Origin of the sequence: Sphingobacterium sp. UBA7855, assembly GCA_002500745.1 — a bacterium.
Lineage (GTDB): Bacteria > Bacteroidota > Bacteroidia > Sphingobacteriales > Sphingobacteriaceae > Sphingobacterium.
Map to the genome: position 1 here is coordinate 1 of DLST01000006.1, position 230,686 is coordinate 230,686.

The window sequence follows — 230,686 nt, forward strand, 5'->3', positions numbered from 1 at the left end:
CTATTTTTAGGGGAGATTACAGGCTTTAAAAGAGTGGAAAATGTAGAACGGTACAGGCAGCAGGACAGCGAAGACCTGAAACAATACGTGCTGCAGTTCCATCCGTTGCAATAGACAAAATCCCACCGCACCAATCCACGCCCATTGCCCACGCTTCGGCACTCCGCTCAAGCTCCGTGCCCCCAAACGCAGGAAAAGCGGTGTTCGTCTTCCTTGCTCCGCAAGCCCTGCGGCCAGCCCGTCAAGGCACTTTTTTATAACGTGTTTTTCTCTTCAATTGAATAAAAAAGAGCCTTGACGCCCTTTGGGTGCTTCACTGCGTTACGCAGGCTGTCACAGTTCTTGCAGTTCGCTTCGTCATCCTCACGGCAGGCTACTCTGTCCGCTCTTGTATCCTTCGGCTTCACTTCGTTACGCTCAGGGCGCAACACGTCCACCGCCTGCCATCATTTTGCTCGCCTGCGGGTCGCATCGGGCTTCGGCTTGACTTGTTTGTATTGCCGTCGCTCCGCTCTGGCGAAGCATAAGGAAAGCCTTGTGTAGTGCGTTACGGGCTGTCATAGTTTTTGCGGAAAGAAAGCAAAAACTATGACAGCCCTTCACTTCTACAGAGCTGCAAGCCGCCTTGTCAGGCTCTCCCTTGCAGCCCCCTTGCTCCACAGTCAGCAGCCAGCCGTTTAGCTCAAGGCTGTTTTTCCTTGCGTTTGGGGGCAGACTAACGCCCTTCGGTTGTTTGCTCGATTTTTTATATTGCCTTGTCCGCTCCGCTACCAAGCCAACATAAAAAATCGAGCGTTCTTTTTTTCTTCACTTGAAAAAGTTCAGTTGAAAGAAAAAGATAATCGGACTATAAATAGTAAATTAGCAACCGAATGAAAAAATTAATCAGCATATTTATTTTACTGTTTTTGGTAAGCAATAGCTTCGCCAAAACTGCTGATTTTTTAGGTGTAAGGCAAGTAGTTGCCGCTAAGGGGGTACTTAATACAAGTGAAATTCATTTTATGCAGAGTAGTATTAAAAATACAACAGGAAATTTCACTGTTCTGGGAAATGCAGAAGCGTTGGCAAATGGTAGTTTGAACCCAAATGTACTTAGAATGAATGTTTGGAAAGATGCAAGTGGTAAAGTTTGGACACTTGACCATAGGCGACTTGGAGTTTTTAAATTATCAGGGTTAGAGCAAGCACCAATTCAATGGGCAAATCCAACTGGTCAAATGTGGAAAATGACAACAACAAATGGTGGCACATCAATTAAACTCAAACTTGGCGGTGGTAATAGTATGATTATAAAATAAGAAAATATGGCAGACTTTAATAAAAAAATAAACGAGATTAAAAGCAAGGAAGACTTTGTCAATTTTGTTGAATTATTAGTTTCTAACTTAAAAAGTAATCCAGAAGAATGGACTAATAAATCTTTACCCGAATATTTAGAAAGTATATCAAGTTGGACGGAAGATATGGAGGGGTATTATCAAAATAATGATATGCCTATCCCTGAAAATATAAATTGGAAAGTGTTTGCAAATATTTTGATAGCCGCTAAAATGTACGAATAGATTAGAATGCCGCTAAGTGGGTAGGGAATAGTAGTAACGTTCTTTTAAATACTTCAAGGCAACTGCAAGCCAAGTTTAAGCATGCAAGCGAGTTTGGTGTAGTGGGTAATTATAACAAGGTAAATGCAGCAAAATTTAGCTCGGCATTAAATCAACATATTAATGCATCAGGAACGCAAATAATTCAAGTGGCATATAGGAATTCAAACAATCCTGTAACCTTTTATTTAAATCCAAAAACGGGATTAAATGTTATTGCTTCTCCTTCAGGACAATTTATTAGCGGAGCTGCTTTAAGTCCTGTGCAAGTTTAAGGTATTTTAACAAAGGGGTTTCTATGGTAACAGGTATAAAACTTTTAGATAAAATAAATTTACAGAGGTACATTTATCTTATTAGCATTTTTCTGTCTCATAAAATTGCGGCTTCTGTTTTTGTTGAGCATTTTCTTCAAATTAGAAGAGAGGATACTTATTGGTTGACTTCATCATTTGATGCGGAAGTCAACCATATCATGGATGAAATTTTTTTGGACATTGATGAGTATAACCCTGAAGAATTGTATGATCCCAATGATAATTTTAATATTAGCGAGAATGAGTTAAGGAAGAGGTTAGACAGCAAACTGTCTGTATTAAATATGCTTATTTCGTAATGCGGCTAAGACGGGAGTGCAGGCCGCTGAATATACTTTTACAAAATCAGCTGGAAACATCAAGGCCTTATATGAATTTACCTTTAACTGTTCGAGAGATTATGTCAACTGAAAAAGGAAGTATTGATGCTACTTTTTAAGGAGGTATGAATTGAAAGTTGCAGGTAATTTAGAGGAGGGGTTTTCTTACAGGGTAAGCAAAGATGATTTGCCAATGTTTATTAATGTTCAAAGTGGGTGCCTATGTATTGGTAATCCAGAAAAGAAAGGTAATGCTGTTGAGTTTATAAATAATTGCGTTGTCGTTATTGACGATGATAAGGAATTTATATCTCTATGGCTAAAGGCTGAAACATTACCTAATATTTAATAACTCTTAAACGCCAGGCTTACAGCTTGGCGTTTTTGTTTTACATCAAAGAAATCTTGCTTGCTTTAATAAAGTGGTCAACGGTAACGAGCAGCTAATCCCTTTTCCTTTTCGGGGAGTGTTGCAATATCCTGAAACCGTTTTGAGCATAGCGAGGTCTTTAAAAAGGTCGGACCGTTCGTTTTCTCCCAGTAACTAACCCTCCGTAATATCCAAAATCTTAGCGAGCCTTTTGGCAGCCTCGATAGAAGGTGTCATCTTAACTACGCTGTTTCTTCTTCTTCTTAAACTTTCTACCATACCAGATATAAAAGCCTGTTACCGGCAGAGAGGCACAGATTAAGCTGGTCACAAATGCGATCCACATGCCTGTACGCCCGGCAATTTTTCCGACATGGATATCATAGTTGGAATCGCGCCACTTCATGCCCAATGTTTTATCATTTTGCAGCCGCTTGAAAGAGCACTTTTCACTACGAATATCATAGGTATAGGTATCAGAAGCCGACCACCAGGTATTTCCTTTCTTATAGACAGTAACATTGGCCACTGAAGCATTTTGCGGGATATTGATCAAAGCACCTTCATGCGCGCCATAACTTTTCACAACATCAGACCATATCATATCTAACGAGGCCTCACTGGCGGCATCTATTGTATTTTCTGGAGCTTTTGGCTCTTCGTGTTTCTTATTGGGCCGCTTACCATCCAGCAACCAGTAAATACCAGTTTCCCACCATTTGAAGGACCAGACTAAACCTGTGGCCGCAATGACGATAGCAACGAAGAAAGCGTAAAAGCCTAATACTTGGTGAAGGTCGTAGTTTAGGCGTTTCCATTTAGCGCTAAAATTAATCTTGAGGCGTTTAACAGCAACTTTACGGTTTTTGGGCCACCAAAGGAAAATACCCGAAAGTAACGTAATGATAAACAGCAAGACGCTGGTACCTACGATGGTGCTGCCCACATCGCGCCTCAGATATAAGAATTGATGGATCTGCCTAATAATCCAGAAGAAGTTTGTCTCAACGTCTATTTTTCCTAAAACTCGACCGCTGTAGGGGTCTACAAAAATACGGTCCCAATAGCGGATTTCTTTATTGATGAATACACCGACGATATCGTTCTTTGGACGGCGCTTAAGGGCTTCAAATAGATAAACCTGCCGCTGATCATCTGTAGCAGGCACACGGATAAGGGTAATGGGATGATCGATGAAACGCTGTGCATTTGCCTTCAAGATGGAAAGGGAAAGTGTTTTCTCGCCTTTCTGTTCCGTTACTGTCACATATCTTGGATGAAAAAGTGCAAATAGTTCCTTCTCAAACACATAGATAGCGCCTGTAATGCTCACAATAAAAACCACCAGACCGGACAATAGTCCGATCCAGCGGTGTAAAAACAAGATCGTCTTTTTCAAAGTCATCCTTAAAAGGTATAGCCGAGTGTCAATAGGAAATTACGTGGTGCACCTGGAAATAGACGGATGTAATCGTAACCACCTACCCAATGGGTTTTATTGGTGATATTATTGAAGTTGGCCTGCAGCCGCACCTTACCAATGGAATAGTACAAGGCAGCATTCAATAAACTGTAGGAGGGTATTGTTTGGTTCAGGTTAAGCGACAGGTTCCGCTTGTCTACGTAGTTGGCGCCGACGCCGATTCCCAGGCCTTTGGCTATGCCGGAGGGAATAGAAAATCTGGTCCAGATATTCGCGGTATTCCGAGGCGCATTAGGCTTTTGTTTGTTCAGTTCTTCGTTATTCCCGCCTTCGGTAATTCTGGCATCGTTGTAAGCGTAAGAAGCGATAATGCTCCAATACGGAAGGATCTGACCCTGAATGTCAAACTCGATCCCTTTGGATCTTTCCTTACCGATCTGTTCCATCAAATCCGCATTTGCGGCCGTAGGTGCAGGATAAAGGGTGTTCTTCTGGTTGATCTGATAGATGGCTGTACTCGCCTGCAATTTTCCATCCAACCAGGCGGTTTTTAATCCAAACTCGGTCATGTCATTTTCGAGCGGATCGAATGGCCCGCCTGCATTTGGATTTGCCAGTGCCGAAGCCGTTTGCGGGTTATAGCCTTTGATGTAGGTTCCGTATAGATTAATCTGCGGATTGATGGTATATACTGCGCCAAAGCGTGGCAGAAGGACATCTTGGTGTACATTCTCGGCCTGATCTGTTTTATAATTGGCAATATCCTTGTAATTTTCATACCGTAACCCCAGCAATAATTGAAGCCGCCCCAGAGTGAGCTGATCCTGCACATACAATGCATTCAGATGATAATAGGTAGGAGCAACTGCTGTAGTGGATGCCGGTGCAAAAAAATATTTGCTTTCGTCCTGCAACTGTTGACTTTTCAGTGGGTTGCTGAGCTCAAAACTAGATACATTGGGCACTGGGTTGCCATTTTTGTCAAGTAAATAATCATTGATCTTTTTAGGATCAAATTTAGCAATGCTGCCTGTGTTATCTTTATTTCTGTAACCGCTTGCTGTCAGCTGCGAACCACCCACAGGTAATACCTCCTGCGCGTAGTCATAGCCGGCAATGAGTTTGTGGGCTAGCACGCCGGTGTTAACGTTATAATTAAAGAAAGCGGTGATGTTATCGACAAATCGTTTTCTGTTTCGGATAAAAACCTGTCTTGCCACCATATTCTCGATATTGGCTCCTTTGCCATCTACAGCATATGCATTGGCCGAACGATGTTCTGACAGATCCTCGGCGTAGCCTGTTTTCATATAAGATGCATTGAAACTCAATTTATCAGTGAAACGGTGGTTCAATGAGGCAGTGACCATATAGGTTTGTTCGTTCAGAAAATCATTGGCCGTACTCATGGATTGGCTGATAGGGGTCGAATACAGATCACCGTTGGCAAAGACAGATTGTCCGCGGTCGAGTCTCGACTTGGAATCGTTATAGACCATATCAAAATTGATACGGGTGTTTTCTGATGGAATGAAGGAAAAGGATGGTGCCAGCACCAAGTTTTTGTCAAACTGCAGATCCCGAAAACTCTGCGCGTTTTCATAACCGATGTTGAGGCGGTAAAGCAACGTTTTATCGGATGTCATAGGCCCTGTGAAGTCCGCCAGGGCGCGGAGGTTGTTGAAGCTTCCCACCGAGAACTGCAGCGATTTGCGTGCCTCGTCAAGCGGCTTTTTTGTGACACGATTGACTATACCGCCGGGGCTCGCATTCCCAAATAGGGCTGACGATGGGCCTTTCAATACTTCTACCCGTTCCAGGTAATTGGCCAGCGGCTGTTTCCAGAATCCTGTTGTGGTACGCATCCCGTTGACAAGCTGGGTGTTGGACCCACCATTGATCCGAAAACCCCGGATCGTAATATCGTCGTAAAAGGTAAACTGATTGACACCACTGAAATTTTTAACAATTTCGCCTACACGCATCAACCCTTGGTCGGCAATAAGCTCTTTGGTCGCATAAGAAACCGATTGCGGGAGGTCGCGCAATTTGGTTTCTGTCTTACTGCCGATAAAGGACTGTGTGTTTCGATAGGATTTTTCTTTGCGCCCGTAAATTTCCACCGTTTGCAGCGCTTCCTCTGCACGATACATAGGAAATGTCATGGTAAAGGGATGCGTCGGATCGATCAATACTTTCTGTTTAATGGTTTTGTAACCGATGGCATTAATTCGGATATCATAGGTTCCTTTGCTTAAGGTAGGCAATATAAATTGCCCATGATGGTCGGTTGCGGTATGCTGGTTGGTTTTAAGGACTGTAATTGTAGCTCCGGCAAGGGGAGTATTGTATTCATCCAAAACTGTTCCGTTGAATAACTGTTTTTCTTGCGCATGGCTAAGGGGGAGTTGTAAACTCCATATGGCTGCGACAAGCATAGGTATTTTTCGCATCTTATTTAAATTTAATCTTAATAAGCAGACAAAATTCGATGATTAAACTTATATTTGGCGGAGAAAAAATATGCAATTCGGGAATTTTAAAGTTTACCCTAGCTATGGATGGTTTAGAAAAAGTACTTCTCAATAATGCACATCTGCAGGAATCATGGTCTTTGGATGAGCAAGTTGCGCACGAAATGGCCGACACGCCGCCACATTACTCGTTTGATATCCGCACATTTAGCAATCGGTCTTTCCAATTTCGCCAAAAGACGATGAAGCAATATTCTTCACGGATGAATGTCTCCGAGATTGTGCTGCCACAGGGTATGCATGTGATGCATTCGGAACTCACATCTACAAGTGATGGCTATCTCTGTATTGACAATGCTGTACCGTATATTCATGTTTTTTTCGCGTTAAATAGTGACCGGCAGTACTACGTGGACGGTGAACTATTAGGGAGTTCTTCACCGGGATATGTTCAGAGTTACCTGTTTGCAGCACCTCAGATTATTGGCTTATGGCATCGCCGCCCAGCGGAAAGCTTTTTTGAAATCAATATACCGATTTCTTTATTCGAATCCTATCTGCCCGTAGATAGCTCTTTACGGATTAAGTTGCGCCGCCTTGCGGAAAAGTCACAAACGGACATTCTGTTTGACGAGTCTAGATTGATCAGTGCGCAACAGAAGCAAATTATTGCTGAACTACTGGATACGGAGATGGACAAAGAATGGAAATCACTGTATTGCTTTGGTAAGATTCTGGAGCTATTGGCGCGGACATTTGATCAGCAGAAGGTTAAAGGCATTGCGCTTCCAATTGATAATAACCTCAGCCCTGAAATGAAAAAGCTGATGACTAAAGCAAAAGAAATAGTCGAGAGCAGGTTGACAGATCCACCATCATTAGCACAGTTGTCTGTCGAATTGGGAACGAATGAAAACTATTTGAAAAAATATTTCAAGCTATGCTACGGCACAACCATTTATGGCTATGTCACAGCGAGTAGAATGCAAAAAGCGAAGCGCCTGCTTGCAAAGGGCGATCGGCCAATAAATGAAATTTCACGCTTTTTAGGCTATAGCAATCCTGCGCATTTTTCAGCAAGCTTCAAAAAGCATTTTGGCGTGAAACCCAAATTTGTACAGCAAGCTTCTATGAATCCCACGTAAATATCAACGTTCTTTGCTTTTGTTATTGAAGTAGTTGATAGTGAAGTTGTCTAACTATCTGTATAGAGCTTGCTTCTTTTGCTAGGATTGAACTTAGTCATTCATCTCATCATAATAAACATCGGTTTTGCTTAAGATCTGCTGTACCTGCTCATACTGTTTTTTTGTCAATCCTGTATCGTTCAAGAAGAAAAGCCCGCTCCACTTGATTTTTTTTACAGAAGCCAAGAATGGTTCCCATTGAAGGGGATTATTCGTAAACGGTACATACACCAGTTTGGGATTGTTTTGCAGGGCTGCAGGGAAGCTGGTAAACTGGTTGAATGAAAAATTGGCCTTCTCTAAATTTTTAAGGGTAGCAATAGATTTTGGTAGCGTAGTTAAACCCGCGTTTTCGATACCGATTTGTTTTAGTTCGGGCAACTGCTCAAATAAATCAGGCAGTTCGTTTAGCTTAGTTTCACTTTTATAATGGCCAGAAAGGGATAGGAAGTTTAGTTTGCCAAGACTAAAAATTTCTTTGGGAAAAGCGGTAAATAGATTTCCATTTAACCCCAATTGTTTTAAATTCTTGAGTTGTGCAAAGGATGAAGGCAAAGTCGTCAAGGGGTTGTTGCAGTCGAACTCTTCCAGTGCTGTCAGGTTTGAAATGTTTTCAGGCAGTGTGCTGAGCTCATTTTTGCTTAATGTGATTCTTTTCAGCGTGGGGTGGACAGTTTTGATTTCAGGAAAGCGAATGATAGTCAGGTTGCTGATTTCCAATTCTTCCAGCTGACTACCTTCGTCAATCACCTTCTGTAAGATGCCGCTGTCGAGCTTCTTTCCTGAGATGGATGAACTCAGCGCTAAGGTTTGGATCTGGGAAAGATCGGTATTCAACAGTTCTTCGAAGTTCTCCAACGTCAGTTCTTGCCCATCTGTCTTTTTGATGCGCACCTGATCGGCCGCCCGCATGGGCATGGTTATCATGCCGGCTTCCATACTTTCCGAATCACCCGCCTGTTCGATTACTCTTTGTGCTTCGGGAATGGGGTTTACCACTGGCGGCGGTACTTCTTTTTTCTTTTTCTTTTGTGCTGAAACGCTTAGCGTAAGTAAGGATAAGCTGAATACGATAATATATTTTTTCATGTTGAATCGACTTTGTGTTTTATGCAAATATGCATAGCTCAATAAAGCAATTATTCGACCAATTTATATCCGCATGGCGATGGTTTATGATTCGCTCTTTTTTTTCTAACATTCGATCCGTTCTTTTGGGTGAAAATTTTGTTTTATGCTATTATTTGCAATCTCTTTGTATACCCAATCGGGTATAGTTATTTGTATTTAGTACTATTTATACGCATTCGGGTATAAAATTTGAGTTGGCTTATTCTTGATAAATCGTGTGCAAGTCCACAGTTAGATCCGCAACATGTAGCCGGTTAATGGACTTTCCGAAGTAAAGCCATCACGTTGTCCAAAAAAAGTTTAATTTATACGATGTAAGGGAATAAACGTATCTTTGACAATCCTAATGTGGAAAATAATTAATTAGCGTTTCCCCCTATTAAAAGTATTGGCTGAATTGAAACAAAGATCCTTTTTTTTAATGGTTTACTGTCGCCTTTTGTTTTCGCTGGCGATAATTATGCTGTGCACAAAAGCGGATGCGCAGGAAAAAAGCTATTTCTTTAACAATAGGGGCATCAAAAACGGTCTTTCCAATGGTCGGGTGATTGCTATGGCCGAAGACCAAAATGGTTTCATATGGTTTGGTACGGCTTCAGGATTGAATCGCTTCGACGGCTATGACTTTAAAGTTTTTCTACACAACGAGCAGGATAGCACCAGTATCAACGATAATTATATCGATAAAATAGTCAAAGGACCGCTCCATTCGCTATGGATCTATACACCAAAGGGCTGGAACAGATACAATGCAGCCAACGAACAATTTGAATCCAGGCCAAAACGTTGGCTCGCCCAGCTCGGTTTGCCGCACGAGTGGTTCAAGACAATCGTTACCGATAGCCGTGGGAATTTCTGGTTTATCTATCCGGGTGAAGGGATTTATAAATACCTCATCCGGGAGAAAAAGTCGCAGCTCTTAAATACGCAAAACAGCAGCCGACCGCTTTACAGCAATGCGGTGTCATCACTTGCATTTGATTCCAAACAGCAGAGCTGGATAGTGTATGCAGATGGAACAGTCGACGTACGACGGGATTCGGATAATCAATTGGTCAGAAGGCTTCATGTGCCTGCAAGTAATGCCGAGCAAGGCTACCAACTTTTCATCGATGCACAGGATGATGCCTGGATCTATGTGCCCGGCAAGGCGAATGCAGTTTATTGGCTTTCTGCTGCAGATAACAGATGGCTGACACTGGATCGAAAAGTCGGTCAGCTTCAACTCAATAACGATATCGTTAACGGCATCGTGCAAGACGATAGGGGCAACATATGGATTGCTACAGATCATGGTGGAATTAACCTCGTTGATAAACAAAAGAGAGCCATTAGCTATATCTCGAATGATTTTGGTGCAAAAGAAATTTTGCCGGGAAATGCAATACAGTCGTTGCTAAAGGATGCGTCAGGAACAATCTGGATGGGGACCTTTAAAGCAGGAATTAATTCTTATAGCGAGACAAAGTCTTCGTTTCCGCAATACCGTCACGATCCGAATAACCTAAAGAGTTTACCTTTTGACGATGTGAATTGTTTTGCCGAGGATAAACGCGGAAATCTATGGATCGGTACGAATGGGCGGGGTTTACTCTATTACGATCGGGCAGCGAAAACGTTTACAAAATATCTGCAAGCGGATAACGGAAGCGGACCTTCAAGCAATATTATTGCGAGCTTATATGTAGACCGCGATAATAAGCTGTGGATCGGTACTTATTTCGGCGGCCTGAATAGTTACGACGGCCAGCGTTTTACCTACTATCGGCACGATAGCAAGCGTGCGGGAAGTTTATCGGAAGATAACGTTTGGGAAATATTTGAAGATCGCGAACGACGGTTATGGGTGGGGACATTAAACAAGGGACTGCAGCTTCTAGACCGGAGAACGAATAGTTTTGTGGATTACCGCTACAATCATCCCTTTAACTTTTCGGTCAATGCCATCATGGAGGACCGGAAGGGAAACCTGTGGGTAGGTGGTTCGGCCGGTATTGAACTGTATGATCGGAATCGAAAATTATTGCAGCATTTTAGCTATCAGCAAGGTGCAGCAAATAGCTTGTGTAATACCACGGTACTCGATGTCATCGAGGATGCAAAGGGATTCATTTGGATAGCCACGCGGGATGGCCTATCAATTTACGATCCGCAGCAGAAGAAGTTTTTCAAATACCACAAAGCCGATGGCTTGCCCCACCAGACCATCTTGCGCCTGATCATGGACCATCAGCACACCATCTGGGCAAGTACGCCCAACGGCCTGTCCAGGATTTCACCGCAATATGTAAACGGTGGACTAAAATTATCCTTTCGGAATTACGACGAAACGGATGGATTGCAGGGCAATGTGTTCAATGACGACGCTGCATTTGTGACAAAAGCGGGTGAATTGATTTTTGGCGGCAGCAATGGGTTTAACCTGTTCTTTCCGCCCAATGACCCTATTCGGGGGCATCGTTATCCGTTGCTGTTTACTGATCTGCAGTTGTTCAATAACAGTGTGCGCGTGGGGGAGGAATATGAAGGTAACCTGATTCTGTCGGAGAGTATATCCACCACCCATAAACTGGCTTTAAAATACGATCAGAATGCGTTTGCCATCCAATTTGCAGCGCTCAATTTTGTCAACGCCGGAAAAATAAACTACAGCTACCGGATGCAGGGGTTACATGACCAGTGGGTAAGCGTGGATGGGAACAGCCGAAAAATAAGTTTTACGGGATTAGCACCCGGAAAATATACGCTCGTGGTGCGTGCCGAAGAAAGTGGTGCTGCCGATCCAGTATACACCAAGCTGGATATTGAGATTAGGCCTCCTTTTTGGGCGAGTGCCTGGGCATATGGTTTTTATGGCTTGGTCATCGTTGTGGGATTGGTATGGGGGCGTTATCGGATCATCAGCCGTACCCGCCTGAAATTTAAGCAAGAACAGCAGGAACAGGAGCAGCTGCGTAGGCAGGAGCTGGATGCGATGAAGATCCACTTTTTTACCAATGTTAGCCATGAGCTTAAAACTCCGCTGTCCTTGATCCTGACACCAGTAGAAAAATTGTTGGATCAGCCTTATCCCGAAAATGAACAACGGCAATTCCGATTGATCCACCGAAATGCTCGGCGACTGCTCAATTTCGTTGATCAGCTGCTGGATTTCCGGAAACTGGAGCTCGGTGAGTTGCATCTGCATAAAAAGAACCTCCGGATTTTTGGGCTTTGTAAAGAGGTCTACGATTCATTTCTCGATCTGGCTGAAAAACGTCAGGTGCAGTTTGCCTTCGAAACCTTGGGTGAGGATGTTTGGGCAGCCCTGGATCCGGATAAAATGGAGCGCATACTCTTCAATCTGTTGAACAATGCCTTCAAATTTACAACCCAGGGCGGCAGTGTAACACTCTCCGTCGATACGCGGTCGGGTAATCGGCTCGAAATCCGCGTCAGCGATACGGGGATAGGTATTGCTGCCGATAGGTTGGAAAAGATCTTTGAACGTTTTTTTCAGAACGAACTGCCCAAACATATGATCAACCAAGGGAGTGGTATTGGACTGGCCATCAGCCGGGAGTTTGCCAAGCTGCATAAGGGTACCCTGCATGCTGAAAGCGAAGTCGGACGGGGAAGTACATTTGTGCTGCAATTGCCGTTGCAAGATATTCAAGAACAGAATGAAGCCGTGTACGATGATGTGCTAGCGGAAGACATAGGCTCCGCTCTTTCGATGCAAAAAACCGTACTGTTGGTAGAAGACAACGACGACTACCGCAGTTACATGAAGGAATTTCTCCAGCCGTATTTTCAGGTTATCGTGGCCTCCAACGGAAAGGAAGGTTGGCAGAAGGCCCTTGCTGAGCATCCCGATCTGATCGTCAGCGATCTCAATATGCCCGAAATGAATGGTGCGGAGCTCTGCCAGAAGATTAAGACAGACAAACGGACGGCTTTTATTCCTTTTATCCTGCTGACTGTGGTCAATTCCGAACAGCGGCAGCTCCATGCCCTCGAAATGGGAGCCAACGATTATATCACCAAGCCGTTCCGTATGGAAATGCTGATTTCAAAAATGAGAAATCTACTCGCTCAGCAGGATCGCTTTAAGGAAACCTATCAAAAGCAGGTTTCAGTAGCTGCCAGTGAGCTGGACACGACTTCACTCGATAATGAATGGATCACAAAAGTACTGGCCTACGTAGAGGCTAACATGGGCAATTCTAACCTCTCCGTGCAGGGACTTGGTGAGGCATTTGCTTTGGGCAGAGCGACCTTGTACCGGCGGATTTTTGACTTGACCGGCAAAACACCAGTGGAATTTATCCGCAGCATCCGTTTGCAACGGGCGCAGCACATGCTCGAAACCGGACAGTGGTCGATCGCTGAAATTGCCTACCAAGTGGGCTTTACAGATCCCAAATATTTCACCAAGGTATTTCGTGAAGAATTCGGGATTACACCGTCTGCCTATCAGGAAAAACACCGCCAGAAGCTTTAAAAGGGGTGAAATGAAACATTTTTCCCCCTATATTCTGCGAAAATTCATCCCTCAAGCATAGCCAATATCCTAATTTTGATGCTATGCTGTAACCAATTTATTGATTGACCACTCAGGTTACCGTAAGGGAAATAATTTCAAAATTATAAACGAACTGATAAATATGATTTGTTTGTCCACTGACAGTCATTCGACTTGTCTTGAACGCTCGACAGTACATTTTTCTAAAAAGGTAGCCTTTTTAGGGATATTTATGGCGTCCATCACCTGCATGGCTCATGCGCAAATCCGCATTTCTGGAAATGTGGTGGATGAGCAGCGGCGTCCGCTGACTGGCGTTAATGTCAGCGTCAAAAATTCGAATAATGTGACACTGACTAATGTCACGGGGGATTATTCGATAAAAGCACTTCCCACCGATACGCTTATCTATACGTTCGTCGGTTACTTGCCGCAACGTAGGGTCGTAGGCGAGCTGAAAGCCATCAACATCCAATTGTATAAAGATAATATTCAGATGGAGCAGGTGGTGGTTGTCGGCTATGGTAAACAAAAACAACCTACCGTGACAGGTTCTGTCAGTGTGGTAGCAGGAAAAGATCTGGTACAAACGCCGGTAGCCAATGTCAGTAATATGCTGGTCGGTATGGCGCCGGGTATCACTGGGATACAGAACAGCGGTGAACCAGGGCAGAATGCAACGACTTTGCGCATCCGCGGAATATCGACCTTGAATGGGTCCAATCCGCTTGTCGTTATCGACGGTGTGCAGCAGCCTGCGGAAAATCCATTTACCATGTTGAACGCCATTGATGCCAACGATATTGAGAACGTCAGTATCTTAAAGGATGCCTCTGCGACAGCGGTATACGGTATCCGTGGGGCCAATGGCGTGATTATCGTTACCACTAAGCGGGGCCGCTCGGGAAGACCTGCTTTTAGCTTCTCGGCCAACACGGGGTTTACGCGCGCAACATCGCTCATGGGCATGACCAATTCGCATGACTTTGCTTCCAGCAGAAATGAATCGATCCGCAAACTGGATGCTTCAGGAAACGGTTCATATAATAATATGTTGTTTTCGGAAGATGAGCTTTGGAAGTTTAAAAACAACCGCGATTATACAGCAGCAGAAATTGCAGCCATGCCACTCAACGAGCAACAGAAGCAGCAGCTGCAAAACAGTCCGGCACTGTATTACACCAGTCACGATTGGTACAAAGAACTCTTCAATGGCACAGGACGTCAAAATCAATACAACTTAAATGTTTCGGGAGGCAGCGAACGATTTAAATATGCCAGTTCGATCGGATATTTTGATCAGACGAGTATTCTGAACTATACAAAAATAGCCGGAGCAGATGTGGATCCAAAATTCTCCCGGTATACATTCCGTAATAATTTCGATATTGAGGTCGTCAAAAATCTGGATATCAGTGTCAACATCAGCGGACAATTTTTAAAGAATAAAATTGCCAACCCGAAGTCGGACAACTTTAGTAACGTGCAGGGATCCGACCTGGCGTCTCGTTATCAGGCGATATTGCTCGACCTCAAACATGGGCCTTTTATTTCGCCCGGAATCGTTGATGGCCGCATCGTACTAAACTTTCTCGGAGCCGATGGCAGCCCAACGAACCCCATCGGGACGGTCAGAGGAGGAAATGGGGGCTTCCCAAGCCAGGTCATTAATCCGCTCAATCTTGTAACGCGCGGCTACGGCGTCACACAGGGAACCAACCTCAGTGCGCAAACGGTGCTGAAGCATAAAATGGATTATCTGACGCGTGGTCTTAAATCCCATTTTACGGTGGCCTATGACGATAATTATGCAAAAGGATATACCGTCACACCAGGCGTGCCGACTTATTCGGCTTACCGAAATCCGCAAAATCCGACAGAAATCGTCTACATCGGGGGTATGGTGAGTACCGACAACAGTCTCACCGACTACCTATTCAATTCCAGTTTTAGAAAAATGTATTATGAAGCTGGCGTAGACTACAACCGCGACTTTGGAAAGCATAATGTATCGGGTCTCGTCTTGGCGAATGCCCAAAAATACATTGATAACAACCTAGCCTTTAATACACCCTCGGGTTTGATGAGCTTAGTTGGGCGGGCGACCTATAACTATGCCGAACGCTATTTGGCCGAGGTGAATATGGCCTACAATGGGACCGAACAGTTTGCTCCGGGTAAGCGTTTTGGCTTCTTTCCGGCTTTCTCTGCGGGCTGGATTATCTCCAAAGAGTCTTTCTTGCAAGACAACAGCGTCTTGAGCTTTGCCAAGATTAGAGCCTCCTATGGTGAGGTCGGTAATGATCAGATCGGTGGGATGCGTTACCTCTATTTGCCCAATTCATGGAATTTAGGGGATCAAAACAATGGCTATTATTTTGGAAGCACAGATGGATCGGCAACCAATCCGCATATTCCGGGAGCGATTGAAGCGTCGGTCGGAAATCCGCTGGTCACCTGGGAACGGGCAAAAAAGAGCAACGTACAGCTTGATCTGAAATTTTTCCGTGATAAATTGTCCTTTTCAGGGACTTATTTTAATGAAAAACGGTCCTCTATCCTCGTTCAGCCGAGCATTATTCCAGCAAATCTGGGCGTTGCCGGTACCCCGGTCTCCAATGTTGGTCGGGTAAGCAATAGCGGCTGGGAGTTTGAATTGGGCTGGGACGATAAGTTAAGCGAAGACTTTACCTACTTCTTAAAAGGAAATTTCTCCTACGCACGCAATAAAATAGATTACATGGCCGAAGCGGCTTTCCCATATCCTTGGATGAACCAAACGGGATACATGATTGGCCAGCCAAAGGGATTGGTCGCGGATGGGTTTTACAACAATGCTGCCGAACTGGCCAACCGTCCTTACAATAGCTTTAGCAATTTGGTGGATGTTGGCGACTTACGCTATAAGGACATTAATGGCGATGGTATTATCGATAACAACGATATGATCCCGATTGGCTATCCTTCTTTTCCGCTGATATCGTACAACTTCCGTTTGGGTGTCACGTACAAAGGCTGGGACTTAAATACGTTATTTATCGGTACCGCAAAAGGCTCTTATGATATCAGTAACACCTACTACGGCGGCAATCGTATTGTCGAGGAAGTCAATAATGGCAGATGGACGCAGGAAAAATATGAAAGTGGCCAGGAGATCTTGTACCCTGCGCTGAATGCTATTGACGGGGTTTCGCAGGCTTCGAAAATAAGGAGTACATTCTGGTTGCGCTCGACAGACTTTTTGCGTTTGAAAAATGCTTCTGTAGGCTACACCGTCCGCGAAAGCAAACTCTTGCAGCGTGTCGGCCTAAGCGCCGTGCGGGTGTATGCCAGTGGTAATAACCTCGTCACCTGGACGAAGCTTGTGAAAGGGATAGACCCCGAGTCGACTAGTCAGAATAGCAACGGCTATATATTCCCGCTTGTGAGAACATACAACCTGGGGGTGAACATTTCATTTTAAAACTTACAGATATGATCGATATAATACAACGCTATTGGCAAAAGGCTTTGTTTGCTTCCATGTCCATGGTGATCTTGGGAAGCAGTATATCTTGCCAAAAAGATTTTTTGCAGGTCCCTCCCGGGGGGAACCCGACGGTGGATACAATTTTTAACCAGTCCGCCAACGCTTACAATGCCATTGCAGGCGCTTATTTTGCCTCTCTGCGTCAGGGGCTGAACTGGAACGGCTATTATTCACCGAGCACCGATGATCAGCTGGCGGGCAGTCAGGCTTTTTGGGTGCAGATCCCCGGCAGTGTGGCTGCGGTATCTATTCTTGGCGGTGGCTTTACCCCCAATTCAAATAGCCAGGACATGGGATCTAACGGTGGTTATGGCAACGACGGTTACACCGACAATTTTCAGGCCATCCGCAAAGCGTACCTCGTCAAGGAAAATATCGGCCGGGTGCCTGATATGAGCGACTCCGATAAGAAAATTGTTCAGGCCGAAATGCAGGCGCTGGTCGCTTACCGCTATACGCAAATGTTTATCATGTATGGTGGGGTACCGATAATCTCCAAAAGTTTTCCACTGACTTCCTTAAACAATCTGGAAGAACTGGCTATCCAGCGCGCGCCGATAAAAAATGTATTGGATAGTATTGTAAGCTGGTGTGATCAGTCTGCGGCCATCTTACCTTCGCGCTGGGCAGATAATTCACTGGGCAGGATGACCAAGTCGGCAGCACTGGCAATTAAAGCAAAAGCTTTGCTCTATGCGGCGCGTCCATTATTCAATAATGCAACACCTTATCTACAGTTGGGGGCAAACAATGCGCTGATCTGTTTTGGGAACAATGATCCACAACGTTGGAATGTTGCGCTCGAAGCCAGTGAAGCCCTGATCAAAGAAGCCGAAGGGGCGGGGGGATTGCGTATTATCAATACGGGAAATCCGCTGGCTGACTATGGTACAGCTACCTCCACACCAAGCAACCGGGAAGTGATCTTAGCGTTCAAACAACAAGTTCCATCTTCTGGTGGTGCTGGTCCATACAATATTTTTAATGTGGTCAACTACCATTATCAGGCCAATGGAGCGGTGCTATCGAGCAGTATGCTGGAAAACTATTACAAAGCAGACGGCACCGAGCAGAGCTGGCCAGGGGTAGGTCAAACCGCTTCGTTTTCGGAATACATCACCAAGTTTAAGGAGATGGAGCCACGCATGCGCGCTGATTTCAACGGTTGGGAAATGCAGGCCGACAACAACCCCGGCGATCCCATCTGGCACATGAACGAGCATTATAAGGACGTCAACCATTTCGGTGCCGGACAGCCGACCAAGTTTTATTATAAAGCAGGGCGTCGTGAATGGTTCGACTTTCCGATTTTCCGTCTGGCGGCATATTATTTAAGTTCGGCAGAAGCATATAACGAAATGGGGCAACCTGTTGCAGCCCTCAGCCGCCTCAATGTAATCCATCAGCGTGCAGGACTACCGGCTGTTACTGAAACCAATAAAGATAAACTGCGCAAAATCATCCAGCGGGAATGGGCGATTGAGTTTATCCAGGAAAAATACCGGTTTAACGACCTGAAACATTGGAAGGATAGCCAGATCGACAAGGGTATCATCGGTGGACCGATCCGTTTTCTGGTTTTTAATAACGGTGGTGACGCTTTGCCTTCGGGAAATACCAATTTTGGAAATGCGGTACGTTATAATGGGTTTTGGCATCCGAGGCAATTGTTAAATCCTTTCCCACAAGGTGAGGTAAACAAAGGTTATCTGATCCAGAATCCGGGCTATTAATTGATAAGACTGACCCTATTAGAAGACTTTAAACTATGAATACCTATTCAATGATAAAAAAGGCTACCGCCTTACTTTTGGCCGTTTGGTCGGGAAGTACGTCCTTGAGGGCGCAGCAACCGGGCGAATGGATTGCTCCGGATTCTACCGACAGCCAAAAAGTAAAAAATTATGCTACAGTACGTGGACAGGAACTGGAAAAGATACCTGTGGCAAACTTAACCAATACCTTATATGGACATCTGAATGGACTGATGGTAGGCCAAACCAATGGACAGCCGGGATACGATCAGGCAACACTCCTAATGCGGGGAAGAGCAACGTACGATCAGGCTGCCCTGGTCTGTTACGTGGATGGTTTTCAGGTGGATATATCGTTCTATTTTCAATACCTTGCCGCAGGTGAGATCGCAAGTGTTACCATCTTGAAAGATCCTGTGAGTCTAGCCACATTTGGCATGAAAGGCGCCAATGGCGTGTTGTGGGTGACGACAAAACGGGCCAATACCGATACGTTTCGCATTGATGCGCAGGTAATATCTGGCATTCAGCAGGCCGTCAAGATCAGGAAGCCTTACGACGCTTATCAATACGCCAATCTATACAATCAGGCCATCAGTAACGATGCCTATGCGCTCAATGGCAACCGCTTTCAATGGTCTCCGGCCTACAACGATCAAGCCCTGCAGCAGTACAAAGATGGATCCGGTACCAATGTGGACTGGCTCAACGAGTCGCTGCGCGATAACGGCCGCTACACCAATACCTATGTCAATATGCAGGGCGGCATGAAGGAGGTGGCTAAATATAACCTATACCTGGATTATATGGATCAAACGGGACTCTTCAATATCCCGGGTGGTGCTGAAGCAAGCCGCAATACAGGCCTCAAAAGGTATAATCTACGCTCGAATGTGGACCTGAAGTTCTTTAAAATCTTTACTGGAAAGATTGATCTGGGCGGGCGTATCGAAAGTTATAGCCAGCCCTTTAGCAACAACACCTACGACAATGCGCAGAATTTTTGGAAGCGGCTGACGACTTACCCCAATAATATCTATCCCGTGCGCGATGCGCTGACGGGACAATGGTCGGGTAATGCACTTTATCCAAATAATCCGGTTGCTGAACTGAATGCCTTGGGTATGTATGCCTCGCATGACCGTACATTACAGGGGAACTTTAGCCTGCGCGAAGATCTGAGCTTCCTGACTGAAGGCTTGTACCTTGAACAGGCGGTTTCTTTTAATACCTGGTCGCGTGTGATCCAGAATAAAACCGCTACCTATGCCCGTTATTACGAAGGTAAACAGGCGACCGCCGATCAGAATACACCGATAGTTTTTGGAACCAATACTCCTTATGGGCAGTTGACCTGGCGGCAGTCCAACCTATCAGCTGGATATAAAAAGCAGTTCGGCAAACATCATATTAACGCCGTGGTCAATTACTATGCAAGCGATATGATCCCAGATGCCAATGAGGATGCGTCAAAAATTGCTTACCACTACCAGCAGATTTCTGGAAGGGCATCTTATGCTTATCAAGAGAAATACTTCGCCGAACTCGGCTGGGGATACAGCGGATCGGATGCTTATGCACCGGGAAACCGCTGGAAACTGTATCCTGCAGCTTCTTTGAGCTGGGTACTATCCGAAGAGGATTTCCTCAAGGATAATTCCGTGATCAACTATGCCAAGCTGCGCATCGCTGCAGGAAAGACCGGCAACGACCAGACACTGCAGGGTAGATACCTGTATCAGCAGTACTATCGTTTCCTTCCTGGCAGTGTAACGGGCAACAACAGTCTGTCTTTTAATGGTGGACTGGGATTAGGTCGCCTGGCTACGCCAGATATTACCGCTGAGCAAAGCATGAAATACGAATTGGGACTGGATATGCGGCTACTTAAAAATGTTGATTTTCAGGCGACTTGGTTTAGCGATCGCAGATCGGGCATCATTACACGAAACAACCTCATAGCCGGCTACATGGGGTACACTGGAGCAGATATGTTGCCGCTTCAGAACATTGGTAAGGTGAACAATGAAGGGATTGAACTGGGGCTGAGCTATCAGGAGCAGATCGGAGCGCTACAGCTAAACCTGGGCATGATGGCGACCTATGCGAAAAACAAGATCGTTTATCAGGCCGAGATACCCAATAAAAACGCCTTCTCCAATACAACTGGGCGTGCTATAGGTACACCTATGGGGCTGGTGGCAGACGGCTTCTACCAATTTGAGGATTTTAACGCCGATGGCAGCCTAAAAGATGGACTCGCCAAACCAAGCTTTGGTCCGGTGCAACCGGGGGATCTGAAATACAAAGATCTGGATCAAAATGGCTTCGTCGATCAAAGCGATGTGACCGCTATTGGCAAACCGGCCTATCCTAAATGGTATTATGCATTCAACCTCGGGCTAGCGTACAAAGGCATTGATTTATCGGCTTTATTTCAAGGAGCAGCAGGTATGGATATTAATTTATTGGGCGCCGCTTACAATCAGGTGGTTCCTTTTGTGGGAAACACGACAATTTATCCCATTGCCGGAAATGCTTGGGCATATTATCCAACGGAAGGCATTGATACCCGCAATAACGCAACTTTTCCGCGGTTAACGACGCAGAGCAATGCGAACAACTATACCAATTCAACCTTTTGGATGAAAAATGGAGACTTCCTCAAGTTGAGGTCGCTGCAGGTCGGGTATACCTTACCATCCGCTGTATCGGAGAAATTGCACCTGCAGAAGTTCAGGGTGTTCCTGACCGCTGTTAATCCATTTGTCTGGTCTTCATTCTACCGGAAATACCAAATGGACCCGGAGACACCTGCGGGCTATCCGGCGCTGAAATCTTATAATCTAGGAATTTCATTTACCTTTTAATTGTTTATCCCATGTATTTACGTGATCATATAACCACCAAAATAGCAATTGCGATAGCAGTGCTTAGTCTCTCGGGCTGTGGGAAGTCGTTTTTGGATACGCGTCTCGACACGCAGCCCACCGAGCATAATATCGATGGCAACTACGCAAGTCTGATGCAGCTGGCCAATACACCCTATGCTTATCTGTCCCAGCGAAACGAATTTGCGGCGCTGGACGGAAATCTCTTTGCTGCGGCTACCGATGAAGCCCAGCAGACCAATACTATAGGAGACGTTTACCTGTTTAATAATGGCAACTGGGGCGCGTTTAATAATCCCGACGATCGTTACAATATGTATTATTCGGGCATCTATGCCGCAAATTATTTTTTGGAATACATCGACAAAAAAGGGGGTGACTATAAAGCTTTACTTGCTGTCAACCGCGATACCATCACGCAAGAATCGCGTACTAAGTACCTGAACGATGTAGCCTCCATGGGCTGGTCAATAGCTGAAGCACACGTGCTTCGGGCATACTATTATTTTGAGCTGATCAAGCGCTATGGCGGCGTGCCTTTATTGACCAAAACGTTTAGCGTGAATGAGAAGCCAGCTATTGCTGCTTCTTCGTTTCAGGAGGTCGTCGAATATATCGTGACATCTGTCGATAGCCACGTAAAAGACCTGCAACCAAACTGGAAAACCTCGCAATTTACAAATCTGGACGGCCGCTTTAATCAGGGGGCTGCGCTTATGCTGAAAGCGCGTGTGCTGCTCTATGCCGCCAGTCCGCTGCATAATCCCGGTAACGATATCACCAAATGGCAGCGTGCGGCAAAGGCTGCTGCGGAGGCATTGCAGTTTGCCGATCGCATGGACGATGCGGGTGGGAAAAATGCGCTGGACAACAATTATAGAAATTATTTTCTTGGCAACAATACGCTCAATAGTGCCGAAACCATTATGGCGATCCGCTACACGGCTAGCAACGATCTGGAACGTGCAAACTATCCGATTGCCACACCCGGCGGATTGAGTGGAGTCACACCGAGCGAGAATTTGGTGTCGGCCTACGAAAAGCTGGACAACTATTCAGCGAGTAAGCCTTATGATAACCGGGATCCACGTCTCGGCTATACGGTCGTGGTGAACGGAAGTGAGTGGAACAACCGTACGATCGATCAGACAGCCGGCGGAACGGATGATAGGAGACGTGCCAATGCGAGTAGGACGGGGTATTACCTGAAGAAATTTGTTAACGACAATGTCAATCTGGTCAATAACGCTACCAATCCGCACAACTGGCCGCTGTTCCGCTACGGCGATCTGCTGCTGATCTATGCGGAGGCAATGAATGAAGCTTATGGCCCCGATCAAGCCAATGGTTGGGGGATTACTGCCCGCGAGGCAATTAATAAGTTAAGAGCCCGTCCGGGTGTCGATATGCCAGCGGTGCAGGTCAGCGGCAAAGCGGAGTTGCGTACAGCGATCAAACACGAACGTCAAGTGGAGTTGGCCTTTGAAAATCACCGCTATTGGGATTTGATCCGTTGGGGTGATGCCGCCACCGTATTGAATAAACCGATCTATGGTGTTACCGTAACAAAAACAACTTCTGGTACGCTGCAATACGAAACGAGACAAGTTCAAAATAGGGTTTTCATAGCGCCAAAGATGAACTTCTATCCTTTTCCGCAAGGGGAAATCCATATCAGCGGCGGGACACTAATCCAAAATCCAGGCTGGTAAGAGCAATTGCGCAGGTGGATTTTGCAATAGCGATACATAAAAGCAACTGCTAATTGGGAAAACGGACAGCGCAAGCGGGCGAACAAATGTTGCCAGAACTTTCAAAGAAGATGAAGAAATAAAAAGAGGAGTGAAGCAAATCTTGGAAACCAGGGTTGGAGTCACTTGTCACTAATGATGAACAGATGAAAATACTCAATCAAAAAAATAGCATTTACGGGATGCTCATCGCCTGGGCTATGGCCCTGACATTTATGGCCTGTCAAAAGGATGATTCGGCACAGGAATATGGCGATTCGCTCATTTACATGCCGCAGAGCGTTAATTTTTCCATGGGATCAAATGCGATCTATCCCGTCCCGGGATCATCCAATGGGATCAGTCCAACGGGAATGAACTATACCGTCGATGAACAATCCAACAAAACAAAGATCCTATTAGGTGCATCCCTATCCGGGACAGCCAAAGGCGCTTTCAGCGTTGACGTTAAAGCGAATACAGATACCGTAGAGCAGCTGTTAAAGCAAGGGATCCTTGGTGCGGATTACAAGGCACTTCCGACCAAGAACTACCGCTTGCCCAATCGACTGGATGTGCCGGAGAACGGGTCTGCAACCTTTTATCTGGAAGTGGACAACAGTGTTATTACAGACCCGGATAATTTTGGTAAACATTTGGTTGTAGCGGTACAGATTGCCAATCCAAGCCGTTATACCTTGGACCAAAAACGGGCAACTACAGTGGTGGATATCAATATCGCAGGCCTGTTTCCGTCTGCAAATACAACATCGGAGATCAATGTAACGCCGGGCGCAACCATCACCATTGCTGGGCAGAATCTCGACAAAGTGACCGCTTTGAAGTTTTCCAACAGCGAAACGGCAATTCCTATCCTTGCACAGTCTGCAAATAGTCTACAGGTGAAAGTGCCTGAGATGGATGGCATCTCGCGCTCAACGATCGATTTGGTAACACCATTTGGAACAACAAAGAGTGCATTTGAATTGGTCAATTTAAATCTTGCCCTGCAGGTGTTTACGGATACTTATGGCGCCAATATCGGAGCCAATAAAGATGGCGACGATTACGGATCTAGTCAAACAATATCGACTAGCGTCTTTAAGCGGGGAACCTCTTCGCTAGCCATTAAATATGCAGCAAATAATTATTCGCCCGGCGGACTGGTCAATACGGTTGGCTTTGAAGATAAGGGCTATAACTACATTACGTTTTGGGCGAAAGGAACGACTTCCGGTGCTGGGAGTGAAGGGATACAAATGGCTCTAATGGGCGATGGAATGCCGGATGGCTATGGAAATGATTTTGCCGGAGTGGGGATCATCGTGACAAAAGAATGGACCTATTATAAAATTCCAATCGGCAAAGGTGCCGCTAAACCGATGTGGAGTAAAGGCACGACCTTCCGGAAATTTGGATGGCGATTGAATAACTGGAATGTTCCACAGGATGAAACAATCTATTTTGATGACATTCTATTTGTAAAATAAAAATTAACGCATAAAAATTATAACATAATGATGGCTAAAAAATCTTATTTATTGCTTATAACACTTTGTTTTTACCTGTGCTGCTGCTCGAAAAACAATGCCGAAATTATTAACGGATCTGCTGAGGTGCAGTCTTTGGATGCGGCATTTATGCAAGTGTCAAAAGCTGCGGTTGCAGGAACTACGTACGAGGCAGAGGTGTATCTTCCGTATGCTGGTGGTAATGGGGCAGCCTTTGAAAATGGAGCGTCCATTGCTTCAACGGGTGTGTTGGGCTTGACGGCGACTTTGCAGCAAGGGCGTTTGGAAAAAGGCTATGGTTCATTGCTGTATAAAATAAGTGGTATCCCGGCACAGGCGGGGACAGCATCTTTTAATTTAACTTTTGGTGGTAAATCGAATGTTGTTGCGCTCGAAGTCAATCAAAAAACTGATGCTAGCATGCTTTACTGGGGATTCTTTGATGACTCGGGGACGCCGATGTCTTTCTACAACGGCTTTGGTAAGAATCCGAGTATGGCCATGATGTTTAATGGCTGGACTGCGGATGGTAGTCGCGAATTTCCTTCGGCATTTTGCCGGCAAGCTTCCGCAGCGGGCTATGTACCACACGTAACCTGGGAACCCATGATGGGCCTCGATGAATTGATGTCCGGAAAATACGATAACGACATCAAACGCTATGGGGAAGCATTGGCCAAATTTGGTAAGCCGGTCGTATTGCGATTTGCGCACGAATTTAATGGGGACTGGTATCCCTGGAGCATGCAGAATGATCAGGTGGTACCCGTAGCTACGTATATCAAAGCCTTTCGCTATGTGCACGATAAAGTGCGCGCGGCAGGCGGTACAAATGCACGTTGGGCCTGGGCACCTAATAATGCCAATGGTAATAAAAATCCGCAATCGGTAGAATCCTACTACCCGGGTGATGATTATGTGGATTTGATCGGTATGGACGGATACAATTTTGGGACCTCTCAGAGCTGGTCTACCTGGCAGTCCTTCGCGCAGGTTTTTGGTCCACTTTATAACAAATTAACTACTGCTTTCCCGAACAAACCTATTTTTATTGCTGAAATGGGATGTTCTTCGACAGGCGGTGATAAAGCCGCATGGATCAACGATATGTTTGTGCAGCTGGAAACGCAGTTTCCAAAAATAAAAAGTTTTGTATGGTTTAATATCAACAAGGAAACAGACTGGCGCTTTACCAACGGACAGGATGCGATAGATGCATTTAAAAACGGCTTAAGTAATGCTAGGGTAGGGGTAGACCCAACACTGGGTGGTGTGATCCAGTAAAGAATTTACATCAATAGGAATTACGATGAATTTATTTAAAATCTTCAATCAGCGAGAACAGTTCAGATCTGGATAGGTTGATCGATTTGTATTCCTATTCGAAAGGCAGCCTATCTCCTACAGATAGGCTGTTTTTGGTTTTAAAGAAGTGCCGACTGCATTTAATTAATTTCTTTGAAAACGATTGAGTAACGGGAACTGTTTACTGCTTGACATCGATTCGGTCTATAGGAGACGCTGCCCAATGTGGCGGATTTCCCTATGTCTATCTATTAAAGCGGATTTCCTTATAACGGATAGTCCGCTTTTTTCTTCGACTGAATACTTCTTTTTTCAGCATGGAAAAACAATTCCATTAAGATAGCTGTACTCTATAAAAATTTAAAAGATGAAGGATAAATCGCAAATGCAGAAAATTGCACGGTATGGTTTAGGTGCATTTTTAGTTGTGGCGGGAATTGGACACCTGACATTTTCTCGTAAAGAATTTCGGGCACAAGTGCCAGATTGGGTGCCGATCTCCAAAGACGACACCGTTGTATATTCTGGTTACGCTGAAATTGCCCTGGGAGCAGCACTCATACTGGCGCCTGCTAAACAGCGGTCGAAGGTTGGAAAAATTGCTGCTGCTTTTTTTACGGCTGTATTTCCTGGAAATATTGCGCAATATACTGATCGCCGTGATGGATTTGGTTTGGATACGGACGGTAAACGCCTGGCACGCTTATTTTTTCAGCCGGTGCTGGTAGCATGGGCATTCAAAAGCACAAGCGATACATAAATTCGAACAGTCTATAGCAGATCATTGTTTACGGAGCGTCCTCTGCGCAGGGGGGTAGCTTAAATGCATAAAGGTTGCTGGAGCTACTCCAGGCAACCTTTAATTTTTGTAATCTATTGCACGACGATTTGACCTGCCTAGATCCTGCTTTTAAACATATTTAATCGATTATTAACTTTCCTAGTTCCGAATTTCTCTTCGCATAAAGATGAAATAGGACCAAGCAAAGCAGATCATCATGGCTGCTGTAAGCCCACTGATCTGCGGCCATACCATCAGGAAACTCTCGCGAAAGGAAAGTGGAGCCGGAATGGCGCCAACCATCTGTTCCATGGCAATGGGGCCGAGGCTGCGTACCGATGGCATCAATAAGGTCGTAGTGGCATCGGTGTAAAGCTGGCTGGGCGATAGGCGGAGCAGGTTAAGGATGAGTTCGTTGTAACTCAGGTATTCCTGCTCTGAAATGTAATTGGGATTGGGTAAAAATGGGCGTATGGCCAAGTTGACCAAAATCGGAAAAAATACCGTAAAAAACAGCCAGATGCCGATGGCTGTCAACGCTGAAGTTGCTGGCTGCCTAAAACGAATGGAAAGCAATATCGACAGACTGAGCCAAAAGGCAACATATAGTATGCTGATCAGGGTGAATCCTAGGATGCGCAGGAGTTCCTGTGGTTCTATCCGCACACCTGTCCCAAGTAGTCCTCCCCCGATCATGAGCAAGACGAGTGCGGTAAACAGGGTGCTCACAACAATTAGTGGAGCAAGAAACTTGGAAATTAAAAGGCTGTCGCGGTAGATGGGCTGTGCCACAAGTCGTGTTAAAGTACCACTGTTATACTCGGAGTTAATGGCATCAAAGCCAAGGGCTATACCCAATAGGGGAGCCAAAAAATTCAGAAATACATGGAATGGAGGGATCGAGTTATCCGTCGTTGTAAGCAGCTTGAGGTAAAGGAATGACTGGTCGGGATCTTTCATATTACCGACAGCTTCTTTAAGTCCTGAAGATGAAACATACAGGGATGCGCCAAATGTCAGTACAATCAGCAGGATCAGCACGATAAAGCGCCAGCTGCGGATATGTGTGGCAACCTCCTTATTGATCAATACATTCATCATTTTTATAATTTACTATTTTCGAAATACGTATGATAGATTTGGTCAAGCGCATAATCATTGCGCTGTACGGAGACAATTGCAGCGCCATGCTGTACCAGGATGCGGACGGCATCGGCGGTGTTGTCTTTTTCTGATTTCAGCTTAATACTGTCACCTTCTAAAGAAAGAGTCCGAAGCCCGGGGAGTTCTTGGAGCGCCGCTTCAAAACGTTTACTGTCGCCACTTTTTTCGAGCATGATAACTGTACTGACGCCTTCTTGCTGCTGGAGGTTGTTGGCCAGGCTGTCGATGGAACCTTCGACCAGCAGTTTACCGCCGACAAAGATACCTACTCGATCGCAGACACGTTGCACTTGATGAAGATGGTGCGAGGAGAGCAGTACGGTCAGGTTCTGCTCTCTGCTGAGCTGTTTGATCAGTTCCAAAAATTCGTCCACACCTTTGGGGTCAATACCCAGAGTTGGTTCGTCGAGGATAGCGACGGCGGGTGCTTTGATGAGCACTTCCGCTAGGCCGAGTCGCTGTTTCATTCCACGCGAAAAGGCTGCGGTTTTTTTGTGCATTTCGTTTGCCAATCCCACTGTTTGGAGCATTTCCTGCGACTTAATGCGCGCTTGAGCTCTTGTTAGCCCATTGAGTTCCGCGATAAAACTTAAGTTTTCCAAAGCGGTCATTTCGGGATAAAAACCCACATTGTCGGGTAGGTAGCCTACCTTTCTTTTGACAGCGATAGGATTTCTTGTGGCATCATGTCCGCAGACGTAGGCTTTACCAGAGCTCGGCTCGGTAAGTCCGAGCATCATTAAGATACTCGTCGTTTTACCTGCTCCGTTGGGACCTAGAAGTCCAAAGATTTCACCCGGATAAATCTTTAGGTCCAAAGCGTCCACTGCTTTCGTTTTGCCATAGCTCTTTGTCAAACTTGACAATTGAATAATAGGATCCTTCATGTTGAGAGTCTTTGGGATTATCAAATCAGGATTTATCTTCTTCCATATTTTCGGATGAGGTAATAGATCAGTCCTATTGCCACGAAGATGACCAATAGTCCGATCCAGCCAGAGAGTAGCGAAGTTTTAACAATAATGCGAAACGAAAGATCTGTATTGCTGTTGGCGGACTTGACGTCGAATTTAGCCGCATAGTCACCAGCTATTGTTTTATCCGGAACTTTAAGATCTACTTTGACATCAACGGATTTCCCCGCTTCAAGTTGCTTGATGGTAGCCGGGGTGAATGTGGCTTCCCAGCGGGTGGGCAGTTGCGATCCCAATTCCAAGGTGTTGAGGGAAAGTGTTCCTGTGTTTTTAAGTTGCAGAACAATTTCTTTGTTACTGCCTGATACGACTTCGTCACTGAGCCTGCCGGTAGGTGTAGTCATCTCCAGTGCATAAGACCCCTTTACGACAGCTTCCAATTCCAGTTGGAAATTGTCTATCGGTGAAGTTGCTTTGAGCGGAATTTTATATTTATCGGGTTTAGCGGTAATTGGGCAACTAATTTCGATGCCGATTTCTTGCGTTTTACCCGGTTGCATCTGAATGGAAGTTACCAGCGATCCGTCTACGCGATAGCTGATCTGCCAACCTTGCGGTAGCTGTGCATCTAAGTTGTAAATAAGGGTCTGGCTACTTGCGTTGGTTAGCGTGGTGCTGTAGCGAAATGGTTCATTGCTGGGAGCTTCGATATTGAGCAACCTTGCTTCGAAGCTTGATTTGCTGGGAGCAGCAACCTGAGCTGAGAGATAAAAACTGTTTGCAAACACCACAAGTGCAGCAAAAAAAGGCCTGAAAGATAGACGTGGGCGTTGGTTTGTAATTAGTAATTTTGTAAACATGATCCAATAACTAAAATTTATGTTTTAAGATAGAATAATAGCTTTCAAAAAATGCCGGTTCGGATTCCTGTGATTTCTTCAGGAAAAAACCGTGGCCAAATTATAAATCGCTTGGAAGAAAATCAAGTTTTCCTTCAAATTTATTGTAAAAAATATGTTTGAATTCACCTGTGCTATTCCAGATTCAATGCCCGAAAAGCTTTTTTGATAATCGCTTTGGTGTTGTCTGCAAGTTCGTCCAAGGTACAATTGATGGATCGGACCGGAATTTGTATATCCGCTTCTTCATGGAGTAACAGGTCGATACGCAACAATCTGTTCGGTGTATGTTCCGTCGAACCGAGCAATTCATTGAAGAGTTCGTCGGCAATTTTGGGGCAGTTGCCAAGGTCAAAAGTAGCAAGCTTAAGATAACTATCCTTACAGGGAATATGCACTTCGATGCTATAATTGTTCAATCTTTTCATGATTTCGGTACGTTTGGAAAACAAAGAAGTTGGTCCCCGTTCTGGAGACCAACAGCATACTAGTTGGTATTATAGGACTTAGGATATGTAAATTGTTCGAGGTTCCTTTTGTTTGGCTTCCTCTTTTTTAGGAATTGTCAGTTTGAGCATACCATTTTCATAATGCGCCTCGATGTTATCCTGATCCACCACATCTTTTTGCAGCTCGAAACTCCGTTGGAAAGATTGATAGCTGAATTCCCGACGCGTATAATTGTCTTTTTGTTCTTCATGCTGTTCTTCCTTGGCGGAGGAAATGGTTAGAAGATTGCCATCAAGCGTAATCTTAAAATCTTCTTTGGCCATTCCTGGTGCTGCCACTTCAACTTCAAAGTTGTCGCCATTTTCCTTGATGTTTACTGCGGGGACCGTGGTGCTGGTAGGCGAGTAGTTTTTGTTGCCCCAGTTTAAAAGTTCACGGTTAAAATCATCAAACATGGGCGAGAACATCGATAAATTGTTCCAGTTTCTTTTTGCTAATTTCATGATAAACCTCCTTTTAATTAAGTGAAAACAACTTATTAAAATTATCAGCCGGCCGACTGTATCTGAATAATTGCAAAAAAAATACCAGTGTGAAAAAGCTGAAATTTTTTCATGAAAACTGAAATTTTTGCATTTTTACTGACAAAATTTAGGTAAAAGTTGTCCGTTAAAATAATTATATTCGCATCAAAGAGATCGCGTGACTAACCTAAGAAGATCGAATAAACCACATGGAAGAAAAGAAATTAAATGAATTGACCAATGAAGAGTTGTTGGTTCTCAAAAAGAAATCCAAATCCACTAAAGTAATCAATGCTTCGATCATTGGATTTTGTGTGGGTATCGCTGGATATAGCCTCTTCGTTGCCGGAATTACCTGGCCGACGATTTTTCCACTGCTATTGGCTGTAATTGCCTATAAATATCTTGGTAAAAATGAAAAAGCTGTGGACGCAGAATTGAAATCCAGAAATCTCAGTTAGAAAAAAGGAAAACGATTACAGTTTCGCTGTTGTTTAATTTTAAAACAACAGCTATGAGAAGAGAACAAATAGAAGCATGGATCGCGCAAGGCTACAATGTACTGGATCATCGTAAACCTAAAGTTGTGGAAGGTGATATCTGGGCGTATCTCAATGAGTGCGATGGCCATGGTACCGATGTATATGCACTTTCTGAACTGGCGAAATGGTCGGACGGCGAGCTTGCGCAGATGGAGCTGAAAAAATATGTCGATCAGTACGGGCAGATGGGCGAGAAGTTGTTTCTTCGTAATGAAGCGATCCGAAATAAAGAATTTGATAAATATAACGCCTTTTTGAAACTATTTTTTGTCGATAGTGTCGAAAAAGACATGGAGGAAGTCAAGTTTTTGGCTGATCGCGTAAAACGGGTGACTAAGGAAGAAATGGAACAATGGGTAGTGTCAAATTATGTCAATGTGCTGCTATCCGATCTCCATTGTCTGGACTATGGCGCTATTATCAACGGCATGGTACTTCCTTCAGAAGAAGTGTTTATGTATACAGAAAATGGTCTCAATGAAACCATAGATTGCCACGTAGCCCCGATGGAATATTTCTCCCATACTGATCATGAAGATTACTGGATCAACCCTATTGTAAAGAAAGCGTTATAGCTGTATATTATAAAGATTAAAATATATTATATATCTGCTGGTATGTGACATCGTTATTTTTGTAAAGTTATGACGTGCTGAAATTGACAGAGCAATAGCGCTAGATGATGTGCCGTTGCTCGGCAGCTACCGCCAATGTATGCTGCAAGTCTACAACCGCTCCGATGACGATTATCGCCGGATGCCCCATGTTATGTACTTTGCTTATCATGACAAGATCTTTGACTTTGCAGCATACTTGTTTTTGCTGTGGCAAACTCGCATGCTGTATAATGGCAGCTGGTGTTTCCCCTTTTCCGTATAGTACGTAGGTGCGTGCGATTTCGTCGAGTTTACGCATTCCCATATAAATGACTACGGTCGATCTGCTTTGAACGGCGAGCGGCAGATCGGCAGAAAGTGTTCCATCTTTTTTCATACCCGTCAATGCCCATACCCCTTCACTTACACCACGGTGTGTTAGCGGAATGTCGTTGAGTCCAGCGCCTTGCATGCTGCTGATGCCCGGAATGTAGCTGATGTTAATAGATCGGTGTTGTACGGTAAGCCATTCTTCAAAACCACGTCCAAAAAGATAGGGATCTCCGCCCTTAAGTCGTACCACTCGTTCGAATTTGCTACAATAATATAAGATAAGTTCATTTATATCCTGCTGTGGGACGTATTTTCCATAAGGATGTTTTCCAACATAGTGTATTTTACAGTTTTTGTCTGCTATTTGTAGGATTTCCCTATTAATTAAGTTGTCATATAAGAGTACTTGAGCATTTTTTATCGCTTTATAAGCTTTTATTGTCAATAATTCTGGATCTCCAGGTCCGGAACCTACTATAAATAGGGTTTTTTGCTTTAAATTCTCCATTTTATTTATTTTTCAATCGTTTATATCTATAAAAATAATAAAAAATATGATAAAAATCATGTTTTAATGTATTTTTAATATGTTTTTCATGAAAAAGTGCTATAAAAATCATATTTATTTTGATTTTTTAATTTTTTATTCCATAAATTAGTCTTGTTGAAACTAGAAATTGATTATTATACAATAAAAACAGGGTCATGGATAAAAAAAAGGTTGTTATTGTCGGAAATGGGATGGTCGGTAATAAGATTTGTGAAAAATTAAAGCAGAAATCGAATGATTTAGATATCGTTGTCTTCTCGGAAGAGCAAATTCGAGCCTATGATCGTGTGCATTTGACTGATTATTTTAAATATTCTTCAGTTACAGAACTTTTTTTGTTGAAAAATGAGTGGTACACTGAAAATAATATAGAAATCCATCTAGGTGATCCCGTTGTCGGTATAAATGTTATAGAAAAAGAAGTTGCATCTCTAAAGGGGATTACCGTGAAATATGATTATTTAGTTTTTGCAACAGGTTCTGCACCTTTTGTTCCTCCAATACCTGGTATCGACAAAGAAGGTGTATTTCTCTACCGTACAATTGAAGACCTGGAATTGATTAAAGCATATGCGGCTAAAGTCAAGACAGGTGCAGTTATGGGCGGGGGACTTTTAGGACTGGAAGCGGCTAAAGCATTGGTAGACCTTGGTCTTAAAGAAACGGCTGTGATTGAATTTGCCCCGCGTCTGATGCCCCGTCAGATTGACGATAATGCCAGTAAACTTTTGCAGCATAAGTTAACAGCATTGGGTTTGACTTGCTTCTTGCAAAAATCCACAAGCCAGCTGTTGGGTGATCATCATCTCACTGGAATCGCTTTTAACGACGGGACCTCGCTGGAGACAGATCTATTGGTAATATCTGCTGGTATACGTCCCCGTGATGAGCTTGCCAAGAAAATAGGCCTTGCGGTCGGCGAGCGTGGCGGAATACGAGTTAACGCACAGATGCAGACCTCGGATCCTGCGATTTATGCAATCGGCGAATGTGCCTTGGTGGAAGATATGGTCTATGGACTGGTTGCACCGGGTTATGAGATGGCGGAAATTGCGGCGGCTCATATCGTAGGTGATATCAAATCCTTTAAGGGGTTTGATATGAGTACCAAGCTAAAATTGATGGGAGTTGATGTAGCGAGTTTCGGAGATCCTTTTATCAGCGAACCTTATGCGCATACGATCGTACTGGAGGATCGCAATAAGGGGATTTATAAGCGGTTGAATATCAGTACAGACGGTACACGCCTACTGGGCGGGATACTCGTCGGAGAAGCTGCAAGTTATAACATGTTGCTTCAGACGGTTAATAATAGTTTGCCGTTGGCAGAACACCCAGAACTTCTCCTTTTTGGGCAACAGCGTGACAGTAAAGCGCCTTCTTCTGGTCTGGAAGCTCTTCCGGATGATGCATTGATCTGCAGTTGCGAAGGTGTCACCAAAGCCGCAATCTGCAACGCGGTGGCCACAGGAGATTGTGAAAATGCGGATGCAGTAAAGAAATGTACCAGAGCGGGGTCGGGATGTGGAGGTTGTATGCCTATGGTCAAAGACCTGGTCAACTACACCATGAAACAGCAAGGAAAATATATTCGGAGTACCATCTGCGAGCATTTCGACCTGAGTCGCCAGGAACTTTATGACCTGATCAAGATCCACGAACTGAAAAGTTACGATCGGGTGTTGGATGCACTGGGACATGGGCATGGATGCGAAGTCTGTAAGCCTTTAATCTCTTCCTTGCTTGCCAGTCTCTGGAATGAAATGATTTTGGGAAAGGGCAATGATGTGGCTCAGGACAGCAATGACCGTTACCTGGCCAACATACAGAAGGGCGGGACGTATTCAGTTGTTCCGCGTATTCCAGGAGGTGAAATTACCCCCGATAAACTGATTGTAATCGGGGAGGTGGCTAAGAAATACAATCTGTATACAAAAATTACTGGTGGACAGCGCATCGACCTATTTGGTGCACATCTCAATGATTTGCCCTTTATCTGGGAAGAGCTCATTACTGCAGGTTTTGAGAGTGGACATGCTTATGGTAAGGCGCTTCGGACCGTTAAAAGCTGCGTTGGAAGTACCTGGTGTAGGTTTGGGCTGCACGACAGCGTTTCTTTTGCGATAAGGATAGAGGAACGTTACCGTGGGCTCCGCGCGCCACATAAGATTAAATCAGCCGTTAGCGGCTGTATACGTGAGTGTGCCGAGGCTCAGAGTAAGGATTTTGGAATCATTGCGACCGAAAAAGGATGGAACCTCTATGTTTGCGGCAATGGCGGTAGTAAGCCGCAGCACGCGTTATTATTGGCATCGGATATTGATAGCGAAACGTGTATTCGTTATATAGACCGTTTTCTGATGTTCTATATCCGCACTGCAGACCCGCTGACACGAACGGCTACCTGGCTCAACAAAATGGAAGGCGGAATAGATTATCTCAGAAATGTTGTGGTAGGGGATAGTCTGGGGATGGGTGATACGTGGGAGCAGGATATGCAGCTACTCGTCGACAGTTATCGCTGCGAATGGAAAGCAGCTGTCGAAAATCCTGAAATTCGAAAACGCTTTGTTCATTTTGTAAATGCACCTGATGAGAAGGACGATACTGTTCGCTTTGAAAGTTTTCGCGGACAGAAGAAAGCCGCCGATTGGAACATTAGGACTTATTAAATAGCGAATCGCTAAACTTTTTAATGAAATCATATGAGTACGAAAATTGACATGCAATGGCTGAAGGCTTGCCGGATAGAAGATGCCATTGAAAACGGGGGAGTCTGTCTTAAATTAAACAACGAGCAGGTCGCACTATTCTATTTCGCCCGTCGCAACGAGTGGTATGCTACACAGAATGAATGCCCGCACAAGCGGCAGATGATTTTAAGTCGCGGAATGCTGGGGTCTTTGGGAGAAACGCCTAAAGTCGCTTGTCCGTTTCATAAAAAAACCTTTGCCTTAGATACAGGTGAATGTCTTTCGGGAGAAGAATGCGCAATAAAGACCTATCCGGTAAAGGTGGAGAACGGGAGTGTGTTTATCGGAATGACCGCTTAGGTAAAAAAAAGTTAATCGAAAATCTTATTAAACAAAATACGATGGATTATATCAGCCCCAAAGAGGTAGCAAGTGCGATGATGAACACCGCTATCTACAAATCTTCGCTTCCGATCAAAGACCTCTTGATACGGGGAGCGCTGTCAGGTGCCTTACTGGCAATTTCAGTTACTCTTGCCCTATTGGCTACTTCCCAGACCGGGTTGGGTTTAGTTGGTGCATTTGTTTTTCCAGTAGGATTTGTGATTATTGTCATCCTCGGTCTCGAACTGGTGACGGGAAGTTTTTCCTTGGTACCATTGGCGTGGTTTGAAGGAAAGATCAATTTTAAAGCGATGGTCTCAAATCTTTTCTGGGTTTTTCTAGGTAATTTACTGGGTAGTGTACTCTTTGCGATTTTGTTTTGGGCTGCGAGCACGGAGACTGGTCAATTGAGCCAGCTTGGAAACATCGAACATAGTCTGATGCTAATCAGTGAAAAGAAAACACTTGGATACAGCGCCCATGGTGCTGCGGGTTTGTTTTCGGCTTTTGTCAAAGCCATTCTATGTAATTGGATGGTGTGTATGGGTGTGGTGATGTCCATGACATCGAAGTCTACGCTTGGAAAGATATTGGCGGCAGGTATTCCGATCTTTATATTCTTTGCTTTAGGTTATGAGCATGCTGTGGTCAATATGTTTGTGATTCCCGCAGGAATGATGTTTGGAGCAAAAGTAACGATTTCCGACTGGTGGCTGTGCAATCAGCTGATTGTTACGGCTGGGAACATTGTCGGTGGACTGCTCTTTACTGGGATGGCCATTTATTACACGTATCATCAAAAAGAAAAAGTGTCGACTTCGCAAACTTAAATTTTATGGATCAGATGAAAAAACTGTTGACGGTATGCTTGCTGTTAATGATTAGCAGTCAGATGTATGGTCAGGAAAAAATAGTAAAAGGCAGTCTATTTGAAGGAATTGTTGTGGCAGGATATGCTGACCATGGTGCCTACATCAATTGTACGGGGCCAGCGTTGAAATATACATTCGCACCCAAGAGCTGCCTATTGGTCGGTTTATTGCCTAGCTTAAAGCTGAAAGAAGATAAGGTTGATCCGGGGAAGCCAAAGAACTCCTGGATTACGCCCTCTCTGGGATTTGGTTTAACAGCTGTATTCCGACATATTGCCATTCAGTTGCCAGCATTCTATACCGCAAAAACGAGTGCTGCTGATGGTAAATGGAGGTTGGGAGTCGGTATGGGGTATAAATTTTAAGGTGATGTATTTTTAAGGGAATATATGATTTGGGGAGTCGTTAGCCGTCATGGACGGTTTCGCTCCCCTATTTTTCTTCAGATAGATCCTGTAGAAGCTGGAGGTTTTTAATAAAAATATCTTTTTTGTCCATCATGATGGCTCCTAATTCGATAAGTTCGCTCAGTGTACGATATACGGTCTCGTACGTAGCGCCTACGTAGGAAGCTAAGTCTTTTTTGCTTAGGGATAACCCAATATATCCATCCTTATGTTCCTCGCTGAAAATACGGTGAAGTAACAATAGGCTCCAGGCAAGGCGATTTTTAACAGGAAGTTGGGTCAGTTGGGTCATCTTTTGTTCAGAAAGATGTAGTTCGTCGGCAAAAAACAACATCAACCGGTAACTCAGCTCAGGATTTATGCGTAGTGTGGACAGGAAGAACGGCATCTCCACGAAGCAGAGCTGTGACACTTCCAGGGTTGTTGCAGAAATAGGGTACACAGTTTGTTCGGTACTGACCCCACGATGACCGACGATATCTCCTTTTTTTGCAAATCGTACAATGGTTTCTTTATCCCCGAGATTGCGATGGACTTTGACGAGTCCAGACTGGACAAAATAAATACCCTGAACCGATTGCCCTTCGGTGATAAACTGTTCACCTTTTTTTAATTTGATATTCTTCCGATGAAGGTCGATCTGTCCGAGCCAGTCTTGTAAGACATAACGGCACATAAGGCAGGAGTGGTCGCAGGTATTTACTTTTTTCGATTTCATCAAAATCTAATTTGTATAGTGAGACGGTATTTTGTCGGTCCAAAGGTATTACCTATTCGCTTAAATTCCTATATTACCTTTTATAAAAAAAGGTATATAGGATGTTTTAAGGTCCGAATATATGGAATTCGATGAACAATTGCATCTGAATTTTAATGGGTGCGTTGTTAACACATTCATTTGAAATCAGCATTTATTGTTTTCTTCGGTTTAGTGTAAAGACCAATAGTATTATGAAGCTAAGGACTTATTTAATTTTTGTTGCTTTTTGTTGTATGTTGACGCTGTTTTTATCCTGTGGCTCCAAAGAGAAACAGCGGGAAAAGGAGTTACGGATTTTGTTCAGTCGCGAATTCGTTGATGAGCAGTATGGTCAAGAAAGTTACTTGAGTGATTCTTATAGAAATCATGCGGTTGATTTTTTTGCGGCCAAGAATGATACAGTTCCATTAGCGAAATGGGATATTCTTCTTGATGAAATGGATAAGTTAAAGCGGTACAAACCTGAAATGAATGATATGGGGCATAAACATAATTATTGCTCGAATCTAGAGATTGAGTTTTTTGATCATGAAAAATCCTTATGTCAATTATGTTTGAATCCAGATAATAGAACTTTAAGGCTGAATTATTTGGTGTATGAGCCTTCTCCTGAACTGATTTCTTTTTTTGGTCATTATATTTCGGCAGATTCGACAGCTCTGGCTTCGAGTGGAAAAAGCAACTATGTGAAAAAAGTAATGTTTAATGATCGGAGTCTAAAGTGAACGCGGCGAACCAACACCAATGGATGCGCGGGAAGCGAATTGCTTAAAACATAAAAGGTTATATAGTTATGGTGAAAAGAAGAGAGGTAAAGATTTTACAACTGTTTACTGTTATTTTTTGTGTGTTTTTTTTGAGTTGTAGCCATCATGTCGAAAAGAAGCTGGAGGCAGTAATTGATGATCCCAAAGACTTGGAACTGCCTCGGAACGTAGCTGATTCGCTTTGGCGTCAAGCAATTAATGCAGGAGATTTCAAGGCTTATAATGAAGTGTCTAATAATTATTGGCTTCTCTTAAAAATGCCTGAGTTATATTATTATGCCCAATTGATGGCAAATAGACACGAATGCCCAGAAGCTTATATGGATCTTTATGATATGTTTTCATGGGAAGAAACGATAAATGGAATCGAGCTTGCAGGCAAGGATAGTATTTCTAGGAATCAGTCCCTATTTTATCTGCTCAAGGCTTATGAGCTCGGCGAAGAAAGTGCGCTTTCTTATGTTCATAAAGAGTTTGGACATCGTGTTCGACCTCCAAAATCGATTACCTATTTAAAGAAAATTCAAAAATTCTACGAAGAAAAAAAATGAGTGCGATGAGTTTCTGTTAGCCCACCTTAAACCGTTTGGGGTATTCGCCTGTGGTATCTAGGCTGAAAAAATCATCGAATTTTTCTTGAGGTGTATGGGCATAATAGTCGTTAATTAGCCCTAAAAATCCTTCGAGGTTAGGTGTAATAACATTCCGGTCATTGTCTTTATTCCAGTATTCAATCAATTGACCTGCCTGTCCCGTAAAGATTCCACCTAGATCATAGCAGATGTAACTTCCACCGCCGTTGTGGAATATAGGGATCCACCTTTCATTCTACCAGTTGTCGATTTCAAAGTCCATACCAATCATATTTGTCAGTTCCTGCGCTGTCTGGAGCGCCTCTTCTAGTGGGATGAAAGTCGAATTGTTAACAAAGGCTTCATAACTTGTATTGCGTTGCCCATTTTTCCAGCGATAGAGCGCTTTAAGATCATGAGGTATCTCAATATCATATTTCTGTTCAAGGGCCCTAAACTCTTCTGCCGATAACGGGGATTGTAGATCGGTATACAGTTCAGGTCTTAGCTTTTGGATATAACTTTCTAATGTCGCTAGCGTCTGTTGCATAATCGTCGATTTTTTATGCATTCATAAAGTTAGTCATAATTGCCTGAGTATGCGAATTATCATGTGCGCTAGGGATCGTCAGAAAAGTTAAAAATGTTAATAATTATTTAATGGGAATTAGTGTAAATTTATGTCAGCAAAGAGCTGTAGCTATGTTCATCATTGGATAAAACGATAGCGGATGTTCAAATGTTATTTATGCAGTTATCCTTTTTATAATTTACTGAATACGGATGAAAAAGATCGAACTAGTCCCACTCGTTGGGATTCAAATTGAAGGTATTGGTCAGGTTAATCTCGGTGCGGGCCGTGCTGAAGTTCAAAGTGTACTTGGTACTCCTTCAGATGCGCTGGACGACCAATATTATTATGATGAACTCGAATTGAGACTTGATTTTAATGATCAGGGAACATTGGAATTTATAGAAAGCATCAATGGACCCAATCCGGAAAAAACGGAGATCAGTATCTATGGTGTTAATCCATTTCAGCTGGAAGCGACTGAACTTGTAACGATCTTAACGGATAAAAACCAGGGTGAGGTTGATGATGCCGAAGCGGGATACTGCTATACATTTTTAAATAGCTCTGTTGGTGTCTGGCGACAGATTACTGAAGAGGATGTTCAGGAGGAGATTGAGGAAATCAAAGCCGATGGCGAATACGAAGATAATGCGGATATGCTATTGGAGGATCTTGAAAAATCAAAATTCTTTTGGACAATCGGCATTGGAGTAGCGGGATATTACGCAGATTAAATTGAAGTAATTTATTGAAAAAATTGCCTAAACTCCACAGGGCTTTGTTGGGTGTTTTTTTTGAATATCTTACTAAATGATTGCGGATGCTCGAAACCTAATTCATAGGCAATTTCACTGATGGACAGGGAGCTGGTGCTCAAGCGCAATTTGGCATACTCGATCATTTTGTGCTGAATATGCTGTTGGGTGTTTTGCTGTGTATAGATACGCAACAGGCTGCTGAGGTAGTTGGGCGATAAATTAAGTTGCTGCGCCAGAAAGCCAACCGTTGGAACTCCATTTTTCTGTAGCATATCCTGTTTGAAATGTGCTGCGAGCAACTGCTCAAATTTGGTGACCAGCTCCTGCGTGGATCGCTTTCGGGTAATAAATTGCCGCTCATAGAATCGCTCGGCATAAATAAGCAGGCGCTCAACCTGTTTTAGAATCAGTTCGCGGCTGAATTTATCGATATTAGACTGATATTCCTTTTCAATATTCTGTAGAATGTCGACGATTACGGATTCTTCTTTGTCGGAAAGAAAAAGCGCTTCATTGACTTGATATTGGAAAAAATCATACTGGTGAATATGTTTTGCCAATTCGCTGTTCCAGAGGAAATCGGGATGGATCAACAGGATCCATCCACTGGGTTGCGCCACTACTTCCTGATTAATTTCCACCTTTAAAAATTGTAAGGGTGATACAAAGGAAAGAATACCCGAATCAAAGTCATAGTGCTGCTGACCATAGTTAAATCGGGCATTCACATTTCGCTTTAAACCGATCGAATAAAAATGTTGTATCCAATTCAATTTGTTGTCATTAACAGGATAATGTACCTGACTATAGTCCACTAAGCTGATTAACGGATGCTCTGGTTTGGGCAGACCGCAAAAGCGGTGAAATTCCGACAAGGAATGAAAGCGAAATGTATTCTCCATACTTGTAAATTTACTTATTTTCTTTTTTATTGGCAGATAGCTTCCTTTTTATACACAAAATGCGATGTTTTATTCGGCTGATTCGTCAAAACCGGTTGATACTGTATAACTTTTCCACTTTTCAATCTCCGCTGTCAACATGTTGATTTTATTTTTTGCCAGTTCATAAGCATCCTGGCCCATCAGTAAATGGACAGGAGGTTCTTGCAGTTTGCTCACTTCGATCAATAGTGTTGCGGCTTTCTGTGGATCGTTAACCTGATTTCCATTAATCTCGTGTTGGTGTGTGGCTTCGCTTTCGCGGGCGGTAATGTACGCAGCAATTGGATTGGCTGCGGTTTGTAGGGAGCCTTCGGATAGAAAGTCGGTTCTGAAGTATCCTGGGTAAACTACAGTTGTATGTACACCAAAAGGTTCCATTTCGGTCGCTAGGGCTTCGCTAAAACCAGCTACTGCGAATTTCGTGGAACAGTATACACCAAAGGCTGGGTAATTACCAACCAGACCGCCGATCGAAGCTATATTGAACATGTGTCCCGATTGCTGACGGCGCATATGGGGCGCAATGTGGCGGATGACATTTAGTGATCCAAAAACATTGACCTCAAAGTTGCGGCGGGTTTCTGATTCGCTCAGTTCTTCAAGTGCGCCGGTCTGACCATAGCCAGCATTATTGACGAGCACATCAATTCTTCCGAAATAATCAACAGCCGAAAGTACTGCGCGGGCAACATCTTTGTCATCCGTAATGTCTACTTCTAGCGGTAGAAAGTTTTCCACGTCACCAATTTCATTTTCCAGCGCCTTTTTTGTCCGCGATGTGGCAACGACAAGGTAATCTTGCGCAAGCAGCTCTTTAACTAAATTGAGACCTAACCCCTTAGAGGCACCGGTGACAAACCATACTTTTTGTGATTTCATGTGTTTCTGTTTTTAAATAAAAGAATAGTACAAAGGTGGTGAATCGCTGCACGACAGATGTAGGCAGATCAACGAATGTTGTAGCCATATCGGGGATAAGGTGTTTTTTTTTCTTTAAAACAATTTTTGCTTTAGCGTGCTTTATTTAGGAGTGATATCAATACTATCAAGACTGGTATCTCAAAAAATGGTTGAATTCTAAAAAAGTTGATATGTTACAAAAAAATGATGTTGCACCCGATTTTACCTTGTATGCAACACCGGATCAAAAAATTAAATTATCGGAATTTAAAGGACGTAATGTGATACTGGCATTTTATCCGGCAGACTGGAGTCCGGTCTGTAGCGATCAAATGGCGCTGTATAATGAAATGCTCAAGTATTTTAAGAAGTATGATGCAGAGATTATGGGTATCTCGGTCGACAGTAAATGGTGCCACATGGCATTTGCAGAGTCGCGTAAGCTGCATTTTCCGCTCTTAGCTGATTTTGAAGGCAAAGGTGAGGTCGCTAAGCAGTATGGTGTTTACGACGAAGAGGAGGGTGAGTGCAAACGCGCGCTCTTTGTAATCGATAAAGAAGGTGTCATTGCCTGGAGTTACTTGTCGCCAACCGCTGTCAACCCAGGTGCTGACGGTATAATCGAAGCGTTGGAAAATCTTAAAACAAACTAATTATGTCATTAAAACCAAACGTCAGCGAAGCTGATCATATACTGGGCAACGGTCAGGCAGATCTCACCATTGTCGAATACGGAGACTATCAATGTGCACATTGTGGAAAAGCTCACCCCGTTATAAAAGCGATGATGAACGAACTTGGAAGTCAGATCCGGTTTGTCTTTCGCAATTTTCCCTTATCAGAAATGCATCCTTATGCCAAATCTGCGGCACTGGCGGCCGAGGCAGCGGCGCTTCAGGGTAAATTCTGGGAAATGCATGATGCTATCTTTGTAAATCAGAATTTACTGAATGACCAATGGCTACTGGATATGGCTGAGCAGCTGGATTTAGACATGGACAAATTCAGATCGGATCTAAAAGATGAGTCGTTAGTAGACCGTGTGGAAGGAGACTTTGAAAGTGGTATGATGAGCGGGGTAAATGGAACCCCAACCTTTTTTGTCAATGGCCAAAAATTTGACGGCGGAGCGGAAGATTTGGTACGCGTGCTACGCGAACAGTAAGGGATTATATAAACAAGAACATAAATAAATTACGCATTATGGCAGTATTAAAAATTAAAGACGGAACAGAAATTTATTATAAAGACTGGGGTACAGGACAACCCATTGTATTTCATCATGGTTGGCCTTTATCCAGTGACGATTGGGATGCGCAGCTGATGTTTTTCCTCCATAACGGATACCGTGTAATTGCGCATGATCGCCGTGGGCACGGGCGTTCGACACAGACGGCAGATGGGCACGAGATGGATACTTACGCATCGGACGTTGCACAATTGGTGGAAGCGTTAGATCTAAAGGATGCGATCCATATCGGCCATTCGACGGGCGGAGGAGAAGTTGTTCGCTACCTCACCAATTATGGTACAAAGCGTGTTTCAAAAGCTGTTTTGATCAGTTCGGTTACACCTACGATGGCCAAGAGTGCGTCAAACCCCGACGGTGTACCTATGGAAGTCTTCGATGAAATAAGAGCGAATACTGCCAAACATAGGCAACAATATTTTCAGGACTTTACCCTTGCTTTTTATGGCTATAACCGGGACGGGGCGGATGTAAAACAAGGCGTAATGGACAACTGGTGGCGACAAGGAATGATGGGAGGTATAAATGCTCAATATGATTGTGTCAAAGCGTTTTCTGAAACCGACTTTACTGAGGAAATGAAAAACTTAGAAATTCCTGTACTTGTCCTGCATGGTGAGGATGACCAGATCGTACCGATCGATATAACAGGTAAAAGGGCTGCACAGCTTGTAAAAAATGGTACTTTAATAACCTATCCGGGTTTTCCACATGGAATGCCTACGACAGAAGCAGAAACCATCAATAAAGATATCCTGGCTTTTATTCAAGAAAATTAAATCAATATACTTTCCTGGCCGAAAGGTATGGATATAAACAGTAAGAACTGCTCGCAAATGGGCAGTTCTTTTTCGTTTGTATTACCTAAAAACTAAATTTATGTGAAATATTTCTCTGCATAATCTGTTTAGCAGTTGATATTGGTGATATTAATTAAATATTTATTAACATTAACGTAAATTATAAACCAAGTCAAAGTACCAACTTTGGTGCAAAATTCTAAACCAGACTAAAAATGCAGAAGACATTACTAATCAGTATGGCATTGGGTCTATCTTATCCCACATGGGCTAACGTAGAGCGTAATCATGTCAAATTGGCTAAAGAAGCGCAAGATGTTGCAGTTCAGATGACCGTAAGAGGGGTGGTCAAAGGCAAAGATGGCATCGTGTTGTCCGGAGTTACTATCACCAATTTAACTACCCAAAAAACCACCTCAACAAATGGTGCAGGTCAGTTTGTGATCGAAGCCAGTGTAGGGCAAAAACTCAAATTGACAGGCATAGGCTACAGTGAAAAAATCGTCGGTGTGACAGGTGGACAGATCGACGTCACCATGGAATCCAAAGACACTGCGCTTGAAGAAGTCGTGGTGGTCGGTTATGGTACGCAGAAAAAAGTGAATCTGACCGGTGCTGTAGACCAGGTGGGGGCAGAAGCTTTTGAGGGACGCGTGCTGGGCAACGCAAGCCAGATGCTCCAAGGGGTCATTCCCAACTTAAATGTAACCCCGGCAGATGGTAAACCCAATCGGGCGCCAAGTTTCAATATCCGTGGTACAACTTCCATTGGTCAGGGGGGGAGTGCACTAGTCCTTATCGATGGTGTTGAGGGTGATCTTTCAGCGATCAATCCCAATGATATTGAAAGTGTAACCACACTGAAGGATGCTGCTTCATCGGCAATCTATGGTTCTCGGGGAACGTTTGGTGTTGTACTTGTCACAACCAAACGTGCCAAGTCCGGAAAAACTTCTATTAGCTATTCAGGAAGTGGTTCTTTTCAGAAACCGATCGCTTTACCCAAATTTGTGACGGATGGCTACGAATATGCTTCGCATTTCTTTACAGCCTATAATGCCTGGAACAATTATTCCTCGATTCCAAGCAAGCTCAACAAAACACAGATCTTTACAACAGATTGGCTGGAAGAATTTAAGAGAAGAAAAGAACAGGGAATTACAGAGCAAGTGACGGTAGATGATAAGGGTAATTATGTTTACTACGGTAATGAGGATTATTACGGTACGTTGATCAAGGACAATACCTTTGTCCAGGATCATAATCTCTCTATCAGCGGTAATTCCGAAAAAATGGATTACTACATTTCTGGTCGTGCTTACGATTATAATGGTATGTACCGCTACAATAGCGATAAATATAAAACCTATAATACGCGTGCAAAAGCTGGCCTTCAGGTTACCGACTGGTTGCGGATCAGCAACAACATCGATTTTAATTATGCCAAATATAGAGACCCATCCACTGCTGGTGAAGGTGGAAATATCTGGCGCAATATTGCCGATGAAGGCCACCCTTCTTCGCCGATCTTTAACCCTGATGGATCTTTGAGCTTTTCTGCAGCCTATACAGTAGGGGATTTTATCTACGGTAAGAATGGTACAAATACGGCCAATCAGGATCTCCGGAACACCACTTCTTTCGAGACTAAGTTTTTAAACAATACGTTCCGCGTAAAGGGGGATCTGACTTTCAGAAATCGTGATTTTAGTTCAGTAAGGGTTCGTGTGCCCGTCCCGTATAGTACGCAGGAGGGAAAAATGCTGCGGTTGGAAACAAGCATGAATGATAATATTTATCAGGTAGACCAACGCTACCGTTACTTGTTCGGAAATCTTTACAGTGAATATGAACGTACAATAGGTGACCATTACTTTAAAGGTTTGCTCGGCTATAATTATGAGCAGCGGACTTATAATTCAACGTATATCACCAAGACCGGTCTGCTTAATGACGACGTAGAAAATATCAATCTGGCCGTAGGGCAGAATACCACAGCAACCGCGGGATATAATAAATACCGCAATGTCGGGGTATTTATGCGTGCCAATTATATCTTCAAAGACCGTTATCTTTTTGAATTTAATGGCCGCTATGATGGTTCGTCCAAATTCCCGACCAACCAACGATGGGGATTGTTCCCGTCTGCATCCGTAGGCTGGCGTATATCGGAAGAACCTTTCTTCCAGGTGGATAAAAAGGCGCTGTCTGATCTGAAGCTAAGAGCGTCCTATGGTTCTTTGGGTAATGGTAATGTGGATCCCTATTCCTATCTGGATATCTATGAAATCAAGATTATGGACCGGGTGATAAATGGTCAGAAACCTTCCTATACCTCGGTGCCTAAAGTTATTCCGGATAACTTAACTTGGGAAACTGCACGTACGGCCAATCTAGGTCTCGATCTATCTTCGTTAAATGGGAAATTAACCTTTACCGGAGATATCTATCAGCGCAAGACCCTCAATATGTATACCCTTGGTGTGGCGATGCCGGATATTTTTGGAGCGGAGTCACCAAAAGGGAACTATGCGGATATGACTACCAAAGGTTTTGAGCTGAGCTTGACTTATAAGGATAGATTCGATCTGAACGGTAGTCCTTTCAATTGGTCCGTTAGGGGTACTTTGGCTGATTATAGATCCAATATAGACCGTTATGAGAATAAGGAAGGCTTAATTAAGGACGGTTCCTATTACGAAGGACAGCGGATTGGTGAGATCTGGGGTTATGTAACCCAGGGATTATTCCAGAACCAGGCGGAGATTGACGGAGCAGCAAAACAAAAACTGATCAAATCGTCCAACAATGGGACGATCTATCCGGGGGATGTCCGTTTTACGGATCTCAATGGCGACGGTGTGATTGATTATGGAAACAATACGATCTACAGCCATGGCGATAGAACGGTAATCGGTAATGCCGATCCACGGTATATCTATAGCTTTAACCTTAATTTGGATTGGAAGGGGATCTACCTTTCTTCATTTTTCCAAGGAGTAGGGAAGCAGAACTGGTACCCGAGCAATGAGTCGATTTTCTGGGGACAGTACAATAGACCTTATAACAATTTACCGGAATGGCATCTCAATAATTATTGGACAGCAGATAATCCGAATGGCTATTTCCCACGTTATGCCGGTTATAACGAGTCTATTAAAACCACCCCCCAAACGAGATACATACAAAATGTGGCCTATATTCGGATGAAAAACTTACAGATTGGGTATAGCTTTCCTAAGTCTGTGACAAACCGATTAAAGATCAGTAGCCTTCGTGCAGGCCTATCGGGTGAGAACCTATGGACCTGGTCACCGCTTTACAAAAAGACGAAGGATCTCGATGTCGGCAACTTGGGCAAATCGGACCCGGAAATCGGAACAGGCTCCGGTGACGGATTTAATTATCCGATCATGAAGAGCATCAGTTTTAATTTATCTATTGGATTATAGTTTTATATTAACATGAAAAAATTGTTTTATATACCCGTTGTTGCACTTTTGTTCAGTTCTTGTGAACTGAATGAGCTTCCAAAGGCAGGGGCTACCGAAGAAGATATCTTTGGCAGTGAAAGTGGGTTGAAAAATTACAGTAACTCCTTCTATCGGAATATCACTTCAGGAAGTGACGCATATAAGGGCGATGCAATGGCCGATTATTCGGCCGTAAATAGCCTCAATGATTTTATGGTCGGTGGTGCGTATAGCGCAGAAATCAGTTCGGGCTGGTCGTGGACGACTTTACGCAATATCAACCAATTGATAGCTAAATGTAATAGTCCGAAATTGAGCGATGCCATCAAAAATAACTATATCGGCTTAGCCCGCTTTTTCAGAGCTTGGTTCTATTATGAGAAGGTAGTTCGTTTTGGCGATGTGCCTTGGATAGATCACCCTTTGGCTGTTGATGAGACGGATATTCTTAAAGCACCACGGGATTCGCGCGAAGTGGTCATGAAGCACATCATGGAAGATTTAGACTTTGCCTACGCCAATATCACCAATACGGGGGGCGACGGTAGTACGGTTAATAAATGGACAGCACTTGGTTTGAAGACCCGAATCGCGCTGTTCGAAGGAACATTTCGTAAATACCAAAAGCTCAATTTGGCTACACAGCCGGAAGTATTCTTCCAGATGGCGGTAGACGCAGGCAAGATTTTAATGGAAAATGGGCCTTATGGCCTTAATGTCTCGGCAGATCCTAAAACATCACAGCGACAGTTGTTTACCAGTAATACGCCAGTGACAAAAGAGGTCATGTTGGCCGTAACTTTCAGTAAAGATCTTGCGCTTTTGAACGACGCCAACTGGTGGTGGACATCAGCGACCTACGGTCCACGTTTAAGTTTAGTAAGGCCTTTTATCAATAGTTTTTTGAATGTTGACGGTACTCCTTATACGGATAGACCGAACTTTCAGACTGAGGAATTCTATGAGGAATGTCAAAATCGCGACCTGCGGCTGGCACAGTTAATTCGCACACCGGGTTATTCGCGTAATGGACAGCCGGCACCCCCAAATTTTGCGAGTTTCACTTATACAGGTTATCAGCCGATTAAGTATACGTTGGATGATTCCTATTATGACAACGGCGGGTACAATACCAATGCGGTGCCGCTAATGCGTTATGCGGAGGTGTTGCTAAATTATGCCGAAGCGAAACAGGAACTGGGTACGTTCAATGATGCGGATTGGTCGAAAACTATTGGAGCATTACGCTCAAGGGCTGGAATAACAAGTGGAACGAATACACTGCCAACCAAAGTGGATACCTACTTGAAAAATACATTTTTCCCCGAAGTCAATAGTCCCGTGCTTTTAGAAATACGTCGTGAAAGACAGGTGGAATTAGCCCTGGAGGGCTTCCGTTTCAATGATTTGAAGCGATGGAAACTTGGACCATTGATGGCCAATTTGCCTTGGACAGGTATTTATATTCCAGCGCTGGATAAATTGATCGATATCGATCATAACGGTACGCCTGATGTTGTGTTTTATGACGGCAGTAAATCTGCGCCTTCGATCACTGTCCCGGCAGGAGTAGCCAAAGTGGCTATCGGGGGCAAAAGTACCAATTTCCAGACCATGACTGCAGACAATCATCTAGAATGGTTTAAGGCTGTGAAGCGTACTTGGGATGACAACAACAAGCAATACCTTTACCCAATTCCGTCTGCAGCGATTGTGCTGAACGGAAATCTGACACAGAATCCGGGTTGGAGTAAATAGGCATTATTTGATCCGTTCGCTAATCATAAAGCCCCTTGCAGTATGGCATGGGGCTTTATGATTAGCGTTTCCTGAATGAGTTCGGTGAAAATATTAAACTGATATAAATCAGCATTATCGGGTTTTACTATTGCTGTCGACGCTCCTGATATACGCCAATTTCATGAATGACAGCGCGATCTTTTTCAGGTTTAATGCTGAAGCGTAATTTTTGTCCCAGTACTTCATCAAAGCGGAAGATCTTGGTGCGGCCCTGTTGTACCGCTGTAACCGCGATAGGTTGCCATTTTCCATCTTTCAGATAGGATAAGTTATACTGTGAAGGATTGTCTTTTCCTTCAGTAATAACCACACTATTGAAAGGTTTACTACGTTCAAAATCCAATTCATACCAGACTTCACCTTTAATTGCCGGATTGGAGACCCAGGCACTACCAAAGTTATCATCGTTGGCAAAATCCATGATATTCATATCGTCACTCCAGCTGCTGTATGAAGGTACTTGTTTGGCTATATTGTGGTCGACAATAGGAGCTTGGTAGCTGGGTAAAGTACTGTAGTTGGGCCTATTTTTGTACAATGTGCCGATTTTTTTCAAGGCTTCGAGTGCATTCTGATCCATGAGACCATCACTGTTCGGGGCTACATTGAGCATAAAGTTGCAATAGGCGTTGTTGTAGGGGATAATGAATTTCTCAACCAGCTCATTGACATCCTTGACGGCAGTATTTGGGAATGAGGTTTTCCAGAACCAATTTTGCTGTAAGGGAAGACAGGCCATAGCAGGAAGTTTGTTGTGTTCTTTGGAAATAAATTGCCCCGCTCCCTGTTCGTACGATTTGATATCTGTGTAAAAGAGGGCATCACCAGGGTATTTTGCTGAATTGAGGTCCATCAATAGGCATTTGGGCTGTAATGATTTGACAAGATAATAGATGTCATCGAAAGGAACATCGTCGTACGAAATGCGTGACCAAGGTGCATCCCAGCCATCAATCACCAAAGCGTCGATTTCTCCATATTGGGTGAGCAATTCCGTCAGCTGATCTTTGATCAGCTGGATATGGGCTTTGGTAATGGTGTGCGGCCGTATACCTTGGTGCATATCCAGGATCGAATAATACAGCATTACCCGAAGACCATTTTTGCGAAAGGCTTCAGTAAACTCTTTAACAACATCACGATGTAAAGGTGTATTCATGACATTATAATCTGTAGTTTTGGTGTTCCAGATCGGGAAACCACTGTGATGCTTGGTTGTCAGGCAGCCATAACTCATATTTGCCGATTTGGCCGCTTTGGCCCATTGGTCTGCGTTGAGTTTGGGTGATTTAAACAATTCAAGAGCAGCATTGGGGTCGGACCAGTCCTGTTCCATAAAAGTTGGCATCCCGTAATGGATAAACATACCAAATCCTAGATTGACAAAATCGAGCTGGCTCTGCTCAAGTATTTTTTTCGAAAAACTGGTTTGCGCAAACAGGCTGTGGCCCAGCAGGAGGCAATATAGACCGAGTAGCGTCTGGGAAATTTTGGACATAATTTGCTAATTTGTTAGGCTGTAAAGATAAGGCAACAAGAAGTATCTTGTGTTTAACAGAAACCTAATGAAAGCCTAATAAAAGCCTAATGGTATCACGAATCAATAAATAGATGTTATTTTTAACCCATGAACAGCGCCAATAGAAATATATATCCCTGGGCATTTGGTATGAGCTTCCTGATCTTGACCCTGCTGATCGGTTTTCTGATCTTCAATACCTATAAGCTTGAAGATCGAAATTACCAGATCGGACAGCTCGGACAAATCCAGAATGCCTATGGTGCTGCAGTAATGGATGATAAGATATTCCCCGGTGGGAATACGATATTTCAGACTTCATTGGTGCCCTGTCTTTCGCTTTGGTCTAGCAAGGTGCCTGCTGGTACATTTGATTCCGCTAAATTTGCTCAGCAATGTATGGAACCTTTTCTCAAACACTTGCGGCAAGAACAATCACTGGATAGTATCTTTCAGCAGATCATACAGCAACAGCAACTTGATAAAGATCTTGTTTATCTGTTTCATTTTGATAAATTGGAAGTTTACGATTCCACAGCTAAGGTTTGGAAAGTGTTGTATGAAACGGTACGTGATAATCCTGCTGGCGCCATAGCTGGTCGGCTAGAAAATACGGGGGTTAATAATCGGGTATTTGAACTGTCTGTGAGTGATAAAAGTCCAAGTCCCTATCGGTTTACCTATAGCCTATATGTAGATTATGAGAATCGGGGCTGGCGGATTGCACAACAGATGGCACCCGTATTTTTGCTGTCTTTGACCTGTATTGCGGTCATTGTGCTGCTTAGTTACCGGACTTATAGCAATTGGATCAGACAGCGCAAGCTTGCCGATCTCAAAACAAGTTTTCTGAACCATATGCGCCATGAATTCAATACCCCGCTGACGACAATCCTCATCAGTGCACACAGTTTGATCGATCGTGAAACAGGGAAAGACGATAAGGAGGTGGCACAAATTGGGCGCATCGTAGAAAGGCAAGCCAAACGACTCAAAGCTTATTTTGAACAGGTTATGGGATCTGTGGCCTTACAGGAACGACAGCCAAAGATCGTTCAGCTTCCGCTGAACGGGCTCACAGAGCAGCTGCTGGATGAGCTTCGCTTGCGGTATCATGATGAGATCGAACTCCGATACGAAGCATTAATGTCTGACATTGAAATGAAGCTAGACGAAGATTATTATTTTTCGATCTTAGATAACCTCGTATCCAATGCCATCAAATTTAATGACAGTAATGAAAAGTACATTCGGTTTACCTGGCAGTTCACGGAAGACCAATACTGTCTTAAAATAGCAGATAATGGTTCTGGTATAAGCCCTGATGAACGGGCTAAAGTATTTACAGCATTTTATCGGGGAAGATTATCAGGAAATAAACCGGGGCTTGGATTAGGACTATATTACATCAAATCCTGTTTGGACCGTTTGGGATGGGCAATTCATATGGAAGAGCGGGCAAGTGCGGGTACGATTTTTTATATTTACATGGGCAATGCAGCATCCAATGGCAAAAGACAAGATTGATATTCTTTTGATCGAAGACGAACCCGATTTGGGGGAGGTTTTTTCGCGCTATCTGCGCTACAAAGGACTTACGGTGTTTTGGGAAAGTACCGCTGAAGGTGGCTGGGCAAATTTTCAGCGTGTTTCTGTCAAACTCCTGATCATCGATGTCCAGCTGCCCGATGGTAACGGTTTTGATCTTGCGCAACGGATAATTGCTAGCAATCCGGGACAGCCTATTTTCTTTTTGACAGCACTTCACGAGCGCAACTCCCGATTAAAGGGGCTTTCTTTAGGCGCCGTTGATTATATCGCCAAACCTTTCGATATGGATGAAATATTGCTTAAGATCCGCAATCTATTGAAAGTAGCATCTGTTTCCGAAAAAGATCCGGTTTTACAGCTAGAATTGGAGATTGGCAGTTTGAGACTCAATATGGAGCGGTTTACGCTGGGAAATGAAGTGAAAAAGGTGCAAAAGCTCACCGTAAGGGAAGCAGAACTGCTGCATTACTTGATTTTGAATAAAGATATGTTGGTCAGCAAAAAAGATTTACTCTTAAAGTTTTGGGGCAATACAGACTTCTTTAACGGTAAAAGTTTGGAAGTTTTTATCTCCCGACTTCGCAAGTTGTTGCAAATGGATCGTAAACTCCACATCGAAAGTATCTATGGTGCAGGTTATATATTACATGAAGATGTTTGATTACGTGAATATGTCTGACTGCCTTTTACACGAAAAACAATACAATGATATACGAAAATATTCTAAAAAATGTGTCTAAGTGCATTACGTTGACCGCGGAAGAGATCGCGCAGTTCACGGGTATACTCACAACAAAAAAGGTCCCCAAGAAGACCATGTTATTGAATGAGGGAGAAATCTGTCAGTTTGAAGGTTATGTGCAAAAAGGCTGTGTGCGGATCTACTACTTGGATGAAAATGGCTTTGAAGTAACCTTAGCCTTTGCGGTCGAAGACTGGTGGATCAGTGATATTGCATCCTTTCATTATCATACACCTTCCAGTCTCTATATGGAAACACTGGAAGATAGCGAATTTTTAATGCTGACACCGGATACGAAAGAGCGGCTGCTGGAGACGATTCCAAAATTTGAACGTGTATTTCGTATGCTGGTTCAGCGCCGGCTAGCCGTTTTGCAGAACAGGTTGATCCATACGATGGCCAAACCTGCAGCGGATCGATACCTCGAATTTATTGAACTATACCCGACTATTTCCCAAAGGGTGCCGCAATACTATATTGCATCCTATCTGGGGGTCTCGCCCGAATTCGTCAGTATTATACGCAAACGGCTTGCTGCAAAGAAATAGAAGCAGCTATGTTTCTAGTGGCTCAATCTCTTTGGATGTAGTTTGAATTGGTTAAATATCGAGGTTATTTTTAGGCTTGAGCTTTATAGGATATGAAAATTGAGCTGCTCGGCAATTGTATTCTTTAAAACGTGTTGGATATTTGCTACCTTTAGGCTTGGGCTCCTATTGGATTGGTATGAACCCGTTTATACAACCAATTTAAAGCAGTAAAAATGAGTATAGCAGACAATGATTTTGGGAATGCTTTTTTGTATTCCTGTTATTTTGAAAAAGTATTTGGTCATGAACAGTTCATTCCCGAACACGTCGTTTTTTTTCAGATTTCCGGAGAAACGCATCTTGACCATCAGAAAGGAAAAATGATCGCTACTGAAGGACAGATCGTTGTCGCCCGCAAAAACCAATTGGCCAAAGCTTTTAAGTATCCCGCTAAAGATGATATCTATAAATCTGTTTCGGTAGTTTTGCAAGCCAATCGGCTGAAGCAGTATGCGATGGATCATCATCTAAGTTCGGATAGAAAGTATGCGGGCGAGTCTAATAGTGTACTCGAAAGCAACCTGTTTATCAAAAGTTATTTTGAATCACTGACACCCTATGCCGAGGCAGCCGACCGGGTGAGCCCTCAGATGGAGCAGATCAAGATCTATGAATTAATTACTTTACTATTGGAGAGTTATCCGCAGCTTAAGGAGCTCCTGTTTGACTTTTCGGAGCCTCATAAGATAGATCTTGAACAGTTTATGGTCAAAAATTACAGGTACAATGTACCTCTTGAAAACTTTGCCAAGCTGACCGGGCGTAGCTTAGCGAGTTTTAAACGTGATTTTGAAAAGATATTTCAGACATCACCCCGAAAATGGCTACAGGAAAAGCGTCTTTCCGAGGCCTATTATCTAATTGAAAGCAAGCGTCAAAAGCCCGCTGATTTTTATCTTGATCTCGGTTTTGAAAACCTTTCTCATTTTTATGCTTCTTTTAAGGAAAAGTTTGGGATAACGCCAGCCACCATCAATTCAGTCGCTTAGCGCTATTTTTTCCACCAATAGCTGGGCGCCGCCTGAGCCTGATCAATGCTGATTACCTGACCTATCATTGGAGTAAGCAAGGATTGCTGTTGTTTTGTTGCTGCTAGAGAAATACGCTCCAAGGGTTCATACCAGGCGTGATTCGCCAGTACAAACTTGGAGGAATGAACAGGGAATAGTACGGAAGCTTTGAGGTCATGTGCTGCTTGAACAACCTCTTCTGGCATCATGTGGATATGTTTCCAGCTGAGGTCATATTGGCCATTTTCCAAGATAGCCAAGTCAAAAGGTCCCAATTGGTTTCCGATTTCTTTGAAGTGGCTATCGTACCCGCTGTCCCCTCCCAAATAGAGTTTCTTTGTGGGCGTTTGGAGCGCATAGGAGGCCCATAATGTATTGGCGGTAAAGATGCCACGGCCTGAGAAATGTCGGGCTGGAGCGACTGTTACCTGAAAACCGTCCCCCAGGTCAACCTCATCCCACCAATCTTTTTCGATAATCTGTTCAGGACGATATCCCCAATATTCAAGGTGAGCGCCGACACCAAGACCAACAATGACTTTTCCAACCCGGGGTTGTAGTGCCTTTAACGTCTTATAATCCATGTGATCATAATGGTCATGTGATATAAATAGGAAGTCGATTGCCGGTAGGTCCGATACAATCGACACATCCGTGCCTTTAAAAGCCTTTACACTGCCGGGAATTGGAGAGGCGCTGCCGCTAAAGACAGGGTCTACAAGGATATTTTTGCCATCTACATGTAGCAAGTAGGAGGAGTGGCCAAACCAAACAAGCCCATGAGACTGCTCGAGTAGTTTCTTCCAGTCGACATGTACTGTGGGTATATTATATTGGGGACTTGTTTCGTTCGAACGCTTAAAAAAATAATCATATAGCGCTACAGTCCAAGGCTGTGAGAGCATGGGCGTTGGACTCGTATTACGGAATTTTCCGTTTTTAAATTGCTTAGATAGCTGTATGCGCTGCAGTCTTTCGCCCGAAGGCCTTTTGCCAAATTGTGGATGCATCATAATGTATAATCCGATGAAAGCGATGAAAACGGCGAGTCCTAGGATTATTCTTTTCAAAAATCGAAGCCACTTATTGCTGTTTTTTCTTATTGTCATCTGCTTAGTGTATAGCGACAAAGATAAGGCAGCAGAGCGAGATCTATTTTTGCTGATGGCTCAATTTTATGTGCTGTATGGCTCACATACCGGCGTCTAGCACCAGAGTATTGATCGTAAAAGATGTCTGCCCCCGCAGTGGAGGCAGACGTATTTTTAGCCCTTATAAGGTTTCTTAGCCGCCTCAATAAGTTCTTTCATTTCTAATTTGATATAGTCTACGTTAGGTGTAGATCCTGTCAAAAAGTAACGAATATTGCCTTCTTTGTCGATGATAAATTTTGCCGGAATACCTTTAACACCAAATTTCGCCGCCATGACTTCTCCAGTTTGCGGATCTTTTTGATCATCGTAAAGTACTTCAAACGGATAATTGTTTTTAGTGATAAAGGAGACCACATTTTCTTTGTAATTCTTATCGCGTTCCCAGGTATTCATGAATAGAAATTGAACATCTTTATCATTTGCATACGATTCTTGTGCAGCTTTCATTCCTGGAAATGAGCGGACACAGGGTTGACACCAGGTTGCCCAAAAATCTAATACCACTACTTTTCCTTTTAAGCTGCTCAAGGAGACTTTCTCACCTTTCATATTAAGCAACTCAAAATCAGGTGCGGGTTTAAAGACTGCCATTTCCTTGATATGATTGCGGATGTTCTGCGTTAATTCCGTTTTTAGGGAAGCGTTAAAACGTTCGTAGCCTTGATCAGAACCGTTCAACTCGGTATACAATTTCTTAAGATCATTTTCGACAGCGAACTGCCCTTTAGCATATAATTTGGTCAGAATATTATAGGCCTCGAGCTTTCTTCCAGTACCCATTAATGATTTGTAATAGACCATTGCAAGTCCATCCGCTTGTTCTGGAGCAACTTTTAAAGCATTCTCTATATAATTGAGCGCTTCGGCATATTTTTTCTGTGCAACGAGGATATTGACATAAGCCGACATGGAGCTCGCATAGCCCATGCCTGCAAAACGGGCTTTATTATCTTTTTCATTCTCTGGAAGCGTCAAATAATAATAGCTATCATCCATAGCAGTTTTTAACAGCGGTGCAGCAGTTGCCGTGTCGCCCGCACTCAACAAAATTTGCCCCACAGGGATATAGCCGTTTCCGCGCCAGAATCGTTCTTTCAGTTCGCCTAAATAATGCACAGCTTTTTGTGCATTTCCGTCGTTGGCAAAACTCTGTGCCAAAGAAGCTACTACATAATCGTAGGTGAGGGGCTCTTCGCTGAAGTTCTTAACCGGCCACTTTTTTATAAGTTCATTATACGCTTTCTCTTTTGCCAATGGTGTATTGGCCGTGTAAAAAACATTGGTTATAAAGGCATCGCGGGTTAGTGATCCTTTTGGGTATTTTTTCTTTGCCAATTGCTCGACCGATGTTTGCAGATCTTCTTTGCCTAAAGCGCGCAGAATATTGATCGTCGTGCGGTAGTCTTCTTCAGACTTATAAGTCTTTAGCTCGCTCATTAATACATTCGCGAGCGAATCCTTTTGCTCCACCGTTCCTTTTTCTATAATAGGCAGATAGTGTTGGTATTTGTTTTTTGCAGGTTGTTGAGCAAATGCTGCTGTTAGCGCAAACGCGAAAGCAGCCGTCAAGATTTTTCTTTTCATTATATATATGATTTACAAGTTCCTTAATTTTCGTATCCTGGATTCTGTGTCAAGTTTCTATTGATTAAAATCTGCGCTTGTGGAATCGGAAATAAGACATCCGTCGTTTGCCAGTTTGATTTGATTGGGGCCAATACGGCGTTAGCGCGGTCGGTGCGCTTAAGATCGAGCCAGCGATGGCCAAACTCACCAAAAAATTCATGGAGACGTTCGGTCTCTATAGCAGACAATAACTGGGATTGGTTTAAGCTTGTGTTAAGTCCCGCAAGGCCCGCACGACTGCGTACGGCATCTACATCCGTCCGTGCTTCTGTTAATTTTCCGAGCTTGGCCCTAGCTTCTGCACGGATAAGATATTGTTCAGCTAAACGTAGCATAACGTGGTATTCGGATCCTGCGCCTGAGGACGCTTTATATTTGGTTATGGCATAATAGGTTTTATTGGATACCGTCTTTGAACTTGTCCAATTGATCTTTCTTAAATCAGGTGTTGGCAAGGTTTCAAAACTGTTGTATACGGCATCTGGCAGGGTGTATCCCGGAGTCACTGTAGCTGTCGTTATATAATTAGCACCGAATGTGGTTACTCCAGTCTGATTGCCAAGTTGAAGAATAACCTCATTGCTCGAGTTTACAAAGTTTTTATCAGGTGTGGGCATACCGTAATCGGTTGACTGCAAAACTTTAGTTGCATAAGATTCGGCATTTTGATAATCTTTTTGGTAAAGATATACTCTGGCCAGTAAAGCGCTGGCGGCAGCCTTATTGGCGCGCCCTCTTGGACTGGCAGTAGCATCATAAGTTGGTGCCATTTTGCTCTCCGCATCTTTAAGATCTGCAATAATCTGATCGTACACTTGCTGTGCGGGCGTCCGCGGTAGTACAGCGTCTTCAAATGCATGCAGGTCATCGCGCAATTGTAACGGCACATCACCATACAGATTGACGAGATAGAAATAGGCATAAGCTCTAAAAAATTTTGCTTCTCCCAGGAGTTGATCCTTTACACTTGGGGTAAGGGAGGTGGATGCTTCGAGACCGGATATCGCGTTATTCGCATTTTTGATAAGCTGATAGGTATTGTACCAAAAGTTGGCAACATTATAATTTGTATTCAGCAGATTATTACTCGCGAATTCGGAGGTATTGGGGTCGGCCGAATTGTACTGAAGGTCGTCGGCTGCTACCCCAGTATAGAACGTTGACGTTCCAGGAAGATTAATGCTTAATGTTGTGGTATACAACCCTCTGATCACGCTATTTGCAGAAGCGTCTGTAGCGAACGCTTCACCCGCTAGCACCTGATTTGGAGGAGCACCCAACTCCACAAATTTTGAACAGGAGCTAACAAGCAGCGTTGCACTGGTGATGGCGAATAATAATATATTGTTATTGATGTTTAATTTCATGATTTCTAGTTTTAAAATTGACAGTTAAATCCAAATACAATCGTACGCAATGGTGGCAGTACTTGAGCAATCGTTCCAGTTCCTAAACCCGGAGGCCCGCCTTGAACGGTTGTTTCGGTATCCAGAACATATTTGTTCTTGGCCCAGGTAAAGAGGTTTTGACCTTGCATAAAGACATTGCAATTGGACATCTTCAGTTTGGAAGTCCAGCTTTTCGGTAAGTTGTAAGATAAATTGACCGACCTTAATTTAATATAAGAAGCGTCACCATAGACTGCGTCGGAGTTGGTATACAGATTATAAGAATTGCTTAAAGCAGCTCCATCCGCTGAAGCTCCTTGAGTTGCTGGGAGAATAGCGCCCGGGATAGTTGTATTGGTATTCGTTGGTGTCCATCGGTCCAGCCAGTAATCGTTTTGGTTGACCAAAGCCCCAGGTCTTGAATTGAGGATTTTGGTTAAGCCAAACCGGTGATTAAATTGAAAGAATACGCCAAGTTCAAAGCCTTTGTAAGAAAAGGTATTGTTAAATCCACCATAGAATGGCGTACCTAAGTCAGCAACATAGCGGTCATCACCCGTAATTGCTCCATCACCATTGCGATCTTCGTATAAAGCTCTTCCTGTTGCCGGATCGACACCTTGATAGTGGTACAAACGGATCATATTGAGGGGCTCACCCACCAAGAAACTACTTGCATAGAAGGTGTTTTCAATTCCAGGAAATTCGACCAGTTTATTTTTATAAAATGTAAAGTTTGCCGATGTTTTCCATGTAAAATTTTCATTGGTTACGTTGGTGGTATTCAGTTCCAATTCCAAACCCGTATTTTGGATCAAAGCTGGCAGGTTTTCTTTGTAACTATTGTAACCTGTTTGGGTACTCAAAACTAAATCGGTGATTTGGTCGGAAGAGCGATTCCTGAAAAAGTTTCCTGTGAATAAAATTCGATCTTTTAAGAAACCCAGATCGATTGCAAACTCCAATTTTTTCGTCGTTTCCCATTTAATGTATTCATTCGGAAGCGTTCCCATGTTCATGGAAGGATTGTTAAGGTAGGCCGTTGCTGATGAGTATAGTGGGAGGTACAGGTAATTTGAAATCTGGTCGTTACCGGTTGATCCATAGCTTGCTCTCAACTTACCAAAACTTAAAAATTGCAGGTTATCCTGCACGAAGTCCTCTTTTCCAAAAACCCAACCTAATCCAATTGCGCCGAAATTTCCGAATCTATTTTTAGGGCCGAAGCGAGATGAACCGTCCCTTCTAAAAGTTCCGTTAAACAAATATTTCTCTTTCCAGTCGTAATTTACTTTTCCGAATACGGCATTATATTTATAATAAACGAGGTTGTTACTTGCGGTAAATTGTCCTGCGGCTCCAAGCGAGCCTAACAGTGCATCGTTTGAATAATTGGAACCATTGGTGGTCTGTGAGCGGGACGAGTTCTGTTGAAAGCTTGTTCCGATCAATGCCGTCAATTTACCTTCACCCATATTTTTCACATAATCCAGTGTCGGCTCAATAATCCAATTCTCGGCCTTTGTATTGGAGAAGCTGGAAGCACCAAGCGGGTTAGTGACGGTATTATTTAAGGACGTGATTGGGCGTTGATTATTTTGGTTCAATTGGGTAATGGTATAACCAAAATTTGCTTTTGCCGTTAATCCAGGTATGATTTTATAACTCAAGTTGGCATTGGAGATCAGGTTATTGGTATTGCCAAAGTACTTCCGTTCGAGCAGGGCGATCGGATTATCAATAAATGTCGTTGGTGGTAACCAGTAGTATTTTCCATTGTCGCCATAAATGGGATAATTGGGGGCCAGATTGTAGAGTGATGTCACATCCGACGAAGGCATATCGGAATTATCATTGGCATAGCTAACCGATAAAGCGGCATTAAACTTTTTGTCAGAAGAGGTGTGATCCAGATTTAGGCGGGAGGTGAAGCGGCTATTTTTACTGTCCCCATAAAATACGGTACTTTCGCGTCTATATCCGGAGTTGAAGAAAAAGCGTGTGGACTCGTTTCCGCCGGACATATTCGCTTGAACGTCGGTGATATGGCCTTTATTTCCAATCAGCATTTTCTGCCAATCCGTCGATTTGTTTTGATCCCATAACATAAGATCCGGGGCATTGTCGGCAGTAGGTGTCACGCCAGCATTGGCGAAAGCCTCTTTTCTTAAGGTCAGATATTGTTCTAGATTTAACATGGGGATAAAGCGGTTGACCTCAGTAAATCCAGTATTGAAGTTGACACCAATACGGGTGCGGCCTGCAGATCCCTTTTTTGTTGTAATCAAGACCACACCATTGGCGCCCCGACTACCGTAGATCGCGGTGGCATCGGCATCTTTCAGCACATCAATTCGCTCGATATCCGCCGGGTTAATCATACTGAACGGACTTAATCCCTCCGAAGAGGCCGATATTCCAAAGGAATTGAGGTTGTCCGTAGCAGGTTGTCCGCCGTTAAAGTTGGTAAATGGAACCCCATCAATAACGTACAGCGGAATGGATCCAGAGGTCGTACCACTTAGTGAGGCCTGATTTCTGATCTGGATCTGAACGGCACTTCCAGGTACACCGTTGTTTTGAGCGATTAATACCCCGGACAATCTTCCGGATAGGGCTGCGAGTGGATTACTTACCGGTTGCGAGGTAATATCTTTCGCTGTGATTGAGGCAACCGAGCCGGTATTCAGTCTGCGTGTTGTTGTGCCATAGCCAATCACAACGACTTCTTCCAAACTACCTTCTTCAGGCTTAAGTTTGATCGGTGTAGGACTCGCAATAAGCTGTTTTGCCGGAATTTCGACCTTTTGATACCCTATGAAAGAAAATGTAATAATAACATCGTCATTCGGAATACGCAGTCCCCATTGTCCATTAACATCGGTCGCTGTACTCGTCTGCATACTGCGATACTCTACTTTTTGCCAGTCTTTAATGATTACCGAGACACCTGCTAGTGGCGTTCCATTTTCGTTGACTACTTGTCCTGCTATTTGTCGTTGATTTTGTTGTTTTTCCTTTACAGCGATAATATTGTTGTCCAATAGTTCCCATGTTAAGTTGCTTCCGGCAAGCGATTGCGAAAGAATATCTTTCACACTGATTTTCTTCCCAACAATATTGACCTTGGCGTTAGGTAAGGTCGATTTACTAAAGAACATTTTGTATCTGCTCTTCGCGTTGATGGTTTGAAAAACATCTTCCAGTTTTCCGTCCTGGATGGAGACATCGATTTTTTCAGTTTGAGAATAGGCAAAGCTTTGTACATGCAAGGTGCTTAGGCAAACAAGCAGTAGCGCTAATCGCGACTCTTTTCTAAATTTGGGTTTTGTTTTGATCATGTGAGTTATATAGGTTGATATTTTTAAAATAATTCGAATTGATTTTTCCCCGTTTTTTTAATTTGAAAGTAGTTGACAGTTTGTAATGCTTTAAGAATATTTTCGAGTTGTTCGTTTTCGAATACCGCTGAGTAGCGTTTGCTGGCTATCGCTTGATTTGTAATTTTGATCTCCACCCCGTACATGCGTTCCAGTTTCAATGCGATATCAAATAATCTCTCTTCTTGGATTGTCATACGATTTAATAACCATTCAGTTTCTAAAGCAGAACCATCGTTTTCAGCGATAACGAATGGCTGGATAGCTACGGACATAGAACTCGCTGCAGATTGATGGACGCTGGAGGGCGATACCTCTTTAGATTCAGCTGTTTTTGTGATAACAAATTTTTGTTTGGGTTTTAAGATGAATTTCCGAGTGTTGGCTCCTGTTTTCCAAATCGATACCTTACCACGCACTAGAGCTGTTTCGGCCTCATTTTCTTCCGCATAATCACGTACATTGAAGGCGGTCCCTAAGACACTAATTTCCATTCTCGGTGTATGAATAAGGAAAGGTTTAGCAGGATCTTTTTTGACATCAAAAAATGCTTCCCCGATTAAAGTCACTTCGCGTCTGCTTGAGTCTTTGAATGAAGCAGGATATATTATTTTGCTGGAGGCATTGAGTGTAACTTTTGTTCCGTCTTGTAATACAATTTGACGCTGTTGTCCATCCGATAGGGTGATCTCTTGATTGTTGGGCGCTTTTGTTTTGTATAAATATACGCCAGCAAATGCTATACACAAGACGGCAGCGGCGGCGGCAATTTGGGATAAACTGAAAGAGCGTTTCTTTCCAATCGATAATCTAGCCATGATACCGCTATGGATACGATTTTTTAAGGCGTGCTGCACTTCTTCAGGAAGTGTTTTGAGTAAACTCGGCCGTGATGAGAATGAATCGAAAAATCGCTCTACGGTGTCGATCTCTTGCGAATTGGCTTCGCCCTTTAAGTATTTGTCAATGAGCTTTTCAAGCTCTTGGTTAGGATATTGCATAGGATGAGTACAATGTTCACTACAATAGTGTCCCTGAGGGGGGAATATGTACTAGTGCAAAACTTGTTTTATTTGTAAATTGCTTATTTACAGTTGAATAAAATTAAAAGAAGAGTCAGGAAATGCTGGATAACGAGTTTCTTCAGTTTGTGTATTGACACACCAAGATGATTTTGGACTGTATTTTGGGATGTTTCCGTTAGATCGCTGATTTCTTTTGTGGTGAGTCCGTCCAGATACCGCATTTTAAAGATTTCTTTTCTTTTTTGTGGAAGATTGGCTACCCATTGTTCAATCAAAGATTTTAGATCCTTTTCGTCGTACAGGTCTCCCGCTGTATTATTTTGTTTTTGGTAGTATGAGGAATTTTCTTCAATAAGTGCTGTTCTTCGTCTATTTTTTTTATATGTTTCGAAAACTTTGTATTTCATGCAGGTAAAAAGGTAGGCTTCCACATTGTGGATGTCTCTCTTAGAGCCGTGTTTCCAAAGGTCGATAAATATGTCTTGTACAATTTCCTCACAGGAAGCCAGGTCCTCAAGCCGTTTATACGATTCATCTAACAGTACTGACCAATACTTATCATATAAAATGTTGAAAGCCGCTAAATCGCCTTCTCTAAGCCCAATCAGTAAGCTTTCGTCGTTGTGAGATGCATATTTATCGTTTTTCATGATATTTGAAGTGTGAAGCCGACTTCCTCCAAGCTACAGCTTTTAAAGGAATTTACTTTTTTCAATTATACTCATTTAATTATATAAGGACAAGGTGCATCGGTATTTTCTACTTAGTTATAATTAATGTATTGACCATTAGTTTGGAGTGCTTTAGCGCCTTTAATATCCCTTCGCGATTACATTTTTTTTAACACAAAAAGCTGCCTTTTTAAGTTTTTATCCGTAACATCAACAATGATGGTTACAGCAACAGACATGTTTAGGAGGGTTTACATTCATAACAAATCGGTCTTTAGTTTGTATTGCTATCAAAATTAGGTGGAATAAAACTAAAATAAAATTCACGTTCTATTTTTCGAATAAATTATTAAATAAGCTTTTATCTGTATCGGTTGGCTGAATATTACATAGTTTTTTCAATAGATTACAATAAAAATTCTGTTTTGATACCCACCTTTCGAATTTAAAATGTCATGACAATTTAAAAGTGAACATAGTCGTTTGTTGATAGGTCGCAAATAATCGATGGGAACGGCGACGATATATGGCCAGAATCAATTAACTTTAAGGATGGAACACTGTTTTGCTTTTAAACCATCAAATATTCAATTGATTAAAATGTTAACAAAAAATATCAAAGGTAAAACTAATACCTTGTTACGCACAATATGTTGCTGTTCTTTTCTTTTGTTCAGTATGCTAAAAGGTTTTTCCCAAGGTAAAATGACGAAAGACTATGTGGACTATGTCAATCCGTACATGGGAAATATCAGCCATTTATTGGTACCGACCTATCCGACGGTTCATCTGCCTAACAGTCTGCTGCGCGTGTATCCCGAGCGAGGAGACTATACGTCAGATCGCCTATATGGTTTGCCACTGATCGTCACCAGCCATCGTGGCAAATCGGCTTTCAACCTTAGTGCACTGGTTAAATTGCCCGATCGTTTGAAACCGGTACAATTGTATAGTTACGATCAAGAGGAAATCCATCCGTATGCCTATTCTGTGTTCTTGGATCAAGAGCAAATTCAGGTAGACTATGCGCTGTCGCACCAGTCGGGACTTTATACCTTTACTTTTCCCAACACCTCAAAAAAATATCTTCAGTTCAACTCGCAGCAGGGAAAACTTCAATGGGATGGCAAGGGACTTTCGGGGGTACAGGATATTGGAAATGGTACCCGTGTATATATTTATGCCATTCCCGAGTCCAATCCGATTGCGGTGAAGCGACTGCAGGGCCAACAACTGGAAAATGCAACCGAAGCTGCCGGTAAGAATTCGTGTATGATATTGGAGTTTCGTCAGGCCGGTACTAGCTTGCGCATGAAATATGGTGTTTCATTTATTGATGTCGCGCAAGCGAAAGCCAATTTAAAGCGTGAGATCAGCGATTTTGATCGGCAAAAGCTTGCTGATATAGGACGTAAAATATGGAACGATGCCTTAGGTAAAATTGCTGTGGAAGACGGAAATGAATCTAATAAGCACGTTTTTTATACGTCTTTATACCGTTGCTACGAACGCCCTGTCAATATTTCTGAAGATGGTCGTTATTATAGTGCATTTGACGGGAAGGTACATCAGGATGAGGGCAAACCTTTTTTTACCGATGACTGGATTTGGGATTCCTATCGGGCACATCATCCTTTGCGCGTATTATTGGATCCGGGCACAGAATCCATGATCCTGCATTCTTTTGTCCGGATGTCGGAGCAAATGGAACAGCCTTGGTTGCCCACTTTTCCTGAGATTACGGGCGATAGTAGGCGGATGAATTCCAATCATGGCGTAGCCACCTTGTTGGACGCCTACCGCAAAGGAGTGCGTAATTTTGATATTAAGAAAGCCTATCTCGCTGCTAAAGGTGCGATTACCGAAAAAACATTGGCTCCCTGGTCGGGTAAGCCTGCTGGTAAATTAGATCGTTTTTTTAAAGAGAAAGGGTATATCCCTGCGTTGTCCCCGGGTGAAAAAGAGACCATACCGGAGGTAAGCGGTTTTGAACGGAGACAGCCAGTTGCTGTCACCTTAGGTACCTCTTACGACTTATGGTGCTTAGCACAGCTTGCTCACGAATTGGGTATACAGGACGACTATGAGCTTTTTATGAAGCAGTCTTTCAACTATAGAAATCTCTTCAACGAGCAGACCAAGTTTTTTCATCCTAAAGATGACAAAGGGAATTTTATCATGCCTTTTGATTACGTGTTTTCCGGCGGACAGGGAGCACGGGAATATTACGGTGAAAACAACGCCTGGATCTACCGTTGGGATGTACAGCATAATATTCCCGATCTGATCAACCTGATGGGAGGGAACGAATCTTTTGTCAAGTACCTTGATGAGATGTTCCAGCAGCCTTTGGGGCGTTCAAAGTTTGACTTTTATGCACAGCTTCCAGATCACACGGGAAATGTCGGGCAATTTTCCATGGCAAACGAGCCGGCTTTGCATATTCCTTATCTATATAATTATGCGGGACAACCTTGGATGACACAGAAAAGGATACGCAAGCTGATCGGGGAATGGTTTAGAAACGATTTAATGGGGGTACCGGGAGATGAAGACGGTGGTGGAATGTCAGCTTTTGTCGTCTTTTCGCAAATGGGCTTCTATCCGGTTACACCGGGTTTGACGTCGTACAGCATTGGATCTCCATTTTTTAAGAAAGTGAGCATACAGCTTCCTAATGGTAAGTCTTTTGTTATTATCGGCAAAAATGCATCGGCAAGAAACAAATACATTCAGTCGGCCAAATTGAATGGGCAGCCGCTGAACGTTCCACAGCTGACCCATGCCGATTTGCTGAAAGGTGGCACATTGGAGTTTGTGATGGGGGATAAAGCAAATCGAAATTGGGGAATAGCAGAGTAACATTGTTTTATTCTAAAGCTATATTTTAGAAGCAAGCAAGCAAGCAAGCAAACCAAAAAATAAACAAGTAAGGCGGTTAAGTGAACGAATCACTTAGCCGCTTTTTTATTGCGGTATAATATTCTAATTTTTTTGGGTAATTTTTTGTGGAAAAAGAAAAAATGATCATCTTATATTAAAATATATCCTACTTTAGTGTGATACGCAGTAGATAGATCAATTATGAATTATATAAACTAAGATAAATGAGAAGTGTTCTATGCGCACTTGCGGTAACGATTATCCTAATCTTATCGTTTAATAAACTCGTTCATGATGATATGCCCGTAGCCAACGCTACGATAGTATTAACCGAAGTAAATCGTCATAAACAAGACGTCAAAAGTATCTTAATGACCGATAGTAATTTTTCGGATCTACGCTTTTTTGATACTACGCTAAAAAATAATAGAATTTTGATGTTGGGTGAAATGCTGCACAATGATGGCGAAACTTTCAAAGCGAAAGCCAGACTCATCCGTTATCTGCATGAGCATCTCGATTATGACGTAGTTTTATATGAGGCAGGGCAGTATGATATGTGGATGATGAATGCACAGATGGACAACCTGATGGATAAGTCGCAGGAAAAAACGATTGGCGGTACCGGACTATTTGACTTCTGGTGGCAAAATCAGGAAAATCAGCCCCTCTTAACGTATTATAAAAAAACAAAATCAACAGAGCGTCCAATGATCCTCGGCGGATTTGATATCCAATTTTCAGGCAGGGGCTTATCAAATATACGCGTAAAATTATTGGAAGATTTCTTAATTAAAAATGGGATCGATTCGACCAAGTATCCATTATTAAAAAGAAATAGCAATAAGTTGGAGTATCTAATTTATGAACGTTTTGCCAATAAGCATCTCGATGCGAACCAAAAGAAACAATTTCTAGCAGAATTTGACGGGTTGGGCCGTATGATCCGGGGGCGTAAACCAGACGCGGAGCAGCTGATCTATAGCCGATATCTGTCTGATATGAAGCACAACTTTGACAAATCTTGGCGCTATAAAGCTGGGTCGATGCAGAGCATGCATTTTAGAGATTCACTGATGGCGGAAAATTTAACCTATCAGATCGATTCGCTTTACGCCGGCAAAAAGATTATCGTCTGGTGTGCCAATATCCATAGCTTTTCTGCGCCATACAATAAAGATTATCGGCCCCTCGGGACTTATCTAAAGCGTAAATACGGCGCTCAAGCGTATAGTCTGGATTTTACTTCCTATGGAAGATATGATAAAACTGGCCGTGTTGTCGATAGAGTGGGTAAGTTGGCAGTGGAAAATGTATTTCATGCCACTAAATCACCCTATTTCTTTTTGGATCTTCGTCAGTTGCCCAACAATAGCATGTTAAAACAACGTTTTAGTTCAGTCATTAATCAGGGGATTGATGAAGAAAGAAAATGGCACGAGTTTATCGATGGCATTTTCTATATCGATATCAATAAAGCTCCAATTTACCGCTAACAGCATGGAAAGTATCTTAACACAACAACTTAGCTTTAAAATAGGCGCAAAAACAATCTTGGATAATATTAGCCTACAAGTCCCAGACAGGAGTATTTATGGATATCTCGGCCGAAATGGGGCGGGAAAATCCACAACAATCAAATTGCTTTTAGGTCTTTTGGAGGATCAGGCAGATACGATTTTTATTCAGGGAAATAGTTTAAAGGCGCATCCCATAGGTGTTTATGCCAATGTTGGAAACTTGATTGAGGCCCCATGCTATTATACGAAATTGACCGTTTTTGAAAATTTAAAGTACTTGGATATCATCCACAAAAAAGGCAACAAACGCATTGATGAAGTATTGGAAATGGTAGATCTTCATCGGGAAAAGAAGAAAAAAGCCAGTGCCCTGTCCATGGGGATGAAACAGCGGCTGGGAATAGCGATGGCGATTTTTCATGATCCGCAATTGCTTATCCTGGACGAACCATTAAATGGTCTCGATCCACAGGGAATTGTCGAAACGCGCAATTTGTTTTGTCATCTCAACGAACAGGGAAAAACGATCTTTCTTTCGAGTCATATTTTGAGTGAGCTTGAAAAAATAACGACACACATTGGTATCATTGAAGGTGGGAAAATGATTTTCCAGGGAACCAAACAGGAGCTGCTGGGACAGGTTGACCGAGAAGTGTACCTACGTACAGCCAGTCCCGAAGCAACAGCTTCGGTTTTGCGAAATAACGGGTTTTCTGGTGTTAAAACCGATGGAGAAAGCATTGCCGTCACTATCGGCGATGATCTGCAATTTGGTCTTATGATCAAATCTTTGGTCGAAAAGCAGATTGATATTTATGGATTGGAATCCCGTAGTGCTGATCTTGAACAAATTTTTATAAACCTTATCACTCGTGTAAATGGCTAATACATTCTATACCGCTTTCTTGTCGGAAAAGTACAAACTCCTACGCAATAGGGAGATTTTTGGGGTACTGATCGTTCCTATGGTGCTCGTTTTTGCGATTGCCGGTTATATTATTTATGATGTTATAGATTCAGGAGGGGCAGTGGCGGTTCCTAACCCTTGGAAACTTCTGCTTGGCAGATATGTTTTTCAGTTTTTTTACCTGCTCTATCCCATCCTTGTTGCTTTATTCGTCTATGCCTGTTGTGATGTCGAGTATAAGAATAACAATTATAAAATACTCTTTACCCTACCCATCAGTAAATCGAATATTTTCTTTTCCAAAGCCGTCTTTATCCTGCTGACCTTACTGTTTTCAATACTCTTTGCTTACGCTGCATTTCTGATCAGTGGTTATCTGCTCAGCCTGATTTACCCCGTACTGGGGTTTCAGAATTATGATTTTAGGGTCGTAATCTTTTATACGTTTTTGAAACTTTTTATTACGCTCTCGGCTATCGCTATGATTCAGCTTTCACTGAGCCTATTGTTCAGAAGTTTTATCTACCCAATTGGAGTAGGCATGTTTATATTGGTCTTTTCCGTGCTTGTCGCACAGAAGAGTTTTTCAGATTTTATCCCTTATACAGGTGCCTATAATGCGGTAATGAATATCTTATCCGAGAATGATTCCTTTGCACGACTAGACTATAGCAACATGCTGATGCTCGTCATATTTCTATTGATCAGTTTTTACTTATTCAAGCGGAAAGGACAGTTTTAATTTGTATGCACACCTGATCGGCTATTTTTTGTCAAGTTCTTTTTTATAAGTACTCGGAGACTGGCCATATTTCTTTTTAAAGGCCGAAGCGAAATAGGATGCAGAGGAAAAACCGACACTGCTAAATATTTCGTTGATGTTTAGTCCTTCAGCCATGAGGCTTTTGGCTTTCTTTAATCTTCGCTCGATCATGTAATCATTGACGCTGCAGTCAAGTAACTGTTTGACTTTACGGTAGAGCTGCACGCGGGAGAGATGAAGCTCGTTGGCAATGCCATCGACACTCAATCGCGGGTCTGATAATTTGGATTCGACAATCGCTGAGAAATTGTTTAAAAAACGTCTATCGTTATCATTGACCTGCTCCGCTTGAGCGCTATCAAACTGTTCCACATTGCTGCTGTATTTTTCTTTAAGCTGATGGCGTGACTGTAGGATGTTTGAAATCCGTGTCCGCAGTAATTCGGCATTGAATGGCTTAGTAATGTAGTCATCGGCCATCAATTTACTTCCTTCGAGCATCGTATCTTCGTTGGCGAGCGCACTCAGTAAGATGACGGGAATATGTGCGGTCTGATAAAATGCTTTGATGTCCTTTAGAATATCCAGACCGCTACCATCGGGAAGCATAATATCCGTAATGACTAGATCTGGAAAATGTGTCTTCAACATTCCATTGGCTTGTTGCACATCTTTTGCCAGGAAAAGATTGTAATCCCTTTCTAAGAGGGAGCGGAGATAATCTCTGATTTCATCATTATCTTCGACGACCATAATACTTTTTGATCTGTTGGATCGAAAAGAAAGATTGTTGTCTAGCGTCTTTCCTGTTGTCTCCAATAGGTCGTCTTGTTGAAACAGCGGCTTTTCTCCCTTGTCGAAATCGGCCAGTTCAGCAGGCTCGTAGTGACTATTTCCAATTGGCATACGTAGGGTGAATATCGACCCATGGCCTGGTTTGCTACTCACAGTGATTTGGCCATGATGCAGTTCGATGATCTGTTTGGTGTAGGCGAGGCCGATTCCGGAGCCATTACGGCTACTGGCGCCCTGATAAAAAGGATCAAAAATGTGCTCAATATCACTTGGGGCAATCCCCAGGCCATTATCCAAAACCCGTAGATAGAAATAGTCTTTGAAATTGTTTTCTTCCAATATAATTTCAATTCTGCCACTTGCCGCCGTATGTTTGATCGCGTTGGACAATAAATTGGATAAGACCTGTTCCATCAGGTATTCGTCCATCCAGACCTCTTTCAAGCTTGTTTTGTTGACATAACTGACGGAGATTCTGTTTTTCTTAAATAAGGGCTTGAAACTACCTATTACCTGCTGAATAAATGGGTCAATGTAAACGATGGCCGCATGTAGCTTAATCTTCGATTTACTGATGCGATGGATATCAATGAGGTCGCTGACCAAACGTTGTAGTTTTTTTGCATTCCGTTTGATGCGTGACAGCTGTTCTCTGACCTCTTCGGTAAGATCTTTTCGTAATTCAAGGTCCTCGATAGGCGCGATGATAAGGGTTAGCGGGGTTTTAAATTCATGCGAGATATTGGTGAAGAAATTATTTTTGATTTCTGCCGCTTGCTGAATTTGACTGTTCATTTCGACGATCTGTTTTTGTTGCGCAAGAATCTCGCTATTCTGGATTTCCAGATGTTTGTTCTTTTCCCAGTTGCTTCTGATCACGATAATAGAAATTCCCCCAAAGACAACAGCTAGCACCAAGCTAACGACCAATACATTAAGAACGGACTTTTGGCTTTGGTAAATCTTATTCTGTTCCGTAATGAACTCCTGTCTTTTGTCAATATCGAGCTGCTGTTGTTTTATTTTATCCGACTGCAGGGCAAGCAACTCCGCGTTGGTTTTATCGATGACAGAGGTTGCGAGTATATTCTCGCGGCGGTAGTTTTGGTGGTTGATGATAGCCAAGGCCGTTCGAATGGCTTCGGCCCCGCCAGTAGGATAGAGTATGGAAGCAAACATTTTGCCCTGTATGATCTGTTCAAGGCCATTTCCGGGACCAGGAAGAGCATCAACACCAATGATCTTAATGTCCTTTTTGATCTGGGCTTCGTCCAATGCTTTTTTTACCCCCATGGCCATCTGATCATTGAATGTAAAGATGATATCACTCTGGCTCATGACGTTTATATGCTTACGCATTTCCAGATAGGCTTTATTTTTCTCCCAGCCGCCGTGAATGACGCCGCTCACCCGAACCGCTGTGGCATCTCCAATTTGCTGCATAAAGCCTTTTTCACGCTCTATTGAAGCCGAAGTGCCCGATAGCCCTGTGACTAATCCGACCGAACCCTTTCCTTGCAAAATCGTGTGGCTATATTGGCCGGCTAGTTTCCCGATGGCGAGATTGTCGGCGCCCACATAAGCATTATATTGGCCGGATGACGTCTTACGGTCTGTTACGATGACAGGTATATTGCGTTGGAATACAGAATCCACAATTGGCGTGAGTGGCTCGGCCTCATTTGGGGATACAATAAGAAGATCGATATCCTGTTTGACTAATTCGCGAATTTGATTGATCTGTACATTATTGTCGCCATGTGCGTCGCGATAAAGAAAGTCAATATCGGGATTGAAGGAAAGTTCCCTTTTCATTTCCTCGAGCATCGTTTGTCGCCAGGCATCGTTTCCGATACACTGCGAAAAAGCGATCACCTGCTTTTTCTTTCGGACCATTGGTTGACATCCACAAAAAAGAAGCAAGGTCAATATGCCACTAAAAATGAAATATTTTCCCATGATTTTTCCCCTTAAATATCCGAATATACATTATTTAGATTTTTTGGGGTAACAGGGATCGTGTTAGTGTATATTTTACACTAAAATAGGAACCTTCAAAAATGTATCATTTTCTAAATTTTCTGTTTAAAAAGTGAAAGTTTTAAAAAACAGAATTAGTTTAACTATCAGAATTTTAGTGTTTTAGCGTTTTTAGAAAAATGTTACATAAATAAATGTTTTTGCGAAGTCCAAATTTAAGTTAAGATGAAGCACGTGTTAAATTTGGATTAATCAATTATAGATCATCACATGAACAAAAACACGGTATTAGCTTGGTCCTTTGTAGTGGCTTTAGGCGGATTTTTATTTGGATTTGATACAGCGGTTATTTCGGGAGCAGAAAAGGCCGTTCAGGAGCACTGGCATTTGAGTGAGTTTCAGCATGGACTGACAATGGCCATCGCCTTGATAGGGACAGTTGTCGGCGCAGCATTAGGTGCACTGCCTTCCGATAAATTGGGCCGTAAAAATACCTTATTTGCTGTTGCAGCCCTTTACTTTATTTCAGCGATTGGTAGTGCACTGGCGAATGACTGGACGATATTTATTTTATTCCGCTTTTTGGGTGGCATAGGAGTTGGCGTCTCTTCGGTAACGGCACCAATCTATATATCAGAAATCTCCCCGGCAGCATCGCGGGGTAAGTTGGTAGGGCTTTTTCAATTCAACGTTGTATTAGGTATTTTGATAGCCTATTTGTCCAATTATTTTATCGGTCAGGTTGGCGAAGAGTCCTGGCGCTGGATGCTGGGGGTACAGTGCTTTCCGTCGTTGTTATTCTTCTGTTTGATCTTCCTCATTCCGGAAAGTCCGAGATGGTTGCTGCTGCACAGGGGGAATTTGGCCGAGGCAACACGGATTATGAAAAAAATTAATTCGGATGGTTACGAGCTGGAGATTTCAAAAATTCAGGAGTCCAAAAACAATTCCACAGGAGAAGGCAAGCTCTTCGTTCGCGAAAATGCCAAACCTATTTTATTAGCCTTTTGTTTTGCGCTGTTCAATCAAGTTTCAGGTATCAACGCGATTATATATTATGCACCCCGTGTATTTGAAATGGCTGGCCTGGGCTCACAGAGTTCATTGCTTTCGACAGTAGGTATAGGGGTTGTCAATTTTATTTTTACGTTGCTGGCGATCAATTTCATCGATAAGGTAGGCAGAAGAAAATTAATGTTGGTGGGCTCGATCGGGCTGATTGTTTCATTGGCACTCGTTTCCCATGCTTTTTATACCAACCAAACGACGGGTTTTGCGATCACAATCTATCTGATGAGTTTCATTGCCTTTTTCGCATTCTCGCAAGGTGCGGTGATTTGGGTGTTTATTTCGGAAATTTTTCCGAACGACGTACGTGCCAAAGGGCAGACATTTGGTAGCTTGACACATTGGGTGATGGCGGCGATTATCACTTTTTGCTTTCCAGCCTTGACGGAAATGCTCGGCGGCGGCGGTACCTTCTTGATCTTTGCCCTATTTATGGTGCTGCAGCTTGTTTATGTGCTTAAGTTTATGCCAGAGACAAAAGGGAAATCATTGGAAGATCTTGGGCATACCATCAATCTACATTAGTCTTTAGCTGGACTACAGCAATAGGTGTCGGAGTAGCCATGAAGCGACTGACGCCTATCGAAAGTTATTTAATCAAAGACAATGTGATAGCATGTTGTGTGTATCTATTGTCAACATTGAATTTAAAGGGAAATATAATAATCAATTTGTTACTTGGTTTTTGGCGCTCGGCCGAAGCTTTGTATAAAAAGGAGAAAATATGAAAAACGGAGATAAATCAATACAGGGTATTTGTTTTGGCGAGGTTCTTTGGGACAATCTTCCTACAGGTAAAAAATTAGGCGGTGCGCCTTTGAATGTGGCTTATCACCTCAATAAATTGGGGGTTACAACGCGTATGCTAACGCGTATAGGGCGTGACGATAATGGTTACGAACTGCGTAATGTATGTGAAGATCTGGGTATCCCGACCGATTTCTTCCAGTACGATGACGTGTTACCAACTTCAACAGTAGAGGTTTCGATCGATGCAAAACGCGACGTGCATTACGATATCGTTTATCCTGTAGCTTGGGATAGAATAGCGGTGGACAATGTTGTTCTTGAGGCAGTTGCAGCGGTGGATTTTTTGGTGTATGGCAGTCTGGCCTGTCGGGATGATGTAAGTTTTCAAAGTTTGCTATTATTGCTGAAAAAAGCCCGCTTCCGGGTGATGGATGTCAACCTGCGTACACCTTATTTTGGTCCGGAAAAAATACATACACTGTTGGGATACGCTGATTTTGTGAAAATGAATGCCGAGGAACTGCATGTTATTTCAGACTGGAATGGCGCGACGGATGCCTATACCGATCAGCAGCGTGTAGACCTGATCATGGAGCGTTTTGCAATTCAGGAGGCAATTGTAACCTATGGTGCAGATGGAGCGGTATATCATTATAAAAAAGACAATATCAGTTATCATTTTCCAGCCTTGAAAGTTCAGGTAGAAGATACCATCGGAAGTGGTGATTCTTTTTTGGCGGCTTTCCTGACCAAAAGGTTTCAGATGCAGGAAGGTGTTCAGCTGGAGGAAGTACTGGAATTTGCGGCCACATTAAGTGGATTTGTGACACAGAGCCGGGGGGCTTGTCCTGAATATAACGATGCGGTCATCAATCGATTCCAATGGTTGCATCCGATCTTCAATGGAGCTCAGAAGCAACAGTAGGTGAACTGCTTCTTTACGAAGCAGTTTACCCGCTATCATAATCAAATAATCAATCTAAATCATTAACCATTTACTTATAACCAATTATGTTTACAAGACAGAAAGCAATGCTGCTCCCGTCTTTGGCACTTTTTTCTGTTGTCGCATTTGCGCAACAGACTGAAATCCGGGGAAGAATTACGGATAGCGGGACAGCAGCACCTATAGTAGGGGCATCTTTAGTGGTGAAGGGAACCACAATAGCCACCAAGACAAATGAAAAGGGAGAATTTGTCCTTCAGACTTCGGGCAATCAGGGCACATTGGAAATAAGCTATGTCGGCTATGCCTCCCAGGCGATTGCTGTAGCAGGAAGAAAGTTCCTCGATATTCAGCTTGCACCTACCGAAAAAGGGCTCGATGAAGTGGTCGTTACGGGATATCAAACAGAACGGAAGAAGGATTTGACGGGTGCAGTGAGTGTTGTTAATGTTGCTGAGATGATGAAGGCTCCGGAAAATAACCCGATGAAAGCGCTGCAAGGACGGGTAGCTGGTATGACCGTAACTTCGGATGGTAGTCCGAGTGGAGCGGCAACAGTGCGTATGCGCGGAATCAGTTCCATCAATAGTAGTCAGGATCCCTTGTATGTCATTGATGGAACCCCCACACAGGGAGGAATGCACGAGCTCAATTCGAATGATATCGAAAGTATTCAGGTTTTAAAGGACGCTTCTTCGGCGAGTATCTATGGCTCGCGCGCAGCGAATGGTGTTATTGTCATCACAACAAAAAAAGGAAAGATAGGTGCCCCTAAACTTACAGTAGACGCCTATGCTACCAGTACGCATTTTAATAATCGCATGAAAGTGCTGGATGCCCAACAATATGGTCGTGCCTTGTGGCAGGCCACCATCAATAATGGTGGAAACCCTAACGGAAATAATATTGGTTATCAGTTTGAATGGAATAACGACGCAAATGGCGTACCTCAGCTCAATACTGTTTTTGTTTCCAAGTATATCGACCGTGAACATACCATGTACGCTTCTGATACCGATTGGTTTAAGGAAGTTTCAAAACCGGGATTGCAACAATCTTACAATGCGACATTAAGCTCCGGTACAGAAAAGTCCAGTTCCTTTTTCTCCTTAGGTTATTTGCACAACAATGGGACACTCCGTTACACGGATTTCCAGCGGATATCAGCGCGGATGAATGCCGATTATAAATTATTCGATGGACGCTTGGTGGTGGGCGAGAATTTTACGGTAAACAATACCGGTGAAGTGCAGGTACCGGGCGATGTACTTGACCTTTCGTTAAAAGCATTGCCCATTATTCCTGTCCATACAGTAGATGGAATAGGATGGGGTGGGCCATCATTGGGGATGAACGACCGCCATAATCCCATGCGTGTACTTTACGACAACCGGAACAATAAATATAATTATTGGCGGTTGTTTGGAAATGCCTATGCCGATCTACAGCTTATAAAAGGTCTGCATGTCCGCACCAGTTACGGTTTGGACTATAGTAATTTTTACAAACGTAATTTGGAAGTATCCTATCGTTCGGGATTTATGAACAGCAGCCGGAGTGGGGTTAATATGGAACAGTCCCATGGGATGAAGTGGACTTGGTCCAATACGGCGACTTATCGGAAAGAGATTGATAAACATACCTTAGATGTGCTTGCCGGTATGGAAATGAACCGTCAGAATGATATCAATTTTAATGCCTATACTGCCGGAGATGGCGCCTTTGCCATAGAGACACCTGAGTATATGTGGCCAGGTGTGAGTACGGGCACAGCGGCAGTAGGTGGTGGATCTACGGGATTCTCGCTGTTATCCTATTTTGGAAAGGCCAATTATTCCTATGATGACCGCTATCTGGCATCCTTCACCGTGCGGCACGATGGCTCTTCCCGCTTCGGTAAAAATAACCGCTTTGCAACTTTCCCGGCGGTAACAGCGGGGTGGCGGATTTCGTCCGAGCGTTTTATGGCAAGTACAAAAAACTATATTTCGGACCTCAAGCTGCGTGTTGGATGGGGGCAGACAGGTAACCAAGGGATAGGTAATCTGGCTACCTATGCGCTGTTCGTCCCCGAATACGGTGTTGCTGATCCCACATGGAATATCGTGGATGGCACAGCATATGATCTCTCGGGCGCAGGAACGGGAAAATTACCGTCGGGATATCGCAAAATCCAAACAGAAAACAATGACCTGAAATGGGAAACCACAACGCAGACGAATATCGGTTTGGACTTTTCATTGTTTAATCAAAGTCTCTATGGTTCGATTGACTGGTATGTCAAAGCAACCAAAGATATGTTGATCAATCCAGCCTATATCGGTGTGGTCGGAGAGGGCGGTTACCGTTGGGCGAATGGTGCCTCCATGGAAAATAAAGGTTTGGACGTATCGGCTGGATATCGCAATAAAACATCGTTTGGACTGGATTATGATGTGATGGCTGTGTTCTCTACCTATAAAAACAAGGTGACACATTTGCCCGAAGCGGTAGAAAACTCCTATGGAGGTCGTCAGGGGGATAATATTATCGGCCGGCCGCTGGGATCATTCTATGGCTATGTCACCGACGGTATTTTTCAGAATCAGGACGAAGTGGATGCGCACGTCAATCAGACCGGTAAGGGGATAGGGCGTTTACGTTACGTCAACGTCTATGATGCGGACAAGCAGATTACGGATATGGACCGTACCTGGATCGGTAGTCCACATCCTGATTTTTCCTATAGTCTCAATATTGTGCTGAAATATAAAGGGTTTGACCTATCGGCATACTTTCAGGGGGTACAGGGGATAGATGTCGAAAACTGGCTGAAAAAGCAAACAGACTTCTGGAGTGTGGATGACGTCAATTCCAATAAAGGCCTGCGACTGCTGAATGCATGGACACCACAAAATCCAACGTCAACGATTCCGGCCTTACAAACGACAAACAACAATGACGAGGGGCGCCTGTCAAATTACTTTATCGAGAATGGATCTTATGTGAAACTCCGGAATCTATCTCTGGGCTATACCCTGCCAACAGCAACAGCCTCACGCCTGCGTATGAGCCGGCTAAGGATCTATGTGACCGGTCAGAACCTATTTACCGTTAAGTCAAAGAATTTTACAGGTGTAGATCCTGAAAATGTAGGTTGGGGGTATCCAATTCCAACGACCTGGACAGCTGGGGTAAATATTGGATTTTAAAAAGGGGAGAAATAAGGCTATACACTTATAAATAATTTATACGGATGAAAAAAATAACCACTAAAATAGCGATACTTATGGTTCTTGCTGGACTACTTTCAGGATGTACCAAATTTTTGGATCAAACACCCAATGGTGTGCTGAGCTCCGATCAGGTTAAGGAGCCAGAACGATTATTGACAGCGACCTATGCCGCTTTGGGCAATGATCATTATGATGTCCCTTTTAGCTTATGGCCCTATGGTACGGTTCGGTCGGACGATGCTTATAAAGGTGGATCGGGGCCACAGGATATCCAGACCTTTCATTTTCTTGAGGTCTCAAATAACATTACAACCAATTTCGCGGAGTTGGATAAATTATGGTTTCAGTTGTACGTTGCGATTTCGCGTGCCAATACGACAATCAAGACCATACAGGAAATGGACAATTTCGACGGGAAGGAAGAAAAACTTGGTGAAGCACGTTTTCTGCGGGGGCATTTTTACTTTATGCTCAAGATCCTTTTCAAATATGTGCCTTATATCGATGAAAATGTACCAGTAGACAGCTATGAAACCGTATCGAATAGAGCCCTAAGCAACGATGCACTATGGCAAAAGATTGTAGCGGATTTTCAGTATGCGGTAGATCATCTTCCTGCTGTGCAAACGGAGGTCGGTCGGGCCAATCGTATCGCCGCTGCGGCTTATCTCGCCAAAGCTTACCTGTATAAGGGATACCGTCAGGACAATGCCGAACGTAATATGGTGACGGGTATCGATGCGGGAGATTTGGAAAAGGTTGTACAAAATACGGATATTGTGCTTTCATCGAACCATACGTTGGAAACCGACTTTGCATTTAACTTCTTGCCGGGCAAATATGAAAATGGAACAGAGGCGCTGTTTTCAGTTCAGTTTTCAAAAGATGACGGGACAAAATTTGGGCGTGTTAACTTTTCTGATGTGCTATCTGTACCTATGGGGGTGGGCTGTTGTGATTTCAATAAACCGAGTCAAAGCCTTGTCAATGCGTTTCGCACAACGGGTAAAGGTCTACCACTGGATAATTATAATGCGTTGAATAGCTTTAATACCTCCGAGAAGTATGACCCGAGGTTATTCCATACAGTTGCAATCCCGGGCTTACCGTACAAGTATAGTAGCAAAAGAACATACGAAGAAAGCTGGAATCGTAATCCGGCGGAGTATGCTGTTTATGCCTCGTTAAAAGAAAATGTAGATCCCGACTGTGATTGTTTCGTCCCCATGGTTCCCTTCTATGCGAATACAAAGAATCGAATTGTATTGCGCTTTGCCGATGTGCTGTTGATGCGGGCAGAGGCGCTTATCGAGCTGCATCGTTCGGCTGAAGCACTGCCATTGATCAATCAAGTGCGTACGCGCGCAAAAAATAGCACCTCACTTACGGGATATGCAAATGATAAAACGCTGATCGAAACGTACAAAAATGGAGATAATATTGTGTGGACCGAAGAAAATGCCCGGAAGGCGTTACGTTGGGAAAGACGTTTGGAGCTTGCAATGGAAAATGGAAGATTCTTTGATCTGGTACGTTGGGGAATTGCAGACCAGGCCATGAATGCCTATTATGATGTAGAAAAGTCACGTCGATCTTATTATTCCTCGGCACATTTTACAGCAGATAGGAATGAATATCTGCCGATTCCCGAAGCACAGATCAGATTAAGTAAGTATCTGTACAAACAAAATCCAGGCTATTAAACAGGCATTTATTGTTGAACGATTAGCATAACCAATTATTCCAATGAACACATTAAACAATTATATAAAAGTAGGGATTGCCATCCTGCTTATCGGGCTTCTCGCTGCCTGCAAGCGTGATGCGGATAGTACACTCAATTTGAGTGCAGATGTAGATGTACTTTCTTTCAAGGTCGGCAATACCATTGGGAAAGTAGATCAGGCAAAAGGTACCATTCTTGTTATGGTTCCTGAAGGTACAGATCTTTCGTCGGTAGCTCCGACAATTGAATTGCCCAGCAATGCAAAGGTTTCTCCAGCTTCAGGCATCGCCCAGAATTTTTCATTTTCTGGCACAACACCGATTACTTACCGCGTGTTTAATGGTAATCTTTTCAATACCTACCAGGTAACCGTCAAAGAGATCAAAGCAGAAATAACGGCATTCCGCATCGGAGAAAAAGCAGGGATCATTGATCAGAAAAATAAAAGCATTAAAATTTACCTACCCCTGGGGACAGACCTAAAGAATCTATCACCGGCGATAGAATTTACAGCCGGAGCAAGCATAACGCCCAATCAGAGTGGGCCCGTGGATTTAAGTTCCCCCATAAAATACAGCCTTGCCTATATGGGGCAAGTTTTCCAATACACGGTAACTGCCCTATTGGGTACAGAACCCAAACAAATCCTTATGATTTATAATGGCGAAACCAGCGTTCCACATTTCGACGGGTTAGGGGTGAGTACGGTAGATTCACCATATCCCAATCCGAAAAACACTGGAATTAATGCAACACCTTTCTGTGCGTCTTTTGTGCGGGACAATAAAACTGGTGAAGGCTGGCACGGTGGAGCACTCTGGAATGCAAATAAAGTGACGATCAATCCGGCAGAATACGGGCGTTTCTCGATGATGGTATTGAAGGATGTTGCTGGTGATGTGCAATTGGAAATTCAATCGGATGGCGAACAGAATAAAGATTGGTTGCGTGCCAATTATTCGAAAGATCATGTCGGTGAGTGGCAAGAATTGGTTTTTCAGATTCCTGCTGGAAGAAAGGCTATCATTAACAATATACTGGTAATGCCACATGAGCATCCTAATGGGCAGCCCGTGGCATTTCCTACCCAACGGATGTATTGGGACGAATTGAAGGCATTACCCAAAGAGTAATCGAGTACAAACAAAACAAGTTATTATAAAAACAAAAATGATAGCTAATCAGGGATTAATAGAAAGATTTAAATCATGAGACCAAAGATATATTTGCTTCCGACAGTATTCTTGCTCAGCTTGTTGACAAGTTGCAAGAATGGGGACGAGAGTTCGACAGGGCTGGATAGGCCCATGGAAATACTGCCTGTGGACAGCTCTACGGCTTGTATTACGGGACAGGAGGTGGGACCCTATCAAAGGTTCTACAGACCCCAGCAGGGGTTTGTGGGCGATCCAATGCCGTACTACAATGCCAACGATAACAAGTTCTACTTGTTTTATCTCTATGAAAATGCCAACAGGCATCCTATCTATAGCACACGGACAAGTGATTACGGAACATTTGAGGGGTATACCGAAGTATTGTCGTCGGGTGCGGTGGGGAGTCAGGATGAATGGATCGGAACAGGAAGTTTTATTAAAAAAGGAACATTGTATTACTGTTTCTATACGGGGCATAACAATATTTTTACGCCTGCGGAAAAGATTATGTTGGCTACGTCAACTGATTTGATGAATTGGACCAAGCAACCAGCGATGGCGCTGCAGGCTGCCCCGGGCTATGATCGAAATAATTTTCGTGATCCACAGGTTTATTGGGATGAAGGCCGCAATGCCTACGTCATGTTAGTCACGACACGAAAAGACGGAAAAGGAACGCTAGCACGTTATCAGTCGACAGATTTAAGCAGTTGGTCTATGATTGAACCGCTCGTTGCGACCACAGGTACAGTAGAGAAATATGGAATCGAAACAGATGCAGAACTATTGGAATGCCCGGATTTATTTAAAATGGGCAATAAATGGTATCTCTTGTTTTCACGGATCAACCGGGATGAACACCGCAAGACATTTTATCGTGTTGCGGATTCTCCGGATGGCCCCTGGACGATCTGTCGGGATGCCGAAGGTCATCATGAAACCTTTGATGGACTTTATCTCTATGCGGGCAAGACGGCTAGCGACGGTACAACACGTTATCTTTCGGGCTGGTGTTCGACCGGGCAAACAGTAAATAATAACAACGAACTGCCCTGGGCTGGAAATTTAATTTCACATCAGTTGGTTCAGGGAGCTTCAGGACGTTTATATCCTAAAATTCCGGAAGCCCTAAACAGTAAATTCAATAAGGAAGTCGCCTTTGAAAAGCTGAGCAATGTTGGTCAAGTTTCCGAATCGAATAAAACCTATAGTTTGACAGCGCAATCTGGCGGAAGAAGTTATGCACAATTTAACCGGAACATTTCATCCGTGAAAGTGACAATGACGATTGATGCTTCCCAATCCAGCAAATTTGGTTTTTCATTTGGCGCATGTGATGATCCGACCGAAGTATATAGCATTGCTTTTGATCTGACTTCATCCAATCGCTGGAATATGCCCGCACTGTTTATGAACAAAGAGGCACGCAATGGCAGCGGAAGCAAAACAGAACTCAATTTTACGCCACTTACAGTACCGACCAACCGGCTTTTTAACGTGAAAATTATTATCGAAAAATCGATTGGTATCGTATATGTGAATGATCGTGTTGCTTTTACCAACCGGATCTATAAAATGGATCAAAACCCTTGGACTATTTTCGCGGATCAAGGAACAGTAAAAGTGAATGGGTTGAAAATCGAAAAATCTTCCTAACAATTGAGACGATATTTGCCTATTGAAGCGAACAATAACCTAATTAGAAATGTAAACAAAGGAAAAATGATAAAATTAAAGAAATACAGTGTTTTGATGCTCCTGCTAAGTATTTTTGGTACGAGTCTGGCACAGAAAGGACAGCATAAACAAGGGGATCCCGAAGAGAAGTATCGCCCACTTTACCATTTTACCCCACAGCAGGGCTGGATGAACGACCCCAATGGACTGGTTTATCTGAACGGTAATTACCATCTTTTTTTTCAGCATAATCCCGAAAAACCCGTTTGGGGGCCTATGCATTGGGGCCATGCGATCAGTAAAGATTTAATCCATTGGGACGAGCAGAAGATCGCATTGTATCCCGATAGTTTGGGGACTATTTTCTCCGGTAGTGCTGTAATCGATAAAGATAACACGGCAGGTTTTGGAAAAGGTGCTATGGTCGCCATTTTTACCCATCACAATCATCAGGAAGAGGACCGAAAAACAGGATTGCATCAAAATCAAAGTTTGGCTTATAGTTTGGACAAGGGGCTTACCTGGACAAAGTATACAGGCAATCCGGTATTGCCAAACCCTGGTATATGGGATTTCAGAGATCCAAAGGTGATGTGGCATGCGCATAGCCAGCGTTGGATTATGACCTTGGCTACAAAAGATTGTATTACTTTCTATTCTTCCAAAGATTTGAAAACATGGCAGAAGGAAAGTGAGTTTGGCAAAGAGGTGGGTGCCCATGGCGGTGTCTGGGAATGCCCTGATCTTATCCCCATGGATTACAAAGGAGCTACAAAATGGGTTTTGCTGGTGAGCATCAATCCAGGTGGACCCAACGGTGGCTCGGTGACACAATATTTTGTGGGTGACTTTGATGGGCATCAGTTCCGAACAGCGGATACTAAAATAAAGTGGTTGGATTGGGGACCCGATAACTATGCTGGCGTAACCTGGAGTAACCTAGGGGATAGGCACCTGATGATTGGCTGGATGAGCAACTGGCAATATGCCAATGTGGTTCCTACCACAAAATGGCGTTCTTCCTCAACCATACCCCGTGTTTTAACTTTAGGAAAAGTTGGACAGTCGTTCTACGTTGCGAGTACTGTGCCCAAAGAAATTGAAACCGCATTTCGTCCGCTAAAAAAATATCATGGCGGCGGAACGAAGGAAGTTTCGTTCGAGCAACATCTCCCACAAGCGTACCGTTTGGACCTTAAAGATTTGAAGCAGCAGGCTTTTAAAGTCATCTTATCGAATGAATCTGGTGACGAATTGGTTATTGGTTATCGTGAAGACCAAAATGCCTATTATATTGATCGTTCTAAGTCCGGTGAAGTGTCTTTTAATGGAGATTTCTCAAAGACAGCTTTGGCACAAAGGCTGCTAAATAAGGGAGCACTTTCTTTCAGTTTGTATGTTGATGTGAGCTCTGTGGAACTTTTTGCAGACGGGGGGCTAACGGTAATGACTGGTTTATTTTTTCCAAAAACGCCGATAACCAAGCTGCGTATCGTGGGCGATAAAAAGCTGGAGTTTCAGGAAATCGGTATTTCTGCATTTAAGAGATAAGAGCTGGATTTTTGCCATTAAAGCGATCCTTGATAAGACAAGGATCGCTTTATGCTTCGCTACCTGGTCTTATTTTCGAGGTGCAAGTGTGCTGGCATTAGTGTGGGGAAAGTCCACGCAAAATGATTTTTTTTGTAAACTATTGGACGGTACATTGAAAGATACGGATCAAATTTCGATGTATTATAAATATCCTTCATGGCCTCAAAGAGATTGGAGGGCCAAACTCCTGCTGTCCTGTCTAGCATGTCAACGTCCGGATTTTTAAACCAAGGCCATTCAGTTGGATGTTGATTGTAATAATATAAATAGTCAAGGGCCTGCCTGACCGATTTTCCATCCTTCGTGGCGGTAAATAGGTCTTCTCCCGTGGCATTGTGTATGCACCACATGGAGGCTGTCAATGGTGCTAATGAAAAGTAGGTGTACCATAAACCTTTCTCACCCCGTTTTACTTCCTCAATAAGATGACCATCAGCTGCGATCTTTTCGAAAAGATCAGCCTTGATCAAGTCTATTGTAAAAGAAAGCTCTTTTTGGTCATCAAGAAAGTTTGCCGAAAGTAGATTCGCAAACCTCGCCCAATCCGCAATATTATTGGATCTTTCGCGTAAGAAATGTGTCGCTTTTTGATAGACATTGATGGTCCAGACCTTAAAATGATCACGATCTTTCTTCGCCCAAAGGGGATCGTGTTTAAGTAATTCGGCAGCAATCATTAATCCGGCTCCCGCATAAGAAAGCACAACCGGTCCGTCAAACTGACTGTATTTTTTATTGATTGTGGCCCAGGAGTTAATAAAATATAAGGCTTTGGATGCATACTTTTGCTCACCGTTTAAGGTATACGCCAAGGCCGTACAATAGGCAGCGAAAGCATCCGCATGGAGCTTTTTTGCCATAGCACGTTGGCCTTCTTTATCGCTATAAAAGCCAGGTACACTAAAATCTTCAACTGCATGATGGTCAGTTAATAAAAGAGAATCGGCCAGCGTAACCAACTGCTTGTATGCCGCATATACCGGTTCGGATTTTTTGTTGATTTGTGATTTAACATAATTGATCTGGGTAATGGGGTGCATTAAGGATTGCCCATGACCATGTGAAGTCCAAATAAATAGGCAGATTATAAACAAGGTCAATCTTATTTTTAAAAATTGGATGGTTTGAGCCTGTAGGCCAAAAAATAAATATATGAAATTTTGCATGGTTCTAAATGGATACGTTTATCGACTGGTTTCGTAGCTATGGGGGGATTAGCTACTGCAAATTAAGAAAAAAATAACATAAGTTTACTGGTGTTCAGAAATTTCATTTGAATTATTGCAGCGAAGTAATTAACTTCATGCCTAGAATAATCAATTATGGACATCAATCAAAATCTGCCTGAGAAGGAACTCTTGTGCCAACTCCATCATGGAGATATGCAGGCTTTTGATATCTTGTACCATCGTTATAGCCAGATTATCTATGCCAATATTCTTAAGTTTCTGAAAAATGAAACTAGTGCCGAAGATTTACTTCAGGATGTTTTTCTACGTATCTGGGAAAATAGGTCAAAAATAGATCCTGAACAATCTTTTGCAGCATTTCTATTTACCTGTTCGCGTAACATCACATTTAATTTCAAGCGACGCCTGAAATTGGAGATGGAATCTGAAGTTCAGCTCGCCTATGGCGCATTGGAATCTGAAAATACCATTGATAAGGTGCTCGATTCCAAGGAGGCCATGGTCTTGGTAGAAGACTTGTTGAGCAGATTGCCCACACAACGCCAAAAAATATTTAGGTTATCTAAGCTTGAAGGTAAGAGCTATAAGGAGATTGCTGAAGAAATGGATATTTCTATTGCTACTGTTCGTGACCATATTGTTAAAGCAAATAAATTTATCCGACATGGTGCATTGCAGGACAATGGCTTCTCGGTCCTACTAATGATTCTGCTTCTGCATGCTGCAAATTAATTTTTTTTTCTAGAGCAGACCTTTATGCTACGAAGTGTGTATTTACTAGTAAAAATACAGCTCAGTGGAGACCAATAAATCTAAAATAGACCAATTACTTCAAAAATATAAAGAAGGGAACTGTTCGCTTGAGGAGATCGAATGGCTACAGCATGCGCTTTCTGCTACCGACATCGGGGATCAGGATGCCATCGATCAGGCTATAGTCACTAGTTTGCTCCAGCCTTCTTCTGCAGGAAAAATGAGTGAATCCAGGCAAAAAATAGTGCTCGGAAATATCAAAAAGCAAATTCAGCAAGGCACAGAGGAGCGCGATAAACCTAAGTTTTCAATCGTTTGGCCCTATTGGGCTGCGGCGGCTTGCCTATTGCTCTTTATTTTTACAATGCTATTTTGGCAGCAACAGACGAGTCCTGTTCAGGCAGACATTAACCTCGTGAGGATGCAAGATACAACGGGTGATGTTGTAAATCCTGGCGGAAACAGTGCTACCCTGCGTTTAGCGAACGGCACACTTTTAGAACTCGATAAACAGGCATCGGGAATTGTGATGGGAGAAAGTATTACCTACGAAAATGGAAAGTCTATCGCTGCTGCCGCATTAGATAAACAGGCGATGGCGGCAGATCCAAGTAAGCTTGTATTGGAGTTAGCCACTCCGTTAGGAGGCATATACCAGATTACTTTACCCGATGGCACAAAAGTATGGCTCAATGCGGGCTCTTCGCTAAAATATCCGATGAGCTTTGCCAAAAATGAACGAAGAGTTAGTTTGGAAGGCGAGGCCTTTTTTGAAGTGACGAAAGATAGCGCACGACCTTTCAAAGTGCTGAGTAAAGGACAGGAAATTGAGGTGCTCGGGACTGCCTTTAACGTCAATGCTTATCCCGATAATACAGCGATTAAAACGACTTTAGTCAATGGGAAGGTTAAATTATCGAACGATAAACGATATTCAGAAGCAATATACCTGCTGCCAGGCCAGCAATCGACCAATACCAATAACGGAAAAATACAGCTCGCAAATGTGGATACAGCACCTTTTACCGCCTGGAAAGAAGGTTTGTTTTATTTTGACGAAACACCGCTTGCGGATGCACTACAGCAGATTGGTCGCTGGTATAATGTTGAAGTGAAGTACAAAGGCGAGGTACCGCAAACACATTTCTATGGTCGTATAAAACGAAGCAAGCCACTTCGCGACGTACTTGACGTATTGGAAGAAGGTGGGTTGCGTTTTGAGCTGAGCAAAAGCGATGAAAAGAATATCCTATATGTTAGACCGTTGTAATTAAAACCCTAAATAAAGATGAAAAAAGAAATGATCATGGATTCCACTTAATCCGGAAAAGGGTATAAGCAAAACAAAAAGGGCAGTGCTGGGGGGCACTGCCTTGAATTGGATGCATATACTTACAAGTGTTGCCCAAAGGCAAATTTTTGATAACCATTTATAAATAACATACAAACCGTACAAACATATGATTTTTTATCCATTTGTTAGGCTACACCCGTGGAGTTTAACTTTACGAAGTATACTGATTATGAAATTGATCGTACTCATTTCTTTACTGACCGCGATGCAGCTGTTTGCGGAGGGAAATGCGCAGACCATAAACCTAACCGCTAAGCATGTTACCTTAAATCAGGTGATGCGCGATATCCAAAAACAGAGTGGTGTTAATTTTTTCTTAACTGGCAAGTCATTGGCTCAGGCACGTTTGTCAGTCAATATACAGCATGCCAAATTGGAAGATGCATTAAATGCTATCGTAGCACCTTTGGATCTGGAGTGGATCAAAAAAGATGAGGTGATCGTGATAAAACCCAAAAGAAATCCGCCAAATACCGAACGCAAAGAAGTCCTGCAGCGGAGCATTGCTGGTAAAGTTGTTAATGGCAAAGGACAAGCCCTGGTAGGAACAACCATTACAGTGAAGGGAGCTAATATTTCCACGGTCACGGACCAGGATGGAAGGTTTACAATTCAGTTACCGGCGGCAAATGGCACTTTGGTATTTTCAAACGTCGGCTATCAACGTTTGGAAAAAAGTGTCACTGGAAATGATGAATTAGCCATTGTACTTCAGGAGGAGGTAAGTGGTCTGGATGAGGTGGTTGTCGTAGGATATGGAAGCCAGAAACGCGCAAATGTAATTGGTGCCGTATCAACCGTGAACGGAAGTTCGGTAGAGAATAGGTCAACCTCCACACTTAGTTCTTCACTGGCTGGACTCGCGGCGGGCGTTAACGTACAGGCCACAACGGGAAAACCAGGTGCAGACGGTGCTAGTATACTGATTCGTGGAAAGGGAACTTTAAACAATACGTCCCCCTTGGTTGTGATCGATGGTATTGTCGGATCTATGGATGCCGTTAATCCCAACGATGTGGAATCAATTTCGATTTTAAAAGATGCGGCAACAGCAGCGATCTATGGATCTTTGGGGTCGAATGGCGTTATTTTAATTACGACAAAAAAGGGAGCCAAGGGAAAAAATAATGTGTCTTATACAGGCATGGTTTCGATGTTGCGCCCCAATAATGTACCCGAATTTATTACCGATTACGCACAACATATGCGCCTTGTTAATGAAGGCTTCAAAAATTTAGGGCAAGCGGCTGTTTATACTGATGCAACAATCAACCTCTGGGAAGAAGCGAAGAAAAATCCAACAGGATTAACTGAATTTGGTATTCCAAATGAAGTCGCATATCCAAATACCAATTGGGGTGATGTGCTTTTTGGACAACGCAAACTTTTACAAAATCATAATCTTTCTCTAAATGGCGGCAGCGAACAGACGCAATACCTCTTTTCAGTGGGCTATTTCAACAATCCGGGGACGATGCCCGAAACAGGAGCAGACAAGATACGTCTGCGTATTAACTTACAGTCTAAAGTTGCCAAGTTTTTAACTGTGGGTACCCAGACCTTTGGCGATATGCAGAATTTGAGCGTCGCCGATGTGGTCACAGCATATTCTTATCTGACCCAAACTGTACCTGGAGTTTATCCTTTTTACAACGGGGTCTATGGTTTCCCGGCTGCTGCCGAAGAATCGGCTACCGCAAACAATGCCTTGGCTTTTCTAAATGGAATGGGTGGAAAGAACCAGGTCAATCGATTCAATACCACAATATTTGCGAAGTTAAATCTCATGAAAGGCTTGGAGTTTGAATCAAGGGTAAATTATAATCATGCCTATACCGAAACGAATTCGCATCAGGTGCCTTATGAAAAATGGAATTTTGCAACCAACAAATTAAGTACGGCAGCGCTATCTGCGGGACAAATAACTACCCAGTATGGGTTAACCAAGAGCTACAATGTGATCGTTGATAATGTATTACGTTATTCAGGATCTTTTGGTAAACACGATGTGGGCGGCATCTTGGGGTATAATGAACAGTATTTTAACCAATATAATATCGGGGCGGCCAAACTTGGGCTTGTGCATCCAGACCTGACAACATTTAATTCGGCGACGACAATGAGTTCCATTACGGGTGATGAGCTTGACTACGGGTTGCGGTCCTTTTTTGGTCGCGCAAATTATGCTTACGCTAATAAATACCTTGCGGAAGCGGTGGTACGGTACGATGGATCATCTCGATTTGGAACCGCCAAACGCTGGGGGCTCTTTCCTGCATTCTCTGCGGGATGGCGTATTTCGGAAGAATCTTTTATGAGCCCACTTAAATCTTTTGTGAATGACTTGCGAATAAGGGCATCGTGGGGGAAAACCGGAAATAATGCCTCTCCGGGTAATTACGATCATCTTCCCTCGTATGGTACGGTAAACTATTCATTCAATAATCAGGCTGTTCGTGGTTTGGCACAGACTAAACTAGGAAACGATCTTTTACACTGGGAAACGACCACAACAACAAATGTAGGTTTTACAGCCACGGCATTGAAAAATAAATTAACAGTCGAATTTGATGCCTACCGTGCTTATACCGATGGAATCCTATATGTTCCGACCATTCCAGCCACAACTGGAACCGCTACAGCGGCAACGATGAATATTGCCGAAGTTAGCAAGCGGGGGATTGAATTGACGCTGGGATACCAAGATAAAATCAACGGTTTTAACTATGGAATATCGGCCAACTTCGCCTATAATACCAATCGGGTAGAAAAATATAAAGGAGCATTGTCGGAGGGCTATGTAACGGATGCGGCAGGTAATCGTGTTTACCAGTCCAATATCGGTATGGTTTCCAATGGTGTCAACCAGCGTATTTTAGAAGGGCATGAAATCAATGAATTTTACTTGTACAATGTATACCGAGGTTCGGGAAGCCATTTTTTAGCGGATGGTTCTGTCGATAAAAATGGAGGGCCGCGCGACGGTATGATCCGGACGGAACAGGATATGGAATGGTTGAAGGCTATGGTCGCTGCTGGCTATTCATTTCAGCCTGCCGATGGCATAGACCCTACCAAGATATGGTATGGTGACTTGATTTATTCGGATATGAACGATGATGGTATCTACGGGAACGTTTATGACCAAAAGTTTATGGGCAAAAGAGAAACTCCTGCATTCAATTATGGCCTCAGTATCAACATGGCCTATAAAGGATTCGATGCATCCATGATTTGGTCTGCTTCTTCGGGTATGTCGTATTACTGGAATGAACTCTATCTCAATTCATCCATCGTTGCGCAGGGAAAATCGGTACCGGCATTGGTCGCAAATGACCATTACTATTATAATGCCGCAAATCCTTCCGATCCCAACAACCGGATAGCTGGTTATTATCCACGCTTAAAAGGAGTCACAGATGCACAGAATGGACGTAACAGTGATTATTATTTGTATAACGCTTCTTTTGTGAAACTACGTAACCTACAATTGGGGTATTCGCTTCCAGAAAGCTTAGCCAACCGGCTATCAATTGCAAAACTACGGATCTATTTAGCGGGTGAAAACTTGCTGACATTTACGAAATATCCTGGTTTAGATCCTGAGATAGGTTCGACAACAAATTACCCTTCAATGCGGCAATATTCACTGGGTTTGAATCTTACTTTTTAATTCGGATGACAATGAAAATGATGAAAAAAATAATAGCAATTGTATTGCTAACAAGTATATTGGGTTGCAAAAAAGATCTTTTGGATACTTCCCCCTATTCATCGGTCTCCACCGCAACGATGTGGACAACCGACAATTTAACTGATTTAGGGATTGCGGGGATCTATAGTTCCTTTCGACTCTTAATGGGGCATAGCGGACTGATCTCACCTTATGAACTTTATCAGTTTGACCGTTTCTCCTATACTGGGCAGGCACGTTTTGATGAACCCTTATTGACCGGTACCATCACCGCCGGTGATCCCTTATTTGTGAATGTTTGGAAGATTCAATATGAAGGTATCCAACGTGCAAACGATGCCTTAAAGAATATTCCCCTAAAATCGCCTTCTACAGCGGAAAAAAAAGCGAAATATATTGCGGAAGCTAAATTTCTACGTGCTTACTTTTATTTTCGGCTCAATCAGCTCTACAAAGGGGTTCCCATCTACCTTGAGCCGTTTACTGCAGCCGAGGCCATCAAAGGACGTAGTTCGGAAGATGATGTCTGGAATCAAATCCTGGCAGACTTGAACGATTGTATCGCAGAAACTAATTTTCCGGATCGTTATCCTGCAGGGAATGCGAATTATGGACATGCAACAAAGGCGGCAGCTTATGCCTTACGGGGTAAAGTTTATCTCTATCGAAAAGATTGGACAAAGGCTTCGGCAGATTTTCAAAAAGTAAAAGATGCTGGCCACACACTTTTTGGAGATTATAAAGCTTTGTTTAAAGAAGCTAATGAACAGTGTCCTGAGATGATTTTTTCTATTCAGCATCGGAGTGAGTCAGGCTATGGAAATAATATGCAATTGTTTTGTGGTTGGCCCTCGGTTTATTCGCGTGGCTGGAATTATTACATGCCTTCGCCACATTTGGTCGATCTCTATGAAAATAACGATGGTTCTAAGTTTGAATGGGATAAAATTATTCCCGGATACAGCGGTCTAACCGAAAATGAAAGGGAGGTGTTTTTTCTGCGCAACAATCTCACGGAGGCCGAGAAAACTGCAGCAGCGTTGAGAGGTGCAAAGATGAGTCTTTATCTACCGCAAGGCAATGAGGAGCGTATAAAAAAAGCCTATGAAAATCGTGATCCCCGTTTGCAGGCCAATGTCGTGACGCCTTATTCGACTTTTAGGGGTGCCTATAATTTTACGAATGTTGAAAGTCTTCAATTTATGCGCTGGCCATTTCGCGGGCAGGCGCAGGTAGACGGCGATATTCAGAGTGATACACAGATCAATTTTTTCTATTTCTATCGAAAATTTGTCGCTGAAGGAGTCAATGAGATTGTGGATCGCAATTATGGTCCTATCGATTTTCCGATTTTCCGCTATGCTGATATTTTATTGATGTGGGCCGAGGCCTTGAATGAAGAAGGTAAATTAAATGAAGCAATAGCAAAAGTTAACGAAGTTCGTCAGCGTGCGGGAGTAGCACTTTTAAATTCCAATGCTGCAACTGCCGTTGGCGGGAAGGAGGACTTACGCCTACGTATTCGTAATGAACGTCGGGTTGAGTTCCCGAATGAAGGGATCAATTACTTTGACGAATTGCGCTGGGGAACCTGGAAAGAGAAGGTGTTTCAAGCAGGCAATGGACGTAAGCAGGTTTGGGGGACAAATGTTGGGAATTATAGCTATAAGGGTGACTTTTTGAACGTATGGCCTATCCCGACCTCAGAAATACAGATGAACGTAAACCTGGTGCAGAACCCAGGTTGGATCGATTAGTTTTATGGATATAAAATGAACTTAAACATGATTTTTTTTAGATATAGCCTATACTTTATTTATTTTTTGAGTTTTTTTTATCCTTTTTTTCTACGTGCGGATACAAGCGATATGGTAAAAAAGGGATTTGATTTGGCCCAGCGGCAGTACGCTTTGTTGTATGACGATCATAGCGATCTGCGTAAGTATCCACGATCGGCAGATCCGACGGGAAAAACAACTTTTACAGATATCCGGGACTGGACGGGTGGTTTTTGGCCAGGCTGCCTTTGGTATGTCTTTGAGTATACCGGCAAGGATCAATGGCGGGACGCTGCACTAAAATGGACGAATTCATTACGCCAAAATCAATATAATACGCAGCACCATGATATTGGTTTCGTGATGAACTGTAGTTATGGAAATGCCTATCGGTTAACTGGTGATACTACATTCAAATCAATTTTAATCCAGAGCGCCAAATCGCTATTGACACGTTTCAATCCGAAGGTTGGTGCAATTAAGTCTTGGGATACCTTTTCCTCTTGGGATGGTAAACATACGTATGAATTCCCTGTCATTATCGACAACATGATGAATTTGGAACTTCTTTTTTTAGCTTCCAAATTATCCGGGGATTCTGTTTATCGTAATGCCGCTATTCGACACGCCGAAATGACGCTGAAAAATCAATATCGCGCAGATTACAGTTCTTATCATGTGGTTACCTATGACCCCAATACCGGTGCTGTATTGAGCCGGGAAACGGCACAGGGTTTTTCGGACAATTCCGCTTGGGCTAGAGGGCAAGCCTGGGGATTGTATGGGTTTGTTGTGATGTACCGTGAAACAAAGGACCCTAAGTTTTTACAGGCTGCGCTAAAAATGGCTGAGTTTTATATAAAGCATCCGCGCCTGCCTCAAGATAAGGTGCCACAATGGGACTTCGATGTAAATCAAGCGGGATTTGTCCCAAACTGGAATTATCGTAAAGCAGATTTTGAGACTATTCCACGGGATGCGTCGGCAGCGGCCGTCACTGCTTCGGCATTGCTGGAACTGGTTGACTACATGGGAACTGGACAGCAACAGGAATATTTGGATGTCGCCGAAGCGATCTTGCGCTCATTGGGTTCACCGCAGTACTCCAGTGCGGTTGGAGCAAACGGTTTGTTTGTGCTGAAACATAGTGTAGGCAGTATTCCGCATCAAGGGGAGATTGACGTCCCGCTAGTGTATGCAGATTATTATTATCTAGAAGCATTGATGCGCTGGAACAAGCGAAACCATCAGCTTACACAATTGATGAACGAATGGGGGGAGATGAATAGACAGAAGGCAAAGGCATTAAAAGATTTTCAGCAGCAGAAATTTGGTCTATTTATCCATTGGGGGCTGTATGCTATTCCGGCAGGGATATGGAATGGGCAAAAAATGGAAGATTTGGGTAGCCCGAGTGTTGCTGAATGGATTCAACTGGTTGCAAAAATTCCTCGGTCTACTTATGCAAAATTGGCGGATCAATTCTCCCCGCAATCTTTTGATGCCGATAAAATTGTTAAAATGGCCAAGGACGCAGGGATGAAGTATCTTGTTGTGACGAGCAAACATCACGACGGATTTGCCCTCTATGGTTCAGCGGTTAGTTCATTCAATAGCAAGCAGGCTACGCCCTTTAAACGCGATATCATTCAGGAACTTTATGATGCTTGTCTTCGGCACAAACTCGATTTTGGTATCTATTATTCACAGAATATCGACTGGCGGGATGGTAGCGACGGGCAATATGCGGTAACAAAGGCACAGCATGATCTTGTTCATGCCAAAACCGATGCTTTTGGTGCCAATCTTTGGGATCCCAGCGAAAATTCTTTCGCTTCGTATCTCAACGAAAAAGCAATTCCTCAGGTAAAGGAAATTTTGACGCGGTTTAAACAGTTGAAATATATCTGGTTTGATATGCCGGGATTGATGACTGCAGAACAGAGCTTTCGATTCTATAAAACTGTGTATGATTGTAATCCACGTGTTATTGTCTCCGAGCGAATTGGCAATGGTATGGGCGATTATGCCATTCCTGGAGATAATCGGATTCCTGACTCTTCTGAGCGTTTTACCAGGCCTTGGGAAGCCATTGGAACATTCAACCATTCCTGGGGCTATAAATCTTATGACCACGATTGGAAAAATGTGGATGAATTAAGGTATTGGCTCCTTGAAATTGTCAGTAAAGGAGGAAATTATATGCTTAATATTGGTCCAGATGCACAAGGAAATGTAGCCACACCGGTAAAGAAAAATCTTGCTATCTTAGGGAAATGGTTGCGGTTCAATGCCGAAGCGGTTTATGGGACATCGCCCTGGACCATCGCGCATGAGGGACCAACAACAGTTCGGATAACAGATACCGAACAACGGGAAAGGGAAGGATTTAAAGTATCATTTACAGCCTTGGATTTTTGGTTTACTCAGAAGAATGATTTTGTATATGCGATGGCTCTTGTAGTACCCAAAGATGGAATCGTTAAGGTACAGTCCCTGAACCAGAATAAGGCTAAAGTGAAATCAGTGGAAATTCTAGGGTTTGGTCAAATCGATTTCCAGCAGGATAACCATGGATTGCAATTGAAATTACCCAAGAAGATACAAAACAGTAGCTTGGGCTATGCGCTAAAAATAAAACTAGGCTAATCCAGCTATTAGCTTTATCAATTATAACGATGTTGAATCTATTATTAAAAACAAAAAAAATACGCTTTTTGCCAATTTTCCTCTGCTTTAGTATATGGTATGGACAAGCTATTGGGCAGAAAAAAACGGATAGTTTTGGCTGGGGGGATGCACAGAAAGTACTTTTTTTAGGCAATAGTATTACTTACGCGGGGCAATATGTCGCTATGACAGAAAGTCTATTCCTAAGCAGTCACCCGAAAAGGAAACCTCAGTTTATTAATTCGGGCTTACCAAGTGAGACCGTTTCTGGACTCAGTGAACCGAATCATGCCGATGGAAAATTTCCACGCCCCTGTCTATTTGATCGACTGGACAATGTGCTCGATAAAATAAAACCTGAGGTTGTTTTTGTTTGTTACGGTATGAATGACGGTATTTATCTCCCTTTTGATGCTATCCGTTTTGAAGCCTATAAAAATGGAATTATCCGTTTGCACAAACGTTTGGTCGATCGGGGCGTCAAGCGCATCCTATGGATGACACCCCCGGTACATGATGATCCGCAGCTTCGGCTCAATGGCTACAATAAAGTATTGGATCGCTATGCCGAATGGCTTATCGGCTATGCCAAAATGCATTCCTGGGAAATCATAGACCTCCATTTTCCCATGCGTCGTTACTTGGAAGCTAAGATCGGGAAAGACGCTCAGTTTAAACTGGCCGCAGATGGGGTGCACCCCGGAGAGTTGGGGCATTGGCTAATGGCTAAGGAAATAGTACAGCACCTGATGCCTGATTTCCCGATTGAAAGCACATGGGATGACAATTTGCACAATCAACCAAAACTTCGCCAGTTATATACGCTTGTTTTGAAAAGGCAGACGATGATGAAAGACGCATGGCTAACCTATACAGGTCATAAACGACCTGGACTATCCAAGGGAATTCCAGTAGAAGATGCAAGCAAAGCATATGCTGCTATTCAAGATGAAATAAAAATGTTGGGTTTCTGATTTGCGATAGCTTGCGATCCGAATAAATGAACTTTTATGTATAAATCTATATCATGATCAAAATCAATTTTTTTAAGTGGAAGTGTGTAGCAGCAGTGGGAATGTTGCTGTGCATGACCGATGTTGCTATTTCACAGACAAAATCACCACCTTATGAAGGTGTTGCCGGTTGGCAGGAGACGCAAGATAAACGCATGGAATGGTTTAAAGAGGCCCGTTTTGGACTATTTATCCATTGGGGATTGTACAGTGCAGCAGGTGGTTCTTTTGAAGGGAAACAATATCCACAGCATTATGCCGAATGGATACAAACCTGGGGGAAAATTCCCAGTAAGCACTATGTTGAAGTACTGAAACCAAAATTTACTTTAGGTTCTTTTGATCCACAATCCTGGGCACGCCTTGCAAAAAAAACTGGAATGAAGTATATGGTACTGACCTCCCGACACCACGAAGGCTTTAGCCTGTTCAATAGTCAACAGCCTTATGCCTTGAAAAATGATGTTACGGGTACGGCAAATTTATCGCCGAAAGGAAGAGATCTTTATCGCGAAATTATGGATGCTTTCCGTCAGGAGGGAATGAAAGTAGGAGCTTATTATTCGCTCCTGGATTGGCAACATCCCGATTCTTATGAAGCTTTTCAGCTGAACCCGAATGTGAATAAGCATCAGCCAGATCATGAACGTTACAAAGCCTATCTCTATGGGCAAATCAAGGAACTTGCACAAAACTATGGGCGGCTGGACATGCTGTGGCCCGATTTCAGCAGCAAACAGCATGAGGGCGAAGCCTGGGGGACAAAGCATATCTTGACAGATCTGATCAAATGGCAGCCCAATATTATTATCAATAATCGATTTTGGAACGGACTCGAAAATAAGAACGGAGATATCGGAACTCCCGAAAAATATATTCCACCAACAGATTTGCCAGGCATGTACTGGGAGGTAAGCCATACTATGAATGAAAGTTATGGCTATAGCGCCCATGATCAAAATTGGAAAAGTTTTCCCAAGATCATGCAATTATTTGTGGAAACGGTGAGTAAAGGGGGCAATTTCCTGTTAAATGTTGGACCCGATGGTGACGGAGCCATTCCTGAACCTGCGGTGCGGATTATGGAGCAAATCGGGGATTGGATGAAGGTCAATGGCGAATCTATTTACGGTACCACCGCGAGCCCTTTTCAGGCCTTGGATTGGGGGTATTGTACCCAAAAAAATGGGAAGCTGTATCTGCATGTTTTTGATCGTCCGGCCGATGGAAAAATAAATCTGCCTATCAAAAATAAAGTGACGGCTGTCTACGCCCTAGCTTCACCTACAATGAAGTTAAAATCCACTTTAGAAAACGGAAGACCAGCAATTCCTGTTGATATCTTCGACAGTAAGAAGGGACCGAAGGTTATTGTGGTCGAAATCCAGGGAAAACCAATTGTTGAGGAAAGCCTGACCCAAACACAGGCAGATGGACGCATCGTGATGAACGCAAATAATGCAAAATTACAGGAAGGAAAGGGATTAAAAATTATTGGTGCACATACCCATGATCCGAACCGTCCGAACGCCATCGGTCAATGGAAAGACCTTGCGGATAAAGTTTTTTGGGATATCAAAATTCAAAAACCAGGGAAGTATCGTGTGTTCGTCAATTATCTGGCGAATAGCAAGCAGCACGGAAAGATTGTGCTCTCGATGCTCGGACAGCAGCTCCCGTGGACATTCGTAGCTGAAAAAGAAGCTAAATTTAAGGAAGTGGCCATGGGAACCATTGAGGTATCCCAGCAAGTAATTGGTGAGCCCAGTACGAAGGTGATTTTGCAGGCTACAGCCATCGAAGGCGATACTTTGCCAGAGATTGCTTCGATTACTTTGGTTCCTATACAAGAATAAACTATCTTTAAGAAAACCTGAACAAATTATCCATACATAAACCATTTTGCCGTCAAGGAGTGAAGAAGTACTATAGGGACGTGCAGAAGAATAAACTATCCATAAAGAATGAAAAGAAGAGAATTTATAGCCAAGGGAATTGTATCCTCTTTGGCTTTTACAATTGTCCCGCGCGTTGTGTTGGGAGGCAATGGATTTCTTGCACCAAGTGATCGTATCAATCTTGGGTTTATTGGTGTCGGAAAACAATCCTATACCTTGATGAATGGCCTCAATCGCTGCAAGGAAATTGCAAGTCTGGCTGCCTGTGATGTAGACCGTAATAAGTTGGCCGCATTTATTGCTGCGACAGCGAAAAAGCAAACGGAATTGTCAAAAGCACAGACTGAGATCAAGGCCTATCATCATTATCGGGAACTATTGGATCGGAAAGATATTGATGCTGTTGTCATTGCTACACCCGATCATTGGCATGCGCAGATTGCAGTTGATGCGGCTAAAGCTGGCAAAGATATTTATTGTGAGAAACCCCTTGCATTGACTATTGCCGAGGGTCGTGCCATGGTCGATGCAACCCGAAAATATAAACGTGTATTTCAGACGGGCAGCATGCAGCGTTCTTCCTATAATTTTAGACAGGCGGCAGAACTGGTTCTCAATGGCTATATTGGCAAAATCAAGGAAATCAATGTTTCTGTGGGCGAACCGGTCAAACAATGTGACCTTCCCTCCATGCCAGCCCCCGATTATCTCGATTGGGATATGTGGGTAGGACCTTCACCATATCGGGGTTATAATCCGATATTAAGCCCACCTTTAGAGGACGATAAATGGGCCTGGTGGCGCGGTTACCGTGATTTTGGTGGCGGTTACATCACCGATTGGGGAGCACATATGTTTGACATCGTACAATGGGCCTTGGGCATGGATGAATCGGGCCCTGTTCAGTTTAATCCACCCAAGGAAGCCAATAGCAATAGCGGGCTCTCGTTTAGCTATGCCAATGGCGTTCGGGTAAACCATGTGCAGTGGGGAGTACATAATGCGATCCAATTTATCGGTGAAAAAGGTAAGATTGAAGTAAGTCGGGAATTTATCCGCTCGAACCCGGAAAATTTGGCGAATCTTAAACTGACTTCTTCTGATCGTCGTTTGTATTATAGTGATAATCACTATCAGGACTGGGTTGATGCGATTAAAAAAAGAAGTAAACCTATCTGTGATGTTGAAATAGGTCACCGGACGAGCTCAGTGTGCAATGCCATCAATATTGCGTATGAACTTCAAAAGGATTTAAAATGGAATCCACAAAAAGAACAGTTCGACAATGACTATGCTAATCTCATGCGCAGTCGCCCTTATCGCGGGGAATGGGATTTTAGAAAATTCTAGTAAAGAAAATGAGCGATTAATTGTAAATAGGCTTAGCATTTTTTGCTAAGCCTGTTTTGTTGATGGATTAATATTTCGAAGACAATGTAGACCTGTATTACTCCGTCTCGGGCGCAACATTTGCTAAGTACTTCATCCCAATTTTTTGATAAAATAGTGCGGAAAGTTTGGCATCTGCTTCGTACATTATTCGGATGCGAAACAGATATGGTACTGCTATTGACCCGCTATTGACTAGACCCGGAACAGGAATTGGTCAACTTTCAATCGATAGCCGTAACCAGATTCTCCACAGGCGAAGGTGGTACGAACACAATAGGAAGACAACCCGAAGACAACATTAGTGCTATAGACAAAAAAGGCCATATAAAACACGTTTTTCTGTTAACGGAAAGCGGATGAAAGCGAGCTTATTGAAATGATTATTTACACGATTTGATCACTAGATCGCTTTTCTTATCGGGAGATAGAAAAAATATGGCCGCTGATTTAAAAGAGAGAGGACAAAAAGAAAATTTGCTATTCTGGATAGATAATTGCTTTATTTGTATCCAACAATTATTACATTCGAACAGCAAAAGTAATCTCGATATGTCGCAATTAACAATTATAGATTTGGCCAAAAAACTCGGCTTATCAAAATCGACCGTTTCCCGTGCATTTCGGGATAACGTGGACATTAATCCAGCGACAAAAGCTCGGATTTTGGCTATGGCCGAAGAAATCGGTTTTTCGCCGAATGTTTATGCGAGTAGTCTAAAGGCAAATAAAAGTCTGACCATTGCGATTATTATTCCCGAATTTGGCAATAAGTTTTTCTCGCAGGCCATCAAAGGAATTGAGGCTGTGGCGCGCTCCAAGGGCTATCATACCTTGATTTATGTGACGGATCATCAGGTGCAAAATGAAGCCTCAATCGTACGTTCACTGGCCAATGGACGGGTGGATGGCGTTATCATTTCGGCGTCGGGTGAGGGTAAGGACCATTCGCATTTACAACTTTTGGCGGAACGGGGAATACCGGTCATGTTTTTTGACCGTGCTTATGACGATTGGAAGGGGGGCTACATTACGGGTAATGACTTTGATTCGGCTTACCTGGCAACCAAACACCTGATCGATAATGCCTGTAAACGGATCGCTTATCTTGCAATCAATCCGAATGTCTCCATCGGTAAGGTGCGTAAAGATGGCTACGAAAAGGCGCTGCAGGAAGTGGGAATTCCGATCAGACCAGCGCTTATTTTGGATACGGTGAATGATGCTGATCAGAATATGAAAGATATTGCCGACTTGATCGAGCAGGAGAAACCCGATGCCATATTTGCTTCGGTAGAGCGTCTTGCTATTTCGAGTATACGGGTTGCCAAGCAGCTTGCAATTCGGATTCCTGAAGATCTTAAAATCATTTGTTTTTCTTGTTTGGATATCGCCGATCTGATTGACCCGGCACTGAGCGTAGTGAAACAACCAGCCTATGAAATGGGCCAATTAGTAACAAAATACCTATTGGATAAGATGGAAGACCCTGAAAATAGTAAGTTTGCTAATTCGGTTTACCTTGATTCCCAGCTTATTTTTCAAAAATCTAGCCTGAAATAAGAAAAAAAATATTTGTTTTTTGTAATCCCATTATTTAGCTTTGAATACTTTCGGGAACATTCCCGAAAGTATTTAAATAATCAATTTGTATAAAATAATGGATAGGGAAATCCAGCAAATCGCCACAAACGATTTCTTTTTGCCTTGACTTCGGGAACGTTCCCAGTGTCAGATTCCAAGTAAAGCTAATTATCGATGGGGAAGCATATCTCTCGTTTAATAGGGTATCTCTGGGTGATTGTCCTATTATCATCATCATGTGCAAATAAGAAAGATATCGTGGATGTCGAACAACCTCCTGTTGTTGAACAGCAGGGATCCGGTTTGGTGAATCTTTCTGCTCCATTTATCTTTTGGGATAAGGAAATCACGTTGCAATTTGATCTTTCGAAAGGAAATGCGGCTTTAAAGGGAAGCACTACAGACCTGTACCTACACGCCGGATTGATTCCTGTCAATGGGAGCAGCTGGCAACATGTCGCGACAGATTGGTCTAAGAATGACAATGCCTATAAACTTAAATTTGTTTCTGCTGGTTTATATTCATTCACATTTACCCCCTCCAAATTTTTTAACCTGACTAATGGCGGAGAATTTGGTCAGATGGCACTTTTAGTCCGCAATGGAGATGGGTCGCTGGTCCAACGCAACAAAAATAATTCAGATCTATTTCTTCCTCTTGTAACGAGCAATACGCAAGCCATTCGTTTTGTTTCGCCTACGCTGCAACCCACAGATCCAATGACCACTGAGCAGATGTACACCGTTGGCGATAACCTGAAGCTACAATTACAGGCAACGCAGTCCGGAAAAATCAGTGTCTGGGACAATGGTATATTGCTGGCTGAATCTTCTGCTGCACTGTCTTTAGAAAAATCTGTTAGTCTACAAAGCAACGGCCTGCATGAGCTCGAAGCCCGCTTGGAAGCTGATGGCAAGGTATATTCCAGTAAAGTGGAGCTATTTGTAGAATCAAAAGCTACCATTGCTGCCCTCCCGATAGGTATCAATCCAAACGGAACAACCATAAACAGGGAAAAAGGGGAGGTCAGTTTTGCGCTCACAGCACCACTGAAAAAAAGTGTATATCTGTTAGGTGGTTTTAACAACTATAAAGCATTACCAGCCTATGCGATGAGCCAGACTCCAGACGGCAAAACCTGGTGGGTAACGGTGTCGAATCTGGATTTCTCCAAAAAACAGACTTATCAGTTTTTGGTGGATGGCCAATTGGCTATCGCTGACCCCTATGCTGAACTGATTCTTGATCCGCAGAATGATGCTGTACTTGGGCTTACAGCAGCGGCTGTACCCGCTTATCCCGCAGCTGCGCATGGTATTGTCGGCGTATTGGATCTTTCCACAAAGGCTTATACCTGGAAAACAACTGCTTTTAACAGACCTGCTCAAGGTGATTTGGTGATCTATGAACTGTTGGTCCGCGATTTTGTCAGACAGCATCAATATACTACACTCAAGGATTCTTTGTCTTATTTAAAAAGGCTGGGTGTAAATGCCGTTGAGCTAATGCCTGTACAGGAATCGGAAGGGAATTCGACTTGGGGATATAATCCTTCATTCCACCGGGCATTGGATAAATATTACGGCTTGAAAAATGACCTGAAAGCTTATGTCGATGCCTGTCACGAAAATGGTATTGCCGTGATTTTGGACGTTGTTTTTAATCACGCATTTGGTCAGTCGCCGCTTGTACAGCTTTATATGGAGCAGGGCAACGTCGCTGTCAATAGTCCTTGGTTCAATACAGTTGCCAAGCATCCGTTTAATGTTGGCTTCGACTTTAACCATGAAAGTAGTTATACACAGACTTTTGTTAAAGATGTCTTGACCTATTGGATGCAGGAATACAAGATCGATGGCTTCCGCTTTGACTTGTCTAAAGGCTTTACGCAGAAAAATTCAGGCACTTCAGAAAGTGATTTAAGCGCTTGGAATGCCTATGATGCTTCCCGTGTGGCGATCTTAAAGCAATACCAGCAGCATATTCGGAGCATCGATCCCTCGTGTTATATTATTCTCGAACATCTTGGCGGAGATCAGGAAGAGGCCGAACTTGCGCAATCGGGGATGTTGCTATGGAACAACATGAATGGGGTCTTCAATGAGGCGGCGATGGGCTGGAATGCCAACAACGGCTCGGATTTAGGCAGATTATTCCCTTCGGGCCACGGCATGACACAACCCTCGTTTGTGTCTTATATGGAAAGCCATGACGAACAGCGGTTGCTGTTCAAATGCCTGAATTATGGCAATTCATCAGGTAGTTATAACATCAAGAACCTCAGCACGGCATTAAAACGTATGGAACAGGTTGCAGTCTTTTTATTGGCTTCGCCCGGACCTAAGATGATCTGGCAGTTTGGTGAATACGGCTATGATGTATCTATCGATGAAAATGGGCGCACAGGCGAAAAACCATTGTTGTGGAGTTATCTACAACAAGATGATCGCAAAAAGCTCTTTGAGACCTACGCCAAACTTACACGTTTCAAAACCAAAAATAGCATTTTCCAAAACGGGACAATTATCACATCGGCTATGAAAGATGCCGTTAAATATTTTGTTCTCGAAAAGGAAGGACAACAAGTAGGGGTACTTGGCAATTTTGGGGTAGAAAGTGTGGACTTTGCCTTGCCGGCAGCGTTGCAGGGGCAGTGGGTCGATAATTTTACGGGAAAAGAGCTCAATTGGTCAGGCCAGTCAAAATTGAGTCTCCTACCTGGGCAGTACCAATTGATAAGCAAAACAAAACTAAATAAATAAACAGTTATTTTATGAACAAACAGCTATCACGTCCATTTTGGGCTCTGAGCATGCTACTCGGTGTAAGTGCTTCGGCATTTGCGCAACAGGCAACGCTAAAAGGGCGAGTAATGGACCAGAAGGGGAGTTCCTTGGTTGGTGCTACACTGCGCTTCGAGGATATTCAAAAATCACTGTCTACCAATGCGAATGGGGATTTTAGCTTGGATAGACTACAAACGGGGAAATTACGTCTGAAGGTAAGTATGGTCGGATATGCGACCCTGGATACCTTGATCCAGGTCGGCGATGGACAGCATCCGTTAAACCTTTACCTGAAATCCAATACCAGTGCACTGGAAGAGGTTGTGGTGATTGGTTATGGTACGCAAAAGAAAAGTGACCTGACGGGTTCAATCAGCACAGTATCTGCAAAAGATTTTCAAAAAGGACAGATCTCCTCGCCGGAGCAACTCATTATGGGGAAAGTTCCAGGCGTACAGATTACGACAAGTGGGGGGCAGCCAGGAGCAGCAAGCACCATACGTATCCGTACCGGAGCTTCATTGAACGCAAGTAACGATCCGTTAATTGTCGTAGATGGAATTCCATTGGCAGGTGGTTCTGTATCCGGGGTAGCAAACCCATTAAGTATGATTAATCCAAATGATATTGAGACATTTACAATCTTGAAAGATGCCAATGCAACAGCCATCTATGGTTCGCGAGCGTCGAATGGGGTGATTTTGATCACGACAAAAAAAGGTAGCCGCTCCGGTACGCAGGTGAATTTTAGTACACAGAATTCATTGGCGACAGTCGCCAATAAAGTAAAGCTACTCAACGCCGATCAAATCCGTGATTATGTCAATACAAATGGCAGTGATGCCATGAAAAAACTGTTAGGAACAGCCAATACCGATTGGCAGGATGTGATCTATGGCAATGCATTTACAACGGATAATAACGTTAATATTGCTTCGAAGGCAGGAAATATGCCATACCGTATTTCTGCGGGATATATGAACCAGGATGGGGTACTGAAAAATGATAACTTGAAGCGAACTACTGCTGCATTGGCTTTAACGCCAAAATTTTTGGACAATCACCTTTCTTTAGATGTGAATGTGCGTGGTACCTGGTCAAAATCTAAATTCGCTACTCAGGATGCAATTGGTACAGCTATTCAGTTCGATCCCACCCAACCTGTGTATGTAGAGGATAAAAGTAGTTTTGGCGGGTACTACGAGTGGATTCAAGGGGGGAAGCCTAATCCCAATGCACCTCGCAACCCGTTAGCCTTGTTGGATTTACGCAAAGATAATGGCGATGTGTTTAGAAGTATCGGAAATGCAAAGGTGGATTATAGTTTTCATTTCCTGCCGGAGCTGCATGCCAACCTAAACGTCGGCTACGATTTGGCACGTTCCAAAGGCAATACATTCACCCCAGCGATCGCTGCACGTAATTTTAATGAGGGTGGTGAAAGAACGCAATATAAAACCGATATCAACAATAAAACGCTGGAGTTTTATTTAAAGTATGATAAGGAATTACCTACAATCAAAAGTACGATAGACGCGACATTAGGCTATGGCTACTATAAAAATAGTAGCAAGGTTTACAATTTTAACCGTACAAATGCGGATGGTGATAAGATCCTAAATGAACCTACTCGGCCTTTTGATAAGCCCGAAAATCTGTTGATCTCTTATTATGGCCGTCTGATTTATACCTATGACAACCGCTATGTTCTGTCGGGAACCTTGCGGTCGGATGGTTCTTCCCGTTTTAGTCCGGATAACCGTTGGGGATATTTTCCTTCTGTTGGATTTACCTGGCGGGCAAAGAACGAAGGCTTTTTAAAAGATATAGCTGCAGTATCCGAACTGAAGCTCCGTCTAAGTTATGGAAAAACCGGGCAGCAAGATGGCATCGCCAACTATTCTTATTTGCCTAATTATACCATCAGCGGCAACGAGTCGATGTATCGCTTTGGTGATGAATACTACTATTTAAATTCACCTGTGGCCTACGATAAAGACATTCGTTGGGAAAATACAACAACCTATAATGCCGGAGTTGATTTTGGCTTTAGCAACAATCGGGTCTATGGTAGCGTGGATTATTATTCGAAAAAGACCAAAGACCTGCTCAGCACGATTCCCGTCCCTGTAGGCTCTAACTTTAGCAATTTCCTGTTGACCAACGTGGGTAACATGGAAAACCAGGGGCTGGAGTTTAATGTACACTTCGTCCCGCTAAAAACGGATAATTCGACCTTGGACATCGGTTTTAACCTAACTTATAATAAGAGTAAAGTAACCAATCTGACACAGAGTGATGATCCGAACTTTATTGTAGAGACCGGTGGTATCCGTGGTGGTACAGGCGGAAATATCCAGGCGCATAAGGTTAATTTCATGCCAAACAGTTTCAATGTTTTCCAACAGGTATATGATGAACAAGGGCATCCTGTCGAAGGTGTCTATGTTGACCGTAATGGAGATGGCGTTATCAGCGATAACGATCGCTATCTGTATAAATCACCGTTACCGAAATATCTTTTGGGTTTTACGGCGGCATACAGCTACAAAAAATGGTCGGCAACAACGGTATTGCGCGCAAATCTTGACAATTATGTCTACGACAATGTTTCTTCTAATCTAGGTAGTGGTGCGAATGTCAGTGATCAGGCCGTATTGGTCATCAACAATGCACCGGTGGACTTTTTGAACACCAATTTTTTGCTTAAACAGCTGCAGAGTGATTACTATATCAAGAATGCTTCGTTTTTGAAAATGGATAATGTGAATCTGAGTTACAATCTTGGAAAATTTATCCGGAACAGTAATGCTTCGATGTCTATTTCTGCAACGGTACAGAATGTATTTACGATTACCAAGTATAAAGGGGTTGATCCGGAAATATCCAATGGTATAGATGACCGTTTCTATCCCAGACCGAGAACGTACGTGGTGGGTGTTAATGTGAGTTTTTAAACAATATAACGATGAAAAAATTAAATAAATATATAGGCGCTTGCTTGCTTGCCGTCGCATTGAGCAGCTGCCACAAGGATTTGGACTTAAAACCGACCAACGATGTTACCGCAGATGTTGCTTATAAGGATTTTCAGGGGTACACCTCCTCTTTTGCCAGGTTATATGGATCTTTGACCCTCACCAGTACTTCAGGACCTAATAATTCCGATCTAGGTGGATTGGATGCCGGTACATCGGATTTTTTGCGTCTTTTTTGGAACGCACAAGAACTGACAACGGATGAAGCTGCTTGTGCATGGCTCAATGACCCGGGTATCAGTGGGTTAGATTATCTGAATTTTGATGACAGTAATCCCATGCTGCGCGGCCTTTACACGCGTTGTGTTTATAGTGCAACGCTAGTCAATGAATTTTTAAGAGAAAGTACTGAAGCCAAATTGGCCGAGCGTGGTATTTCTGATGCCGATAAAAAAGAAATCGCTTATTATCGTGCCGAAGCAAGATTCTTACGTGCTTATAATTATTGGGTGCTGCTTGATTTATTTGGCAATCCACCATTTGTAACCGAAGAAACTCCTGTCGGAAAAGTATCGCCGCCTCAGATCAAACGACCTGAACTTTTTGCGTATGTAGAGAAAGAGCTGTTGGAAGTTGCAGGCCAGCTAAAAGGTGCCAAACAGAATGTATATGGTCGTGTCGATCAAGTTGCGGCATGGGGGCTGTTGGCTCGTTTATACCTCAACGCTGAAGTTTACCTGGGTGCCGGTAATAAGAAATATACCGAAGCAATTACATACGCAGAAAAAGTACTGAACTCGAGCTATAGTTTGGGGACAAATTATCGGGAGCTCTTTTACGCGGATAATGATGTGAACAACACCGAATTTATTTTCTATCTACCTTATGATGGAACCAAAACACAGAGCAAGGGTGGTACAACTTATCTGATCAATGCAGCTATTGATGCAACGATGGATCCCACTTCATTTGGTGTACCGGGCGGCGGTTGGGCCGGAAATCGGACACGCGACAATATCGCAACGATTTTCGGAGACTACAGCGGAGCAACGGACAAGAGGGCAATGTTTCACTTAAATACGAGCGTTAAAATTGAAGATATCGCCGTCTATAAGCAAGGACTGGCGGTTACCAAATTCCGCAATGTGAACAAGGACGGAAAAACTGCTCCTCCGGCAGCTGAAGGTTTCGTTGCTTCGGTGGATTTCCCGTTGATCCGTCTGGCAGAGATGAACTTGATCTATGCTGAGGCGACATTGCGTGGCGGCTCTGGCGGAAGCTTGGCCAAGGCGCTGGACTATGTCAATAAACTGCGTGTACGTGCTTATGGAAACAACAGTGGGAACTTAATGAATCTTTCTTTGGATGATATTCTCAATGAGCGTGTGAAAGAATTATACTGGGAAGGATTTAGACGTTCGGATTTAATCCGCTATGGCAAATTTACGGGTGATAATTACCTCTGGCCTTTTAAAGGTGGTGTGCTTGCAGGTCAGGCAGTTGCCGGGTATAGGACGCTGTTCCCACTTCCTGCTTCGGATATTATTGCGAACTCCAATCTTGTACAGAATCCAGGCTATAATTAATCAGCATCAGACAGGAAGAACGACGAGTCTCTTCCGGTCAATGTAGCCTTACCTGTAATAAGACAATTGTTGACAGATGAAACCGGGCAATATCTATTGTTCGACGCATTGGCGAATGGTCAGTTACCCGGGCTTTCATCAGCTATTGAAAACAAAAATTAAACAGATGAAAATTAGACACTATATCGGAATCATGCTGCTATTTATCGTGGCGTTCCAAAGTTGTAAAAAAGATGAGACGCGCGCTATATTGGCTAGCGGGGAGGACATAAAGCCGGCGACTTTAAGCCTCGATAAAACGAATGTAACCTTGTCAAAAGATAACGCAGAGGATACGGTACTGCACCTCAATATGATTCAGCCTGACTTTGGTTTTCAGGCTGCAGTGACCAATGTCCTTCAGTTTGGGCTTAAAGGTGACAATTTTAAAACTGTAAAGGAAGTGGTTATTCCTAGTGGTCGGAGCACCGTAGGTTTTACGGGTTATGAGCTGAATAGCTATTTACTTGCTTTGGGTGTGTCAACAGGGACCACTTCTGAATTTGACGTGCGCATAAAGTCAAGTATCAACGCTAAAATTACGGTGGTGTATTCTGCTTTAGCTGGTCTGAAGGCGATCCCCTTCGCTTCAACAAGTTATTTATATGCCATAGGGGCTTATGAGGACTGGGTTGAAGCCAATGCTGAATCGTTGATTTCGCCGACGAGTAATGGGATCTATACCGGTATCATCAATTTTCCAGAAGAAAAATTGACCTTTAAACTGACTCCTGAGCGAAATTGGAGCAATTCATATGGAGAAACAGAGCCAGGTAAGATCGTTTACAATGGTGGTCAAGACATCAAGGCTCCACGTGCCGGTAATCTCGAATTGGAAGTAAACACAACAGCTAACACGATTTCTTATAAAGACCATAGCTGGGGCATTATTGGTAGCGCCACGCCTAAGGGCTGGGATGCCGATACGGATATGAAATTCGACAATGCCAATCAGGTATGGAAGCTCACAGTGAGCTTGACTGCAGGCGAGATCAAATTCCGTAAAAACCACGATTGGGGAACCAATTTTGGCGGGACTAATGGCACCTTGGCTGCTGGCGGTGCAAATATCGCCGTTGCCAATGCCGGTACCTATGATATTGTCGTGGATTTCAATGCAAATACATATACGTTGACGAAGAAATAAAAAACGATGTTTAAACGAAATAAAAAGATTACCACAGTATTCGTGGCACTAACGGTGTTTGGATGGAGCCCCCTAATGGGGCAATCCATCCAACGCGTAGAACCTTTAAACTGGTGGGTAGGAATGGAAAATCCCACTTTGCAGCTTGTCGTCTATGGACCTCAGATAGGGAAAAGCGAGGTACAGGTGGAGGATAAAGGGATAGAACTTGTCAAAGTCAATCGCGTAGAAAATCCCAACTACCTCTTTTTGGATGTCAAGGTGGCTGCTTCGGCCAAACCAGGATGGTCAACTTTTACCTTTAGCCAAGGAAAGAAAAAATTAACCTATCGTTATGAGTTGAAGCAGAGAAATCAAAAAATAAAAGCACAGGGTGTGAACAGTGCTGATTTGATCTACCTGATTATGCCCGATCGTTTTGCCAATGGAAACAAAGGAAATGATCAGGTGAAAGGCATGTTGGATATGAGTTTAAACCGAGACTCGATGTATCTGCGTCATGGTGGTGATCTGGAAGGTATTATCGGAAAGCTGGATTACCTACAAGATCTTGGGGTGACATCATTGTGGTTGACCCCTGTGTTGACCAATGACATGCCCCAGGCTTCATATCATGGTTATGCCAACACCGAAACCTATCATATTGATCCCCGTTTTGGTAGCAACGATACCTATGTCCAATTGGGTGAACAGCTGCATAAACGTCAGATGAAACTGATTTTTGATGTGGTGCCCAATCATATTGGAAGTTATCATTGGACGGTAAAAGACAAGCCGATGGCTGACTGGCTCAATGAATGGCCTACCTATACGCAGACATCATACAAAGATCAGACAGTTTTTGATCCTTATGCCTCGGCAGATGACAAAAAGAAAATGGTCAAAGGCTGGTTTGTTCCCACAATGCCCGATATGAACGAACAAAACCCATACGTTCAAAATTATCTGACCCAAAGCCATATCTGGTGGATAGAGACTGCGGCAATAGATGGATTCCGAATTGATACCTATCCGTACAATGATCTTGATTTTATGGCCAAATGGACAGATCGCATTCTGCAGGAGTATCCAAAATTTACCTTTTTTGGTGAAACATGGGTACATGGTGTGGGGAACCAGGCCTATTTTCTGGGTGGAAAACGAGTTGGCCAGGAGGTCGATTCCAAGCTGATGGGTGTCACGGATTTTCAGCTTAATTATGCCATAGGTGATGCACTTAACCAAAAGACAGAATGGACCGCCGGAGCCAATAAATTATATTCAACCCTCGCTTCAGACTTTCTGTACCCACATCCCGAGCAAAATGTCCTTTTTTTGGATAACCACGATAAAGATCGTTTTTTCTCCGTTGTCGGTGAAAATGTGCAGAAATATAAATCGGCAATGGCTTGGCTTATGACAACAAGGGGCATCCCACAATTGTACTATGGGGCGGAAATTCTGATGAAGAATTTCTCCAATCCAGATGGCTTGTTACGGGAAGACTTTCAGGGTGGTTTCGCGGGTGATAAACTGAACAAGTTTACGGTAGAGGGAAGGACTAAAGCAGAGCAGGATATGTGGGCTTTTATTCAAACGCTAGCCAATTATCGTAAACAACATGCTGTATTACAAACCGGTAAAACGATGCAATATGTGCCCGAAGATGGCGTATATGTTTATTTCCGTTACAACGAAAAGCAAACTGTTATGGTCGTGATGAATTGCAATGATGTCGCGAAGGAACTTAAACTCGATCGCTTTAGGGAACGAAATAACCAGGTGAAGTCCTATTTCGATATTATTCAAAAGCAAGAGACCAATCCAGTTGACCATAGCTTGAAGTTGGACGCTTACGAGACTAAAGTGTTTGAGCTTAAGTTTTAACACAATTTAAAATTCTATAGAATTCATTTTTCGATGATTAATTATAATACTGTAAAAGCCGTAATATTTGATTTGGACGGTGTGTTGGTGGATACGGCGGTCTACCATTTTCAAGCCTGGCATAGATTGGCAGAAGGCTTGGGTTATTCGTTTTCTCTTGTTGACAACGAACAGCTGAAAGGGGTCAGTCGCATTGAATCCCTCGAGCTTATTTTAAAATGGGCGGGGGCGAAAATATCCGATGCTGAAAAAGCGGATTTGCTGTCACTTAAAAACAAATGGTACTTGGAGCTGATTGAACAACTCAGCCCTGACCACTTGCTTTCAGGTAGTTTAGATCTATTAGAAAAACTCCAGAAAAAGGGGATTAAGATTGCATTGGGGTCAGCCAGCAAGAACGCGATGGGCATCCTTGAAAAAACGGGGATTATCAGCTATTTCGACGCATTGATTGATGGAAATGTGGTTCAACTGTCTAAACCTAATCCAGCAGTTTTCCTGAAGGGAGCTGAGGCTTTGGGAATTGAACCGGCATGCTGTCTCGTGCTGGAAGATGCTCAAGCCGGAATAGATGCGGCAAGGGCAGCCGGCATGCAGGTGATAGGGATTGGGCAGGCTGAACATCTTAACGGAGCAGATTTAGTGGTAGCCGATTTAGGAGCCTTAGTCGATAAATTTTAGGAGCAATTCAAGTGATGGAAGCAAGGCGTAGATCATATTGGCAAAGAAGACCAGAATGATTGAGGCAGAGTATCCGTCGCGCATTGAAAAAAATATAAAGATGAAAACATATATCAAACATAACCCTTGGCAAATTATCGAAGACACCTTTCGTCCCGAACATAATGAATTTTCGGAAAGTATCTTCGCTATTGGTAATGGTCGGATGGGGCAGAGGGCTAATTTTGAAGAAGAATTCAGCGGGAAATCGTTACAGGGATCGTACCTAGCGGGTATTTATTATCCTGACAAAACACGCGTGGGCTGGTGGAAAAATGGGTATCCCGAATATTTTGCCAAGGTCATCAATTCCATCGATTGGATAGGCCTAAATATTCTAGTAAATGGGCAGGTTCTCGACCTAAACAAAGTTGCGGTCAAATCTTTTGAACGTCGCCTGGATATGCAAAATGGGGTTTTATACCGCAGTTTTATCGTGGAAATGCCTGATGGCGCACAGTTGAAGGTAGAAGCAAGCCGGATGTATCATCTGTTTGCTTCGGAAACAGCTTCATTACAGTACAATATACAGGCACTTTCCGGTCCGATTGCTTTGGAGGTCCGCTCGCATTTAAATGCTGAAGTTGTCAATCGAGACAGTAACTACGACGAGCAATTTTGGGAAAGCACAGCGCAGGGAAGAGATGGTGAAAATACCTTTGTGGCGGCGCGTACCAAGAAAACTGGCTTTGAGGTGTACGCCCTGCTTACAACTACCGTGACAGGATCTACAGCCGTTGTCGAAGTGCAAGATACGGTGACAAGTCGAGGCTGTATAGCAGAAATTTATAAGACCGAGCTAACCGAATCTCAAATTTGTAGCGTTGAAAAGCGAGTTTCCATTGTTACATCACAGAACCATGTGGCGGCAGAGCTAAAAGAGGCTGCTTCGGTCAATTTACAGCAGCTAAATGCACTGAGCTATGAGCAACTAAAGGAGAAACAGGCAACAACTTGGCAAGCGATCTGGGCAGAAAGTGATATTGAAATTAGTGGTGATGTCGCAGCACAGCAGGCAATACGCTACAATATTTTCCAGCTTAACCAGACTTATACCGGCGAAGATGAGCGCCTCAATATTGGTCCTAAAGGTTTTACAGGTGAAAAATATGGGGGTGTCACCTATTGGGATACTGAAGCTTATTGTATTCCTTTTTACCTCGCAACACAATCTCCAAATATTGCGCGTAACTTGTTGATTTATCGTCATCAGCAATTGGATAAAGCCATCGAAAATGCCGCTAAACTTGGCTTTACCAATGGAGCTGCACTTTATCCCATGGTGACGATTAATGGTGAGGAATGCCATAATGAATGGGAAATTACGTTTGAGGAAATTCATCGCAATGGAGCCATTGCATTTGCGATCTATAACTATGTCCGTTACACCGGTGATCAGGATTACATCTGGTCGCACGGCTTGGAAGTCTTGGTTGCAATAAGCCGATTCTGGGCACAGCGCGTTAATTGGAGCGCTGAGCGCCAGCAATATGTCATGTTGGGGGTGACGGGACCAAACGAGTATGAAAACAACGTAAACAACAACTGGTATACCAATCGGATTGCTTCCTGGTGCCTAGAATATACACTGGACTGTTTAAACAAGCTGGCGCAGCTAAACTCCGACATTGCTGACGCATTAAAAACGAAGTTAGCCATAGGAGCGGAAGAACAGGGAAAATGGCAGCATATTATCGATAACATGTATTATCCTTTTGATGCGCAGCGCGGGGTGTTTCTCCAACAGGATGGTTTCCTCGACAAAGAGTTAATTCCTGTGGCCGAACTTGATCCGGCTCAACGACCGATCAACCAGCGTTGGAGCTGGGATAGGATTCTACGTTCCTGTTACATCAAGCAGGCCGACGTGCTGCAGGGCTTTTACTTTCTCGAAGACCAGTTTGATCTTGAGGCCTTAAGGCGACATTATGAATTCTATGAACCGTTTACGGTGCATGAAAGCTCGCTTTCTCCTTGCGTCCATGCGATATTGGCTGCTAAGTTGAATAAACCAGAAAAAGCCTATGAATTCTATCTGCGGACCTCGCGTTTGGATCTGGATGATTATAATAACGATACCGAAGACGGTTTACATATCACTTCCATGGCCGGTACCTGGATGACAATCGTAGAGGGCTTTGCAGGAATGCGGATTAAGGGAGGAAAACTGTATTTAAATCCGATGTTACCCAAAGAGTGGGAAGGGTATAAATTCCGTATCTTATTTCGCGGTGCGACCTTGTTGATCGCGGTACGGTCCGATGGATTTACGATCGAAAATGACAGTGACACTGCGGCCCATATCCAGACGGAGACAGAAGCTTTCATTCTGGCTGCACAAAGCAAAAAGCAGGTGTTTCAGGTTCGGTAAGCCCCTGTTTTCAGCAGCGTAAGAACTGATCTTATGCTGCTGAAAATAGGGATTAAGTGATAATTAAATTGTATTTTGTCTTAAATTTTGATAGCCTATTATGGGAAATAAACCTGAATTAAGCATTAGCCAGGTCATCAATATGAGTTTTGGGTTTTTAGGCATACAAATGGGGTTTGCCTTACAAAACGGCAATGCTTCCCGTATTCTACAGACATTTGGTGCTGATGTTGAACACCTGTCGCTGTTTTGGCTTGCGGCTCCGATTACGGGGATGATTGTGCAGCCAATTATCGGGCATTATAGCGATCGAACCTGGAATAAATTGGGGCGTCGTCGGCCTTATATTTTGGTGGGTGCACTGCTGACCACCATAACCCTGTTTTTGATGCCGAATGCAGCAGTATTTACCACATTGCTAGCACCACTTTGGATAGGAGCAGGACTATTAATGTTTATGGATGCTTCCATCAATGTGACAATGGAGCCCTTTAGAGCCTTAATTGGCGATAATCTACCGAGCAACCAACGTAGTCTTGGATTCTCCGTACAAACCTTTCTGATCGGTATTGGAGCCGTATTGGGATCCTTACTTCCCTTTATACTGACAAAATATTTTCATGTACAGGGAACTTCCGAAGCTGGTCAGGTGCCAAACAATGTGATATATTCTTTTTACTTTGGTGGTTTTGTACTGCTTCTAACGGTGTTGTGGTCGGTGTTTAAAACGAAGGAATATACGCCACAGGAATTACAATCATTTTCCGATACCCTGGTGGTTGAACAGGAGACAGCGCCAAAATTTGGTTTGCGCGCTATTGCCAGCGATATTGGTAAGATGCCATTGATCATGCGCCAACTCGGTTGGGTTCAATTCTTTTCCTGGTTTGCCCTTTTTATGATGTGGGTATATACAACTCCTGCGATTGCAGATTCGGTTTTTTACCTGCGGGAAGGGAATCGGCAGGATCTTTATATGGAGGCGGCCAATTGGGTGGGCGTGCTTTTTGGTATTTACAATGGGGTATCGGCTCTATATGCTTTGTTTATTCCGCGGATAGCCAAACAGCTCGGACGTGGAAAAACGCATGCGCTCGGCTTGTCTATTGGCGGACTTTCGTTGATTTCATTGTTTTTGATTAAAGATGCTAATCTGCTGATTCTTCCCATGATCGGTATTGGTATCGCTTGGGGAAGTATTTTAGCAATGCCGTATGCCATTTTAAGCGATCATTTGCCCGCTGGTAAAATGGGAGTTTATATGGGACTTTTCAATTTCTTCATTACGTTGCCTCAGATTGTGTGTGGTTTTTTTGGCGGAATGATTATCAAATATTTTTTTCATAGCCAATCCATTTACGGCTTGTTGTTGGCAGGCATATTTATGTTGCTGGCGGCATTCTTTGTTCCAAAGACTAAACGGTAAGGGCTTTATCGTAGACGTAGTAAATAGAGCTTACGTCTACGATTTTCTGCACATTTGGCCCAGCTCTTACAGTTGGATTTTCATCATCCCCTTAAGTATACTAATTTGCTTTAGTTAGCACGACTCGCTTTTACACAGCGGGATAATTTCGTTCGATTTACTAAAACTTGTGCGTATCAATTGCTGAAAAATGCACCATCATTTGCTGAACAAGTGTGCATTACTAACTGTTTTCAATAATATAGCTGCTCGGCGACATGCCATAATGCTTATTGAAGTCCCTGGAAAAATTGGATTGCACGGTGTAACCTACCATCGTTGATACTTGGGTAATGTTGTATTCTTTCTGGGTAAGCAGTTCTGCCGCTTTTTTTAATCGTGAAATATTGATCAATTCATTGGGCGTTAGGTCGGATAGCCCTTTAATTTTACGGTAAAGGGTTGGGCGGCTCATATGCATGAGTTTGGCAAGTCCATCCACATTGAGGTCTATCACTGAAATATTTTCATAAATTACAGTATTGAGCTGGCTGATAAAGTCTTTGTCGGGTGCCGATACATTGATATCCATCAAGGTAGATCCGGAATAATTGGTCAAATAATTCTGGATAATCTTGCGGTTCTTGAGGATATTACGTATTTGTACCATGAGGAATTCGAGCGAGAAGGGTTTTTCTATGTAGGCATCAGCGCCATTTTTTAACCCTTGAATCTTTGCATCAAGCGCATTTTTTGCAGTCAAAAAAATCACGGGAATGTGACTGTACAGGATGTCGGTTTTAATGCGTCTGCATAGTGCAAGTCCATCCATGATCGGCATCATAATATCAGTCAGGACGAGTTGCACGTTCTCTTGGTCTAAAATTTCGAGCGCTTCAGCGCCATTACCAGCGCGTAAAATTGTGTAACTTGATTTTAATTCTTTATTGAGGTAGGCCAATATTTCTTTATTATCCTCGACGAGCAGAATCACCGGCTTTTCTTCCTCCTGTTCATCTGATTTATCATTCAATACATGATCGTCGTTATCTTCCTGAAAAGATTTGATGTCGAGCGATTGTTCTTGAAAAATTGGGATCGATAGCAGGAATATATTGCGGTTTTCCTCCAGATGTACAAGGGATAAGTTTCCTTGGTGCAATTCGACCAAGGAGCGAGATAAAGGAAGGCCAATTCCTGTTCCGGTATCTTTGTCGGATTCGTTTAGTCGATAAAAAGGCTCAAAAATTTTTTCTTTTTTCTCAAAGGGTATAAGCAGACCATCATTTTGAAATTCAATATTGAACATAATGTCATCGCTATTGAATGGAAGCAGTTTGACGTAGACTTCGTGCTCTGCATATTTTATTGCATTGTGGATGAGGTTTGTAAAAACTTTTCGAAGGGCCTCTTCATCTACGTAGGCTGTAAGACTGATACGTGGAAGACTTAGGTCGTAACGCAAATGTTTGTCTTTGGCGAGGTAATTGAAATCGTGAAATACCTCGGCCAAAAGGGTATTGATATCGGTTTTTGTAAAGATAAGGCTCATATTGTTTGTTTCTGCTTTTCTAAAATCCAGTAACTGATTGGTGAGGCGAATTAATCGCGTTGTATTTTTTTCGATCAGAGCAAGGTCCTGAGCCGTTTCCTGATCGGTGAATTTTTGATTATTTATTATTTTCTCCAGGGGCATTTTGATTAAGGTGAGCGGGGTACGAATCTCATGAGCGAGGTTGGTAAAAAACTCCAACTTGAGCGTGTATATTTCCTGCTCTTTTTTCCGTTCGAAACTATCCATCTTTTGCGCATTATTAGCCTTTAAAAGCAGTAGATAATAGCGTAAACCGAGCAGGGTAATTGTTCCGAAAGTTAGAAAATAGAGCACATATGCCCCGCGAGACAACCACCAGGGTGGCGAAACAACGATGCGTAGTTTTTTTTCCGCGGGATTCCAAACCCTATTATTGTTTGCACCTTTGAACTTAAACGTATAAGTGCCCGGAGGAAGTTTATTGTAATAGATTTTTTGATTGCCTGTAATATCGGTCCAGTCTTTATCGTAACCTTCCATAGTATACCGATAGGCATTACTTTTTGGTGAAACAAAACTTAACGCTGCAATATTAAAGCTAATATTGGATCTATCGTAGGTCAGCTGGATTTCTTTTGCTGTGGATATGGATTCTTTTAGTATCCCATTTTCACGTACAGCTATGTTTGCGTTGTTGATTTGGATGCCACTAATGAATATCGGGGGGACAAAGTTATTCTTAATGGATTTTGTAGGGTTGAAACTTACCATTCCTTTAATAGTTCCGAAATATAAAGTCCCGTCATTATCCTTAAAAGCTGAATTATAATTAAATTGATCCGCTGGAAGTCCATCTCTGGACGTATAAATGATCCTACGGGGGAGCCCTTCATCCAATCTGACCAGACCACCGCCAGTAGAAATCCAAATGCTTTTGTTGTCATCTTCCAGCACCTTGAATACTTGATTGGAAGGTAATCCCGATTCGGTCAGATAATTTTTAAATTGACCATCACGACGGTATTTTGAAAGGCCGCTTTCGGTACAAAACCATAAGTTTTTTTTGCTGTCTTCAAATAGGCCATTGACATAATTATTGACGAGTGTATTTTTTTTGCCTTGTTCAGACCGTAACTGCTGAATTTTTCCCGAACTGCGGTTATAGCTATAGACACCACTTCCATAGGTGTTGATCCAGAGTATACCCCCTTCGTCTTCATAAACACCTTGTATCCAAGCAGTAATGGGAAGAAGGTCAAAACGGTCACGCGCTTTATTGTAGACATATAAAGCGCGATCGGTCCCTACAAATAGGTGGTTGTCTCGGGACTTATAGAGGCAAACGGCAAAGCTGCTTTGTAATGGTCCCTCACCAATACGGTCGTAATGCTTTTTTAATTTTCCTGTTCTTACGTCCAGAATGTCAATACCATGAGTGGTAGAACCTACCCAAAGATCGTTGTCGACGGTGGCCAACCCATGAACGTTATTATGTGTAATACTTCCCTGTTTGCCATTGGCAGCGAAGTGCTGAATCTGGTTTGTTTGCCCATCTATTTTATTTAGACCGCCATCTTCTGTTCCTATCCAGAAATTTCCATGACGATCTTTGGTGATATCGTGCACGATATTGCCTGATAGGTCGGATGTTCCAAATCCGGACAAATACTTTTTGAAATTATTGAATTGGTTGCTGTACTGGTTAAAACCACCAAAATATGTCCCAAACCAAATATTGCCTTCCCGATCGCGATAGAAATTTAAGACTGCATTGTCCGATATCGCAAATGGGTTGAGCAGATCTTTTTTAATGTGGTGGATCTGTCCTGTGTAAATATCATAGGTATATATTCCAGTTTCTGTTCCGATCCAATATACGGATGCTGTCTGTTGAATAATGCAGTTTGCCTGGATAACTTTGTCAGGGTAATGGTTTGAAAATAAGTTTTTCAATGTCCCATTTTTGAAATCAAACAGATAGGCCGAATTGATTGTCCCAATCATCAGCAGCGAATCGTTGATTGCATAGACGGTTTTGGTATTTGCTAGCGCTCGTCGATCAATCTTTTTGAGATTGACATGGACAAATTTATTGGTGCTAAGCTGATATCTTTGTATCATACTGTTATCGTCTGCGATCCACAATCCACCCCTCGTACTGCTGGTGATTGCTACCAGCGAAGTTTTGTTATGGTCAAATGTCGAAATTTCTTTTGTCGCGGAATTATAACGATAAAGTTTGCCATTGGAAAGTAACCAGATAAATCCCGCATATTCGTGTAGGGCATTTACTTCGCCGATTGGAATACGCTTAAAAGGTTTGAAATTCTCTTTTATGGGATCGTAGCAGTAAGTGCCGCGAGTCGTTCCCACCCACAGGACACCTTTACTGTCGGTGAGCATGCTCAAGATAGAGGAGCTTCCAAGACTTGTCGAATCTGAAGCATTGTGTCTAAATATCTTAAATTGATTACCATCGAAACGATTGAGGCCATTTCTAGTGCCGAGCCAGAGAAAGCCATGAATATCCTGTGTAATACATTTGACGGAACTATTTGAGAGGCCTTCGTTGGTTTGATAATTTTTAAAATAGATGGATTGTGCCCGCCCATAGATACATGTTAGGAAGGTGTATAAAATTAATATGGTGGTTATTCTTTTCAAAATTGATTACGTTCAACTAAAAATAGTCAATTAAAAACACAATAAAGCATTTTACTGATACGCTTTGATATAAATTTGAGACGCTGTGATTGGACGAGCTACTGAGATTTGTGCATTTTTATATCAAGATAATAACCAGATATAAACGTATGTTGTGCCGAAGAATTATGACAGGTAGAGCCTGTGCCCCTACGCGAACCACTATTTCTACGATTTTGCCTTATAGACTCGCCGATGCAACAGTTAGCCAATTAAATGTTCATTTCCGATGAGCTTTAAAATCTATCAATAACATTAAATCACTTAATATGAGCTGTGTATCATATATGCACAATATGAATCAATTAAACCACTAATTAAAAAGCGTATGAAAAATAAACTACTTGCACAGTGCGCAATGACACTTACATTTCTGCTTGTATCTTTTATTGCATTTGCCCAGACGAAAGTCTTGAAGGGGAAGGTTGTGGATGAAACACAAGGTCCGTTGGCAGGAGCTACAATCAAGGTAAAAGGAGGTACGGCGGCTACCACAACAGACACGGAAGGTTCATTTACATTGACTATCCCCAGTGAAGCTAAAACGCTGGAAGTATCTTTTATTGGATATACTTTAAAAGAAGTACCCATTGTGGGAAGCGATATCACGGTAGCGCTTGAACCTAGTGCGGGTCAGGGCTTAGATGAAGTCGTTGTAATCGGTTATGGTACTGCCCGTAAAAAAGACCTAACGGGGTCTATGGTCACTATTGGCGCCAAAAATTTTAATAAAGGTGTCATGACAAGTCCTGATCAACTGATACAGGGCAAGACGCCTGGTGTGATGGTGATTAACAATACGGGGCAACCTGGTGGGGCAACGACAGTACGTATTCGAGGGAATTCATCGATCCGGGCAAGCAACAATCCGTTATTTGTACTCGACGGTGTTCCCATGTCCGGCAATTCTCCGTTGCCTGAGGGTAGAGGAGGTTTTTCTTCCGATAGGGGAAATCCACTTAGTTACTTGAATCCTGGTGACATCGCCAGCATGGATATCCTTAAGGATGCTTCCGCGACGGCAATTTATGGTTCACGAGGTGCAAACGGGGTGATACTAATTACCACTAAGAAAGGAAAGGTTGGCTCTCCTGAAGTTTCTGTCGGAGCTTCTGCGGGTGTCTCGAGTATGCGGGAATATCCTGATGTATTGGATGCGGCCCGATTTAGAGAGGCCTTAAAATACTATACACCGAATGATGTAGCGAATGCTGACTTTGGAGGAAATGAAGATGCTTTCAGAGCAATTACCCGAAAAGCGATTACACAAAATTATTATGCTGATATTGCAGGGGGTACTGAGCATGGAAAATATCGTCTCTCGGGTGGATATTTAAACCAAAACGGTATTATTCGCGGCTCACAACTGAAGAAATATACGGCCAACTTTACGGGCAATTTTCGCTTCTTAGAGAATAAGCGGTTGGGTGTAGATTTTAGTGCTTTCTTGACCCAGTTGGATAATCGGTATGCACCGATCAATGCGATGGTAGGTTCAGAAGGAAATGTGATCTCTCAGGCCTTACAATGGAATCCAACACTGCCGTTATATGATGATAAAGGTAACCTGACTTACGTTAGTCCGTCAACCCGAAACCCTTTAACAAGTATTGAAGCTTTTAAAGATGTGGCAACGACAAATACGACCGTGATTAATATTGCTCCGTATTACAAAATCACAGATGATTTGGAGTACCGTTTTATCTATAGTGTGATGCGACAGCTAGGCAATCGCCAGGGGATGTATCGTGCAGTTTTGATCGATCCTTCAAAGGTTAATGATGAAGAGGCCTTTATTTCCAATAATGGTGAAACCAATTTGCAGATGACACATATGTTGTCTTATAACAAACAAATTAACGAAAACTGGAATGTCAATGCCGTGGCCGGCTATGAATACCTTGATTTTAACTTCAATAATAATCTTTCTTATGGTAGTGGGTTCAAATATATCGGACTTGATTACTTCGATTATATTCAAAATTCGATGGTCGCTACACGCGGCATTGCATCATATAGAAGTCCCTCAAATCAGCTCCAATCGTTTTTCTTGCGTGGTGGGGTCAATTATTTGGATCGCTATTTATTGACTGCAACGGTACGTAAAGATGGTTCGACCAAATTTGGCGAGAACAATAAATACGCTACTTTTCCATCCATTGCGATTGCATGGAACCTAGCGCAGGAAGATTTTTTGAAATCGACGAACATTTTCGATCAGCTAAAATTACGTTTGGGATGGGGGAAAACCGGTAACCAGGAGTTTCCTACCGGAGCTTCATTAAACCGGATTACCTTTGGTAATGGCGGAAGTGCAGGTCAAGTAAATTTCCAAAATAAAGACTTGAAATGGGAAACATCGACAACGCTTAACGCAGGAGTTGATTTTTCCGTGTTGAAAGGTCGTTTATATGGTTCGATCGATTATTTTCACAAGAAAACAACCGATGCGTTGTTTGAACAAACACTGGCAATGGATGGTCCAGCCGGACGTATATGGGTGAATTTAGACGGTGAGATTCTTAATAAAGGGGTTGAAATTGCATTGACAGGAACACTGTTGAAAAGTGAAAACTGGAATTGGGATGTAACAGGTAATGCAACATTTCTAAAAAATAGTGCAAGTGGACTTAAAGGTGATTATGAGACAGGAGCATTGCGTGGACAGGGATTCTCCGGTGTATTGGGGCAACGCATGACGAATGGACAGCCTTTAAACGTGTGGTATTTAGCAGATTTTCAAGGTATTGATCCCGTGACAGGAACGAGCATGTACTTGGGGAAAGATGGAAGTGTCAGTACGGGCAATGACCCCGCTTCCAATAAATTCTATCGAAACAGTCCAAATCCAACAACGCTTTTAGGTATCTCTACAAATGTGAGCTATAAACAATTCTCATTGTCAGCCAATATGAATGGTGCACTAGGACATTATCTTTTTAACAATACCGCAGCAACAGCACTGGGCTTAAGCAATTTGTCTGCTCGAAATATTGGGTCTACATTTTTTAATACTGCTATTAAGGAATCAATCTCAAATTCAGCAGCGCCTTCTACGCGTTTTCTGGAAAAAGGAGATTATTTGAAAATGGCTAATCTTACTTTGAGTTATCGTGTTGGTAATATAGGCAGCGCGCTTAAGAATTTAAATGTATCGCTGACTGGACAGAATCTTTTCATTATCACGAAATATACAGGATTTGATCCCGAGGTGAATACGGATGGCTCAGTAAATGGAATTCCTTCATTAGGCATTGAATACTTGCCATATCCGCCAGCCAGAAATATACTTTTGGGAGTCAATTTTTCCTTATAAATGGATGGCGGATGAATCGTGACAAATCAAAAGATGAAATTATCGAGATTTATTCAAGTGCATGTATAAATGAATATATTGATAGCTCATCAGGAATGTAAACAAATTTAGACAGATGACAAAGATGAAATTAAAAACATTATTATATTTAGCAATAGTCGGTACAGTAGTGACGAGCACTTTTTCGTGTACCAAGCTGAAAGAAGAATTTAAAGGGGAGGCAGAGGAAGGTGCCTTGATTGAAGCGGGGGCTTTGTTAATCACCGCTTACAGTTCATTGAACACCCCTTATCAACAAGAGCAACGTTGGGTAATGCAGGAAATCTCAACTGATGCCGCGATGGCTCCAACACGCGGCGGTGACTGGGACGACAATGGAATGCACCGTGCCATTCACCTTCATTCTTGGAATGCAGATAATGGCTATGTCAATAATACCTTTGTGGGGTTGAGTACAGCAGTTTTTAATGCTGGAAAGGTATTACGGAGCAATCCAAATGCGCAACAAGCCGCCGAGGCAAGGTTCATTCGTGCACTTGCTATGTTTGACATCGTAGATTTATATGGTGTGGTACCTTTCCGCCAAGGAGCTTCTTTAGAAGATTTTAAGATAGCACCCGATGTATTACAACCGCAAGATGTGATGGATTTTATGATAAAAGAGCTCAATGAAATCATAACAACCTTGCCTGCAGGGGAACTAAAAAGAGCGTATGTTGCAAATAAAAATGCAGCGAGAGTATTGTTGATGAAAATTTACTTGAATAAGGGGGCTTTTTTGAATAGGCAGAAGCCGACTTTTGATGCGGACGATATGAACAAAGTAATAGCCTTGGCGAAGGAAATTACTGCGACAGGGCCATACAGCGTATCAGCAAAAGGCAAATATTTTGACAATTTTGCACCTGATAACGACGAAAAGTCCACAGAAAATATTTTTACTTTGTACAATAAAAATGGAGACCGGGGTGGAAGTGTGGAACGCACTTGGAATACCATCGCGCATTATAACATGAATCCTAGTGGTTGGAACGGTTGGTGTACACTGTCCGATTATTATGATAAATTCGCTACAAAGGATGAGCGTAGGGGTCTTTATTATGAATATGCTGCGGATACAACGTCTAATAGAAAAAAAGAATTTAAACGCCAAAATGTTGGTTTTTTTGCTGGGCAGCAATACAATTGGAGCACGAACAAACCTTTAATGGCAAGAAATCCTTCGAATACTCCACTCTCTTTTACGCCTGAAGTAACCATTCGCACTTCAGGTAATACGCTGGAAACTGCGGGCATCCGTCCCATGAAATATGCTTACGATTATGCATCCTCTGGACAAAAGAACAATGATTGGGTCGTGTATCGTTATGCGGATGTCTTGTTGATGCAAGCAGAGGCAATACTCCGAGGAGGTACAGGAACCGCTGCCGAAGCTCTTGCTTTAGTTAATGGAATTCGACTCAATCGTGGTGTAGATAATCTTACAGCAATGACGCTTGACAATCTGTTGGATGAACGCGCTCGCGAATTATATTGGGAAGGGTGGAGAAGACAAGATTTGATCCGTTTTGGTAAGTATTTACTGGCCTGGCAGGAAAAGGCGGCTGACGCTGATCCAAAAACCCTACTTTATCCGATTCCGAACTTGCAGCTTGCCGTGAATCCAAACTTGAAACAGAATCCAGGCTATTAAGCTGAAGGAACCGTTCGTGACAAATAGGGTGGATCCATCCTATTTGTTTAACGGAATAAGGTATTTAGCTAATGCGAAAAACTCCAATCAGCTAAATACTTTTTTATGATATGATTGAAAAGTATTACTGCTGTTGAATCTTCCAATCCGATTTGAGCGCAAAGGCGATGTTCATTAAAAGTAAAGGATAAAAAGTCGGGATGGCCGGATTTGAACCGACGACCTCCAGCACCCCATGCTGGCGCGATACCGGGCTACGCTACATCCCGAATTAATTCAAGAGGAAAGCCTTTTTTCAGGTGCCCTTATCTCGAATAATTTTGGTAGCGCTAAAGTAATAATTATTGAACAAAAATAAAATGTAAAATAAGAAAAAAGCGATTGAATTTGCAGTAGCACAATTTGTAATCTTTTTTTGAGATTGAGATATTGTATCAAAGATCTAAATGCAGGCTTTGTCTTTGCTATAAGATGTAAACAGGTCCTTTTGGCAATTATAGGGCATGAAAAGGTGCTAGTGGGCGCAAATGCCTGGTGCATTTTACGGTAGGCAGTCTTCGAACTTTATATTAAATGATAAAACTATTTGTCGACAGTGTTGTTCTATAGATAGCTTTTAAACATTTAACATTTTATATAAACGCCCAATATCCATCGGATAGTGGGCGTTTATCTTTGTATAGCTAGATGAAAACAGTTTTTAAGATACTGTTGCAGTCTTTAATACATTACGGTAAGGGTAAGAATGGAAGATGTGTCTACGGGCAAATCGACCTAAAGAATCTGCATTGACAAATTTAATATAATCGTTTCGCTGAACACCGAAATATTCATATTGGCTGCCGTCTTGAAAAGTGATAGTCAATATTTGTCCTTTCCAGTCAATATCCTGAATACCAGAATTGGTAATTGTTTCTGTGTAGATCGGCAATTGTTGCTCTAATGTTTCAGAACAGATGCTTACCAGAAAGTGGTAGGCTTCGATCATTGCAACACTTTTCTCCTCTGCAGCCAAACGACCTTCTTCATCATTGACAAATTTATCTGGATGACATTCTTTCATGATTGTCCGGTAAGTAGATTTCAGGGTTTTGAGATCCACAGATTTATCTACGTTAAGTAACTTCCGGTAGTCGGCAATTTTTTTCATGGCGGCAAAGTTATGCTTAATAATCAGATTATTTGCTATAAGATAGGAAAAAAAACTTATTTCTTCAATATAGTTTTTACATAAAGCTGCTCGACCTTATCCCTAGCCCAAGGTGTTTTTCTTAAAAAAGTTAACGAAGATTTGACACTCGGATTGTCATTGAAACATCGGATAGCTATGCGTTGACCGAGTTCTTCCCAGCCATAGTACGCTACTAAATATTCTATAATGGTGTCCAGTCTTTTACCGTGTAGTGGATTATTAATTTGTTCTTGCATGTCGTAAAGATAATAATCTTCAATTGATGGATCGTGCTAATTTTTACGATCAACGAGTTGTGCTGCCAGTTCCTTTAACGCAGTACGGAGTTGTTCATCCCAGATTTCTCCCGAATGGTCCAGTTTGCCCCTTACTCCTTTAATGAGCAGGTTTCTTTTTTCATCAATTTGAGCGCCTAATCCGCGCATGATATGTTGTAATTCGTCGTGTGCATGTTCACCTTGTGCAGCGGCAGTGATGATACTTATGGGCTTATTGTTGAAAACTGTGGTTGCTGCGCACCACTCAAGTAGATTTTTTAATCCACTGGGGACACTGAAAATATATTCGGGACTGCTGATCAAAACAATATCTGCTTCTTGAATAATTTGACGTAATGCAATAATTTCAATAGGCGGATGGGAGCGGCTTTCTTCTGGATCAAAGGGCGGTAGTTCTTTCAAACGATCAAATAGCGTAAAATGGCTATCACCATTAATTTCTTGTTGAAGGTGCCTTATAATATGATGGTTGGATGAGTGGGTATTAGCACTACCTACTATCGCAAAAATAGTTTTCATGTGAGTCTAAATCTAATCAACAGTTGTCTAAATCCGTTGTTTCTGTATTTTATATATATGCTGTATGAAGAAACTAAATTACAACATTCGATTCAAACGATTTACTTAATTCTCCGATTTGCTGTAATTTTTAGAAGGGTTTGTTTTTGACCCAAATTTGCGCAGTATGAAAAGCCGATCTGAGGTAAGATTTAGCAGGGATTTAAAGTATATAGAAGAAGGTGATTGAATTAGAAAAAAAGGATGGTGGACCAACACCATCCTTCATTGAAAAAATGATTAATCAAAAGCAACAACATACCCTATGTATTGCTTTATATTAATTTTAACCATCGCTAAAATAGGATTTAAAATTGCTTATTGCAAATGAGGAATGGGATAGCACATGTATTGTTGATGGAGTATCGCGTGATATTGCCACCCTTATCAATTTTCAGCATCCGCTATAATGTCGTTTTGGAGATTTTTCGCAATATTTTAGAAAAAAATAAATTTATATTGCAACATTTTTAAATAGGCGTCGACTACCTAGAAGAAACATAAGAATTCACAGTATTAATTTTAAAACGTGCGAAATCAGCTTAGTGATAAAGATCTATTAGCGATGTGCCAAACGGGCAATGAGTCTGGGTTTTCGCAGCTTTATCATCGGTATGCAAAAAAGATTTTTAACTCGATTTATCGGATTTTGGGCAATCAGGAGGAAAGTGAGGATGTTTTACAGGAGACTTTTGTTGACTTTTTTTCAAGATCAGACAAATGGCATAATGTTCTTAGTTTGGAAGCTTGGCTAAGAAGGATGGGGGTAAATAAGGCGATTTCGTTGTTGAGGAAAAATAAGCAGTATTTTACGCCGGTGGATGATTTGGAAATTCAGGATAATGGCGATGACGAATTGCTGGAAAAGGAATGGCGCGAATGTCGTTTAACGGATTTGGAGCAGGCGATCGACCAGCTGACGGGGGTGCCCAAGATGGTCATTAATCTTTATCTGTTTGAAAATATGAGCCATGACGAAGTCGCGGAAGCATTGGGAATGACAGCAGTTGCCGTCCGTAGCCAATACCATCGCGCTAAAAAGAAAATTTACGAACAATTGAAGGAAAGATATAATTATGCGGGATAATTTAAAAGATTTTGTGAACGCTAATCGAGAATCATTTGATCGGAGAGAACCTTCGGCTGATTTGTGGAATAAAATAAGGCCACAAGTAGTGCCGCCCGTTCAGGAAAGAAAGATTAAGCCTCTTTGGAAGTGGGCTAGTGTTGCTGCAGTGGTCTTTTTGGTAGGGACAGCGACTTTCATTGCTTTTGATCAGCATAATGGGATAGAAGTAGAAAAACGAATCGTTGCTGTACATCCTGATGCTGTTCGCGAAAATGAAAGCGATAAAAAGGCCGACAATGCAATAGTAGTAAGCGCTGATACCGATAACTCCCCCAAATTGAATCCATCTATGGCGATAGCGGGTAGGCAAACTAGAAGAAAGCAGTCGGCACCAGCAAACGTGATGAACACTGGTTTCGGTAAAATGCAAGAAAAGATTGATTACGTTGAGATGCTTCAGGATTCGAGTTCCGCAAGCGCACGGCTAAGTGCTGTCTTGGCATTGAAAGATGAAGGTAGGTTAGATCGGAATAGTTTAGGAGCATTAGAAAGGACTGCTGTATCGGATCAAAGCAGTAATGTGCGTATAGCTGCAATCGAAACGATATTAAGTAGACTAAGCCAAGAAGAGCGTCAGCAGAAAGTTCAGGACTTCTTTGTGGTGCAAAATGATCCCACATTGCAAATGGAGCTCATGCAAATGATGGTTCAGCAAGATGATTCTAAGATGAAAGCGACAACAAAAGATAAACTAAATGAAATTGTGGAAGATCCATTTACGCTAAAATTTGTGAAGGAACAAGCATACGCGGTATTGTTGAATCAATAGAGGAATGGATTCAAGAACGTCTACTTGTGTAGGCTCGCTTACGAAAACGTAGACCAGGTGACTTGGTTAATAATAATGAAGAAAAAATATATTGAGATGAAAAAGTTAAGGATAATGATGATTGGTTTGACGCTTATTTTTGCAGGTGCATTACAGGCCCAGGTAAATGAAAGTGTGGAGGGAGCTGCTGTGCCGCCTCATCCTCCTAAAAAGGCTAGAGTGATTTCAGGCGTTGCTGTAAGTAATAGTAACAATTTTACATTCAATTCCGCCAGCTTAGGCCGTAGTAGCAGGCAAAGGAACTGGAAGGAAATTAAAGTGCCAAATTTAGGAAGTAAACTCCTGTTAAAGTTAGATAATGTTTATATCGAAGGGTATAAGGGGAAGGATGTGCTGATTACCGCTAAGGTTGAGGATAATGAAGAAAATGATCGTGCCAAAGGCCTACGTGTCGTTAATGGTTCTGGATTATCGGATAATTCGGGACTCGGAATGAATATCAAAACAGAAGGTGGAGTGACCGAAATAAGCATGGTTGGGATGCCCCTAGAAGATTCTATCCGAATCAAGATACCCATGGATCTACCGTTGACGATAAAAGGGGGGCGTGGTGCGATGTTCAATGCTGGAGTGATCGAATTGAAAGATATGCGGGCTGAAGTGGAAGTTTCCAATACGATGGGAAATGTGAATTTATTGAACGTAACGGGGCCAATCAATGTGAAGGTTGCCCAGGGAGATGTAACAGCCAAATTTGTTCAACCCGTCAAAGGGCCTATTTCTCTTGTCGCTGCAATGGGCGCTGTAGATGTTGCTTTTCCCAAGAATTTTGGTGCAAATGTGGATGTAAAATCAGCAATGGGAAATATCTATGCCGCAGATGAATTCCAATTTGAAAAAAGCACTGAAGAGCCCCAGTCCACCCCTATGGGCAATGCCGTGAAAGGCAAAATGAATGGCGGTGGACAGGACGTGATTTTGAAAACATCCCTAGGGGATATTTATATCAGGACGCAGAAGTAAATAAAAGTAGCCTGTTATCTTTAGCAGGCTATTTTTTTAGTTCCATACGTACAAGGTACTGATCATTTTCATCTTCATATAGAATTTGAACCACCCAGCCCATTTCGTGCGAAATTTTAATCAATAAATCCTGATCTAAATACAGCCATTTGAAGAGATCGCCTCGGGTGCCTTTGTATTCATACTGGTATTGAATTTCCCCAAAATAGTGGGTCGGCTTTTTGATGTTGTAATCTTTATACAAATAACTGATATCGGATGAATCAAAAATTAGCTGCCCATTTTCCGTCAACAGTTCTTGACTATGGGTGAGTAGTTTTCGAAAGCCCTCCACATCTCCAGCAATACCGATTCCGTTCATCAACAGCAAAAGCGTATCGTACTTCTGCCCTTTAAATTTATAAAAGTCTTCACAGATAATATGTTGTACCCCGCGTTGCTGCATGATATGGCAAGCGGTTTGGGATTGTTCCAATGCATCCACTTGAAATCCCTTTTCTTGTAAATATAGACTATGGCTGCCTACTCCGGCGCCCACATCCAATACATGTCCATCACATAACGATAGACCAATGAATTCTAGCTCTGGAAAATCATCAGGTTCCCGAAAGAAAATCTCTACCGGCATTTCGTCTTTATCGCCATAGCTCGTATGGAGTATGAGGGGGAATTTTTCTTCTTGATGTACAAAGTAATCATCAAGCGCTTCACCGTATACGTCTCTATGCATGGTCATCATCAATCATTAATACTTTCTTTGCAATATAAAATATAAATGGAGTCTTCATCTCCTGTATGTTTCATCGGTTCGTCAGATAATTTGATGACGGGGCTCCATTGTTCATCCTCTGGCAAAGCGTCTGTCATCTTGATGACAATATTCATTGGTTTAAGTCCTACATCATTCGTGAAATTGGTGCCAACACCAAAGGAATGTAAGATTTTACCCTCACAGTAGCTCGCAATTCTTTCGACTTTTTCATAATCTAAGCCATCGGAAAATATAATGGTCTTTGAAAGCGGGTTGATACCATTTTTATTATAGTGTGCAATAACTTTATCTGTAAATTCAAGAGGATCTCCACTATCATGTCGGACTCCATCAAATAATTTGGTTAACTTTTTATCGAATTGCTGAAAGAAGACTTCGGTTGTATAGGTGTCCGACAGCGCTATTCCGAGGTCGCCCCGATAGACATCAGACCAATGTTCAAGCCCCAGGAGGTTGGCCATTTTGTACCCATATTTAGCGGCATGAAACATAAACCATTCGTGGGCATGGGTACCGATGGGCTTCGTTTCATATTTCATTGCGAAATAGACATTGCTGGTGCCAATAAATGTTTTTTCGCCATATTGCTTAAGTGTACGCACCACCAAATCATGTACTTCATGCGAATGGCGTCTTCGTGTGCCAAAATCAGCAATGGTGATATGGAGCTTTTTATATTTTTCGATTTTATCTTTCGCTGTTGCGATTACGTCTGCGTCCGAGAAACGTTGTAAGCCCTGGGATTCATAAAAAAGTTCACAGATAAGAGACATCAAGGGAACTTCCCAGAGAATGGTGCGATACCAGTACCCTTCAATAATGACCTCTAGATCGGGGCCATCCTGAAATATTTTGACTTCTTCGGGATCGTAGCGGTAACCTTGAAGAAAGTCAAAATAGGTTGGGTCAATATAAGGACAAGTTCTGGCAAAAAAAGTCTTTTCGGCTTTTGTTAGCTTCAAATTAGCCATTTCATTAACAGCTTGCTTTAAGAGGACGTCAAAACCATCGGGAAACTTGTGATGTCCCCGATTGATAAAATGATAACGAGCCTTGGCCTTTGGAAACAATTTCACTACAGCATGCTGCATTGTGAATTTATAGAAGTCATTATCTAATATAGAGGTAAATGAAGCCATCCTTATCGATCTGTTTTTTGTTTGAAGCGGTAAATTTACTAATTAACGTGAAATTGTGCGGATTGTTCATAATAATTATAAAAGACAGGTAAGTAAAAGGCGGGTGAAATTTGTAATTTCATCCGCCTTTTATGAATTAGCATGTTATTCGGTCATCACTATCTTGTTCTTGATCTTTCAGAACCCTGTGAAGAACGTCCTGAGCTACGCTCAACTGAGCTTCCAGAATTTCTTGATCGCGATACGGACGATGAATTATCTATATTGGATCTGCTTCTGGTGTTTTCATAACTTCGATTTTGAGACGGTTGAGCTGCTGGTTGAGACACTGGTTGGCTCGAACGCGTCCGGCTATCGGAATTTCGACTTTGCACCGGCTGAGAAACTGGCTGGCTCGAACGTGTGCGGCTGCCATCATAATTTCCGTTCCGTTGTGGCGCTGTTGCAGGTTGAACTACGCGTTGCGGTACGGTCTCATTGGAATTGTTTTGCCTCCCTCTACTGGTAGATGTAGGGTTATTGTTGTTTGGAGCATCCGATTGCCGACCTGATCGCGTTCTAAAATCATAGTTAGGCGAATTAGGTTGTGTACCATTCGTATTTCTAATTGGAGTACCGTTGTCTCCGCCTCTACTGTTATTAATTGAACTGCTGCGGCTCGAGCCTGTACTGTTGGCATCGTTACGGGATCTTACAGAAGCATTACCACTTTTATCGATATATAACTCACGACTTCCCGATCTTGAATCGATGTTATCTCGATTGCTAATTACGCGGTTGGTACGATCTGATATTTCGCTATTGTTATTCCGTGTTCGGGTAGAGGCATCCACTACATTCGTTGGACGAGCAGATGAACGTGTATTACGATCTACAGCCGGGCGGTACATACTGATTTCATTACTGCGATTGCTGCTACTACGAACAGATCCGGGTCTATCCGCATTTGCTATCCGATTGACTGTGACGCTTCGTCCTGTTGAGCGCTCGATGTCTGCTCTTCGCGGACCGCCAACATAATAGTTGTTATTAATGATCGTTGTATTGTTGATAACTGTGGTTCTGTTGTAAATATTATTATAATTTCTGCGATTCACATAATACCTATCCATGTCCCTGCTCATGAAGTGGTTAACTCCCACAAATGTCCAGAAGTTTATTGGGATATTAACCGATACATTCATGCTCATGCCTGGCCCCATGGGTGCCCAACCGTAATAGTCGTTACTTTGACGCCAATTTACCCATGCCGGCCCCCATTCATAGTCAGGAACCCAGCCCCAACCATAACGATCGTTGTAGTTCCAACGGCCATAGTGAAATGGAGCCCAACCCCAATCGTAGTTGGATACCCAGGTATTTCCATAGTCTGTCATTGTCCAATAACCATTGGTAGCATAAGGCTGGAAGTTTGGGCCGACATCCGGAATCCAGACATAACCGTAATTCGGATCATTGACCCATTGTCCGTAAGGGGATAGTTGATCATAGAACATTTGGAAAGATACTCCTGCATTGTTGTAATGATCATAATTAGTATATCCGCCACGCTGGGCCATTGAGGTCGCACAGCTTGAGAAAGAAGCAATACCAATGAACCCCAGTACCCAATATTTTATGTTGCCTAAATTTTTCATTTCTGTAATAATTTAAAGTGTGACAAAACTCTATGCCGTAGTCTTTGTTATTATGACAGCATAACGAATAAAATGGTTTAATCGGTACATTGGAAATCTGATTATTTTTACGTGAAAGTCAAATTGATGATCTTTTTACATAAACGACAATTTTAGATTCATATTTTTATTTACCTTTACCGCTCGAATTGCTACGTGTTTGTTCAGCATAAAACGTGTTTCAAAACACATTAATTTGAAATAGACATCATTTAAATGGCTAAAAAACTTCAGACTTTTTTTCTAGAATTCGCAAACATTCATCGTTTTTTGCTACGGTTTTGGCGTGAATTAGTAACTCCCCCGTATGAATTCAAAGAAATCGTCCGTCAGTGCTATGAAATAGGCTACAAATCTTTGCCTTTGATCAGTTTAACGGGATTTATTGTGGGATTTGTTTTTACAAAACAATCACGTCCTTCTTTAGAGGAATTTGGCGCAACTTCGATGTTGCCTTCTCTGATATCAATCGCTATTGTTCGTGCATTGGCACCATTAGTCACTGCTTTAATCGCTTCTGGAAAAGTAGGATCCCAAATTGGCGCGGAATTAAGTTCGATGAATGTTACAGAGCAAATCGATGCAATGGAAGTTTCAGGAACCAATCCCTATAAATATCTTATTGTAAGTAGAATTTTGGCTACAACGATTGGAATTCCTGTACTCTGTTTTTATGTAGCAGGTATAGGTCTTTTGGGGGGCTATCTCAGTATGATGAGTAAAGATGACCTGAGTTTTTTGAGCTTTTTTACACAAGTATTTGAGACGATAGCATTTAAAGATTTGGGTGCTATGGTTTTGCGTGCAGTTATATTTGGTTTTACCATCGGAGCTGTAAGTTGTTATTGTGGTTATTTTTCTTCTAAGGGTACGGAAGGCGTTGGTAAAGCTGCGAATGCGGCCGTTGTGGCTTCTATGTTCCTTGTGTTTATAGAGGAGATCATTATTGTTCAAATTTTATCGTTCTTCGGGTAGTGCGCTATGGAAAAGATTCAAACAACTATTGACCATTCAAAGCCGGTCATTGAAATCAGGAATATCAGCAAGTCATTTGGTGATAATCATGTTTTACGGGGAGTCAATCTGGACTTATATAAAGAAGAAAATCTTGTTGTGCTGGGGCGTTCTGGGACTGGTAAATCTGTATTGATCAAATTAATAGCAGGTCTATTAAAACCAGACGAAGGTACGATCAATGTCCTTGGTAATTCGGTGACAGAACTAAATGATCGCGAATTGCGTGAACTGCGTTTAAGAATAGGGTTTTCTTTTCAGAATAGTGCACTTTATGATAGTATGACCGTACGTGAAAATCTGGAGTTTCCTTTGGTTCGTAACAAGCGCAATTTGACGCGCTCAGAAATCGATCATGCTGTAGAGGAGGTACTGGATGGAGTAGGGTTATCCCAAGCTATTAATCAGATGCCTTCAGAGCTTTCTGGTGGACAGCGTAAGCGTATAGGTATTGCACGCACATTGATTCTTAGACCAGATATCATGATGTACGATGAGCCTACAGCAGGACTAGATCCAATCACCTGTTTGGACATTAATGGATTGATTAATGAAGTTCAGGAAAGATATAAAACGGCATCGATTATTATCACGCACGATTTAGCTTGTGCAAAAGAAGTGGGCAATCGTATTGTGATGTTGTTAGATGGTAAATTTGAAAGACAGGGATCTTTTGAAGAAATTTTTGATACAGATGACGTACGTGTAAAAGCGTTTTATAATTATAATTTTATTCTATAATATACATGAGTAAGGCAGAAAATAAGAGAGCAATCATTGTCGGCGTTTTTGTTTTTTTAGGCGTATTAATTCTATTGGCAGGAATTTTTATTTTGGGCAGCCAACAAAAGAAATTTACCAAAAATATTGAGATTACGACATCATTTCCTGACGTCGCTGGATTGAAAGTGGGAAGTAATGTGTGGTTTTCCGGAGTTAAGGTAGGGATCATTAAGAATATTCACTTTAAAAGTGTACAGGATGTTGAGGTCGTATTGACGATAGAGGAGAAATCTGCAGAATATATCCGCAAGGACGCCGTGACAAAATTAGGCTCGGATGGATTAATCGGTAATAAGATTGTGGTGATCTCTGGTGGCTCCCAGAATGCTCCAACAGTAGAGAGCGGTGACTTTTTGCGTTCTGCAAAGACTGCCGATATGGAAGCAATGATGGAAACTTTACAGGTTAATAATGAAAACTTAGCAAAAATTACCACTGATTTCGTCGAAATATCAAGGGGATTGGCTGATGGTAAGGGAATGGTGGGTGCGATGTTGACCGATACCTCCATGGTAAATACTTTACGCGCGACATTATTGTCCATCAGTGCTGCAATGAATAATGCAAATAAGGCTTCTGCAAATCTGGTTACCCTGACAAATTCGCTAAATAGCAATAAGGGACTGATTCATGATTTGACGACTGATACCGCTATTTTCTCTAGTTTACGCCAATCTGCTGCACAATTACAAGGGGTTTCTCAGACAGCAAATGCATTGATCAATAATTTGAACAACGCTTCGGGCCGATTAAATGATAAAGATAATGCAGTGGGCGTTCTGTTGAATGATCCTGAATCGGCAAATCAAATCAAATCAGCGATTAATAACTTAAATTCGAGTACATCCAAGCTGGATGAAAATATGGAGGCGCTGCAGCATAATTTTTTACTGCGCGGTTTCTTCAAAAAGAAAGCGAAAGAAGATGCGAAAAAGGCTGAACTGCTTAAAGCAGATACAGCAAAGTAAGTTGAATGATAGAACTATGAAAAGGCTGTACGATTGCGTAGAGCCTTTTTTTTAATCATATTGGGGGAGCCCGTTTAGAATTGAAAAAATGAATCACACTGAAATTATAGACAAAGATGTTATTTACGAAGACAATCATCTCATAGCGATAAATAAGAAGGCGGGTGATATTGTACAGATTGATGAAACGGGAGATATGTCGATGGAAGATATGGTGAAAGCTTATTTAAAGAAGAAATATGATAAACCAAATGAAGCTTTTGTTGGTGTTATTCATCGTTTAGATAGGCCGGTAAGTGGTATGATACTTTTCGCCAAAACGAGCAAGGCTCTTGAGCGGATGAACAAGTCTTTTCAGGATAGAGATGTGAAGAAAACTTATTTGGCAATAGTCAGACAGCGACCACGTAAAACCGAAGGGAAGCTTATTAATTGGCTGATCAGAAATAGACAAACCCGGGTGACCAAGGCTTTTCCACGCGAGGTCAAGGGAGGAAGTTATGCCGAGTTAGACTATGCAGTGGTAGGCGAGTTGAATGGATTTTATTTGTTGCGCGTAGAGCCACTGACCGGTCGCACCCATCAGATTCGTGCCCAACTTGCTGCTATGGGCTGTCCTATTGTTGGTGATAACAAGTATGGATATCCAAGAGGTAGTTCTTTGGGGAGCATTTGTTTACATTCACGTTCATTAGCGTTCAAGCATCCGATCAAGAAAGATAAGATGGAATTGGTTGCTTTATTGCCGAAAGATGGCTTTTGGGATAAATTTGAATCTTTGGCAGGGTAGTGGTTAAAATTTCAGTATCTTTGTGCTATGAAATGGTTTAGATATTTACTCCTGATAGTTACCTTAAGCTGCTCAGCTGCATCTGTTTCTTACGGGCAATGCGCGATGTGTACATTGAACGCTGAGAATTCCACGAAGGAAGGAAATATGCAAGGAAGGGGGCTAAATGATGGTATTTTATTTCTTTTGGTCATCCCTTATCTGGCGGCTGCAGGGCTAGGATATCTATGGTATAAAAAATACCGCAAGAAGAATCCAGGTACAAAGAAGTTTTTAAACGAATTAAAATAGATTTTAATGCCGACATCCAAATTCCATGCAATGATGCACTCCAAATGTCCGAAGTGTCATATTGGTGATGTATTTGTAGGAAAGGTATACAGCTTGCGCAAGCAGCATATGAATGATGTATGCCCCTATTGTGGCGTAAAGTACGAGGTTGAACCCGGTTATTTTTATGCTGCAATGTATGTGAGCTATGCGATGTCAGTAGCCGAGATCGTCACTGTTTCTGTAGCTATAGCGATCTTAACAAGCAGCGAATCTCCATGGTTCTATCTGATGGGCCTCGCGGTAACTATTTTGATCTTTGCCCCCTTTAATTTTAGGTATGCGCGTTTAATTTTACTTCATTTTTTAACGCCAAAAATTAGTTATGATCCACGCTATGAATTGGAGCAAGAGATACGTGAAAGGAATGCGAATAAACATGGTTAAAGTGATAAATGATATTAACAAAAAAAAATAAAGGAGCTCTCAAGAGCTCCTTTATTTTTTTAAATATTTCATCGTACTATCGAAAAGGAAAACTTTGTCTTTATATCCTTCCGCGATAAGCTGTTGCAATGGGATGAGATGTACTTGCTGAAAATCTCCGATATGTTCTTCCGTGGGGAGTACGACCTGAATACAGTAGGTCATCCCATCGTGTGGCGACTGAAGCATTTCCAGAAAATGCACTTCGAATTTTTGGGATTGCACGATATTATCCTGAATCCATGAAACAACCTCCTCGTGGATTGTTTCTTCTGCTATGACAGAGACATTGTATAAAAACATAGACAAAAATACGCTATTTTTCTACGATAAAAAAGATTCTTAGCGCAGGAAGCGCGAGAAGTTTGAATATTAGATTTAATTGGTATATCTTGTAAAAATAAGGTTGCATTGAATGAAAATTCGTATTTAATTGCAATATTTGGAATATATGATAAGGATGCATTTGGGATTATGAGGATGAAATTTTGGATAGGTTTACTTTTTTCTACCATGATCATGTTGGGGTGTCAACACCATAATGTTGAGCCTATTCCAATAAATCAATTTTTTTCTAAGCCTGAAAAATCAAACTTTAAAATTTCTCCAAATGGTCGGTTTATAGCCTATATTGGTCTCGACAATCATTGCAAAAATATTTACTTGATAGATTTGATTCATCAGGATAGCTCGAAACAGCTTACTTATCAAAATGATATTAATGTAAAATCTTTTGCATGGAACGATAACTCGAAAATTTCGTTTTTGACAGAGCAGTCCGCACAGGATAGTTTACGTTTATATGCAGTGGATATCAATACAGAGAAAATTTGGCCATTGATCAAGCCGATCCGTGGTCGGTTTCGATGGATCCATACCATGACTACCGGAGGTGATAGTTTTATAGGGGGGATGAATGATCGAGATTCTTCACTTTTTGATCTTTATCGGATTTATTTAGATGGTAGACCCCGGGAGTTGATTTTGCAAAACCCAGGAAATATGAGTTCTTGGGTGGTATCTAATGATGGGCAGGTAAGAGTAGCTGTAGCCAACGATTCTGTACAACAATCGGTACTATATCGAAGCTCCGATAACGAACCATTTAAGGAGATTATTCGCTGCGATGTTGAAAGTAGTTTTACACCATTGGGTTATAAGGATAATTCGAATGCTATCATTTATGCGTTATCTAATGTCAATCGCGATAAACTGGCTTTGATAAGCTATGATTTGGCAAATCAAAAAGAATTAGATGAACTTTTTAGCCACAAGGATGTTGACGTGAGCTCTGGGGGATATTTTACTGAACAGAATAAGCTGTTGTTTGTCAATTATAGTACCTCAAGGCAGCATAGACATTTTTTTGATGAGACTACCAAACAAAAGTACAACCAATTGGCAAAGCAGATTGATGGCTTTGAATATCAGGTATTGAGTACTGACAGTTCAGGTAATAAGATCATCATTAAAACCTACACCGATGTTAACCCCGGTGGTATTTACTTTTATGATTTTTCGACGCAAAAGTTGACAAAGTTAGCGGATAATAATTCTGATTTAAAAGATAAGGAGCTCTCTCCAAACGAATATATCACGTATACCGCGAGAGACGGTATTCAGATCTCAGGTTATTTAACTTATCCTATACATTCTAATCGCAAAAACCTGCCGATGGTTGTCCTTCCTCATGATGGGCCTAACGGACGTGAAGTTTGGGGGTTCGATAATGAGGCTCAGTTTCTAGCGAACAGGGGCTATTTGGTTTTTCAAATGAACTATAGGGGATCCACAGGTTTCGGTAAGAAGTTTTGGACTGCTGGATTTAAAGAATGGGGGGGGAAGATTCAGGACGATATTACTGACGGGGTGAAATGGTTAATTAAGGAGGGGATTGCTGATCGTGAACGTGTTGCTATCGTAGGGAAAGGTTTTGGAGGTTATTCGGCGCTGCACGCCGCTTGCTTCAATTCTGATTTATATAAATGTGCCGTGTCTTATTCGGGTTATACCAATTTATTTACGTATTTCAGAGATATACCGCCCTATTTTAAATCGTATGTACAGAAAATGTATCAAATTGTTGGGAATCCAATACGGGAGGCTGAATTATTTAAAAACATATCACCGGTCTTTCATTCCGACAAAGTTAAAATACCGGTACTATTGGTACAAGGTGGAAAGGATAGGTTTAGTTCGGTCACAGATGCAAATCAATTTGTACAGAAATTAAAGAATAATAACATTCCTGTGCAATACATCCTGAAAGAGGATGAAGATAGAACTTTTAAGCGTGATGAGAATGTCTTTGGTTATTATAATGAGTTGGAGCGATTTTTGGCGAAATATCTTGTGGACTAAAGGCGGGCAATTATGAAAGCAGAGAAATATAGCTATCGAAAGAACTACGGATTATTGTTGATGTTTTTCATCGTAATCAGTGGCTTGTATATATTTGCCTTATTTCTTTCGCGTAGCTATACAGAATCGCATATCAAAAATGAATTTACGAATAGAAAATCAGAGATATTTGATCAAACCTTAGTTCCTTTCAATGATTTTTTTCAAAATAGAATTCCTGAAGTCTCTTTTTATCAAGGTTTTTTGGACTCTGTTCAGGCGGGCAAATACGCTTATAGCATATTAAGTTCTTATCCGTTTGTCAGAGAGATTGGTTTTTTTGATTTACAATTCAATAACGATCATAATTTAAATTATGGCTTTATCGTTAACAACCTCAGGATCCAACCAAAAACGATTACTTTTTTTACTGTTTCCAGATCTGGGCTGCATAAAAATACCATACGAGATCGCGGTCAAATGGGTTTACATTCTGAAGAGATCAATAATATTGGGGTAAAGTTGGCGACATATATTGACAAGTTGCAACCGAATGCCAAACTTTCTGATAAAGATATCTTAAAGGTTTTTTATACCATAAGACCTGGTCAGATTACCTATCTCAATATTCCGAGGGTCAACGATCTAATTGTTTATAAGTCAATTATGGAAGGTAATTTGGATCATACCGTTGGTTACGAGCAGGATATGTTTAATTTTCAGATTGATCCAATGTATCTGGAGGTTAAAAATAGCTATTCTAATCTTTATGAGAAAGTGGAGATCGTTCCTTTGGTAGGCGCGCCTATCACACCTGAAAATGACGAGATTTCAACCGAGATGCCCTTACCTGGAGCACTGGCCGACTATAAATTACTTTTTAGATCGAGCAAGAACTTTCTTTCCAAAGAAATAAATCGTAGTTTTTGGCCCGTATTAGGAGGCGTATCGTTGATTTACATCATTTTAATTGCTATACTATATTTAATTTATAGAAATTTAGAAATTAACGGAAGACTTTTTAAATTGCAGTACGATTTCATCAATAATCTTACCCACGAGTTTAAGACGCCAGTGAGTGTGATTAAGATTGCTGGAAATAACATCAAGAGTGCGCAGGTACTCTCTGATGAAGAACGTAAAATGTATGGAAATATACTGGATCAGGAGGCAGATCGTTTAAATAACTTGATGAATAAGCTATTATCGTTTAGCCAGATCGAAAATAAAACGATAAAATTAAATAAAGAAGAAGTTGACTTGAAGATGTTTACGGAAAATCTAGTAGCTTCGTCAAGAATAAAATATTCAGATTTCAAGATTAGCACAAAAATTGATGTAAGGACATCAATGCTTGCCGACCCGGTGTTGTTAAGCAGTGTGTTTCAAAATATGATTGATAATGCCTATAAATATTCTAAGGCGGGGCACAAAATACTAGATATTGCGATACAACAAAATAAGAAGAATTTTGTTATCACTTTTAAGGATGAAGGAATAGGAATAGAGAAGGCGGAGTTTAACAACATCTTCAAAAAGTTTTATAGAATAAAAAGTCAATATAATCAGCAAGGAAGTATTGGTTTGGGGTTGGCATTCTGTAAAGAGATTACTGAATTTATAGGCGGTGATATCACAGTAAAAAGCCAATTGGGACAGGGAACCACCTTTACCTTGGTATTTCCAGTTTAAAAAATAAATTTAAATATGAAATATCCATGTTTAGAAAATATGAAAACTTATCGTTATAAACTGGATATTCCGTAAGACATTTAAAAGACAAATTATTTACTTATGAATAAAGACATCACTGTTGCTGTTATTGAAGATGATGAGAACTTACGGTTCTTGGTAAAACATCGATTGGAATCCGAAGGCTATCAGGTCATTCAAAGCGGAAATGGGAATGAAGCGGAAAGTTTGATTTTAGAAAAAAGGCCCGATGTTGTTTTACTGGACTGGATGCTTCCAGGAAAAGAAGGCAACGAGATCTGTGAAGATGTGCGCAAAGCGGGGTTTGAGAATATCATTATCATGATGACAGCTAAATCTCAAGATGTGGACAAAATTGAAGCGTACAGTTTTGGAGTGACTGATTACATCAGTAAGCCTTTCAATATGGATGTGCTTATCGCGATGATCGATAACAAGGTGAAATTTTTCTTGCCGAAAAACAGTCCTGAAGTGTACAAGTTTGGTCAGACAGAACATCATCCGAATATTCATTCCTTGATACGTGACGGAAGGAAAGTTGAGTTGACTATTTTGGAAAACCGCATTCTACTTCATTTCCTACAGAATTTAGGGCGGGAGATTACACGTGAAGAATTAATGGAGGTTGTGTGGGGGTATAGCTCAAATGTCAACACGCGTACGTTAGACATGCATGTGGTTCGTTTACGAAAAAAAATTGAAACAAATCCGGACAAGCCACATTATCTACAGACTGTGCGTGGACTTGGCTATAAATTTGTTGATGAAGAAGAGATTTGATTATAATTAGCGGGTAAGAGTTTGTTTTGTTAAAAACAATTATTATCTTCGTATAGATTCGAAACAAGACCATGTTTCCCGAAGAGGGAAATATGGTCTTGTTTCTTTTTCAAAAAGTATAAAATAAGAAAAAAATAAAATTATGGCAGAAGTAACTTATTTTACGGAAGAAGGATTGCGTAAGCTTAAAGAGGAATTGGCTTATCTGAAGACGGAAGGAAGATCAAAAATTGCCAATGCTATTGCAGAGGCAAGAGACAAGGGAGATTTGTCTGAAAATGCAGAGTATGATGCGGCTAAAGAGGCCCAGGGGCTTCATGAGGCTAAAATTGCCAATTTGGAGAACACATTGGCTACGGCACGTTTAATTGATGAGTCCAAATTGGATACATCTAAAGTTTTGGCCTTATCGATCGTTAAGATAAAGAACAAAAAGAATGGTGCTGAGATGACGTATCAATTGGTTGCAGAGTCAGAGGCAGATCTGAAGTCGGGTAAGATTTCTGTTAAATCTCCTATTGCCCAAGGTTTGTTGGGTAAATCTAAAGGCGATACGGCTGTTATAGAAGTACCAGCGGGTAAAATTGAATTCGAAATCGTAGATATTTCAAGGTAATTTATGTCGGTTATGTGCGGTATGCCATAACCGCACATCTACAAATTAACTTTATATTAAGAAGGTCGTGATGTAGCAATCGCGACCTTTTTTGTTTATATTTGTTGAACAGTGAAATTACAGGGTGTGAAAAAGTGGTAATAATATTTTTTAATCACCGACATACCAAGGTCTTAATAGATTTAAATCTGTTGTTTGCTGATTATTTTTTTAAAAAGATTTATTCCAAGATTAGAATAATATGTCGACAATTTTTTCAAAAATCGTTTCTGGGGAGATCCCAGCTTACAAAGTAGCTGAGAGTAATGATTTTCTGGCTTTTTTAGATATCAGCCCGTTAGCTAAGGGACATGTACTAGTGATACCTAAAAAAGAGACAGATTACATTTTCGATATCGAAGATGACGAGTACATGGCGCTTTGGGTTTTTGCAAAAATTGTTGCTCAAGGTATTAAAAAAGTAATACCATGTGTGAAAGTCGGTGTTGCTGTCGTCGGTTTAGAGGTCGCTCATGCACATATACATTTGGTTCCAATTAATAAAATTAGTGATTTAAACTTTGCTGGACCTAAATTGAGCTTAACTGAGGACGAACTCCATCAGATTGCGACCACTATTCGCGAGTCTATCGTGAGTATAACTGCTCAAAATCAATAATTGGAAAGATTATATTACACTTGATTTACGTTGGTTTTTTAGAAGAATGCTATATTTGTACTTTATTTTTTCAAAACTGTACAAAAACAAGCGTAGGATTTGTTCTAAATAATGAACGCAACATTGATTTTTACTAAAGGTTATGCATGAACTTTTGTTGTCATTTCAACAATTATTGAACCCAGAGGAACTGTTGAGTTCAGGAGGGTTTTATTTAGTTATCCTCATTGTATTTGCTGAGACTGGTCTGTTTTTTGGATTTTTTCTACCTGGCGACTATTTACTATTTCTTGCTGGATTATTCTGTGCGCTGAATAAAATTGACGTGAATATATTCACGCTTTGTTTGGGCTTGTTTACCGCTGGGGTATTAGGTAATTTTACAGGATATTGGTTTGGCTATCGAGCGGGGCCAATGTTATTTAAGCGAAAAGATAGTTTCATTTTTAAGCGAAAATATGTGGTCATGGCTGAGGAGTTTTACCACAAATATGGTGGAACCGCTTTAATTATAGGAAGGTTTGTTCCAATAGTTCGTACTTTTGCGCCTATCTTTGCCGGGGTCGTAAAATTAGATTTTAAGAAATTTGTGCTATATAATGTTTCAGGGGCTGCCATTTGGGTGGTAGTTTTGACGCTTTCGGGTTATTTCCTAGGTATCGAATTCCCGGGTATTATACATTATGTAGAATATGTTATAGTTGGTATGATTGTAATTGCATTTTTGCCAATTGCCATAACGTTATTGAAAAAACGTATTAAGGATAAAAGAAACAAACAAAATATACAGTAAATAAAAAATGAGTAAACAAAATCCTTGGCACATGGTTTCTCCAGGTGAGAATGTGCCAAATGCCGTAAATGCTATCATTGAGATTACAAACGGATCCAAAGGAAAGTATGAATTAGACAAAGAAACTGGTTTGTTGCTTTTGGACAGAGTGATGAGTTCTTCTGTCGTTTATCCTGCCAATTATGGTTTTATCCCACAAACTTATTGCGATGACAAAGATCCATTGGATATTTTGGTCATCTGTTCAGTGGATATTTTGCCATTGACGTTAGTTGAGGCACAGGTTATTGGCGTAATGAATATGGTCGATGGTGGCGAGCAAGATGATAAAATTATTGCGGTAGCTAAAAATGATCCTATTTTTAATTACATTAAAGATATTGATCAGTTACCTCCGCATACAATGAAAGAAATTGTACAATTTTTTGAGAGTTATAAAGCACTTGAAAAGAAGCATGTTGTTGTTGAGGGAGTGAAGGGACGTGATGAAGCGCAAAGAATCTTGATTGAGGCTATCGAATTGTACAAAACAGAATTTGTTAATAAATAACCCCCAGCATGGCGCTCGATTTATTTTGGACATTGTTTTTAGTACTTGCAAACGGCTTTTTTGTTGCCGCAGAATTTGCTATAGTCAAGGTCCGAGTCTCCCAAATTGAAGTTCAGGCAAAAACAGGTAGCAAAGTTGCCACCATAGCCAAGAGTATAACAGAACATTTGGATGGTTATTTGGCCGCTACACAATTGGGTATTACACTCTCGTCATTAGCTTTGGGCTGGGTTGGCGAGGCTGTAATGACCCAAATTGTGCAGGGTGCATTGGGTTTTTTCGGTGTTGAATTGACTGGCTCGGTTGCTACCAATGCAGGACATGTATTGGCTTTTTCGATTATTACTGTATTACACATTGTATTTGGAGAACTTGCTCCTAAATCGATAGCGATTCAAAAACCTGTTGCAACAACGATGAAAATTGCGGTTCCACTGCAATTTTTCTACTTTATCTTTCGACCAATTATTTGGGTTTTAAATGGGTTTGCTAATTTCCTGTTAAAGATTTTGGGATTTGAGGTTACCAAAGGAGAATCCGCCCACTCGTCGGAAGAATTACAGTATCTTTTAGATAAAGGTAAAGAGTCTGGTGCTTTGGATATTTCTGAGCACGAATTGATTAAAAACGTATTCGATTTTAACGAACGTATCGTTAAGAATATTATGGTACCGCGTACGCGGATTGTGGCGGTGGAAGTAACTGCTGATGCTTCTGAACTGATCGAAACGATGACTGAAGAGGGGTATTCCCGTCTTCCAATCTATGATGATAATATTGACCAAATCGTGGGTATTGTTCATACAAAAGATATTCTACCGCTTTTAGCGAAAGGAAAAGAAGTTGTCATGAAAAATATTATGCGCAAACCCTATTTTATTCCTGAAACGAAGAAGATCAATGACTTGATGGCAGAATTTCAGCTGAAGCGGATTCAGTTGGCGATCGTATTGGATGAATTTGGTGGAACCGCTGGTATGGTTACATTGGAAGATATCGTAGAGGAATTGGTGGGTGAAATCCAGGATGAGTACGATGAAGAAACACCAGTTGTGGAGCGTATTTCCGAAACAGAGTATATGGTGGATGCCGGAGCCAGTATTCACGATGTGAATGAGTTTCTTCCGATAGAGTTACCTGAGAGTCAGGATTACGATACGATGTCTGGTCTTGTGAGCGAAATCTTCGATAAGATACCGGAAGTCGGTGAGCGGAAAGAAGAGTATGGGTACATATTCACCATCATTCGAAAAGCGCAGCAGAATATCGAATTTGTCAAATTGGAATTGGTCGAGTCTGCTGAGGATGATACCGAAGAATAAATAGTAGCGAGTAGCACATGCAATTATTTTTTACACCGGATTTAAATCCTTCATCAGAAAATTTTATCTTGAGTGAGGAAGAAAGTAAACATGCGATTCGTGTGCTTCGTATGGATGCTGGAGATCGTTTACATCTTATAGATGGTCGCGGAGGTTTGTACGAAGCTCAAATTATTGACCCACATCCTAAACGCACAGTTCTTACTATTTTAAGTGTGGAGGAGCACTTTCAACAGCCTCGCTACCATCTGCATATTGCGGTAGGGCCAACCAAGAATATTGATCGTATCGAATGGTTTTTAGAGAAGGCAACGGAGGTGGGTATTCAGGAAATCACACCCCTTATTTGCGAGCATTCTGAGCGAAAAGAGGTTAAATTAGATCGCTTAAACAAGGTTGTTGTTGCAGCGATGAAGCAATCTTTGAAGGCTTATCTTCCTAAACTTAATGCTGCTGTATCGTTTAAAGAGTTTTTGAAAAATAGTCCAAATGATGGTGTACAAAAAGCAATTGCACATTGTGTGGATGGTGAAAAAAAGTATTTAAACCAGATTTTTGAGCCTGCCAAACACTATATTATCCTTATTGGTCCGGAAGGAGATTTTTCTGAAGGAGAAATTGAGTTGGCAATACAAATGGGTTTTCATCCCATATCCCTGGGAGAGGCGCGTTTAAGGACTGAAACCGCTGCTTTATCGGCTTGTATGGAAATTTCCCTGTTGAATAGGTCGTAGGGGAATAAAAGACGAGCCTAGCCCTATAAATGGGCTGTGACAGATCAGCAAAGCCGATTTAATGTTTATTAATAAACGTCAGTTTATTTTATCGGTTCAGCATCTACAATCTGAATTTCCGCATTTCCCTTCAGCGGATCCTTCGTAAAGATCATTTTCCCTTTTAATTTAATCGGATCTTCAGAGAATTTTATAGCATTGCCCTTTAATGTTACTTCGACCATAGGAGGGATTCCATTAGAGCCACAGAATTGACACTGCATAACCGGCAATACAGACATCATAAAATTTTTATGATTACGGCCACTATGAAGCGGAACCATATAGCCGGGCAGTTCTACTATTTTATTTTCAAGGGCTTTAAGTTCTTTCGGATAGAAAGGAGTATACACTTTCTTTGCGCCATTGTACGTGACTTTGTAAGCCATTTTATCAATCGCTTCCCACGTTTTGTTCATCATGGGCGTGTGGTCGGGAACATCCGGATTACTGCCAATCTGTGCCTGTAACTTTATGATGCCGAAGAATATGAAGAAGAGTGCAGTGATAAATTTTTTCATCTGTTTAATTTTTTCTTGTTGCGATGAAGCTATTCGATGTGTGTCGTTTGATGAATAAATCGAATAGCTTCATCGCGGTTAATATTACCTATATCGTATTCCGTTTTTTTAGTGCAATGCTGGGATTTACCAGCCATATACCCCTATTTTTACCATTAGTTCAATTGTCATTTATGTTATTTGTTGGACAAAGTACCGGCTATACTTGTCCGATACGCTTTCACAGCAGGAATTAACGCAGCTAGCACACCAATTAGACAAGCGACACACAAAAATACCAATTCTTTTGGATGTAGCCTAAAAGCTTCGATAAAGTCGGCACTCTGGCTTGTTTGGTTGCTGATATAGTATAAGGCCAAATGTGCCAATAAAAGTCCCACCAATCCACCAATGATTGTTATTGTCAGACCTTCCAATAAAACAATGTTGAATAATTTTCCTTTAGAGGCTCCGAGTGTACGCATAATGGCTAGATCATATTTACGTTGTTTCAACGCATTGTAGAGATTAATAAATACACTCAGGCCCGCAATGAGCATGATCACATACGCAAGAATAGCTAAAGAATCCATTCCTACTCCTAAGAGTGAAAACAAGCGCGTACTTTCCATCGCTGGAGAAGCAGCTTGCATATCCGTTTGTTGGTCGATCATTTTAGGTAATATGCCGATAGCTGCGGGAGATTGATATTTAATCAAAATTGCTGTTATTTCTAATCCATTTTGCTTCACCATATCCGCGCCAATAGATTTTACAAACATACCTTCCTCATCGTGCTGACTTTGCTGACCGTGATCGTGGTCGTGATGATCTTTTCCGCTGGTATCTAATGGCTGGTTCGTTTGTTCTTCTAAATCTTCACCATGATGATGGAGGTGTGCTTTGACAGTTTCCTCCCTGTCTTCTTCGCGTTCACGCAGTTCTTTTTGTAGTAGGGTTTCTTCGTGATCATGTGCATGTGCGATTCCATGGACATCCCAGACACTTTCTAAGTTGGTTAATATCAGGTTATCAGTAACATTGTTATTGTGCTTTAAAATGCCGACAATAGTAAAAGGATGTTCATCATGATGATGGCCATCTTTGCTCAAGCCGTGTGAACTATGGATTTGATCCCCGATTTTCAGTTGCTGTTTTTTTGCGACCTGGTCACCAATGACTACTTCAAAATTATTTTTCCAAATGCGGCCTTCACGAATAGACGTTTCATAGATAGTTAGGAAAGAGGAATCGGTTCCAACGATGCGATGCCCTTTAAAGTTATCGCCCAGCGATAAGGGAACTGCTAGCTGCACAAGCGGATTTTGACGTAAAGGGTCCAGTTCGTCCAATGGGATGTTACCTGTTGGATTGTCGATGTGATAAACACTCGATAGGATCAATTGCAGCGGACTCCCTTTAGCGCCAACGACTAAATCAATATTTTTGCTGTTATTGTCAAGCTGCTTTTCAAAAGACTCTCCGGTAATTGATAGCACGGCAAGGATCGAAATTCCAAATGCCGTTAGCAAGATGCTTAGAAAGACCGAGCCAAACTGTCTACTTAAATTTTTCCAAACCAATTGTATCGTGTTCATAGCAAATTTTAATATCTAAAGGGTGACGCTTAAATAAAGTAAAAAATTATTTTAAAAGGTACATTTTAGAGAATTGATCTTTTATTCTCTTGTCATGCGTAGTTATCAGTAGGGTCGATCCGGCAGTTTCAGCTATTGATAATAGAAGTTCTAATACCCTATGGGTATTGTTATCATCCAATGCAGCTGTCGGCTCATCCGCGATCAATAGGGCTGGTTTATTGATAATGCTGCGCGCTATAGCGGCACGTTGCAATTGTCCACGACTTAATTCGTTTGGATAGGCATTACTTTTTTGATCTAATTGCAGCTGTTTTAGGATGAGTTCAATAGCGCTTATATCTACTTTTTTTCCGGCTAAAGATTGCGCCAATTTGATATTTTCAATTAATGTTAAATTTTTTAGGAGGTGAGCCTCTTGAAATATGAAACCAATATATTGGGACCTAAATTGATCCAGTTTGCTGTTGGATAACAACGATAAATTTTGACTATATATGTTGACCTGCCCTGTTTCTGGTCGTGACAAACCGCCTAATATATTTAATAGTGTTGTTTTTCCAGAGCCTGAATCGCCTAACAATAATGTATGTTGCCCTTTTTCGATGTAAATATCTGGAAATTCAATTGGCGCTGAATTTGGATACTGAAATGATAACTGTGTAGTCGATACGATTGGAGTGTTCATGGGAATCCGATATTGAAATATATTCAAACTTAGATAAATTGCTTTTTATATGCAATNNTATTGCATATAAAAAGCAATTCGTATTCGTGTGCTTAGTATTTTAGGTGGAAAGGCTACTGATACATTGGCTATACTATTGTATCATCGATCTTTAGGTGAACTCGCTAGGGGCTGCACTACGATGCCTAGGATAAAAAGAACCAATTGTGTTAATAAATGAAGTACTTAATAATTTACTTACACTTCATTAATATCATTTCGCTGTAACTGGTCCAACTATGATGCTAATTCGCAATAAAAGCTCTTTTTTACTGAAAGTCGAAAAATCAGAATGATGGGTAACATTAAATTAACAACGGATTGATGTAATGGTAATTTGTTGTTAATGTTAACCTAATATTCTGCTAATAGATTTGCAGAAACAAAAAACAAATAAATTGGAACCACAATTACAACTTAAAAGAATCGCTGCTGTCGTAACGCTAGCAGTAGCTGCGTCAACAACAGTTTATGCACAAGGCAGTGGAAAGGTGGCGGGTAAAGTAACAAATGTCAAAACAGGTGAAACAATTACAGGTGTGACAGTTAAGGTGCTCGGGACGGCGAGAGTGGGAAGTTCGGATGTGACTGGTAATTATAATATTCCTGCAGTACCTGCGGGTAAGTATACATTAGAATTTAGCTATGTAGGATTTTCTACTAAGCAAATTACAGATGTAGAGATAAAAGATAAAAATGTTACGACACTAGATGTAGTACTTGATAATACTGGGGGAACAGTATTGGATCAGGTTGTCGTAACAGGAACTTTTAAAAGAGAGTCGATCAATGCTTTGTACTCGCAACAAAAGAATAGTGCTAGAATTTTCAGTGGTATTTCGACTGAACAAATTAAGAGAAGCCCAGATAGAAATACTTCTGAGGCGATTAAGCGCGTAAGTGGTGCTAGTATTCAAGATAATAAATATGTTATTGTAAGAGGGTTGAGCGATCGTTATAATTCAGCTATGTTGAATAATGCAATTTTACCTAATACCGAAGTGGATAAACGTGCATTTTCATTTGATATTATTCCTTCGAATTTAATTGAATCGATCGTTATCAATAAAACTGCAACACCGGATATTCCTGCTGATTTCTCTGGAGGTGTGGTTCAAGTGAATACGAAAGATTTTCCGGAGAAAAATTTTCTTGATGCATCAATAGGAACCTCTTATAATACGCAATCTACATTTAAAAATTTCACTTCAGCAAAAAGAACTGGAGGCGAAGTTTTTGGTTTTGCAAGCAGTGATCGGGAAATTCCAAAGAGTTTCCCTTCAACAAAAGATTTTCAAGCTTTACAAAATAATTCAAATGAAATTTTTGAGTATTCTAAATTATTTAAAAACAATTGGGGCTATGATACGAAGAAATCAACACTAACTCCAAATTTTCAGTTAAACTACGGTTCCACAAAAAATTTCAAAGATGATTCTAAATTAGGAGCTATTTTTTCATTGACTTATCGCTATGACCAAAGAAAACGTGAAGCTGATCAAAAAGCTTATGTCGGGCAGTCATTGCCGGAAGTATTCCATGATGATCAATATAGTTACAATACAAATTTAGGAGCCCTTGCAAACTTCGCGTATTCTTGGAAGTCAAATAAAATCTCTTTCAAAAACTTATATAATCGAATTTTAGAGAATCAATTTACGTTTCGTGAAGGAAAAGATGATTCGGGGAGTGAATTTTATCGCACGGGAGATTATCTATTACAACGATCTATTTTAACCAATCAATTATCTGGTGAACATATCCTTTCGGATAACAGTAAGTTAAAATTGGATTGGTCCTTGAATTATGGACGTACAGATAGAGATGAGCCCGGTTATAAACGGATGGAATATTCGAAAGATGGTATTGCATCGATTTCAGCTACAAGTTCCTCCACAGCAGACAGAGCAGGCAATTTCAATTCGACAATGACTGAGAATTCTTACGGAGGAGCATTGAATTTGACGTTGCCAATGCATTTGTTCTCGGAAAATGACAAATTGAAAGCAGGTTATTTCAATCAGTTGCGTGACAGAAATTTTAATGCAAGGGTGATTGGATTTATTCGAAATGGAAACTTTGATGCGAGTTTGCTGAAACTACCGCAAGACAAAATTTTTGATCAAGCCAATATTCGTCCAAACGGCTTTATACTAAATGAAATAACCAACGGTGGGGATCATTATGATGCGAAAGCTTTTTTGAATGCAGGCTATTTGATGTATGATGGATTTGTGATGGAGAAATTGAGGGTGATTGCTGGAGCACGTCTTGAGTCATATAATTTGAAATTGAATAGTGAAGATAATGGCAATCCAGTAGGTGTTGACACAACGACAATTTCGCTGCTACCATCGTTGAATTTAATCTATAATTTGGATAGTAAGCAAAGTTTTCGCTTTGCAGCCTCACAAACAGTGGGAAGACAGGAATTTAGAGAAATGGCACCTTTCCCATTTTATGACTTTAATAAGAATATGAATGTTCGTGGAAATCCTAATCTGAAACAGTCGAAGACGTCAAATTTTGATTTGGGGTATGCATATTATCCGACTGCTGGAGAAGTACTATCGATAGGGGCATTTTACAAGTATTTTGAAAACCCGATTGAGCAAGCATTACAGTTAGGTAATTCGGGACGTTCATTCAATTATACCAATTCAAAATCTGCAGATGTATTTGGTGTGGAAGCTGAGATACGTAAGAATCTGAAATTTATTGATGAGCGATTGGATAATTTTGTCGTCAACGCGAATGGATCATACATTTATTCAAAGGTTATTGTTCCAACTACTGTGAACTCAACAGGTAAAAGAAAACTACAAGGACAATCACCTTATCTAATCAATGCTGGATTATCGTATACGACTAAAAATCCAAATACGACCGCGATTACACTTTTGTATAATAGAGTGGGACCAAGAATATGGGCAATTGGTAATGCTGAAGATCCGGATATCTACGAATACTCTAGAAATATTCTTGATTTGCAACTGGCGCAAAAATTTGCGAACTCCAGAGCCGAAGTAAAATTGAATTATAGTGATATTTTAAATAATAAAGCTTATTTCTATCAAAAACCAAAAGGTTCTGATCCAAACGCAGCATTCAACAAAAACACAGATAATATCAATAGAGCGGAGCAATACGGATCAACTGTTTCTCTTACTCTTTCTTATAAATTTTGGTAGTCTATTCATAATTCATAAATCCTTAACATAGTGTTAATTGTATCGTTAAATTAAATTATTCTTTTTGTATAAATAAAACATGAAAATGAAAACGAATTTAAACTTAAATCTTTTAGCTGTTTTAGCAGCAGGATTGACTGCATTTGCAAGTTGCAGCAAGAGTGATCCTGCAGTAATAGATCCTCCTGTTAAACCGGGTGATTCAAATGAATCACTTGCAGATTCATTCTTTGAGAAGGTAGCCTACAAAGGAGCATTCGGCACTACTGACTGGACATCTGGATGGGTTAATTACGAACCGAATAAAACTGCATATTCTGCTGCTACAGAGGAACTTTCAGGTGAAATAGCTGCAGATAAAACTTTAGATGCTTCAAAAACATACTTGTTAAAAGGTTTTGTTTACATTAAAAGTGGTGTTACATTAACGATTCCAGCTGGAACAGTTATTAGAGGAGATAAAAATACCAAAGCAACATTGGTTGTTACAATGGGCGGTAAAATTAACGCAGAAGGGACTGCTGCTAAGCCAATTGTATTTACTTCAAACCAACCGGCTGGTACAAGAGCTCCAGGTGATTGGGGTGGGATTATTATCTTAGGTAAGGCACCTAATAATATCCCAGGTGGAACAGGTCTTATTGAAGGCGGTTTAACAGCTCCATACGGAAATCATGGTGGAACTATTGCTGATGATAACTCAGGAGTTCTTAAATATGTACGTGTTGAGTTCCCAGGTATTGCTTATACAACAAACAACGAGATTAACGGTGTTACATTTGGATCAGTTGGTTCTAAAACAACTGTTGAGTACGTTCAAGTTGCTTATTCTGGTGATGATTCTTTTGAGTGGTTTGGTGGTACAGTAAATGCTAAGCACCTTGTCTCTACTGCAAACATCGATGATGTTTTCGATTTCGATAATGGTTACTCAGGAAAACTTCAATTCTTAGTAGGTCTTAGGGATCCGAAATTAGCGGATCAAGCTGGTCAATCAAATGGTATTGAATCTGATAATTCGGAAAAAGTATTTGATTCTTCTCCAAGAACACGTCCTGTTATATCAAATATGACATTGGTTGGACCTGGTAATACGGAGGTTGATCCAAAACATGAGTATGCAAATTTGTGGAGAAGAGGAAGTAAGATGATCCTTGCTAACTCTATCTTCATCAACATGCGTTATGGTATCGATATACGTGATAAAGAAACTGGTGATGCATTGACAGATAAAACATCTTTGATTAAAAATAATATCTACCAATCATTTACGGCAGAAAGGGCTGTGATAGCCGATGGTTCAATACCTTCATTTTCTACCGTTGATTTATTGAAAACGTATTTGACTACAAATAATAATACATTCTTGGACGATGCGGCAGCTAAAAATCTTTTGGTTAATCCATATAGTTTAACAGCACCAAACTTTATCTTGAAATCACAATCAGTAGCTGCTACTGGTGCTTCTTTCTAAAAAGCAATTTTAAATTTAAGAGCCCATTTCTCAATGGGCTTTTTTTATCAATTATAAATGATGAGAAGAAAAATTTTTAAAAATTGGAGTGGTTTTGTTAACTTGGAATGACTACCGCTATTAGTGGCTTTGTTTTTATGCTTATCGTGTTCAAAAAAGATAAGCTTGAAAATTTACAAGAAATAAAAGAAGAAACCACGGTTCGAAAAACAAAAGCTATTGCGGTTACAGATCAACATGAGCAAAATGCTAATAAAAATTGGAAATGGGATGATCCAGCTTTAACAACAGTGAAATTATATTTTAAGCCAAAGATTAATAATCAACCTAGTCCATCTATTGAAAGACCATTGCCTTGGTTTATCGCTGGTAATCCTATAAATAATAGTGATAAAGATTATCGTTCCGAACTTGGTTGGGTCTTATATTTGAAAGACTTTGGAACTCCAAATAGGCCAGCTCAAACACCATTTTTTGCCTTATATAATAGATATTCAGGTGTTTTAAGATTCTTTGTTTACAATTATAGAACACAAGATCTTAATGAAGGATCAAAAACTTATTATATTGGAAAACTTAGCTATACTGATCCAGATAAACATAATGGGACATTGTCGTTTTTGGCTCCCCCTGAACAATTTGTTGTTGATAAGGAAAATAAAAATACATCGTTAATAAGTATTACAAAAAAAACCGCAAGCGATATTTGGATGAATTTTGATTTTCTACTTGCTAAACCTGCAGAACTGGCTGAACTTCCTGCTGAAAGTGTGAATTTGAATTTAAATATATTCGGGGCTAATGAGACGGAGGTAAATCTCGGGTCAGATTTTTCTAATATTACAGCAAAATCTGTCATTGGTGGCGCAGGTACAACATCGGATTTTTCCAAGTTTATCAATGGCGGAGTGGAATATACTACTTCTGGTGGCGCTTTGTTGGAATCGATAAATAAACTACAAACATTGACTGCTACAAAAGTCCAATCTAAAGCTGATTTATCAGTGAAAGCAAGGAATGGTTTAGAAACTCCTAAGGTTCGAGCTGCAATCCCCGTTGCAACTATTGCCGCAGCAGTTAGTGTAGTAAAAGGAGTATTTGGATTTGTTAAGTCTTTTGTAGGGGATCAAAATCTGGAACCAATACGCAAAGTTCTTTACAATATAATGGCATTGTCAACACAACGGGAACTGCGATTCTATCCAATAATTTGTATAATATCCAATTTAGCTTAGATAACCATAGCCCAATTTCTCCAAGTTATTATATTCCTCTATATGAATATCCAATTGGAATTTTGAGGGCTCTTCCTCCAATTTCGGATACATATGGAACTGGAATTTATTTTGAAGAAAACCAATACTATTGTGGTAAGCCAATGCCGCTGGATGTTTTAAAACAAGCGACATATGCCATTAAGCGCACCGCCATGCAGAATATCTATAGAGATTTTACAAATGAGTATCGGGGATTGGAACCTTACATCCGACTAGATAGTATAAACTTAACTTTAATAAATCGTAAGTATTCAGGGGATGGTGTATTACCGAATTCATTTGAATATTTTCCAAAGGGGTCTACTCCTATAGAGCCAAGAAATTTTGATGTGATGAATGAATTTACATTTCCAGATAGTAGGAATTCTGGTTGGAGACAATATTATCCATTCACTCAGTTAGGACAAGAATACTTTTACGTAAAAAAATGGTATTATCCTAATTCCCAGTTTGCATTTAATATATTTAATGATCCATATCAATTCCATAAACCTTCATTAGGTATATATATAAAAAATTTACAATTACCGATCCTAATTATCCAAATAATGAGTCAAGAGAAAGGGTCATTTTTAAAGTTGTGGATTTATACAGATCTACCAAACAAAATTTGAATATTGGAGGATGTCCTGTTACCGATTATAATTGACAATCTTAATAACTGAAAATCCTGCCTTGAGCGGGATTTTTTTTGTCGCATATGTATGAGCTAATTCGTTATAAAGAGGAACAAAATAAATCTTAAAATATGAAAAGAACGATCTATCTAGTGGTATTAGGTATTACCCTGCTATTTGTTGCTTGTAAAAAATCTGATAATAAAGTGGATTCGGAAACTGAAGGGCTGAAAGTCGAAATAAAAGGAATTTCCGGCTGGGGTGAATTTGTAAGTATTAGTGTGGATCAAAATAAGACAGTAGTAAAGTATCCTGTAGAGACTAATGGAAGTCCGCAAACTGCAAGGGATAAAAGCTATAGAACCAGTGAAGAAACGTTTAGAAAGCTGTCGTCATATGTTGAAACTTACAACTTATTGGATGCTAAAATCCAAGAGTGTGCACGCTGCGCTGATGGAGCAGATTATGTGATTACAATCAAATCTATGGGGAAAGAAAACACAGTAACAATTGCAGCTCACCGAAACGATGGTAAATATGCTGATGTGCTCGATTTTATAAGTAAGCTTTAGAAAGCATAAAAGCGCTGTTAATAATTATTTATTGTTCATCAAATATTGACTTTAGCTAAATCATATCCTATAAAGCCAATATCGAACTGCGATTTAAGAAGTAATATCATCTGGGCTCATAATGATAGACAACCTGATAAGACTGATTTTTAAGCTCCTCAGACAGTTGACCTATATCTAGTGTTTGGGCTTGTGGGGTAGGCTCACAGACAGAATAATATTTACCATTGTACAAAATAGCGTCACCAATAGGGTGTTCAAATTGAACGGCCATAGTCACATGTGTGGGATAGAGCAAGGTAATCATGGGTAGATTGTAGATTTCCTTAACCAAATAAAAAAATAAGGCTACCCGATCATCACAGTCACTGTATTTATTTAATAGGGTTTGTTCAGCCGAAAGACGTTTTTCAGCTCCAAAATTCTCTTCATCATTTTCATACAAAAAGGCATACCGGGTAAACCGCATTAAATAATCCACTCCTTCCTGTTGGCTCTTTCCACTTAAATTATCCTTAAGCGCCGGAATAAGCGATTGATAGGTTTCTTTGCTTAGCGGAATATTGAAATAAGTTTCAAAATCCACACCAGGATAGTTTTTAAAAAGATCACTGATATCGTCATTCAACTTGATGTTAAAATGGTAGGCTTTATGGCCATAATTGAACGCGATCTGCTTTTCCTTATAGTTTGCAGGTACAAAATCAGGTAATTTTGTGATTTTATAACTGAAATCTTCGATAGCTTCCGGAATCTTTATGTTGACTGGAATGTAGGTGTCAGCTCGTTGAAACAATTTTCCGTAGTCATGGAAATTTAAACAGGTATATTTCTTGCCGTCAATTTCAAAAAATGGAATATCAGAAATATCTTCTTTGTTCTGAATGAAAAATATGATTTGATTATTACCAACAGCCAAGCGGGCGTCATAACCAGATTTACACATTAAAAACCATTTGTACAACGTGTAGCGTGTATAATTTTTAGCTTTCGGAGCAATCTGTTGCGCGGTACGGCGAATCAACTGATAATATACCCAATCATTCAAATGGTGCTCGTCTTTGTATTCAAGCAAACTGTTTACAAGTTGTATATAATCTGTCTGATCCGCTGTTTGATAGAATTTTTGTACATGCGCTATCGTCAAGCTGTCTTTGAATGGAATGTTAAAGGAAGTCGGAACATCAATGGATATCTTTCCGTCATAAAAATCGAAATCATGATGTTGCGCCCACAGCTGTTGTGAAGCGCAGGTCAACCATACGATGATGGTGAATAACATCCAATATATTTTTCTTGATCTCAATTCTTAACAATTTGATAACATTAGTGTAATATAAATTTAACAAATTGTAATTGCTTTTCGAAAAAATTGTAGAAAATATTTTTAGCCTACCGCAAATTGATAGTAAATGTAAACTTATTTCAGTGTAAGACATAATCGTTTGCCAGTGCATGTTAGGGAGACTTTGTTCGCTAGTTTTTCGGGACTGATTCGTACCATCTTCGGAGTTCCCCCACTGCCTGCCCACTGATTCTCCACCTCGGGCCCACATAAACAGTGGGGAAAGAGTGGGGGATCAGTGGAGCGAGAGTGGACGCACGGCGAACAAAGGGCGAACGAAGAGCGAAGGAAGGGCGAAGAAGCTATAGTTTAAAGACTCAGCTTTTCGATAAATTACGCGATTAGTAGGTAACTTTAGGTTTATTATTTTCACAAATTACACCCTTAGCTGGTTTGTCATTTGTCGTACTGCAATTTAAGCTTTTATCCAGCGTTCTTTTGGCATTGTCCAAATGGTTATATTGTTCTGCCATATTCCCAAACTCAGCAAAGTTCTCTTTGTCTGTATACAATATGGAAATAAACTCGCAGTCTTTACGAAAGGGGGCAATGTGCCATTTACTGGGGTCGTTGCAGGGAATGTCATCAAAAAAGGTCTGTAGCTTGGGGAGCAGATCTGCCAATCGTTGGTTGATCTCTGATAATTCCAAATCTCTAGCTGAGGCAACTTTCAGTTTGCCGGCGATGCACCGTATTCCAAAATGAGGAGGAAGATAGTTGGGCGAAACACTGGTGTCGTAAACAATAGGTCCTTTATATACTTTCTGTGCCCTTTCTCTGAGCGCTGCAGCTTCGGTAATTAACTTATTATAGGCTTGTTCAAAGCTCGGGTGTACGGGTACATAGGTGTAATAAAGCGTGTCAACTCGGCATTCCTTTAAATCACTGCAGGAAATATTTTCGGTTAGTTTAACCGCTTGTTGGATTTTATCTGCTGCTAGACTTGTGAGTTCGTCGTAGCTTTCTTCTTTTTTACAGTCTACAAAGAGAAGTGTACTACATAAAAAAGCGTAGAATAGGTGTTTTAAGTACTTCATAAATTGGTTTTTTTAAGCTTAACGAAAGCTTTCAGCTATCCGCTACAGTTGCAAATCAATGTGACGTGTAAAAATAGTATTAAAATTCGTATCTTCGTGCAATGGATAATTTTATTGTTTCTGCACGTAAATACCGCCCGATTACCTTTGATTCGGTTGTAGGTCAGCAACACATTACGGGTACCTTAAAGAATGCGATACACAACAACCAGTTGGCGCAGGCATTTTTGTTTTGTGGTCCTCGTGGTGTGGGTAAAACTACCTGTGCACGCATTTTAGCTAAAACAATAAATTGTGAAAATATCTTAGAGGGTACTGAGCCATGTGGCGAATGCGACAGCTGTAAATCTTTCCAAAACGGTAATTCATTTAGTATTCATGAACTGGATGCAGCATCGAATAACTCGGTCGATGATATCCGTAATCTTATTGAGCAAGTGCGGATACCTCCACAGGCAGGAAAATATAAAATCTATATCATAGATGAGGTCCATATGTTGTCTCAGGCGGCTTTCAATGCATTTTTGAAGACCCTCGAGGAACCGCCTTCTTATGCAATATTTATTCTGGCAACGACAGAGAAACATAAGATTTTACCGACGATACTTTCGCGTTGTCAGATTTTCGATTTTAACCGAATCAAAGTGGAAGATATGGCTAACCATTTGGCTAGTATTGCAGATCGGGAAAGTATCGCTTATGATCAGGATGGATTGCATATCATTGCACAAAAGGCAGACGGTGGGCTTCGAGATGCCCTGTCTATGTTTGATCAGATCGTCAGCTTCTCCAATAAAAATGTCACCTATCAAGCTGTCATTGATAATCTAAACATTTTAGATTACGACTATTATTTCAAGTTAACAGATGCTATTTTAACCGAAGATGCAGCACAATCCTTACTGATTTTCAATGAGATTTTGAACCACGGATTTGATGGCAGTCATTTCATTGCAGGTTTGTCATCGCATTTCAGGAACTTGCTTGTTGCGAAAGAACCTTCGACTCTAAAATTGCTGGAAGTTAGTGACAGTATTCGTCAAAAATATTTACAGCAGGCTCAAAAAGCTTCTTCGGGATTTTTGTTATCGGCGTTGAATATTTCCAATCAATGTGAAATTAACTATAAAACGAGTAAAAATCAGCGTTTACAGGTCGAGCTTTCACTCCTTAAGACTTGTCATATAGCCCATGCGATCAAATTGAGCCAGCTTGGATCTGTCCAGATGTCTTCGGCCAACGAGGAGGTAAAAAAAAAACTTCCTGAGCCAATAGCAGCACATCCAAAGCAGAGCGCTTCTGCTGTAATGGCATCTCCAGAAAGTTCGTACGGTAATGCACCTGTGAAAGAAAATCACGTTGTGCCGCCACTTCCACAAGCTGCACCTGTGAATTATCAAACTTCGGATATTAAGGCCGAACCGAAAAAGGATCCTGTTTCTAATGTCCCTCCCAAAGTTAAAAAAGGAGGGTGGGGGGCTTCCGCTTCGGCAATCATTCCATCTTTGCCGAATTTGAATACCATATACGATAATAATACGGTTGCCAAAGAAGGGGATGAGCCAGAATTGATACGTGGTAGTGAACAACGCGATGTTTCATACGGTCAATTTATTGCGGTTTGGAACAGTTATGCTGAACAACTTAAAGCAGAAAACAAGATTAACCTGTACACCATGATGACGGCCATGCAACCCCGACTTAATGGTGTATTGATTGAAATTGATGTTGAAAATGGAGTTCAGATGGATGTATTGCAAAGTGCAAAGGTCGATGTACTGAATTATCTGCGTGTGAAGCTCCAGAATTTTTCGTTGGATCTAAAGGGGGTGATGATGGAGCACACTATTTCGCGCAAACCCTATACTTCACAGGAGAAGTATCAAGCCATGGTCAATAAAAACCCACTATTAGATACGTTGCGGAAGGAGTTTAACTTGGGGCTAAGCTAATTCGGAGACTTTAGTTGTTGTTTATTTTTGTACATTTGCAATCTCTTCTATGAAGAGCAGAATATTTAGTTTTTATTATGCAAGGAAATTTTCAAAGACGTGATCGCGACCACGGCGAAAGACGTGAGGTGAATCAGATGGTATTTGGTATTCGTGCTGTGATGGAAGCAATAGATAGCGGTAAAGAGATCGAGTCATTGTTTATACAGCGTGGTTTGAGTGGTAGTTTGATTATAGAATTGAAAGCCTTGCTAAAAGAGCATAATATCGCTTTTCAACAGGTGCCGATCGAGAAGTTAAACCGGATAACACGTAAAAACCATCAAGGTGTAATCGCGGTCATTTCGCCAATCACCTATCATGATATTGAAGATCTTCTACCGCAGATTTATGAAGAGGGTGAAACACCTTTACTTTTGATGTTGGATGGAGTAACAGACGTTCGTAATTTAGGTGCTATCGCACGGACAGCTGAATGTTCCGGTGTTCATGCGATTATTGTTCCCAAAAAAGGGTCTGCTGAAGTTAATCCTGACGCGATTAAAACATCTGCGGGCGCATTATATAAAATCCCTGTTTGCCGCCACGATAGCCTTTCAAAAGTAGGTAAATTTTTGATTGATTCGGGGGTACAGTTAGTCGCTAGTACAGAGAAGACAACGACGAGTATATACGATGTCGATTATACGGCGCCAACCTGTGTGATTATGGGGGCGGAGGATATCGGCGTATCCAATGACTTAATCCGAATTGCGGACAATCTCGCCAAGATTCCAATGTATGGTGAAATCAGTTCATTAAATGTATCAGTTTCTGCTGCTGTTGTGATCTACGAAGCAATTCGCCAACGGATTGTTAAAAAGTAGCACCATACTTTATTGATAATAAAAAATCCTTTGTATTTTAACAAAGGATTTTTTTGTAAGCTAGATTTGATAAATTTGCTCGATCTCTCGTTCGTATTTTTGTAGGATAACTTTTCTTTTCATCTTTAAAGTAGGGGTCAATTCACCGGTCTCAATCGTCATTTCATTGGGGATAATGGCGAATTTTTTGATCTGTTCCCAGTTTCCAAAATTTTTATTGATACGGTTTAGTTCCGACTCGATTTTCTGCTTCAGTTCCGGGCTATTTAGAAAATCCGGCCTAGAAAGATTTGACAGGGTCGGAAATGCTGTTTTCGACCATTCCAATAGATTTGCATAGTTGGAAAAAATCAAAGCTGCGGGGAACTTACGGCCTTCTCCAAGTACCATTGCCTGTTCGATAAATGGAGATTCTACCAGCCTAGATTCAATCTGCTGAGGAACAATATATTTTCCTCCCGATGTCTTGAACATCTCTTTCTTTCGATCTATGATTTTAAGGAATTTGCCATCTACCCATTCGCCAATGTCTCCTGTGTATAACCAACCATCTTTAATTGCTTCTGCTGTTGCCTCTGGATTTTTATAATAACCGATCATATTATTGTCTCCTTTCGTCAATATTTCTCCATCGGGCGCAAGCTTAATTTCGATATGAATTAATGGCAAGCCAACTGTCCCAATTTTCATAGCCCTTCTATAACAGTTTACGGCGATACATGGTCCAGCTTCAGTAAGACCATAACCTTCGTAAATCGGAATTCCTGCAGCCATATATAGACGAATTAGCCTTTGCTGTAGTGCAGCGCTTCCAGAAGCAATTCCCTTGATATCACCACCGAAAGCCTTACGCCATTTCGAAAAAACTAATTTACGGGCAATTTTCAACTGAAGATCATACCACCATGATCGCCCCTCGAGTGTGTATTTTTCGCCGAGGTTTATGGACCAGAAGAATAGTTTTCGCTTAATCCCTGTTAGCTGTTCTCCCGTTGCCATTATCTTTTCATAAACTTTCTCCAAAACGCGAGGAACAGCAGAGAAAATATGTGGCTTTACAGATTTAAAGTCTTCGCCTATTGTATCCATAGATTGAGCAAAGAAGATGGTCAAGCCTTTGTACATATACACGTATTGGAACACGCGCTCATAGGCATGGCAGACTGGAAGAAAGGAAAGCGCCCGGTCACCGCGTTGAACAGGAAAGGAATATTCGCTACTGCATGTATCTGCTAATAAATTTTTATGAGACAGCATAACACCTTTTGGGTTTCCTGTTGTGCCTGAGGTGTAAATGATGGAGGCCAGAGCATCGGGTTTGATACCATCACGAAGCTGGTTGAGCGTTTCATCTGTAATCATCTCCCCGCTTGCAACGAAATCCTTCCAATGGTTGAGATCATCTTCTTTTTCGAAGCTATAGATCGCACTTAATTGAGGACAATCGTCTTTTATCGTTAATATCTTTGTATAGAGTTCTTTTGAACTGACAATGCAGTTTTTAATTTCGGCATGATTGAAAATGTAGGTATAATCTAACGTCGAAATATTGGGGTAAATCGCGACAACAACAGCGCCAATTTGTTGGATAGCAAAGTCAAGTATATTCCATTCGACACGGTTTTCACTAATTAAAGCCACTTTCTCTCCCGCTTGTACACCGAGTGCGATCAGACCTTTTGACGTCTTGTTAACTTGCTCAATAAATTCAGCATTGCTCAGTGTTACCCATTTGTTATCTTTTTTAAATGAAAACATCGGAAAGTCTGGTGCAATATCATATTGTAGATAAGCTAAATCAAATAATCTCGTTGCTGTTGGCATAGTGAAAATCCAGTTCTTATAATACAGCTAATTTACGTTTTTTTATAGACACATCCGTATTCAATACGTGGATTAATGGGTATGTTAGCGGAGAAGGTGGTATAAAAAAAGACTCTGGTATATCAAGCTATGTGCTTTTATACCAGAGTCTCTAAACTCTTATTTTAAATACTGTTTACTTAGTATTTACTTTTTGATTCTTTGCGTTTTCCAGAGAAATCACGGAAGCCTCCGCCATTGTTGCCGCTACGCTCACGCCTCTCGCCACTGAATCCTCCTTCACGTCTTCCGCTGCGCTCGCCGCCACCATAACCACCTTCACGTCTTCCACCGCGATCACCGCCACGATATCCACCTTCACGTCTTCCACCGCGATCACCGCCACGGCTTCTTCCGCCACGGCCTTCACTTTTTCCTTCACCAGATACTTCAATACGTACTTGACGACCGTTGTAATCTACGTTCTGGAATCCTTGGAATACTTTCTCGACCTCAGCATCTTGAACTTCAAAGAATGTAAATACACCCTTCAAATCAATTTTACCAATAGATTTTCCTGAAATGTTGGCATTGTTACAGATAAAGCCCAACATGTCTCCACGAGAGAATTCATCTACTGAGCCTAAGTTCATGAATAAACGTGTGTAACCTTTTGAACCTTCACGAGAGCGACCATCACGTCTATCACCGCGGTCTTCACGAGAACCGTCGCGCGCTTCGATATTTAAATCTGGGGCGTTTTTGTAATAATCCAAGAAACGGTTGAACTCAAGAGAAGCAAATCTTTTGATGATATCTTCTTTGGAAAGAGATTCCAAATTTTCCATAATTGCTGGCAAGAATGGGCTGATTTGTTCATCGTTCACTTCAACATTTTCAATCTTTTTAACGATCGAAAATAATTGTTTTTCGCAAACTTCAGCACCTTGAGGGACTTGCTTTTTCTCAAAAGGCTTACCAATGATCTTTTCAAGATGACGGATTTTGCTTAGTTCTTTTACGTTTACCAAAGAAAGTGAAATACCAGTTTTACCTGCACGGGCTGTACGGCCTGAACGGTGTGTATAGTTTTCTGTTTCATCAGGTAAAGAGAAGTTGATAACGTGAGTTACATCACTTACATCAATACCACGAGCAGCTACGTCTGTTGCGATCAACAATTGTAAACTACGGTCACGGTAACGTTTCATTACTTTATCACGTTGTTGTTGGGATAAATCACCATGCAATGAATCTGCATTGTATCCATCTTTGATCAACGCTTCAGCAATATCTTGCGTCTCGATTTTTGTACGACAAAATACGATACCAAAGATATCAGGATTTGAGTCTACAATACGTTTGAACGCCGCATATTTATCTTTTGCTTTGATCAAATAGTAATGGTGTTCAATGTTGGCATTACCTGTATTTTTTGTACCTACAGTAAGCTCAACAGGGTCGGTCATATAATTCTTTGCGATACGACGCACTTCAGAAGGCATCGTTGCCGAAAATAACCAAGTTTTTTTCTCGTCAGGAGTTTCTGACAAAATGTTGTTGATGTCTTCTTTGAAGCCCATATTGAGCATCTCATCCGCTTCATCCAATACAACATATTTTACATTTGAGAAATCAATCGCATTTCTGCCAATGATATCCAACATACGACCTGGGGTCGCTACTACAATTTGCACTCCACGTCTAATTTGACGCAGCTGGTCTGAGATATTTGCACCTCCATATACAGCAACAACATGTACGTTGTTAACGTATTTAGCAAATTTTTCTAAATCTTTTGAGATTTGTAAACATAATTCCCGAGTAGGGCAAAGGATTAATGCCTGAGGGTGTTTTTGAGAAAAGTCTAATTGCTCTAATAATGGAAGACCAAATGCCGCGGTCTTTCCTGTGCCAGTTTGGGCTAATCCGACAAAATCGTCGTTACCAGTCAATAAAACAGGAATGGCTTTTTCCTGAATTTCAGAAGGTTTTTCGAAACCTAATTCTGAGATGGCATTAACAACTTCCTCACGGATTCCCAGTTCTAAAAATGGGTTCATGAAATATTATATACAATAGGCACTATTGCCTAAGGCGTTGCAAAGATAAGAATAATATTGGAATAAACAAATAATTTAAATAATTGATTTTTAAGGGAATCTGATTCTTTTATACCAGGTGATAATAAATTGAGCGCTGTTATATAGATTTAGCTCACTTTGAAAAGTATTATTTCGAATGTGAAACTATTTTTTATACCTACAGTTTCTTTATTCATTTATTAATAGAAACTTAATATTTCAACCTTAATTTTGGTATTAGCATGAATCAAGGACCAGTTGTACATCAGCGTTGGCTACAAGCTATTAAAGAGTTTAACGATACTTCTGCTTATGAGGAATTGTATCGCTATTGCTGGAAAGATCTTTATCAGCACGCTGCCCGTCGGATCCTAGACCGACAGGATGTGGAGGATATTCTACAGGAGCTGTTTGTCCAGTTTTGGGAAAGGCGGCATACAATCGACATCCAAATGAATCTCCCAGCCTATTTGAAAGGGATGCTCAAATATAAAATTATAGATTTCTTTAATTCCAATAAAGCCAAAGACAGATTGTTGGAGCACTGGAGTAAACATATATTCGACTATGTGCAGCAACATCCAGAGGATCTCAATACGTATTTAGCCCTTGAGAAGTTGTTGGAGGAAGAGCTGGAAAATATGCCACAGAATATGCGGCAAGCGCTTTTATTAAAATGGGAGCATTTATCCATTCGAGAGATAGCCATGCGTATGGGGCTGTCTGAGCAAACGGTCAAAAATAATCTTACGGAAGCATCCAAACGACTACGGAAAGCTATTTTGGGCTATCAACATGTTCAAAACGGTAGTTTTAGCATTCTTTTGGTCTTTATGATAGACGAGCTCGCTAAGTAGCTTACCCACCTTGCCACATTCCTATTTTCTGAACTTTGATCCTTTAACAATTCTTTCATACAACATTAACTATTTCTTGAAGTACTTTGGGGCTTTTTTGCGGACTTGTATATAAACAGCAGGCATAAAAAGTGAAAAGAAGAATTTTTGAATCGCTAATTGATAGATATCGCCAAAATAAGGCTAGCGCTAGTGAGCGTACACTGATTGATCGTTGGTATGCCGAACTTGATGGAGAAGATGTACCCGACTATAAAGTTGACGAGAGTCAATTGTGGGAAAGAATTCATCGGCAGATTGGAAATAGTTCCAGAAGAAACGTACCTGTTCGGAAAATGCTGTATTGGTCTGTAGCTGCTGCCGCATGTGTCTTGCTTTGTCTTGGTGTTTTATTTTGGGGTGTCAAGGGGGATGATACAGTTTTGAGAAAGCAGGCTATGCTTAAAACAGGATATCGGGTTTTTGAAACGGGAATTGCGCAACGGAAAAGAGTGCAGCTTGCAGATGGCTCAACGGTAATTTTAAATGCACGGACGAAGTTGAAATTGGATACGGTTTCTTTCGATCGAAAGGATCGCATGGTAGAGCTCCTCGCGGGGGAAGCTTTTTTTGATGTAAAAAAAGATGCTACGAAAGCCTTTATTGTAAAAGCTCGAGACATACAAACTAAAGTTTTAGGTACTTCCTTTACCGTTAAAAACTATGCGGAACTGGACGATATATCTGTGTCGGTATTTACCGGCAAAGTTGAGGTCGTGGCCAACCGCAACCTGTTGGGGATACTGGAAAGAGGAGACCAGATTCGTTATTCCAAAAATAGTAATAAAAGCCAACTGGGGAATTTTGATCTCTTGACGCGAAATAGCTGGATCGAAGGACGTGTATATCTTAAACAAAGCACTTTCGCTGAGATGGCTATAGCAATCAAAAATATCTATGGTAAAGATCTTGAGGCTGCAGATATTCAAATTTCCCAACAGCATTATAGTATGCCTATATCGAGGCAGTTATCATGGGCGGCGACCTTAGAAAGTATTAAAGCCATTCATCACAATAAGTCTAGAAAGGAGGGGAATAAAGTGCTGATTTACTAAATAGTGGACAAAAAGAGCCGACGACCGCCATCGTCGGCTCCGATTGGTACGACTCCTAAATAGGGGTAAATAACATATACAACAACTTGTAGAGATATTATATACGTAAACAAATTTATGAAATTTAACCAATACGTTACGAAAAACGATATTAAGTTTATGATAAAGACATCGCTGGTAGGATTGCTTCTATCGATAGTTTCTGTCGAAATACTCTTGGCTTCTGTCGTACATGGACAGCTACTTAATAGAGAAATTTCCATCTCCTTTAATGAATCTAGCATTCCTGCAGTTTTTGAACGCCTAGAATCTCAAAACATCCATATTGCTTTTGACGCCGCAAAATATAATCTGTCGAAGAAAAAAGTAAGTTCTAAAATTTTTATAAAAAGCAGTGTCAGAGATGTCATGCATTATCTTCTTAAGGAAACAAACCTGACGGCCATTGACAATGGAGTATACATTACATTGACCGAAAAAACTATTCAACAAAGTGGACGTATTTCGGGTAAAATAATTGACGACCGCGGACAACCATTGGCGAATGCCAGTATTAAATTGGTCGGTATGAATAAATCTACGCAAACCAGTCTAGATGGTAGTTACGGTTTCATAGTGGCGACAGGTGTATATACCCTTGAAGTAAGTTATTTGTCCTACCGTACACAACGTATCGAGGGGGTGAAAGTCGAATCAGGACAGCGTACGGCACTAAATATTGAGATGAAGGCGCAGGTAAATGCTCTGGAAACTGCTGTAGTGACAGTTCCGTTCAAAAAGGCTTCTGTGGCAGGACTGTATGCAGCACAAAAAAATGCCGCTTCAGTAACCGATGGGATTTCTGCAGAGCAGATTGCCCGAACACCAGACAATGATATTGGACAAGTTTTAAAACGCGTGACAGGATTGACAACAGTCAATAATAGAAATGTAATTGTAAGAGGAATGTCTGATCGTTACAATCAAGCAATGCTGGATGGGGTTGTGATTCCAAGCACTTCACAGAATAGGCGTGATTTTTCCTTTGATATTATTCCGACAGAGATGGTCAGCTCCGTTGTTGTCAATAAGACTGCAACACCGGATGTCTCTGCAGAATTTTCTGGTGGCCAGGTTTCAGTGAATACACTAGATATTCCAGAAAAGAATTTTACGTCGATTCAATATGGAATTGGTGGAAATTCCCGTACGACAGGAAAAGACTTCTATCGTCTCGGAGAGCGTAAGACATCCGAATTCTTTGGTTTTAATCACTCCTCTTCCAAGCAACCTCAAGGTATACAGCCCTGGTTTTGGAATGGCGAGGCAAGACGTCTAGACGCTCCCCCTGGATATATCTTGAATGATCCAAAGTTGAACGAGGAATTTTTGATGCCTGGTTCAACGTTGAAGTATAATGACATTGATGCCATCGAACAATCTAAAGTTGTCAACGCTGATGCCATGAAATTATATCGCTACAAGGCCAGTCCCAATCAAAATTTACGATTTGCATTGGGTAGACGATATGCGATCTCAAACGGATTATTGTTCGGATTCTCCGCCTCTGCAAATATTCGGAATGAACAGAATATCGTACCCTTTAATAATGTTCGAGGGTCTGGTATCATTAATGGATATGGGGAAAAACAGCACATGATAGAAAGTGATACAATCGGCCAAAATGGAGCTGGGACTTCGTATCGTTTTAATAGCAGTAGCGGATTGGTCGCAAATTTTGGATTAAAGGGACAGGATTTTAAGCTTGCATTTAAAAATATGTATGCACGCACCTTTAACAATAATTATAGTGAAAACATCCGGGCGACGTTTACAAATTTGAGTAGCCCGCCGACCAAAAATCAATATCAATTGCCTGAAACAATGTCTTTGCAGCAACACCAATTAAGTGTTGAGTATCAGCTGCCTTGGGATATCAAAGCGGAGGGGATGTTTGCTTACAATAGAATTCAGCAGCAGATTTTGGATGAGCGCAAGTTGCGTTATGGACTAACAACAATAATAGATGGAAATTATATCTTTCAAAGCCCCAATTTATTGAGTCTTTCTAATTGGTCCAATCATTCGGAAACAGGGTTCGATTCCCGTATGTGGACGGAGATCAATGAACATGATTATAACTGGGCGATGGCATTTTCACGAATGTTCGGGGCAGGGAAAGTCGTCAGTACATTAGTGAAAGTCGGGTATCAAGGATGGAAGAAAAACCGCGATCTATCTGTTTTTCGGCTACTACCTTTCACAAGATCCTATCTTCCTGATGATCCCTCGAAAGGGGCGCCCGCAATAGAGATGCCTTATGATGTATTGGTGTCTGCAGCAAATATTGGGAATGGTATTGGTCAGGCATATTATTATCCTGAACCTATTGGGGGAAGTGTCTACGATGGTGCAATGAATTCACATGCCGCATACTTCATGTTGGATCAGAAATTTTGGAATAAGCTGAGGTTAGTTTATGGTCTACGTGCTGAATATTACAATTTGCAAAATCGTCAAGATGAAATGTTTAGAAAACAAAATGGTGATCCCAATGAGGATAACAACAAATTACTGCTGTATAAACTTATGATCCGTGAAAAAAATTGGAAATTATTGCCGTCGATCAATGCAACTTATAGTGTCAGTAATACTTTTAATGTGAGAGGAAGTTACTCCAAAACGGCTATTCGGCCGGATTTTAGGGAAACAGGCTTTTTTGGCTTCTATGATTTTGAATTAGACGCTATCGTTTCTGGGGATAATGTAGAGTCAACTTTTATCGATAATGTCGATATGCGGTTGGAATGGTATCCGAGTCCGGGCGAAATTATATCCCTGACAGGATTTTATAAATATTTGGATAAACCAATAGAATTGATCGAAAATGAGGATGTAAGTCCGGGGAGCGCATATGTTTTTAATAATATGGAGTCTGCTAAAAACATGGGGATAGAATTTGAAATCCGTAAAAACCTAGGTTTTCTCGGTGAAGCAGATTGGTTATCTAAAGCTTTTATAAATGCAAACGGCACTTTGTTGAAATCAGAAGTAAATGCATTGAGTCAGTGGAGGCATAAACTTGTTGATAACGTAACCGTAGCAGAACGACAAAAAAATAGAGCACCAAACCAGGACCGTCCATTAGTGGGACAGTCGCCCTGGTTGTTAAACTTGGGAGTAGGTTATTGGGGGGATGATTTTGGAATAACAACAAGTTACAATCATAGAGGATACCGTACGAATACAGCATCCGTCAACCCGAATCGAGTAGAGTATGAACTTGCACCGAGGCAGCTTGATCTACAGGTGTATAAGCGTTTTCTGCGACAACAGCTGGAAATTAAATTTAACGCTGCTAATCTTTTAGATGAATGGACGCAGTATTATCAAAATCAGTCGGCTTACAGTGAATCCAAAGGCGAAAATGGAGAAAAGATCTTTGACCTTGTTAAAGGAGATAATAAATATAGTAGGGCGGATGATGATATTATAACTTATCGTAAAAAAGACGGGCGAAGGTTTAACCTTTCCGTGATCTATAGCTTTTAAATAATAAGGTGAAAATAAGTGTGGAGGGCTATTTAATTGTAATAGGCTTCAAAGATATCGTAGAAATTTAGAAAAAACTACTGCGCGAGGCAGTTTCATATCACTCCTTAATAATGTATATAGTTCCGGGTTTGTCCATATAACGCAACAGGAAGATAAAAATAGAGAAACAAAAAACGGGTGATTGAAAACAACTATGCAGCCTTATGAAATGCTATCCCATAGGGATGCATAGTCTAAAAAATGATCTTGTGATGGCAAAACTAGTAATTATTTAACGCAAAATGAAAAAAATCTTAACAGTAGCAAGCGTATGCGCAATCGCATTAGCTTCTTGTAACAAGGACAATGTGGGACCAAATTCAGATTTGAATGCTGGCTTGCCAAATAAACCTCAGGCAACAATCCCAACAGATGCTGCCGGCATTATTACTAAAACAACTCTTTCAGCTGATACAGTATGGAAAATTGACGGTGTGGCTTTTGTTCGGCCAGGAGCTACCTTAACTATTCAAGCGGGGACATTTATTACTTCTGGAGTAACTAAAGCATACAATGATCAAATTACTGGATTAACACACAATATCAAAGGGGTATTAGTTGTACCTAAAACAGCTAAATTGATTGCTAATGGTACTGCTGCTGCACCTATTGTATTTACTTCTCCTAATGCTGGTGGTTCCCGTAATCCAGGTGATTTTGGAGGAGTTGTATTATTAGGCAATGCAACGACAAATCAAGCTGCGACAAAAAGAATCGAAGGTATTCCGCAACCTGTTGGTGTAGATGTGTCTTATGGAGGAACAAATGCTGCCGATAATTCGGGTTCTTTAAAATATGTACGTATTGAATTCGCTGGTTATAACTTAACGGCTGATAACGAGATTAATGGGTTGACTTTAGGTGGCGTTGGTACTGGGACTACATTGGAAAATATTCAGGTATCTTGGGGTAAAGATGATGGATTTGAATTTTTTGGTGGTACTGTAAATGCTAAATATTTAGTGGCGTTGTCAAATGATGATGATGACTTTGATTTCGATCACGGTTACACAGGGACAATTCAATATGCTTTATCATTAAAGGATCCCAATTCTACCAACAGTACTTCTAGTGGTAGTTCTGATTCAAATGGTTTGGAATCGGATAATGAAGGTACAGCTCCATATGCAGCTACACCAAAAACTCGCCCAGTATTGAAAAATTTCACATTCTTGGGTATTAAAGATGCTACTATAGCAGGAACTAAACTAAAATTTGGTAACCGCTGGAGAAGAGCGTCTGAATACGATATCCAAAACTCAATTATTGCTGGCTATGCAACAGGGGCAGCATTTCAAGATGGAGCCACAGGTACTTTTACAGGAAATGTTGTACATGCATATTCTGCGGCCTTTAGTGGTGCTACTCCGGCTGGAAACCAAACAAATGTGTCAACAGATGCTGCCGCATATTTGAAGTTAGCGGGTGGTGCCAATATTTTTTATCCAACGGCGTCTTTATTTAACCCTGTATTTCTAAGACCACTGTCGACTTCGCCAGCATATGGTAATGGAACGACTACTTATAGTGGTGCGTTTCATCCAACAACTGCTCCTTGGACAGCAACCTGGACCCAATTTGATCCAAAAAATTATTAATAGCTTCTATTTATTGAGTGAGCCATCTAAATGGCTCACTTCTTATTCTTTATATATGTTAAAAAATATATTTTTTTATTGTTTTGTCCTTTCGGCAGGATGTATGTTATATGCATGTCACAAGGGCGAGTTGATTCAAGCGCAGGAGGAACTTGCACGCATTACTTTTAAAACCTATAGTTCTGTGTCGGCGGATATAAAACGAGTTACGGTAGATGGAAAAATCGCGAATGATAATAATGCTAATTTCATTTTTATACGAAATAAAGATATCGACTCTTCATTGGTTGTTGCGTATAATAGCAAGGATCAAGTTGTATTGGAGCAGCGTTTACCAATAAAATTAGGTTTAAATACCTTTGGAGTGCATAGTAAAAGTCCAATTGATCCTTCGCTCGTTGTAGGGGAGAATCCTTTGGGTGATAATATTGAGTCTATTCCGGGCAAGATGCAAGTAAAGATTTTAAATTATAACACAACGATTTCACCAAAAGGTGAACCCATTCGTCTTGCTGTTTATCAGGGTAAGCCTTTTTTTGATGAAAGTTGGGGGATGGATTTGGTTAAATATGACGAAACCCCGATCCTGATCACCGATTTGATATCTGATAAAATCCCTGAAAAATTTACCGTTATACCAGTGGATCCTCTTTATGTTGCAAAGGCTCAAGTATTGGATAAAGATTCAAAGCCAGTCCTTATAGATGGACAAAAAGTGTATTTGTTTTTTTACTTTAATGTAGATGTAGCAGTTGTGTATCTTCCTGAAAAAGAATCTGATGTCCCGTTAGATGTGGATGCTGTCTCAGAAATCGGAGGTATTGGCTATAGCCTAGATAATATTTGGTTAAAAAAATAAAAAGGATTGAATCCAATTAACGGTGATAATCTAAAAAAATACGCTTAATACAGTTGTCATGAAAGGTATCAGCGATTTAAAACATCGAAAACTAACGACAATTTCCCTTGAAATCCAAGGAGATGTAGAACATGTTATTGATTCGGAAGTGCTTTATAAATTACGTGCAGAATTTGCGAATCTTAATGAGTTGTATAGGCAATATAGGGAATTATTGAAAAAATTGGAAGGAGTAGTGCGGGACTATGAATCGAAGGAGCGGGTTATTCGGTCTGAAATTTTGTCTCGCCCTCTTCGTAAGTTAGCCAAAAACGGGCAGACTGGAACTGATCTCCGTGAGATCATTTCTTCGTTAAATTCTTGTGCACACTGACGAAACTATTCTTCAGTTTTGTTTTGTATGTTAACTTCAATAGGTATGGTATGGTAACTACTGCTCACATATTTGGAAGAAATAGTGCTTGTTTTTGCTCCTACCGAGACGGCACTATTTGCTTTGAGATCTTTATTATTGATTGTTGACAATGCTTCCTGTATGAGCGGATCTCTACTATTGCCTATTGGAACCAAAGGTAAAAAGGCAAACTCATCCGTCACTTTCTGCGGAGTAATTCCATTGCCATAATCTCCTTGCCCCGCATTATTGTAGATTTTATATATCATTGGGATCAAATGCCAAGAACGCTCGGTACCGTGAATTTCTTCAGGTGTAGAAATTGTTGCCGACGCCATATCTTTACCATATGTTTTGGTGCCAACCTGAATAATTTGTACATATGGATTTAATCCATTAATCAACATTTCGGATGCGGAAGCCGTATTCGGTCCGGTCAGGATATAAATTTTTTTTAGATGTAATCCTTGTTTCAGTACTTCGCTCGCTTTAAAGGAATAACCATCGGGCTGTCTCAGTAGGGTTGTTTCAAAGGTATCTTCAATAGTTTTTATATTTTTATTTCCCCGATATTTTGCAAAAATATAGTTCTCTTTAATATCTGCCATTAGCAAAGCACAAAATGCAGCAAAAGCAACCTGACCGCCTGGATTATAACGTAAATCGACGATCAATTCCTCTATTTGTTTTGATTTAAGGTTTTGTATTGCTTCTAATAGCGAATAGGCTCCACCGAAATCAAATTGGCTTATAAAAATGTAACCGACTTTGGAAGATGATGAAATGACTTTTGAAGTATAGACAACGGGCTGAGAGATATAAGAGGATGGAAGGTTGAATACTTTACCGTCACGTCGTTTTATTTGGATGGCCGGTAAATGCAATGATTTGTCTAATAGCGATTGGAAGTTTATCTGATCCATTAATGTCTTATTCATATGGGTTAGACTGTCGCCTCTTTGAAGCCCTGCCAAGTCTGCCTCACTATAGGGAACTACTTGGGTTACTAATTGAATAGGTCCAGACTGATTTTGTAACTGAACCATATCGAAGCCAAAAGTATTTGTTAGCGTATTTCCATACGAATCACTATTTAGGGTTTGTAAGATAGTGGAAAAATGATCTTCGGGGTATAGGATATTTTTGAAAAATAAATCTGGAGTTTGTTGGTAATCTTGGGTTGATCTAATTTTATCATTCCAGTAGTAGTAGCGTTTCATTTGGTCTAATGTCCACTGGTTGATGGTTTCATTTGATCCTGGTTCCTTCAGTGGTGGATCCTTTTCACAATAGGAAAAGATCAACGAAGAGAAAGCCAACACAAAAGCATGGAGTCTACGCATTTTTTAAATTTTGCTTTATTAAAAATACGTGTTATGTTGTTTGTTTGAAAGTTATCTTTTTGTTGCTCAAATGTTTATTTACTTTAAATAGGGAAGCGTTTTACGTTTACCTTACCAAAGAATAAGATTTCGATAAGAAAAGGAGTGATAAAAAAGGCATCACCGTGAAGTGATGCCTTTTAGCTATATATCGAAGAATATCGATTAATAAAGCGTAAATTCTACGCGGCGGTTTTGTTGACGTCCAGCAGCATTTTTATTGGATGCGATAGGTTGGTCAGGACCGTAGCCTGTAGCTTCAATGCGAGATGCATTAGCACCTTGGGATACAAGATATGCTTTCACCGATTCAGCGCGTTCTTTTGATAGGCGCATGTTCAATTCACGTGAACCTGTATTATCCGTGTGTCCAGCTAGTTTTAAACTGAAGTTTTTCTCGATTAACAGTTCTGCAACTTTATTTAAGGTAGCGTATGAAGTAGGACGTATTGTCGATTTACCCAAATCGAATTCCAAGTTCTTAATGGCATCAGCGACTACTTTTCGGTCAGCTTCTGTTACCACAACTTTTTCTACAACTCTAGTTTCGTTTTTCACCACAATTGGACATCCAGATCCATCTACCTGTACCCCTGAAGGAGTACCCGGGCATTTGTCATATCTGTTGGCAACACCGTCGCCATCATCATCTTTCAAGTCACTGTTCAAACCATCCAATTGATTTTGTAGCGCTTGGTTTTTAGCATTTAAAGCATCATTTTGTGCTTTAAGGTCATCATATTTCAAGGTGTAGTCGTTGACCAATGTCGCGACAGGATTTGAATTGTTTAAAGCAGGTTTGCTACCGCTACCCAATGCAAATTCTAAACCACCATGGATGTAAGTAAACAAGTCATTTTTATATTGACCACCTCGAATTCCGTCAAAGTTTTGGTTAACCCAGTTTAATTGATAACCTAGCTCAAAGTTGATACCTTTAGCTACAGCAAATTTAAATCCCATATCCAATGGTACATATATTTTAGAAATGCCGTCCGCTTCCTGCGAAGTTGATCCGGTTGTTAAAGTAGTTTTGCTATTCATCACACCCACACCGACCGATGCATAAGGCTTGATGAAGCTGTTGAAAAATCTCCAGTTGGTGTTGGCCGCTTGGAATTCTCCCGACAAGGCCGCAGACCAAGGTGTTTTAGCTTCAAAAGATTGTGTTCCATCTTTAAACGCTCCACCAGTTTTACCTCCAAAGTAGCTCGCCTTGATACCAAAAGAAGGAGAAATTTGCTTTTTAATGTAGGCACTATAGCCCAAATTCCACGCTAAATCCTCATAGTTTGCACGGTTAAAGCCAGCAATGTTAGTTTGATTTGTCACTCCGGCGCCAATACCGATGGACCATGTTCTATATTGTGAAGCTGGCCCAAATGGCGTTGTTCCTACAATGGATGATGCTTTCACATTTTGAGCATTTGCATTATTCGCGAATAAGCCCGCAGATGCAAGCGCGAGTACGAATTGTAATTTTAGTTTCATATAATTTGTGTTTGTATAAACCGCTGCAAAAATAATAATTGGAAAATTAAATTTGCTCGAGGTTTGTAGATGAAATATGACAATCAGATAAATAAAAAGGTGTNNACACCTTTTTATTTATCTGATATATTAGTTATTAATAAAGGGTGAACTCAACGCGTCGGTTTTGTTGACGACCAGCTGCATTTTTATTCGTTGCAATTGGTTGATCAGGACCATATCCAGTGGCCTCTATACGCGAAGCATTAGCACCTTGCGATACTAAATACGCCTTTACAGCTTCTGCACGTTCTTTAGACAAACGCATATTTAATTCGCGAGAGCCTGTATTATCTGTGTGACCGGCAAGCTTTAAGCTGAAATTCTTTTCGATTAATAAAGCGGCAACTCTATTCAATGTCGCATAAGAGCTGGAGCGAATAGTTGCTTTACCTAAATCAAACTCCAAGTTTTTGATCGCGTCAGCGACAACTTTCTTATCTGCTTCTGTAACGACAACTTTCTCTACGACTTTGGTTTCGTTTTTAACAACAATTGGACAACCCGATCCGTCCACTTGAACACCTGAAGGTGTGCCTGGGCACTTATCATATTTGTTAGCAACACCATCGCCATCGTCGTCTTTAAGATCATTGTTAAGACCATCCAATTGTCCTTGTAACGCTTGATTTTTAGCATTCAATGCATCATTTTGTGCCTTTAAGTCATCGTACTTAACCGTGTAGTCATTGACAAGGGTTGCGACAGGGTTAGAATTGTTTAAAGCAGGTTTGCTACCACTACCCAATGCAAATTCTAGGCCTGCATGAGCATAAGTGAATAAGTCATTTTTGTATTGTTGACCCACTGGGTTATCGGTACCCATTCTGTTGTCAAAACGTTGGTTCGCCCAATTCAATTGGTAACCAAGTTCAAAGTTGATACCTTTTGCTACGGCGAATTTAAAACCAAAATCTGCCGGTACATAAATCTTAGAATACGAGTCACCATATTCTCCTCTGTTCCCGTTAGCGATTCCAGCGGTCTCGGCGTTCATTACACCAACACCAATGGATGCGTACGGTTTAATAAAGCTGTTGAAAAATCTCCAGTTGGTATTTGCTGCTAAAAACTCGCCCGACAACGCTACAGACCAAGGTGTTTTAGTTTCAAATCCTGTCTGTTTATCGCTATTAACGTAGCCTGATGTTTTTCCACCAAAATAAGTAGCTTTTAATCCAAAGGATGGGGAGATCTGCTTCTTGATGTAAGCACTATAACCCAAATTCCAATCCAATTTATCGTAACCACCGTTGTTAAACTTGGCGATATTTTGCAAGCTCGTTACACCTGCTCCCACACCGATCGACCACGTTCTATATTGTGTTGCCGAGCCTAATGGTGTTGTGCCTTCAATTGATGCGTCTTTTGTGCTTTGCGCAAAGGATGCGGTGGATAAAATTCCTGCCACAACAAGTAATCCTGATTTTTTAAGGCTAATTTTCATAATGCGTGTTTGTAAAATTATCTACTATAATACTGTTGTTAAATTAACTCACTGAACACCCTTGCAATAAATTTGCCAAAAATTATTTGGTTACTCTACACGCCCAAAGAAGTTTGGCACTTCAATTTCAAAAGCCAGATGCTTAACAATATTTTCAGTAAAAATGTTTTGAAAAAAAGTTTTCCTACTTTTTGTAATCAAAATAACATCAATGTCTTCGTCCCTGATAATGGTATGAATACCGTTAGCGACATTCTCTCGAGAACCCGCAAAATAACTAGGCGATTTGACAATGTATGAAATGTCTTCAATGCCAGTTTCACTAATAATCTCTTCGATCCAGTTTTCTAGTTTTTTTCCTAATACTTTGATTTCCAGTTCATTTTTATTAATGTGAATCAGTTGAAGATGGAAGTCTTTGCCATATAACGGAATAGCTTGTTTGAGCACTTCAAGTTCGCCAGGTTTGAAATTTGTTAACAAACCAATGGTATCCTTTTTGAGCTTTATCGCATTTTTTGGAACAGCTAAAACAGGGATTTTGGACTCTTTAATAACATCATAAGTATTACTTCCGATCAAAACAGATTCGAGTCCTGTAACTCCTTTTGTACCCATAATGATCGTTTGGTATGTCTCTTTTATCTCTTGTTTTTCCAGTGTTTCGGCCAAAATACCGTTGTCAAATAAGGTAGAAATTTTAAGTGAAGGATATTCTTGTAGAAGTTCAGCTACAAGCTTCTCCATTTTTTGATGAGCTTCCATCTCCGTAGGGTCTACTAAATGCTTCGCATTTGCAAACTTATTGCTGTGTGATGTGAACGAATGAAAGAGTGTGATCTCATGATTTGACATGGTAGCCACTTGTGCTGCATAAAATGCCGCAACTCGTGCATTTTCGGAATAATCGACAGGTATTAATAGTTTAGACATGGCTATAAGGTATTATGCTTTTGTGAAAAATATGGGGACTAACGGATGGCTAAATAATGCTTTTGCGACTGAACGCGAAAAGACACGTTCAAAGAATGATTTTCTCGATCTTGTCACTAATAGCACTTTGATCTTTTCGTTATGGATCATCTCGTTAATGACTTCTGGAACTGTATCTAGATCCTCAATATCGCCTTGAATTGAATCAACTTCGATTGCAATATTGGTGACGCCGATATGTTTTTTGATCTTATATTTCCATACTTCAAGCTTATCCTCAATTCTATTTTCTGATGAGTGATCGTAGTGTACATGCATAAGTTTCAACTCAAAATCTTTACCGATAATATTGACAAAATCTTTTACTGTATGGATCTCTTCTTCTTTAAAATTGGACAGTAAGCCGACAGTATCTATCGGTGTATAATGTGCTTCGTTTGGAATGGCCAATACAGGTATTTTGGCTTTTTTGCTAATGACATACGTGGTGCTGCCAATAAGCTTACTGTCCTCATTGGTGATGCCCTTAGTGCCCATAACTAAAAAATCAAACTGATCAGGAGTAGCGAGTTCAGGTAGCGTTTCTGTAATCATTCCTCGCTCACATTGTGTAGATATTTCAAGTGTGGGATGTTGTAGCTTTATTGATTCTGCCAGACTTTTGATAAGGATATCCGCTTTAAATACGGGAGAATTTGCATCATTAGGGCTGTTTTCTTCCTCGAACACCGCAGAAGCAGAGGTGTAATTGTGATAAAGGTGGAGGGCATAACCCTTTTCCAGACATAGGTGCACCGCATAGTTAATAGCATTGATCGCATGAGCAGAAAAATCTACCGGTAGTAGAATGTTTTTTTTCATTAGAAGGAATTTAATCTACAAAATCTAATCTTATTTATCTCGCACTAGGGAATGTGCTTGAAAGTATATTCAATTCCCTATTTTAGTATCAAATGTAATAAAACAAATGTAATTGTGGATGACCTCAAGTCAAATAGTTTTTATCGTTTTACATGTGAAAGTGAAGAAGCTTTGCACAAATATGAATAACGAATAACACTTTTAGAATGTTATATTTAATATCAATTTGTGATTGCTGTCACCAATTAAATTGGTATGTCTTAACTCGCTGAATGTTAGCGTCTGAATTTTTTGTTTGAAAAGTCAAAGTCGCACTTTTCGTCGTTAAGAGAAAACGGTCGTTTCAAGGTCAATATATGGAATTCTACATTGCATAACCTATCAATTTTGAGTAAGTTTGCACATATTTTTAGATAATTAAATGACAAGTAGAGAAATTCGTCAGGCCTTTTTGGACTTTTTTAAAAGTAAAGGGCATCAAATAGTCCCTTCAGCACCGGTAGTTGTAAAAAATGACCCAACTTTAATGTTTACCAATGCGGGAATGAATCAATTCAAAGATTTATTTCTGGGTGAAGCACCCGTTAAATTTCCTCGCGTTGCCGATACTCAACGCTGTTTACGTGTTTCTGGAAAGCACAATGATTTGGAAGAAGTCGGCATTGACACCTATCACCATACGTTGTTTGAGATGTTAGGAAACTGGAGTTTCGGTGATTACTTTAAGAAAGAAGCGATCGCTTGGGCTTGGGAACTATTGACAGTTGTTTATAAGTTAGACAAAGACCGTCTGTATGTGACTATTTTTGAAGGAGATGCCAAAGAAGGCTTGGAGCGTGATATGGAAGCTTTCAATTTCTGGAAAGAATGGATTGGCGAAGATAGAATTCTTCTTGGGAACAAGAAAGATAATTTTTGGGAAATGGGGGAGACAGGACCTTGTGGGCCTTGTTCCGAAATCCATTTTGATATGCGCAGCACAGAAGAGCGCAAACAAACGTCCGGACAGAGTTTGGTGAATGCAGACCACCCTCAAGTCATTGAGATCTGGAATCTCGTATTCATGCAATTTAATCGATTGAAAGATGGCTCGCTTCAGTCGCTCCCCGCTAAACATGTCGATACGGGAATGGGCTTTGAGCGTTTGGTGCGATGCATACAGGGTAAGACCTCCAATTATGATACCGACGTATTTACCCCTACTATCGATTTTATTGCTGAAAAATCAGGTATAAAATATGGTATAGATGAAAAAGCAGATATTGCCATGCGCGTAGTTTCTGATCATATCCGTGCAGTAAGTTTTGCAATTGCCGATGGCCAACTGCCATCCAACAATAAAGCAGGCTATGTGATTCGCCGTATTTTACGCCGCGCAGTACGTTATGCGTATACATTTTTAGGCTTTAAAACTCCTTTTATTAACGAAATTGTTCCTGGATTGGCGGCTCAGTTCGCAGGTGTATTCGATGAATTGATTCAACAACAGGATTTTGTACAGAAAGTGATCTTAGAAGAGGAAGTTTCGTTCCTTAGAACTTTATCCACCGGCGTGCAGCGATTTGAAAATTATGTGGAGAATAATGTTGTCATTGAGGGGGATTTTGCTTTCGAACTCTATGATACGTACGGATTCCCGATCGACTTAACGGAATTGTTAGCACGTGAAAAAGGTCTAACTGTCGATATGGAAGGTTTCAACAGAGCACTTCAAATTCAGAAAGATCGTTCTCGCGCTGCCACTGCGATTGATACAGGTGATTGGATTGAAGTCAATGAAGATGAAGGATTTGAATTCGTAGGGTATGATACATTAACTGCCGTTACTGAGGTTGTTAAATACCGTAAAGTTGTAGCAAAAAATAAAGAGCAATACCAATTGGTGCTTTCAGTTAGCCCATTTTATGCTGAGGGTGGGGGACAAGTAGGTGATTCTGGGGAATTGATTTCGGAATCGACAGGTGAGAAGATCTATATCACAGATACGAAAAAGGAAAATGGGCTATTTGTTCACTTCACAAACAAATTACCACTTGAATTGAAAGGTACATTTGTAGCTCAGGTTGATAAAGCCAAAAGGACCGATACCGAAAACAATCACTCGGCTACCCATTTATTGCATGCAGCGTTAAAACAGGTATTGGGAAATCACGTGAACCAAAAGGGATCATTGGTCAACGCGGATACTTTACGTTTTGACATCTCTCATTTTGCGAAAATGACCGACGAGGAGATTAAGCAGGTAGAGGATATTGTCAATGCTAAGATTCGCGAAAATATACCGTTGAAGGAAGAACGAAATGTTCCGTACCAACAGGCTCTCAATTCGGGTGTTACAGCGCTATTTGGCGAAAAATATGGTGATTTTGTGCGTGTGATTACTTTTGAAGATGAATATTCCAAAGAGCTATGTGGGGGGACACATGTCAAAGCAACGGGTCAGATCGGATTTTTTAAAATTGTTTCCGAATCTGCTGTGGCTGCTGGTGTCCGCCGTATCGAAGCGATTACTGGAACGCGCTCAGCATCGGTTATCCGTGAGCATTTCGAATTGGTTCATCACCTGAAAGAGCTCATGAATAATCCAAAGGATTTTGTATCTGCACTCGGTAAAATCATCGATGAGAATGGTGCCTTAAAGAAAGAAGTCGAGAAGAGTATCACGGAAAAATCGTTAGCGTTGAAGTCTGATTTGGAAGCAAAGATCCAGCAGGTCGGACCAATTAATTTCTTGTCGACGATTGTTGATCTTCCAAATGCTGAGGCTGTGAAAACGTTGGCTTATGCGTTAAAAGGTACGGTTACGAACTTGTTTTTAGTTATAGGTGCTGAGTTTGATGGTAAGCCAAGCTTGACTGTTGTGTTATCCGATGAATTGGCTAAAGAAAAAGGATTAAATGCAAGTACAATTGTTCGAGAATTAGCTAAGGATATTCAAGGAGGGGGCGGTGGTCAGCCTTTCTTCGCGACAGCTGGAGGCAAAAATCCTGCTGGATTAAAGCTGGCAATTGCGCGAGCAATAGACTTCTTAAAATAAACTTAGGGACAGTGAAATAAGGCTATTAAGCATTGGTATTAACAAATAAAATTAAACGGATGAAAAAGGCAGTTTTTTTTGCGGTAGGAATAGTTGGTTTGATGATGAGTTGCCAGAATAAGGAGCAGTTTACCATTGCAGGAAATGTCGAAAATCCTGGCAATGTCAAAGTTATTTCGTTATATGAAGGGGATACAAAACTCGATTCTATGTTTTTTGGCGACAATAACAAATTTCAGTTTGTAAGACCTGCTAGCCAGTCCAGATTATTATCTTTGCGGGTAGGTAAAAATCGCTATGATTTGATCGCCTCCCCTGGGGAAACCATTACTTTTAATACGGATCTTCATAAGGATGTCAATGATTACCAGGTGGAAGGTTCTGAATTGTCAAAAACAATACAGCCCTTTGCCAAAGAACGGAATTATCGCGATTATGTGCAGGATTCCTTGCAAACGGTATTTGCAAAGCTAACTTCAAATTCGACAGCAGACGAGATTGAAAAGATTCGTGCAGAATATAAAGCCAAATTTGCAGAGGTCCTACGGACATATACGAAGAAAGCGGTCGATTTTTCGAATAGACACAATGATTTGGCTGGATTTTATGCTATCTCCACCTTAGATCCCGAAGTTGCCGAAAGTGAAATTATTGCTTATGCCGATAAAATAAAGGATGAATTTACGGAGAATAGGTACGTAACCCAATTTAAAGAGGAAACCCAAAAGCTAAAAAAAATGGCGATTGGGCAACCTGCTCCTGAACTGATATCCTTTACACCAACCAATAAAGAGGTGAAGTTGTCTAGTTTTAAAGGTAAATATACGTTGATTGACTTTTGGGCTTCGTGGTGTATGCCTTGTCGTCAAGAGAACCCTAATCTTGTTCGGTTGTATAAGGCCTATCATGGTAAAGGTTTTGACATATTATCTGTTTCATTTGACGACAATCCTGGTTCATGGATGCGCGCTATCGAAGATGATAAGTTGGCGTGGACACATGTATCTGATTTGAAAGCTTGGAGCTCGCCGGTTGTTATCGATTACCGGGTTAAAGCCTTACCTACTTCCTATATCTTAGATCCGAACGGTATTATTATAGCGAAAAACCTACGCGGAGAGGAGCTGGAGACGTTTTTGAAGAAAACAATTAAGTAATCCTTGTGTTATTGTTAAATAGCATATTACTTAATAATTTGGTAACATAGGGTTAACTGATTGTTATCATTTTGTTTATAATTTAGCAAAAAAAATAAGACAAATGAGTTCTTCGAAACAAAAGATTTTAATTGTTGATGACGAAAAGGATATCTTGGATTTAATTGCATTCAACTTAAATCGTGAAGGTTATCAGGTCTCTACAGCGCAAAATGGGGAAGAGGCGATCAACGTTGCCAAACAGGTAAATCCTGACCTGATCATTTTGGATGTGATGATGCCCAAAATGGATGGTATTGAAGCTTGTCGCATCATGCGCGCGATGCCTGAATTTAAAAGCACATTCATGGTGTTTTTAACGGCTAGAAGCGAAGAGTATTCGGAGATTGCTGGATTTCACGTTGGTGCAGACGATTATATTGCTAAGCCAATTAAGCCCCGTGCTTTAATGAGTCGCATCAATGCTATCTTAAGGAGAAATGCCACTGAAGAATCGGATGCCTCTGTTCAGGATAAAATTGAAATTTCCGACTTGGTTATTGATAGGGATTCATTCTTGGTCTACAAAGGTGAACAAAAGATTGTTCTCGCGAAGAAAGAGTTTGAGTTATTATATCTATTGGCATCAAAGCCAAATAAGGTGTTTACACGTGAGCAGATCTTAAAGAGTATCTGGGAAGATTCTGTTGTAGTAACCAATCGCACGATTGACGTCCATATCCGCAAGTTGCGCGAAAAGATAGGAGACGATTATGTAACCACAGTAAAAGGTGTGGGATACAAATTTGATAAAGAATAAAGAAAGAGGCTCAGGCCTCTTTCTTATTTTTCCAATCCTTGGCAAAGACATCCTACGTCAGGCATCGAACTCTTTCGCCAGATCATTTGATATCACGGTTACAAATCTTTACTTTTGACCTAAAGCAAAGTAAAAAATCAACATGTCATCTATTCTTATAAAATCTGCACAACTTGTTAATGAAGGTAAAGTTGAGGTTGCTGACGTATATATCAGCAATGGTCGAATTGAAATGATTGCTCAGGAAATAAACCATCCTGCTGATCAGGAAATCAATGCGGAGGGACTACATTTATTACCTGGACTCATTGATGATCAAGTTCATTTCAGGGAACCCGGATTAACATATAAAGCGGATATATGGCATGAAAGCCGCGCAGCGGTGGCCGGAGGTACCACCTCCTTTATGGAAATGCCTAATACGGTTCCAAACACATTAACGCAGCAATTACTTCAAGATAAGTATGATATTGCAGCGAAAAATGCGCTGGCAAATTATTCTTTCTTTATGGGAGCGGCCAATGATAATCTTGAGGAGGTACTCAAAACGAATCCGAAGGATGTGTGTGGCATAAAGGTTTTTATGGGATCCTCTACTGGAAATATGTTGGTGGATAATGAAAGAGCATTGGAAGGGATCTTTGCGAATGCTCCAACTTTAGTAGCTACGCATTGTGAAGATGAGGCGACGATAAAGGCCAATCTGGCTTTATTTAAAGAAAAATATGGCGAGGATGGACTGAAAATTGAGATGCATCCCCTTATTCGTTCTGAAGAGGCCTGTTACTTATCCTCCTCAAAAGCTGTCGAACTGGCAAAAAAATACCATACGCGTTTGCATATCCTTCATATATCAACTGCCAAGGAAATTGCATTATTTACGAATGATATTCCATTAAAAGATAAAAAAATAACCGCTGAAGCGTGTATTCATCACCTGTGGTTTTCGGACCAGGATTACGCCTCAAAAGGTAATTTTATCAAATGGAATCCAGCGGTTAAAACAGCGAATGATCGCGACCAGATTTTAAAAGCTGTATTGGGTGGTTATATTGATGTGATCGCGACAGATCATGCTCCGCATACCCTAGCGGAAAAATCTCAGCCCTACGCTTCCGCGCCAAGTGGAGGTCCCCTTGTGCAGCACGCATTGCAAGCTTTGCTCGATCTGGTCAAAGCCGGAAAAATGACCCTGGAACAATTGGTGCAAAAGTCTGCACATAATACGGCTACATTGTTCGAAATTGAAGATAGAGGTTACATTCGTGAGGGATATTGGGCAGACCTAGTATTGGTCGACCTCAACAAGCCGTATACCGTATCGAAAGCTAATATCCTGTCAAAATGCGGGTGGTCGCCTTTTGAAGGACATACGTTTAGCTCAACAATCGAACATACTTTCGTGTCGGGTAAACTTGCTTTCTCGAGTGGACAACTGATTGAAAAAGGAGCTGGAGAACGTCTGTTGTTCAACCGATAGTATTTAACATAATGAAGAAAAGAGCCTTTATAAAGTCGATCGCTTTAGGTGGATTGTCAATTCCTATGTTAGGAATGACACAGTCAGGGAAAGATCAACATGAATTGTTCGGTCAAGCTGCTTTACTTGCTACGAAACTAAAATTGGGCGATACCATAGGGTTAATAACTCCGGCTGGTGTGTTGGATGATGAGGAGTCAATTCGCATTACAGGTGAAGTATTTACAACGCTAGGCTTTAAAATCAAAGAGGGGAAGCATATACGCAGTCGATACGGTAATTTGGCGGGTACAGATCAGGAGCGTATAGCAGATATACACGATATGTTTTCAGATAAGCATGTCAATGCGATTGTCTGCATCCGGGGAGGTTCGGGGACATCCCGTCTTTTGGATAGATTAGATTATAAGCTGATCGCCAATAATCCCAAAATTCTATTGGGATATTCGGACATTACAGCCTTACTTTTGGCATTGCATGCCAAAACGGGGCTGGTGACATTTCACGGTGCGGTTGGTATCAGCACCTGGACAAATAAGCTGGCAGAAGCTTTCAATGCGCAGTTTGTAGCCAACAAGCCGTCGATATTTGCGAATCCCAAATCGAAAGGTGATAACATTGTACAGACCAAAGACCGAATTACGACTATTCATCCTGGTACAGTAGAGGGAATATTGCTGGGAGGAAATATGACCGTACTGACCGGCTTGTGTGGTTCATCCTATCTGCCAAGCTTTAAAGACGCCATTCTTTTTATCGAAGAGGTCGACGAAGATATGGAACGTGTCGATCGCATGTTTTGCCAGTTGAAAAATGCTGGTATACTGGGCGTAATCAAAGGATTTATTTTTGGAAAGTGTACCGATTGTAAACCATCTGGGGGATATGGATCCGTAACACTTGACCAATTATTCAACGACTATATCAAACCATTAAAAATACCGGCTTATACAGGAGCTGTCATTGGGCATATTGCGGAGCAATTTATTTTGCCAGTAGGAGCAAAAGTTCGTTTAGATGCTGCGCAAGGAACGATTGCCTTAATGGAGCCCGCACTAAAAGACTAAAATGAAATTAGTAAAAGAAGATTTCATCAAAGCCTTTTCTTTTTATAGAGAAAAGGCTTTGATGCATAGAAGATTTAAGCATGCCGATATTTTACCGCTAGTAGAAAATATCGGGAGATCTGAACGTTTTGCTATTGCGGAAATTGGGGCTTCTACCGAAGGTCGTTCGATTTTTAGATTGCAGTACGGAAAAGGACCAATTAAGATACTGCTATGGTCTCAAATGCACGGTGATGAACCTACAGCAACCATGGCAATGTTTGATCTGTTTAATTTTTTTAAGGGCAAAGATGATGGTTTTAATGCTTATAGGCATCACATAGAATCCAAAGTGACTTTGTATTTTATTCCTATGCTAAATCCTGACGGCGCTGAACGCTTTCAACGGCGCACTGCAATGGATGTAGATATGAACAGAGATGCCAGAGCAACAGCAACAGTGGAAGCCGCCTTATTAAAAAAGCAAGCCATGTTGGTAAAGCCTGATTTTGCCTTTAATCTTCACAACCAAAACAATTATTATAACATTCCCGGAACAAACACACCGGTGACCATTTCCCTATTGGCACCCGCCTATGATGATGCGCGTAATATCAATGAAACCCGGGGAGACGCCATGCGGGTGATTGTCGGTATAAATAAGATTCTTCAGGAATTTATACCCAATGCGGTAGCAAAGTATGACGATGAGCATACTCCGCGGGGATTTGGCGATAATTTTCAACAATGGGGGGCAAGGACGATCTTGATTGAGTCAGGAGCTTATGCGGGTGATACTGAAAAAATGGAAGTCAGAAAATGTAATTTTATAGCATTGCTCAAAGCATTTGAGGAAATTGCCGACCAATCTTTTGCACAATATGCGATTGCCGATTACGAATATATACCCTTCAATGATGAAAAACTTCACGATGTAGTGTTGCGGAATCTGACGATTGAGCGGCAAGGAAACCAAGTCGTTGTAGACGTTGCCATTCGACAGCAGGAAAAGACAGTAGGGACTGACTATTATGTGGAAGGAGCAATAGTAGACATTGGCGATTTGAAAGATTTTTATGGTTATGTGGATATTGATGTTTCTGGATTTAAATTCATTCCTGCCAAGAAATATGATAAGTCGCTTCGTTGGGACCAATTGAATGTCCGTTTTATTCAAAATCTTTTGAGTGCGGGTATTGCTGCCGTCCATGTGGTAGACTGTGGCGCTGCGGGTCAACTGCACCAGCTTCCAATGAACATTGTGTCCAGCGAGCGTTTCCTGCTTGAAAGTTCGCTTAAACTCGATTCTTCAGCTAATTTTTTTATTGGGACGGATGAAAAAATGCGTTATGCCGTTATTAACGGCTATCTTTTGGACCTTGCTGTTAGTCACCATGAACTACATCATAAAAATAGACTGTACTAATTGCTTGGTGGTGTGTTAAACAAAAAAGGTCATTTTTAATGACCTTCTTGTTTAGGAAATTAGTATCCTGGATTTTGTTCATCCTGTAAAGCCGGATTGGCGTTTATTTCAGATTGAGGAATGGGTAATAGCGTTTTGTCAAACGTTCGATCAATTTCCCTTGGACGTGTTTTGATCGTTAAGCCCTGGAAATCATCATTGAAAGTGATCTTTTTATTTAGACGGATCATATCCCAATAACGATGCCCTTCGCCAAACAGTTCTTTACTCTTTTCGTTTAGGATCGCCTCCTCACTGATCGATACAGCCGTATATGCGGCGCGATTAGGAGAACGTTTGCTAATGGCATTTAACAATGTCGCCGCTTTTGTCGGATCTGATGCTGGTTTTTTTAACGCTGCTTCAGCTGCAATAAGATAAACCTCCGACAGCCTGATGACCTTGATATTGACTGCTGTGTTATTGGTGTTTCCTTTATCGCCTAGCGAATTTAGTGGGAGCGACGTATTGGTATTGACACTGCCTAAATTTTTATAAACTGCTCCCATACGGGTAGCTGAACTTTCATCGCGACCTAAAATGGCCCAACGGATATCACCGGTATCCTCTTTTAATCGGTTAAGGTAATAATCACTGGCGTAGAACATGCCGCCCTGACCTCCGGTTCTCCGCATGAGATAATAGCCTAAACTCGCTGTGCCAAGGTCTGCTTCACCTTCGTTGATGCCGAGTTCATAGATCGATTCGCTGCCATACATAGTTGTCCAAGAGCTCGCCCATTTTTCATTCTCATACAATTTATAGACATTGTCCGCAATAATCTCGTTCGCTTTCTGATAAGCATTTTCATAGTCTGCCATGGTCAGATATACGCGACTTTGGATAGCTAGGTTTGCATAGTAGTTGATGTAGCCGTTATCGGGCTTTTTGTTCGTGCTGAGTAGCTCTTGGCCTGTCTTCAGATCTTTTAGAATTTGTGTATACACCTCATCTACTGTAGCACGCCCCGGTTTATTGTTATAAGAAGATGAATTGACGACGATTGGCACCCCGCTGGCTGTTTTCTCCTGCGTGTAGGATTTACCGTATAACCTGACGAGGTCAAAATAGAATAAGGCGCGTAACGTCAGTAATTGTCCTTGTGCATTGGCATATTGCGCTTTGGATGCTGCATCGACTTTTTCGATTTTCTCTAAAACATCATTTGTCTGGGCGATACAATAATAAATTTGGGACCAGAAGCCAGAGAAGTTGTTGGTTTCAGCATCTTGATTAAAGGAGTATAACTGATCTAACCCTCGTCCTTGCGAGTAAACCGTTAGATCTCCTCCTTTAACCTCGCCATACAGTTCAAAATTTCGGCCGTAATAACTCGATGAGGCGATAAGGCGACTTAGACCATTGATTCGGTTTCTGGCATCGCTTGCACTTTTTAAGCCTGTGTTGGCATCGATTGAATTCCCAGGTTCGACATCTAAGAAATCTTTGCAACTACTGAATGACGTCAATAGAGCAGCTGCTATAATGGATATTTTAATTATTTTCATGATGTAAAAATTAAGTATTAAAAACCGAGTTCAATTCCAAATGTATAGGTCTTCCCAATAGGGGTTTCCCATCCGCGCGTCGCATACTGACCGACTTCGGGGTCTGCAATCTTGTATTTGGATGCGGTTAACAGATTCGTACCATTAAAATAAACTCGTGCGTTGCTAAATCCGATTTTGTTCAATATGCTCTTAGGTAGTCTATAACCAAAATTGATGTTTTTTAATCTGAGGAAGGACGCATCATGCAATTGCCTTGAACTATATTTTTGCGGATCTGTCAGGTCATTACCGTCCAGTTTTGGGAGTGTTCCTCCCGTATTATTGTCTGTCCACATGTGCTCAAATGCGTATTCAGAACGAATTCGTTCCCAGTAATAACCATCGTCAGCGACATCCTTGAATGCGCCATCATAAAGTTTTCCACCAATTTTATAAATGAAATTGAAGCCTAAATTGAAATTTTTATACTCAAAATCTGTATTTAGACCACCGCTGACTTTTGGAACACCGTTGCCAATAATCGTATAGCTTGCCTGATCAAAATCATAGGTCGCCTTACGTCCATTGTAATCAAAAATATCCTCTCCTGTTTTATTGTTGTTGGTATAATAAACGTTTCTACCATTTTTTTGATCTACACCGGCCCATTCGTAGCCATAAAATGCTAAAGTGGATTGTCCTTGTTGATAGATAAATTGCGCTCGCACGTCTCCACTTCCTTTTGTGTCATTTCCCACTGATCCTGTCGGATCATACCAGATGATATCCTGATTATCGTTTAGTTTTTGAACTTTGGAAGTAACAAATGCAGCATTTACATTGGCACTCCATCTAAAATTTTCCTTTTTAAGGATATCGCCAGTCAGGTCAATTTCTAGGCCTCTATTGTTGATTTGGCCTACATTTCTCAATACTGTACTAAATCCGGTTGTTTGTGATGTGGGTACGTCCTGCAATAGGTTTTTAGAAGTTCTATTAAAGTATTCTACCGATCCTGTGATCCTATTTTGCAGAAAGCCAAATTCTAGGCCAGCATTTGTGGTATACGATGTTTCCCAGGTGATATCGGGGTCCGGATTAGATACCAAATTTCCACCAGGCTGACCTTTGTAATTGAAGTTGTTGAAGGATATCAGTCTTCTCCATCCGAAATTATCGGTTGGTAATGTTCCATTCACACCGTAAGATGCTTTAAGCCGGAGTGTGCTGATTGCTTCGTTTTCTTTCAGCGATGGAAGATTTTTTAAACTATAGGCACCTGATATCGACCAGAAATCGCCCCATCTGTTTTTAGGTCCCAATTTGGAAGAGCCATCGCGACGGTAGGAAGCGGCAAGAAAATACGCATTGTCATAGTTGTATTCTGCTCTTCCGAGAAACGACATCAGATTATAACCCCAACTATACGCATTGGCCTCAAATTTACCCGCAGAGGAGATGTAAGGAAGTTCCGCAGAGCCCAGACCTCTTCCTGTTGTGCGCATAAAATCTGTTTTATTTTTTTCGGCCTCAAATCCAGCTAGTAAGTTCAGGCTGTGTTTATCGAAGGACTTACTGTAATTGATCGTGTTTGAACTCACCAATTTCAGCATATTGGTATTAAACTGATTGACAACTCCACCATCACTAACCCCATTAAAATGTTTAGCACTATAATAGAGGTAGTCTTTCATATCTGTGTAGTCATAAGAAAATACCGTTTTGGCGATTAAGCTCGGGAGGATACTCCAAGTCAAGTTGCTAATGACACCCAATTTGTTTGTTTTGGAACTGTTGTCCCATTGTTTATCATAATAATCGGCGTTGTATGCATAACTACCATACCTATCGGTCCAATCTTCTCCAGTCTTATAGTTTGTCGGCCAATACAAAGGCCACAAAAGATTTCTGGATTGGAGGAAGTAATTGGAGCCTGTATTTCTGGTGTCATTAAAACCTTTTTTCTTGTTGTGTCCAATGTTGATATTGGTGCCAAATTCAAGGTTGTCTACAATTTTTTGTGTGAGGTTAAGACGGCCAGATATACGTTCGAAATCATTGACTCTAATCCTGCTTTTATCGGTGGTATAACCGATGGAAGAGAAGTACTTTGTTGCATCAGTTCCGCCAGAAAGCGAAAGGTTATTGTCTTGGAAAATTCCGGTACGGAATAGTGCTTTGTCCCAATCGTAATATTTACCTTCTCGATTTTCGATACCATCGGTCATTCCGAGGATGTTTACATTGTCGTATCGACCGTTACCGTTTGTTTCGAAGCGATAACCGTGTTTGTTGAATTTATTATTCAGCTGGGTTAAAGCATAGGTATTGGCCTCCGCTTCTGTTTTTCCGTTTGAGGTGCGGTAGTCGTAAAATATCTGGTACAACATATTCACTTGGTCCTGTGGCGAGGCAGGTTCATAGTTGTCTGTCGCCCAAGTTGGCGTAAAGCCAAGGGATGTCTTGAAATTTACTGTCGGTTTGCCAGCTTTTCCCTTTTTTGTCGTAATTAAGATCACCCCATTTGCTGCCCTTGAACCATACAAAGAAGATGCTGCCGCATCTTTTAGTACTGTAATGGTTTCAATATCATCGGGATTTAAATTGCCCATGACATTATTGGAGGTGTAGATGTAATCGCCCAACTGTCCCCCGGATCCGGAATTGGCCGGTACTCCGTCAATGACATATAGCGGTTCATTGGAGGCATTCATTGAGCCAATACCCCGAATACGAATACTTGGTGTAGATCCAGCCTGGCCAGAGGGAGTCGATACCGTAAGTCCGGCAACACGTCCACTGAGAGCCCCTTCGAATGAAGTGACTGGTACATTATCGATGTCTTTGGCTTTCACTGTAGCAGCGGATCCCGTATAGGTACTTTTTTTTGCAGTACCATAGGCCACGACCATAACTTCATCCAGGGCTTGCTCATTACCGGCTAGGGTGATGTTGATCGTTTTGCGTCCATTGACCTGAATTTCTTGTGGGCTATAACCAACAGCAGATATACTTAATATCGCATTGGCGTTTGTGGTTAAGGTAAACAGGCCGTTTTCATTTGTTGAAGTCCCTTGGCCAGCGCTTTTTACGGTTATTGTAACTCCGCTAATTGGTTTTCCACTACTGTCCGTAATTTTACCGGCAATTTGGATCTGTTGTGCATATAAAGACTGCATCGAACTACAGGCTATGAGACACAACGTTGTGAGCACATGTTGTTTCATAAAAGTTTGAATTGATTAGTTTAGTTTTTAATATTTTGGTGCTTTCGAGCGTTGGTCAAACTGCGATAGCAATCAGTGCAATATTTTCTTTAAGAAAAAACATTGCACTGAATATAGTCTTATTTTTTTACAATTCCAATCCCAGGACGGTCCGGAAGAATGCAGTTGCCGTCTACAACGGTCATGCCGTCGTAAACATCATTTCCAATCAATAATGCGCCGTCTAAGTCTGCCCAGTCCGATAGGGGGGCAAGTTGTGCCGCGGCGCTGATGGCACAGGAGGTCTCGGTCATACAGCCGATCATCACTTTCATTTCCAGCGAACGGGCGAGCTCGGCCATACGTTTGGCCTCCCGCATACCTGTACATTTCATCAATTTGATATTAATTCCTGAATACACGCCCTTTAATGCAGGAATGTCTACAAGTCGTTGACATCCTTCGTCGGCAATAGTTGGTATAGGGCTGTTTTCGGTTAACCAGGCATTGTCATCTATTTGCTCTTTGGGCATCGGCTGCTCCAAGAAAGAAACTTTTCTTTCAGCAAGCCAGTGCGCCATCTCCAAAGCTTCTTCGCGCGTTTTCCAACCTTGATTGACGTCCGCGCATAGCGGGCGGTCTGTTACCTGCCGGATGGTATCAATAATCATTTTATCAGTATCCAGCCCAAGCTTTACTTTTAACATTTTAAACTGATCAGCTTCGGCGACTTTTTTGCGTATCATTTCTTCGGAATCAATGCCTATTGTATACGATGTCGGCGGAATAAGATCCGGATTTAGTCCCCATATCTTATAATAAGGTTGGTTCATAATTTTTCCAAGAACATCATGCAGGGCGATATCAATTGCGGCTTTTGCAGCTGTATTTTTCAACGCAATCTGATCGATATAATGTAAAATATCCTCCGTTTGAAAAGGAGAGTTGAATCCTGTCAGATCGATTTGATTGAGGAACGATAGGACACTTTCTTGCGATTCGCCCAGATAAGGGGGCATACTTGCCTCACCATAACCTACGATCCCATCATACTCTAGCTCGGTCAATACAACGGGTGTTGTGCTTCTGCTGAAAGAAGCGACCGTAAAGACATGGTTCAGCGTCAGTGTGTACGGGCGGAATCTTAATTTAAAGGCTCCAAAATCTTTATTGATCCATTGAGATTGGTTGCTCATCGTTATCTTATTTGTTGTTGTAATAATTGCTTTCAGCGATTTTTTGTATAGCGCTATCCTTCGTGCCGAGGTAACGGCGTGCAGCAACTACAGTACGGGTCTGGAAATCATCGTAGTTGGTGGCGTCCTTGAGCATACTATTGATCCGAACCAAACCTGCTGCGTGAATAAAAGTGCCATTACCTATATAAAGGGCTACATGTGTGACACGAGCATTCGGATTGTTATTTTTGCCTGCAGCAAAAAACAATAAGTCGGCCGGTTTTAAGTTTTTAAGTGCTTTCTCAGGGTCAAAATGACCTTCTTCATCCAAAATATCAATTTTTTCTCCGGCGAGTACTTGTTGCGATGCATCTCTCGGTATCACAAAGCCGTTCATAAAGAAGCTTGTTTTGGTAAAACCACTGCAATCGACACCTTTTACTGATGTTCCACCCCATAAATAGGGAAGACCCAACATGCTTTTCGCACTGGCGATAATATTTTCTGCTGTTGGATTGCGTGTTTCAAACCAATCTTTTAGATTCAGGCTTTCTGACTTTTTAATATAGCCCAAACGTCCATCGGGATAGGCGATCTGATAGAAATTACCTTTCTGCCCTTTGAATTGTAGGATGTCACCATACACCAGGTCAGAAACGCGCTGACTCTTTTCATTTGGTTCGGAATATGATTTGCCGAATTCTGCTGTATAGATAACTTTTTCTGCTTGCCGCCAATTGTCCAATGCAAGTTTGTCCATCGCTTCAATGGACGAGGCCGGTACCCATGCAATATAACCGTCGGGTGTGCGGACACGATAGTCGCCACTTTTTTTCTGCAGAAGATCCACCTGTGTGCCTAATAACACCTGGCTCGTTAACTCCGCCGCATTATCTGGGAATGTCCGCATATTCGCAACAGATAGCCGGATCACTCCAGTAGTTTTTTCGCCTACGGTGGCGTCAGGAAGAAGCTGTACTTGAATATTAGCCGCTATTTCTTTTGCTTTTTGTTCCAAAACGAATTGAGCATCTTTCTCAGTTGTTTCAATCACATATTGATTTTGTACGACATCCGCTTTTTGAATGGCTACGATTTTGGTTCTTTTGTCAGGAGCAAATTGACTTTTTACGTTTTCTTGCAACTCTTTGACCTTGAAATACGTAGTGGAATCGAGCTGCTGCGCAGCGCTGCTGCCAATGCCAACAAGGGATGCATAAGCTAAAATAGTGAATTTTAGGGTGTTTTTCATGCGAATTAGTTTGTTTTTAAAGATAGGATTAATTCGTAATATAAGGCAATTTTTATTGTCGATTTTTGAGTGATCTTGATAATATGTTGCTAAAAAACGAATGAGTGGGTTTAATTTTAATAAAATCATCTAATTGCTAAAACCATTTTGTAATATTGCTTATTGATTGTAAAGTCATCGCTTCTAGATTGGTTTGATGTCTTTAAAATGCGAAACCCTTTTCCGCGGCGAAAGTCGATTAAGTGTGTTGAGGCTATTTTGGACGGAGTATAATGCAAGGAAATCATATGTGGTCAGATGCAGTCCATGGGGAATTTGTTGTATTTGGGAGGCTAAATCAGCTTTAAGCAATTGTTTTGCCGCAAGGTTAAACCAAGATTTTATATAAAAGATGAATAAGAAAATGAGTTCAAGACGTAATTTTATTAAGCAAGGTTTGATGGCTGCTACGACAATGGGGGCCTTGACAGCATTTGACGCAAAAGGATTCACGAGTGCAGCAAAGGGCAGTTTGAAAAAATATCCTATCGTTATTTCCACGTGGGATTTTGGCATTGCGGCAAATAAAGCCGCCTGGAAAATATTGTCAACGGGAGGGAAAGCATTAGATGCCGTCGAACAAGGCGTCCGTGTGCCCGAAGCCGACCTGAAAAATATGACAGTTGGTAAGGGGGGCTATCCCGATCGCGATGGGCATGTCACACTCGATGCCTGCATCATGGATTCGGACGGAAATTGTGGCGCTGTTGCCGGAATGGAAAAAATTGGACATCCAATATCTGTCGCACGCTTGGTTATGGAAAAAACACCGCATGTGATGCTTGTTGGTGAGGGGGCATTGCAATTTGCTTTGGAAAATGGTTTTAAAGAAGAAAATCTATTGACTCCAGAAGGTGAAAAGGCCTGGAAAGAGTGGTTAAAGGAGAAGAAGTACAAGCCAGTAGCCAATATCGAAAACCAGTCTTTTGCAGCGGAACGTTTGCCTGGAAACCAATATAACCACGATACGATCGGGATGTTGGCATTGGATGCGAACGGGAATATCTCTGGTGCTTGTACCACAAGTGGCATGGCGTTCAAGATGCACGGACGCGTGGGAGATAGTCCTATTATTGGTGCTGGACTCTATGTCGATAATGAAGTTGGCGGAGCCACATCTACCGGAGTGGGGGAAGAAGTTATACGCAATGTCGGTAGTTTTTTGGTTGTCGAGTTGATGCGCCAGGGATATACGCCTGAAGATGCCTGCAAGGAAGCTGTTATGCGTATCGTGAAGAAAAAGCCTGGAATTGCCAAAGAAATCCAAGTTGGATTCTTAGCCATCAATAAAAACGGTGAATATGGTGCATATGCTTTACAACAAGGTTTTTCCTATGCCGTTTGCGACAGTGAACAGCAAGATTTACTCATCAAGGGGAAGCATTATTATTAAGATGAGGCGTGGCTGGTGATGACACCTTCATTTTCTGAAATCATATAGCGTAAAATTCTTTTTAGCAGCGATAGTAGGAGAGGACATTGCAGCACCGGCATTGAGGCTGTTTGAATAATTAAATTAAAATATACAATAATATAAAAAGTATGAAAGCGACATTTGGAGGAGGATGTTTTTGGTGTACAGAAGTTATTTTCCAAAACACGGAAGGGGTGACATCAGTTTTGCCGGGATATATGGGCGGACACATAGATAACCCCACTTATGAGCAGGTTTGTACCGGTACTACGGATCATGTGGAGGTTGTTGAACTTGAATATGATGAGGAATTGGTTAATTATGAGGATCTGTTGAAAATCTTCTTTAAAACACATAATCCAACGACATTAAACCGTCAGGGTAATGATGTGGGTACACAGTATCGATCAGTTGTATTTTATCATAACGAAGAACAGGAGATATTAGCAAAGAATTTCATTGATGAGTTGGACCATGAAGACGTATATGAAGATCCCATTGTTACTGCAGTTGAGCCCGCTTCAACATTTTGGCTTGCCGAGAACTATCATCACAACTATTTCAACACCCATCCTGAAAATCCCTTCTGTTCGGTTGTCATTGCGCCTAAACTTCAAAAATTCTTTAAAGAATTTAAAGCATAAAAAGACCACAGCAAAGTCTCGTCACTTTTAAAGTGCCGACAAAGGTGTATAGTAGGTGTTTTAGATATGCCACCAATGCACAATCGAATTGATGGATAGAAAATTGACAAGCATAGAAAAGGCTCGAACTGAACTTCGAGCCTTTTTTATGTACAGTATATGATTTAGAACATTTCCATCTGTCCTTTATCGTCGATTTGGATATCATTTGGATTGGTTATTTCCAAGGTGATATCATCATTTTCGTTTGCGGGCTCATTCCCTTTCTGAGGAGTAGCTGTTGTGGAAGCTGTTTTTTCTACAGCAGCTTCCGTTGTTTGCGCTGTAGTGCTAGTATTTTCAGAAGTCGCCGTTACTTTGTCTTTTTGACTTAAATCTTCATCAGCAGTCAATAGGACAACTGATTTTACGGTATGAAACGACAGACGATTTCCTTGCGCTTTTATTCCTTTTACATCGATGATTTCAGTCAAAGGTTGATCAAGCGTTTCTTCCGTTTGGGATTTGCCTTTTAAAATATCCAATTTGACGATGGGTTCGGTCGCATTACTCATTAATATCAATTTCGAACCTGCGTCTTCATTGATAAAGGAAATGCGCTTTCCAATAGGCTGATCGTCAAATTTAAAACGTTTGACAAAATAGGTTCCGCTTTTTCCATCTTGATGGATTACAGTATAGATGTGGTCTGGATAATATTTTTCGATGCGGATCATTTTCTCATCAAAGTGGTTGCTCAAATCAAAGTTTGATAATTCGTAGCTACCGTCCGAGAGTACTATTAATATTTTATCATCGCCATCGAACTCACCCAAATACTGACCGCGTTCATCAGCATTTAGCCGTTTCATAATGGTGTCGTACCATATTTTTCGTCCGGCCAATGTGGATACACCGGAGCTTTTAAAGCTGATTTTTTTAACAGGGTATTTGGATACGATATTTCCTTGCGAAGCACGGCCTTTGATCGCTATTTCAGCGAAGTCCATATCAAAATTTAACTTGCGCAATTTGGTGTGCGGTTTAAGCTGTATGTTGACTACTTCAGCTTCACCGTTCGGATTGGCTGTGAAATAGAGGATTTTAGATCCTTTGGAACCTTTGGATACATCATATTCCTTATCCCGCGTGACGCCCACCACAGCGAAGCGTTTAATAAAACTGGTACCTGTTTCACCTTCTTTATAGATCGCGTTATAGATGGTCCGTTCGTCACCTTTTTTGAACACAGCAACGTGGATAATTCCCTTTCCGACAAATACTTTGTCCTGGATTTTACTGACAACGTATTTTCCGTCCTCACGGAATACAATAATGTCGTCTATATCAGAACAATCGCATACAAACTCGTCTTTCTTCATGCCCGATCCAATAAATCCTTCTTCACGATTGACATATAGTTTGGTATTTGCCAAGGCAACTTGGGTAGCTTCAACTTTGTCGAATATGCGCAGTTCGGTTTTGCGTTCACGGTCTTTACTATATTTTTCACGTAACTTTTCAAACCATGCAATGGCATATTCTGTCAGTTGACGTAAATGCCGTTTGACTTCTTTGATCTCATTTTCCAGTGTCTTCATCATTTCGTCCGATTTTTTAACATCGAAACGTGTAATGCTGCTCATGGGTTTATCGATCAATTTCTTGTAATCTTCGGGGCGAATCTCACGATAAAATTGATCAAAGAATGGTTCAAACAAGCGATTTAGAACTTGCACAACGGTATCGAAGTCACCTGCATTTTCGTAATCCGGATGTTTGTACATCCCTTCCTGGATAAATATTTTTAATAGACTACTGAAGAATATTTTCTCTTGAAGATCGTTCAAACGAATCTCCAATTCTCTTTTCAATAGGTTTTTAGTGTTTATGGTATTCTCGATGAGAATATCATTGACACTCATAAAATGAGGTTTTTCATCCTTGATCACACAGGTATTTGGTGATATGGAGACCTCACAGGCTGTAAAGGCATACAGGGCATCGATCGTTACATCCGGAGATATTCCGGGCGCTAAATGCACAATGATCTCAACATTTCCTGCGGTATTGTCCTCTATTTTTTTAATCTTAATCTTCCCTTTATCGTTGGCTGTAACAACACTTTCAATAAGACCGCCGGTGGTGGTTCCGAAGGGAATTTCTGTAATGGCGAGCGTCTTTTTGTCGCGTTCCTCAATCTTTGCCCGTACACGGATTTTTCCGCCACGTTGACCTTCATTATAATTGGAGACGTCGGCCATACCACCCGTAGGAAAGTCTGGAAATATATTTGGACGTTCACCGTTTAATACCTGAATTGATCCGTCAATAAGCTCAATAAAATTGTGCGGCATGATTTTCGTCGCCAGTCCTACTGCAATCCCTTCCGCTCCTTGAGCCAATAAAAGTGGGAATTTTACCGGTAAGGTAACTGGTTCGCGATTACGGCCATCGTAACTCAATTGCCACTCTGTTGTTTCGGGATTAAAAACCACCTCATTGGCGAATTTGGATAATCTTCCCTCGATGTAACGAGGAGCAGCAGCAGAATCGCCGGTAATTGGGAAACCCCAGTTCCCCTGACAGTCGATCAAAAGGTCTTTTTGTCCCAATTGTACCATGGCATCGCCAATAGAAGCGTCACCATGAGGGTGGTATTTCATCGTATTACCGATGACGTTAGCAGCTTTATTATATCTCCCATCATCCATTTCCTTTAGGGAATGGAGGATACGACGTTGTACGGGTTTTAAACCGTCATTAATATGGGGTACGGCTCTGTCCAAGATAACATAGGAGGCATAGTCCAAAAACCAGTTTTCGTAGAGACCCGATAAAGGTATCGTCTGACTTCCGCTTTCTGTTTTTCCTGATCCCAGGTCGTCTTGATTATCTTCCTTTGGGAAGTTTGTTTCGTCACTCATTTACTCAGCAATAGATTAAATTGTACAATACAGAAATCTTCGAAATATTATTTTATTCGAACGCGTAAAAATACAAAACCATTTTGTTTTATCACAGCGAAACTATGAAAAGTTAAAAAAATTAGCTTTTAAAACTAATATAATTAGTTTTATAACGTATCGTGTACCAAATCATACCAATAACAGGGGATATTCCATATATCGAGATGAAATTGCTCTGTTACCTGAAAACCGCTTTTCTCCAACACATTTCGCGACCCCTTGTTTTGGATATGTGTGATGGCATGTACATCAAAATGGGTGAGCTGTTCTCGATAATAGTGCATACAGGCTAGCGCCGCTTCAGTCGCATAGCCTTTGCCCCAGGATTCTGTTCTGAAGCGATAACCGAGATCTAGAAATCCAATCCGCCCATTTTCCAATTCGTCCATATATTTAAATCCCGTCCAGCCTATCCATTGGTTGCTTGATTTCTCAACGACCCCTAGACGACCTATACCGTATTGCTCATATTGTTGCTGAATATAGATGATCACTTTTTTAATTTCTTCAATGGATTGTACAGGTTCGTTTTTCAGAAAAGTATGCACCTCCGGCTGTGAATCCATTGCGAAAAAATAAGCAGCATCATCCAGCTGTATCGGGCGGATAATTAAACGTTCGGTTTCAAGTATTGGTAGGTATTTTTCCATAGCTTTTTTATTCATGTTGAATGACCTGATTCGTCGTTATAGCCAAAGCTTATCGATATCTTTCTTCAGTATTTTTTCTTTCATTTCCTCCTCAAAGTCTCCAAACTGATCTCTTTCGACGGATTTACTGATGTTACCAGCTTCGAGTACCAAGATTTCATCGCAGGTATCTTTTAAGGTGGAAAAGATATGGGACGAAATCAATATGATCTTTCCCATTGCTTTTAGGCGGAGAATAATCTCCGTAAGAATAATGCTGCTTTGTAGATCGATGCCATTAAAAGGTTCGTCTAGGATATAGTAATTATTGTCCTGCAGCAACGTCGCCGTCAGCGCAAGTTTTTTTTTCATCCCTGTGGAATAAGAGCTCGCATATTCCTTCAGTGGCAATTCGAAAATATTTCTTTCACTAAGATTTTTGATCTTCTTTCCACGCGCATCTGTCAGCAGATAGATATACTCTTCACCTGTTAGCTTCGACATGAAGTAAGGGTCCGAGGTTAAGTAGCCTAAATGATTCTTTAACGGTTGCACAGCGGATGTTATAGTGCCTGAGTGCATTTCAAGTCCTGCAAGACAACGAAACAGGGTTGTTTTTCCTGCACCATTTTCGCCAACGATGCCATATACCTTTCCACCGCTAAAGGTATAAGAGATCTCGTGGAGTACCTGATGTTGTCCAAAAGATTTACTGAGGTTCGTAAGCTCGATCATAAATGATTTTTAAGGTTGTTGATGGCTTTAATGTAATAAAAAGGCAATAGCGCAAGTATCAATGGATAAAAGCTAAAACAAAGTATTAATGCAAAGCCTTCCGGGAAATTGATTTCTCTTGGGTAAGCGACGTATTTTAATGTAATTGCAAAAGGAAGCAGAAAAAATATACCTCCCAGCACAATGCAGGCATTGAATAACGCTGCTGGAAAGAAAAAGACGTAAATAAGGAGGAGAGGAAATGCAAATAGAAGGCATTGCAAAATTCCCCGACGAAATTTTCGCATAAGAAAGCCACTTGGTGTATTATTGTGATTCCAAAGGTAAAAAATTGGCTCCGGTAACTGATAAAATAAAACGCAAGTGATCCCGATGCACGCGACACAAAATAAGACAAGATTGGGATTGGCAGCATAAAAACCTATGCCAGCCAATAGATATAAAACGATTAAAAGAAGGTAACTTCGACGGAATCCGATAATAAATTCGAATGGTTTTTTTGCGAATGGTGTCGGAATGGACTTGCCAAAAGCCTTAAATGTCAAAAATGAAAAAAGTACAGCTAATACAATCAAAAACAGTGCATATGGCCAATGACTATGAAGGAGAAGAATGACAAACGAAGGGATAACGACCAAGGCATTCTCCCAGAGTCTGATTTTATAAAAATCTCTTCTGCTGAATGTATTTTTGAGAAAATCGTTTCTATTTTTTTCAGTGAGTAGAAAAAGTAGTTGAAAATTGCCCAGTATCAGGGCGTAATAGCCAAAATTAGGGTATTGAAACAAAGCATAATAAATCAAATAGCATAACCCAAACAATAGGAGATAGGCGATCGGAACAGGTAGTCCTGTAGCTTTGATATGACGAACGAGTAATTTGTATTGGAGCTTTAAATAACTGCTTACCATGATAAATCAAACTTAGATAAATTACCTTTTATATCCAATACAATTGTTTAGCATATAACGGCAAGTATTCGATCCGAGATGTTCTTATCGGCACTCCTGTGTGCCATGCAATTTATTGATCTTTGACGCTGTCCATTGTGAAACTGATGATAGCGGAAATGACTTTTGCCTCACATGCATTTTCGGGAACTTTAAAGGCTAGTTGGCTTGGTGCCTTCGTTGCCAGCTCAGCATATAGGCCAGTGCAAGCAGTAGAACCAATGCATTGCCATACATAATGACGGGAATCCGTAGAATAACATCGCTATAGTATAGGCCAGCAAGTAGTGCGCCAAGGCCAATTCCCGCTTCGAGCGAGATATACATGGTTGCTACGGCCTTGCCGCGATGCTCGGGTAAGCTGAGGTCAATTGTCCAAGCATTGACAGCAGGTGAGAGTATGCCCGTGCCTGCACCATAGATGCTTGCACCGATCATCATTCCAACGAAGCTATTGCCCATTCCGATAGCAACAAGTGCAATGGCAATAATGATTAATCCAACAACAATAACTTTTGGTCTTCCGTAACGGTCCGAGACTTTACCGGATACAAAACGTATCAGTACTGATGCAATCGTAAAGGCCAGGAAAAATAGACCTTTGTTTTTAATTCCTAAATATTCACTCCAGTCAGGAATTAAGGTTAGAATAACTCCATAAGCCGTATAGGATAAAAAGGTGACGATTCCAGCGGGTAGGGCACGCCATTCGATGATATCCTTGCGGTTTATTTTGAGCATCGAAAGATTAAATTTCTGTTTTTTTGCCAGTGTCTCCTTCATATTAATGACGATAATAATCGAGAGAAGTGCCATGAGAGATGAACAGTAAAACATGATATTGATCCCAAAGGCTTCAAAGATTGCGCTACCAATCGCTGGGCCAACAGCTGTACCGATGCTAAAAGCAAGTCCATGCATACCCAATGCCTCACCCCATCGTTTTTGGGGTACTAAATCAGCCACATAAGCCGAAGTTGAAGTCGGTTTAAAACCCGTAGAAAAGCCGTGTATCAATCGTAGGAATAAAAAACCCGCGACGGACGTCAAGATCGGGTAGAGAAATCCACAGATAAAACAAACGATGGATCCAATGGCCATGACCGGCACCCGCCCCCATCGGTCGGTCAATTTTCCACTGAAAGGCCGCGAAATTCCTGCGGTCAATGTAAACAAAGCAATGATTAAACCTTTGTACTCTGCTCCGCCCAAGCTGCTCAGGTAATTCGGAAGCTCGGGGATAATCATATTGAAACTCGAAGAGAATAAGAGCGAGCTTAAGCAGAGTAAAATAAATTGTAACGTATAGATGGATTTCTGTTCAGCTGGCATGGTGGAATTTTATCTTGTGTGCATATTCAAAAAAGGACAATGGAAGTTGGCGATTATCCATCCTTCAAGGGAATGGGACAAATGTACAGTTTTTGCAGCGATGAATGGATTTTTAAACCAATTTTTGTCTAGAAATTTCGCTACAGAAGATCGTTGTTGCTACAGCAACATTTAAAGACTCTGCCTGCCCTATGCGGGGAATAGTAATGGCTTGATCGATCAACGCTGTTAGTTCTTCACTAATACCGTTTCCCTCGTTGCCCATGACAATCAGGCCCTCATCGGTCCATTGGGTTTGATAAATGGATTGGCCATGCAGTAGTGCACCATACACTTTCAAGTTGCTTGACTGTATAAATTCCGCTAAATCAGTATAATAGATCTGAAGTCTGGCCAGTGAGCCCATAGTTGCCTGTACTACTTTAGGGTTGTAGGCGTCTACAGTTCCAATGGAACAGATAATATGTTCGATTCCAAACCACTCCGCGGTGCGGATAATCGTGCCTAAATTGCCCGGATCCTGCACATCATCGAGCACAAGACTAAATTTATTTTTTAAGTTGTCCGATACAATCGTTTGTTGTGATGGTAGTTTGACCAATGCGAGAATTCCCTGCGGCGATTTCAACGCACTAATCTTTTGAAATTCAGTCTCCGTCAGTTCGTGGCATTTTATATTATGCGAGATTTTACCCACTTTTGTGCTGGCGTCGCCCGTATAGAAAATGGACTCAACCTGATAGCGAGAAGAAATAAATTCCATGACGGACTTTATACCCTCCACGATAAAAAGGCCGTGCTGTTTTCTAAACTTTTTATTTTGTAGAGACGTTATTAGACTGATTTGCGCTTTTGACAACATTTTTATTGATGATTAATTACCCTCGTTTTATCGGATTTGCAAGTATAACCTTTTTAGTGTCACTTTTTGCATCCTGCCGGTCTTCAAAATACCTTGACGATGACCAAGCTTTGGTGACAAAAGTACAGATTTCTGGTGTCAACCCTGCATTGAAAGAATCATCCGAAACGTATATTTCCAATCAAATACGACCTAATTCAAGGGTAAATCTCTTTATTTACAATACGTTCAATACTACAAACGGCCGCTATAAAACTAAGAAAATTCGGAATGTCGGTGAGCCACCTCATTTATTAGATTCGGCAATGGTCGATTTGTCCGCTAATCAAATCCGGCGATTTTTGTTTTCGAAAGGTTATTTTAAAGCCAAAGTAACACCCGAAATTGCCGTTTTGAAGAAGCGCGCGCATATAGATTTCAAAGTTGATGCTGGTGCTCCATATCAAATTAGAAGTGTAGATCGTACCTTTGAAGAAGCGGATATAAAAGACATCTTTGAACGTGAGGTGCTACCAAAGACTGCTGTCAAGCCAAAGACGCAATATGATGCAGCAAAATTAATCGATGAAAGAGAGAAACTTTATGTTTCGATGCGGAACAACGGATATTATGATTATTTGCGGCAATATATGCGTGCAGGTATTGATTCGGCTATAGCGGGTAATTTGATCGACCTTAAAATCAATGTCGAAAATCCGTCGGATTCTACGATACATAAAAAGTATCAGATTGACAGTGTTTATATGACCATAAGGAATTATGGTGCAATGTCGAAGAAGGCACCGCGTCGCATTCAAGATTCAGCGAAACGACTCCTGTTTGTCGATGAAACGAATAGCTTTCGTTGGAAACCGTTAGAGCGTTATATGTATTTGCGGTCTGGGAATTATTATTCGTTACAAGAGGAAAATAAATCCTATGACCGATTGTATGAGATGAATGGATTTCGTTCTGTCAAAATACAGTTTGTCAAGAAAGATTCCAACAAGCTTAATGTGCATTATGATTTCGTTCCAAGACCTCGCATGGGAAACCAGATAGAAGGTGAGTATACTTTTAGTTCGGGCATGAGTGGGTTCAATATCGGAAATACCTTTTCCCAACGTAATATTTTTGGAGGATCAGAGCAATTGGAAGTTAAATTGCGCTATGGCGTTTTATTTGACCCGCGATTGGCAGGGGGGCTTTCCAGTAAGATCTTTAACAACGATTTTCAGGCAGGAGTCAACTTGGTTATTCCTCGTTTGATGGTCCCTTTTCGTATAAATCCGGGAGGGAAATTTGGCTTGCCTAAAACGACCTATTCCATGACATTGCAATTATTTGATCAGGATAAAACCTATTCAAACCGATATTTTATTACGTCCTTAAATTATTCCTGGTATGAAACGGAGAATAAATACCACAGCTTCACACCCATCGTATTGGAATATCGGGATGGACGCCTAGATTCCAATTTTCGGAACAAGCTCGTGCAAGAAGGCTATCAGCTGTATGTGCGGAGCAACGACCGCCAATATTTCGGTTTGGGGACCCAGTACACCTTTGTGTTGAATGGAAAAAAGTTGAATAGCAGGGAAGATTTTCAATATTTCAGAGGGACATTGGATGTTAGTGGAAACTTTCTGGATCTTATTAGTTCTTTGGCAAAATTGCCCAAGAATGCCGACGGAGAGAAAAAGATCTTTGGTGTGCCTTTTCTCCAGTATGCCAAAACTGAACTCGATTATCGTTTATATCGAAATCTTGGAGGAAATAGACAGTTTGTCTTTCGTTTTAATCCAGGGATAGCGATTCCATACGGTAACAACTCCAAATTGCTGATTTTTGAGAAGAGTTTCTATAGTGGCGGAATGAACGGTATCCGTGCATGGCAGGCACGTACGTTGGGACCGGGTGCTTACAACCGTCAGAGTTTAAGTGAAGACTTGCGTTTAAATCTCCGTAATCTGGATCAACTCGGCGAAATTAAATTGGAAGCGAACGCAGAATATCGTTTCCGGTTGCTCAATAATTTTTTGGGAGCCAAAATGAACGGAGCGACATTCGTAGATATGGGGAATGTTTGGCGTCTGAAGAAAGATGAAGAATTGAACCCTGGAGGAGAGTTTAAAATCAATAAATTTCTTGGGCAAGTCGCGATTGGTACCGGTTTTGGACTTCGTTTCGATTCAGAATATTTTGTGATCCGTCTGGATGCAGGACTTAAACTTAAAGATCCCCAGTTTTCAGGTGCAGATCAATGGGTTATTAAGCACTTTTTTGATTCCAAAGAATTTAAGGCACAGTACTATGAAACCCACAAACCAGACAGATACAATTTTATTCAATATAATTTTGGTATCGGTATGCCGTTTTAAAGCAGCCTTCATTTATTTTGACTTGCTTTCATTGATACGAATCTAGGTAGGTCTAGGCGCTAGCCGATAAGATTTTTGAGACTTGAAAAAATGGATTCAAAAATTTTGCTTAAGTCTAACCCCTGGGAATGATTGAATAAAAAGAAAACAATGGCCAGCGCAATGGCTGTCATAATCACTTTTTTAAACATATAAGCGATTCCTAATACAATAGCAGGAATAATCAAAAACATCAATCCACTGATGGCAAATGGAGAAAGACCACTATCACTCTTGTAGATGTAAAAGAGTCGTCCTTTAGATGTTTGCTGATTTTTATGGCTAAAGAAAACGAATGTTGATGACTCAATCTTTTGATTTGGGACAGCAACACCGTCGTGAAACTGTAAAGGCTGAGAGAAACCATTGATCGTAAATAAGTAATTGCCACTGATGGTCTCGTTGGTATTTCCCAAGGAATCCAATGCAATAACAGCTAACTTTCCGTTTTTTGAAAGATTCTCTTTGACGATAAAGTTTTGGATATTTTGCTCTTGAGCAGCTGCCCAAAAAGGTATCATTAATAGAAAAAATATAATCTTTTTCATTTTTTTATTTTATACAAGTCTACAGTAACCCACGCTAAATTTATTCTCCTAGTGTCAAGATCGTCTGGAACGTCGGCAGGGATCAACAAGCTTTATTCGATTTCTTTGCATTAAGACTGCAATTTTAGGTATTTTAATTTTCTTTTGGAAATGTTTAAAGTTTCCGATACACCGACACTGCTAGATGGTACTCAGCTAGTTTTACGGCAACAAGATAATGGAGTAATCAAAGAAAGTCAGACCATTTGTGTTTTTCACTTAAATAATCTAGTGTTCAGTTAAATTTACTATTTTTGACGCTAACCATATAAACTATTGTCAATGAGGAGTATATTGTTATTTTTTGTTTTGGTGAACGCTGTGTGTTTCGGCCAAAAAAATGAAAGTTATCTTATAAAACAAGAGCTTTTCCTCGGAAATAAGCTAGCAAATTCCAAATCAACTTATGTGACAGTGTCTTCCAATAAGACAGTGTCGAAGAAGGTTTTCCCGCTGGAGATAAACACGAAAGCCATTATGTTTACAGGTCCGGACAGACAATTTATCTTTTCCAGTTTATGCCCAGACAGCAATTTTAATATTTTAAATTCGAGTGCATTAGCTGATATTTTGGTGCAATTGCAACAACCTATTTATTTTAATTTTCAAGGAAAGGAGACGATTGTCGATACGACATCGCTCAAGAGGGAGATTGGGGTGAAAGCCCAGCATTGGGAGCTAACAGATGACGTCGTAGCGATGGTAGCTAACAATATGACTGGAGTGGCGGCGGCGTTAAGCCGAGAGCTAAATCATGCCTATATAAACAAAGATTTTTTAAAAAGACTCCAAGTTGAGCCACAATTGGTCGACAGTAAACGGTATAGCATGACAAAAAGCGATAAGCAGAAAGTATATTTAGCCTTCAGAGATACGTCTCAACAGTTGGAAGGGGAGCTTGTGATTGACAGGAAAGGCTGCAAACTTACCAGCCTAACCCAACGACATACTTATACATTTGATAATCGTCCTGTCTTAAGTACAACAAGTATACAGCAATTGGACACCGTTATGCAGCATACTTATGATGAAAGATATGCCGAAATGCTGTTATCAAGCAGTTTTGTGAGCAAAAAATTATTGACCGATGGCGCAATCGATAGTGTGAAAGCAATGGCGTACATCAAGAAATATGATGCTATTTTTCCTAATGATAGGTTTTTTGTGCAGAAAAAGTTAAATCTACTTCAGCAGATTAAAGACGATAAGCAATACAACTCAACTTTGAAAAATACACCAGTAAATTTGTTAGCGGGAACACATCATCTCTCCAATTTGCTTTATAGAGGCGAGCTATCGAAGGATAAATTTATGGCCTTAATTCCTTTGCTGGACATGGAAAAGAAATATAACTGGATACAGAATAGTTTATACCAGGGGTATGCGCGTTCGAAGGAATACCTATCTGCTGGTGAACAGATCGAACTATTATTGAATGGCTTTTCTGAAGTTGAAAAACAATACATCTATCCTATGGTATTGTGGCGACGGATCGACGAGTTGGTCAACGATCTACCACAATCTCGGAACCTATTTAATGAGCTGATGGGGCTGAACGCTGATTATTGGACCAATGGAAATGCGGGGCGGTATGCTTTAATGGCCTTTAAACGCGTGAGCACTATTGACGCGCAATACGGTATGCACATGTTAAACGACATCATAACAAAATTGACAACACTTTACAATACCGATCAGACTGAACGTAAAGATGTAACACGAGCGCATCTTGCCACGGCCTATTATTTTGCTTACCAATTAATTCATAAAAATGATAGAAGAGAGGCCTTGGCTTATTTGGAAAAAGCTGCCTTATATTCTCCAAAAAAAGATGCTGAAATTGCCTATGATTCCTATTACGACACGAACTTTTTAAAGGCTAAAAACAACTATTCGGAAGATTATCTGACCGAACTGGCTTCGACGGGACAGAAAGATGTAGCCTTACAAAAATACATTAGGGAGTTTCTGACCATGCAGGGAACAAGCTACAAGGGCTTACGTAATTTTTATCAACATTACTATTCAGATCAGAAGTTTAGCGAATTTTTTATGCAAAAAGTTGTTTCGCAGTTACCCGATGCCCCCAATTTTATCTTGAGCAACTTGCAGAATGGTCAAACAACAAAGGACGATTTGAAAGGTAAATGGACCTTGGTGGATTTTTGGGGTACCTGGTGCGGGCCATGTGTTGCAGAAATGCCAAAGCTTAATAATTTTTATGAGCAGCTCAAGATAGATAAAGAAAGGTCGCAAAGAATTGGTTTTGTCAGTATTGCGTGTAGTGATACAAAAGATAAAGTGAAAAATTTTATTGTCAAAAACAATTATACGCTACCCGTACTGATGTCGGACAATCGAGTGGAGCGAGATTTTAATGTACAGGGTTATCCGAGCAAGTATATTTTAACTCCGGGAGGGAAGTTGATTGCGATGCCATTTGGTTTTGACTGGCAGCAGTTGTTAGAAGAAATAGCGGTTTTTTAATATAGTTCTCGTTATTTTATAGCGTTTTAATTAATCCTTATGAATTGAATAGCTAGTCATTGACCGTATCATATACTTTTTTTTATGCTACTTTCGTTATATTTAAGCAGAAAGGGAATTAATTGATATTATAGCTAGAAATAATGTTAAAGCATTTAAAGTATATAGACGGCACATCAGATAAATTTTGGGAAATTCAAACAACTGGCGCAACACATACTGTAACCTATGGTCGAAACGGAACGGCTGGACAAAGTAAAAGTAAAACATTCGACTCGGAAGAAGCCTGTCTAAAGGATGCCGAAAAACAAATTGCTGAGAAGATAAAAAAAGGCTATTCTGAGGACGGTACTGTGGGAGTCGATCGCGTTAAAAAAAAATCAGCTGTTCGACCGGTTACCGTTGCTAGCCGACGGAAAGAAGAAGCGGTAGAGGCGCTGAAATTGCTTATCAAAGAGGCAAGGATTGAAAACATCATCCCATTTTTAGAAGAATACGCTAATGGCAACCTAGAAGTTTTAAAAAAAGAAATTCGTGCTGCCAAGCGCTACTGGGTTGATTATAGTGACCTCTCCAAAGATCCTGAATTTAAAAATAAGGCCCAATACAACTGGGGTATACGAGGTACGAAGGCACAGCAACGAACGGTGAAGTTGCTGGCTCTGGCCACATTTTCCGGCTCAGATGCGGGTAGCTGGGATATTTTTCATGAGCTTTTGAATCAAGCGAAGAGCCATGACGTGATGCAAATCCTAAGCTATGCCAAACCCAATTGGTTGGGCAGCTATTTATTGCAGTTAGTTCGTAAAAATGATTGGCAACGCATTACGTATGATAATCTTCGCTTACTAGAGCAAATGGGACATATCGATTTTGAGCCAGAGCTCTATGCAAGCTCCATTTCTGGTTTTAATAATTATGAATCAAAAAGTTTTTTTGAACAACTCACAACCGATGAATTGACAATCCAAAGAGATATTCCACTAGTGTTTGCGTACGAGACAGGGATCCAAAATGCCTATTGGAATTATGATTATCATCATGCCGTCAATGAACTCTTATGGGATAAGGTGTTCGATACACTATTGGCCAATGGGAAAATTGATCCAGAACTCGTCATCACCGGAGCGCTTGAAGCTCAAACAAAAAACTGGAATATTAATCTAAAAAGCTATTTCAGAAAGCTTATTGAACGGATGAAGCTTTCTGAAGATAAAGTCATCGCATACCAGCAAAAATTCTTTCCCTTATTGCATGCTGAATCTAGCGCCGTGATCAATTTTGTAGTTGATTATCTGAAGCCATTCCTCTCGGATAAGGATTTTCATTTACAAGAGTTTTTGGATTGGGCAGAAAGTATCTTTATGCGGAGCGATGTTAAGTCAAGCCTGAAGACCCTTTTGATTCAATTTGATAAGCTATTGAAGCAAAAGCCAGCGTTGCGGGAGCGATTTGTTTTACTGGCTGCAGATTTATTTATGATTTCGGACCTACAGTTACAGGAAAGGGCAAGTAAGTTTATCTTAAAAAATCAGCATGATCCTTTGGAAGCGTTATCTGACAAGCTTCAATTATATCAAACGCAAATGATGGGAACAATAGCGGTTGACCTAAAGCATCTTTTTCAACAAAAGGGTTATTCAGAAGCTGAAATCTTGGCTGAGCTGAGCGGCCGTTCCGCCGAACGATATGTCTATCAACCGACAGAATTTCGTTGCCTGCAAGAAGCTTATGAATATCCGCAGACCTGGAACGAATTGTTTTTCAAGGTGGGAGAGGTTATCGGAGGTTCGGATCCTATTCAGGTGGAGATACTAATGAATGCCTGGGTGCAACAGACTGCCGTTTTTCCCCCCGACTATCAAATACAACTCGAGCCTTACATTAAGCAGCTAACAGGATCTTATCGTGAATCATCTTGGTACAACCATTTCTCAGGCGCCTTTATAAACATGTATTATAAGCCGACTGAAGTATATAAGGATAAAGATCGTTACCACAATTACTCCAAATGGGTGAATCTGATGGGTAGCCAATTAGAGCTACTGCAACGCTATCGGATTGATGGTATTCGCTTACCACTGCTGAGTCTGCCGACGCATAAGCCGTTTTGGATTGCACCCACCATTCTCGTGCAGCGCATTTTGGCTTATCAGGAAGCAGAAGTGAAAATTAATTTATTGGACTTATCCATTGCGCTAAGCCGTACAGTTCGTGAAGATTTAGAGGGTATCGAAGTCCTGATAAAGCAAATTAAGGAACAGCAACTTCAAGATGTGATCAGTTATGCCCTAGGTCTGGATTCGATGAAACTTCAGCAACAATCCTGGCTGAAAAATTTATTGTCTTTTAAAGATTCCGATCAGGCAAACTGGATTGGTGTATGGGCAACCGTGGCCCGCACGCATCATCGCGATACTTATTTTGAACAATTTACCAAAGAGCCTTTGGCAGATATCCCCTTTGCTGCGGAGCCATTTCGTCCGGTATTGCAGATAGAACCAACGTATTATAACGGTTACAATTATACGACTAAAAAATCGGAAAAGGTATACAATGGTGATAAGCTGACGTATCATTTTCCGTCTTTTAAACAGGGAGCTGAGACTTTTTTGTATCATAAAGATCTTTTTAATCGTGGCAATGATACGCTGTTGGCTTATTATTTGTATAGGGCGGATGTCCCTTTTATGCATAGCTTAATGCCGCAGAATACAGAAAGTCTTTCCATGTTTTTAACTGTGGGATTGAATGGTAAAAGTGATATTGGCGGAAAATCTTCGGCAGCTTATCTGCAGGAAATGTTGTACGATTTTTTCCGCTTTGATCAACAGTCTAATCTGTACCTGGCAACCTCGTTTTTCAATAAAGAGAAGGAAGTGCGTGCGATGGCGGTTGAAGTCATTTTGGCTGCAATTAACGAAAATAGATTGGACACCGGGGAGTTAGGTGTGCAACTTGGACTGATGCTCGGTAACGGCTATGGGCCGATTGGGCGATGCGTGGAAGTTCTGGAGCAATGTCGCGATATATCTTCGAAGCATAACAATGCTTTATTGCAGTTGCTGGAGATCGCTTTTATTCATTATCATATTGCCGAAAAGATGCCCACGAATTTTAAAAAGCTCGTCGAATACTATTACGATTTGATGAATAAGGAACAATACAGTTTTTCAGCTGAACTGCAAGAGGTTTTTGGGAAGCTGGAAATATACAAGAGTTTACAACCCATTTTGAAAAAAATAAGAAAATAACAATATGGCAGAGCAAGATATAGCGATTCACTATGCAAGAAATTCACAACTGACCCACCAATCGGGTATTCAGCAATTGGTATTAGCTCATCAGTCCGAATTGGCGGAAGTCGCCAATGTACCTTGTTTCTTCTGGGGGAGTTTGACAGATCCTTTGCTCACTTCCAAATGTTTGTTGACCTTGTCGAAAGTAGTGCGATCCAGTTTTGGACCCGTACCTCCAAGTTTGCGAGATCCGATCGTTTCAGCTGGTACTAACCAGATTCGTTTTGAGGGCTTTTCTTCCTGCAACGGTGTTTATGCACGTTTAGATTTATTGGAAGATGCTATTGATGGCGAATTTATTACCAGTGGTACAACCAATGTAGATTTCAATGAACCGATGCTCAATGCGTTAAACGCTGTCAAGAAGACCGAAAAGATGGTGTTGGGAGTAGGAAGCAACGAGGTTTCTATTCGTACTGATAAGGCCAAAGTGACGGAGAAGAAAGTAACATTGCCACCACGCTGGATCAAAGGACTGACTTCCGTTCAATTATATCTGGCGGGTATGGAGCTTCAGTTTGAACTAAATAAAATTCAGCTGATCCAATTATTTCAGGGCATTCCCAAAGGGAATGTGAAAGGAGAGTTCTATTTGACGAAAAGAGCTAACCGATTTGTATTTTCACCCATAAGTACAGGCAGTGCGGTACGTATTGGTGGCATTCAGCGATTGCGTTTATTGGAGGGGTTGGTGACCTATGCCGACAGGTTACTTGTTTATCAGGAAAAAGGAGGTGAGAGCGCGGCTTTTGTGGCCGACTTTGGTAAGATGAGACTGACTCTTGCTTTGTCACCGGATAGCTATCGCGGATTCTCGGGGGAAGGTAATGTGTTGGAAAATATAGTTAAGGCCGTTCCTGATGAATGGGTCCACGCCGTGAACGGATTACTTAAATCCAACGAGCTATTCGACCCAACAATGCTTTCCATCGAGCATGATGTCGACTTCGATACGATGGATACGCTCTCGGCGTCATTATCTTCCATCGGGTTGCTGGGTTATGATCTACATAGCCATCAGCATTATTATAGACGATTACCTTTTAAGATGGAACGTATTTTAGCCTTGAATCCGCGGTTAAAAAATGCGAAAAAACTTGTGGCGACAGCAGGTGTACAATTTGTCAAGAATACAACGGATTATACCGAGGCGAGAGTGGATGGATCCGGTGTGCAGCATACCGTCATTATACAGGGCGATAAGTCCCAGTGTACCTGCAATTGGTTTACTAATCATCAGGCAAAGAGGGGGCTATGTAAACATATACTCGCTGTAAAGATGTTGAACGGGTAGCGAAGAGCGCATCATGTTTTTCCCCTTTATGGTAAAACATGATGCAAAATACATTACGAACTGAAAATTTAAAATGTCGCAAGGAAAATAGAAAAATAGTGTCGTGCAAAAGTTAGAAAGGTTTTGTTAACAATTCATTAATTGATTAATTTAAGGAAAATTTTCAATTATGAAATCTAACAACCTATTTATTTTCCTTATTGTTTTTCTAACAGCAGTAGCCACTCCTGTCTTTAGTCAACAAAATTTTAACTTTTCATTTGATCAACCGATTACTGCTCCATGGTTCAAGATAGGCGATACGACGGTTTTTAAAAGTAGTATAGACCAAAATATATATTATCGTGGAAAAGGGGCGCTCCGGATTGAAAGTATAAAAAAGAACAGCGCTTTCGGGGGAATTATGATGTGGTTACCATCAAATTTAAAGGGCGATTCCATTGAAGTGTCTGCGATGATCAAACGTGAGAATATCATCGCGGGGTCTTATGTGTCGATGATGTTACAGATCGATCCCAAAGTCTTTTTCGACAATATGGCTAACCGCCAAATGAATGGGACCAAAAACTGGGAAAATATTAAGCTGAAAACTAAATTGGTTCCAAACCAGACGGAAGGGATATCCATTGCATTTTTTCTTTCTGGAGAGGGTAAGATGTGGGTTGATGATGTGCTCATCACTGTAGATGGTAAGGATATTACGAAGGAAGCGGGAATGTTTGTGCCATTTGCGAAAGGAATCAGTGAACCTGCAAGTTCGGGGATATCTGACTTTAATAGTACGCCCAAGATTGATCGACGCTTGGTGGATCTGGGGAGAATATGGGGTTTCCTGAAATATAGACATCCCGCTGTGGCGCAAGGGAAGTATGATTGGGATCAACAGTTATTTAAGTCTATAAATGCTGTTATTATGGCAAAAGATAATAAATCTGTTGAGGCACATTATGCTGCGCTGTTAGACAGTCTCGGTGCCACGGCCAACTATGCCAAGCCACAGCTTGAAAATGTGGTTCATGAGGTAGATTACAGCTGGATCGATGAGCTTCCATTTAATGATGATCTTAAAGATAAACTGAAGCGTATTCGTTACAGTAGTTTTGATCAGCATCATTATTTTGATTTTGCTAATGGTATAGGCAATGTCCTTTTTAAGAATGAAAAAAAATACGAAAATGTATTTTCAGCGGACGTAGGATTTCGTTTATTGACGCTTTTTCGCTTTTGGAATATGATCGAGTATTTTTCTCCTTATAAACACCTGACGGATCCGAAATGGGAAGCGGTTTTAAAAGCCGCTGTGCCCGAAATGATTCTTAGTCGGGATGATCGTTCTTATGGACTTTCACTTCTCAAGATGATAGCCCAGGTAAAAGATGCACATACCGGACTTTGGAGCATGCCGAAAGGGCTGATAAATTATTATGGCAATTACCGTATGCCGGTGGAGATCCGAATGATAGAAGGAAAAGCTGTGGTAACGAAAGTTTTCGATAGTGAAAAATCTGGAGATAAATTTAGGATAGGAGATGTGCTCATCAGTAAAGAACATAAAAAGATTGAAGAAATTAGAGATTCGCTATGGGCTTATATGAGTACACCGAATGAAGCGGTGGCCAACCGTGACCTTGCGCGAAAGCTTGTGACAAGCAATAGTGAGCTTGTACCCTGTGAAATAGTGCGTGATGGCCGGCCGATTAACGTAGATATTGCTGCGCTACCTTCTAGCCAAATTAAACCTGCGCCAAAAGATACTGTAGCTTTTAAGATGCTGGATAATAATATTCTATATATTAATCATAGTTTATTGCGTGGTAAAATGATTACAGATAATAGGGTAAACTGGAGTAAGGTAAAAGGTATTGTGATTGATGACCGCAATTATCCCGGTGATTTTTTAGTGTTCAAGCTTACACCCTTGTTGTTGACCAAGCCTACTGATTTCGTTCGTTTTACCAGTACGAGTCTTCAATATCCTGGAACTTTTGTAATGAGCAGCCCATTACAAGTTGGGGAGAATACCAATGATTGTTATCGGGGTAAAGTAGCTATTCTGGTCAATGAAGATACGCAGAGTTCTGCGGAATATCATGTGATGGCTTATCAGGCAGCTTCTCATGTTAAGGTTTTCGGATCACAGACAGCCGGAGCAGATGGCAATGTCAGTTATATTGATTTGCCAGGTAATCAAAGGACAATGCTTTCGGGACTGGGTGTATATTACCCTGATCAGCGTGAAACCCAGCGTGTCGGCATTAAAATAGACCAGATTATTAAGCCAAGTATTAAAGGTGTCCAGCAGGGCAGAGATGAAGTATTGGAAAAAGCACTGGAATATTTAAATAAATAAGTTTGGTCTTTACGATCGATGATTGTGAAAGGAGCGGACTTAAAATCGGATACTAAAGTTTGATCTGTTTAGAATAGATCAAACTTTAGTATCCGATATAAAAGCGATTACTTCCCAGTCCAAAGACAATGCCATTCGTGCTGTCGACCATCAGCGTACGTTGATGTACTGGCATATCGGCAAGCGTATCTTTGAAGAAGAGCAGCAAGGAAAGGATAAGGCTGATTATGGAAAATATCTTACAAAGTATCAGCCAAGGCGCTAGAACCTGAATTTGGTAGCGGATTTTCGCGAAGGCAGATTGAGTTGTTTAGACAGTTTTATCGCGTTTTTCCAATTGCGAACGCACTGCGTTCGCAATTGAGCTGGACACAATACAGGATTGAAAGGCTTCCACATGAACATCCCACGATCGGCATTTTACTCTTGTGCGAGTAAGAACGATGCGGTTGTTAAATTAACCCTTCCCGAAGACCAAAAACAGATCGTTGCCAGTCAATACGAGCTTTCTTTGCCTACAGAGCAGCAATTGCTGCTATGTAGGCAAAGAATTGGAAAGTTTTGTTAGTAAAGTTGGCGATGCGTAAATTTACAACGAGCAATATATATTTTTATAATGCAACACTATACCGCTGCCACTCTTTTCTTGGCAGCTTGGAGATCAAAGTAGTTCGGATCCCATTTTTCACCTTCTTCTAAGCCGAGCCAGGTTCGCATCTCATCATGTTCTTCATGGTTTATATCTTTCATGACATCCTTTACATTTTGATATCCCCAAGTACTTCCGCAATCTTCCGGTGGGCAAGCACCTTTTCCCTCCAGTAACTTCGCTTTTAATACATGCTTGTCTAGAATGTCCTCGACCACAATTTGATGTGTCCAGCTATCACCAAAATCATAGATGTAGGTGAACTTTTGCCCTGTCTGATTTAAAATGTCTTTCAATATTAACAATTCGGCATCTTCGGTATTTCCTTCGTCCCATTCTTCGTCAATTATGGCAATCTCAGGATATGATCCAAAACCTTTCGGCGAAAACTGATAAAGGTGATAGTTTTGCCAGCCAAATGCTTCTTGTATCACTTGATGTAAACGGTCAAATGTGAAATAATCGGGAACTAATAACTTTCGCCACACTGGTGGTTTTGTTATCCCTTTAATCTGTATTTTTAATTGTAATAGCATCTGTATTTATTTTATTCCTCTTCCCTATTAAAACAACTCATAATAGCCGTAATTTTTGTAATCCCTCACTCTCTGTCAATCAATGGATGTTCTTGTCAATCTAAAAGACTATTTAGTCCTTCTTTGTTGAATAATAATTGACCTATTTGCAGATTAGACCATCCTGTTTTCAATACATAGGAAAAAGCTGGGGTCTCTTCGACAATCTTGCAGTCTATATAGTATGGGCTCACTTGGACGTTGGCTTCTGCAATTTTTTGCCGTAATTCAATTATATGAGTAGAGATAAAGAATGTAGAAGTAGTAAACTTTTGAAGCCCCTTGATCGTTTTTACACTTATAACCAATGCATCTTCATAGTTGGTCCCTTTAAATAGCTCGTCGAAAATGGCGAAACATCGTTTACCCTCATGCGCTTGATGAACAACGTTTTTCAATTTGATAATTTCTTTCATAAAATGACTATAACCATTTTTTAGATCATCGCTGTGATTAATTTGAATCGATACATTATCATAAAAAGGAATGGTTCCAGCGCTGGCAGGCATAGCTAATCCCAAATGAGTCAAGTAAACGCATAAGCCGATGGATTTAAGCAGTGTTGATTTTCCTGACATGTTTGCACCTGTAATAAGTACGATATTGTTGTTTATAACGATATCATTTTTTACAGGATTAGATAGCAATGAGTGATATAGTTCTGTGAGTTGAAAACAATATTCATTCATTGTAGCGAACTGAAAATTGTTTTTATAAATTGCTTTCCCGATTGAAAAATAAGCTTCTAAAAGAGCTAGTTTCTCAAAAAATAAAAGCGTATCACCATTTTTACGGTTTTCAGAAACAATAGCGTTTAGCTCCTGGATGGAAATATAGCCTAGTGTACCTTTACGGATTTTGGATATATAGTGTCGAAGTTTGAAGGAGTGGAGGTAGTTTATGACAAACCTAAGATCCTCTTGATATTTATGGGGAAATTCATTCAGTTCAATATTTCCTGTGAGATCATTTTCAAGCTTGGATAAGAAGTTAATTAGTTGCGCATACTCGCCAAGTAAGATGTTGCTCTTACGTTTTTTGAATTTGTAAGCCAGAAAATCGACTTTTTTTAGGTACTCTAGTGGGAAATGACATAAGAACTTATGTGAATCTGCATACTCAATTTTAGTGTAATAGTAGTCATTCCCGCGTGAGATGGACAAAATAATTTGTTTTAGGATTGTTTGTCTATCGTTGATTTGGGAGATAGATGATAATGGATTTTGTAGAAGTTTATAGAGCGCCGAATGACTATCTGAGTTTAATGTGTAATCAAATATGGGTAAAATGTCTTTTGATAAAAATAAATCTTGTGTATCATTCATAATTGCTTTTAGGTTTATTGAAATTGTTTATGCTGACTTTACTCCTGCATTAAATCTTCGATTAGCTGAAGTTTTACAGTTTCCAAAATACCTTTTGGATCATCCATAATTACTATTCCAAAGATATCCTTTTTTATGGACGCATTGTTTCCATTGTTATCGCTGGCTTCATAATTTCCAAATATATTCTTTCTTACAGAAACACGGTTCCCTTTGTTGTCTTCAATTGTTTTGCCGCCTAATATGTCTGTTATAATGGTTGTAATTTTACCGGTATTATTTTCAATAGTCAGGTTTCCTAGAACATCCTTTGATATACGACTACCATTTCCCTGGCTGTCACGAATGTCTAAGCCACCTATAACATTTTTAGATACAGTGGTGTGGTTGCCACTCGCATCATTGATATCTAAACCGCCGAAGATGTTTTTTGAAATAGTAGTGAGGTTGCCGTGGCTGTCACGGATCTTCAAATTATCAAGGGTATTCATGAAGTTAGTGGATGGACTCCAATCTGGAATATCAAAATCTCCACTTATATTTTTCCTTACCGTTTTTTCCTTTCCTTCGTTATATTTTACGACTATATTGCCGGAAAGATCCTGTTTTATTGATGTTTTAAGTCCGTTGTTATCCGTTTTTGTATATCCGTTCCAGTGGTCTTTGCTGTATTTGATACTTTTACCCCAGTTGTCTGAAACAGTTACCTCTCCCCAGCTATCAGTTTTTATTTTAATGGAGCTTTTATCTAAGCCTTCCGAAACAGCTAATTGTGTAATATACTTTCGGATATCATTAGAAAGTGTATCAGCTAAATGGTTAGAATAGTTTCTATGGTGGGAGATCCTAGCTTTTACTGTCACTGCTATAGAAAATAAAAATAACAAATTAAATAAGATATATAGGCGTTTCATGTGGCTGTAATTTAGGATTAAAATACACTTTTTTGATAAGAAAATAAAGTAAATGATTTTAATTCGCTTAATTCTAGCCGATAAAATCTCAGTCTCTTTCAAAAGTGTATTTTCCAGCCTATAAGACAGGATTATTATCATGTAAGTGAAAAATAAACGTTGACCTGTCATTTTCCATCTTATGAACAGGGTGGTGCCTCTCTATACCACAAGGATATAATTAAAAGGGAAATAAAAGTTACTCAGGGTGGTTGTGTAAATTGAATCGTGTCACATCACTGTTTTTAGAGTTCTTCCTGCCAATACCTCAGCACTCCATCAATAGAATCTTGCTGCAATAGAGCTTGACGGCTACCTCATAGAATCTTCATGCACTTTTCAATGTCGCTAACTCTAAATTTAATGCTAAATTCTGCTTAAGACTTTTGAAAATTTCCAAGGCATTAACTTGTTTGTCATAATAGCTTTGTTCTATCCAAGTTTTTAGAAGTTCGAGCAGAGGTCTGTTAGTTTTTCAGGTGCTGCGTTTCGGCGCATTTTTCTTTTTCCATATGATGCGTGTGTCTTCTCCTTTTTCGGAATAAATGATATGGGAAAATCCTTTATAACCATCTTCATCGATAGCTTTGGTATGGTGTAATTGAATATTGGCATCTTTTGTTCCATTCACTATAATCTTTGAAAAAGGACATTTCGCTTGGCTCAATAATGAAACTAAATACATAGTTATTAGGCTTACCTTGTAGAAACGAGAGCTCATCATCGCGCATGTCTATTAGAGGATGAATACGAGCCAATGGTTGTAGAGGTATTGAGGCAACTGGAAGGTCTGCTGCCCAAGGACCCGCTTGAGGACTGGACACCTGATTACGGGGAAGTAAAACGACGGGGGGGCTATACGAATGGCGTTATAAGAAGTGGCTACTGGGAAAAAATGCAAGGAAGCACCTATATGCCGGTGGGCAAGGGAAGTCAAAGCAAGGTTATACGTATGGTTGTATCCACTGTGGAGGATATCATATGACAAAAGAGCATCCGCATCATTACAGGCGAAAAAAAGAAAAATATGAGCATAAATATACTGAATAATTGATGATCGCTGCTTTTTTCAAATTTATTTTTCAAACATAGAATAATTCGTACATTTGTATCGAATAAAATCGAAATTGAAATGGCAGAAACTGTACAACCAAGAGGTCCAAAGACAACTGATAATAATGCGAATCAAACTCATTACTACAAAACATTGGTAGTAGCGATCGCTTTAGGTTTAATCGGTACATTTATCCGTTTTGTACCGGATGTTTGTACGTCTATGGGGCAACAAACATTTTTGTTTTCCGCAATAGCTAACATCTCCATGATCGTAGGCGCACTTATCGCTTTCAAAACCGTGTTCGGAATTTTGGGATTTGGAAAAAACCGTGACTAATTACTACTCAGCAAAGATATTGAAAGCTTCAGTTTACTGAGGCTTTTTTTATGATGTATAAAGCGGACCATCCAAGAAGCTAGCAACACAGTTCTATTGTGAAATACAAAGATCATATATAAAAAAAGCCTTCCAATTTTTTGGAAGGCTTTTTTTATATCGTGTCTCGCGTGCTATTAAGCGAAAAGTGACCAAGTCGACCAAGGAATACGAGCGAGCATCAAGATTAAACCGATGACGAAGAAAATCAAAACGGTTTGATTTGCTTTTTTTGCATTTTCAATCTTTTTCGCTTTAGAATAGCCAATTGTGATCAATACAATAGCAATAATCATGGTCAACGGGTGTTCAATGATTTTAAATCGTAACGAAGGATCTTTCATTACAGCACCAGAGATCATCGAAGGGTACTTTAAATAAAAGAATAAAATCAATCCCACCACTAATTGAATATGCGATGCGATGAAACCCAATAAAGCAATTTTACGGTTGTACGGTTTGTTGCCTAGATAGTTTGATAGGGTGATCACGATCGATATCACCAGGGCTAGCAATAAGACAATTGCTATAGTCGAGTGTAAATGTAACATAAAAGCTCTCTTTAATTATTTCCTAAGTTAGCAAAGATAAAAATATATTGAATGTATTTGTTAAAAATCATTGTTCCAACAGAAATACCTCCGCAATTGGATGGAATAGGTACATACGCTTGCTGGTCAATTCCATGCATTTATAACGTTTCCTTATCTTTTCAATCCGCTGAAATGAACGCCCATTTTTTAATTTGAAGAAGTGCCCATCCTCTAAGGATTCTACCGTGAGGGCGCTGCTTTTGACGGTGTCATATAACTTTAAGGTACGAAACAGGTGGAGGTCCGTGCAGCTCGATGCTGCCGGGTTTTCCATATAGCGGTGAATCGCCTGGCTGACGTCGGTTGGGAAAATATTCAGTTCAAGAAATGGTCTCATCAGTTCCTTAAAATTATTCTTCCATTCCGCACCGTGCGGCTTGACACGATGCTGGTATTTATTCCACGTTTGTAAATGTGCAAATTCGTGAATCGTCGTAATCAAAAATGAATAAGAGTTTAAGTCATGGTTAACCGAGATCCGGTGCGGGCTTCCTCTATACGGAGCGCGGTAATCTCCTAGCTTGGTACTCCTGGAACGAGAGATTTTAAATAAACAGTGGGTGTGATTAATCCACTTGGATATGATTGGAGCTGCTTCCTCGGGCATGTATTTTCTTAGTGTAGCACTATAATCTTGCATGACATAAAAATAGGAATTTATTCATGTTAGTAAAGCGCCAAGTCGACATTCTTTTGTCAAAAATAGAATTGATTTACTAAAAAAAGTAGTTTTAAATTTGGAAAAATGATATTATTTTTAGTATTTAGTGTTTGTAAATGTTGCGTGCGAATATGTCAATAGATCAGAGGAGCTATGTTTTTAATAAAATGTATTGAAATCGTCTGATTTTTAGGTAAATTACCTGTAGAAAAAGTCATGTTTACATGCAAAATGAAGAGGAAAGGTATTTCCTCCAAACTGTAATAAGACCTTTAAAATATGCTGGATACCTTACATATTAAAAATTATGCGCTTATAAACGAGTTGGAAATCCAGTTCGACAAGGGTTTGAATATGATTACCGGGGAGACTGGGGCTGGTAAATCCATTATTATGGGAGCCCTATCGTTAATTTTAGGAAATAGAGTAGAGGGAAAGTACTTTTTCGATCCAACGAAGAAGTGTGTGATTGAGGGAGAATTTAAAATAGGTCCTTACAGATTACTCAATTTTTTCGAAGAAAATGACCTAGATTATGCTGATCATACCATTATTCGAAGAGAAATCGCTCCCGATGGTAAATCCCGAGCATTTATTAATGATTCTCCCGTTACCCTAACTATTCTCAAGCAATTGGGAGAACAATTGATCGATGTACATTCTCAGCATGCAACATTGCAGATCAATACAGAAGAGTTCCAATTTTTAGTGGTCGACAGTGTCGCGGGCACATTTGCATTAAAGCAAGATTATCGAGATAGTTTCTTTGCTTATAAGAAAGCGAAAAAGGAACTCGAAGAATTTAAGGAGCTGGTTAAGAAGGCTGCATTAGAACAAGATTATTTTCAGTTCCAATTTGACGAACTTGATGCAGCGCAATTGGTATCAGATGAACAGGGACAGCTCGAAATACAACAGCGCCAATTGGAAAATGCAGAAGATATTAAGCGCGCGCTAACTGGTGCATCGCTGCTATTGGAAAATGATGATACGGCTGTTTTAAGCCGTTTGAAGGACGCTATGAACCAAGTGGAAGGTATCACTTCATTTCTTCCTGAAACAGCAGATTTGGCTGCGCGGTTAAAGAGCGCATGGATTGAGCTCAAGGACGTTGCCGCAGAGTTAAGTGCGCTTGAAGAAGAGACACAAATTGACGAGGGTACTTTGTTGGAAATTAACGAGCGCCTGAGCTTACTCTATTCATTACAGAAGAAACATCATGTGGACTCCGTTGAGGAGCTTATTCGACTGAGAGATGAGCTTGAGTCCAAGTTGATGGCTATAAATTCTTCCGATGAGCAATTGGAGCGGCTGGAAAAAGAAGTCGTAGTTAAGTTGAACATTGCTCAGAAAAAGGGTAAGGAACTATCAGTAAGCAGAAGCAAAGTGTTGGCGTTAATCGCAAAAGAAGTGCAAGCTACCTTAGCAAATGTCGGAATGCCCAATGCACGTCTTCAAATTAATTTAGAGCCCTTAAAGGAAGGAGAGATGCGGGAATCCGGAATGGATGCTATCCAATTTTTGTTCTCTGCCAATAAAGGGCAGGAAATGCAATTCATCCATAAAGTGGCCTCTGGAGGTGAGCTTTCACGGGTAATGTTAGCCATAAAATCTTTAGTTGCCAAAACTTCTGCCCTGCCGACTATTATTTTTGATGAAATCGATACCGGGATCTCAGGTGAGGTGGCGTTGCGTGTAGGAGAGGTTATGGAAAACCTAGCCGAAAATATGCAGGTAGTCGCTATCTCGCACTTACCGCAGATTGCGTCAAAAGGGGCGGCGCATTTTAAAGTATATAAGGAAGACAAGGCCGATCGTACCATATCAAATATCGTCCGACTGGATCAAGCCGGTAGGGTAAAAGAGATCGCGCAAATGCTGAGCGGAGCAAATCCAACGGATGCTGCACTGGAGCATGCAGAGCTGCTGTTGAAAGGTTAGGGATAAAATAATGAAACCTTATATAAAAAATCAGCCTTAGAATAACTTATTCTGAGGCTGATTTTTTATTATTGCCCGCCGTTTTCCCCATCAGTAAGTGTGACTTTAGCTTGGAAAGGTGGCGGCGGAGTTGCTGTTCCTGTGCCAAGATAATCAGCATAAATATTTAAATTTCCGTCTACTTTACCATCAAAAAAAGTATATTCTGTCCTGAAATTGTAAAGGCCGTTTTTTGTTGGTACGTTGTTCGCCCCCAAGTTGATATAAAAATCTGGACTATCGTTAAATGATATTGCCACGGCAACTTGTCCATAATCAAAATATTTAGAATCAATTTCGTTGAATGGAACTGAGATTACGAAAGTTCTGGGATCTCCCTCAGTTTTCCATTGGTAATTGGCTCCTGGTACTGCAAACTTATAGGTAACCCCTGGAAGGGAATTCGTTATATACTCCTTCTTACAAGAAGAGAATGAAACCAAGGCTGCGGTTCCAATTAAAGCTGCTAATAAAAGTCTTTTCATATCGTTTGTGTTATTTGTGACAGTTTTTTTATTATAGGACGATAAAATAGTGTAAAAGTTTAACGTCAATCTTCTTTACAACAAAAAATGCACCATTATGGTGCATTTTTATAAAATTATTTTTAGATACGACTATGGCTTACTTCTCAGCAGTATCTTTTGAAGACTTAGAATCTGAACTAGATACCTCAATATCTTTCGTTTCAGGATTAATGCTCACCGTCAACACCGAACCAGTTTGTACAGTTCCTTTCAGGATTTCTTCAGCAATTGGATCTTCTAAATACTTTTGAATTGCCCGTTTTAACGGACGTGCTCCAAAATTACTGTCGTAACCTTTATCCGCAATGAAATCTTTTGCTTCATCCGTCAAATTAATGGTATAACCCAAATCTGCGATACGCTTGAATAATGACTTCAATTCAATATCGATGATTTTGAAGATATTTTCCTTTGTCAATGAGTTAAATACAATCACATCATCAATACGGTTCAAGAATTCTGGCGCAAAGGCTCTTTTCAGAGCTGTTTCAATCACTCCACGAGAATGTGCATCCGACTGTTGTGACTTTGCAGCAGTAGTGAAACCCACACCTTGGCCAAATTCCTTCAATTGGCGTGCACCAATATTAGAAGTCATAATGATAATAGTGTTTCTAAAGTCCACTTTGCGGCCTAAGCTGTCGGTCAACTGACCTTCGTCCAATACCTGCAGCAACAGATTGAATACATCCGGATGCGCTTTCTCAATCTCATCCAATAAGACAACGGCATAAGGCTTACGACGTACTTTCTCAGTCAATTGACCACCTTCTTCATATCCGACATATCCTGGAGGCGCCCCAACTAAGCGGGAGACCGCAAATTTCTCCATGTATTCACTCATGTCGATTTGAATAAGCGCATCCTCTGTATCGAACATAAAGCGCGCTAATTCCTTAGCCAATTCCGTCTTACCCACACCTGTAGGACCTAAGAAGATAAAGGAGCCAATTGGTTTTTTAGGATCTTTCAAGCCTGCACGTGTACGTTGGATCGCTTTCACCAATTTTCCTACAGCATCATCCTGACCAATAATTCTTCCCTTCATCAGCTCTGCCATATTCAAAAGCTTCTGACCGTCAGACTGAC

General features: G+C 41.3%; 171 protein-coding genes, 1 tRNA gene and 2 pseudogenes (1 of these 174 cut by a window edge). 111 read left to right on the forward strand and 63 right to left on the reverse strand.

Translation table 11 applies throughout. The annotated features are described in order from the left end of the window. Nucleotides 1-417: 417 nt before the first annotated feature. On the reverse strand, nt 418-561 hold the full coding sequence (locus B2107_RS03935) for a hypothetical protein (RefSeq protein ID WP_293953331.1): 144 nt from the start codon (nt 559-561) through the stop codon (nt 418-420). Between the two features lie 311 nt (nt 562-872). On the opposite strand from B2107_RS03935, the gene B2107_RS03940 reads away from it, so the two are divergent. The 5 genes from B2107_RS03940 to B2107_RS03955 all read left to right on the forward strand — a co-directional run bounded on the left by B2107_RS03940 (nt 873) and on the right by B2107_RS03955 (nt 2,590). Then, nucleotides 873-1,301 (forward strand): hypothetical protein, encoded by a 429-nt coding sequence (locus B2107_RS03940; protein WP_293953333.1) that lies wholly within the window; start codon nt 873-875, stop codon nt 1,299-1,301. A gap of 6 nt (nt 1,302-1,307) precedes the next feature. Continuing rightward, entirely contained in the window at nt 1,308-1,565 is a 258-nt protein-coding gene (locus B2107_RS03945) for a DUF7660 family protein (RefSeq protein WP_293953335.1), read from the forward strand. A 62-nt stretch (nt 1,566-1,627) separates the two neighbouring features. Next, complete coding sequence (locus B2107_RS21880) at nt 1,628-1,879, forward strand: colicin D domain-containing protein (protein ID WP_312378906.1); 252 nt, start codon at nt 1,628-1,630, stop codon at nt 1,877-1,879. 23 nt (nt 1,880-1,902) lie between these two features. Beyond that, nucleotides 1,903-2,220, forward strand: a complete 318-nt coding sequence (locus B2107_RS03950; protein WP_293953337.1) for a colicin immunity domain-containing protein — start codon at nt 1,903-1,905, stop codon at nt 2,218-2,220. 151 nt (nt 2,221-2,371) lie between these two features. Continuing rightward, nucleotides 2,372-2,590, forward strand: a complete 219-nt coding sequence (locus tag B2107_RS03955; RefSeq protein ID WP_293953339.1) for a hypothetical protein — start codon at nt 2,372-2,374, stop codon at nt 2,588-2,590. A gap of 259 nt (nt 2,591-2,849) precedes the next feature. Here the strand turns inward: B2107_RS03955 and B2107_RS03960 are convergent, their stop codons facing one another. Both B2107_RS03960 and B2107_RS03965 read right to left on the reverse strand, forming a co-directional pair. Further along, nucleotides 2,850-4,016 (reverse strand): PepSY-associated TM helix domain-containing protein, encoded by a 1,167-nt coding sequence (locus tag B2107_RS03960; RefSeq protein ID WP_293953341.1) that lies wholly within the window; start codon nt 4,014-4,016, stop codon nt 2,850-2,852. 2 nt (nt 4,017-4,018) lie between these two features. Further along, nucleotides 4,019-6,487, reverse strand: coding sequence for a TonB-dependent receptor (locus B2107_RS03965; protein WP_293953343.1), 2,469 nt, complete (start codon nt 6,485-6,487; stop codon nt 4,019-4,021). Nucleotides 6,488-6,525: 38 nt separating this feature from the next. On the opposite strand from B2107_RS03965, the gene B2107_RS03970 reads away from it, so the two are divergent. Continuing rightward, a complete protein-coding gene (locus tag B2107_RS03970; protein ID WP_293953345.1) occupies nt 6,526-7,653 on the forward strand; it encodes a helix-turn-helix transcriptional regulator in 1,128 nt (375 codons plus the stop codon). A gap of 93 nt (nt 7,654-7,746) precedes the next feature. Here the strand turns inward: B2107_RS03970 and B2107_RS03975 are convergent, their stop codons facing one another. Next, on the reverse strand, nt 7,747-8,784 hold the full coding sequence (locus B2107_RS03975) for a leucine-rich repeat domain-containing protein (RefSeq protein ID WP_293953347.1): 1,038 nt from the start codon (nt 8,782-8,784) through the stop codon (nt 7,747-7,749). A 502-nt stretch (nt 8,785-9,286) separates the two neighbouring features. Here B2107_RS03975 and B2107_RS03980 point away from each other — a divergent pair. From B2107_RS03980 to B2107_RS04015, 8 genes are all read left to right on the forward strand, one after another. Then, the gene (locus tag B2107_RS03980; RefSeq protein WP_293953349.1) at nt 9,287-13,309 is read left to right on the forward strand and encodes a two-component regulator propeller domain-containing protein; all 4,023 of its coding nucleotides are present in this window, start codon (nt 9,287-9,289) and stop codon (nt 13,307-13,309) included. A gap of 172 nt (nt 13,310-13,481) precedes the next feature. Next, nucleotides 13,482-16,793, forward strand: coding sequence for a SusC/RagA family TonB-linked outer membrane protein (locus B2107_RS03985; RefSeq protein ID WP_293953351.1), 3,312 nt, complete (start codon nt 13,482-13,484; stop codon nt 16,791-16,793). 11 nt (nt 16,794-16,804) lie between these two features. After that, nucleotides 16,805-18,592: a RagB/SusD family nutrient uptake outer membrane protein gene (locus tag B2107_RS03990; RefSeq protein WP_293953353.1), complete on the forward strand. Its 1,788-nt coding sequence runs from the start codon at nt 16,805-16,807 to the stop codon at nt 18,590-18,592. Nucleotides 18,593-18,627: 35 nt separating this feature from the next. Further along, nucleotides 18,628-21,483: a SusC/RagA family TonB-linked outer membrane protein gene (locus tag B2107_RS03995; RefSeq protein WP_293953355.1), complete on the forward strand. Its 2,856-nt coding sequence runs from the start codon at nt 18,628-18,630 to the stop codon at nt 21,481-21,483. Between the two features lie 11 nt (nt 21,484-21,494). Further along, nucleotides 21,495-23,216 carry a RagB/SusD family nutrient uptake outer membrane protein gene (locus B2107_RS04000; RefSeq protein ID WP_293953357.1) on the forward strand — a complete coding sequence of 574 codons (1,722 nt, stop codon included), beginning with the start codon at nt 21,495-21,497 and terminating at the stop codon, nt 23,214-23,216. Between the two features lie 185 nt (nt 23,217-23,401). Further along, entirely contained in the window at nt 23,402-24,724 is a 1,323-nt protein-coding gene (locus B2107_RS04005; protein ID WP_293953358.1) for a DUF1735 domain-containing protein, read from the forward strand. Between the two features lie 27 nt (nt 24,725-24,751). Beyond that, a complete protein-coding gene (locus B2107_RS04010; protein WP_293953360.1) occupies nt 24,752-26,029 on the forward strand; it encodes a glycoside hydrolase family 26 protein in 1,278 nt (425 codons plus the stop codon). 388 nt (nt 26,030-26,417) lie between these two features. Then, a complete protein-coding gene (locus tag B2107_RS04015) occupies nt 26,418-26,810 on the forward strand; it encodes a DoxX family protein (RefSeq protein WP_293953362.1) in 393 nt (130 codons plus the stop codon). A 180-nt stretch (nt 26,811-26,990) separates the two neighbouring features. On the opposite strand, the gene B2107_RS04020 is transcribed toward B2107_RS04015, so the two are convergent. The 5 genes from B2107_RS04020 to B2107_RS04040 form a co-directional block, all read right to left on the reverse strand. Next, the gene (locus tag B2107_RS04020) at nt 26,991-27,932 is read right to left on the reverse strand and encodes an ABC transporter permease (RefSeq protein ID WP_293953364.1); all 942 of its coding nucleotides are present in this window, start codon (nt 27,930-27,932) and stop codon (nt 26,991-26,993) included. A gap of 2 nt (nt 27,933-27,934) precedes the next feature. Continuing rightward, nucleotides 27,935-28,882 carry an ABC transporter ATP-binding protein gene (locus B2107_RS04025; RefSeq protein WP_293953366.1) on the reverse strand — a complete coding sequence of 316 codons (948 nt, stop codon included), beginning with the start codon at nt 28,880-28,882 and terminating at the stop codon, nt 27,935-27,937. 32 nt (nt 28,883-28,914) lie between these two features. Then, a complete protein-coding gene (locus B2107_RS04030) occupies nt 28,915-29,769 on the reverse strand; it encodes an NEW3 domain-containing protein (protein ID WP_293953368.1) in 855 nt (284 codons plus the stop codon). A 173-nt stretch (nt 29,770-29,942) separates the two neighbouring features. Then, nucleotides 29,943-30,236: a hypothetical protein gene (locus tag B2107_RS04035; RefSeq protein ID WP_293953370.1), complete on the reverse strand. Its 294-nt coding sequence runs from the start codon at nt 30,234-30,236 to the stop codon at nt 29,943-29,945. 78 nt (nt 30,237-30,314) lie between these two features. Beyond that, on the reverse strand, nt 30,315-30,761 hold the full coding sequence (locus B2107_RS04040) for an Hsp20/alpha crystallin family protein (RefSeq protein ID WP_293937581.1): 447 nt from the start codon (nt 30,759-30,761) through the stop codon (nt 30,315-30,317). Nucleotides 30,762-30,991: 230 nt separating this feature from the next. Here B2107_RS04040 and B2107_RS04045 point away from each other — a divergent pair, with 230 nt between their 5' ends. Both B2107_RS04045 and B2107_RS04050 read left to right on the forward strand, forming a co-directional pair. After that, nucleotides 30,992-31,243, forward strand: coding sequence for a hypothetical protein (locus tag B2107_RS04045; protein WP_293953372.1), 252 nt, complete (start codon nt 30,992-30,994; stop codon nt 31,241-31,243). A gap of 53 nt (nt 31,244-31,296) precedes the next feature. Continuing rightward, complete coding sequence (locus B2107_RS04050) at nt 31,297-31,899, forward strand: hypothetical protein (RefSeq protein ID WP_293953374.1); 603 nt, start codon at nt 31,297-31,299, stop codon at nt 31,897-31,899. Between the two features lie 100 nt (nt 31,900-31,999). Here B2107_RS04050 and cobA read toward each other — a convergent pair whose 3' ends face one another. Next, nucleotides 32,000-32,761: a uroporphyrinogen-III C-methyltransferase gene (cobA, locus tag B2107_RS04055; protein ID WP_293953377.1), complete on the reverse strand. Its 762-nt coding sequence runs from the start codon at nt 32,759-32,761 to the stop codon at nt 32,000-32,002. 197 nt (nt 32,762-32,958) lie between these two features. Between cobA and nirB the strand changes: the two genes are divergently transcribed. From nirB to B2107_RS04075, 4 genes are read left to right on the forward strand one after another with little or no spacing between them, the layout of a single operon-like run. Continuing rightward, entirely contained in the window at nt 32,959-35,475 is a 2,517-nt protein-coding gene (gene nirB, locus B2107_RS04060) for a nitrite reductase large subunit NirB (RefSeq protein ID WP_293953379.1), read from the forward strand. Between the two features lie 33 nt (nt 35,476-35,508). After that, nucleotides 35,509-35,856 carry a nitrite reductase small subunit NirD gene (gene nirD, locus B2107_RS04065; RefSeq protein ID WP_293953381.1) on the forward strand — a complete coding sequence of 116 codons (348 nt, stop codon included), beginning with the start codon at nt 35,509-35,511 and terminating at the stop codon, nt 35,854-35,856. Continuing rightward, a complete protein-coding gene (locus B2107_RS04070) occupies nt 35,790-36,710 on the forward strand; it encodes a formate/nitrite transporter family protein (protein ID WP_293953383.1) in 921 nt (306 codons plus the stop codon). The genes nirD and B2107_RS04070 overlap by 67 nt, the downstream gene beginning before the upstream one ends. A gap of 5 nt (nt 36,711-36,715) precedes the next feature. After that, entirely contained in the window at nt 36,716-37,117 is a 402-nt protein-coding gene (locus B2107_RS04075; RefSeq protein ID WP_293953385.1) for a hypothetical protein, read from the forward strand. Between the two features lie 67 nt (nt 37,118-37,184). On the opposite strand, the gene B2107_RS04080 is transcribed toward B2107_RS04075, so the two are convergent. After that, the gene (locus B2107_RS04080) at nt 37,185-37,877 is read right to left on the reverse strand and encodes a Crp/Fnr family transcriptional regulator (protein ID WP_293953387.1); all 693 of its coding nucleotides are present in this window, start codon (nt 37,875-37,877) and stop codon (nt 37,185-37,187) included. 233 nt (nt 37,878-38,110) lie between these two features. Between B2107_RS04080 and B2107_RS04085 the strand changes: the two genes are divergently transcribed. Together B2107_RS04085 and B2107_RS04090 are read left to right on the forward strand one after the other, a co-directional pair. Next, nucleotides 38,111-38,644 (forward strand): hypothetical protein, encoded by a 534-nt coding sequence (locus B2107_RS04085; protein WP_293953389.1) that lies wholly within the window; start codon nt 38,111-38,113, stop codon nt 38,642-38,644. 68 nt (nt 38,645-38,712) lie between these two features. Continuing rightward, entirely contained in the window at nt 38,713-39,237 is a 525-nt protein-coding gene (locus B2107_RS04090; RefSeq protein ID WP_293953391.1) for a hypothetical protein, read from the forward strand. Nucleotides 39,238-39,253: 16 nt separating this feature from the next. Here B2107_RS04090 and B2107_RS04095 read toward each other — a convergent pair. After that, nucleotides 39,254-39,829: pseudogene (locus B2107_RS04095) on the reverse strand (SMI1/KNR4 family protein). Nucleotides 39,830-40,041: 212 nt separating this feature from the next. Here B2107_RS04095 and B2107_RS04100 point away from each other — a divergent pair. Continuing rightward, nucleotides 40,042-40,566, forward strand: coding sequence for a hypothetical protein (locus tag B2107_RS04100; protein WP_293953393.1), 525 nt, complete (start codon nt 40,042-40,044; stop codon nt 40,564-40,566). A gap of 35 nt (nt 40,567-40,601) precedes the next feature. Here the strand turns inward: B2107_RS04100 and B2107_RS04105 are convergent. Beyond that, nucleotides 40,602-41,492 (reverse strand): annotated as a pseudogene (locus tag B2107_RS04105) (helix-turn-helix domain-containing protein); the annotation flags it as partial. 69 nt (nt 41,493-41,561) lie between these two features. Beyond that, nucleotides 41,562-42,413, reverse strand: a complete 852-nt coding sequence (locus B2107_RS04110) for an SDR family NAD(P)-dependent oxidoreductase (RefSeq protein ID WP_293953397.1) — start codon at nt 42,411-42,413, stop codon at nt 41,562-41,564. Nucleotides 42,414-42,625: 212 nt separating this feature from the next. Between B2107_RS04110 and B2107_RS04115 the strand changes: the two genes are divergently transcribed. The 5 genes from B2107_RS04115 to B2107_RS04135 all read left to right on the forward strand — a co-directional run bounded on the left by B2107_RS04115 (nt 42,626) and on the right by B2107_RS04135 (nt 49,714). Then, a complete protein-coding gene (locus B2107_RS04115) occupies nt 42,626-43,087 on the forward strand; it encodes a redoxin domain-containing protein (protein ID WP_293953399.1) in 462 nt (153 codons plus the stop codon). Nucleotides 43,088-43,089: 2 nt separating this feature from the next. Continuing rightward, nucleotides 43,090-43,599 (forward strand): DsbA family protein, encoded by a 510-nt coding sequence (locus B2107_RS04120; protein ID WP_293953401.1) that lies wholly within the window; start codon nt 43,090-43,092, stop codon nt 43,597-43,599. Nucleotides 43,600-43,637: 38 nt separating this feature from the next. Beyond that, nucleotides 43,638-44,462: an alpha/beta fold hydrolase gene (locus B2107_RS04125; RefSeq protein ID WP_293953403.1), complete on the forward strand. Its 825-nt coding sequence runs from the start codon at nt 43,638-43,640 to the stop codon at nt 44,460-44,462. 236 nt (nt 44,463-44,698) lie between these two features. Continuing rightward, complete coding sequence (locus B2107_RS04130; protein WP_293953405.1) at nt 44,699-47,935, forward strand: SusC/RagA family TonB-linked outer membrane protein; 3,237 nt, start codon at nt 44,699-44,701, stop codon at nt 47,933-47,935. 12 nt (nt 47,936-47,947) lie between these two features. Continuing rightward, the gene (locus B2107_RS04135; protein ID WP_293953407.1) at nt 47,948-49,714 is read left to right on the forward strand and encodes a RagB/SusD family nutrient uptake outer membrane protein; all 1,767 of its coding nucleotides are present in this window, start codon (nt 47,948-47,950) and stop codon (nt 49,712-49,714) included. 127 nt (nt 49,715-49,841) lie between these two features. Here B2107_RS04135 and B2107_RS04140 read toward each other — a convergent pair whose 3' ends face one another. Next, entirely contained in the window at nt 49,842-51,254 is a 1,413-nt protein-coding gene (locus B2107_RS04140; RefSeq protein WP_293953409.1) for an alpha-L-fucosidase, read from the reverse strand. 129 nt (nt 51,255-51,383) lie between these two features. On the opposite strand from B2107_RS04140, the gene B2107_RS04145 reads away from it, so the two are divergent. From B2107_RS04145 to B2107_RS04160, 4 genes are all read left to right on the forward strand, one after another. Continuing rightward, nucleotides 51,384-52,802, forward strand: a complete 1,419-nt coding sequence (locus B2107_RS04145; protein WP_293953411.1) for a sensor histidine kinase — start codon at nt 51,384-51,386, stop codon at nt 52,800-52,802. Beyond that, complete coding sequence (locus tag B2107_RS04150; RefSeq protein WP_293953412.1) at nt 52,783-53,487, forward strand: response regulator transcription factor; 705 nt, start codon at nt 52,783-52,785, stop codon at nt 53,485-53,487. Before B2107_RS04145 ends, B2107_RS04150 begins: the two co-directional genes overlap by 20 nt. 44 nt (nt 53,488-53,531) lie before the next feature. Beyond that, a complete protein-coding gene (locus tag B2107_RS04155) occupies nt 53,532-54,116 on the forward strand; it encodes a Crp/Fnr family transcriptional regulator (RefSeq protein WP_293953414.1) in 585 nt (194 codons plus the stop codon). Between the two features lie 215 nt (nt 54,117-54,331). After that, complete coding sequence (locus B2107_RS04160; RefSeq protein ID WP_293953416.1) at nt 54,332-55,147, forward strand: helix-turn-helix domain-containing protein; 816 nt, start codon at nt 54,332-54,334, stop codon at nt 55,145-55,147. A 2-nt stretch (nt 55,148-55,149) separates the two neighbouring features. Here B2107_RS04160 and B2107_RS04165 read toward each other — a convergent pair whose 3' ends face one another. From B2107_RS04165 to B2107_RS04190, 6 genes are all read right to left on the reverse strand, one after another. Beyond that, a complete protein-coding gene (locus tag B2107_RS04165) occupies nt 55,150-56,277 on the reverse strand; it encodes an MBL fold metallo-hydrolase (RefSeq protein ID WP_293953418.1) in 1,128 nt (375 codons plus the stop codon). Nucleotides 56,278-56,433: 156 nt separating this feature from the next. Beyond that, nucleotides 56,434-57,906 carry a TlpA disulfide reductase family protein gene (locus tag B2107_RS04170; protein WP_293953420.1) on the reverse strand — a complete coding sequence of 491 codons (1,473 nt, stop codon included), beginning with the start codon at nt 57,904-57,906 and terminating at the stop codon, nt 56,434-56,436. A 23-nt stretch (nt 57,907-57,929) separates the two neighbouring features. Then, nucleotides 57,930-59,315, reverse strand: coding sequence for a RagB/SusD family nutrient uptake outer membrane protein (locus B2107_RS04175; RefSeq protein ID WP_293953422.1), 1,386 nt, complete (start codon nt 59,313-59,315; stop codon nt 57,930-57,932). An 11-nt stretch (nt 59,316-59,326) separates the two neighbouring features. After that, entirely contained in the window at nt 59,327-62,677 is a 3,351-nt protein-coding gene (locus B2107_RS04180) for a SusC/RagA family TonB-linked outer membrane protein (RefSeq protein WP_293953424.1), read from the reverse strand. A gap of 23 nt (nt 62,678-62,700) precedes the next feature. Then, entirely contained in the window at nt 62,701-63,717 is a 1,017-nt protein-coding gene (locus B2107_RS04185; RefSeq protein ID WP_293953426.1) for a FecR family protein, read from the reverse strand. A gap of 83 nt (nt 63,718-63,800) precedes the next feature. Next, entirely contained in the window at nt 63,801-64,391 is a 591-nt protein-coding gene (locus tag B2107_RS04190; RefSeq protein ID WP_293953428.1) for an RNA polymerase sigma factor, read from the reverse strand. Between the two features lie 621 nt (nt 64,392-65,012). Here B2107_RS04190 and B2107_RS04195 point away from each other — a divergent pair. The 4 genes from B2107_RS04195 (at nt 65,013) to B2107_RS04210 (ending at nt 70,464) form a co-directional block, all read left to right on the forward strand. Continuing rightward, nucleotides 65,013-67,274: a GH92 family glycosyl hydrolase gene (locus B2107_RS04195; RefSeq protein WP_293953430.1), complete on the forward strand. Its 2,262-nt coding sequence runs from the start codon at nt 65,013-65,015 to the stop codon at nt 67,272-67,274. Between the two features lie 245 nt (nt 67,275-67,519). Further along, the gene (locus B2107_RS04200; RefSeq protein ID WP_293953432.1) at nt 67,520-68,791 is read left to right on the forward strand and encodes an erythromycin esterase family protein; all 1,272 of its coding nucleotides are present in this window, start codon (nt 67,520-67,522) and stop codon (nt 68,789-68,791) included. A 4-nt stretch (nt 68,792-68,795) separates the two neighbouring features. Further along, nucleotides 68,796-69,701 (forward strand): ABC transporter ATP-binding protein, encoded by a 906-nt coding sequence (locus B2107_RS04205; RefSeq protein ID WP_293953434.1) that lies wholly within the window; start codon nt 68,796-68,798, stop codon nt 69,699-69,701. Further along, the gene (locus B2107_RS04210; protein WP_293953435.1) at nt 69,694-70,464 is read left to right on the forward strand and encodes an ABC transporter permease; all 771 of its coding nucleotides are present in this window, start codon (nt 69,694-69,696) and stop codon (nt 70,462-70,464) included. The genes B2107_RS04205 and B2107_RS04210 overlap by 8 nt, the downstream gene beginning before the upstream one ends. 21 nt (nt 70,465-70,485) lie before the next feature. On the opposite strand, the gene B2107_RS04215 is transcribed toward B2107_RS04210, so the two are convergent. Beyond that, complete coding sequence (locus B2107_RS04215) at nt 70,486-73,239, reverse strand: hybrid sensor histidine kinase/response regulator transcription factor (RefSeq protein ID WP_293953437.1); 2,754 nt, start codon at nt 73,237-73,239, stop codon at nt 70,486-70,488. A gap of 291 nt (nt 73,240-73,530) precedes the next feature. Between B2107_RS04215 and B2107_RS04220 the strand changes: the two genes are divergently transcribed. The 7 genes from B2107_RS04220 to B2107_RS04250 all read left to right on the forward strand — a co-directional run bounded on the left by B2107_RS04220 (nt 73,531) and on the right by B2107_RS04250 (nt 85,350). Continuing rightward, nucleotides 73,531-74,853 (forward strand): sugar porter family MFS transporter, encoded by a 1,323-nt coding sequence (locus tag B2107_RS04220; protein WP_159729307.1) that lies wholly within the window; start codon nt 73,531-73,533, stop codon nt 74,851-74,853. 199 nt (nt 74,854-75,052) lie between these two features. Continuing rightward, nucleotides 75,053-76,003, forward strand: a complete 951-nt coding sequence (locus B2107_RS04225; protein ID WP_293953441.1) for a carbohydrate kinase family protein — start codon at nt 75,053-75,055, stop codon at nt 76,001-76,003. A gap of 86 nt (nt 76,004-76,089) precedes the next feature. Then, on the forward strand, nt 76,090-79,215 hold the full coding sequence (locus B2107_RS04230; protein WP_293953443.1) for a SusC/RagA family TonB-linked outer membrane protein: 3,126 nt from the start codon (nt 76,090-76,092) through the stop codon (nt 79,213-79,215). 44 nt (nt 79,216-79,259) lie between these two features. Beyond that, nucleotides 79,260-80,942: a RagB/SusD family nutrient uptake outer membrane protein gene (locus B2107_RS04235; protein WP_293953445.1), complete on the forward strand. Its 1,683-nt coding sequence runs from the start codon at nt 79,260-79,262 to the stop codon at nt 80,940-80,942. A gap of 43 nt (nt 80,943-80,985) precedes the next feature. Further along, on the forward strand, nt 80,986-82,098 hold the full coding sequence (locus B2107_RS04240) for a hypothetical protein (RefSeq protein WP_293953447.1): 1,113 nt from the start codon (nt 80,986-80,988) through the stop codon (nt 82,096-82,098). Between the two features lie 75 nt (nt 82,099-82,173). Then, on the forward strand, nt 82,174-83,778 hold the full coding sequence (locus B2107_RS04245; protein WP_293953449.1) for a glycoside hydrolase family 32 protein: 1,605 nt from the start codon (nt 82,174-82,176) through the stop codon (nt 83,776-83,778). A 66-nt stretch (nt 83,779-83,844) separates the two neighbouring features. Continuing rightward, entirely contained in the window at nt 83,845-85,350 is a 1,506-nt protein-coding gene (locus tag B2107_RS04250; protein ID WP_293953451.1) for a glycoside hydrolase family 32 protein, read from the forward strand. Between the two features lie 59 nt (nt 85,351-85,409). On the opposite strand, the gene B2107_RS04255 is transcribed toward B2107_RS04250, so the two are convergent. Continuing rightward, nucleotides 85,410-86,558 carry an alginate lyase family protein gene (locus B2107_RS04255; RefSeq protein ID WP_293953453.1) on the reverse strand — a complete coding sequence of 383 codons (1,149 nt, stop codon included), beginning with the start codon at nt 86,556-86,558 and terminating at the stop codon, nt 85,410-85,412. A 156-nt stretch (nt 86,559-86,714) separates the two neighbouring features. Here B2107_RS04255 and B2107_RS04260 point away from each other — a divergent pair, with 156 nt between their 5' ends. From B2107_RS04260 to B2107_RS04340, 17 genes are all read left to right on the forward strand, one after another. Continuing rightward, nucleotides 86,715-87,314, forward strand: a complete 600-nt coding sequence (locus B2107_RS04260; RefSeq protein WP_293953455.1) for an RNA polymerase sigma-70 factor — start codon at nt 86,715-86,717, stop codon at nt 87,312-87,314. 64 nt (nt 87,315-87,378) lie between these two features. Next, entirely contained in the window at nt 87,379-88,605 is a 1,227-nt protein-coding gene (locus tag B2107_RS04265; RefSeq protein WP_293953457.1) for a FecR family protein, read from the forward strand. 253 nt (nt 88,606-88,858) lie between these two features. Continuing rightward, nucleotides 88,859-92,362 carry a SusC/RagA family TonB-linked outer membrane protein gene (locus B2107_RS04270; RefSeq protein ID WP_293953459.1) on the forward strand — a complete coding sequence of 1,168 codons (3,504 nt, stop codon included), beginning with the start codon at nt 88,859-88,861 and terminating at the stop codon, nt 92,360-92,362. Nucleotides 92,363-92,382: 20 nt separating this feature from the next. Beyond that, nucleotides 92,383-94,140: a RagB/SusD family nutrient uptake outer membrane protein gene (locus B2107_RS04275; RefSeq protein ID WP_293953461.1), complete on the forward strand. Its 1,758-nt coding sequence runs from the start codon at nt 92,383-92,385 to the stop codon at nt 94,138-94,140. Between the two features lie 111 nt (nt 94,141-94,251). After that, nucleotides 94,252-96,810, forward strand: a complete 2,559-nt coding sequence (locus tag B2107_RS04280) for an alpha-L-fucosidase (RefSeq protein ID WP_293953463.1) — start codon at nt 94,252-94,254, stop codon at nt 96,808-96,810. Between the two features lie 29 nt (nt 96,811-96,839). Continuing rightward, nucleotides 96,840-97,805 (forward strand): SGNH/GDSL hydrolase family protein, encoded by a 966-nt coding sequence (locus B2107_RS04285; RefSeq protein ID WP_293953465.1) that lies wholly within the window; start codon nt 96,840-96,842, stop codon nt 97,803-97,805. Nucleotides 97,806-97,858: 53 nt separating this feature from the next. Further along, entirely contained in the window at nt 97,859-99,700 is a 1,842-nt protein-coding gene (locus B2107_RS04290; protein ID WP_293953467.1) for an alpha-L-fucosidase, read from the forward strand. 108 nt (nt 99,701-99,808) lie between these two features. Then, complete coding sequence (locus B2107_RS04295; protein WP_201670495.1) at nt 99,809-101,092, forward strand: Gfo/Idh/MocA family protein; 1,284 nt, start codon at nt 99,809-99,811, stop codon at nt 101,090-101,092. Nucleotides 101,093-101,683: 591 nt separating this feature from the next. Then, entirely contained in the window at nt 101,684-102,694 is a 1,011-nt protein-coding gene (locus B2107_RS04300; RefSeq protein WP_293953470.1) for a LacI family DNA-binding transcriptional regulator, read from the forward strand. A 195-nt stretch (nt 102,695-102,889) separates the two neighbouring features. Continuing rightward, complete coding sequence (locus B2107_RS04305) at nt 102,890-105,478, forward strand: alpha-amylase family glycosyl hydrolase (protein WP_293953472.1); 2,589 nt, start codon at nt 102,890-102,892, stop codon at nt 105,476-105,478. 11 nt (nt 105,479-105,489) lie between these two features. After that, nucleotides 105,490-108,459, forward strand: a complete 2,970-nt coding sequence (locus B2107_RS04310; protein ID WP_293953474.1) for a SusC/RagA family TonB-linked outer membrane protein — start codon at nt 105,490-105,492, stop codon at nt 108,457-108,459. 11 nt (nt 108,460-108,470) lie between these two features. Further along, complete coding sequence (locus tag B2107_RS04315) at nt 108,471-110,066, forward strand: RagB/SusD family nutrient uptake outer membrane protein (protein WP_293953476.1); 1,596 nt, start codon at nt 108,471-108,473, stop codon at nt 110,064-110,066. 166 nt (nt 110,067-110,232) lie between these two features. After that, entirely contained in the window at nt 110,233-111,252 is a 1,020-nt protein-coding gene (locus B2107_RS04320; protein ID WP_070567640.1) for a SusE domain-containing protein, read from the forward strand. Nucleotides 111,253-111,258: 6 nt separating this feature from the next. After that, a complete protein-coding gene (locus B2107_RS04325) occupies nt 111,259-113,118 on the forward strand; it encodes a glycoside hydrolase family 13 protein (protein ID WP_293953479.1) in 1,860 nt (619 codons plus the stop codon). A gap of 33 nt (nt 113,119-113,151) precedes the next feature. After that, a complete protein-coding gene (gene pgmB / locus B2107_RS04330) occupies nt 113,152-113,799 on the forward strand; it encodes a beta-phosphoglucomutase (protein ID WP_293953481.1) in 648 nt (215 codons plus the stop codon). 100 nt (nt 113,800-113,899) lie between these two features. Beyond that, entirely contained in the window at nt 113,900-116,209 is a 2,310-nt protein-coding gene (locus B2107_RS04335) for a family 65 glycosyl hydrolase domain-containing protein (RefSeq protein ID WP_293953483.1), read from the forward strand. A 100-nt stretch (nt 116,210-116,309) separates the two neighbouring features. Beyond that, entirely contained in the window at nt 116,310-117,635 is a 1,326-nt protein-coding gene (locus tag B2107_RS04340; RefSeq protein ID WP_293953485.1) for an MFS transporter, read from the forward strand. A gap of 223 nt (nt 117,636-117,858) precedes the next feature. Here the strand turns inward: B2107_RS04340 and B2107_RS04345 are convergent, their stop codons facing one another. Continuing rightward, the gene (locus B2107_RS04345) at nt 117,859-121,812 is read right to left on the reverse strand and encodes a hybrid sensor histidine kinase/response regulator transcription factor (RefSeq protein ID WP_293953487.1); all 3,954 of its coding nucleotides are present in this window, start codon (nt 121,810-121,812) and stop codon (nt 117,859-117,861) included. A 367-nt stretch (nt 121,813-122,179) separates the two neighbouring features. Here B2107_RS04345 and B2107_RS04350 point away from each other — a divergent pair, with 367 nt between their 5' ends. Continuing rightward, on the forward strand, nt 122,180-125,167 hold the full coding sequence (locus B2107_RS04350) for a SusC/RagA family TonB-linked outer membrane protein (protein WP_293953489.1): 2,988 nt from the start codon (nt 122,180-122,182) through the stop codon (nt 125,165-125,167). A gap of 115 nt (nt 125,168-125,282) precedes the next feature. After that, nucleotides 125,283-126,860 carry a RagB/SusD family nutrient uptake outer membrane protein gene (locus tag B2107_RS04355; RefSeq protein WP_293953491.1) on the forward strand — a complete coding sequence of 526 codons (1,578 nt, stop codon included), beginning with the start codon at nt 125,283-125,285 and terminating at the stop codon, nt 126,858-126,860. A gap of 195 nt (nt 126,861-127,055) precedes the next feature. On the opposite strand, the gene B2107_RS04360 is transcribed toward B2107_RS04355, so the two are convergent. The 4 genes from B2107_RS04360 to B2107_RS04375 form a co-directional block, all read right to left on the reverse strand. Next, nucleotides 127,056-127,129 (reverse strand) — tRNA-Pro (locus B2107_RS04360). A 431-nt stretch (nt 127,130-127,560) separates the two neighbouring features. After that, nucleotides 127,561-128,010, reverse strand: a complete 450-nt coding sequence (locus B2107_RS04365; protein ID WP_293953493.1) for a KTSC domain-containing protein — start codon at nt 128,008-128,010, stop codon at nt 127,561-127,563. 56 nt (nt 128,011-128,066) lie between these two features. Next, the gene (locus B2107_RS04370) at nt 128,067-128,288 is read right to left on the reverse strand and encodes a VF530 family protein (RefSeq protein ID WP_293953495.1); all 222 of its coding nucleotides are present in this window, start codon (nt 128,286-128,288) and stop codon (nt 128,067-128,069) included. Between the two features lie 36 nt (nt 128,289-128,324). Continuing rightward, the gene (locus tag B2107_RS04375; protein ID WP_293953496.1) at nt 128,325-128,849 is read right to left on the reverse strand and encodes an NADPH-dependent FMN reductase; all 525 of its coding nucleotides are present in this window, start codon (nt 128,847-128,849) and stop codon (nt 128,325-128,327) included. A gap of 568 nt (nt 128,850-129,417) precedes the next feature. Between B2107_RS04375 and B2107_RS04380 the strand changes: the two genes are divergently transcribed. The 3 genes from B2107_RS04380 (at nt 129,418) to B2107_RS04390 (ending at nt 131,809) form a co-directional block, all read left to right on the forward strand. Further along, on the forward strand, nt 129,418-129,975 hold the full coding sequence (locus B2107_RS04380) for an RNA polymerase sigma factor (RefSeq protein ID WP_293953498.1): 558 nt from the start codon (nt 129,418-129,420) through the stop codon (nt 129,973-129,975). Further along, nucleotides 129,965-130,786: a hypothetical protein gene (locus B2107_RS04385; protein WP_293953500.1), complete on the forward strand. Its 822-nt coding sequence runs from the start codon at nt 129,965-129,967 to the stop codon at nt 130,784-130,786. Before B2107_RS04380 ends, B2107_RS04385 begins: the two co-directional genes overlap by 11 nt. Before the next feature lie 96 nt (nt 130,787-130,882). Then, complete coding sequence (locus B2107_RS04390) at nt 130,883-131,809, forward strand: DUF4097 family beta strand repeat-containing protein (protein WP_293953502.1); 927 nt, start codon at nt 130,883-130,885, stop codon at nt 131,807-131,809. Between the two features lie 28 nt (nt 131,810-131,837). Here B2107_RS04390 and B2107_RS04395 read toward each other — a convergent pair whose 3' ends face one another. The 3 genes from B2107_RS04395 to B2107_RS04405 form a co-directional block, all read right to left on the reverse strand. Continuing rightward, nucleotides 131,838-132,539: a class I SAM-dependent methyltransferase gene (locus B2107_RS04395; protein ID WP_293953504.1), complete on the reverse strand. Its 702-nt coding sequence runs from the start codon at nt 132,537-132,539 to the stop codon at nt 131,838-131,840. 8 nt (nt 132,540-132,547) lie between these two features. Beyond that, nucleotides 132,548-133,720, reverse strand: coding sequence for a nicotinate phosphoribosyltransferase (pncB, locus tag B2107_RS04400; protein WP_293953506.1), 1,173 nt, complete (start codon nt 133,718-133,720; stop codon nt 132,548-132,550). Nucleotides 133,721-133,878: 158 nt separating this feature from the next. Next, complete coding sequence (locus B2107_RS04405; protein WP_293953508.1) at nt 133,879-135,357, reverse strand: DUF6600 domain-containing protein; 1,479 nt, start codon at nt 135,355-135,357, stop codon at nt 133,879-133,881. A 255-nt stretch (nt 135,358-135,612) separates the two neighbouring features. Between B2107_RS04405 and B2107_RS04410 the strand changes: the two genes are divergently transcribed. From B2107_RS04410 to B2107_RS04435, 6 genes are all read left to right on the forward strand, one after another. Continuing rightward, nucleotides 135,613-136,371, forward strand: coding sequence for an MlaE family ABC transporter permease (locus B2107_RS04410; RefSeq protein ID WP_209579062.1), 759 nt, complete (start codon nt 135,613-135,615; stop codon nt 136,369-136,371). A 6-nt stretch (nt 136,372-136,377) separates the two neighbouring features. Further along, nucleotides 136,378-137,151 (forward strand): ABC transporter ATP-binding protein, encoded by a 774-nt coding sequence (locus B2107_RS04415; protein WP_293953510.1) that lies wholly within the window; start codon nt 136,378-136,380, stop codon nt 137,149-137,151. A gap of 5 nt (nt 137,152-137,156) precedes the next feature. Further along, on the forward strand, nt 137,157-138,161 hold the full coding sequence (locus B2107_RS04420) for an MlaD family protein (protein WP_293953512.1): 1,005 nt from the start codon (nt 137,157-137,159) through the stop codon (nt 138,159-138,161). A gap of 88 nt (nt 138,162-138,249) precedes the next feature. Continuing rightward, nucleotides 138,250-138,951, forward strand: coding sequence for an RluA family pseudouridine synthase (locus B2107_RS04425; protein ID WP_293953514.1), 702 nt, complete (start codon nt 138,250-138,252; stop codon nt 138,949-138,951). A 27-nt stretch (nt 138,952-138,978) separates the two neighbouring features. After that, on the forward strand, nt 138,979-139,242 hold the full coding sequence (locus B2107_RS04430; protein WP_293953515.1) for a hypothetical protein: 264 nt from the start codon (nt 138,979-138,981) through the stop codon (nt 139,240-139,242). A 6-nt stretch (nt 139,243-139,248) separates the two neighbouring features. Next, nucleotides 139,249-139,668 (forward strand): DUF983 domain-containing protein, encoded by a 420-nt coding sequence (locus B2107_RS04435; protein ID WP_293953517.1) that lies wholly within the window; start codon nt 139,249-139,251, stop codon nt 139,666-139,668. A 51-nt stretch (nt 139,669-139,719) separates the two neighbouring features. On the opposite strand, the gene B2107_RS04440 is transcribed toward B2107_RS04435, so the two are convergent. Further along, nucleotides 139,720-140,010, reverse strand: coding sequence for a DUF4286 family protein (locus B2107_RS04440; RefSeq protein WP_293953519.1), 291 nt, complete (start codon nt 140,008-140,010; stop codon nt 139,720-139,722). A gap of 171 nt (nt 140,011-140,181) precedes the next feature. Here B2107_RS04440 and B2107_RS04445 point away from each other — a divergent pair, with 171 nt between their 5' ends. The 9 genes from B2107_RS04445 (at nt 140,182) to B2107_RS04485 (ending at nt 149,213) form a co-directional block, all read left to right on the forward strand. Next, a complete protein-coding gene (locus B2107_RS04445) occupies nt 140,182-142,068 on the forward strand; it encodes an alpha/beta hydrolase family protein (protein WP_293953521.1) in 1,887 nt (628 codons plus the stop codon). Between the two features lie 12 nt (nt 142,069-142,080). After that, nucleotides 142,081-143,739 (forward strand): sensor histidine kinase, encoded by a 1,659-nt coding sequence (locus B2107_RS04450; protein ID WP_293953523.1) that lies wholly within the window; start codon nt 142,081-142,083, stop codon nt 143,737-143,739. A 102-nt stretch (nt 143,740-143,841) separates the two neighbouring features. Next, complete coding sequence (locus B2107_RS04455) at nt 143,842-144,540, forward strand: response regulator transcription factor (protein ID WP_046674214.1); 699 nt, start codon at nt 143,842-143,844, stop codon at nt 144,538-144,540. A gap of 142 nt (nt 144,541-144,682) precedes the next feature. Further along, on the forward strand, nt 144,683-145,156 hold the full coding sequence (greA, locus tag B2107_RS04460; protein WP_209579070.1) for a transcription elongation factor GreA: 474 nt from the start codon (nt 144,683-144,685) through the stop codon (nt 145,154-145,156). A gap of 241 nt (nt 145,157-145,397) precedes the next feature. Further along, complete coding sequence (locus B2107_RS04465; protein WP_209579071.1) at nt 145,398-145,814, forward strand: HIT family protein; 417 nt, start codon at nt 145,398-145,400, stop codon at nt 145,812-145,814. Between the two features lie 142 nt (nt 145,815-145,956). After that, nucleotides 145,957-146,607 carry a DedA family protein gene (locus B2107_RS04470; protein ID WP_209579072.1) on the forward strand — a complete coding sequence of 217 codons (651 nt, stop codon included), beginning with the start codon at nt 145,957-145,959 and terminating at the stop codon, nt 146,605-146,607. A gap of 7 nt (nt 146,608-146,614) precedes the next feature. Next, nucleotides 146,615-147,157, forward strand: coding sequence for an inorganic diphosphatase (locus B2107_RS04475; RefSeq protein WP_209579073.1), 543 nt, complete (start codon nt 146,615-146,617; stop codon nt 147,155-147,157). An 8-nt stretch (nt 147,158-147,165) separates the two neighbouring features. Beyond that, nucleotides 147,166-148,479, forward strand: coding sequence for a hemolysin family protein (locus B2107_RS04480; protein WP_293953525.1), 1,314 nt, complete (start codon nt 147,166-147,168; stop codon nt 148,477-148,479). A gap of 17 nt (nt 148,480-148,496) precedes the next feature. Continuing rightward, on the forward strand, nt 148,497-149,213 hold the full coding sequence (locus tag B2107_RS04485) for a 16S rRNA (uracil(1498)-N(3))-methyltransferase (RefSeq protein WP_293953527.1): 717 nt from the start codon (nt 148,497-148,499) through the stop codon (nt 149,211-149,213). A gap of 83 nt (nt 149,214-149,296) precedes the next feature. On the opposite strand, the gene B2107_RS04490 is transcribed toward B2107_RS04485, so the two are convergent. From B2107_RS04490 to B2107_RS04500, 3 genes are all read right to left on the reverse strand, one after another. Then, on the reverse strand, nt 149,297-149,773 hold the full coding sequence (locus B2107_RS04490; protein ID WP_293953529.1) for a hypothetical protein: 477 nt from the start codon (nt 149,771-149,773) through the stop codon (nt 149,297-149,299). 176 nt (nt 149,774-149,949) lie between these two features. Continuing rightward, complete coding sequence (locus B2107_RS04495) at nt 149,950-151,350, reverse strand: ABC transporter permease (RefSeq protein ID WP_293953531.1); 1,401 nt, start codon at nt 151,348-151,350, stop codon at nt 149,950-149,952. Nucleotides 151,351-151,396: 46 nt separating this feature from the next. Next, complete coding sequence (locus tag B2107_RS04500) at nt 151,397-152,038, reverse strand: ABC transporter ATP-binding protein (protein WP_293882455.1); 642 nt, start codon at nt 152,036-152,038, stop codon at nt 151,397-151,399. A 437-nt stretch (nt 152,039-152,475) separates the two neighbouring features. Between B2107_RS04500 and B2107_RS04505 the strand changes: the two genes are divergently transcribed. From B2107_RS04505 to B2107_RS04525, 5 genes are all read left to right on the forward strand, one after another. Continuing rightward, entirely contained in the window at nt 152,476-155,268 is a 2,793-nt protein-coding gene (locus tag B2107_RS04505) for a TonB-dependent receptor (protein ID WP_293953533.1), read from the forward strand. A gap of 85 nt (nt 155,269-155,353) precedes the next feature. After that, nucleotides 155,354-156,742, forward strand: coding sequence for a hypothetical protein (locus B2107_RS04510; protein WP_293953535.1), 1,389 nt, complete (start codon nt 155,354-155,356; stop codon nt 156,740-156,742). A 107-nt stretch (nt 156,743-156,849) separates the two neighbouring features. Continuing rightward, on the forward strand, nt 156,850-157,977 hold the full coding sequence (locus tag B2107_RS04515; RefSeq protein WP_293953537.1) for a hypothetical protein: 1,128 nt from the start codon (nt 156,850-156,852) through the stop codon (nt 157,975-157,977). Beyond that, nucleotides 157,953-158,633, forward strand: a complete 681-nt coding sequence (locus B2107_RS04520) for a hypothetical protein (RefSeq protein ID WP_293953539.1) — start codon at nt 157,953-157,955, stop codon at nt 158,631-158,633. Before B2107_RS04515 ends, B2107_RS04520 begins: the two co-directional genes overlap by 25 nt. Before the next feature lie 134 nt (nt 158,634-158,767). Beyond that, a complete protein-coding gene (locus B2107_RS04525; protein WP_293953540.1) occupies nt 158,768-159,208 on the forward strand; it encodes a hypothetical protein in 441 nt (146 codons plus the stop codon). Between the two features lie 106 nt (nt 159,209-159,314). Here the strand turns inward: B2107_RS04525 and B2107_RS04530 are convergent, their stop codons facing one another. Then, a complete protein-coding gene (locus B2107_RS04530; protein ID WP_293953542.1) occupies nt 159,315-160,490 on the reverse strand; it encodes a hypothetical protein in 1,176 nt (391 codons plus the stop codon). Between the two features lie 404 nt (nt 160,491-160,894). Beyond that, nucleotides 160,895-161,590: a hypothetical protein gene (locus tag B2107_RS04535; protein WP_293953543.1), complete on the reverse strand. Its 696-nt coding sequence runs from the start codon at nt 161,588-161,590 to the stop codon at nt 160,895-160,897. 101 nt (nt 161,591-161,691) lie between these two features. Between B2107_RS04535 and B2107_RS04540 the strand changes: the two genes are divergently transcribed. After that, a complete protein-coding gene (locus B2107_RS04540; RefSeq protein WP_293953545.1) occupies nt 161,692-163,542 on the forward strand; it encodes a DNA polymerase III subunit gamma/tau in 1,851 nt (616 codons plus the stop codon). Between the two features lie 77 nt (nt 163,543-163,619). After that, nucleotides 163,620-164,408 (forward strand): 23S rRNA (guanosine(2251)-2'-O)-methyltransferase RlmB, encoded by a 789-nt coding sequence (gene rlmB, locus B2107_RS04545; protein WP_293953547.1) that lies wholly within the window; start codon nt 163,620-163,622, stop codon nt 164,406-164,408. A 60-nt stretch (nt 164,409-164,468) separates the two neighbouring features. Here the strand turns inward: rlmB and B2107_RS04550 are convergent, their stop codons facing one another. Next, on the reverse strand, nt 164,469-166,232 hold the full coding sequence (locus B2107_RS04550; protein WP_293953549.1) for an AMP-dependent synthetase/ligase: 1,764 nt from the start codon (nt 166,230-166,232) through the stop codon (nt 164,469-164,471). 179 nt (nt 166,233-166,411) lie between these two features. Further along, complete coding sequence (locus B2107_RS04555; RefSeq protein ID WP_293953551.1) at nt 166,412-168,274, reverse strand: DEAD/DEAH box helicase; 1,863 nt, start codon at nt 168,272-168,274, stop codon at nt 166,412-166,414. Nucleotides 168,275-168,537: 263 nt separating this feature from the next. Between B2107_RS04555 and B2107_RS04560 the strand changes: the two genes are divergently transcribed. The 6 genes from B2107_RS04560 to B2107_RS04585 all read left to right on the forward strand — a co-directional run bounded on the left by B2107_RS04560 (nt 168,538) and on the right by B2107_RS04585 (nt 176,649). Then, on the forward strand, nt 168,538-169,152 hold the full coding sequence (locus tag B2107_RS04560) for an RNA polymerase sigma factor (protein ID WP_293953553.1): 615 nt from the start codon (nt 168,538-168,540) through the stop codon (nt 169,150-169,152). Between the two features lie 131 nt (nt 169,153-169,283). Then, nucleotides 169,284-170,246, forward strand: coding sequence for a FecR family protein (locus B2107_RS04565; protein WP_293953555.1), 963 nt, complete (start codon nt 169,284-169,286; stop codon nt 170,244-170,246). Nucleotides 170,247-170,405: 159 nt separating this feature from the next. Continuing rightward, nucleotides 170,406-173,777, forward strand: coding sequence for a TonB-dependent receptor (locus B2107_RS04570; RefSeq protein WP_293953557.1), 3,372 nt, complete (start codon nt 170,406-170,408; stop codon nt 173,775-173,777). A 284-nt stretch (nt 173,778-174,061) separates the two neighbouring features. Next, a complete protein-coding gene (locus B2107_RS04575; protein WP_120336546.1) occupies nt 174,062-175,417 on the forward strand; it encodes a hypothetical protein in 1,356 nt (451 codons plus the stop codon). A 55-nt stretch (nt 175,418-175,472) separates the two neighbouring features. Continuing rightward, nucleotides 175,473-176,276, forward strand: coding sequence for a hypothetical protein (locus B2107_RS04580; RefSeq protein ID WP_293953560.1), 804 nt, complete (start codon nt 175,473-175,475; stop codon nt 176,274-176,276). A gap of 58 nt (nt 176,277-176,334) precedes the next feature. Further along, on the forward strand, nt 176,335-176,649 hold the full coding sequence (locus B2107_RS04585) for a hypothetical protein (protein ID WP_120336544.1): 315 nt from the start codon (nt 176,335-176,337) through the stop codon (nt 176,647-176,649). 5 nt (nt 176,650-176,654) lie between these two features. Here the strand turns inward: B2107_RS04585 and B2107_RS04590 are convergent, their stop codons facing one another. From B2107_RS04590 to B2107_RS04610, 5 genes are all read right to left on the reverse strand, one after another. Further along, nucleotides 176,655-178,013, reverse strand: coding sequence for a S41 family peptidase (locus B2107_RS04590; protein WP_293953562.1), 1,359 nt, complete (start codon nt 178,011-178,013; stop codon nt 176,655-176,657). 204 nt (nt 178,014-178,217) lie between these two features. Continuing rightward, nucleotides 178,218-179,543, reverse strand: coding sequence for an OmpA family protein (locus B2107_RS04595; RefSeq protein ID WP_293953564.1), 1,326 nt, complete (start codon nt 179,541-179,543; stop codon nt 178,218-178,220). Between the two features lie 136 nt (nt 179,544-179,679). Further along, nucleotides 179,680-181,029, reverse strand: a complete 1,350-nt coding sequence (locus B2107_RS04600; protein WP_293953566.1) for an OmpA family protein — start codon at nt 181,027-181,029, stop codon at nt 179,680-179,682. 90 nt (nt 181,030-181,119) lie between these two features. Continuing rightward, the gene (locus B2107_RS04605; protein ID WP_293953568.1) at nt 181,120-181,962 is read right to left on the reverse strand and encodes a universal stress protein; all 843 of its coding nucleotides are present in this window, start codon (nt 181,960-181,962) and stop codon (nt 181,120-181,122) included. A 12-nt stretch (nt 181,963-181,974) separates the two neighbouring features. Beyond that, nucleotides 181,975-182,823 carry a universal stress protein gene (locus B2107_RS04610; RefSeq protein WP_293953570.1) on the reverse strand — a complete coding sequence of 283 codons (849 nt, stop codon included), beginning with the start codon at nt 182,821-182,823 and terminating at the stop codon, nt 181,975-181,977. Between the two features lie 421 nt (nt 182,824-183,244). Here B2107_RS04610 and alaS point away from each other — a divergent pair, with 421 nt between their 5' ends. The 6 genes from alaS to B2107_RS04640 all read left to right on the forward strand — a co-directional run bounded on the left by alaS (nt 183,245) and on the right by B2107_RS04640 (nt 191,768). After that, the gene (alaS, locus tag B2107_RS04615) at nt 183,245-185,860 is read left to right on the forward strand and encodes an alanine--tRNA ligase (RefSeq protein ID WP_293953572.1); all 2,616 of its coding nucleotides are present in this window, start codon (nt 183,245-183,247) and stop codon (nt 185,858-185,860) included. A 59-nt stretch (nt 185,861-185,919) separates the two neighbouring features. Further along, the gene (locus B2107_RS04620) at nt 185,920-187,017 is read left to right on the forward strand and encodes a TlpA family protein disulfide reductase (RefSeq protein WP_293953574.1); all 1,098 of its coding nucleotides are present in this window, start codon (nt 185,920-185,922) and stop codon (nt 187,015-187,017) included. Nucleotides 187,018-187,120: 103 nt separating this feature from the next. Continuing rightward, entirely contained in the window at nt 187,121-187,816 is a 696-nt protein-coding gene (locus B2107_RS04625) for a response regulator transcription factor (RefSeq protein ID WP_209579101.1), read from the forward strand. Between the two features lie 142 nt (nt 187,817-187,958). Beyond that, nucleotides 187,959-189,296: a dihydroorotase gene (locus tag B2107_RS04630; RefSeq protein WP_293953576.1), complete on the forward strand. Its 1,338-nt coding sequence runs from the start codon at nt 187,959-187,961 to the stop codon at nt 189,294-189,296. 11 nt (nt 189,297-189,307) lie between these two features. Then, complete coding sequence (locus B2107_RS04635; RefSeq protein ID WP_293953578.1) at nt 189,308-190,363, forward strand: S66 peptidase family protein; 1,056 nt, start codon at nt 189,308-189,310, stop codon at nt 190,361-190,363. Nucleotide 190,364: 1 nt separating this feature from the next. Continuing rightward, complete coding sequence (locus tag B2107_RS04640; protein WP_293953580.1) at nt 190,365-191,768, forward strand: M14 family zinc carboxypeptidase; 1,404 nt, start codon at nt 190,365-190,367, stop codon at nt 191,766-191,768. A gap of 59 nt (nt 191,769-191,827) precedes the next feature. Here the strand turns inward: B2107_RS04640 and B2107_RS04645 are convergent, their stop codons facing one another. From B2107_RS04645 to B2107_RS04660, 4 genes are all read right to left on the reverse strand, one after another. After that, nucleotides 191,828-193,315 (reverse strand): RagB/SusD family nutrient uptake outer membrane protein, encoded by a 1,488-nt coding sequence (locus B2107_RS04645; RefSeq protein ID WP_293953582.1) that lies wholly within the window; start codon nt 193,313-193,315, stop codon nt 191,828-191,830. A gap of 17 nt (nt 193,316-193,332) precedes the next feature. Then, nucleotides 193,333-196,524: a SusC/RagA family TonB-linked outer membrane protein gene (locus tag B2107_RS04650; protein ID WP_293953584.1), complete on the reverse strand. Its 3,192-nt coding sequence runs from the start codon at nt 196,522-196,524 to the stop codon at nt 193,333-193,335. 119 nt (nt 196,525-196,643) lie between these two features. Further along, complete coding sequence (locus B2107_RS04655; RefSeq protein WP_293953586.1) at nt 196,644-197,699, reverse strand: dipeptide epimerase; 1,056 nt, start codon at nt 197,697-197,699, stop codon at nt 196,644-196,646. A 7-nt stretch (nt 197,700-197,706) separates the two neighbouring features. Next, complete coding sequence (locus B2107_RS04660; protein WP_293953588.1) at nt 197,707-198,933, reverse strand: NlpC/P60 family protein; 1,227 nt, start codon at nt 198,931-198,933, stop codon at nt 197,707-197,709. 391 nt (nt 198,934-199,324) lie between these two features. Here B2107_RS04660 and B2107_RS04665 point away from each other — a divergent pair, with 391 nt between their 5' ends. Both B2107_RS04665 and msrA read left to right on the forward strand, forming a co-directional pair. Further along, nucleotides 199,325-200,365 carry a N(4)-(beta-N-acetylglucosaminyl)-L-asparaginase gene (locus tag B2107_RS04665; RefSeq protein ID WP_409456569.1) on the forward strand — a complete coding sequence of 347 codons (1,041 nt, stop codon included), beginning with the start codon at nt 199,325-199,327 and terminating at the stop codon, nt 200,363-200,365. Between the two features lie 149 nt (nt 200,366-200,514). Next, a complete protein-coding gene (gene msrA / locus B2107_RS04670; RefSeq protein WP_293953590.1) occupies nt 200,515-201,030 on the forward strand; it encodes a peptide-methionine (S)-S-oxide reductase MsrA in 516 nt (171 codons plus the stop codon). Between the two features lie 164 nt (nt 201,031-201,194). Here msrA and B2107_RS04675 read toward each other — a convergent pair whose 3' ends face one another. The 6 genes from B2107_RS04675 to B2107_RS04700 all read right to left on the reverse strand — a co-directional run bounded on the left by B2107_RS04675 (nt 201,195) and on the right by B2107_RS04700 (nt 208,486). Next, complete coding sequence (locus B2107_RS04675; protein ID WP_293953592.1) at nt 201,195-203,936, reverse strand: DNA gyrase/topoisomerase IV subunit A; 2,742 nt, start codon at nt 203,934-203,936, stop codon at nt 201,195-201,197. A 149-nt stretch (nt 203,937-204,085) separates the two neighbouring features. Beyond that, complete coding sequence (locus B2107_RS04680) at nt 204,086-204,628, reverse strand: GNAT family N-acetyltransferase (RefSeq protein WP_293953594.1); 543 nt, start codon at nt 204,626-204,628, stop codon at nt 204,086-204,088. Nucleotides 204,629-204,664: 36 nt separating this feature from the next. Beyond that, nucleotides 204,665-205,342: an ATP-binding cassette domain-containing protein gene (locus B2107_RS04685; RefSeq protein ID WP_293953595.1), complete on the reverse strand. Its 678-nt coding sequence runs from the start codon at nt 205,340-205,342 to the stop codon at nt 204,665-204,667. Beyond that, a complete protein-coding gene (locus B2107_RS04690) occupies nt 205,339-206,253 on the reverse strand; it encodes a hypothetical protein (protein WP_293953597.1) in 915 nt (304 codons plus the stop codon). The genes B2107_RS04685 and B2107_RS04690 overlap by 4 nt, the downstream gene beginning before the upstream one ends. 198 nt (nt 206,254-206,451) lie before the next feature. Continuing rightward, a complete protein-coding gene (locus tag B2107_RS04695) occupies nt 206,452-207,624 on the reverse strand; it encodes an MFS transporter (protein WP_293953599.1) in 1,173 nt (390 codons plus the stop codon). A gap of 112 nt (nt 207,625-207,736) precedes the next feature. Beyond that, nucleotides 207,737-208,486: a TrmH family RNA methyltransferase gene (locus B2107_RS04700; protein WP_293953601.1), complete on the reverse strand. Its 750-nt coding sequence runs from the start codon at nt 208,484-208,486 to the stop codon at nt 207,737-207,739. Between the two features lie 8 nt (nt 208,487-208,494). Here B2107_RS04700 and B2107_RS04705 point away from each other — a divergent pair, with 8 nt between their 5' ends. Then, complete coding sequence (locus B2107_RS04705; protein ID WP_293953603.1) at nt 208,495-210,846, forward strand: BamA/TamA family outer membrane protein; 2,352 nt, start codon at nt 208,495-208,497, stop codon at nt 210,844-210,846. A gap of 59 nt (nt 210,847-210,905) precedes the next feature. On the opposite strand, the gene B2107_RS04710 is transcribed toward B2107_RS04705, so the two are convergent. Further along, nucleotides 210,906-211,433 (reverse strand): hypothetical protein, encoded by a 528-nt coding sequence (locus B2107_RS04710; protein ID WP_293953604.1) that lies wholly within the window; start codon nt 211,431-211,433, stop codon nt 210,906-210,908. A gap of 321 nt (nt 211,434-211,754) precedes the next feature. On the opposite strand from B2107_RS04710, the gene B2107_RS04715 reads away from it, so the two are divergent. The 7 genes from B2107_RS04715 (at nt 211,755) to B2107_RS04740 (ending at nt 221,470) form a co-directional block, all read left to right on the forward strand. Continuing rightward, nucleotides 211,755-213,959, forward strand: a complete 2,205-nt coding sequence (locus tag B2107_RS04715; RefSeq protein WP_293953606.1) for a TlpA family protein disulfide reductase — start codon at nt 211,755-211,757, stop codon at nt 213,957-213,959. 143 nt (nt 213,960-214,102) lie between these two features. Beyond that, on the forward strand, nt 214,103-217,213 hold the full coding sequence (locus tag B2107_RS04720; protein WP_293953608.1) for a DUF6493 family protein: 3,111 nt from the start codon (nt 214,103-214,105) through the stop codon (nt 217,211-217,213). A gap of 4 nt (nt 217,214-217,217) precedes the next feature. Then, nucleotides 217,218-218,552, forward strand: a complete 1,335-nt coding sequence (locus B2107_RS04725; RefSeq protein WP_293953610.1) for an SWIM zinc finger family protein — start codon at nt 217,218-217,220, stop codon at nt 218,550-218,552. 169 nt (nt 218,553-218,721) lie between these two features. Next, nucleotides 218,722-220,902, forward strand: a complete 2,181-nt coding sequence (locus B2107_RS04730) for a S41 family peptidase (protein ID WP_293953612.1) — start codon at nt 218,722-218,724, stop codon at nt 220,900-220,902. 133 nt (nt 220,903-221,035) lie between these two features. Further along, nucleotides 221,036-221,167, forward strand: a complete 132-nt coding sequence (locus B2107_RS21835) for a hypothetical protein (RefSeq protein ID WP_312378903.1) — start codon at nt 221,036-221,038, stop codon at nt 221,165-221,167. 41 nt (nt 221,168-221,208) lie between these two features. Continuing rightward, entirely contained in the window at nt 221,209-221,340 is a 132-nt protein-coding gene (locus B2107_RS04735; protein ID WP_293953614.1) for a hypothetical protein, read from the forward strand. Further along, nucleotides 221,300-221,470, forward strand: coding sequence for a hypothetical protein (locus tag B2107_RS04740; RefSeq protein WP_293953657.1), 171 nt, complete (start codon nt 221,300-221,302; stop codon nt 221,468-221,470). The genes B2107_RS04735 and B2107_RS04740 overlap by 41 nt, the downstream gene beginning before the upstream one ends. 56 nt (nt 221,471-221,526) lie before the next feature. Here the strand turns inward: B2107_RS04740 and B2107_RS04745 are convergent, their stop codons facing one another. The 4 genes from B2107_RS04745 to B2107_RS04760 form a co-directional block, all read right to left on the reverse strand. Beyond that, on the reverse strand, nt 221,527-222,087 hold the full coding sequence (locus tag B2107_RS04745) for a plasmid pRiA4b ORF-3 family protein (RefSeq protein ID WP_293953616.1): 561 nt from the start codon (nt 222,085-222,087) through the stop codon (nt 221,527-221,529). 95 nt (nt 222,088-222,182) lie between these two features. Next, a complete protein-coding gene (locus B2107_RS04750; protein ID WP_293953618.1) occupies nt 222,183-223,451 on the reverse strand; it encodes a MutS-related protein in 1,269 nt (422 codons plus the stop codon). 38 nt (nt 223,452-223,489) lie between these two features. Further along, nucleotides 223,490-224,536, reverse strand: coding sequence for a hypothetical protein (locus B2107_RS04755; protein ID WP_293953620.1), 1,047 nt, complete (start codon nt 224,534-224,536; stop codon nt 223,490-223,492). 343 nt (nt 224,537-224,879) lie between these two features. Continuing rightward, nucleotides 224,880-225,089 carry a hypothetical protein gene (locus B2107_RS04760; protein WP_293953622.1) on the reverse strand — a complete coding sequence of 70 codons (210 nt, stop codon included), beginning with the start codon at nt 225,087-225,089 and terminating at the stop codon, nt 224,880-224,882. Nucleotides 225,090-225,536: 447 nt separating this feature from the next. Between B2107_RS04760 and B2107_RS04765 the strand changes: the two genes are divergently transcribed. Then, the gene (locus tag B2107_RS04765) at nt 225,537-225,797 is read left to right on the forward strand and encodes a hypothetical protein (protein ID WP_209579127.1); all 261 of its coding nucleotides are present in this window, start codon (nt 225,537-225,539) and stop codon (nt 225,795-225,797) included. Nucleotides 225,798-225,973: 176 nt separating this feature from the next. Here the strand turns inward: B2107_RS04765 and B2107_RS04770 are convergent, their stop codons facing one another. Both B2107_RS04770 and B2107_RS04775 read right to left on the reverse strand, forming a co-directional pair. Continuing rightward, nucleotides 225,974-226,387 carry a hypothetical protein gene (locus B2107_RS04770; protein WP_293953624.1) on the reverse strand — a complete coding sequence of 138 codons (414 nt, stop codon included), beginning with the start codon at nt 226,385-226,387 and terminating at the stop codon, nt 225,974-225,976. Between the two features lie 67 nt (nt 226,388-226,454). Continuing rightward, nucleotides 226,455-227,069 carry a SprT-like domain-containing protein gene (locus B2107_RS04775; RefSeq protein WP_293953626.1) on the reverse strand — a complete coding sequence of 205 codons (615 nt, stop codon included), beginning with the start codon at nt 227,067-227,069 and terminating at the stop codon, nt 226,455-226,457. A 300-nt stretch (nt 227,070-227,369) separates the two neighbouring features. On the opposite strand from B2107_RS04775, the gene recN reads away from it, so the two are divergent. Further along, nucleotides 227,370-229,031 carry a DNA repair protein RecN gene (gene recN, locus B2107_RS04780; RefSeq protein WP_293953628.1) on the forward strand — a complete coding sequence of 554 codons (1,662 nt, stop codon included), beginning with the start codon at nt 227,370-227,372 and terminating at the stop codon, nt 229,029-229,031. A 68-nt stretch (nt 229,032-229,099) separates the two neighbouring features. Here the strand turns inward: recN and B2107_RS04785 are convergent, their stop codons facing one another. Together B2107_RS04785 and B2107_RS04790 are read right to left on the reverse strand one after the other, a co-directional pair. Continuing rightward, the gene (locus B2107_RS04785; protein ID WP_147430561.1) at nt 229,100-229,555 is read right to left on the reverse strand and encodes a hypothetical protein; all 456 of its coding nucleotides are present in this window, start codon (nt 229,553-229,555) and stop codon (nt 229,100-229,102) included. 139 nt (nt 229,556-229,694) lie between these two features. Continuing rightward, nucleotides 229,695-230,686, reverse strand: the 3' portion of a protein-coding gene (locus tag B2107_RS04790; protein ID WP_293953631.1) for an ATP-dependent Clp protease ATP-binding subunit. 1,534 nt of this gene lie beyond the right edge of the window; only the last 992 of its 2,526 coding nucleotides appear in the window; its start codon lies off the right edge, out of view; its stop codon occupies nt 229,695-229,697.

Bases quoted from the DNA above. Each gene is read 5' to 3' on its own strand.
- B2107_RS04570 (WP_293953557.1), top strand. From the start codon at position 170,406: ATGATAAAGACATCGCTGGTAGGATTGCTTCTATCGATAGTTTCTGTC.
- B2107_RS03945 (WP_293953335.1), top strand. From the start codon at position 1,308: ATGGCAGACTTTAATAAAAAAATAAACGAGATTAAAAGCAAGGAAGAC.
- B2107_RS04125 (WP_293953403.1), top strand. From the start codon at position 43,638: ATGGCAGTATTAAAAATTAAAGACGGAACAGAAATTTATTATAAAGAC.
- B2107_RS04215 (WP_293953437.1), bottom strand. From the start codon at position 73,239: ATGGGAAAATATTTCATTTTTAGTGGCATATTGACCTTGCTTCTTTTT.
- B2107_RS04595 (WP_293953564.1), bottom strand. From the start codon at position 179,543: ATGAAACTAAAATTACAATTCGTACTCGCGCTTGCATCTGCGGGCTTA.
- B2107_RS04495 (WP_293953531.1), bottom strand. From the start codon at position 151,350: ATGAACACGATACAATTGGTTTGGAAAAATTTAAGTAGACAGTTTGGC.
- B2107_RS04130 (WP_293953405.1), top strand. From the start codon at position 44,699: ATGCAGAAGACATTACTAATCAGTATGGCATTGGGTCTATCTTATCCC.
- B2107_RS04085 (WP_293953389.1), top strand. From the start codon at position 38,111: ATGAAGCTAAGGACTTATTTAATTTTTGTTGCTTTTTGTTGTATGTTG.
- B2107_RS04430 (WP_293953515.1), top strand. From the start codon at position 138,979: ATGAAATGGTTTAGATATTTACTCCTGATAGTTACCTTAAGCTGCTCA.
- B2107_RS04020 (WP_293953364.1), bottom strand. From the start codon at position 27,932: ATGATGAATGTATTGATCAATAAGGAGGTTGCCACACATATCCGCAGC.
- B2107_RS04255 (WP_293953453.1), bottom strand. From the start codon at position 86,558: ATGCAAAATTTCATATATTTATTTTTTGGCCTACAGGCTCAAACCATC.
- B2107_RS04705 (WP_293953603.1), top strand. From the start codon at position 208,495: ATGATTAATTACCCTCGTTTTATCGGATTTGCAAGTATAACCTTTTTA.
- B2107_RS04260 (WP_293953455.1), top strand. From the start codon at position 86,715: ATGGACATCAATCAAAATCTGCCTGAGAAGGAACTCTTGTGCCAACTC.
- B2107_RS04680 (WP_293953594.1), bottom strand. From the start codon at position 204,628: ATGGAAAAATACCTACCAATACTTGAAACCGAACGTTTAATTATCCGC.
- B2107_RS04700 (WP_293953601.1), bottom strand. From the start codon at position 208,486: ATGTTGTCAAAAGCGCAAATCAGTCTAATAACGTCTCTACAAAATAAA.
- B2107_RS04510 (WP_293953535.1), top strand. From the start codon at position 155,354: ATGAAAACGAATTTAAACTTAAATCTTTTAGCTGTTTTAGCAGCAGGA.
- B2107_RS04725 (WP_293953610.1), top strand. From the start codon at position 217,218: ATGGCAGAGCAAGATATAGCGATTCACTATGCAAGAAATTCACAACTG.
- B2107_RS04560 (WP_293953553.1), top strand. From the start codon at position 168,538: ATGAATCAAGGACCAGTTGTACATCAGCGTTGGCTACAAGCTATTAAA.
- B2107_RS04370 (WP_293953495.1), bottom strand. From the start codon at position 128,288: ATGCAAGAACAAATTAATAATCCACTACACGGTAAAAGACTGGACACC.
- B2107_RS04175 (WP_293953422.1), bottom strand. From the start codon at position 59,315: ATGAAATTAAACATCAATAACAATATATTATTATTCGCCATCACCAGT.
- B2107_RS04425 (WP_293953514.1), top strand. From the start codon at position 138,250: ATGAATCACACTGAAATTATAGACAAAGATGTTATTTACGAAGACAAT.
- B2107_RS04230 (WP_293953443.1), top strand. From the start codon at position 76,090: ATGTTTACAAGACAGAAAGCAATGCTGCTCCCGTCTTTGGCACTTTTT.
- B2107_RS04590 (WP_293953562.1), bottom strand. From the start codon at position 178,013: ATGCGTAGACTCCATGCTTTTGTGTTGGCTTTCTCTTCGTTGATCTTT.
- B2107_RS03980 (WP_293953349.1), top strand. From the start codon at position 9,287: ATGCTGTGCACAAAAGCGGATGCGCAGGAAAAAAGCTATTTCTTTAAC.
- B2107_RS04715 (WP_293953606.1), top strand. From the start codon at position 211,755: ATGAGGAGTATATTGTTATTTTTTGTTTTGGTGAACGCTGTGTGTTTC.
- B2107_RS04435 (WP_293953517.1), top strand. From the start codon at position 139,249: ATGCCGACATCCAAATTCCATGCAATGATGCACTCCAAATGTCCGAAG.
- B2107_RS04685 (WP_293953595.1), bottom strand. From the start codon at position 205,342: ATGATCGAGCTTACGAACCTCAGTAAATCTTTTGGACAACATCAGGTA.
- B2107_RS04625 (WP_209579101.1), top strand. From the start codon at position 187,121: ATGAGTTCTTCGAAACAAAAGATTTTAATTGTTGATGACGAAAAGGAT.
- B2107_RS03990 (WP_293953353.1), top strand. From the start codon at position 16,805: ATGATCGATATAATACAACGCTATTGGCAAAAGGCTTTGTTTGCTTCC.
- B2107_RS04115 (WP_293953399.1), top strand. From the start codon at position 42,626: ATGTTACAAAAAAATGATGTTGCACCCGATTTTACCTTGTATGCAACA.
- B2107_RS04600 (WP_293953566.1), bottom strand. From the start codon at position 181,029: ATGAAAATTAGCCTTAAAAAATCAGGATTACTTGTTGTGGCAGGAATT.
- B2107_RS04180 (WP_293953424.1), bottom strand. From the start codon at position 62,677: ATGATCAAAACAAAACCCAAATTTAGAAAAGAGTCGCGATTAGCGCTA.
- B2107_RS04710 (WP_293953604.1), bottom strand. From the start codon at position 211,433: ATGAAAAAGATTATATTTTTTCTATTAATGATACCTTTTTGGGCAGCT.
- B2107_RS04635 (WP_293953578.1), top strand. From the start codon at position 189,308: ATGAAGAAAAGAGCCTTTATAAAGTCGATCGCTTTAGGTGGATTGTCA.
- B2107_RS03940 (WP_293953333.1), top strand. From the start codon at position 873: ATGAAAAAATTAATCAGCATATTTATTTTACTGTTTTTGGTAAGCAAT.
- B2107_RS04285 (WP_293953465.1), top strand. From the start codon at position 96,840: ATGTTGAATCTATTATTAAAAACAAAAAAAATACGCTTTTTGCCAATT.
- B2107_RS04720 (WP_293953608.1), top strand. From the start codon at position 214,103: ATGTTAAAGCATTTAAAGTATATAGACGGCACATCAGATAAATTTTGG.
- B2107_RS04555 (WP_293953551.1), bottom strand. From the start codon at position 168,274: ATGAACCCATTTTTAGAACTGGGAATCCGTGAGGAAGTTGTTAATGCC.
- B2107_RS04470 (WP_209579072.1), top strand. From the start codon at position 145,957: ATGCATGAACTTTTGTTGTCATTTCAACAATTATTGAACCCAGAGGAA.
- B2107_RS04030 (WP_293953368.1), bottom strand. From the start codon at position 29,769: ATGTTTACAAAATTACTAATTACAAACCAACGCCCACGTCTATCTTTC.
- B2107_RS04575 (WP_120336546.1), top strand. From the start codon at position 174,062: ATGAAAAAAATCTTAACAGTAGCAAGCGTATGCGCAATCGCATTAGCT.
- B2107_RS04580 (WP_293953560.1), top strand. From the start codon at position 175,473: ATGTTAAAAAATATATTTTTTTATTGTTTTGTCCTTTCGGCAGGATGT.
- B2107_RS04340 (WP_293953485.1), top strand. From the start codon at position 116,310: ATGGGAAATAAACCTGAATTAAGCATTAGCCAGGTCATCAATATGAGT.
- B2107_RS04090 (WP_293953391.1), top strand. From the start codon at position 38,713: ATGGTGAAAAGAAGAGAGGTAAAGATTTTACAACTGTTTACTGTTATT.
- B2107_RS04190 (WP_293953428.1), bottom strand. From the start codon at position 64,391: ATGAAAAACGATAAATATGCATCTCACAACGACGAAAGCTTACTGATT.
- B2107_RS04610 (WP_293953570.1), bottom strand. From the start codon at position 182,823: ATGAAAAAAAACATTCTACTACCGGTAGATTTTTCTGCTCATGCGATC.
- B2107_RS04355 (WP_293953491.1), top strand. From the start codon at position 125,283: ATGACAAAGATGAAATTAAAAACATTATTATATTTAGCAATAGTCGGT.
- B2107_RS04760 (WP_293953622.1), bottom strand. From the start codon at position 225,089: ATGTATTTAGTTTCATTATTGAGCCAAGCGAAATGTCCTTTTTCAAAG.
- B2107_RS04490 (WP_293953529.1), bottom strand. From the start codon at position 149,773: ATGAAAAAATTTATCACTGCACTCTTCTTCATATTCTTCGGCATCATA.
- B2107_RS04390 (WP_293953502.1), top strand. From the start codon at position 130,883: ATGAAAAAGTTAAGGATAATGATGATTGGTTTGACGCTTATTTTTGCA.
- B2107_RS04530 (WP_293953542.1), bottom strand. From the start codon at position 160,490: ATGTTATTCACCATCATCGTATGGTTGACCTGCGCTTCACAACAGCTG.
- B2107_RS04150 (WP_293953412.1), top strand. From the start codon at position 52,783: ATGGCAAAAGACAAGATTGATATTCTTTTGATCGAAGACGAACCCGAT.
- B2107_RS04040 (WP_293937581.1), bottom strand. From the start codon at position 30,761: ATGAAATTAGCAAAAAGAAACTGGAACAATTTATCGATGTTCTCGCCC.
- B2107_RS04450 (WP_293953523.1), top strand. From the start codon at position 142,081: ATGAAAGCAGAGAAATATAGCTATCGAAAGAACTACGGATTATTGTTG.
- B2107_RS04475 (WP_209579073.1), top strand. From the start codon at position 146,615: ATGAGTAAACAAAATCCTTGGCACATGGTTTCTCCAGGTGAGAATGTG.
- B2107_RS04540 (WP_293953545.1), top strand. From the start codon at position 161,692: ATGGATAATTTTATTGTTTCTGCACGTAAATACCGCCCGATTACCTTT.
- B2107_RS04485 (WP_293953527.1), top strand. From the start codon at position 148,497: ATGCAATTATTTTTTACACCGGATTTAAATCCTTCATCAGAAAATTTT.
- B2107_RS04655 (WP_293953586.1), bottom strand. From the start codon at position 197,699: ATGAGCAACCAATCTCAATGGATCAATAAAGATTTTGGAGCCTTTAAA.
- B2107_RS04165 (WP_293953418.1), bottom strand. From the start codon at position 56,277: ATGACAATAAGAAAAAACAGCAATAAGTGGCTTCGATTTTTGAAAAGA.
- B2107_RS04630 (WP_293953576.1), top strand. From the start codon at position 187,959: ATGTCATCTATTCTTATAAAATCTGCACAACTTGTTAATGAAGGTAAA.
- B2107_RS04120 (WP_293953401.1), top strand. From the start codon at position 43,090: ATGTCATTAAAACCAAACGTCAGCGAAGCTGATCATATACTGGGCAAC.
- B2107_RS04480 (WP_293953525.1), top strand. From the start codon at position 147,166: ATGGCGCTCGATTTATTTTGGACATTGTTTTTAGTACTTGCAAACGGC.
- B2107_RS04155 (WP_293953414.1), top strand. From the start codon at position 53,532: ATGATATACGAAAATATTCTAAAAAATGTGTCTAAGTGCATTACGTTG.
- B2107_RS04305 (WP_293953472.1), top strand. From the start codon at position 102,890: ATGGGGAAGCATATCTCTCGTTTAATAGGGTATCTCTGGGTGATTGTC.
- B2107_RS04205 (WP_293953434.1), top strand. From the start codon at position 68,796: ATGGAAAGTATCTTAACACAACAACTTAGCTTTAAAATAGGCGCAAAA.
- B2107_RS04500 (WP_293882455.1), bottom strand. From the start codon at position 152,038: ATGAACACTCCAATCGTATCGACTACACAGTTATCATTTCAGTATCCA.
- nirD (WP_293953381.1), top strand. From the start codon at position 35,509: ATGAGTACGAAAATTGACATGCAATGGCTGAAGGCTTGCCGGATAGAA.
- B2107_RS04775 (WP_293953626.1), bottom strand. From the start codon at position 227,069: ATGCAAGATTATAGTGCTACACTAAGAAAATACATGCCCGAGGAAGCA.
- B2107_RS03975 (WP_293953347.1), bottom strand. From the start codon at position 8,784: ATGAAAAAATATATTATCGTATTCAGCTTATCCTTACTTACGCTAAGC.
- B2107_RS04035 (WP_293953370.1), bottom strand. From the start codon at position 30,236: ATGAAAAGATTGAACAATTATAGCATCGAAGTGCATATTCCCTGTAAG.
- B2107_RS04005 (WP_293953358.1), top strand. From the start codon at position 23,402: ATGAAAATACTCAATCAAAAAAATAGCATTTACGGGATGCTCATCGCC.
- B2107_RS04755 (WP_293953620.1), bottom strand. From the start codon at position 224,536: ATGACAGGTCAACGTTTATTTTTCACTTACATGATAATAATCCTGTCT.
- B2107_RS04750 (WP_293953618.1), bottom strand. From the start codon at position 223,451: ATGAATGATACACAAGATTTATTTTTATCAAAAGACATTTTACCCATA.
- B2107_RS04000 (WP_293953357.1), top strand. From the start codon at position 21,495: ATGTATTTACGTGATCATATAACCACCAAAATAGCAATTGCGATAGCA.
- B2107_RS03960 (WP_293953341.1), bottom strand. From the start codon at position 4,016: ATGACTTTGAAAAAGACGATCTTGTTTTTACACCGCTGGATCGGACTA.
- B2107_RS04200 (WP_293953432.1), top strand. From the start codon at position 67,520: ATGAGAAGTGTTCTATGCGCACTTGCGGTAACGATTATCCTAATCTTA.
- B2107_RS04070 (WP_293953383.1), top strand. From the start codon at position 35,790: ATGCGCAATAAAGACCTATCCGGTAAAGGTGGAGAACGGGAGTGTGTT.
- B2107_RS04690 (WP_293953597.1), bottom strand. From the start codon at position 206,253: ATGGTAAGCAGTTATTTAAAGCTCCAATACAAATTACTCGTTCGTCAT.
- B2107_RS04770 (WP_293953624.1), bottom strand. From the start codon at position 226,387: ATGTTACATTTACACTCGACTATAGCAATTGTCTTATTGCTAGCCCTG.
- B2107_RS04440 (WP_293953519.1), bottom strand. From the start codon at position 140,010: ATGTTTTTATACAATGTCTCTGTCATAGCAGAAGAAACAATCCACGAG.
- B2107_RS04465 (WP_209579071.1), top strand. From the start codon at position 145,398: ATGTCGACAATTTTTTCAAAAATCGTTTCTGGGGAGATCCCAGCTTAC.
- B2107_RS04195 (WP_293953430.1), top strand. From the start codon at position 65,013: ATGTTAACAAAAAATATCAAAGGTAAAACTAATACCTTGTTACGCACA.
- B2107_RS04765 (WP_209579127.1), top strand. From the start codon at position 225,537: ATGGCAGAAACTGTACAACCAAGAGGTCCAAAGACAACTGATAATAAT.
- B2107_RS04350 (WP_293953489.1), top strand. From the start codon at position 122,180: ATGAAAAATAAACTACTTGCACAGTGCGCAATGACACTTACATTTCTG.
- B2107_RS04415 (WP_293953510.1), top strand. From the start codon at position 136,378: ATGGAAAAGATTCAAACAACTATTGACCATTCAAAGCCGGTCATTGAA.
- B2107_RS04665 (WP_409456569.1), top strand. From the start codon at position 199,325: ATGAATAAGAAAATGAGTTCAAGACGTAATTTTATTAAGCAAGGTTTG.
- B2107_RS04140 (WP_293953409.1), bottom strand. From the start codon at position 51,254: ATGTCCAAAATTTCCCAGACGCTACTCGGTCTATATTGCCTCCTGCTG.
- B2107_RS03965 (WP_293953343.1), bottom strand. From the start codon at position 6,487: ATGCGAAAAATACCTATGCTTGTCGCAGCCATATGGAGTTTACAACTC.
- B2107_RS04145 (WP_293953411.1), top strand. From the start codon at position 51,384: ATGAACAGCGCCAATAGAAATATATATCCCTGGGCATTTGGTATGAGC.
- B2107_RS04185 (WP_293953426.1), bottom strand. From the start codon at position 63,717: ATGCAATATCCTAACCAAGAGCTTGAAAAGCTCATTGACAAATACTTA.
- B2107_RS04270 (WP_293953459.1), top strand. From the start codon at position 88,859: ATGAAATTGATCGTACTCATTTCTTTACTGACCGCGATGCAGCTGTTT.
- rlmB (WP_293953547.1), top strand. From the start codon at position 163,620: ATGCAAGGAAATTTTCAAAGACGTGATCGCGACCACGGCGAAAGACGT.
- alaS (WP_293953572.1), top strand. From the start codon at position 183,245: ATGACAAGTAGAGAAATTCGTCAGGCCTTTTTGGACTTTTTTAAAAGT.
- B2107_RS04385 (WP_293953500.1), top strand. From the start codon at position 129,965: ATGCGGGATAATTTAAAAGATTTTGTGAACGCTAATCGAGAATCATTT.
- cobA (WP_293953377.1), bottom strand. From the start codon at position 32,761: ATGGAGAATTTAAAGCAAAAAACCCTATTTATAGTAGGTTCCGGACCT.
- B2107_RS04585 (WP_120336544.1), top strand. From the start codon at position 176,335: ATGAAAGGTATCAGCGATTTAAAACATCGAAAACTAACGACAATTTCC.
- B2107_RS04410 (WP_209579062.1), top strand. From the start codon at position 135,613: ATGGCTAAAAAACTTCAGACTTTTTTTCTAGAATTCGCAAACATTCAT.
- B2107_RS04420 (WP_293953512.1), top strand. From the start codon at position 137,157: ATGAGTAAGGCAGAAAATAAGAGAGCAATCATTGTCGGCGTTTTTGTT.
- pgmB (WP_293953481.1), top strand. From the start codon at position 113,152: ATGATTAATTATAATACTGTAAAAGCCGTAATATTTGATTTGGACGGT.
- B2107_RS04110 (WP_293953397.1), bottom strand. From the start codon at position 42,413: ATGAAATCACAAAAAGTATGGTTTGTCACCGGTGCCTCTAAGGGGTTA.
- B2107_RS04100 (WP_293953393.1), top strand. From the start codon at position 40,042: ATGAAAAAGATCGAACTAGTCCCACTCGTTGGGATTCAAATTGAAGGT.
- B2107_RS04325 (WP_293953479.1), top strand. From the start codon at position 111,259: ATGTTTAAACGAAATAAAAAGATTACCACAGTATTCGTGGCACTAACG.
- B2107_RS04395 (WP_293953504.1), bottom strand. From the start codon at position 132,539: ATGCATAGAGACGTATACGGTGAAGCGCTTGATGATTACTTTGTACAT.
- B2107_RS03995 (WP_293953355.1), top strand. From the start codon at position 18,628: ATGAATACCTATTCAATGATAAAAAAGGCTACCGCCTTACTTTTGGCC.
- B2107_RS04310 (WP_293953474.1), top strand. From the start codon at position 105,490: ATGAACAAACAGCTATCACGTCCATTTTGGGCTCTGAGCATGCTACTC.
- B2107_RS04050 (WP_293953374.1), top strand. From the start codon at position 31,297: ATGAGAAGAGAACAAATAGAAGCATGGATCGCGCAAGGCTACAATGTA.
- B2107_RS04695 (WP_293953599.1), bottom strand. From the start codon at position 207,624: ATGCCAGCTGAACAGAAATCCATCTATACGTTACAATTTATTTTACTC.
- B2107_RS04315 (WP_293953476.1), top strand. From the start codon at position 108,471: ATGAAAAAATTAAATAAATATATAGGCGCTTGCTTGCTTGCCGTCGCA.
- B2107_RS04675 (WP_293953592.1), bottom strand. From the start codon at position 203,936: ATGAGTGACGAAACAAACTTCCCAAAGGAAGATAATCAAGACGACCTG.
- B2107_RS03950 (WP_293953337.1), top strand. From the start codon at position 1,903: ATGGTAACAGGTATAAAACTTTTAGATAAAATAAATTTACAGAGGTAC.
- B2107_RS04250 (WP_293953451.1), top strand. From the start codon at position 83,845: ATGATAAAATTAAAGAAATACAGTGTTTTGATGCTCCTGCTAAGTATT.
- B2107_RS04290 (WP_293953467.1), top strand. From the start codon at position 97,859: ATGATCAAAATCAATTTTTTTAAGTGGAAGTGTGTAGCAGCAGTGGGA.
- B2107_RS04210 (WP_293953435.1), top strand. From the start codon at position 69,694: ATGGCTAATACATTCTATACCGCTTTCTTGTCGGAAAAGTACAAACTC.
- B2107_RS04160 (WP_293953416.1), top strand. From the start codon at position 54,332: ATGAGTATAGCAGACAATGATTTTGGGAATGCTTTTTTGTATTCCTGT.
- B2107_RS04135 (WP_293953407.1), top strand. From the start codon at position 47,948: ATGAAAAAATTGTTTTATATACCCGTTGTTGCACTTTTGTTCAGTTCT.
- B2107_RS04730 (WP_293953612.1), top strand. From the start codon at position 218,722: ATGAAATCTAACAACCTATTTATTTTCCTTATTGTTTTTCTAACAGCA.
- B2107_RS04320 (WP_070567640.1), top strand. From the start codon at position 110,233: ATGAAAATTAGACACTATATCGGAATCATGCTGCTATTTATCGTGGCG.
- B2107_RS04455 (WP_046674214.1), top strand. From the start codon at position 143,842: ATGAATAAAGACATCACTGTTGCTGTTATTGAAGATGATGAGAACTTA.
- msrA (WP_293953590.1), top strand. From the start codon at position 200,515: ATGAAAGCGACATTTGGAGGAGGATGTTTTTGGTGTACAGAAGTTATT.
- B2107_RS04515 (WP_293953537.1), top strand. From the start codon at position 156,850: ATGACTACCGCTATTAGTGGCTTTGTTTTTATGCTTATCGTGTTCAAA.
- B2107_RS04080 (WP_293953387.1), bottom strand. From the start codon at position 37,877: ATGAAATCGAAAAAAGTAAATACCTGCGACCACTCCTGCCTTATGTGC.
- B2107_RS04605 (WP_293953568.1), bottom strand. From the start codon at position 181,962: ATGTCTAAACTATTAATACCTGTCGATTATTCCGAAAATGCACGAGTT.
- B2107_RS04240 (WP_293953447.1), top strand. From the start codon at position 80,986: ATGAACACATTAAACAATTATATAAAAGTAGGGATTGCCATCCTGCTT.
- B2107_RS04335 (WP_293953483.1), top strand. From the start codon at position 113,900: ATGAAAACATATATCAAACATAACCCTTGGCAAATTATCGAAGACACC.
- B2107_RS04075 (WP_293953385.1), top strand. From the start codon at position 36,716: ATGGATCAGATGAAAAAACTGTTGACGGTATGCTTGCTGTTAATGATT.
- B2107_RS04015 (WP_293953362.1), top strand. From the start codon at position 26,418: ATGAAGGATAAATCGCAAATGCAGAAAATTGCACGGTATGGTTTAGGT.
- B2107_RS04785 (WP_147430561.1), bottom strand. From the start codon at position 229,555: ATGAAAAGACTTTTATTAGCAGCTTTAATTGGAACCGCAGCCTTGGTT.
- B2107_RS04300 (WP_293953470.1), top strand. From the start codon at position 101,684: ATGTCGCAATTAACAATTATAGATTTGGCCAAAAAACTCGGCTTATCA.
- nirB (WP_293953379.1), top strand. From the start codon at position 32,959: ATGGATAAAAAAAAGGTTGTTATTGTCGGAAATGGGATGGTCGGTAAT.
- B2107_RS04745 (WP_293953616.1), bottom strand. From the start codon at position 222,087: ATGCTATTACAATTAAAAATACAGATTAAAGGGATAACAAAACCACCA.
- B2107_RS04445 (WP_293953521.1), top strand. From the start codon at position 140,182: ATGAGGATGAAATTTTGGATAGGTTTACTTTTTTCTACCATGATCATG.
- B2107_RS04660 (WP_293953588.1), bottom strand. From the start codon at position 198,933: ATGAAAAACACCCTAAAATTCACTATTTTAGCTTATGCATCCCTTGTT.
- B2107_RS04045 (WP_293953372.1), top strand. From the start codon at position 30,992: ATGGAAGAAAAGAAATTAAATGAATTGACCAATGAAGAGTTGTTGGTT.
- B2107_RS04535 (WP_293953543.1), bottom strand. From the start codon at position 161,590: ATGAAGTACTTAAAACACCTATTCTACGCTTTTTTATGTAGTACACTT.
- greA (WP_209579070.1), top strand. From the start codon at position 144,683: ATGGCAGAAGTAACTTATTTTACGGAAGAAGGATTGCGTAAGCTTAAA.
- B2107_RS04650 (WP_293953584.1), bottom strand. From the start codon at position 196,524: ATGAAACAACATGTGCTCACAACGTTGTGTCTCATAGCCTGTAGTTCG.
- B2107_RS04365 (WP_293953493.1), bottom strand. From the start codon at position 128,010: ATGAAAAAAATTGCCGACTACCGGAAGTTACTTAACGTAGATAAATCT.
- B2107_RS04620 (WP_293953574.1), top strand. From the start codon at position 185,920: ATGAAAAAGGCAGTTTTTTTTGCGGTAGGAATAGTTGGTTTGATGATG.
- B2107_RS03970 (WP_293953345.1), top strand. From the start codon at position 6,526: ATGATTAAACTTATATTTGGCGGAGAAAAAATATGCAATTCGGGAATT.
- B2107_RS04225 (WP_293953441.1), top strand. From the start codon at position 75,053: ATGAAAAACGGAGATAAATCAATACAGGGTATTTGTTTTGGCGAGGTT.
- B2107_RS04295 (WP_201670495.1), top strand. From the start codon at position 99,809: ATGAAAAGAAGAGAATTTATAGCCAAGGGAATTGTATCCTCTTTGGCT.
- B2107_RS04025 (WP_293953366.1), bottom strand. From the start codon at position 28,882: ATGAAGGATCCTATTATTCAATTGTCAAGTTTGACAAAGAGCTATGGC.
- B2107_RS04170 (WP_293953420.1), bottom strand. From the start codon at position 57,906: ATGAAAAGAAAAATCTTGACGGCTGCTTTCGCGTTTGCGCTAACAGCA.
- B2107_RS04235 (WP_293953445.1), top strand. From the start codon at position 79,260: ATGAAAAAAATAACCACTAAAATAGCGATACTTATGGTTCTTGCTGGA.
- B2107_RS04645 (WP_293953582.1), bottom strand. From the start codon at position 193,315: ATGAAAATAATTAAAATATCCATTATAGCAGCTGCTCTATTGACGTCA.
- B2107_RS04010 (WP_293953360.1), top strand. From the start codon at position 24,752: ATGATGGCTAAAAAATCTTATTTATTGCTTATAACACTTTGTTTTTAC.
- B2107_RS04275 (WP_293953461.1), top strand. From the start codon at position 92,383: ATGAAAAAAATAATAGCAATTGTATTGCTAACAAGTATATTGGGTTGC.
- B2107_RS04640 (WP_293953580.1), top strand. From the start codon at position 190,365: ATGAAATTAGTAAAAGAAGATTTCATCAAAGCCTTTTCTTTTTATAGA.
- B2107_RS04245 (WP_293953449.1), top strand. From the start codon at position 82,174: ATGAGACCAAAGATATATTTGCTTCCGACAGTATTCTTGCTCAGCTTG.
- B2107_RS04550 (WP_293953549.1), bottom strand. From the start codon at position 166,232: ATGCCAACAGCAACGAGATTATTTGATTTAGCTTATCTACAATATGAT.
- B2107_RS04375 (WP_293953496.1), bottom strand. From the start codon at position 128,849: ATGAAAACTATTTTTGCGATAGTAGGTAGTGCTAATACCCACTCATCC.
- B2107_RS04220 (WP_159729307.1), top strand. From the start codon at position 73,531: ATGAACAAAAACACGGTATTAGCTTGGTCCTTTGTAGTGGCTTTAGGC.
- B2107_RS04525 (WP_293953540.1), top strand. From the start codon at position 158,768: ATGAAAAGAACGATCTATCTAGTGGTATTAGGTATTACCCTGCTATTT.
- recN (WP_293953628.1), top strand. From the start codon at position 227,370: ATGCTGGATACCTTACATATTAAAAATTATGCGCTTATAAACGAGTTG.
- B2107_RS04740 (WP_293953657.1), top strand. From the start codon at position 221,300: ATGAACATCCCACGATCGGCATTTTACTCTTGTGCGAGTAAGAACGAT.
- B2107_RS03935 (WP_293953331.1), bottom strand. From the start codon at position 561: ATGACAGCCCGTAACGCACTACACAAGGCTTTCCTTATGCTTCGCCAG.
- B2107_RS04405 (WP_293953508.1), bottom strand. From the start codon at position 135,357: ATGAAAAATTTAGGCAACATAAAATATTGGGTACTGGGGTTCATTGGT.
- pncB (WP_293953506.1), bottom strand. From the start codon at position 133,720: ATGGCTTCATTTACCTCTATATTAGATAATGACTTCTATAAATTCACA.
- B2107_RS04280 (WP_293953463.1), top strand. From the start codon at position 94,252: ATGGTAAAAAAGGGATTTGATTTGGCCCAGCGGCAGTACGCTTTGTTG.